Genomic DNA, 210,698 nt, shown 5'->3' with positions numbered 1-210,698 from the left:
CGCGGGCAAGGCCCGCGCTGCCGGGCCCAACCAAAGGAAAGGTCTTGCTAAAGACCTTGACGACGGGCGGGAGCGTCCTCGACCCTTGTGTCGCAGAGATGCCGCCCGTATTTAGGCTTCAAACTGACTTACAGGAGAATTCCGATGCTCAAAGGACTAGGCGGTCTGGGCGACATGGCCAAGATGATGAAATCCGCGCAGGATTTGCAGACGAAAATGACCGAGATGCAGGACGAGTTGAACAACCTGATGGTCGTCGGCGAATCCGGCGCAGGCCTGGTCAAAGCCACCGCCACTGCCAAGGGCGAGCTCAAAGGTCTCGATATCGATCCGTCAATCTTCAACGGCGACGACAAGGAAGTGGTCGAGGACCTGATCCTGGCCGCCATCAAGGATGCGCAGACCAAGGCCGCCGAACGCTCGCAGGAAGAGATGGCAAAGCTGACCGAGAGCATGGGCCTGCCAGCCGACATCAAGCTGCCGTTCTGATCTTTATCTTTTCTCACCTCCTCCCGCCGGAGGTATTTTTGAGCGCTAAGCAGGACAGGCCGTGAGTTCGAACAGCGACATCGACAACCTGATCGACCTGATGGCCAAGCTGCCCGGCCTCGGCCCCCGCTCGGCCCGCCGCGCGGTGCTGCACCTGATCCGCAAACGTGCGCTGCTGCTAACGCCCCTGTCGGACGCCATGCAGCAGGTCGCCGTCACCGCGCGTGAGTGTCTGAACTGCGGCAATGTGGGCACCACCGATATCTGTGGCATCTGCGACGCCGAGGCCCGCGCGACCGGAGAGCTGTGCGTGGTCGAAGACGTCGCCGATCTTTGGGCGATGGAACGCGCGGGTGTCTTCAAAGGCCGCTACCACGTTCTGGGCGGCACGCTCTCGGCGCTGGACGGCATCGGCCCGGACGAACTGCGCATTCCCCGCCTCAAGGACCGGGTCACGGCCGAGGGGATCACCGAAATCATCCTCGCCCTAAACGCCACCGTCGACGGCCAGACCACCGCCCATTACATCGCCGACCAGTTAGAGGGCCAGGTGCGTCTGACCTCACTGGCGCAGGGCGTGCCTATTGGCGGAGAGCTGGACTATCTGGATGACGGGACGATTACGGCGGCTTTGCGGGCGCGGAAGGAAATCTAGTCCGCTTAGGCTGGGCTGCGATGTCATACTTCCACGAGAACGGCGTCGAGTTTTTCGAATGCCTGCTTCCATCCGCCTTCACCAGCGCTTCCGGCAGGGACGCCCCTGTGAACCATGGTCATCAAAGTCCTGCCATCCTTTTCGACCAAGTCAACGATCACCTCGGTTATGTCCGGGCTCCCTTCAGGCATCCCCATATTTTTTGGCGAAAGTATGTTTCCATCCGCGTCACACATGCTCTCGGTGTAGACCAACCGGGACGGCTCAGAGATTTCTTTATACACGCCGGTGAACCACATCCTCATGGTTTTGTCCGGCGTTTTCATTTCCATGCAAATCTTTCGCACACCGCCAACCCGCAAGTCGATCTCTGCTGTCGGAACTGAAAACCCGATAGGCCCATACCATTTCTGAAAAAACGCCGGATCGGTCCACATCCGCCAAACCTGTCTTGCCGGAGCCTGGAACTCATGTTCAATACGCACCCAGTTTTCTGCGTCATTCATCTTCCAAATCCTTTATTTCGCTAAGTAGCCTTCCCATGGCATCAAACCGAACCTCCCAAATATGGCGATATTGGTTGGTCCAGTTTGCAATCGATTCCAGAGGTTCTGGCTTTAATCGGCAGGGTCGGAATTGCGCGTTTCGTGAACGCTCGATCAACCCGGCTTCTTCCAAAACGCGAAGATGCTTGGAGATTGCCGGCATGCTGACATCAAATGGCTGAGCCAGTTCTTTGACTGTCGCTTCACCCTGCGCCAAACGCGCCAGCATCGCGCGGCGCGCCGGGTGAGCAAGTGCGGCGAAAACGAAGTCCAGTTTTTCCTCTTCAGTCATAGATCTATAATAAACCATTAAGTTAATTAATCAACTGGTAAAGCAATGAATCCAGGCACCCGAGACCATGCCGCCCCCCGAATTTTCTTTGGGCGCGAATGGTTTGGAGTTACTAAAGGTTCATATCACTCACTATTTGGAATGATCTGATGCCTCGCCTCCTCGCCCTCACCGTCGCCGCCCTTACCGCTACCTCCGTTCTGGCCCAGGACCTCATCGACAAGGGCTTTGTCGAGGGCTGGAACATCATGATGGACCCCGCGCTTGGCAACGGGTGTCTGATCCAGACGGTGTATCAGGACCTCTCGGTGGTGCGCTTAGGTTATGACGCGCTGGACAATCGAGGGTATTTCACCGTCTACAACAAGGCTTGGGGCGACATCGAACCGGGGCAGAGCTATCCGATCCGGTTCGAACTGGACGGCAAGAGCTTCGATGCCACAGCCATCGGGTTCAAACAGGATCGCGTCCCGGGCGCGACCGTGTTTTTCACCGACCGCAATTTCGTTAACGCGATTGCCCAGAACAAGTCCATGACCGTCTATAACCCGGAAGGCCAGATCGTCATGGCAATTGACCTGAAAGGCACAGCCAAAGCGCTGGACTATGCGCGCGACTGCCAGAACAAAAAACTGTGACGAGACGTGCAACGCCACACGCCAATCGACACCTGCGCCCCGGATCACATCAGCGAATAGATCGAGACACCACTCAGCCAGACTCCTCGTGCAGGAAGCCGGGCAAAGCGTTCACGCACCACAACAACGGCCCACCCGGGGTCTGCGGTCGCTCAGACTGAGTGTTGCGAATTCGTAAACGAAGACTGTGTCAGGCGGCGATTGCATCGAAATAGGTTCCAAATCGAACCACCCTGATCCACAATGGCTTTGCTTCCAGCCGTTCTTTTGCTCTGTAGAAGCCTATCAAAAGTGGATTCTTAACCGCCCGACATTCATAATTCAGGACCATCCATGAAATATTTCATTTTTCATAGTTTGATGAAGCTTAAGGAACCTTTTTCTGCCGCCGCGCGTCGGCGTCGGCGCCGGATTTTCATAGAGCGTATGAATATCAAGGGCGGTGAGCGGATTATCGACCTTGGGGGCACCGCCGAGTTCTGGGCGGATTTCCCTTTGCCTCTGGATCTCACCATCATCAACCTGCCGGATTCGATGTCGCCCGAGCCGGAAAGCTCGAAGCACAAGGTCACCTTGCTGCCGGGTGACGCCTGTGATGTCGATTTCGCCAAAGATATGTCGTTTGATATCGCCTTCTCGAACAGCGTGATCGAACACGTCGGCGATAGCGAAAACCGCCGGCGCATGGCATCCGAGGTCAAAAGGCTTGCACCCAGCTACTGGGTGCAGACCCCTTCGATCTGGTTCCCGATCGAAGCACATTGCAACATGCCGTTTTGGTGGTTTTACCCGAAATGGATTAAAAACAAGCTTATCTCGGGCTGGCAGAAGAAATTGCCGGCCTGGACCGAGATGGTGGTTGGCACAACGGTCCTGATGCGGTCCGAGATCAGCAATCTGTTCCCGAACGGTAAGATCTGGACAGAATGGAAGCTTGGCTTCCCCAAGAGCTATGTGGCCTATAAGCCCCCGGAAAGCAGCTGATCCATCGGCGGCAACAGGATAGGTGCCTCGCCCCGGACCTCATCGCCATTAGCGATAGAGCAGAACAGGTGATCCGTTTTGACATGATCATCGGCCAACAGGTAATCGAGGTGGGTCAGGCCGGACCGTTCTAACGAATCGGATCGAACCGAGCGTCCGTCGCCCTACAATCCCGGATCACGTCCCGACCGCAGGGCACCGGATCAAGGTCGCGGGACAGGCACAGGCGGATTTCCTCGATGTAGCCCTGCTTGCAGGTCACTGTGATCATGTCCGGCTCAAGGGCCGGGTTGGCTTGCAAAAAAGCCTCCTCCACCACGGCGGCGGGCAGTTTGACCGAGGCCTCCAGCTTGCGAAACACCTCGGGGCGCGTGACCCCGCCATAGGCTTGCCGCGACAGGGCGAAGTAGTCCGGCGCAGAAAGACCCGAGCAGGTTCCGTGTTTCTTCCACTGATGCCATGCCAGCCCTGAACTGCCCTGAATATCTTCCATTTCCCGCGTCATCGCGCGCGACGGTGGGGCTTCGGGCGTGCGGCAATAGGACGGCCAGCCCTGATGGAATTGCGGCCACAGCCCGTGCAGAATCCAACCGTGGTCATGCCGCGCATCACACTGGTCGGATCCGCGCGCGTCGCCTTCGCGGGCGCACCAGTTGGGCGACCAGCTGAGCGACAGAACGTAATAGTCAAACACGCCCGCCTTCTCGCCCTCGGCCATCGCAGCCACAGCGCTCAGCACCCACAATATCACCCAGCGCATTCGCCTCTTCCCTTCTTTCGGTGACGCGACTATATAGGCCCCAAGTTCCCCGACAACGGAAACCTGCCCCACAACCTCGGGGCCGCCGAATTCCGGCGACGGGACAGATGTATTCAAAGGAGATGGGCTGATGGCAAAACCCCTGATGGCCAAGGCAACCGCCGTATGGCTGGTGGACAACACCACGATCAGCTTCAAGCAGATCGCGGATTTCGTAGGGATGCACGAGCTGGAGGTGCAGGGCATCGCAGACGGCGACGTGGCCGCGGGCGTCAAAGGGTTCGACCCGATTGCCAACAACCAGCTGACGCAGGAAGAGATCGACGCGGCGCAGGGCAACCCGCTGCATAAGCTGAAGTTGAAATTCAACCCGGCAGCCTCGGGCGAGGAAAAGCGCCGCGGCCCGCGTTATACACCGCTGTCCAAGCGGCAAGACCGTCCGAACTCGATTCTGTGGCTGGTTAAGTTCCACCCCGAACTGAGCGACGGTCAGATCGCCAAGCTGGTGGGCACCACCAAGCCCACGATCCAGTCGATCCGCGAGCGCACGCACTGGAACATCTCGAACATGCAGCCGATCGACCCGGTTGCCCTGGGCCTGTGCAAACAGTCCGAGCTGGATGCCATCGTCCAGAAGGCCGCTGCGAAGAAAGCCGCCGAAGGCGGCGTCATGAGCGATGATGAGCGCCGCAAGCTGGTTTCGACCGAACAATCGCTGGATATGGATGCCGCGCCCAAGATTCCGACCGCGATCGAGGGGCTGGAAACATTCTCGCTGTCTGATGACGGCGACGACAAGGACGAGGATGAACCGATCGTCGACGCTGACAGCTTCTTCAACCTGCCCAAGGGCGGCAGCGACGAAGACGAAGAAGACGATCTGCGCCCCTGACCTGATCTTGGCCCCGACTGAACCCAGCCGGGGCCTTTTCGATTGTGGAATGCCATGCTGAATGTTCTGTCCGCGCTTTTTGGCCCGCACCGCGCCGTGTCGATCTATGTGTTTCTCAAGACCAAAGGTCTGGCGATTGCCGGCGCTCTGGTGATGGTCCTGATCATCTCGGGGCTTGTGTTTCTTGGCGACGATGGCGAGCACGAGCACCATTCGTTCATAACCGTACCCGTGCTGTCCGCCACGCCGATCAACGGTGATCTGAAGAATGGGGTGATTGCCTCGGTCCGTCTGCCGGACGGGTCGGCCGCCTCGGTGACATCAACGGACGCCCCCGTCGCGCAAACCGTCGGTACCAGCGCCTGCATCGAAAAACGCGTCTATGTCGAAAGCGGTGAGCCGCGATACCGGTTCAAACTGCCTCGCTATTGCGAAGCAAGCTGACGAGCAAAACCGCCCGGTGTATCCACCGGGCGGTTTTTCCTTCAGATCATCTGAAACAGAATGCCCGCAATGATGGCTCCGCTGATGCCGAGGCCCAGATAGGTGGCAAAGACGCGCGGTTTGACCAGCGACCAGACCGCCGCCATCGCCGGGATCGAACTGACGGCCCCGGCCACCATGAAGGCCATGGCGGCACCCGCGGTCATCCCCTGTTCCATCAACCCCGCCAGCAGCGGCGGCGCGACGTAAGAGTTCAGGTAGGCGGGCATCCCGACCAGCGCGGCGGTGACAATGGGCAGCACACCTTCACCGCCGACAACGCGGGCGATCAGATCGGCAGGGACATAGCTGACCAACAGCGCCTCGAGCACATAAGCCAGCGCCAGCCATTTCAGCAGAAACAGGCCGTTATGAGCGAATTCGGACCGGAAGCGGACCCGGCGTTCGGGCTCCTGCCAGAATTTCCAGACCGGTTTGTCGTCTTTCTTTGGACCGCAGCCGCGGCAGCCAGCGGGCTTGTATTCACGCAAGGGCTGGGCGAACGCGCCGCCGCGCATCAGGGCGCGGACCGCGAAGCCTCCGAACAGGCCCAGCGCGACCGCCGCGACCGCCTTGCCGATGGCAAAGGGCCAGCCCAATGCGCCTGCGGTGATCAACAGAGTCGGCGGGTCGATCAGAGGTGAGCTCAGCCAGAAGGCCATGACGGCCGACAAGGGCGCGCCCAGCGCCAGAAGCCCGGCGATGAACGGGATCACCTCGCAGGAACAGAACGGGGCCAGCCCGCCAAACAGCGCGGCGAGAAAGATCATCCGCGTCTCACGCCCCTCGAACGCGCGGGCCACCATAACCTCGGCCCCGGTGGCCTTGAGGTAAGACAGCAGCAGCACCGCAAACAGGATGTATTGCCCTGTATGTGCCAACGCTTTGCCCGCAAATGTTACGACCTCGACCCAGTTGCCCGGATCCAGCAGCGCGACCGCGATCAACAGGGCGACGATCAGCGCCCAAGGTGTCTTGATCAGGTTAACCATGTTGCGCCCCAACGGTTTGGGACTTTGTGTCAGTTCAGCCATCGTTCGCGGCCTTTCCCACTTCGTCTGCGCAGCATTCGCTGAGGATGAACTGCGCGAGGTTCCTAAGTTCGTCGAAACACGCCCGATTGATGGTGCTGCGCCCAACCTTTTCCTGCTCGACCACACCACCAGCGGCCAGAAACCGCAGGTGATGCGCCAGCGTCGAAGGGGCGATGCCCGTGCGGTTTTGTATTTCTCCAACCGTCAGCCCGGTTTGACCGGCGCGGACCAGCGTCTTGAGGACTTTCAGCCGGGCCTCGGACCCCATGGCCGAAAACCCGGCAGCGGCTGATTCCCACATTTGCCATCTCCATTAAACTAGATTTCTGGTTATTTAGTTCTTTCAGGGCTGCATGTCAATCGCGCGCAAATAAGTCCAGATTGCCCCCGCCTTAGGTCCAATCTATAAGCAATCCATGGGCATCTCGGTCGACACCTTCTTTCTGGAACGCAACGGGCAGGGCACGCTGCAGGCGCAGATCCAGCAGATGATCGCCGAGGGCATCCTGTCGGGCCGTTTTCATATGGGCGAGAAACTGCCCTCATCCCGCAAACTGGCGGCACATCTGGGGGTCAGCCGGATCACCGTCACGCTGGCCTATACCGAGCTGCTGGCAAGCGACTATCTCACCGCCAGGGGCCGCTCGGGCTACTATGTTTCCGAGAATGCTCCCGTGCCTCCAACCTACACGCCAACGCGGCACGATACCGATGCCGTGGATTGGGACATCGCGCTGGCACGGAAGTTCTCGGGCGGGGATTTTCTGCAAAAGCCCAGCAACTGGCGAGAGTTCCGCTACCCCTTTATCTACGGTCAGGCCGACCGGGATCTGTTCGACCATGCCAACTGGCGCCTCTGCGCGGTGCGCGCTTTGGGCCATAAGGATTTTGATACACTGACCGGAGACTATGTGGACCGCGACGACCCCCTGTTGATCGAGTTCATCGCGCGCCACACCCTGCCCCGGCGCGGGATCACCGCACGACCCCAAGAGATACTCATCACGCTGGGGGCGCAAAATGCCCTGTGGCTGGCCTCACGAGTGCTGCTCAACCGGGATCGCAAAGCGGCCATCGAGGACCCCTGTTACTATGCCCTGCGCGATCTGCTGGTCCACTCCGAGTGCAAACTCGCCCCCCTGAAGGTTGACCGCGACGGCCTGCCGCCCGATGCGATCCCCGACGACACCGATGTGATCTTCACCACCCCCAGCCATCAGTGTCCCACCACAGCCACCATGCCGATCGATCGCCGCCGCGCGCTGCTGCACCGCGCCCGCGAGTTGAACGCGATGATCGTCGAGGATGATTATGAGTTCGAGATGTCCTTTCTGGGTGCCCCCTCGCCCGCGCTGCGGTCGCTGGATACGGACGGGCGGGTGATCTACGTCGGCAGCTTCTCGAAATCGCTGTTTCCGGGGCTGCGGCTGGGCTACATGGTCGGGTCCGAAAGCTTCATTCGCGAGGCGCGGGCCCTGCGGTCGCTGGTTCTGCGCCACCCGCCCGGTCATGTGCAGCGCACGGCGGCGTATTTCCTGTCGCTGGGGCATTATGATGCGCAGATCAGGCGCATGTCCAAGGCCCTGCAGCACAGGCGCGAGGCCATTGATGAGGCGATCCGGCAGTCCGGCCTGACGGTCGCGGGGCGGGGAATGCTGGGAGGGTCCTCAATCTGGATGCAGGCCCCGACGCATGTGAATACCACACGGCTGGCGCATAAGCTGCAGGGCAAAAGCGTGCATATCGAACCCGGAGAGCCCTTCTTTTCCGGCCCCAACAGGCCCCAGAACTACTACCGCCTCGGCTATTCCTCGATTGCGCCCGACAGAATCGGGCCGGGAATCGCGCAGATCGCCGAGGCCATTGGGCAAGCGTGATGCCACTGGACCTATCCCGCCTTCGGTTCTGGCCCTATCGCCATGGGCACCCTTGGGTCAAAACCAAACGGAAAACAGGGGCGACAGACCCCGTTCCAGCCATCCTTGATCGGAGAACATGCAGATGAAAATGACCACCGAAGAAGCCTTCGTGAAAACGCTGCAAATGCACGGGATCGAACATGCGTTCGGCATCATCGGCTCGGCCTTCATGCCGATTTCCGATATCTTCCCCAAGGCAGGCATCACCTTCTGGGACTGCGCGCATGAAGGCTCGGGCGGGATGATGGCGGATGGCTACACCCGCGCCACCGGCAAGATGTCGATGATGATCGCGCAGAACGGCCCGGGCATCTCGAACTTTGTGACTGCCGTTAAGACCGCCTATTGGAACCACACGCCGCTGCTGCTGGTGACGCCGCAGGCCGCGAACAAGACCGTGGGTCAGGGCGGGTTCCAGGAAATCGAGCAGATGAATATGTTCGCCGATTGCGTCTGCTATCAGGAAGAGGTGCGTGACCCCTCGCGCATGGCCGAAGTGCTCAGCCGCGTGATCCAGAACGCCAAGCGCTACAGCGCGCCCGCGCAGATCAACGTGCCGCGCGATTACTTCACGCAGGTGGTGGATATCGAACTGCCCCGCATCGTCGATTTCGAACTGCCCTCGGGTGGCGAGGCCGCGCTGGATGAGGCTGCCGAGCTGCTGTCGAACGCCCATTTCCCGGTGATCCTAAACGGCGCGGGCGTGGTTCTGTCGGGTGCGATCCCCTCAACGGTTGCACTGGCCGAGCGTCTGGATGCGCCGGTCTGCTGCGGCTATCAGCACAATGACGCCTTCCCCGGCTCGCACCCGCTGCACGCAGGCCCCTTGGGCTATAACGGGTCCAAGGCTGGGATGCAGCTGATCGCGCAGGCGGATGTGGTGCTGGCCTTGGGCACGCGCCTGAACCCGTTCTCAACCCTACCCGGCTATGGCATCGACTATTGGCCGACCGAGGCGAAGATCATTCAGGTTGACGTCAAACCCGAGCGGATTGGCCTCACCAAGCCGGTTACCGTCGGTATCGTGGGCGATGCCAAAAAAGTTGCCGACACCCTGCTCGAGAAGCTCTCAGGCACCGCTGGTGACGAAGGCCGTCAGGCCCGCAAGGACCTGATCGCGACTACCAAATCGGCCTGGGCGCAGGAACTGTCCTCGATGGATCACGAACAGGACGACCCCGGCACCACCTGGAACGAACGCGCGCGCTCGGCCAAGCCCGACTGGCTGAGCCCTCGCAAGGCATGGCGCGCCATTCAGGCCGCATTGCCGAAAGAGGCGATCATCTCGTCTGATATCGGCAATAACTGCGCCATCGGTAACGCCTATCCGTCCTTCGAAGAGGGCCGCAAGTATCTGGCCCCGGGCCTGTTCGGCCCTTGCGGTTACGGCCTGCCTTCGGTGATCGGTGCCAAGATCGGCTGCCCGGATACGCCGGTTGTCGGGTTCTCGGGCGACGGAGCGTTCGGCATCGCGGTGACAGAACTCACCGCAATCGGCCGCGAGGAATGGCCCGCCATCACGCAGGTGGTGTTCCGCAACTATCAGTGGGGTGCCGAGAAACGGAACTCGACCCTGTGGTATGACGACAACTTCGTCGGCACCGAACTGGATACGCAGGTCTCTTACGCTGGCATCGCGCAGGCCTGCGGCCTGAAAGGCGTGGTCGCCCGCACGATGGACGAGTTGACAGCGGCGCTGGCGCAGGCGGTCGAGGATCAGAAGAACGGCATCACCACCCTGATCGAAGCGATGATCAATCAGGAACTGGGCGAACCCTTCCGCCGCGATGCGATGAAAAAGCCCGTCGAGGTGGCCGGCATCGACGCCGCAGACATGCGTCCGCAATAACATCACGACGTGGCCGGGCCCCGGCGGCCCGGCCCTCATATGTTAGTTTCGAAAAAGCCGTAAACCCATCTGAACAGTAACGAAACGCTTGAGCCCGGAACTAAAGTTCTCACAATGGCCCGCAGGTTCAGGTCCGAAGGCGACCGGCCACAGGGGAGAGATTTGACGTGACGCAGCAGCCCAGGATCGACCTGTCGCCCAAGGTTTCGGACGAGATCCGGCACACCACATGCTACATGTGCGCCTGCCGGTGCGGCATCAACGTGCATATGAAGGATGGCAAGGTCGCCTATATCGAAGGAAACCGCGATCACCCCGTGAACAAGGGTGTCCTCTGCGCCAAAGGCTCCGCCGGGATCATGCAGGTCAACGCCCCTTCGCGCCTGCGCAAGCCGCTGCGCCGGGTTGGGCCGCGCGGATCGGGAGAGTTCCGCGAGATCGAATGGGATGAAGCGATCAGCACCGCCGTCGGCTGGCTGAACGAATTGCACGAGACCGCACCGCACAAGTTGGCCTTCTTCACCGGGCGGGATCAGAGCCAGAGCTTCACCAGCTTCTGGGCCCAGAATTTCGGCACGCCCAACTATGCCGCCCATGGCGGGTTCTGCTCGGTCAACATGGCAGCGGGCGGCATCTACACGATGGGCGGTGCGTTTTGGGAGTTCGGCCAGCCCGATTGGGACCACACCAAGCTGTTCATGCTGTTCGGTGTGGCCGAGGACCACGACAGCAACCCGATCAAAATGGGCATCGGCAAGATCAAGGCACGCGGCGCGCGGGTGATCGGGGTGAACCCCATCCGCTCGGGCTATAACGCCGTGGCTGATGATTGGGTCGGGATCACGCCGGGCACCGACGGGCTGTTCATCCTGTCGCTGATCCATGTGCTGATGAAGGCGGGCAAGATCGACCTCGACTACCTTGCCCGCTACACCAACGCACCGGTTCTGGTCAATGCCGCTGACGGCCCGGAGAAGGGCCTGTTCCTGCGCGATGCCGACGGCAAACCGCTGGTGATCGACCGCGTGACGGGCGAACCGACCGCCTTCGACAAACCCGGCGTGCGCCCGGACCTGTCGGCCACCTACGACAAAGACGGCGTCACCCACCGGCCGGTCTTTCACCTGATGGCCGAGAAATACCTGTCCGACGATCACGCCCCCGAAAACGTGGCCGAGCGCTGCGGCGTCCCAGCCCAAAAAATCCGCGCCATCGCCGCCGAAATCGCCCGTGTGGCCTTTGACGAGGCCATCGAACTGGATCAGGAATGGACCGACTTCCGGGGCGAAAAACACTCCAAGATGACGGGCCGCCCGGTCAGCTTCCACGCCATGCGCGGCATCTCGGCCCATGCCAACGGCTTCCAGACCTGCCGCGCCCTGCACGTCCTGCAAATCCTGCTGGGCACAGTCGAGGTCCCCGGCGGCTTCCGCTTCAAACCGCCCTACCCCAAACCTGTCGAGGCGCACCCCACCCCGCACGGAGACCGCCGCCCGGGCCGCCCGTTGGAAGGCCCGCATCTGGGCTTCCCCCGCGGCCCCGAGGACCTGCTGCTGAACGAAGACGGCACCGCCCAACGCATCGACAAGGCGTTCACCTGGGAAAACCCGATGTCGGCCCACGGGCTTATGCATATGGTGATCTCGAACGCCGCCGCCGGGGACCCGTACAAGATCGACACGCTGTTCCTGTATATGGCAAATATGTCATGGAACTCATCCATGAACACCAAAGGCGTGATGGAGATGCTGTCGGCCAAGACCGAAGACGGCAAGTATGTCATCCCAAGGATCATCTACTCGGATGCCTATTCCTCGGAAATGGTCGCCTATGCCGACCTGATCCTGCCCGACACCACCTATCTGGAACGCCACGACTGCATCTCGCTGCTGGACCGCCCGATCTGCGAGGCCGACGCCGCCGCCGATGCGATCCGCTGGCCCGTGGTCGAACCCGACCGCGACGTGCGCGGGTTCCAGTCGGTGCTGATCCAGCTTGCCAACCGCATGAGCCTGCCGGGCTTCACCAACGAAGACGGCACGCCCAAGTGGAAGGACTACGCCGACTATATCGTGAACCACGAACGCAAACCCGGCATCGGCCCTCTGGCCGGATTCCGGGGCGAAGATGGCACCAAGGAAGGGCGCGGCGCGGTCAACCCCGATCAGTTGAACCGCTACATCGAAAACGGCGGCTTCTATGTGGCGCACATCCCCGAAGGCGCGGATTACTACAAACCGTGGAACACGGCCTATCAGGACTGGGCCGTGGGCATGGGCCTCTATGACAGTCCGCAACCCTACCTGTTCCAACTCTATTCCGAGCCGATGCGCAAATTCCAGCTGGCCGCCGAAGGCCACGGAAACCACCAGCCCCCCGACCACCTGCGCCAGCGTATCAAAGACTCAATGGACCCGCTGCCCATCTGGTACGAGACCGACCAGCAGGGCAACGAGGGCTTCACCGTCAACGCCCTGACCCAGCGCCCCATGGCGATGTATCACAGCTGGGGCACACAGAACGCATGGCTGAGGCAACTGCACGGGCGCAACCCGCTCTACGTGCCCACCAAACTGATGCGCGCGCACGGGCTGCAAGACGGCGACTGGGCCAAGGTCACTTCACCACACGGCGAAATCACCGTCCCCGTGATGGAAATGGCCGCCCTAAATGAAAACACCGTCTGGACCTGGAACGCCATCGGCAAACGCAAAGGGGCATGGGCCTTGCAGGAAGACGCACCCGAGGCCACCAAAGGCTTCCTGCTGAACCACCTGATCCACGAACTGCTGCCGCCTAAAGGCGACGGTATGCGTTGGGCGAACTCGGACCCGATAACGGGTCAGGCCGCTTGGTTCGACCTGAAGGTCAAAATCGAAAAAACCACCCCCCCGACGGACGCCCAAAGCCAGCCAGAATTCGCCCCGATCGAATCCCCCGTCGGGACCGGCCCGAAAGACCTGGCATGGAAGGTCGGCAAATGAGCCGGATCCACCCTTCATCTGACCATAAATATCCCGGGGAGCGCGAGGGGCTGGCCCCTCGCCCCTGCCCTCTCCAAGCACGCGAAGGCACATTGACATGACCCAGCTCCCCCAATCCACCGAGCGCAAAATGGGTCTGGTCATCGACCTCGACACCTGCGTCGGCTGCCATGCCTGCGTAATCTCGTGCAAAGGCTGGAACACGGAAAACTACGGCGCGCCGCTCTCGGATCAGGACGCGTACGGAGCCGACCCCTCCGGCACCTTCCTGAACCGCGTTCATTCCTATGAGGTACAGCCCACCGACGGCACCGCCCAACTGATCCACTTCCCCAAATCCTGCCTGCATTGCGAGGATGCACCCTGCGTCACCGTCTGCCCCACCGGAGCCAGCTACAAACGAGTTGAAGACGGCATCGTGCTGGTCAACGAAGGCGACTGCATCGGTTGCGGCCTCTGCGCCTGGTCCTGCCCTTATGGTGCGCGTGAGATGGATATGGCCGAAGGGGTGATGAAGAAATGCACCCTCTGTGTCGACCGCATCTACAACGAAAACCTGCCCGAAGTGGACCGGGTCCCCTCCTGCGTCCGGACCTGCCCGGCCGGTGCGCGACATTTCGGTGATCTGGGCGACCCTGACAGCGATGTCAGCAAACTGGTGGCCGAGCGCGACGGGATGGACCTGATGCCCGAGATGGGCACCAAACCCGTAAACAAATACCTCCCGCCACGGGCAAAAGATGAAGTGGACGCGCAGATCGACATTCTGGCCCCGCTGCTGGCCCCCGTGGCCGAAGACCCCAAGGACTTTCTCGGCTGGCTCGACAAGGCACTGGAGAAACTCTGATGCATCCGGCCCCTTCCGTCATCATCTTCACCACTTTTTCCGGTCTGGGCTTCGGCCTGCTGTTCTTCCTGGGTCTCGGACAACCCGCCGTGACGGGTTTCGTCGCCTTTGTTTTCTACCTGATCGCTTACGCGCTGGCGGTTGGCGGGCTGTTGGCCTCGACCTTCCATCTGGGGCATCCCGAACGCGCCTGGAAGGCGTTCAGCCAATGGAAATCCAGCTGGCTCAGCCGCGAAGGGGTCTGCGCGGTGGCGGCGCTCATGGTCATGGGACTCTATGCGCTGGGGGCGGTGTTTTTGCACAGCCACTGGACGCTGTTGGGGTGGATCGGGGCGCTGCTCAGCCTCGCCACCGTCTTCACCACATCAATGATCTATACGCAGCTCAAGACGATTCCGCGCTGGAACATGAACCTGACACCCGCGATGTTCCTGTCTTTCAGCCTCGCGGGTGGCGCACTTTTGGCCGGGGCCGAGGCGCTGGCCCCTTGGCTGCTGGTCATCGCAGGGGCCTTGCAACTGGCCTATTGGGCCAAGGGAGACGGCGCGTTGGCGCGGTCGGGTACCACGCTGGGCACCGCCACGGGATTAGGTGCACGCGGCACGGTACGCGCGTTTGAGCCGCCTCATACCGGAACAAACTATCTGCTGCGGGAATTCGTCCATGTGGTGGGTCGCAGACACGCGCAAAAACTGCGTGTGATCTCGTTTGGGCTGGCCTTTGTATTGCCGCTGTTGCTGATCCTAATCCCGGTCGGAGGGGTCGTGATCAAACATCTGTTCGCGCTTTTGGCCGTGCTGTCGCATTTGACCGGTGTTGTGATCTCGCGCTGGCTGTTTTTCGCACAGGCCGAACATGTTGTCGGGCTGTATTACGGGAAACGGTGAGGGAGGGGGCCAGCCCCCTCCTTGGCCTTGCAGGCCAATTCCTCCCCCGGGGATATTTGTAGCCAGATGAAGTTTGGATCCCAGTTTCCAGGGGTCGTCAGATCAGACCAGCATGGGTCATTGCGGCATCAATAGATGCTTTGGTGCTGTCTTCCAGCTCGGTCAGGGGAGAGCGGACTTCGGTGCTGCAGAGGCCGAGTTTGCTAAGAGCATATTTGGCACCGACTAGGCCGGGTTCGATGAAGATCGCCTCGTGCAAGGGCATCAGGCGGTCTTGGTAGGTCAGTGCTTTGGCGTAGTCGCCCGCAAGCGTTGCCTGCTGGAATTCGGCGCAGAGTTTGGGGGCCACGTTGGCCGTTACCGAGATGCAGCCGACGCCGCCATGGGCGTTGAAGCCCAGCGCGGTGGCATCCTCGCCCGACAGTTGGCAGAAATCGGGTCCGCAACTGGCGCGTTGCTGACTGACGCGGGCCAGATCGCCGGTCGCATCCTTGACGCCGGCGATGCGCGGGAGCTTGGCCAGTTCACCCATGGTTTCGGGTGTCATGTCGATGACCGACCGACCCGGAATATTATAGATGATGATCGGGATATCGGCGCAATCATGCAGGGCACGGTAATGGGCCAGCAGGCCCTTTTGCGTCGGCTTGTTGTAGTAGGGCGTCACGACCAATGCCGCATCAGCGCCGGTTTTTGCGGCAAACTGGACGAACCGGACGGCCTCGACCGTGTTGTTGGACCCGGCCCCCGCGATCACCGGGACGCGGCCTGCGGCAGCCTTCACAACTTCGGCAACGACCGTTTCGTGCTCATCATGGGTCAGCGTCGGGCTTTCGCCGGTCGTGCCGACGGGCACGAGACCGGTCGAGCCTTCGCTGATCTGCCACTCGACCAGGTGTTTGAGCGTCTCCAGGTCCAACGCGCCGTTGCTGAACGGGGTGACCAGGGCTGGCATCGAGCCTTTGAACATAACACGCTCCTTAAGGTGCAGTTAGCAGTTTTTGCGTCACGGGCCATCACAATCATGGCGATCCGAGTTGATCCCGGCGGCGCAAGGTTTATCCTGAATGGCTCTATCCTCGGTTGGTTGGGAAATGCAAGGCATGACACGCGTACTGGCGCTTTTGGTGGTGGTGATTTTGGGCTCGGTCGGGCAGGTGCGGGCCGACGCGGCGGGCGACCTGCGTGCTGGCCTCTATGAGATGCGCAAGGGGGATTGGAATGCTGCCCTGAACACCTCGGGCGCGCGCGGGTCGGTGTCTCGGGACATCATCGTCTGGCACTGGTTGCGCGAGGGCTTCGGCAGTTCGGGGGATGTGCTGGTTTTCCTTGAACGTCGCCCCGATTGGCCCGGCCTGGCCTGGCTGCGCCGCAAGAGCGAGCCGTCCTTTACCAATGCCGATGCGGACCGGGTGCTGAAATTCTATGCCGGGATGCCGCCACAAACCGCCGAAGGGTCGCTGAACTATGCCGTCGCGCTGATGAGCAAGGGGCGCCATGGCGAGGCCGAGGCCGATATCGTGACCGCGTGGCGGACCATGCCGATGGGATCGGGGCTGCAGAAGGATTATCTGGAGAACTTCGACAAGCTGCTGAAGCCGCATCACGCAGCGCGGATGGACCGGATGTTGTGGGATGGCCATCTGGTCAGCGCCGGCCAGATGTTACCCCTGATCAGCGCCGATCAGCGCAAGCTGGCCGAGGCCCGGATCGCGCTGCAAAAGCGGGAAAACGGCGTGGATGGCAAGGTGGCGGCGGTGCCGAAAACACTGGCTGATGCGCCGGGGCTGGCCTTTGATCGATTCGTCTGGCGCGACCGGAAAGAGCTGGACGACAGCGCCATCGATCTGATGCTGGCCCGGTCAACCGGTCCCGATGCGCTGGGTGAGCCGGACAAGTGGGCCGAGGGGCGGCGCAGGCTGGCGCGGCTTGAGATGCGCACCGGCAGCGCCGAACGCGCCTATGCGATTGCCGCCAATCATCACATGACGCCGGATATGGGCTATGGCTATGCTGATCTGGAATGGTTGGCGGGTTTCCTCGCCCTGCGCAGGCTGGACGATCCGGCGACGGCAGTACGCCATTTCCAGAACTTCTCGGGCGCGGTGCAATCCCCGATTTCCAAAGGGCGCGGCGGCTATTGGCTGGGCCGCGCTTATGCGGCGCAGGGAGATGCAGATAAAGCATATGAGGCCTATGCGGTTGGGGCGGATCATCAGACCTCGTTCTATGGTTTGTTGGCAGCCGAGCGCATTGGCCGTCCGTTTGACCCCGAATTGGCCAACCCGCGTCGCGCGGCGCACTGGAAACAGGCCGCGTTCGCGGACTCCAGCGTGCTTGAGGCCGGGTTGCTGCTGTTGCAGGCGGGTGAGGGCAATCTGTCGGAGCGCTTCTTGACCCATTTGGTCGAAAGTCTCGACCAGACGCAGGCCAATCAGTTGGGCGATTTAGTGCTGGAACTGAACGAGCCGCATCTGGCCGTCATGATTGCCAAACGCGCGGCGACAACAGGGGTTGTCCTGCCCGCCGCCTATTACCCGGTGCATCCGGTCGCCGATATCGGCCTGCCTATGGCAAAAGAGATGACCTTGGCCATTGCCCGGCGCGAAAGCGAATTCGATCCGGTGGTGATCAGCGGCGCGGGCGCACGGGGGCTAATGCAGGTGATGCCCGCGACGGCGCAGCTGGTGGCCAAGGATCTTGGCATTCTCAGCGGGCACAAGACCGGGCGGCTGACCTCGGACTGGCGGTATAACGCCAAGCTGGGGGCGAATTACCTGTCCAGCCTTGCCGAGGATTTCAACGGCAACGTCGTGATGATGGCGGCTGGCTACAACGCCGGACCCCGCCGCCCGATTTCGTGGATGGAGCGGTATGGCGACCCGCGCCGGGGTGAGGTTGATGTGATCGACTGGATCGAGACCATCCCCTTCAAGGAAACCCGCAACTATGTCATGCGCGTCGCCGAGAGCCTCCCGGTCTATCGTGCGCGGCTGGGCCAACCGCCTCTGCCGGTGCCGTTTTCGCAGGAACTGACCGGCTCAACCCTTGCGTCTTTCGCGCCATAGGGTGAACAGGCCCGCCGCGATCACCAGACCTGCGCCCAGCACGACTGCGGGGCGCAGGGTTTCATCGAAGATGGTGATGCCCAGAACAGCGCTCCACATCAGGTGGAAATAGGCGAAAGGCTGTACGGCGCTGGCCTCGGCCATTTCATAACATTTGATCAGCAGCCAATGCCCCAGCGCACCTGAAATGCACAGCAGCCCCATCCATAGCCAGTCGCTGCGAGCCATCGGTTCCCAGAACCATATGCCAACAGCGGTCATCGCGACGGCCCCTGCCACGCCGGTCCAGAAAAAGCTGGTGGCGGTGCTGTCGCGCCGCGCTGCGTAACGGGTCAGCAGGCCGTAGACGGCGAACATCAGCGCCGAGATCAGCGGGATCACTGCCCAGGGATTGAACACCCCGGCACCGGGTTGGAGGATGATCAGAACACCGACACAGCCCACTCCAATCGCGGCCCAGCGCCGCCAGCCAACTTTCTCGCCCAGTACCGGGCCGCTGAGCGCGGCGATCAGCAGCGGATAGCAGATAAACACAGCCTGACTTTCGATCAGCCCGAGGATCGTGAAACTGTAGACGGCGACGCAGATTTCCCCGGCCAGCAGCAAGCCTCGGAAAATCTGTAGCCGAAGCTGGCTGGTCTGCGCCGCGGCCCTCAGACCTCCGGGTGATCTGGCGGCCAAGGCAATCACGAAGGCGGCAAAGAACCAGTACCGGATCATCACCACCATGTAAGTGTTGTAGGTCCCCGCCAGATGGCGCGAGATGCCATCCTGCAACGCAAACACAATCGTCGCGCCGATCATCAGCGCAATACCCGCATTCACGTTGTTCTGCTGGCTCATAGTTTGACAGCCCGCGTCATGTGCCGCTTGCGGCCAAAGCCGGGGCTGCGGGTAACTTCGAACCCGGCGTCGGCCAAGCCCCGGCGCACGAACCCGGCGGCGGTGTAGGTTGCCGCCGTGCCGCCCGGCGCCGTGTGGTCAGCCACCTGCTGCATCAGGTCCGCACCCCATAGTTCGGGGTTCTTGGCGGGTGAGAAGCCATCCAGAAACCATGCGTCCGCCTTGTGATCCCAATCGGGCAGGGTCTGACGGGCATCCCCGACGATGACCTCAAGATGCAACGTATCCAACGTGCAGCTCTGGCCCGTCCAGACCGCCAGAAAGCGATCCACCCATGGCGACAGTTCCGGAAATGCCGCCAGCGCGCGGGCCATATCGTCTGGGGCCATCGGGAAGGCCTCGAAACTGGCGAACCGCAGCGGCGAGGTCTGCCCTGCGCCCTCCCACGCGGACCAGACGGTCAGCATGTTCAGGCCGGTGCCAAAACCCAGCTCGGCGATGTGAAATCCGGGTGCAAAGCGCGCAGGCAGGTCATTGCCTGCAAGGAACACATGGCGCGTCTCTTCCAACCCGTTCTGCAACGAGTAATAGGGATCGTCGAAACGATCCGAGACAGGAATCTGATCCTCGGTCCACGTCAGTTCGGCACGCTGGTCTGCCATCGGGTTATCCTGTAGCTAGGCGGCGCGACACTGAACAAGGAAAAGGGGATTGGCAATGGTCGATGTGACGGTGCGCGGCGCAGGCATCTTTGGCCTGTCCATCGCATGGACCTGCGCCCGACGCGGGGCCAAGGTTCAGGTGGTCGACCCCTTCGGGCCCGGCGCGGGCTCCAGCGGCGGGCTGGTGGGGGCGCTTGCGCCGCATGTGCCCGAGAACTGGAACGCCAAGAAGGCCTTTCAGTTCGACAGCCTGATCATGGCCGAACCGTTCTGGCAACAGGTCGAGGCAACGGGCGGCGTTTCCCCCGGCTATGCGCGGCTGGGTAGATTGCAGCCCATTGGCGACCAGCGCAGCGTTGATCTCGCCCATACGCGGGCGACCACGGCCGAGACGCTCTGGCAGGGTCGCGCCCGTTGGACCGTGCGCCCAGTGGACGACGTCGGCGCTTGGTGCCCGCCCAGCCCCACTGGCTTTGTCATCCACGACACGCTGAGCGCACGAATGCACCCCCGTCGCGCCTGTGCGGCTTTGGTCGCGGCGCTGGGGGTGATGGGGGTCGAGGTGACAACAGAGGCCCCCGACAAGGGTCAGGTCATTCACGCCACGGGCCTCGCCGGTCTGGAAGAGCTCAGCCGCGCCTTCGGCAAGACCGTTGGCAATGGCGTCAAGGGACAGGCCGCCTTGCTGCGGTTTGATGCCGGAGAGGTGCCGCAGCTGTTCGCGGATGCCGTCCACATCGTGCCACACTCGGACGGCACCCTGGCCATCGGATCAACGTCCGAGCGGGATTATGATGACCCCACCAGCACCGATGCAGCGCTGGACGATGTGCTGGACCGCGCCACGCGCGCGCTGCCGCTGCTGCACGGGGCCGAGGTGATCGAACGATGGGCCGGTGTGCGACCCCGCAGCAAAAGCCGCGCCCCGATGCTGGGTGCGCATCCTTTGCACGATGGCCAATTCATCGCCAACGGTGGCTTCAAGATCGGCTTCGGCATGGCCCCGAAAGTGGCCGAGGTGATGGCCGATCTGATGCTGGATGGCAAAGACACGATCCCCGACGATTTTCGGCCCGAGGCATCGTTGTGACCTTCGAAGTCCCGCCGCAGCGCCTGTCCCCGGACAGCCCGAAACTGCCCCAAGTTCTGGCCCTGATCCGCGAAAGCTTTGCTTATATGGAAGGTCGCATTGATCCGCCCTCATCCATGCACCGGCTGACCGAGGACACCCTGCGCGATCAGGCGCGAGAGGGTGAGGTCTGGGTCCTCGGTACGCCCCCCGATGCCGTGGTGTTCCTGACGCCAAAGCCCGGGCGTTTGTATCTGAGCAAGCTGGCGGTCGACCAAAGCCAACGGGGGAAGGGTCTGGCCCGGCAGCTTGTGGCGCTTGCCGAAACCCGCGCACGGACGCTTGGGCTCTCGGTGCTGGAACTGCAAACCCGCGTCGAGCTTGTCGAAAATCACGCTGCCTTTGCCCATATGGGGTTTGTCAAAACCGGTGAGGTGGCCCATCCCGGGTACGACCGCACCACCTCGATCACGATGCAGAAGCGCCTAGGTTAGCGCCTCAGCCCGCATACATTCGCGCCCGCCCGGTCCGCGCACCCACAGGGTCTGCCCGTTCCGGCAGAGGGTCGCGGTTTCGAAATGCATCAGCGGGGCCGTGGCGCGGAAGGAAAACGCGGTCAGTGGCCCCATCAGATCGGTGGCATAAAGCATCAGAAACTGCGCCAGCAAAGGGCCATGCACGACCAGCCCGGCATAGCCCTCAACCTCGCGCGCATAATCCAGATCATAGTGGATGCGGTGTCCGTTGAAGGTCAGCGCGGAATAGCGAAACAGCAGGGTGGTATTAAAGCTGACCCCGCGGTGGTCGGTCTCATCCGTGCGGGCCTGCGAGGGTTGCGGGGGCCGGGCGTCGGGCGACGGGTCCTCGCGATAGACCAAATCCTGCCATTCGGTCAGGCACAGCTGGCCCTGCTGCCAGACCTCGTGGCGCAGCGTGACAAAGCCCAGTGGACCGCTGCGCCCGGTCTTCTGCGCCGCGCTTTCCCGGACGGACCGTCGTTCAGCCTCTAGGCCCGCGATCAGGGGTTGATGAAATTGCAATCGCCCCCCGGCCCACATCCGCCGCGGCAAACCCATATCCGGGATCAGCCCAAGGCCAACCTTCGGGTGCCCATCCCGCCCCAGATCAGAGGGCGGCAGGGGTGACCAGAAATAGAGGTGATGAAAAAACGGCGGCAGGGCTGCGCCCGCCTCAACCGAGGGCGCGCGTCCAAGCGCCAGCTGCAACGCTTGGGCGCGGGCGGAATCCATCGGGTCTCCGACCACCTCGGCCCCTATCGCACCCTCGTGGGTCAAACCCCCGCCTCGGCCCGCAGCTTTTGCATCAGGGCGTGCAGAGTGTGTTCATAGCGGTCATTGGTCAGACGTCCCTCGGCGTCAAACTCGTTGGAACTGTCGGCCAGATGAATTTCGGGCCCCTGCAGGATGCGCGGCTGGAACGGCACCATGAAGGAGCGCAGGATCATCTGCGCGCGTTCTCCCCCGGCGCGACCTGCAGCGGCGGACATCACCGCCAACGGTTTGTCCATCCACGGCTTGCCTTTGGTTCGGCTGACCCAGTCCAGCGCGTTCTTCAGAACGCCCGACGGCCCCTTGTTGTATTCCGGGGTCGAGATGATCACCGCATCCGCCTGCGCGATCTGATCCGCCAGCACCTGTACGGCCTCGGGAATGCCCTCGCCGGTTTCCAGATCACCATCATAAAGCGGCAGGTTCAGATCGGCCTCGATAAACGTGCCCGGCTCGAACAGACGCGCCGCTTCGCGCAAGAGTTTGCGGTTGGTCGCGCCCTGCCGCAGCGAACCGGAGAGGCCAAGAAGGATGGGATCGGACATGGGGAAACTCCGTTGCCGTGTTTCCCCAATAGTTAGCCAAAGATCGCACCGGACCAAAGCCCCGGTGACGCGCAGTCACTGTGCGCGCCGCAGGGTGCCCGGTCAGATCAGGTGCGCCCGCTGGGGATGATCTCGATATCGACGCGGCGGTTGCGGGCCTTGCCCTCGGGCGTCAGGTTCGAGGCGGCGGGGCGGCTTTCGCCCAGACCGATCGTGGTGATCCGGCCGCTGTTTACGCCGTTGGCCTGCAGGATATCCGCCACCGAACGGGCGCGCCGTTCCGAGAGGCCCTGATTGTACGACGCCTCACCATCGCTGTCGGTATGGCCGATGACCTGTACGTTCGAGTTGGGATAGCGCACAAGGTTCTGCCCCACGCGCACCAGATCGGCCCGCAGCGCCGGGTTCACCGTCGAGCTGTCGGTGGCAAAGGTGATGTCATTGGGCACGGTGACGATCAGGCGGTCACCTGCATTGGTGATGGTGATACCGTCATTGGCCAGTTGCTGCCGCAGTTCGGCGGCCTGCCGGTCCAGTTGATTGCCGATGACACCGCCACCGGCGGCCCCGATGGCCCCACCGGCCAACGCACCCAGAAGCGGATCGGAGTCGTTGGCAATCGCGCCAACCCCGGCCCCGATCAAACCGCCCAGAATCGCACCTTGCTTGGCGTTCTGATTAGGATCAGAGGGCAAGTTCAGCGTACCGGGGTCCGTACAGGCCCCCAAAACCAAAGCCGAGCTCAGCCCGGCGGCAACAACAAACTTGGAAATCGTCATAGGTTCAACCTTCTGCTCTGGCACCCGTTTTGGTCGGTGCCACGTTCTTTGCCCCATTATATCGCGCCGCTTGGGCCCGGGCTCAAGCAACAATCGGGTGAATTGGCAGTTACGTGCCGTTCAGTGGGCCTGTGCAGGCGCGTCCCAGCGGTTCTGTTCCTGCCAGATCGCACGCAGCGGCTCACCCTGCCCACAGAAGTGATCCTCGGTCAGCTCACAAGCCCAGATGCGGTCTGTGCGGAAATGGCGAAAACCATTGCGCAGCTCGCACCACGCCGCCAGCATAGTGCATTCGATGTGATAGATCAGGGCGACGGGCCGTACAGTACGTTCAGTCCGCTCGCCTTGGGAATTGACATAGGTGATACGAATTTTGCGCTCGGACCGGATCGCTTCACGGTAATTCACGACCGGCACGCAGCCCTTGGCTGGATCATCCAGCGGTGCACCCCACGGCGCGACCTGCAACCAATCGGCGGGCGCGCGCAAGGCCTCGATCTTGCGACACACCCGGTCGGCGGCCTGCTGCAACGTGCTGTCACCCGTCCGCGCCAGCATCGACAGGCCAACCCACAGCGCCTCGACCTCTTCGGCGTCAAAGTTCAGCGGTGGCAGGTCATAGCCACGCCGCATCAGGTATCCGACCCCCGCCTCGCCCTCGATCGGCGTGCGTTGTGCCTGAAGCGCGGCGATGTCGCGATAGACCGTCCTGACGGACACCTCCAGCTTGTCTGCCAACGTCTCGGCCGTCACCGGCGCGGGGGCGGCGCGTAAAATCTGAATGATTTCAAACAGTCGGGTGGAACGACGCATCAGGGTCTCCGGCATTTCTGCTGACACCCTAGCACATCCCCCTGACAAGGTGGTGTCAGGAGTGATCGGCAATTCTGGTCTCAACCGAAAGGAGGCCCATCATGCCAAGCCAAGACCATCACGTTCTGATGACCCTGAAACTGGACCGCTGGGCACAAGACCACCATCTGCGCGGGTTCGAGATCGAGCGCGAGATCATGGCTGCACGTCAGCCCCGCGCCCCAAAACGGCGCGCCCGGCGGTTCTCGCTGGGCAATCTGAAGGTGTTTTGGACCCGAACCGCCTAGAAATCCGCCTTGGCGCGGAATTTCATCGCAACACCCCCTTCGGGGTTCTTCAGGCGCAGTTCTTCCGAATGCAGCATCAGGCGCGGAAAGTCCCGCGCCGCGCCCTCGGCATAAAACGGGTCACCCAGAATAGGATGGCCCAGCGCCAGCATATGCACGCGCAACTGATGCGAGCGCCCGGTTTTGGGAAACAGTCTTACACGCGTCGTCTCACCCTCGTACTTCACCACGCGCCAATCGGTGACGGCGGGTTTGCCCGTCTCATGGCACACCATCTGCCGCGGGCGATTGGGCCAGTCGACGATCAGTGGCAGATCAACCGTGCCGGTCTTGTCCTCCAGCCGCCCCCAGACACGGGCAACGTAAGTTTTGCGGGTCTGACGGTTCTCGAACTGCAACCCCAGATGCCGCTGCGCATGGGGCGTCTGGGCAAAGACCATGACGCCCGATGTATCCCGATCCAGCCGATGCACCAGCAGCGCCTGCGGAAATGCCGCCTGCACCCGTGTCAGCAGGCAATCGGCCAGATGCGCACCCCGCCCCGGCACCGACAGCAGCCCCGAGGGTTTGTTCAACACGATCAGCTGCGTGTCTTCATACAGAACGTCCAGAGGCGTCTGCGGGGGATCATAGGTCTCGCTCATGCGCGCCTGCCTATCGCAGCCCGCAACCTCCCGCAACGTCGTCCTTGCCTGATGCGGCCGGGTTCAGCAACTGTTGCCCCAACAGACAGGAGGACACATGCATCCCACGATCCAACGTATGCAAGAGGTTGTTGCCAAAGGCGATGAAAGCCTGATCCAAGACCTGCTGGCCGAGGACGTGCGGTTTTCACCCCCGACCTACTACAGCACATGGACCGGGCGCGCCCCGGTTGCCGCGGTGCTGGGCCATGTGGGTCAGGTGTTCTCGGATTTCCGTTATCGGCGTGTGATGGGTGAGGGCAACGACTGGGCATTGGAATTCCAATGCAAGGTGGGTGAGCTGGATGCGGTGGGTGTCGATCTGATCCTGCTGAACGAAGACGGTCTGATTCAGGAATTCGAAGTGGTCATGCGCCCTTATAAGACCATCGGAGCCCTGCGCGAGGCCATGATGGCCCGCGTCATGAACGATGCCCGTTTCCTGCAGTTCAAGGACGCACTGAACTGACCATGCCAATCGCTGCCGATCAACTTGTTCGCGTCCCCCTGCTGCCCGTTCTGGCCCTGCAAGGCCTGACGGTGCGCCGCAACGCGCGAGTCCTGCCCGAACCCATTGGCCCACGCGAGGGGCGTGAAGGCCGTGGCCCCCGCCTACGCCTGTTGATCGCCGGTGACAGCTCGGCCGCCGGGGTCGGAGCGGGCACGCAGCACCAAGCGCTGTCGGGTCATCTGGTCCGCCGGCTGGCAAAACACAATTCCGTCGAATGGCGGCTAGAGGCCACCACCGGGCACACGACGCGGGACACGCTTGATCGGCTGCAAAAACTGGACATGGAGTTTGATGCTGTCGTCACAGCACTCGGTGTGAATGACGTCACACGCGCGGTCTCAGCCCGGCAATTCGCGGCGCAGCAGGCAGAGCTGCTGACCCTGCTGACCGATAGCTTCGGCGCGCGCAAAGTGATCGTGACCGGCGTGCCGCAGATGAACCGCTTCCCCGCCTTGCCTCAACCACTGGCCTGGGTGCTGGGCCGACAGGCCAAGCGGCTGGACCAAGGGTTACAGCAGGTTGCAAGCCGCTTCCCACAAGCCCGGCATCTGACGCTGGATTTGCCGGATGACCCAGCGCTCGCGGCCCCGGATGGCTATCACCCCAGTCCCAAAACCTACGCGCTTTGGGCTGATGAAGCCGCCCGACTGATCCTTCAGGCCTGAGACCGGATCTGCCGGATCATCGGGATCGAATAGACCACCAGCCCAGCCCAGATCAGAGGGAAAGCAATCATTCTTGCGCTGTCGATCTTCTCACCGAACAAGGTGACGGCAGTGATGAATATCATCGTCGGCGCGATGTATTGCAGGATGCCCATCGTTGACAGCCGCACCAGCTTGGCCCCGTTTGCATAGACCAGCAGGGGCACCGCAGTCACAATACCCGCACCAGCCAGCAACATGGTATCGGACATCGCGACACCGAAATGCCCCGAGCCAGTTGTCCCCAGCCACGTCACATAGGTCAGTGCGGGAACCAGCAGGATCAGAACTTCGAGCAGAAAACCCTGATTGGGCCCGATCGGAAGCGAGCGTTTGAAGAAGGCATAAAACCCCCAACTCACCATCAACCCCAGCGCAGCCCACGGCAAGCTCCCTGCCTGAACCACCAGCACCAGAACGCCCAAGGCAGCCAAACCAACGGCCAGCATCTGCGTTTTGGTTAAAGGCTCGCGCAGAAGAACCGCACCCAAAGCAATGCTGAACAGCGGATTGATGTAATACCCAAGCGCCGCATCCAAAGCGTTGCCGGAAGAAATCGCCCAGACATAAATCGCCCAGTTCACCGAGATCAGCGCCGCAGTCAGCGCTGCCATCCCCAGCATCCGCAGATTGCGCAACGCTGTCCTCAAATCAGCAGTCCGCCCCAACGCAATCAGCAACAGCCCCGCCACCGGCACCGACCAAATGACGCGATGCGCCACGACCTCGACCGGTCCGATATGCGCCATGGTTTTCATGTAAAGCGGAAGGAACCCCCACAGCACATAGGCCGTCACAGCAAGAGCCAACCCCTTGGGTGAATCCGTATTCCGATCAGCAATGTCGCGCGCAGTCATGGGCTTCTCCAAGGGCAGCGCCTCTGTCTAAGGCAATGTTGCGCACTGACAAACCTCTTATTCTGTGACATCAGCCATCACGATTCCTGATACTTCAAAAACCAGCCTACCCATGACGATCAGCCGACTCTTTGCGAGGCTCTGCCTCGCGCTCCGGGATATTTTTTGGCCAGGTGAAGAGTGGATCCCCTGCTTCACCTGGCTCTAAATATCCCGGGGGAGTCGCGGCTTGCCGCGGCGGGGGCAGAGCCCCCATACTTTGCTCTCAGATTTTAACCCGTTCGGATTTCGGGTCATACATCGGCTTCAATGAGGCCTCGGCGCGCACTTTGACGCCACACAGATCAATCTCGTAGGTGGACGCCAAAACACTGGCCGCCGTTTCACCAGCGCACGGGACATAGCCCATGCCAATCGCACCACCCAGCGTGTGCCCATAGTTGCCGGAACTGAGATAGCCGACATACTCCCCGTCCCGCACAATCGGTTCGTTGTGATACAGCAGCGGCTCGGGTTCGGTCAGACGGAACTGCACCAGACGACTCTGGGGGCCACTCTGTTTGCGCGCGATCACCGCGTCGCGTCCGATGAAATCACAGTCTTTATCGACCTTGACCGCAAAGCCCAAACCCGCGTCGATCACATGGTCCTCGCAGGTGATGTCATGGCCGAAATGGCGAAACCCTTTCTCGATCCGGCAGCTGTCCATCATGTGCATTCCACACAGCTTCAGCCCCATGTCCTGCCCTGCCGCATACAGCGTTTCGAACACGTGGCCTGCCATGTCGGACGAGACGTAGATCTCCCACCCCAGCTCGCCCACATAGGTCACACGATGGGCGCGGGCCAGCCCCATGCCGATCTCGATTTCCTGCGCGGTTCCGAACGGGTTCACCGCATTCGAGAAATCGTTGGGCGACACGTTCTGTAGCAGAGTCCTCGCGTTCGGGCCCATGACGGCCAGAACGCCTTCGGCAGTCGTCACATCGGTGAGGACAACGCGGAAATCACCCACGTGCCGCTGCATCCAGGTCTGGTCCGCCAGACGTGTCGCGGCGGGGGTGACGACCAGATAGGCGATCTCGGATAAGCGGGTGACGGTTACGTCGGCCTCGATCCCGCCTGCGCGGTTGAGGAACTGGCTATAGACGATCTTGCCCACCGGCACCGCGAAATCCCCGCCGCCGACATAGTTCAGAAACGCCTGCGCATCCGGCCCTTCGACCCGGATTTTGCCGAATGAGGACATATCGTACATGCCGACGTTTTCCCGCACCGCGCGGTGTTCCGCCGCCGTGTTTTCGAACCAGTTCTGGCGCTTCCAACTATAGCTATACTCACGCGGCTGCCCCGGTTCGGCAAACCAGTTGGCCCGTTCCCAGCCCGCGAGTTCGCCAAAGACCGCACCGTGCTCCTGCAGGTGATGGTGGAACGGCGTCCGGCGCACACTGCGGGCGGTGGCTTTCTGCCGGTACGGGTAGTGGTCGGCGTAGAGCAGGCCCAACGTCTCTTTCGACCGTTCAAACAGGTATTGCTTGTTGCCCTGAAACGGCTGCATCCGCGCGATGTCCACATCGCCCAGATCGAACGGCTTCTCGCCTGCATCCATCCATTCGGCCAACGCCATGCCCGCCCCTCCGGCGGATTGGATGCCGATCGAGTTGAAACCGGCGGCGACCCAGACATTGTCCATCTCGGGCGCAAGGCCAAGGTGATAGGCATCGTCGGGCGTAAAGCTTTCGGGGCCGTTGAAGAAGGTATGAATCCCCGCCTCGGCCAACATCGGCATCCGGTTGCAGGCCGCTTCGAGGATCGGCTCAAAATGGTCGAAATCCTCGGGCAGCTGGTCGAATTCGAAACTGTCGGGGATACCGTTCATCGCCCAGGGCTTGGCGTTGGGCTCAAACGCGCCCAGCAGGATTTTACCCGCATCCTCTTTGTAATAGGCGCATTCGTCGGGCACCCGCAACACGGGCATCTGGCCCAGCCCATCGATGCCTTCGGTCACGATATAAAAATGTTCGCAGGCGTGCAGGGGGACGTTCACGCCCGCCATCCGGCCGACCTCATGCCCCCACATGCCCGCGCAGTTCACCACCATGTCACAGTCGATATGACCACGGGCGCTGCCATCGTCCGAGACCCAATCCACGCCTGTCACACGACGGCCCGATCTGGCGATACCCGAGACCTTGACCCGCTCGCGCACGACCGCACCACGTTGGCGAGCGCCCTTGGCCAAGGCCAGCGCGATATTCGCCGGATCGCCCTGCCCGTCCGTTGGCAACCAGACACCGCCCGTCACACCCTCAAGGTTGATATGCGCGTAGCGCTCTTTTACCTCGGCAGGTGACAGTTCCTCGACCGGCACACCGAAGGCACGGGCCATCGCGGCGTTTCTATGAAGCTCTTCCAGACGCTCGCTGGTCAGCGCGACCGAAATCGATCCGACCTGGCGCAGCCCCGTGGCCACTCCGGTCTCTTCTTCCAGTCCCAGATAGAGCTCGGCCGAATAGCGCGCCAGCTTGGTCATGTTCGACGAGGCGCGCAATTGTCCGATCAGACCTGCGGCGTGCCAGGTCGTGCCGCTGGTCAGCTGCTTACGCTCCAGCAGTACCACATCGGTCCAGCCCTTCTTGGTCAGGTGATAGGCGACCGAGCAGCCAATCACGCCGCCGCCGATGATGACCACGCGGGCCTTGGAGGGAAGGTCAACCATGCTGATATCTCCGGTGTTTCATGATATGCGCTCAGACGATCCGGTGCCCCGCAGCCCGAAGCTGCCGGGCGAGGGTTTCGATATGCTCGGGGCCGACCTCGCAGCAGCCGCCGACGATTGTTGCCCCGTGTTCGACCCACCCCATCGCGTGGCTTGCATAGGCCTCGGGCGTCAGGTCATGGCGTTGCTGCAACGCGTCGACGGTCGGTGCATCCTGCAGGAAACCGTCGGAAATGCCGGTGAAGCCGTTGGCATAGGCCCCGTAAGGCAACCCAAAGGTCGCGATGATGTCCAGCGCCGCCGGGATCGCCTCGGGACGCGAGCAGTTGATGAGCACGGCGTTCGGCGCGAACCGTGCGATCAGCGGCGCGACATCGCCCACCGCCTCGCCCGAGCGCAACCGGGTGCCATCGTCATCCATCACCGACAGGGCCAGCCAGACCGGCTTGCCGCAGTCTCGGGTGCCGCGCAGCGCACCGTCGGCCTCTTGCAGGGATGAGACCGTTTCGATCAGGAACAGGTCGACGCGGTCGGCCATCATGCCGACCAGTTCGGCGAACTTCGCGGCGGCCTCCTCGGGGTCGGGGTTCAGGTCCGGGCGGTACGAGGCCAGAAGCGGCCCAAGCGCCCCGGCGATGCGGCCCGTCGTTCCCGCCCGCGCCTGCTCGGCCTGCGTCAGGGCCGCGGCGATCAGCGGGTTCAGCTGATCCTCGATCCCCTCGCGGACCAGACGCGAGCGGTGCACGGCGTAGGTGTTGGTCGTGGCCACGGTGGCACCGGCCCGGAAGTAGTCGGCGTGCACCTGCCCCACCAGATCGGGCCGGTCCATCATCACCCGCGTTGACCACAGCGCGGTTGGCCGCTGATCGCTGCGCTTGACCAGTTCCTGCCCGACTGAGCCGTCCAGAAGTGTGATATCCGCCATCAGGTCGTCTCCTCAGGGTATCAGAACCAGTTTTCCAGGCAGGGTTTTCGACTGAAACACCTCTTGCGCGCGGGCGATGTCGCGCAGCGGAAAGGTGCCCGAGATCAGAGGTCTGATCCGGCCTTCGTTTATCAGGGTGACAAGGCGGCCAAAGACCTCGGGCGGCTGATGGGTGCAGCCGTGGATCGTGATGTCGCGCAGGTAGATGTCGCGCAGATCGGCGCTGACGATCGGCCCCGCAATGGCCCCGGACACGGCGTAATGCCCACCGGGCTTGAGCGCTCGGATCAGGTCGGGCCACACTGGGCCGCCCACCACGTCAATCACCGCGTCAAACGTGTCGGGTGGCAGCGGGGCCTCCCGATCATAGGTCGCGACCGCACCCTGTGCCATCACCACGTCAGCCTTGGCCGCCCCAGTGACGCCGCAGACCGCCGCGCCGCGCAGGGTGGCCAGTTGGACGGCGGCCAGACCCACGCCGCCCGACGCGCCTGTGATCAGAACCTTGTGCCCTGCGGTCACGTCCGCGCGGGTCAGCAGGTTCTCGGCGGTGCCAAAGGCGCAGGGGATGGCGGCGATTTCCTCATCCGACAGCGGCGAGGCCGTCACGTCATAGAGATCATCCGCATCCAGCAGGCAGTATTGCGCAAAGGCCCCGTCAATCTCGGACCCCAGCGCGATAAACCCGCGCGGATTGCCGGGGCGCGGACGCGGCAGGTTGATCGGACAGGTCACGCGCTGGCCCGGTGCGAAACCGGTCTCAAGCCCGGCTGTTTCGACAATCCCGCACAGGTCGCCGCCCTGAATGCGCGGAAAGGCCAACGCTCCGCCCCAGCCACCCGCCGCCACATCCTGATCAACCGCATCGGTCGCGCCGGTCACGTCAGGGGAGTACCAGCCGATGCGCGTGTTGATGTCGGTGTTGTTCACTCCGGCTGCGGCCACGCGCACCAGAACCTGACCGGGGCCGGGTTGCGGCACGGGGATATCGTCGCACCATTCCAGCGCATCCGGCCCGCCGTGGCGGGTCAGATAGACGCCCTGCATGACGCGCCCGGCAGCCATGACTCAGGCCCGCAGCCGCGCGTTGGCCGGATCCCACAGGGGTTGATCCTCTTGCACCGTGGCGGGGTATTTCTGGCCGTAGATCTCGACCTCAAGCGCGGTACCCGGCTGGGCCAGTTCCGCCCTGATCATGCCCAGCGCGATGGATTTGCCCACGCGATAGCCCCACGCGCCCGAGGTCGTCTCGCCCACGATCTCGCCATTTTGCCAGATACAGGACATATAGGGCGCGTCGCAATCACCGGCGTCCACGGTAAGGGTGACGAAGGATTTCTTCACGCCCTGCTGCTTTTCGACCAAGATCGCGGCCTTGCCCGGGAAATCCTGCGGCTTGTCCAGTTTGACGAACCGCTCCAGCCCTCCCTCGAGCAGAGAGTAATCGGTCGACAAGTCGCCCTTCCACGCGCGATAGCCCTTTTCGATGCGCAAGGAGTTCAGCGCGTACATGCCAAACGGTTTCGCCCCGGCGTCGATAATCGCGTCATAGATCGCGGGCATGTCGTCGTTAAGGGCGTGAACCTCCCAACCCAGTTCCCCAGCGAAGGACACGCGGATCAGGTGGGCGGGGTGCCCGGCGACGGTGGCGGATTGATGCGTGAGCCAACCCGAAGACAGGTCGGCATTCGTCAGCCCCGACAGGATGCCCCGCGATTTCGGGCCGGTGACGATCAGCGTGTCGCGGGTGGTGGTGACGTCCTGAACGCTGACACCGGCGGGCATGGCGGCCTGCAGGATGTCTCGGTCATGCCATTGCGCGGTGGCGGCGGTGATCATGACGAATTCATCCTCGCCCAGACGCAGGCAGGACATCTCGGTCAGGATGCGGCCCCGGTCGTCCGAGATATAGACCAGATTGATCCGGCCCACCTTGGGCAGACCACCGGTGATCAGCCCGCGCAGAGCCTCGGCCGCGCCTGCGCCCTGAACCATGAAACGCGAAAACCCCGGCAGGTCGAGCACGCCGCACGCGTCGCGCACCGCCTCGCATTCTTCCCTGATTCGCTGCTCCCACGGGCCGGACCGGCCCCATGTGTGCGTTGCATCCACCGAGGTATCATCGCCCGGCTGCGCAAACCAGTTGGCGCGTTCCCAGCCGTTATAGGCGCCCATGACACCACCCAGCGCCTTAATCTTGTCATGCACAGGAGACAGCTTCTTATCCCGCGCAGCAGGCCATTCGTGGTGGGGGAAGTGCATGGCGTATTCGTTGCCATAGACCTCCATGCCCTTCTGGTTGCAGTAATCCTGATCGGTGTAATCGGTGTAACGGCGCGGATCGACCGCCCACATATCCCATTCAGTCGCGCCATCGACGATCCATTCGGCCAGCACCTTGCCAGCCCCGCCGCCCTGCGCAATGCCGAAGGTGAAAGTGTGGGCTTCGAACGCATTCCTCACACCCGGCATCAGCCCGATCAGAGGCAACCCGTCCGGCGCGTAAGGGATCGGCCCGTTGATCACGCGCCCCACGCCCGAGGTTGCCATCAGCGGCACACGTTCCATCGCGTCGGTGACGATGTCCTCGATGCGGTCCAGATCGTCGTTCCAGAGTTGGAACGAAAAATCCTCGGGCATCGGATCGTCCTCGGTCATCCAGTGACCCCTGCAGTTGGGCTCATAGGGGCCAAGGTTGAAGCCGTTCTTTTCCTGCCGCAGGTAATAAGACACATCCACGTCGCGCAGCAGAGGTAGCTTGCCACCGTTTTCCTTGCTCCACGCTTCGACTTCGGGGATCTCATCGGTCAGCAGGTATTGATGGCTCATCACCATCGCTGGCACGGTGCGTCCGCCATAGGGCTTGAACCATTCGCCCACGCGCTGCGCATAGTATCCGGCGGCGTTGACCACATAATCACAGGCAATGTCGCCCTTTTCCGTATGGACGGTCCATGTCCCATCGTCGTGCTGGGTCACACCGGTGGCCGGGCAAAAACGGATGATCTTCTGCCCCAGATCGCGCGCACCCTTGGCCAGCGCCTGCGTCAACTGCGCCGGGTCGATATCGCCATCGGTCGGATCATACAGCACGCCTTCAAGGTCGTGGGTTTCTAGGAAGGGGTAGCGTTCCTTGGCCTCCTCCGGCGTCCACATCTCCATCGCGATGCCCTGATAGCGGCCCATGGAGCAGGCGCGCTGAAACTCCTGCATCCGCTCGGCACTATGGGCCAGTCGGATCGAGCCCGAGACATGGTAGTTCATCGGATAGTCGACCTCATCCGCCAGCCGCGCATACAGCTCGGTCGAATAGCGCTGCATGTTCATGATCGCCCATGAGGTCGAAAAGGTCGGCACATTCCCTGCCGCGTGCCATGTGGACCCGGCGGTCAGTTCGTTCTTTTCCAGCAGAACGCATTCGGTCCAGCCCTTCTTGGCCAGATGATACAGGGACGAACAGCCCACAACGCCGCCGCCGATGATGACCACGCGGGCCTTGGTTGGAAAGTCACTCATGCGTCTGATCCCCCGTCAATCTGCCCGCTGGGGCAGGTCGTCCTTGATGTCGTAGTAGTCGCCCTTGTCGGCCACAAAGATATGCTGGGCCAGCTTCAGCCCCGTGGGTTCGTCCAGCGACCCGGCCGAGACGGCAATCGTGTCCTCATCATTATGCTGCCAAAACAGGAACGAACCGCAGGCGTTGCAAAAGCCGCGCCGGGCAATGTCCGACGCACGGAACCAGCTCAGCGTCTCGCTGGCGGTGAAGCTCAGGTTGTCCTGATGCGTGACGGACGAGGCCCAGAGGTGCCCCGACTGCCTGCGGCACTGGCCACAGTGGCAGGCGGCGGGCTGGGTCAGGTCTCCGTCGATCTCATAGGCGACCGAGCCGCACAGGCAGGAACCGGTATGCATGTCTTACCCCCGAGTTGCGGGCGCGGTGCTGGTGCCCAGCAACACGCCGTAGATGATGAAACAGGCCGCCATGACGCGGCGGACCCAGATGTTGAACACAGCGCCCAGCGCTGCCTTGCCCATCAGCGCCCCCAGCAGCGTAAAGCCCGAATAGCTGAGCGTGGTGATGGCCAGTGCGGTCGGCATGATCACGGTCATCTGCTGCCAGATCGGCACGTCCGGCTGAACGAATTGCGAAAAGGCGGCCAGATATCCCGCGACGCTTTTGGGATTGATCGTGGCAACGGCCAGCGCGTGCAGATAAACATGCCGCGCCGGGCGTTCCGAGGCCGGTGCGGGTTTGCTGGCATTCATCCAGCCGCGGACACCCATCCAGATCAGAAACCCGGCCCCGATCAGCTTTGCGATGAAAAACCCGGTGGGAGAGGCCGCAATCAACGCCGTCACCCCCAGCGCAGACAGGATCAGGAAGGCGCTGGCTTGCGTCAGGATGGCCAGAACGCCCAGCATCGCCTTGGACAAGGGCAGGCTCATGCCGTTCGAGATGCAGTTGACCGCATTCGGCCCCGGTGTGGTGACGAACACCACCCAAAACACGGCGAACAGGGTCCATGCCTCAATGCTCATCAATACACCGGTGGGGCGATGACCCAGACGGCCACGGCTGGCGCGTCATAGGGGTTGGCCCAGTGATGGGTTTCATGCCGGATGCGAAAGCTGTCACCGGGGCCAACGGTAAAGGACCTGTCGCCAATCGTCAGGTCCAGCTTGCCGGACAGCATATAGCCCAGTTCCTGCGTGGGCCGTTTGGTTGGCGTTTTCAGACGAGACCCGGGCTGAAACGTGGAATGCACCACCTCAAAATCATCGGTCAGATCGGGCGAGAGCAACTCTTCGATCAGCCCTTCATCGCCGGAACCCATCGGCCGGCGCGAGCCGGCACGCACCACATAGCCCTGCTCGGCGGCGGGGGCGGCGGAATGGCCGAACAGCATCGACATCGGCACACCCAGACAGTCCGATATCTGCTTGAGGTCCGAAATCGAGGGGTCGGAGAGGTCGCGCTCGACCTGGCTGAGCCAACCCACCGACCGATCCAGCCGGGCCGCGATGTCCGACAGCGTCAGCCCGCGCGCCTTGCGCAGGGCGCGGATATCGGCACCGAGGGTGGCGCTATAGGGGGCCTGGCTGTTCACATCGACTCTCGTGAAAATATTATCGTATTTTTCACGATGGCGCGAATCGATGAAATCTCCAAGGGTTTTTTCACTTGGGGGCGTGATTCATCTTGGATATGCAGATGGCATGTGGATTGCGGTGATCTATCTCTGGGCGCTCAACGCTCTGACTTTGCTGGCCTTTGGCTGGGACAAGCTGCGCGCGCGACGCCGAAAGCGCCGGGTGCCGGAGCGGCGACTGTTGTGGTTGGCGGCCCTTGGCGGCAGTCCCGGCGCGGTGCTGGGGCGCTGGATTTTCGATCACAAGACCCGCAAACGGGGATTTGGGCTCTGGCTGTTTGTCATCGCAAGCGCACAGATCGGCGGGTGTGCCTTGCTGGCGGCGCACGGACCGTTTTTCTGGCCGTAACAACGGTCACCGGCGGCCGCGCGCCATGCGACGCCGCAGCAAGCGTTCAGCGATACCTTCTTAGCCGCCAAAAACCCGTGTCAGAATCTCGTCCAACTGCCGGGCATCCCGCTCGGTGAAAGCATCTGGCTGATCGCTGTCGATATCGAAGACCGCAATCACCTGCCCTGTGGCATCCCGCACCGGCAGAACCAGTTCCGACCGGGTCGACGTGGCGCAGGCGATGTGGTCCGGAAAGGCCTCTACGTCTGGTACAAGTTGCACCTGCCCGGTGCGGGCCGCAGCCCCGCAGACGCCCCGGTTGAAGGGAATGACCAGACAGCCATGCCCGCCCTGATACGGCCCGATCTTGAGCAGCCCGGGCTCTGTCACCCGGTAGAAGCCGGTCCAGTCAAAGCGGTCATCGGCGTGGTGCACCTCGCAGGTGACGGTGGCCATCAGCGCGATCGGGTCGGTTTCGCCGTCGGTCAGGGCGGCGATGGTCTTGGCAAGCGTGTCGTAATCTACGGTCATGGCAGTGCTTTTTGGGTTGGTAGGGATCAGGGGGGCGCTGCCCCCTCTTGAGCCGTTGGCTCAACTCACCCCCGGAGTATTTGGAAAAAGATGAAGGGTCAAACGCGTTCGATGGCGATGGCGGTGCCTTCGCCGCCGCCGATGCAGATGGCCGCAACACCGCGTTTGAGGTTTCGTTTTTCCAAGGCGTTCAGCAGCGTCACCATGATCCGTGCGCCTGATGCGCCGATGGGGTGGCCCAGCGCGCAGGCCCCGCCGTTGACGTTGACCTTGTCGCGGGGCAGGCCCATCTCGTGCATGAAGGCCATGGGCACGACCGCAAAGGCCTCGTTGACCTCCCACAGATCGACATCGTCTTTGGTCCAGCCGATGCGGGCCAGCAGCTTCTGCGCCGCCGGGACCGGGGCGGTGGTGAACAGGCCCGGGGCCTGCGCGTGGCTGGCATGGCCCAGGATGCGGGCGCGAACGGTGAGGCCCTGCGCCTCGGCCGCATCGGCAGAGGCCAGAACCAGAGCCGCCGCCCCGTCCGAGATCGACGAGGAATTTGCCGCCGTCACGGTTCCATCCTTGCGGAAGGCCGGTTTCAGCGTGGGGATCTTGTCGGGTCGGGCGGATTTGGGCTGCTCGTCTGCGTCCAGCACAACCTCACCCTTGCGGGTCCGGACCGTGACCGGCGTGATCTCGTGTTCAAAGGCGGCCCCGTCCTGCGCGGCCAGAGCGTTTGACAGCGATTGCAGCGCGTATTCGTCCTGTGCCTCGCGCGTGAACTGGTAGGCCTCGGCGCAATCCTCGGCGAAGGTGCCCATCAGGCGGCCTTTGTCATAGGCGTCCTCGAGACCGTCCAGAAACATATGGTCGATGACCTGCCCATGGCCGATGCGCGCACCGCCACGCATTTTCGGCAGCAGATAGGGGGCATTCGTCATGCTCTCCATCCCACCCGCAACCATCGTAGCGGCATGACCCAGCGCGATCTGGTCGAAGCCCATCATCGCCGCCTTCATCCCCGAACCGCACATCTTGTTCAGCGTGGTGGCGGGCACCTCTTCGCCCAGACCGGCGGCAAAACCGGCCTGACGGGCGGGGGCCTGACCCTGCCCTGCGGGCAGGACGCAGCCCATCAGCACCTCGTCAACGGTCTGCACCCCGGCCCCCTGCATGGCGGCACGAATCGCGGCACCGCCAAGCTGAGCCGCCTCGACACCGTCGAACATGCCCTGAAACCCACCCATCGGCGTGCGGGCGGCCCCTGCGATCACAACTTCTTTCATCTGACGGCTCCTTGTATTTCTCTGCCCTTGGATACCGAATGGTAAGAATTGCCGTCTAGCGTATTTCTACGACTTTGTTTCAATGCGAGGAGCGATTGAGCATGGGGCTGAGCAGCAGCACGACAGGGGATACGCAGGTGATCTCGGTTCATTGCGACCGGATCGACGCAGCGATGGCGATACAGTTCAAGGACGATATGCGCGCCGAAACCCAGACCGGCGCGCCGCGGGTCGTGCTGGATCTGACCTCGGTCGAGTTTATTGATTCCAGCGGCCTGGGGGCCATCGTGGCCTCGATGAAACAGCTGGGCGACGGGCGGCGTCTGGATCTGGCCGGGCTGCATCCGATCGTCGAAAAGGTGTTCCGGCTGACGCGGATGGATACGGTCTTTCGCCTGTTCGCCTCGTTGGACGATGCCATTGCCGATACGGGCCGTTAACCGGCAGGAGTGAACCGGCGTGGCCCCGAAGAACGAGCATGATTGTCTGGAACTGAGCTTTCCCGCAACCGCAGCAAGCGCCAGCGCCGGTATCGTGGCGCTGAGCGACCGGCTCGCGGCGCTGGGTCTGCCGGTTGAGAAATCCGACGATGTCAAGATCGCACTGGCCGAAGCGATCAATAATGTGGTGGAACATGCTTATGCCGGAACCGCCGCCGCTGACATCCGGATCGATTGCCGCCTGTGCCAGAGTAAGCTGATGATCCGAATCCATGACACCGGGCGGCCGATGCCGGATCTGCGGGTGCCAGAAGAGGCACCTGCGCCACCGAGCCCGGACCTGAACGACCTGCCAGAGGGCGGGTTTGGCTGGTCTCTGATCGGCCAGTTGGTCAGCGACATTCGGTATGAGCGGCAAGACGGTTGCAACCTTCTGTGCCTGCGGTTCGACTTTTCGGAACCGCCACAGTAGGCACCAAATGGTCACAATAACGCCCAGATCGAACCATTGTCGCGCCGCAAATGAAGGTCAGAAAGAAAGGGTAGCTCAGATAGCTTCCCTCGGCGCCTTACGTCACAGCCCCCACCCAGTGAATGGCGCCGAGGACCTCCCCCTTCCTGAAAACATTGGACAATCCCTTGCGGCGGCTTACTGTCTGCCTGTTCATGACAAAGGGGAATGCCATGCGCGACTTGCACAGACCGGGCCGGTCCGAAGTTCTTGCGACCGAGGGCATGTGCGCGACGTCTCATCCGCTGGCGGCCAAGACGGCGCTGGATATTCTGCAAAAAGGCGGCAACGCGATGGATGCCGCGATCGCCGGGGCGGTGCTGCTGGGAATTTGCGAGCCGCAGATGACCGGTCTGGGGGGCGACTGTTTCGTTTTATACAATCGTGCGGGTGACGAGGATATTCGCGCGCTGAACGGGTCGGGTCGTGCAGCGGCGGGTGCCGATGCGCAAAGCCTGCGGGATCGGGGTCTTGAGGCGATGCCTCTGAACAGCCCAGATGCGGTAACGCTGCCCGGCGCGGTCGATGCCTTTTGCCGACTGGCCCAGACCGAGGGGCGGTTGGGGCTGGATGTGCTGCTGCAACCGGCCATTCACTATGCCGATGCCGGGGTCCCGGTTGCCCCCCGCGTCGCGCTCGACTGGAAAAACGGGGCAGATACCCTGCAGGGCGCGGCCCGCGACCATTATCTGGCCGACGGCAAGCCGCTGCAGGTCGGTCAGATGTTCCGATCCCCGCGGCAAGCCGAGGTGCTGCGCCGCATCGCCCGCCACGGGCGCGAGGCCTTTTATTCCGGCGAGATAGCCGAAGACATGCTGATCGCGCTGACCCGCCTTGGCGGTGTGCATGAGATGCAGGATTTCGAAGCCGTTCAGAGTGATGAAACCACACCGGTCAGCGGCGATTATCAGGGCATCGAACTGATCGAACATCCGCCAAACGGTCAGGGGGCCACCGCGATCCTTCTGCTGAACATTCTGAAGCATTTCGATCTGGGCCAGATGGACCCCTACGGGGCCGAACGCGTCCATATCGAAGCCGAGGCCACCAGGCTTGCCTATGACGCGCGCAACCGGTTCATCGCCGACCCCGATCACAGCCACCGGATGGAGCATTTCCTGGCCCCCGAAACGGCGACGAAGCTTGCCGCGCTGATCAGACCGGACCGCGCCCTGCCCGCCGCCGCGCCGCTGACGGAAAACGTGCATAAGGACACCGTCTATATCACCGTGGTCGACCGGGATCGCATGGCCGTGTCGTTGATCTATTCGATCTATCACGGGTTCGGCTCGGGCATCGCGTCCGACAAGTTCGGCATCCTGCTGCAGAACCGCGGTGCAGGGTTCACGCTGGAGCCCGGGCATCCGAACGAGCTGGGCGGTGGCAAGCGACCGATGCACACGATCATCCCGGGCATGTTGCGTCAGGACGGCCGGGTGCGGATGCCCTTTGGCGTGATGGGCGGTGCCTATCAGCCGACCGGGCACGCAAGGCTGGTTTCAAACCTGCTAGACTTCGACATGGGCCTGCAGGCGGCAGTCGATGCGCCGCGGGCCTTCGCCGATAACGGGGTGCTGAAACTGGAGCGCGGCTATTCTGATGCGGTTAAGCAACAATTGATCGATCTTGGCCACACTATTGAGACACCGGAAACACCCCTGGGTGGAGCGCAAGCTATTCGAATCTCTGACACCGGCGTTTTGGAAGGGGCAAGCGATCCGCGTAAAGATGGGTGCGCCCTTGGGTATTGAATGCCGCGATCACGCGGCGGAAATCAGTTCAACTGGAAATGCAGCGGATAGGACCCGTCCTGAAACGGGCCGAACATATTGGGAATGTCGGGATGATCGACGGGCTCGCCAGATTGATCCTCAACCAGATTTTGTTCTGAAACATAAGCGACATAGAAGGATTGATCGTTCTCAGCCAGCAGGTGATAGAACGGCTGATCCTTCAGCGGTCGGCTGTCTTCGGGGATGGCCTGATACCATTCCTCAGAGTTCGAAAATTCCGGATCGACATCAAAAATCACCCCTCGAAAAGGATGTCGTCGGTGTCGAACCACCTGTCCCAAACGGTACTTGGCTTGTGTCTTTAACATTGTTTCAGCCCCCAAAGAGGTTAGTACATCTTTTCGGGCGAAAAAGCCAATCATTGAGCTGAAATTCGGGGAAACAGTCTGTGAACCTCCTACTGACAGTGTTCGAAATCGTGGCCCCGGTGTTCCTGCTCTCAGGCATCGGCTTCGCCTGGGTGAAGCTGGGTTTCGAATACCGGCTAGAGTTCGTTACCCGCCTTGCGGTGACGCTGGCGGTGCCCAGCCTGATTTTCGTCGCGCTGATGCAGACCGACATTCCGGGCGGAGAGCTAACGCTTTTCACGATTGCAGCAATTGCGGCGCATGTGGCGCTGGCCGCCGTGTTCTGGATCTTTGTGCGCATCACCGGGCTGGAACAGCGCACCTATCTGGCCCCGCTGATCTTCGGCAACACCGGCAATCTGGGCCTGCCTCTGTGCCTGTTTGCCTTTGGGCAGGCCGGGCTGGGTTATGCGGTGGTTTTTCTGGCTGTGACGGCCCTGTTCTCATTCACTTACGGCATCTATCTGGTCGCCGGGCGCGGGGCCTTTGGCAAGGTCCTGCGCGAGCCGATGGTCTGGGCCACCCTGTTGGGGGCCCTGTTCCTGTGGCAAGGGTGGCAGACGCCCCTGTTTCTGACCAACACGCTGGACCTGCTGGGGCAGATGGCAATCCCGATGATGCTGATCACCGTTGGCGTCGCGATCGCCCGGCTGACCACCCAGAAACTGCAGCAGGCGATCTGGCTGTCCCTGCTGAAACTGGCGGTTTGTTTCGGATTGGGTTGGGTCCTTGCCATCGGGTTCGGGCTTGGACCCGTAGCGTTTGGCGTCATGGTTGTGCAAATCTGTTCACCCGTCGCGGTCACCTCGTACCTGCTGGCTGAACGGTTCGACGCGGATGCCGACGCGGTTGCGGGCATGGTCATGGTCTCGACCGTGCTGTCGGTGGCCGCTTTGCCTCTAATTCTTGCTATTATTCTGTAACGATTGTGATTTCCTCAGCGCTCAATCTGCGTTAGAATAAAGAAAAAAGGCACGAGGCACATGAGCAGAATTCTTATCGTACTCTTCGGGGTGCTGCTTTTGGCATCCTGTGGTGGGGGGTCAAAGCAACCACCCAGCAGACTGAATGACGCGTGCAGCATTGCGCGCGAAAAACCCGATTACATCAAGGCCTTCAAAAGCACCGAACGGAAATGGGGCGTTCCGGTCCACGTTCAGATGGCAACGATCTATCAGGAGAGCCGCTATCGTCACGATGCGCGCACCCCGCATAAATACGTGCTGGGCGTTATTCCGATGGGCCGCCAGAGCAGCGCCTATGGCTATGGTCAGGCGCTGGATGGCACATGGGAAGAATATCAGCGCGAAACCGGCAAACGCCGCGCCAAGCGGGATCGCATCCGCGATGCGTCGGATTTCATCGGCTGGTACATGAACAAAAGCTACGAACGCAACGGTATTCACCCTGCGGACACGCGCAACCAGTACCTAGCTTATCATGAGGGCCATACCGGGTTCGCACGCGGCAGCTACAACAGCAAATCATGGCTGCTGAACGTGGCAAGTGATGTGGACGCGCGCGCGCAGCTTTATCAGGCGCAGCTGGCCAACTGCCGCTACTGATCTTGTCGGGTCAGCGATTGGCTGACCCGATACGGGCTTTGCTGGAAAACACGTTCTGATCGAGGTTACCTCCCTCGGTCAGCGGGCCCAGCAACACGGTCGTCTGACTGCCCGCATTATCGTGGATCACCCATTTGCGCAGCTCGACCGGGTCGGCGGTAAACATCAGCTCGATCCGCCCGCTTTCGGGGTTCTTCGGGTCCTGCGCGGTCACCACAGTCGCGGTGCCGTCAAAATCATGCCCCACAACCATATTGGCCTGCGACAGGTTCACATTCCGCGCCAGCACCAGCGACAGAGGTGTGCGCCGCAGCGGGTATTGCTCGGGCGGTTGGTTCGATTTGGGGTCGAATATCTGCACGGTTCCGGCCCGCGCCAGCACCACCGCATCATTGGGCGGATCGTATTCAAACCGCATTTTGCCCGGTCGCTGTAGCCACAGCTTTCCGGTGCTCAGCGAGCCGTCATCATTCACCTGCGTGAACGTGGTCTGAACTGTTTTCAACTGGTTCAGATAGTTGGATATCTGCGACAACGGCAGCTTCTCAGCCGCCCAAGCGGCAGGCGCGGCCAGTGTGAGAGCAAGGGCAAAAGCAATCTGTTTCATGAGACCCAGATAGTCGCTCTGCCCTTGTTATTAAATATCCTATTGCTCGGGGACGAGGATTTCGCGCTTACCCACGTGATTTGCCCCGGAAACAACACCTTCCTCTTCCATCTGCTCAACCAGACGCGCAGCTTTGTTATAGCCGATGGCAAGTTTCCGCTGAATGTATGAGGTCGAGCATTTGCGATCCTTGATCACAATCGCCACCGCCTGATCATACAGCGCGTCTTCGCCGTTGGTGTTGCCACCCGTATTCAGGCCCAGAACGGCGTCGATATTATCGGCCTTTTCCTCAGCCGGGCCATCGACCACGCCGCTCATGTAGTCGGGGGGGCCGAACTGTTTGAGGTGGTTGACGATTTCTTCGACCTCTTCGTCAGACACAAAGGGCCCGTGGCAACGGGTAATCTTGGCGCCACCCGCCATGTACAGCATGTCACCCTGCCCCAGCAGTTGTTCGGCACCCATCTCGCCCAAGATGGTGCGGCTATCGACCTTCGAGGTCACCTGGAACGAGATCCGGGTCGGGAAGTTCGCCTTGATCGTGCCGGTGATCACATCGACCGAGGGGCGCTGTGTGGCCATGATCAGGTGAATACCCGAGGCGCGGGCCATCTGCGCCAGACGCTGGATGCAGGCTTCGATTTCCTTGCCCGCGACCATCATCAGGTCGGCCATCTCATCAACGATGACGACGATGTAAGGCATCGACTCGGGTGCGAACTCTTCCGTCTCGAACATCGGCTCGCCGGTTTCATCGTCAAACCCGGTCTGGACCGTGCGGCTGAACATCTCGCCCTTGGCCAGCGCATCTTTCACGCGGCCATTGTAGCCCGCGATGTTGCGCACGCCCATTTTTGACATCTTGCGATAGCGATCCTCCATCTCGCCCACGACCCATTTCAAAGCGACAACCGCCTTTTTCGGGTCGGTCACAACAGGCGAGAGTAGATGGGGGATGCCGTCATAGACGGACAGCTCCAGCATTTTGGGGTCGATCATGATCAGGCGGCATTCATCCGGCGTCAGCTTATACAGCAGCGACAGGATCATCGTGTTGATCGCCACCGACTTACCCGAGCCGGTCGTACCCGCGATCAGCAGGTGAGGCATCTTGGCCAGGTTCGCCACAACGGACTCGCCCCCGATATCCTTACCCAGCGCCAGCGGCAGCGCATGGTTGCCATCCCCAAAATCGCGGCTGGCGAGGATTTCGCGCAGCACTACCATCTCGCGATTTTCGTTGGGCAGTTCGATGCCGATGACCGAGCGGCCCGGTAGGGTCGAAACCCGCGCCGAGAGCGCTGACATGGACCGCGCGATATCGTCGGCCAGACCGATCACGCGGCTGGCCTTCAGACCCGGTGCTGGTTCCAGTTCATACATGGTGACGACGGGGCCGGGGCGGACGCTGACGATCTCGCCCTTCACGCCGTAGTCGTCCAGCACGTTTTCCAGCATCCGCGCGTTTTCTTCCAACGCCTCATCGCTCAGATGATGGCGCTGAATGCTGGCCGGGTTGGACAGCAGACCCAGCGGGGGCAGTTCAAAGTCGGAGTGCTTATCCTCGAACGATAGCGCGGGCTGCGCCTCGGCCTGTGCACGGCGCGACGGCGGAGGTGCGCGGCGCACGGGCTGAGCAACAACCGGTTTGCGCGGCTCGGCAACGGGGATTTTCACGGCCTGACGCGGCTGCGGGGCAGGCTCCTCGAACACAGCCTCGTCGTCATATTCAGGCTCGGCATAATCAGGCTCCGCCACATAGTCCTGCTGCATCTGCCAATCCGCTTGGGAGCTCGCGGTCAGCGGCGGCTCGGACGGCAGCATCGACGAGCTCACGGGGGGCTCTGGCGGCAACTCATCTGCCGCGCCCGCATTCAGGATCAACGGGTCAGGCCCACGTCCGCGCCCCTTGGTCAGCGGCAGGTTCGGATCAGGTTCGGGGGCCATCTCACCGGCGGCGACCTTGCGGTTGCGCACGGCGGCCGAGATCTTGGACCGGATGCGATCCTCTTTGGGCATGTCATAGTAGCCCTCAACCGCGACGGGATCGATCAGTTCAGGCTCGGGCATCGGGTCAGGACGGCGGATCAGCGAGGTCACACCTGCCAGAAAGCCCGGCTTGGCCTCGGGTTCGGGCACATCCAGTTCCGGGTCTTCGAGAACCGGATCGGCATAGGCCAGATCGTCCTCGAACGCGGCCTGCAGCGGCACATCGCGTTCGGCACGGCGTTCAGCCCATTGCGCCCGACGATCCCGCGCGGCCTGCGCGGTCGCCGAAGCACCCCGGCCCAAAGCGTTCATCAACAGATCATAGGCCATGACAAGACCCAGCAGGAAGGCGCGGAACCCCTTGCGCACATCCGCTTTGGTAAAGCCCAGCACAAACACGCCCAGCGCCAGCATGCCCACCGCCATGGCCAGCGACATCAGCTTGACCAGAAAATGCGACGAGATCGGCAGCAGCGTCAGCAATGCCCCCATCACAGTGTCGCCAAACAGGCCACCCAGCCCATAACTATGCGTGGCCCGCCACTCGGTTCCGGGCACCAAGGTCGCGGCATAAACCGCCAAAACGGCAATCCAGATCGGGGCGAAAATCAGGCGGGCAATCGCACGGTCCTCACCGAAATGACCAGCGAAACGCACACCCCATGTGGCCAGCACCAGCGCCACTCCGAAGCTGCCCCAACCCACAATCATGAACAACGGCGCGGCGATCGAGGCACCTACGCGGCCCATCCAGTTCTGTACCGCGGCGTCGGTCGACACCATCCAGTTCGGATCGTCCGGCGTATAGGACCAGACCATCGCGGCAGAAGCCAACCCCAACAGGATCAGAGCGATCCCGATCAGTTCCTTGCTGCGCCGCTCGATCGCAGCCTGAGTGGTGCTGTCCAGTAACGGATCGCGGTTGCGCGCGTTCAATGATGCCATTTTGCCCTCGTACCTCACGAATAGATGCAGTCGCGGAGCGTGATCAGCCCGCGCTTCATCTCTGTTTTTGGGGCCACCATGGCGACCCGGATAAATTGCTCGCCCGGGTTTTGCCCCGGATCACCTTGAGAAAGATATGCCCCCGGCAGAACCCGAACCCCGGCCTCTTGCCAAAGCTTCAATGCCGTTTCTTCGCCGTTCTCGACCGGCAGCCACAGGAAGAACCCGGCCTCGGGCGGCATGTAGCCCTGCAAGCCTGCGAAAACCTGATCCGCGATGGCGTATTTTTCCTGATAGAGCGCGCGGTTTTCCTGCACATGCACCTCGTCCGCCCAAACCTTGGCGGCGGCGGCCTGCAAGGGTGCGGGCAGCGGCGCACCCGCATAGCTGCGCAGCAGTTTGACCCGGCTGATCGTCTCGGGCCCGCCTGCGATCAGGCCTGACCGCAACCCGGCCAGATTTGAACGCTTGGACAAAGAGTTGAACAGCGTCACCCGCTCGGGATCAGCGCCCAGTTCCTGCGCAACGGTCAGCGCGCCCACCGGGGCCGTATCGCGATAGATCTCGGAATAGCATTCATCGGCGAAGATGCGGAAATCGTATTTCTCGGCCAATTGGATCAGTTCAGCCCAGTAATCGCGCGAGGCAACAGCCCCCTGCGGGTTCGCGGGCGAACAGATATAGGCCACGGCGGTTCGGTTCAGCACCTCTTCGGGCAGGCCCGCATAATCCGGCAGATGGCCGGTCGCAGCAGTTGCTGGCACAAAATAGGGCTGCGCCTGCACCGAGATCGAGGCGACCATATAAACCTGATAAAACGGGTTCGGGCACAGGATGATCGGCTGCTGGCCGTTCTTCTGCTCGGGGCAGAGCGCCATTGCGGCATTGTAAAGCCCCTCGCGCGTGCCGTTCAGCGCCATCACATTGGCGTCCGCATCCATCGACACGCCATAGCGGCGATTGACCCAGTCCGCGATGGCCCCGCGCAGCGCGGGCGAGCCTTCGTTCGGGGGATAGCCCTGAAAGCCTGCGGCGTTTTCCATGATCACGTCAGTCACCCAAGATGGGAAATCGTGCTTGGGCTCGCCAATGGTCATATGAACGACATCACCGCCCGGCTGATGGTGATCCAACAGGGCGCGCAGACGCGGGAATGCATAGTCCGGTAGGTTCGAAAACCGCTCGGGGAAATTCATGATACTGCCTCAATATCGGGGTCATTTTTCGCCCCGTTTCTTGGCAGATTACAGATCGCGCCCTGCTTCGTCCAGACAAAGAGGTTCCGAATCAGGGGATTGTGGCATTCAGGTCAAAGCGGCCTCTGCCGCTGATCCCACCCGCAGCAGCGCCTCTTCCGACCCCGGATAGCCCAGCATCATCAGCCCACAGCCGGGTGTGCCTGTTGGCAGGGTCAGCGCCGCCAATCCCATCAGGTTGCCGATCCGTGTGTTGCGCAAGGACAAGAGATTCTCGGTTATATAGTAGTCATGATCGTTCATCAGCCGGTCCAGATTGGGCGGCAGGATCGGGGCCGTCGGCGCAAGCACCGCATCAAACCCGGCGGTTGCAGCATCCCATGCCTGTCGGCAGGCGGTCAGTTTCGACCATGCGGCCACGTAATCGGGGCCCGAGAACCCCTTGCCCATGCGGAACCGTTCAAGGATTTCGGGATACATCGCCTCGGGGTTCGCCTCGATCACGTCGCGCCAAAGCCCATAGGCTTCGGTTGTATAGAGCGCGCCCGTCAAGCGCATCGCGTCGTTCAGCTCGGGCACTTCAAGCGGGACAATCTCGGCTCCGGCTTCTTTCAGACGGGCCAGCGCATCGTCATAGGCTTTGGCCGGAGCCTCGCGCAGATCGTCCTTGACAACGTTCTGCAGGTCGGCAAAGCGGCGGCCTTTCAGGGACACCCCGCGCAGATCAGCCGGGGTCTTGCCTTCCAGCGCGGCCAGCATTTGCGCGGCGTCCTCGACCGACCGCGCCAAGGGTCCGACCGTATCGAATTTCAGGCACAGCGGCACGACGCCCTCAAGACTGACGCGCCCTGCCGTGGTTTTCAGGCCCACCAGATCGTTCCACGCCGACGGAATCCGCACGGACCCGCCGGTGTCGGACCCAATACCACAGGCCGCAAGCCCCCACGCGACCGAGGCCCCGGCCCCTGAGGAAGAACCCCCGGGCACAGCTTCTTCGTCGTTCACACACGGCGGCGTCGCCGTGATCGGGTTCAGGCCCAGACCAGAGAACGCTAATTCGCTCATGTGCGTCTTACCCAGACAGACCGTGCCCATGGCGGTTGCGTTGCGCAAGACCTTCGCATCCGCCTCGGGCACGCGACCTTTCAACAGGGCCGAGCCCGCCTCGGTGCCGATACCGGCTGTATCGAACAGGTCTTTCCAACTGATCGGAACGCCATCCAGCAAGGACCGGCGCAAGCCAAGCTTGGCGCGCTCTTGCGCTGCATGGGCCTCGGCACGGGCGCGATCATGGGTGACACGGGCGTAGATGCGATCCCGGTGCGCATGGGCGTCGATGGCGCTTAGATAGGTCTCGGTCAACTCAACCGGATCAATCTGCCCCATTCCGATGCCTCGGCCGAGATCACATGCCGTCATGGTCAGCCAGTCTTGCATCCTGCCCCCTCCCGTTTCAGTCCGTGATCGGACGGTAGCGACAGGACCGCACATGGACAATCCCGAAAGGGCGCGCATATTGCAGCGCATGGAACACAGATCCGACATCCTGATCGTTGGCGGCGGGCTGAACGGCCCGGCCCTTGCACTGGCGCTGGCCCAAACCGGGCATTCGGTGACCGTTGTCGACGCGCTGGCCGAGAAGGTGCGCAAGAACGCGGCGTTTGACGGGCGCGCCTATGCTTTGGCGCTGGCCTCTCAACGTCTTCTGGACGCGATTGGCGTTTGGGAGAAGGTCGAAGACCACGCACAGCCGATGCTTGAGATCAAGGTCACCGATGGCCATGCCGGTGCGGGTCCTTCACCGTTTTTCATGCATTTCGATCATGCCGAGATCGAGGAAGGCCCGATGGGCTATATGGTCGAGGATCGCCATCTTCGGCGGGCCTTTCTTGAGGCGATGGCCGAGCAGGACGGGATCACTGAGATCAGCGGCAAAACGGTGGTGTCTCAGGACATTTCGCCCACCGGAGCAACGCTGACGCTGAACGATGGGTCAACCCTGTCCGGCAGCCTTCTGGTCGGCTGCGACGGCCGCCGCAGCGGCACCGCCGCGCGGGCCGGGATCAAGCGCACTGGTTGGGATTATGGCCAGACCGCTCTGGTCTGTGCCATCGAACACGAGCTGCCCCATCACGGCATCGCCCATCAGTTCTTCATGCCCCCCGGCCCGCTGGCGATTCTGCCGCTGACCGGCAACCGCAGTTCCATCGTCTGGAGCGAACGCACAGAGACGGCGGGCCAGATCAACGCCCTGACCGAGGCCGACTACCTTCGGGTCCTGCGCCCGCGCTTTGGCGATTTCCTTGGCGATATCCGCCTGCAGGGCGACCGGTTCACCTATCCGCTGAACCTGACCATCGCCAATTCCTTCATCGCCAACCGGCTGGCCCTGGTCGGAGACGCCGCCCACGGGATGCACCCGATCGCTGGGCAGGGCCTGAACGCAGGCCTGCGCGATGTGGGGGCCTTGGCCGAGGTCCTGACCCTTGCAGGCCGACGTGGCGAGGATATCGGCTCGACCCTGGTGCTGGAGCGTTATCAGGAATGGCGTCGGTTTGATACCGCCTCGCTTGCGATGGCGACTGATGTGTTCAACAAGCTGTTTTCGAACGACAATCCGCTACTGCGCATAGGCCGTGATATCGGCATGGGCATCGTCGGATCGCTACCCGGACTGCGCCGCGGCTTCGTGCGCGAGGCTGCAGGCCTGACCGGAGACCTGCCGAAACTGCTGCAGGGGCGTCCGATTTAATCCAGTTCCCGCGCCTCATCCACCAGCATCACCGGGATACCGTTGCGGATGGGGAAGGCCAGACCAGCGGCTTTCGACACAAGTTCCTGCCGCTCAGCATCGTAGTGCAGGGTCGTGTGAGTCTGCGGGCAAATCAGCGCCTCAAGCATATGACGGTCAAAGGCGTGTTCAGGTGCGCTCATTGTAGATGTTCCTCGTTCGATCCGCCGCGCATGGCGAATTCAATCAACGTCACCAAGGTTTCGCGCCGTGTGCGCAGACAGGGGGCTTCCAGCAGGGCCTGCTTTTCCTCGGGGTCGAATTCCAGCATCATCGACAGGGAATTCACCAACAGTTCGTCATCGGCGTCTTTCATCGTCTCCCAGTCGGTCGACAACTGACGGGATGAGAAGAACCGTTCAAGCAAACGCAGGAACCGGGTGCGATCGAACTTGTCATCTTCTTCGGCCTTGCCCAGATCACGATCAAACCCGCCCCAAGATACTGACGCGCGGCGATAAGGCGTGAAACTGTCAAGTTCAGCCGTGACCCGGAACCGCGAGATTCCGGTCAGCGTGATCAGATACCGGCCATCCTCGGTTTCCGAAAACTGCGTCACCCGCCCGGCACAGCCGATCTGATGCAGCCGGGTCTCATCACCCTGACAGGTGTTGGGCTGCACCATCCCGATCAGCCGCTCGGGCGTTTTCAGCGCGTCATCCAGCATCTGCAGATAGCGCGGCTCGAATATATGCAGCGGCAAGCGCGAGCGCGGCAACAACAGCGCTCCGGGCAGGGGAAACACGGACACGGTTTCCGGCAGATCAGCGGGGTGCATCATATAGTCGAGTGTAGCCCTGATCAGCCTTTAGGCAAATATCATCGAGCTGAGCTTGCGCCGCCCGTTCAGCACAATCGGGTCATTGGGCTTAAGCGCGTCAAAGATTGTGAACAGCTGCGCCTTGGCGGCACCCTCATTCCATTCACGATCCCGGCGGAACAGTTCCAGCAATTGGGCAACTGCCTCTTCCACATCACCATTGGCGTGCAGGGCCTGTGCCAGATCGAACCGGGCCTGATAATTATCGGGTTCGGCCTCGACCGCGGCGGTCAGTTCACCAACGGGCCCCGCGTCGGCGGCCTGTTTGGCCAATTCCAACTGCGCATGGGCCGCTTCGATCTCGGGCGAGGTCGAAATTTCGGCCGGAGCGCCGTTGAGGATCGCCTCGGCCTGATCCAGATCGCCCAGCGCGATATGCGCGCGTACCAGCCCGCCATAGGCACCGGCATGGTTGGCGTCCTCGCCCAGAATCGCCGCAAAGGTCTGTGCCGCGTCCACGGCGGCCCCGTCGGTCAGCATCTCTTCGGCGGCCTGCACCGCGTCGTCCAACTGACCACCGGGGCTTTCGCCGCCCGCGGCTTCGATCACGCGGTCGATGAAAGCCTTGATTTCGGACCCCGGCAAAGCGCCCTGAAACCCATCGATCGGCTGGCCCTTGTGGAATGCATAAACGGTAGGGATCGACTGAATGCGCAGCTGACCTGCGATCATCTGCGCCTCATCCACGTTGATCTTAACCATCTTGACCGCCCCTTTGGCGGCGGCCACGGCCTCTTCCAGCGCTGGGCCGAGCGTCTTGCACGGGCCGCACCAAGGTGCCCAGAAATCGACGATGATCGGCATCTCTTGCGAGGCTTCGACCACATCGGCCATGAAGGTGGCCTCGGTCCCGTCCTTGATCAGATCGGTGGTATCAGAGCTGGCTGCGCCGTTCAGAAGGTCCATGGCATTATCTCTCTGGTTCGAATTTGCGCCCTATATGCAGCCCCGCAGGTCAGAAACCAAGGGCAGAGTCGGGCGATTTTGCATCAATCAGACGTCGAATGTCGCAAAAACCGGCGCGTGATCGCTGGGTTTCTCCCATCCACGGGCATCGCGCAGAACGCGGCTGGAATGGCCCGCGTTCGAGATATCGGGCGTCGCCCACACATGATCCAGCCTGCGCCCCTTGTCCGCCGCATCCCAATCGCGCGCGCGATAGGACCACCAGCTATAGAGCTGACCGTCAGGAATATCCTGCCGGGTGATATCGACCCAACCACCCGCATCCTGCGTCTCGGCCAGTGTTTCGACCTCGATCGGTGTATGCGACACCACCTTTAGCAGTTGCTTGTGCGACCACACATCATCCTCGCGCGGGGCGATGTTCAGATCACCGACCAGAACCGACTTTTCCGGCTTTTCCGCATGGAACCAGTCGCGCATATCGGTCAGGTAATCCAGTTTCTGGCCAAACTTCTCATTCACCTCACGGTCCGGCACATCACCCCCGGCAGGGACATAGAAATTGTGGATGGTCACACCATTTTCCAGCCGCCCCGCGATATGGCGCGCATGGCCGAGACCGGCGAAATCCTTGTCGCCCACCTCCTCAATCGGCAACCGGGACAGGATGGCCACCCCGTTATAGCCCTTCTGCCCCCGCGCGATCATGTGCGTATAGCCCAGCGCGGCGAACCCTTCGGTCGGAATCTTGTCGACCGGCGATTTGCACTCTTGCAGGCACAGCACATCCGGGGCTTCTTCCTGCAGCAATTTCAAAACGATAGGCTCACGCAGGCGAACCGAGTTGATGTTCCATGTGGCAAGGGTGAACGGCATGTGCGGATTCCTCTGTCGCGGGTTGGCGCGAGGTTAGCGCGGGACGGATGGGGGTGCCATCGAAAAGCACCCTGTTCCGGTCAGAGCCGCGATGCCCCCGATTGCAGCGCCGCCTGCGCATCACTGAAAATCTCATCCACGATCTCGGCTGCCGGCATGACCTTGCGCACCAACGATACCCCCTGACCCGACCAAAGTGACATCGCCTCGACATCGCCATCGGTCCCGGGCAAGGGGGTATAGCTTTGATACCGCAGCACGGCCTCTCCGTCGGGTCGGTGGCCGATCACCTGCTGTTCTCCCGGACGGTCGCCGGGACCGGCAGACCCCGCAGCCTTCCAAGTCCGAGAGGTCGAGTTCTGCAGCGCGCGATGCGGCGCTTGCGGCCATTTCACGTCGTAAAGGTCATGATACCATTCCGTCTGCGCCTCGGTCGCGGTCAGGATGCGGGCGCGATAGTCGTCGTGGATGGTGGCCTCGGCGCTGGCCAGAAACCGGGTTCCGATCCAGACGGCAGACGCCCCCAGCATCAAGGCAGCCGCCATGCCGCGCCCATCGGCAATTCCACCTGCTGCGACGACGGGGATCGAAACGGCATCGACCACAGCCGGAATCAACGCCATGGTTGAGACCTGCCCCCAGACATGGCCGCCGGCCTCCCACCCTTGCGCGACGATGATGTCCGCGCCAGCATCCTGCGCGATCCGGGCCTCGTCAGCGGTCCCGATGCTGGCCATGACGACCAATCCGGCCCGTTTGGCCTTGGCAATCGCAGATGGCTCCATGCCCCAGAACAGGGACACCGCATGAACCTGCTTGTCGATACAGACCTGCAACTGATCGTCATATGGAAAAGCCAAGTTCAGGTTGATGGCAAAGTTTCGGTCCGTCAGCGCGCGGGTCTGATCAATTCCGGCCACGACCTGCTCGGAGGGTTTGCCCCAAAGGGGAATGACCCCATAACCGCCCGCATTGCAGACCGCCGCAACAAGCGTGGGGCCAGCGGCTCCACCCATCGGAGCCGAAAGGATGGGTTTCTCAATATTTAATAAGGTGCAGATATCACCGGCCATTTTCTGATCCTCCCCAAGTGCAGGATCGCATTGGCGCTGGTTCCTGTGGACAAGTCAAGCCACCCGGCGCGCGCCGTAAATCCTGGCAGGAAGCCCCCTAGCGGCGTTCAGAAAATGAAAAAAGCCGGGCCATAGAGGCCCGGCAGTCCAACAGGGAGGTTCATGTCATCACCCGGACATGCACGGGTTGGGAGTAACCTAAAGATGTCTCAAGGGTATCACTTTGATCCAAGTCAATCCACCTCGGATCAAGACACCAATCGATATCCGCCCGATTCTGTGACCAAAAGGCGCGCATTCGACGGATCGGGCTCGATCTTCTGACGCAGGCGGTAGATGTGGGTTTCCAGCGTATGCGTGGTGACACCCGCGTTATAGCCCCAGACCTCGTGCAGCAACACATCGCGGGCGACCACGCCATCGGTCGAGCGGTAGAGGAACTTGAGGATGTTCGTCTCTTTCTCGGTCAGGCGGATTTTGCGATCATCCTCGGTCATCAGCATCTTCATGGCCGGTTTGAACGTGTAGGGTCCCAGAACGAATACCGCATCCTCGGACTGTTCGTGCTGGCGCAACTGGGCGCGGATACGGGCCAGAAGAACCGGGAACTTGAACGGCTTGGGAACGTAATCATTGGCCCCCGCATCCAGACCCAGAATGGTGTCGGCATCGCTGTCATGACCGGTCAGCATCAGGATCGGGCTTTTGACACCCTGCTTGCGCATCAGGCGGCACAGCTCGCGCCCGTCGGTATCGGGCAGACCAACGTCCAGAATGACCAGGTCATAGATCGCCTCACGCGCGCGCTCCATCGCGGAGGTCCCGTCTGACGCCTCGAACACATCAAAGTCTTCGGTCATCACGAGTTGCTCACTGAGCGCCTCGCGCAGATCCTCGTCATCATCCACCAGCAGGATTTTCTTGAGCTGTGCCATGTCCGGTCCTCCTAAGCCTTTTCCATCACTTGCGCGCGAATGATGCAATCAGCAAGATTTGCTGCAATCGTCTCACGCCCTCGTGTCCGGACGATAGGAATTGTTTCACATTCCGTGATGATCAGAGTAGGAAAAGAGCCGGAACGTTACAGGGTAACATGCATGAGTCTCTTTCCCGACATCACCGAACTGCTGGCGCGTGCGCGGGCCGACCTGCGCATGGGCGTGCCTGTTGTGCTGACCGATGACAGCGGGTTCAGCGTTCTGGCGTTGGCCTCAGAGACACTTAGCCCGCAGCGTTTGGCTGATTTGCGGGGTTTGGGGGGCGAACCTGTTGTGGCGATCACCGTTCGGCGGGCCGAGACCTTGAAGGCGCGGGCCTATGACGGTGATCTGGCGCGGGTTCTGATCCCGGCGGATGTGGATCTGAGCTGGGTCCAGGCGGTGGCCGACCCCTCGGACGACCTGAACGCGCCGATGAAGGGCCCGCTGATGACCGAGCGGCAGGGCAATGCCAACCTTCACCGCATCGCCATTGCGCTGACGAAATCGGCGCGCCTGCTGCCTGCCGCTATCGTCGTGCCGATCGAAGACGGTCGGGCCTTTGCCACAACCCACGGCCTGACCTGCATCGATCACACAAGCGCGACGCCCCATCTGGCCGATCGCAGCACCCTGCATCCCGTGGTCGCCGCGCGCCTGCCAATGGAAGTGTCCGAGGCAGGCCGCTTGCACGTGTTTCGCCCCGAGGACGGGGGCGAGGAGCACTATGCCGTCGAAATCGGCCGCCCCGACCGTGACATGCCCGTTCTGGCCCGGCTGCATTCGGCCTGTTTCACCGGCGACCTGATGGGCAGCCTGAAATGCGATTGCGGGCCGCAGTTGCGCGGCGCTCTGGCCCAGATGGGGGCCGAGGGATCGGGCGTTCTGCTTTACCTCAACCAAGAGGGGCGCGGTATCGGGCTGGCCAACAAGATGCGCGCCTATTTCCTGCAGGATCAGGGCTTCGACACCGTCGAGGCCAACCATCGGCTGGGGTTCGAGGATGATGAGCGGGATTTCCGGCTGGGCTCGGACATCCTGAAATCTCTGGGCTTCGGCTCGGTGCGGCTGCTGACCAACAATCCGGCCAAGATCGCGATGATGGAGCGGACCGGGATCGCCGTGACCGAACGCGTGCCGCTGAAGGTGGGCGAAACCGATCACAATCGCGGATATCTGGCAACCAAGGTGGCCAAGTCGGGCCATCTGCTGTGACCCCCGGTGATCTGGTCCTGACACCGCGCGGTGTCCGGTTTCTGGGGCGCGTTTTCCCCTGCGCCATCGGTAAGGGAGGTCTAAGCCCCCAGAAGCGCGAAGGCGACGGTGCAACGCCGGTCGGAACCCATCATATTGTCGGGATGCTCTATCGCCCGGATCGCATGATCCGGCCAACGCCGTGGGCCCGCCCCATCGGGCCCGGCGATCTATGGTCCGATGATGTCCGGGACGGCGCGTATAACCATCTTGTCCGGGCGCCTTATGCCTTCAGCCATGAAAGGCTGCGCCGCGCCGATCCGCTTTATGATCTTGTGCTGATCACCGATTGGAACTGGCCGGACGCAACCCCCGGGCGCGGCTCTGCCATTTTCCTGCATCAATGGAGGCGGCCTCGTTATCCGACCGAAGGCTGCATCGCCTTTCGCCGTGATCACCTGAGGTGGATTGCTAAGCGCATCACCCCCGGCACACGCCTGACTATTCCCGAGGCCTGACGCGCGCACCGAAGATCGCCGACCCGACGCGAACATGGGTGGCCCCCAGCGCGATCGCGGTCTCGAAATCGCCGCTCATCCCCATCGACAGGCCGGTCAAACCGTTGCGCTCGGCAATCTTCGCCAGCAGGGCAAAATGCAGCGCCGGTTCTTCATCGACCGGCGGCAGGCACATCAACCCGCGCAGCGGCAAATCGAGGCCCCTGCATTCCGCAATGAAATCATCCGTTTCAGCCGGAAGAATCCCGGCCTTCTGCACCTCTTCGCCAGTGTTGACCTGAATGAACAGATCCGGGCAACCGCCGGTTTCCTGCGCCAAGCGGGCCAGCGTCCGCGCCAGTTTGGGGCGGTCGACCGAGTGGATGGCATCACACAACTCCATCGCCTGCCGCGCCTTGTTCGTCTGCAGCGGCCCGATCAGATGCAGATCGACACCGCCATACCGCTCGCGGAAGGTTGGCCACTTACCCGCGGCCTCTTGCACCCGGTTTTCGCCGAAACACCGATGGCCCTGCTGCAAAACGACTTCGACCCGGTCATCGGGCTGAACCTTGGACACCGCGATCAGAGAAACCGACCCTGCAGCGCGGCCCGCTTTGGCTTCGGCTTTGGCAATGCGGTCGGTGATTTCTTGCAGCGACATGGGGCCTCTCAACTATGGGATTCGCCGCAGGAAAACACCATGTCGGCACAAAAGAAAAGGGCAGGTCCAAAGACCTGCCCTTAAAACTTGGTGCTTCAGATCAACTTAGAAGTTGAAGTTGACACCGAAGTCTGCACGAACTTGGCCATCTTGGTCGCCAACTTCAGAGTTGCCAACGCCGCCTTTCAGCGAAACGCCGCCGCCCAGGTCGTAGATGGCACCGATGCCATACTGCTGGGTGTCGCCGTCAGCCGAACCGTCGCCGTATGCGGCCAGAACGGTCAGAGCCGAGTTCACGTTGTATGCAGCCGACAGACCCCATGCGGTACCGTCGGTTTCTTCACCGAAACGGTTCGCCGGAGTGTCTTCATCGTCAGCAACAAACGCGGTCACATTCCAATCACCAAAGTCTGCACCCAGGGTGAGGACCAGCAGGCTGGGGTCATCACTACCCGCAGCACCGTCGGTTTGACCATAGGCCAGAGCTGCAGTGATGTTGTTGAACGTGTAGGTCAAGCTAACATCCCACTGATCAGCACCGCTCAGGCCAGTCGAGGCATTGCCGTTCTGGTTGGTGTTCTGGTCATAGGATGCGCCAAAGGCGAAATCGCCAACAGCGTACTGGAAGAACACAGCATTTGCACCGCCACTGGTCGACGAGAATGCCAGGAATTCGTAGTTAACACCGGAGTACTGACCGATGAAGAATTCCAGACCGGGCTCGTTACCGTAGTAGTTTGCCAAGTTGTCGATGGCACCCGAAACGTTGCCCGCGTCAACACGCAGACCGCCGTAGATGGCCGAGAAACGTGCGCCGCTCAGTGCAGCCGAGCCAGCTTCACCGGTAGCTTGGCTTTCATCAGCCTGCAGACGAACACGAGCCGAGAACTCAACGCCGCCATCGGTTTCTGCGGTGCCGTCGATGTTCAGACGGAAGCGCGAGATCAGGATGGTATCGCTGACTTCAGGATCAGGGGTGGCAACTTGAGCACCGGTGTCGCGGTCTTCCAGGTAGCCGATACCAAAACGGCCATAGCCGCTGAATTTGATGTCGGCTGCTGCAACGCTTGCAGTTGCGAGCAACGCGGTCGTTGCGAAGAGAACTTTTTTCATCTTGTTTCCCTCGGTTTCAAAGATTTTTCTACTCGACACATGCAAAGCACGCGTCTCAGCACGGACACCGTTTCGCTCTTTTTGCCCCCATTGCGCAAGCTTGGCATAAACGCCCTGCCGTCATTCGGCCCAAATTGGTGCAAGGATGCCACAGTCGGAAATCGGCCGGATCGTGGGGTCCGCTCACGCCCATATGTAAAGAATAGGCTTGTTGCTGCACGGGTCCTTGTCTAGGAGTATCATCCGACAGTGCAAAACAAGTGATACGGGGCTTTTCGACAATGCGCCTGCTTACGATTCCGGGTTTGATCATGGTGATGGCCGCCGTCTCGGCCTGCGGGGGAAAGCCGCCCCCGGGCAATGCCAGTATCCTGACTGCCGATGGCAGTTCATCCGAAGAACGCGAACTGAACGATCCGAATCGCTCGTCGATCTGGGATGTCTTCGGCCCCGACACGTCGGAACAGGTCACGCAGGTGAATCGCTACCTGTGGTCGGCCTCTCTGGATGTGCTGAACTTTCTGCCTGTGCAAGAGGTCGATCCGTTTACCGGTGTTATCGTAACGGGTTACGGCACCCCGCCGGGCGGCGGACGCCAATACCGCGCCACCGTGCATATCAGCGACCCGGCGCTTGCCGCGCGGTCGCTGTCAGTATCGCTACAAACCAGCGGAGGCGGCGCAGTCAGCGCAGCAACCACTCGCGCGGTTGAGGATGCGATTCTGTCGCGCGCTCGCCAGCTACGGATTGCGGACAACAAGCTCTAGCCACCCGCCGAAAATCACAATATTACCACGCCGGGCTTTGACCCGGCGTTTTCATTCACGAAGGACCGCACGATGTCGCGCTACTCGGCCACCGAAATCGAAGCAAAATGGCAAGAGGCCTGGGATAAGGTCGGAATCTTCACTGCCGACCACAAGGCCGACAAGCCGAAATACTATGTGCTTGAGATGTTCCCGTACCCTTCGGGGCGCATCCACATGGGGCATGTGCGCAACTATACGATGGGTGACGTGATCGCACGGCACAAACTGGCGACAGGACATAACGTGTTGCATCCGATGGGCTGGGACGCGTTCGGGATGCCCGCAGAAAACGCTGCTATGGCGATTGGCGGCCACCCCAAAGACTGGACTTATGGCAACATCGCCGACATGCGCGGGCAGATGAAGCCGCTGGGTCTGTCGATCGACTGGTCCCGCGAATTCGCCACCTGCGACCCCGAGTATTACGGTCAGCAACAGGCTTTGTTCCTGGATATGCTCGAGGCCGGGCTCGTCTACCGCAAGAACGCCGTGGTGAACTGGGATCCGGTCGACATGACCGTTTTGGCCAATGAACAGGTGGAAAACGGGCGCGGATGGCGCTCAGGCGCGCTTGTGGAGCGGCGTGAGCTGACACAGTGGTTCTTCAAAATCTCGGATTATTCCGAGGAATTGCTCGACGCGCTGGATACACTGGACAACTGGCCCGCCAAAGTCCGCCTGATGCAGGAAAACTGGATCGGCAAGTCGCGCGGTTTGCAATTCGGCTTTGACCGTACCGATGGCGGTGAGCCGATCACCGTCTATACAACACGCCCCGATACGCTGCTGGGGGCATCTTTTGTCGGCATCTCGCCGGATCACCCGATTGCCAAACAGCTTGAGGTCGAAAACCCGGAAGTCGCTGATTTCGTTGCCCAATGCCGTAAGGGCGGCACCACAGAAGAGGCCATCGAAACGGCTGAAAAGCTGGGATATGACACCGGCATCCGGGTCAAACACCCGCTGGACCCGAACTGGGAACTGCCTGTCTGGATCGCAAACTTCATCCTGATGGATTACGGCACCGGCGCGATCTTCGCCTGTCCGGCGCATGATCAGCGTGACCTGGATTTCTGCCGCAAATACGGGTTGCCAGTGGTGGATACGTTCTTTGCACTCGATAATGACACCCCGGTCGACAAGATCGCATTCGTCCCGCCGAAAACCGAGAAGGTCCGCTGGGTCAACCATTTCGCGGGTCTGACCGAAGCGACCGGCGACGAGGCCATCAATGCCACCGTCGATTTCGCCGAAAAAGCCGGTTGGGGCGAAGGCGTCACCAAATACCGCCTGCGTGATTGGGGCCTGAGCCGCCAGCGCTACTGGGGCTGTCCGATTCCCGTCGTGCATTGCGACGCCTGCGGCGTGGTACCCGAGAAGAAAGAGAACCTGCCGGTCCGCCTGCCCGACGATGTGACCTTCGACAAACCCGGCAATCCGCTGGACCGTCACCCGACATGGCGCGACTGCGCCTGCCCGAAATGCGGTGCCCCGGCCAAGCGCGAAACCGACACGATGGACACGTTCGTCGATTCGTCATGGTATTTCGCCCGCTTCACCGCGCCACGCGCCGAAACGCCCACCGATCTGGCCGAGGCCGAATACTGGATGAATGTCGACCAGTATATCGGCGGAATCGAGCACGCGATTCTGCACCTGCTCTATTCCCGCTTCTTCGCCCGCGCGATGAACATCACCGGGCATCTGCCGAAGAAAGCCATCGAACCGTTCGATGCGCTGTTCACCCAAGGCATGGTGACGCACGAAATTTACCAGACCCGCGACGCCAATGGCCGCCCGGTCTATCACCTGCCCGAGGACGTTACCGACGGCAAACTGGCCGACGGCACCGAGGTCGAGATCATCCCCTCGGCCAAAATGTCGAAATCCAAGAAGAACGTGGTCGATCCGGTCAGCATTATCTCGGCGTTCGGCGCAGATACAGCGCGCTGGTTCGTTCTGTCAGATTCGCCGCCTGAACGGGATGTGGAATGGACAGCCTCCGGGGCCGAGGCCGCGTTCAAACACCTCAGCCGCGTGTACCGCATCGCGTCCGAGATTGCCGAATCGAGCGCGCCAGCCAATGCCGAGGATGAACCCCTGCTGCGCGAGATGCATAAGGCCATCCACGATGTGTCCGGGGGCGTCGAGTCCTTTGGCTTCAACGCGTCCATCGCCAAGCTTTATGCCTTCACCAACACGCTGGCCAAATCCAAGGCAGGCACGGACGCCAAGCGTCAAGCCGCCAAGACGCTGGCCCAACTGATGTCACCGATGACACCGCATCTGTCAGAAGAACTCTGGCAATTGCTGGGCGGCGAAGGTCTGGTCGCCACCGCCCCCTGGCCCATCGCGGATGAGGCGATGCTGGTCGATGACACTGTCACCCTGCCGATCCAGATCAACGGCAAGCGCCGCGCGGAAATCAGCGTCGCCAAGGATATGGACAAGGCAGAGGTTGAAAAAATCGCGCTCAGCACCGAAGCTGTGCAAAAGGCGCTGAACGGTGCCGCACCGAAGAAAGTGATTGTCGTACCGGGCCGGATCGTAAATGTCGTCGTTTGACCGCAGGACCCTGTTGTTGATGCCGCTGGCGCTGGCCGCCTGCGGCTTTCAGCCGGTCTATGCGCCCGGCGGATCGGGCGCGGCGCTTGACGGGAAGGTCGCAGTATCCGCCCCGAAGGACGTCGACAGTTTCCTGCTGGTTCAGAACCTTGAACGCCGATTGGGCCGCAGCGCCGCATCGGGCAGCGACTATGCGCTGGACGTACAGGTCTCGACCGTGACGCGGCGGGCGGCGATCACCACTACGAACGAAACCGACCGCTATACCATCGACGGCCGTGCCACCTATGCCCTGAAATCCAACAGCACCGGGCAGGTTCTGGCCTCGGGCTCGGTGACCGAGTTCGTCGGTTATTCGGCTGCGGGTTCGACCGTCTCGACACTGGCAGATGAGCGTGACGCGAAAGAACGGCTGATGGTGATCCTGTCTGATCAGATCGTGACCCGCCTTTACGCCACCCCGGGCCTGACCACATGAAACTGAACCCGCGCGAGGCCGAGGGCTATTTCGCCAAGCCGGACGCGGGCAAGACAGGCTTGCTGATCTACGGGGCCGACGCGATGCGCGTGGCGCTGAAGCGGCAACAGGTTCTGACGGCACTTCTGGGCCCCGGCGCGGAAGAAGAGATGCGCCTGACCCGCATCCCCGGAGGCGACCTGCGCGGCGACCCGGCGCTGTTGCTGGACGCAGTCAAGGCGGTGGGCTTTTTCCCCGGCCCGCGCGCAGTCTTTGTCGAAGACGCGACCGAAACCGCCGCCCCCGCGATCCTTGCCGCGCTGGAAGACTGGGCCGCAGGCGACGCGCAGATCATCGTCACGGCGGGGCAGCTCAAGCCCAGCTCAAAAATCCGCAAGGCGTTCGAGGCGCACCCGAACGGCTATGCGGTTGGCATCTATGACGATCCCCCCTCGCGGGCCGAGGTCGAGCGGATTGTATCGCAGGCCGGATTGCAGAACATCCCGCGCGATTCGATGTCGGCGCTCAGCGAGCTGGCTTTGTCTCTCAGTCCCGGAGATTTCACGCAAACGGTTGAAAAACTGGCGCTTTACAAGCGTGAGGATACGTCCGAGCTGAGCCTTGAGGATATCGAAGCCTGCGCCCCGCGCTCGACCGAGGCCGCGTTGGACGACGTGTTGAACGTGGTTGCCGAGGGCCGCGCCGGTGAGATTGGTCCGCTGATCCGGCGGCTACAGGCACAGGGCACCAATGGTGTGACGCTGTGCATCGGGGCGACCCGGCATTTCCGGACGCTTTATGCCTGCGCCTCCGATCCCGGCGGTGCCGCGCAGGGCATCGGCAAGCTGCGCCCCCCCGTCTATGGCAAACGGCGCGACCGCATCCTGCGACAGGCGCAGGGCTGGGATGCGGCCAAGCTGCAGACGGCGCTGACGGTGCTGACGGATACCGACCTGTCGCTGCGGTCCGCCGGTCAGACCGCGCCTGCCATCGCGCTGGTTGAACGGGCGATGATCCGTCTGGCGATGCTGGCACGCTCAGGCTGAGCGCGCGTCCAGCCAAGCCGCCGCCGACCGTCCGGCCCAACGACCCGTGGCCAGACAGGCGGTCAGCAGATAGCCGCCGGTCGGGGCTTCCCAGTCCAGCATCTCTCCGGCGCAGAACACTCCGGGCATCGCATTTAGCATCAGGTGGTCGTTCATGGCGCTGCGGGACACGCCGCCTGCGGTCGAGATCGCCTCGTCCATTGGCCGCAGCCCTGCGTGTCGGATCAGCAGGTGTTTCAATGTCGTGATCCAATCAGCTTGGGTCAACGTCTGGCCCTTGGTCATCTCGTGAAACAGCGCAATTTTCTGCGGCGGCAGGCGCAGAGCGTTCTTCAACCAATGCGACAGGGTCGCCTTGGGCTTTTTTGCTGCCAGACGGGCCTGCAACGTCTCAACCGTGACATCCGGGACCAGATCGACGAACAACGGCGCGGCATCCCGCAGAGCGGGTGTCAGCGAATATACGCCGCCGCCTTCCAGACCCTTGGTCGAAATCGTGGCCTCACCCCGGCCGGTCAAATCACCGGCCATCCAACGCACCGATTTCAGCGCGGCCCCGAAATGGGGCTGCATGTAGGGGCTCCAATCCACCGACAACGCCGAATTCGACGGCGCAAAGGGGGCCAGATCGACGCCCTTGTCCTGCAGGGTCGCGGCCCATGCGCCATCTGATCCCAACCGCGCCCAGCTGGCCCCACCCAGTGCCAATATCGTAGTGTCTGGATTAAGCGCCTGCGCGCCATCCGGCGTGTCAAACACCAGCGCGCCCTCTTGCCAACCGACCCAGCGCCAGCGGGTGCGAATCTGCACACCGCCCACCTCCAGCCGCGCCAGCCACGCGCGCAGAAGAGGTGACGCCTTCATCGCCTTGGGAAACACGCGGCCCGTCGAGCCGGTGAACATCTCCTGCCCCAGATCCTGCGCCCACGCGGTCACCGCCTGCGCATCAAACGCGCGGATCATGGGGTGCAGCCACGCCCCGGCCTCACCATAGGCGGTCATCAACGTGTCAAAGGGCTCATCATTCGTCAGATTCAACCCTGACTTGCCCGCCATCAGGAACTTGCGCGCGACCGAGGGCTTTGCGTCGGCCACCAGCACCTGATGCCCGGCGCTGGCCAGTTGCTCAGCCGCCATCAGCCCCGCCGGGCCCGCACCGATCACCACTGCTTGCGCCATTGCGCCCCTCTTGCCCTGCCCGCGCATCGGCGCGAGATTATACATATGGCGAACCCTGATCCGATCTGCCCGCTCTGCGACCGCCCGATCCCCGATGGGGGCGGCAGCCTGCACCATCTGATCCCAAAACTCAAAGGAGGCAAGGGCGGGCCGACCGTCCTGCTACATCAGATCTGCCACAAAGAGGTGCACGCGACCCTGTCCGAGGCCGAACTGGCGCGCAGTTTCAACTCGGTCGAGGCCCTGCGCGCGCATCCGAGGCTTGAAAAATTCCTGATCTGGGTCCGCAAACGCCCGCCCGGATTTCGCTCCAAAGTGCCCGGCAAACGGCGGGGGCGCTGATCAGGCAGGCAACAGCGGATCGCCGAAAGCGTCTTGTTGTTCGGCCTCCAGCCCCTCGATTTCGATCCCAAGATAGTCCGGAACCGGCGCGAATTGCGCCCCGGCGATGTGCTGAAACTCAAGCGTCGTGTACGGGCGTTTCCACAGCCATTCGCGGTTTTCCACGGCCCAAAGATCCGGGTTGGGCGGGGTCTCATCCGAAAAGGCATAGAAATGCAGGTCGAACCCGTAGGGCGCGACATCCTGCATCGACAGCAGACCCATCCCTAGACTACGGCAAAGCGCATCCTCAGCCGCGATATCACCGGTGCGCAGGGTGATCTGACCGATACAGGCATCCGCAAACGGCGCATCGGCTTTTGCGGCGCCCGCGGGCCGACTGCCTTCGAAATCATGTTGCAGCAATTCGATTGAAAAGCCTTCGGGATCGCTCAGATGACACATATAGCCGATGTCCAGAAACTGACGCGGATCGCTGACCGCAACGCCCCTTTGGCGCAAGTGCGTGGCAGCCAGATCCACGTCCGGCAGAGTGATCCCCATCTTCCAATACCGTTGCCCACGATCAGACGCATAGCCACCGCCGCCCGGGGTCAACAAAAGCGCAGCCCCCTGCCCCGGATAGCTCAGGCGACGATTGGCCCCTTCGACCTGAACGGACATACCAAGGGCATCGCGATAAAACGCGGCGAGTCGGTCCGGATCAGCCACCCGCAAATGTAACGCAGCAATCCTCATGGGCAGAGCCCCGCGATCCCTGCTGCAATCGCGGGGTCGGCGGCCACGGAATCGGCCACCAGTTCGCGGGCCGTTGGCATCAGCTGGTCAGGCTCAACCACCCGATCCACCAGCCCGAATGCATAAGCCTCGTCGGCGGTGATCTTCTGCCCCGCCATCAGAATCAGCTTGGTCCGCGCCGGCCCGATCAGCGCCGCCATGCGTTTCGGATCAGAAGGTTGCGGCAGGAATCCCAGCTTCATCACCGGATAGAAGAACTTGGCCGAGGGCACCGCGATGCGCAGGTCGCAGGCCAAAACCATCCCATTCGCCCCTCCGGCCAGAGTGCCATTCAGCGCAGCGACCGTCAGGCAGGGCAGCGCTGCGATGGCGGCTGACAAACGCTCCCACAGATCAGAAGTGGCGAGCCCGGCGCGCGCCTCGTCCAGATCGGCACCGGCGCTGAACACGCGGCCCGCGCCGGTCAGGATCAGGGCGCGGGCTTCAGTGGCGGCCTCGGCAATGCGCAGCAACTCGGCCAACATCGCGCCCGTCAGCGCGTTGGCCTTGTCGGGGTTGTTCAGCGTAACGGTCCACAGACCATCCTCTTGCGTCAGGTCAATCACGTAAGGCCGATCCTGTTGCGGATATCTTCATTGCGCAGCGAGATCTCGGTGCCCTGAAACTCATCCGCATCCGCCGAGCACATCCACAACAGCGCCCGCGCGGGCCAGTCGGCGGGGATGTGATCGTCCCAGTCCAGCTGGCTGACCGGGTTGATGCCGCTGGCCTTGATCACCCGCTGCATATCCGTGGCCACTGTCCCCGGCGACAGGCCCATGGCACGGATACCATGATGCGCCTCTTCCAGATGCAGGCATTCGGTCAGCATCTTGGCCCCGGCCTTGGACGCGCAATAATGGCTCCACGCTTCAACCGGGTTCGAGGCGGCCCCGGATGAGACGGTCAGCACCGTACCGCCGCCCGCCGCGCGCATGATGGGCAGGGCAGCGCGCATTCCGTAGAACACGCCCTTGAGGTTGATGTCGATTGCCATGCTCCATGACGCGACATCGGCGTTGGACATATGGAAGATCGGATCGATAACGCCCGCGTTGCCCACCAGCACATCCAGCGACCCGAACCGGTCGACGCAATCGGCCACCACCTGTTCCACCTGCGCAAAATCGCTGACGTCACAGGCCAGCGCGATTGCGTTGTCGCCAAGTGCGGCCGCCAAAGCCTCGATCTGATCGCGGCTGCGCGCGACCAGCACCACATTCGCCCCGGCTGCGGCAAATACGCGCCCGGCTTCGGCGCCGATACCCCGGCTGGCCCCTGTGATCAGTACGGTTTTCCCTTGCATCTGCATCGCTTAAACCCCTGTGTCTGAATTTGAATAAAGTCGTACAGCGGAAATGGGGAATTGGTCCACCCCTTGCCCCTTGACGCTGACCGCCGCAGGCACGACGATGCCCGCAAAATTGATCAAGAAGGGTTCTCTTATGACTGTTTTCCTTCGCCGGAGCTGCGGCGCGGCACTGGCCTATGCCGTTGCAACTCAGGGCGCGTTTGCCGATATCACCGCCGCCGATGTCTGGGCCGACTGGCAGGCCTATCTGGGCGGCATGGGTTATGAGGTGACCGGCGACCAGAGCACATCTGGCGAAGTCACCACCATCGCGAACATGACCATGGGCATGGCGCTGCCAGACGCCGAAGGTCAGTTCAACATGACCATCCCTCAGATGACCCTGACCGAGAATGGCGATGGCACCGTCAATATCGGCTTCCCCGACAGCTTCCCGGTGTCGATTTCGGGCGAAGCCGATGGTGAGGCGTTCTCGGCCGAGCTGCTTTACACGCAGGACGCGCTGGACATGGTCGTGTCCGGCACGCCCGAAGAGATGACCTATGACTACACCGCGAACAGCCTGACGCTTGGGCTGGATTCGATGAAGTTCGGCGAGGAAACCGTGTCGAAGGACATGCTGGCGCTGAATGTTCACATGGACACGGTCGCAGGCTCGTCGCAGATGAAAATCGGCGAGATGCGCGACATCGCCCAGCAGTTCACCGCAAGCAAGCTGACCTATGACCTGGCCTTCGACGAGCCCGACAGCGATGATACCGGTCGCATCAGCGGCAAGCTGAACGATCTGAGTTTTGACGGCGACACGGTCATCCCGCCCGGCTTTGACGTGGCCAACGTGCAGGACATTTATGGCGCGGGCTTCGCCGCGTCGGGCACGTTCACCTATGGCTCGGGCAACACCGAAGTGGCCGGAACCGCCGAGGGTGAGGCGTTTTCGATGAGCAGCAGTTCCGAAGGTGGCAAATTCACCGGCAGCATCGATGCCGAGCGCCTTGTCTATGACCTTGTGCAGAACAGCTCGAAACTGGCCGTTACGACGGCGGACCTGCCCTTCCCCATCGAGATCTCGATGGCCAGCGCTGGATTGAAGCTTGAGGTGCCGGTGCAGGCATCGGAAGAAATCCAGCCCTTCGGCTTTGGCATGAACCTGACCGATTTCACCATGTCCGACGTGTTGTGGAGCCTGTTCGATCCCGCAGGTGCCCTGCCCCGCGATCCGGCGACCATCGCGCTGGATGCCACCGGCACAGCCAAGGTTCTGGTCGATTTCATGGACCCAGAGGCGGTGGAAGAACTGGAAACCTCGGACGCCACACCCGGTGAGCTGCATTCGCTGAAGATCAACGAACTACTGGTCTCGCTGGTCGGTGCCGAATTGACCGGCGATGGTGATTTCAAGTTCGACAATTCCAACACCGAGGCCTTTGATGGCCTGCCCGCCCCTTCGGGTGTCGCCAATCTGAAGCTGGTGGGCGCAAACGCCCTGCTGGATAAGCTGATCGGCATGGGCTTTGTCTCGGAAAACGACGCGCTGGGGGCCCGGATGATGATGGGTCTGATGGCAGTACCGGGCGAAGAACCCGATACGCTGAACTCGACCATCGAGTTTACCGAAGACGGCCAGATTCTCGCCAACGGACAGCGGATCAAGTGACGCACACTCTGGGGCGGGCCGCAGCGACGGCCTGCCCCACCCAAGGCGGGCCGCTGAAATGGACCGCAGCCCTTGCGGCACACACGCTCCGAGGCTAGGTCAAAGGCATCAAGACCCCCGGAGGCCTCATGAACAGAACACCCCAAGACATCAGCCACGATCTGCTGGACGCTGCCCGCAAAGCCGGAGCCGAGGCGGCGGATGCCATTGTTATCGATGGTTCATCCGTGTCGGTCGAAGTGCGCGGCGGTGCGCTGGAACATGCGGAGCGGTCCGAGGCGACCGATCTGGGGCTGCGCATCTTTCTGGGGAAACGTCAGGCGATTGTCTCAAGCTCCGACAGCCGCCCCGAGACACTGGCTGCGATGGCCGAACGCGCCGTCGCCATGGCCCGCGAAGCGCCCGAGGACCCGTTCACCGGCCTTGCCGATCCCGATCAGCTGATCACCAGCTGGGACATGGACGCGCTTGAGCTATTCGATCCGACCCCCGAGCCCAGCGCCGATGCGCTGATGCAAGATGCTCTGGCCGCCGAGGCTGCGGCGCTTGGGGTTGATGGGGTTAGTCAGGTCTCGGACGCGGCGGCGGCTTATGGCACCCATCGCGTGCATTTGGCCGCGACCAACGGCTTTTCCGGGGGGTATGCCCGCAGCAGCCGGTCGACCTCATGCGTGGCCATCTCGGGCGAAGGCACGGGGATGGAGCGGGACTATGACGGCGACAGCCGCAGCTACCAGTCTGACCTGCGCAGCCCGTTCGAGATCGGTCGCACCGCCGGGGAACGCGCCGTTTCACTTGTCGGCGCGCGCAAACCGCAGACCGGCAGCTTTCCAGTTCTGTTCGACGAACGCATTTCCTCGTCGCTGATCGGGCATCTGCTGGCCGCCAGCAACGGGGCCGCCATCGCGCGCGGGGCCTCGTGGTTGAAGGAAAGCCTCGGCGAACAAGTGCTGCCCGCGCATCTGTCCCTGATCGAAGACCCGCACCGCCCCCGCATTTCAGGCTCGCGCCCGTTTGACGCCGAAGGTCTGGCGACCGGGCGCCGGGCCATCGTGGAAGACGGCGTTCTGACCGGCTGGACTCTGGACCTGCCCAGCGCCCGCAAGCTGGGGATGACTTCGACCGGCAACGCGGCGCGCGGGGTGTCCGGCCCACCGTCGCCCAGCAACTGGAACCTCAGCCTGACGCAAGGCGCACACAGCCGCGCCGACCTGCTGCGCGACATGGGGACCGGGCTGCTGGTGACATCGATGATCGGGTCGACCATCAACCCCAATACCGGCGACTATTCCCGTGGGGCCTCGGGCTTTTGGGTGGAAAACGGCGAGATCACGCATCCGGTCAACGAATGCACCATCGCGGGCAATCTGCGGGACATGCTGATGCGGATCGTGCCGGCCAACGATGCGCGACCCTACCTGTCGCGCGTTGTGCCCTCGTTGCTGATCGAAGGGATGACACTTGCCGGCAACTGACCTGTCCTTGCTGATCGACGCCGCACTTGAGGCCGGAAAGATCGCCACACGCTATACCGGCCCGCAGGCTCAGCGTTGGGACAAGCCCGACGGCGCGGGGCCGGTGACCGAGGCCGATCTGGCCGTCAACGCCATGCTGGAACGCGACCTGCAGGCGGCGCGGCCCGACTATGGCTGGCTCAGCGAAGAGACCGAGGATACCGACGACCGCCTGTCCCGCGACCGCGTGTTCATCATCGACCCGATCGACGGCACCCGCAGCTTTGCCGAAGGCTCGCGCACATGGGCGCATTCGCTGGCCATCGCCGAACGGGGCGAGGTCACGGCCGCCGTCATCTACCTGCCGCTGCGCGATCTGCTTTATGCGGCCGCGCGTGGACAAGGGGCCACCTTGAACGGAACCCCGATCCGGGCCTCGGGCCAGACCGATCTGTCCGAGGCCGAGATACTTGCGGCAAAACCCAATCTCAAAGCGCATCACTGGCTGGCAGGCGAACCGCCCGCGTTTCAACGTGTCTATCGCCCCTCGCTGGCCTATCGCATGGCGCTGGTGGCCCAAGGACGTTTCGACGGGATGCTGACCCTGCGACCCAGCTGGGAGTGGGATATCGCCGCCGGAGACCTGATCCTGCGCGAAGCGGGCGGGCTGTGCACCGACCGCATGGGCCTGCCGCTGCGCTTCAACAATGTCCATCCGCGCCTTGACGGGGTTGTTGCCGCGGGGCCTACCCTGCACACGATGCTGCAAACGCGCCTCGATCCCGGTAGCGCGGGCATCCCGGCATGAGCAAGCCGCGATCTCTGAGCCTCGCGGCCTATCGGGTCCTGTCCTGGGGCGTTCCACAAGGGGCCCAGCGCCCGGACGCCCCCCGGCCCGAAGGCGAAGTGCTGTGGGTCCATGTCAGCACACCCGACCGGCTGCGGGCGGTCGATGATTTCTGCCGCCGCCTGCTGCCCACCCGCCCGGGCCTGTCGCTGTTGCTGACCGCACCGCCGGATGCCGATCTGTCCGTGTGGGACGGCTGTTCAGGGCCGATCACCAAACTGCCCACCGAACAGGCCGGAGCCGCCCGCAGCTTTCTGGAACACTGGCGTCCCGACATGGGTCTGTGGTTCGGCGGCGGGCTGATGCCCAACATCATCACGCGCGCGCAGGAACGGGGTGTACCCATGATCCTGACCGAGGCCGTGGTCGACGTGAAAACAGCCCCCGGCGGGCGATGGCTGCCCGATATCACGCGGTACACGCTGGAATGTTTCACCTCGATCCTTGCCACAAATGACGATATCGCGCGCCAGATTCGGCGGCTGGGCGTCACCTCGTCCAAGGTGTCGGTCGCGCCTGCGCTGCATCTCAGCCCCAATCCCCGGCCCTGGCCCGAGGACGAGTTGATCGAAACCAACCACGCACTGGCCGGACGCCCGGTCTGGCTGGCCGCCTGGGTGCAGGACAAGGAGTTCATCTCGGTCCTCAGCGCCCACCGTCAGGCGCTGCGGATGCTGCCGCGGCTGGCTTTGGTTCTGCATGTGGCAGATATGTCCGAAGCCGCCCCGCTGTATAAACGGCTCGAGGCGATGGACCTGCGCTGTGCAAATTGGGACGAAGGCCACCCGATCGAGGACACCACGCAGGTCATTCTGTCGGCCATGCCCGAAGATCTGGGCTTGTGGCACCGGGTTTCGGCGGTGACATTCATGGGCAGCACGCTGGAACGGGGCGCGGGCGGATATGATCCGCTGATCGCCGTTGCCCTTGGATCGGCTGTGATCCATGGCCCGCATGTCAGCCGGCACCGCGCGGTCTATGACAAGCTGGATCACGCACGCGCCGCGCTGACCGTCAAATCCGCCACCGAACTGGGCGACAGCGTTGTCGAGCTTCTGGCCCCGGATCGCACCGCCGATATGGCGCTGGCGGGGTGGCAGATCGTGACCGAGGGCGCCCCGCAGGCCGATCGGCTGATCGAGATGGTGCAGGACACGTTGGACCAGCGGAGGGCACCCGATGCGCGCACCTGAATTCTGGAACACCGCACCGGACCAGTTGGACCTGCGCGCCCGGCTTCTGGCCCCTCTGGGCCGGATCTATGCAGCGGCCACCGCGCGCCGGATGGCGGGCGGTGGTGGCATCACCCCCGGCGTGCCGGTCATCTGCATCGGCAACCTCAACGCGGGCGGCACCGGCAAGACGCCCACCGTGATCTGGATGCTCGAACATCTGCGCGACCGCTGGCACCGTCCACACGTTGTCACCCGCGGCCATGGTGGTTCGCTGGAAGGGCCGGTGCAGGTCGACCCCGGAAAGCACACCGCCGCGCAGGTGGGCGATGAACCCCTGCTGCTGGCCGCCTTCGCAGATGTCTGGGTCGCCAAGGACCGCGCCGCCGGGGCCCGGGCCGCAGCGGCAGGCGGGGCGACGGTCATCGTTCTGGATGACGGGTTTCAGAACCCGGCGGTGACCAAGGACTTCTCGATCATTGTGGTCGATGCCGCGCGCGGCTTCGGCAACGGGCTGTGCCTGCCCGCAGGCCCCCTGCGCGAACCCGTCGCCGCTGGTCTCAAACGCGCCGATCTGGTGTTGTCCCTCGGGCCCGCCGAGGCGCAGGATGCGTTCTCGGACCGCTGGGGTCCCGCGCTCGGCCTGCCCCGGGCCCAGGGCGAGGTCCGCCCGCTGCAAACCGGCATGGATTGGAGCGATACCCCGGTTCTGGCCTTCGCCGGGATCGGCCACCCCGAGAAATTCTTTGCCACCCTGCGCCAGCAAGGCGCCACGCTGTTGCGGGCCGAGGCACTGGACGATCACCAGCCGCTGACCACAGCCCTGATGACCCGGCTGGAAAACGACGCCCGCGCGATGGGCGCGCAGATGGTCACGACCGAAAAAGATGCGGTGCGCCTGCCTGCGGCCTTCCGCAGCAAGGTACTTACGCTTCCGGTGCGCTTGCAGATCGATCAGGATGACGAGATCACAGAGATGTTGGCGCGGGTTGCGCCATCTCCGTAAAGCGAGGGCCAGCCCGGCAGAGGGCTGGCCGCGCGGACCTTAGCTGCCCAGTTCCGCTTCGATCAGTTTCTTGAAGTGGTCATAAGACTGGTTGTCGACCTTCTTGCCGTTCACGATGAAAGACGGCGTTGCCTGAATCCCGTCACGCTCGGCGTTTTCCTGATACCAGGCCACCAGCGTCTGCGCGCGGGTGCCGTCCTGCAGACATGCTTCAAGCTGGTCGTTGTCGATCCCGGCCAAACGTCCGATCTTGCGCAGCTCGTCCACGATCTCGGCAGGGCCGCCGGCGCGGGTCCATTCGGACTGGCCGTCATAGATCAGATCGGTGATGCCAAAGAACTTGTCGGGCCCCGCGCACCGCGCCACCATCGAGGCCCACAGGCCATAGCGGTCGAAATAGACCTCACGATAGGTGAACTTGACCTTGCCGGTGTCGATGAACTCCTCCTTGAGCTGCTTGTACGGCCCCATGTGGAAATTCGCGCAATGCGGGCAGGTGTATGACGCATATTCGATGATCTCGACGGGTGCGTCCTCGGCCCCCTGCACCATCTCGACGATGGTCGAAGTGTCCAGCTCGGCCTCTTGCGCCTGAGCGCTGCCAACCAGAGGGTTGGCGGTGTTCGATTGTGCCAGCCAGTAACCACCAGCGGCCACGGCGACGGCCGTGCAGATTACGGTTGCGATACGGCTCATTCCTCAGCCCTTTCTCAGCTTTTGTGTTTGGATAAAACGTTGCGGCCCAGACGTTCAAGGGCCGCGCGCAAATCCGCGTCGTGAACATCGCGCGACACTTTGTCTGCCTCGGCGACGATTTCGGGTGCAATGCTGGGTTTCGCCTGCTTCGGCTTGTGGTCGAAACTGGCCTGCCCCTCGGCAAATCCGGTCGGAGCGGTCTGGGTAATACGGATGCGGCTGATGGCGTTGAAGCCGTAAACGGCGTTCACTTTGCCGCGCAGCTGTTCCTTCTGCATCTCAAGCATCGGGGCCTGCGGCCCGGTGGTCAGCACCGTCAGCGTGGCCCCGAATCCGCCCTTGCCATAGCCTACGTTCACAGGCCGGGCGATGGCGGCGATGTCCTGCCCCACGATCTCGGCCCAATGGGTCAACAGACGCGACACGGCGAACCCCCGGCTTTCCCCGGCGCGCCTGATCTGGTCGTTCAGCAAGGTCGCGGTGCGTTTGAACCCGCGGGTCGAGGACCGTTTGCGCTGCATCTGGTTTCCAACTCCTGTCCCGCTATTGTAATGGGCAACAGGCAGGGTGCCAGCGAAACCCGACAGAGAGATGCATAAAACTTGCGTGACTTTGGTGACATTGATGTGAGCGGTGTTTTGTTGGGCTGGTATGACCGCCACGCCCGCACGATGCCGTGGCGGGTAGCGCCCATGGATCGCGCCGCAGGCGTGCGGCCGGACCCCTATCGCGTCTGGCTGTCCGAGGTGATGTTGCAACAGACCACCGTGGCCGCCGTGCGCGATTATTTCATGCGGTTCACGGCGCGCTGGCCGGATGTTGCCGCGCTCGCCGCCGCGCCGGATGATCAGGTCATGGGCGAATGGGCCGGTCTGGGCTATTACGCCCGCGCCCGCAACCTGCTGAAATGCGCCCGCGTAGTGGCGCAGGAGCACGCGGGGCAGTTCCCCGACAGCTATGAGGCGCTGCTGAAACTGCCCGGCATCGGGCCCTATACCGCCGCCGCGATCTCGGCCATCGCCTTTGACCGGCCCGAGACGGTTCTGGACGGCAATGTCGAACGCGTCATGTCGCGGCTCTATGACATTCACGATCCGTTGCCCGGCTCGAAACCTCTGCTCAAAGAGAAGGCCGCCGGTCTGACACCCGCTAAGCGCCCCGGAGATTACGCGCAGGCCGTGATGGATCTGGGGGCCACAATCTGCACACCGAAATCCCCGGCCTGCGGGCTTTGCCCGCTGCGCGACCCCTGTCTGGCGCGTATTGCGGGAACGCAGGCCGATCTGCCCCGCAAGACGCCGAAACAGCCCAAACCCACCCGTTTGGGGCATGTCTACATCGCCCGGCGCGCGGACGGGGCGATGCTGCTGCAGCGCCGCCCCGACAAGGGGCTGCTGGGCGGGATGCTGGGCTGGCCCAGCTCTGATTGGTCCGACGCGCCGGACCCCGCGCCACCCTTTGCGGCGGATTGGCAGGCCCTGCCCGGCGAGGTGCGGCACACTTTCACTCATTTCCACCTGATCCTGCGCCTCTGGACCGCCGAGCTACCGGGCGGATTGACGCCCGAGAACCTGACCATCATCGACAAACACGCCTTTCGCCCCAGCGACTTGCCGACCGTGATGCGCAAGGCCTATGACCTGTGGCGCGGCCAATAGCCCGATGGGCAAATCCCGCGCGCGGGGCTAGCTTGCCCGCACCCGTCCCCGGAGCACCCCAATGATCGCAAACACCACCCTGTCCCGTTGGCAATCGGCCCTGCCGTTCTGGATTTCCTATCTGCTGGTCCCGCTGATCTGGGCCACCTCGGCCGCCGGGGGATGGTGGGTTCTGCTGGTGCCGCTTTCGACATGGTGGGCCTTTGCCGCGCTCGACCGTCTGACGGGCCTGAACCTTGAAAACGCAGACCCAGAGACGCCAGACACCGACCTGCGCTGGTACATCCTGCTGACCAAGCTCTGGGCCCCGGTGCAGTTCTTCACGCTCTACGGGCTGATCTGGTACGTGACCCGGGCCGATACGTTTTCGAGTGCCGAAAAGATCGGCATCTTCTTCGGCATGGGCGTGATCTCGGGCACCATCGGCATCAACTACAGCCATGAGCTGATGCATCAGACTGGCCGGTTCGAGCGTTGGCTGGGCGATGTCCTGCTGGCCATGGTGCTGTATTCCCATTTCCGGTCCGAGCATCTGCTGGTCCACCACCGCTATGTCGGCACGCCCCGCGATCCGGTGACGGCGCGCTATAGCGAGGGGTTCCACCGCTTCTATCCCCGCGTCCTGCGTCAAAGCCTGCGCTCGGCCTTCCGCGCCGAGGCCGACAAGCTGGCCCGCAAAGACCGCCCCTGGACCGACCGCGCAAACCCGTTCTGGCGGTACTGGGCGCTGCAAGGGGCCATGCTGCTGCTGGCGTTTCTGATCGGAGGCTGGTCCGGGCTGGGCCTGTTCATGCTGCAGGCCGGGGTGGCGATCTGGCAGCTGGAACTGGTCAATTATATCGAACATTACGGGCTGACGCGCAAATATCTGGGCGATGGCAAATATGAACACGTCCGGCCGTGCCATTCGTGGAACGCGTCGCAAAAGGCCTCGAACTGGCTGCTGATCAATCTGCAGCGCCACTCGGACCATCACTACAAGCCGAACCGCCGCTTTCCCCTGTTGCAACACCACGCACAGGACGCCGCACCGCAACTGCCCTATGGCTATCCGGTCATGACCATAGCCGCGATGATCCCGCCGCTGTGGCGCCGCGTGATGAACCCCCGGGTTCGCGCATGGCGGCGGCAATATTACCCCGAAATCACCGACTGGAAGCCCTATAACAAAGCGCTGAATCCCCAACCCGCGTGACCCGCAGCGCGCGTGCGCGCTGCCCGGCCCAACCGGAGGTGCTGCATCTTTGATGCTGCGCCGACAGGCGGGAGCCGCCTACAGCACCCAGATATCCATCGGCTCGGCCACCCCGCGCACCGTTTGCCCGGCCTTGGCGGCAAACCCCGACATCAGACCCTTGGCATCCGTCTCCTCCTGCTGAACCTGCGCCCGCACCGCCTCGCTGATGACAACGCGGGCGCTGAAGTCGCGGGTCAGCGCCTCTAGCTTGGCGGCGACATTGACCGCATCGCCGATCACCGCAAATTCCAACCGGTTCGCACCAATATCCCCCAGAACAACCGGCCCGTAATGCACCCCGATGCCCACGTGAATCTCGGGCTCGCCTGCGCGCCGACGCTCTAGGTTCCAACGATCGATCACCTCGACCATCGCCCGCGCGCAGCCCAGCGCGTTGCTGGCATCCAAGGGCGTTGGCACCGGCGTACCGAAGGTCGCCATCAGCCCGTCGCCCAGATATTTGTCCAGCGTGCCGTGATGGCGAAACACCTCTGTTTCCATCCGCGCGTGAAACCCGCGCAGCACCTCGATCACCTCATAGGGATCGCGCCCGGCCGCAAAGCGGGTAAAGCCCACGATGTCGATGAACAGAACCGCCACATCCTCTTTGCGGACCTGTTTGAGCGGTTCGTCATTCTGGCTCAGCTCATCCACCACATTGGGCGAGAAATACCGCGACAGGTTGGCCCGCTCCCGCTCGAGCCCGGCATTGGTCATCAGCAGATGGTTCAGCCGCCGCATCGACACGCCCAACGTCACCGCGACCATCATGAAGACGATAACCTGCTGGATGCGCAGCGATGGCTCAAAACTGTTCGGATCCATCAGTTCGGCCACGTCGGGATAGCCTGACAGAGCCTCGGCCACCCGTTCGCTGATCCCCGGGATCGGGGTGGCGATCCACCAGGCGACGACCCAGCCGACGGTCCACATCATCGCCGTCCAGGACCCGATTGCAACGACGGTGCGCCACGAATAGGCAAGCGTACCGGCGGCCAGAATGATGAAGAAATACTGAAAGTTATCAAAGTGATACTGCATCGCCAACGGGCGCACATCATCGCTGAACGGGTTCGGCACAATCATGCCCAGCGTCATGATCAGCAGATCAACGAAGATCAGCAACAGCTCGGTCCGCGACTGCCCCACGCGCCCCGCCCGACGGATCAGCCAGCCATTGGCGCAGATCAGCAGCAGGATGAAGTGATACCACAGCACCTCGGGGTGCGGATTCAGGAAGATCAGCAACACACCGGTCAGGCCCATGGCGATCCAGCGGGCGCGCACCGCCAGCTCCAGCCCTTCCCGCTTGTGACGCTCCAGCGCGGCTTCGGTGTATTTATTGTCCAGATCGTACGTGTCGGGCTGGGTGAACGAGAACCGTTCGCGGCGGGATGGGGCGGTGGTGTCGGTCATGATCTCGGGCTCCGTGGGGGCAAGCCCATGCAATCATTCCTGACGCCAAAACAAAAGACCCCGCCGGAGACGGCGGGGCAAGGCGTAGTGCCTTGTGTCAGGCCACAGGCACCGGCGGTATTCAGTTGTGCATCTCTGCCCGGATCTGCTGGCGCAGAACGTCGATGGGCACGGTCTTGCCATCGCGCTTGAAGCACCAATAGGTCCAGCCGTTGCAGGACGGTGCGTTTTCCAGATGCGCCCCCACCTGATGGATCGAGCCCTTGACGTTGTCGCCCACCAGAGTCCCATCAGCGCGCACCTTGGCCTTGTGGCGCTGGTTCATGGAATAAAGTTCCTCACCCGGACGTAGCATCCCGCGTTCAACCAGTTGACCAAAGGGCACACGCGGCTCGGCGCGTTTGCTGGCGCTGACCTCCAGCGCCTCACGGTCGAATTTGCGGACCTTGGCGATGCGCTTCTCGGCCACCTTGCGATAGCTTTCTTCGCGCTCGATCCCGATGAACTCACGCCCCAGCATCTTGGCCACGGCCCCGGTCGTACCAGTGCCAAAGAAGGGGTCCAGCACCACGTCGCCGGGATTGGTCGAGCCGATCAGAACCCGATGCAACAGCGATTCCGGCTTCTGCGTCGGATGCGCCTTGTCGCCGTTTTCATCTTTCAGACGTTCATGCCCGGTGCAGATCGGCAGCACCCAGTCGCTGCGCATCTGCACGCCTTCGTTCAGGGCCTTCAGCGCCTCGTAATTGAACGTGTATTTCGCCCCTTCGCGCTTGCTGGCCCAGATCATCGTCTCATGCGCGTTGGTGAAGCGCTTGCCCCGGAAATTCGGCATCGGGTTCGACTTGCGCCACACCACGTCGTTCAGAATCCAGTAGCCCGCATCCTGCAGCGCCGAGCCCACACGGAAGATGTTGTGATAAGATCCGATCACCCAGATCGCACCATTGGGTTTCAGCAGACGATGCGCCGCCTTCAGCCACTCGCGGGTGAACTGGTCATAGGCACCAAAGCTGGAAAACTGATCCCAGTGATCATCGACCGCATCGACCTGAGAATTGTCGGGCCGATGCAGCTGCCCTTTCAGCTGCAGATTATACGGCGGGTCCGCAAAGATCAGATCAACCGACGCCTCGGGCAGACTGTTCATCACATCGATGCAATCCCCGGATAGAATCGTGTTTAAAGGGAGCGCTTTTGCGCCCTTTTTGGTGGTCGTAGTCATATCACTGCCTCAAGTGTCCACGGCGCTTTTGCGCTCATTTGGTTGAGACAAGGATGATTCAAACCTGATTCGTCGTCAAATTCTTTTTTGAATCAGCGACTTACGATTTACTCTTGATACAAGATATTGTGGACCGGCTTGAACGAACGTCTATGGTGTGGGGTCACGCCAAGATTTCGCAGCGCCTCGCGATGCTGTTTCGTCGGATAACCTGCATTTGCCTCCCACCCATAGCCGGGATGCTGTTGCGCCAAATCCACCATCACCCGATCGCGCCAGGTTTTTGCAACGATCGAGGCCGCTGCAATCGACACCGACCGCGCGTCGCCTTTGACCACCGCTTGCGAGGGCAGCTTCATCCCCCGAGGGATCATATTTCCGTCAATCAGCAGAAAGTCGGGGGCCGGGTCCAGCGCCGCAACCGCGCGCAGCATCGCCAGATGCGAGGCGCGCAGGATATTGTGTTCGTCAATCTCGGCCACCGTTGCCTCGGCCACCGCCACCTGGGCCCGGTCGCGCAACGCCGCGTCCAACGCATCGCGGCGCTTGGCGGTCAGCTTCTTGGAATCGTTCAGACCTTCGGGAATATCCTCGGGATTCAGAACGACCGCAGCAGCCACCACCGGCCCGGCCAGCGGGCCGCGCCCAACCTCATCCACCCCGGCGATCCGCAGGTAACCGCGCGCCAGCAGGGCCTGTTCAAGTTCGAAATCAGGTGTCGACATGCATCTGGCAAACCGCGTTTCTTGGCCGGGCGCAAGACAAAAGAAGAGGGCAGCTTGCGCCACCCTCTTCCAGCGCGGCGCTTCTGTGGCGCCACTCCTGCTCGAAACCGGTTACTGGTAAACGACACGGTATCCTTTCTGGCGCAGGCAGGCGGGTTCGTATGCCCGTTTTACCTTTTTGCCATTCCAGAAACCAACCTTGCATTGGTGAGGCAGGCTATTGGCATATTTGTAATGCTTCTTGAGGCAGCTCGGCCCAAGCAGCGGATGTCTTTTCGAATAGGCATCATAGGTCCGCAGGCAACGTTGCGGCAGATTGTAACGCGCGACGCGATTGGGCAGCGGGCGCACATGCGGCTTATGCACCTTCTTCTTGGCGTGCTTTTGCTTGTGCTTATGACGCTTCTTCTCTTCTTCGCGCTTTTCATCCTGATAGTGATGTACCGCCGCACCCAGAATCGCGAGCGCGGCAAGCCCGCCCAGGATATCCCGTGTGTCCGCCGCCCGCGCCTGAGACGCGGATATGCCCGTGATGGCGACGGCGGTGGCGACGATCAGAGCGATGAATTTGCGATGCATGATGCGTGTCCTTTCGGATGATGGGCAGGCCCGGATCGGACCGCGTATGTGATGCCCCGACCCTGCGATCACCCCGCTCAGACAAGCAATAACGGCACAATGTTATCGAATATCGGGGCTGCAAAGCCCTTGTGGTTATTGAATATCCGCCCAACCCATGCGCAGGATGCAGCCCATGAAACAGATCCTCTCTTCTCTGGCTCTGGCGGCCCTGATATCGGTTGGGTCGCAGGCCGTCGCGGCAGATTGCTATGCCGATTACAAGGCCAAGCAGGACAATCCCCTGCGGCTGCATTATGGCGTCATGCAGGTCTCAAGCTGCAAAAAGGGGTCCGCTCAGAAAGAGGTCGCGAAGCGACTGAAGTCGAACGGATGGACCCTGTTGAACGTCATGTCCGTGTTCGAAGCGGACGGGTTGGATCGAAGGAAGGCCAATGCCGGAAAATTCTATCTCCGTTACTGAAGCGCGCCGGTCGGGGGTTCGGCTGGTGGGTGCCGGGATCGCCGCCATCATCGCCATTCTGGTGACCGCCGCCGTTTTCCTGTTCTGGACCCTGCCCGACGCCAATGCTTTCAACGTCCGGGTCGAGCGTCTGTTTGTCGAGGCTGACCTGACCTCCCAATCCGAAATTCGCCTGCTCGAGATACTGGCCCAGTCCGGCACCGCCTTTGCCGATACGCTGTCCAGCTATCGCATGGTCATCTTCGTGCTGCTGGTCTTTGCCAGCGCCATGCTGATTGCGGCGCTGGTGTTTCTGGTCATGCTTGTGCTGTTCAACCGCCGCATGGCCCAGATCGAGCGCACGGGGATTCAGGTCACCTCGCTACTGATCAGCCGCGAGGAGAACACGGTGTACCTCAACAACATGGATTTCAAGCTGACCCCCGCGGCGATGGAAACGCTGTCGGTTCTCGCCGAATCCCGACTGGATGACGAGGTTTTGTCGGGCGTGCAGATCGAGGCGATGATATCTGGCAAAAACGCCGCCGATTGTGATGAGGCGGCAGGCGCCACACGGATCAAACGCCTGCGCGATGCGTTGGGCAACCAGATGGTCAGCGAGTTGCTGGTGAAGAACATCGCCAAAAAGGGCTATATGCTGTCGATCGAAAAAGACGTCATTCAGATGATCTGAGGCGCGCTGGCTGCTGAAATTTCAGGCTTCCCCTTGGAATTCCAACCGTCAGGGCCCATCCTATAGGGGCTTGGCCACGGGAGGTTGCCGATGAACGTCCACGCCACTCCAAACGTCAAAGGTTATGGGATTTCCGTCGAACCGCTGCACGGGCGGGTCGCAATTTATCGTGGTGAAACCCTTCTGGCCGAAAGCCAAAACGCCAAGGTCATGTATGAAACCCGGCTGCCACCTGCGATCTACATCCCGCGAGACGATCTATGCGTAGAACTCAGCCCCGAGACCGAGTTGCAGACCTTCTGCCCCTTCAAAGGCACAGCGACCTATCACGACATCAGCCTGCCCGAAGAACGGCTGACCAACTCGATCTGGGCCTATGAAGACGCCCTGCCCGAAAGCGAGGCCATTCAGGGTCATATCGGTTTCATGCCCGATACGGCCACCCGGATCGACCTTGGCGACAATACGCTGCGGCAACCCGGAGACGGGAATATCAGCGGCCCCCTGATCGATTGGCTGATGCGCGGCGCGTCCGAGGTGAATACCCCCGACGGCTTTACCAAGGCGCTGGCCGAGAAGATGCTGGAGCACGGTATCGCCATTCAGCGCCTCAGCATTCTGGTCTGGTCGCTGCATCCCTTGATCGCGGGCAAGCATTATGTCTGGGAAAAGGGCGAAGCCGAGATATCGACCTTTACCCCCACCTACGAAATCCACGACCACCCGGCCTTTACCAACAGCCCGCTGCGCCATGTCTCGAACGGGCTGGGCGGTGTGCGCCAACGGCTGAATGATGACAACCCGCATAACAGTTTCCCGATCATCGAGGACCTGCGCGCCAAAGGAGCGACCGATTACGTCGCCATGCCGCTGCCTTTCTCGGACGGGCGAACCAACGTGCTGACCCTGACCTGCGATCATCCCGACGGGTTCACCACCGAAAACCTCGGGCTGGTTTTTGAGTGTTCCTCGGTCATCGCACGCTTCTACGAAGTATTCATGCAACGCGAAAACGCGCAGGTTCTGCTGGAAACCTATGTGGGCAAACGCTCGGGCGCGCGGGTTCTTGGCGGCGAAATTCGCCGTGGCGACGGCGACGATATTGATGCCGCGATCATGTTCTGCGACCTCCGCAACTCGACTGCGCTGGAAGAGGAATTGGGCCGCAGCAGCTATATCACGGTCCTGAATGCGTTTTTCGAAACCGTCTCGGGCATCGTGCACGACCATGATGGCGAGGTTCTGAAATTCATCGGCGACGCTGTGTTGGCGGTGTTCCCCGCCGGGGATGAAGACGCGGCCACCGCCCGGTCGAACGCGCAACAATCGGCTGTGAAGATTGTCGAAAAGCTGGCCGAGCTGCGCAAAGGCGAGAGCGATCACCATTGCGACTGCTCCATCGGCGTCGCCTATGGGCGCGTGACCTATGGCAATGTCGGCTCGCAAGAGCGGCTGGACTTCACCGTGATAGGACAAGCGGCCAATGTCGCAGCGCGATTGGGCGAATACGGCAAAACGGTGGGCCATCGGATCGTCGTATCGAGGGATATCGAACCGGCCTGTCAGCACACGATCCCTTTGGGGGCCGTCAAGCTGCACAATGTTTCGCAACCGGTTACGTCCTTCGCCATCCAAACGCCTGCAGACACGATATTGGATCGCTGACCGACCCGGATTGTGAGCCAATAGCAGCTCGGCAGTATGCAGCGGGCCTGCTCAAACCCATCGTTGAGGCCGGAGTGTCACTGTACGGCAAGACCCTTTTCGCCCCTCAGCCACCCGCGCCAAGCAATATCAGTGCCGTCTGCGCCGGAGAGGCCGCGACCTGAATCTGCGCGATCTGACTGCGCGCCAAGTAGGTATCCGTCAGTTTTTTGACAGCACCCGTATCCGAGAACTGCGACAGGTCCGAAGATCCGGTCAATCGATGCAGCCGGTCCTGAAACACCTCAAGCTGCTTGTCGATGTCCAGCTGGGCAAATGCCGCAGGCAGGCCCAGGGCCGTTTCCATCATGCTGCGCAGCGGGGGTGAGCCCATCAAATCGAACCATTTTCGGTTCTCGCTGCCATCCTGCGATGCGATTTCGGCCAGCGCGTGCTGCGTAAACAATGCGATCCGCATGGTGTCGTCCACATCACCCACGGTGATTTCGAACCCGGCGACAAGACTGGCTTCGGCGATCTTCTTCATGGCATCCGGCGAACCGCTCTGGCGCAACTCACCCGGTCCAAAGCCAAAAGCGTCAGCAAAATCCCGATACCTGCTGTCCGCCAGCCGGTTTGCCAGCGCATCATCTGCCCGTGTGCCATCCGAGAGGACCTTCTGGATGAAAAAGCGGTTATCCAGATCTTGCTGCAAACCGAACGCTCCCAGTGCCACCTGCAACAGACGCCGGTCTGACACCAAATCCTCGGCGGACCGGACCTTGCCGATATTTTCAAGGAAATACTCCGTCTCCCTTTGTCGGACGGCAGAGGCAATGTAGCTTTCAAACTGCGCGTCATATGTGCGCTGCAAAAAGCGCCAGCCCACCAGCCCGCCCGTTGGCACGACCGGCTGAAACGTCATCTTTGATACGCCATCAGACGCTCCTCTCGCGGGAGCAGGGATCGCAACGCTTTCAGACATTTATAGTACTGTTCAGCGACCAGAGCCTCGGTCGCCTCCGACAACACGCGGCGGCTATCAGCGTCCGTGAAGACCTGACTTAGCTCCTCGACCCGGCGCAGCAATTGCTGGCGCGCCTGCCTTGGTTCGGTATCGCCGGACAACACCAGCTGAGCCGCATAACACACCCGACGCACCGGGGTGTTCGCCTCTTCCGGATGGATTGCATCGCGCAGGCGTAGCACATTGGCCTGCGGAGTCATGATCGAAAACCGGCTGCGGCGATCTCCGTTTTCAATGACCACTCCGTTGATCAGGACCCGCTCTTTCGGGGCGAGTTTCAGAACCAGTCCTCCCATCAGGTGCCCCTCATCTGACGCAGGCCGCGCAGAACCGCCATGTTGATCTCCAGCAGGGGTTCGATCGCTGCCTTGTTGCCCAGCACCTGACTGCTGTGCTGCTCGGTAAATTCGGCGAGATAGAAGATCCTGGCGCGCAGATCGCTGGGCAGCGCGTTGTCTGAATCCGAGACGCCAGTTGCCAGAACGCTCCACAAGCGGCGGTTTTCGTGCAGGGCCTGCACGAACCCCCCATAATCCGCCGCCTTGCGGGCCGCTGCCGCTTTCAGACGGTGGGTGATTCTCGAGATTGCCTCATATTCCGTGTCCCGCGGCGTGCGCGTCGGAGCGGTGGACTGCGCATAGGCGCGTTGAGCCAGCGTTTGCGGTGTCACTTGAAATCCTTCCAATGGTCCATCAGGGGGCAGTCAGTGCCGGGGCGCGATGACCGCGCCCCGGATCAGGGTTCCGATTAGCGGAACAGCGACAGGATGGACTGCGGCGCCTGATTGGCGATCGACAGTGACTGGGTCGCCAATTGCTGCTGCACCTGCAACGCCTGCAAACGGGCCGAGGTCTCTTCCATATCGGCATCAACCAGCGAGCCGATGCCGGACTTGAACGAATCCGCGAGGTTCGAGATGAACTCTTTCTGGGTCTCGATCCGGCCCTGCGACGAACCAAAAGCCGCCGACGCGTCAATTGCCGTGTCGATCAGGGTCTCGACGGTCGCAAGCGCCGCAGTCGCACCTGCCCCGGTCGAGACGTCAATCGAGGACAACGCCCCCAGACCACCCGAGCCCGCATTGGCAAACTGGCCGCTAACAGTCAGGTCATTGGCACCGGTGTTGGTAAAGTCGAGCGTTCCGGGGGTACCGCTATCGTAGTCAACGGTCAGTCCGGCGATACCCAATTCATCAACCTTGGCCTTCAGCGCGATGGCCACGATATCTGCGGTTGTGGTGGCCGCTGCATCATCCGCAGTCACGGTATAGGATACGGTCTGATCACCAACAGTCAGGCTGACGCTATCGCCAGCGGCAAAGGCCGTTGCGTTTTCGGCGATCTCGATCTGTTCATTACCGCCGCCATTGTCCAGTGCGATTGCGACCGTATCGCCATTTGCCGATGCCCCGGCCGAGCTGCCCGAGAAGATATCGTTGGCGGTATACCCCCCGACCGACAGGTCCTGCCCAGCCACAGCGATGGACGATGCCGTCACGGTGCCGGTGTTGTCGCGATCCAGCGATGCCAGGATCGACGCAGAGCCAGCCGACCCGTTCACAAGGTTCAGACCATTGAACTGAGCTGCCCCGACCACCGCGGAAATCTGATCACGCAGAGCCGTCACGTCGTCGTTGATCTTACCCCGGTCCACATTGTCTTCCTGCGCCGCGACGATCTTGCCTTTCATCTGGTTCAGCAGATCAGTCACGGTTTCAGCTGCGTTCCGGGCCACCGCAACGGTCGATTCACCCAACGCCAGGCTGTCCTTGATAGCGTTGAAACCCTTGACGTCGGACTCCATCACCTTCGAGATCGCCCACACCGCCGAGTTGTCCTTGGCCGTGGCAACGTCTTTACCGGTCGAGATCGCGTTCTGGGTCTGCGCCAGGTTCTTGTTGACCGATTTCAGTGTCTGCAGCGCAACCATCGCGCCGTTGTTTGTCAGAATGCTGGACATATTTGTCATCCTTTTCGTGTTCGGGCGCATTTGACGCCCATGTTGGACCCGCCGCACCGGCAGGCATTCTGTCGTTCTGACCTTTGCGTTATGCCTCGCGGCCCTCGCGCCACCCGCTGTCTTCGGATGCAGCGCCACCTTGACCCCCGATCCCCTAACGGAGTGCTAAGACACCCCCGCGCGAAACTTCGGATTTGAATCAAACCGCCCCTACGCGCGTTTTTCCAACTTCGCGCGATTGCGCATGGCAAACCCCTGACGTTGCCCCGAAGCATCATAGGTGCTGAATTCCTGCCGGACGCGGCGCAGTTCCGACATGCGCCCGGCGACCGCGCGGATGCCTTCGGCCGCGCTGTCCAGCAAGGCCTGATTGCGTTCGACCTTTTTCTGCACCCGAATCAAATCGGCGGCTTCCAGAACCTCCAGTGCGCCGATCTCTTTGATCAGTTTTTCTTTCTCGGGCGTGGTCTCACTCAGAACATTCAGATCGCCCTGCATCAGCGCCACGCGTTCGGAATCCAGAAGGATCTCGAGCGCGTTTATCCGATCATTGCTCATCCGGTCTCTCCATCATTGCATTGAACAGGATCTCCGACAGGCCGATACCGCCCGCCTGCGCGATCTGCTGCGCCTGCTGCTGCACCAGGAACGAGGCGAACTGATCTTCGCCCGCCCCGCCGCCAAAGGAATCACGCGCAGCGCCAAGCCCCGCAGATTTCAACATCTCCGCCAGAAAGACAGCCTCAAGCCTGACAGACGCGGCTTTCATGCTTTGCGCGTTCATCCCCGGCTGGGGCGCTGGTGCCGTGTTTGAAATGATCATCGGTTTCTCCGAAAATTGCTTCGAACTTTCGTGATCAAAGGGCAAAGCGGTTAAAAAAAACGTAACCTCCGTGGCCGCATGATGCCCGGCAGATCAAACGGAGCCCGAGCAAGAATGCCCAACGCGCTGACACTGATGATGCCCGCCACCGGAGCCGGAACAGCCACCGTCCGCAGCACCGAACAGGGAAAAGACGGCACCTTTGCGTTCGAGGACGTGCTGAATGAAGAGGCCGCGCTGCAGGATGCCACTCCGGACGCCGAAGCCGACCTTTTGCAGAGTCCCGAGCCGGGCGCCCAGCAGACGCCGGGCGAAACCGAGGCCGCGCCCCCCGATTCGGAACGGGCTGAACCCGTCCCCCGGCAGGAGCACGCTTCTGCGACGCCCATGCTGAGCAGCAATCCGGAGGTCGCGGCGGGCGAAACTGCTGGGGTTGCTGCGCCTGCAGACAGGGCACGGTCCTCGGCGGCGCAATTTCCCGCCGCCCAGCCTCGCCGCCCTGTCGATATCCCGGCGGCACACCCCGTGCCGGAAATGCCCCACAAGGATTCCGCCCTCAGCCCCCCGTCCGATACCGGGAATGGCACTAGTGGCATGCGGCCCATCGGTGAATCGGTGACGCCGGAGGCCCTGAGCTTTACCTCCAAGCTTGAAACAGCATCGAACCGGGCCGAGCGGCGGGCACATCAAACCGTAGGCTTTGACGCCGCCGCGGATGCCACCGTTGCAAACCGGATCACGCCGCAGCCGACGATTACGGGGACTGCGGATCAGGCTTCGCCAGCTCAGATTCCGATTGCTGCGCAGACCAAAGATGCGGTCGAGGCGCTGTCATCCCCTGAGCACGATGAACTCCCCCCGCTCGGGGACGGGCGCTCTGGCCAGGCGGTACGGGATATGCCTGTCGGCCTTTCTCCCGCAGCGCCCCGGACCGAGATCGCGCGCGCCGTTGCGGGGCAATTGGCCGCCGTTATCTCGGCGCGACCGGGTGCGGGCGGCGTGGAAATCGCCCTGAACCCCGAAGAACTTGGTCGCGTTTCGATCACGTTGAATGGCCGGGACGACGGGATGCATCTGGTCATCATGGCCGAGCGGCCAGAAACTCTGGACCTGATGCGGCGGCATATCGCGATTCTGTCCGCCGAGTTCGAGCAGTTGGGATATGGCGGCCTGTCCCTTGATCTGGGCATGTCCGGAGATGCCCCGCCCGACGGCGATCCATCCCAGCAAGACCCTGCGTTCACCCCGACCGAGGCCAAGGACACCGCCGAAACCCTTGCCCGCCCGATTCCCACCAGCCCTGAACAGGGCCTGGATATGAGGCTTTGACCCATGATCTCTGCACTTAATCCTGCCGGGCAGGCCGGCGCATCCGTCAACGCCGATCAAAACACGCAACGTTCGGCGCTAGCCTCGGATTTTGAAACCTTTTTGCGCATGTTGACCGTGCAGGCGCGGAATCAGGATCCGCTGGAACCCCTGGATTCCTCGGAATACGCCTCACAGCTGGCGCAGTTTTCGATGGTCGAACAGCAGGTCAAGGCAAACGAGCTTCTCTCTGGGCTGACGCAGGTTCTTGGCGCGGTCGATCTGAACCAACTGGCGGGCTGGGTCGGAATGGACGTAAAGGTTGCAGCGCCGTTTCGGTTTGAAAACAGCCCCGTCACCCTGTTTGCACAAGCGGACCCCACCGCGGACCGAGCCGAGCTGGTGATCCGGAATGCACAGGGCACCGAGGTCGACCGCATCTCTGTCCCAACCGACCAGGGCGCATTCGACTGGGCCGGAATCGACGGCTCGGGTCAGCCCCTGCCCGCAGGCACCTATGCCGCCGCGCTGGAAAGTTTCAGCGGAGGCAAGCTGTTATCCAACACACCCGCAGCGGTCTTCAGCCGGGTGGTCGAGGCCAAAGCGAATGGCGGCACCGTGGCCCTGACGCTCGACAGCGGGGCTGAGGTGCTGACCAGCGAAGTCACGCAAATCCGCACGGGCGCTTGATCTGGGTGGCAGAGCGGGCCAAAGCTTGGCCCAGCGCGACTCACCCACAGAACCGAGGCCTCATCTGTCTGATCGAAACCAACCCCCAATTGGCCTGGTCCAGCAACTTGGCACCGAAGGGCTGATTAAGCCCGGCGCTCGGTTCAAAACACTATATGGTGGACGGACCAATCAGGTCTGGAGGGTACTCTCGGGCAGCAGCGACGCGGTGCTCAAGCTTTATACCACAGCCCTGCGCAACCCGCTGTTTCGCAACGACGCAACGCTCGAAGCCCGGTGTCTGAGCGCACTCGGCGACACTGGCTTTGTGCCCAAACTGCGCGCAACTGGCAGGTTCAAGGCCGCCCACTGGGTCTATTACGATCACGCGCCGGGCACACCATGGCAGGATCAGGTTGAACCCGTTGCCCAATTGCTGCAACGCCTGCATCAATTGCGGGTCGAAGTAGACGCCCCGGTTGGGTGCAATGGCAGCGAAGATTTGGACCGGCACACGCAGAAGATTCTGGCCGCCTGTTCCTCTGCCGAAAAGGCTCGGCTGCTGGCGCGGCGACCGCACACCCCCGTCGAGCCTCTGACGCAAAGATGCCTGATCCACGGCGACCCCGTTGCGGGTAACATCCTGCAGGCCCCCTCGGGCCTGAGGCTGATCGACTGGCAATGCCCAGCCCTTGGTGACCCTTGTGAGGATCTGGCGATGTTCCTGTCACCGGCCATGCAGCACCTTTATCGCGGCACGGTGCTAACCGCCGCCGAGATAAGGGATTTCCTTGCGGCCTATGACCGCCCGGGCATCACCCAACGCTATCTTTCGCTGCGCCCTTGGTACGCCTGGCGCATGGCGGCCTATTGCCTTTGGCGCGTCGAAAATGGAGCCCCGGACTACGCCCGGGGCTATGAGCTTGAGATCGCCGACCTCACAACGCACTCAGCCGGCTGACGGCGCCGCGCCACTGGTCAGCGCATCCGTTCAAGCAGCATCAGGGATGGATAACCGTCCGGCACCAGCCCCTGCGCCACCTGATAAGCCCGCACCGCGTTGACCGTGTTTGGACCGGTGCGCCCGTCGATGCCCTGCGTGTCAAATCCGGCATTGGTGAGGCGTTGCTGCAACTCTTTGCGCTCGGTGAAGCTGAGGATCCGGTCGCCGCGCGGCCAACCGGCCTGAAATGGCCCGCTTCCGGCAAGGCGATCCGACAGGTGGCCGATCCCGATCACATAGGCGTCGGCCCCGTTATAGGCCTCGATCACGCGGAAATTCTCGAAGATCATCAACGCAACGCCCCGCCCGCCCGCGGGCAGCAGGATCGCAGCCGGGCCGTGATCCGGAATCGCCCGACCAGTATGCGCCACCACCCCGTGCGCGGCCCATTCCGAGGGCAACCGCAGATGATCCCGCCGCGCGGTGGCGTAGTCGAACCCTTCGGGCAAGGTCACCTCGACCGCCCAGGGCTGACCCTTTGTCCAGCCATGCCGCGCCAGATAAGCCGCCGCCGAGGCCAGCGCGTCGGTGGGGTCATCCGACCAGATATCGCGCCGCCCGTCGCCATCGAAATCCACCGCATGATCCAGAAACGAGGTCGGCATAAACTGCGTATGCCCCATCGCCCCGGCCCAGCTGCCCATCATGCCTTCAGCGGCCACATCCCCGGCCTGCACGATCCGCAGGGCCGCGATCAGCTGCGTCTCAAAAAACGATGCCCGCCGCGCATCAAAGGCCAGCGTCGCAAGCGAGCGGATCGTCTGGTTGCTGCCCCGGAAGGACCCGAACGAGGTTTCGAGCCCCCAGATCGCGACGATGACTTCTTTTTCGACGCCATATTGCGCCTCGATCCGGGTCAGCGTCTCCTGGTGCCGCTGCAGCCCCGCGCGACCATTTGCGACGCGCATGTCCGAGACGGCGGAATCCAGATACTCCCAGATCGGTTTGGAGAACTCGGCCTGATTGCGGTCGCGCCCGATAACATCCTTGTCATAGCGCAGGCCCGCAAGCGCCTGATCCAGCGTGGCCGCCGAGATACCCTGAGCCAGGGCCCGTTCGCGGAACGCACCCAACCATGCCTGAAAGCGTGCATTGCCCTCAGCCGACACGGGACGCACCTTTAGGTCGGGCCGCACAACCGGCCGGATCGACACCGTCACATCTGCCGAAGCCAGTTGCACGTTCTCGACCTGAGGCCGGGCCAGAGGCCGTATGGATTTGTCCGCTACATCCGCCTGCACTATGGATGCCCATAATGCAGCGGTCATGACGCCGCTTGCGCATTTATGCATTCCGTTTTTCCTGATTACTGCTCGGGTTCAGGATAGCGCAGTTTGGCGATTTCACAAAGCGCTCAGCGCTGCGCCGTCTGATCCTGTGCGTCGTGTTCGGCGCGAATACGCGCAATGGCATCCCGCAGCAGAGGCACGCGGTTGGGGCGAAAGCTGTGATCGGTGACGGTCATCTCGTGCATCCGGTCCAGCCGGAAGACCCGAAAATCACGCCGCAGATGGCACCAGCTGATCAGAACGCTGGCGCGATCCATGTAGACAATGCTCAGCGGATTGACCCGACGGCGGGTGGCTGCACCTTTGGCATCTGTATATGCAAACTCGACCGCACGCTCATCCCACGCAGCCTGCCGCAGATCGGCGACCTTGATCGTGGGCGTTGCGGGCCGGTCAAAGCGCGTCGCGGTCAGCACCGCATGGCTCAGCCGGTGCGACTGCCGCTGTGGCAATCGTCCCTGCAGCTTGCGCAACGCCGCGCTGGCCGCGTCCGACAGGGCTGGGTCACCGATCAGCTGCACCTCGCGCAGACCCAGAACCAGCGCTTCCAGTTCGTCATTGGTAAAGCCCAGCGGAGGCAACGTGGCGTCTTCGATCAGGGTAAAGCCGAACCCGGCCTCTCCGTCGATCACCGCGCCCAAGGCGCGCAAAGCATCGATATCGCGATGAATAGTCCGCGGCGACACATCCAGATCCTGCGCCAGTTGAACCGACGTTCGGGGCGACGGTCCAGAGCGCAGCGATTGCATCAGTTGGAACAGGCGGGCGGTGCGGGACATGATGGAAGTTACCCTAAACCTGATGACGATTTCTGTCATCAGGCCACCCTATCCTCTTGTCATGTCAATGACGGAGTCCACCATGCTGACCCTACTTACCTTCCCCTCTGCCTTTGGCCAGTTCAGTGCCAGCCCCTTCTGCGTCAAGACCGCGCTGATGCTGCAAAGCGCAGGGCAGCGCTGGCAGCGGTCCGACATGCTGGACCCCCGAAAAATGCCGCATCAGAAGCTGCCGGTCCTGCGCACGCCCGAACGTCTGGTCCCCGACAGCGACCTGATCCGCGACTGGTTAGAGGCGCAGGGGGCCGAATTCGATACCGGTTTGAACGACGCACAGAAGGCGCAATCGCGCGCGCTGATCCGTCTGGCCGAGGAGCATCTCTATTTCCACATCGTTCAGGACCGTTGGGCCAATGACGAGATCTGGCCGATCCTGCGCGATACGTTCTTCACCACGATCCCGGCGCTGATCCGCAAACCTGTGGCCAATTCGATCCGCAAATCGGTGCTCAGAGGGCTATCCTTTCAGGGTGTGTCGCGGTTTTCACCGGCCGAACGGCAAGACAGGCTGGAGCGTGATCTTGAAGCGATCTCGGCCTATCTGTGGCAATCCCCCTATCTGCTGGGCGATGCGCCGACCTCGGCCGATATGAGCGTCGGCCCCATGCTGGCAGCAATGCGCGCGACGCCTGCGGATACTCCGCTGACCCGCCGGATCAAACAGGATAAGCTGCTGGACAGTTACGTAGACCGGATGGAGCGGGCGATCCCCCTATGACGCCCTTTGACGACCCCAAAGTGGCCGCCGCCTTTGACGCGCTACCGGAAAACACTCGCGCCGGTGCTTTGGCCCTGCGCGCACTGATTTTTGAGACCGCATCGGCCCTGCCCCGCGCTCAGCCGTTGCAAGAGGCGTTGCGCTGGGGCCAGCCCGCCTATCTGGCCCCCAAGGGATCCACCATCCGGCTGGGCGGGCATAAGGCGGCACCTTTTGCGCTGTTCGTGCATTGCCAGAGCCGGTTGATGGGCGAGCTCACCTCGGCCTTTCCCGGAGAGGACCGGATCGATGGCAATCGGGCGGTGTTGTTTGACGACCCCGCACAAATCGACGCAACGCGTCATGGCTGGTTGATTGCGCGGGCGTTAACCTATCGCGTTAAGGGGAACGCCTGAGAAAGACGCATCACCTTTGACGGCGTTTGCGTTCGACCTTGCGCTTGATCTTGTCTTTCTTGCGCTTGTTGCTGGCTGCCTTGCGCCGCGTTGCCCGTTTCGCAGGACCTCGCCCGCGCGGCAGAGCCTGATCGTCAATCGACAGCAATTCCAGCTCCAACCCGCCAGTCACAGGCGTCGCCGCAGTCAGCCGCACGGTGACACGCTGACCGATGGCGATGATCAGGCCGGTGTCCGACCCCATCAACGTCCCGGCCTCGCGGTCGAAATGGAAGAATTCACGCCCTAGGGAACGCACCGGTACCAGCCCATCCGCGCCGGTTTCATCCATTTTCACGAAGGCTCCAAACCGGGCGATGCCGCTGATGCGGCCTGAGAACTCATTGCCCACCCGTTCGCTCAGATAGGCCGCCAGATAGCGATCTGTCGTATCCCGCTCCGCCATCATAGACCGTCGCTCGGTGTCCGAGATATGGGTCGCCGTTTCCTCCAGCCGTCCGATTTCATCTTCGGTCAGCCCGTCTTTGCCCCAGCCATGGGCCGAAATCAGCGACCGATGCACGATCAAGTCGGCATAGCGGCGAATGGGAGAGGTGAAATGCGCGTAATTCCGCAGCGCCAGCCCGAAATGACCGAAATTCTCGGGGTTGTAATAGGCCTGTGCCATCGAGCGTAACGTCGTGAGATTGATCAGCTCCGCATCTTCCGTCCCTGCGGCAGCGTTCAGCAGCGCGTTCAGGTGGCGGGTTTGCAGCACCTGCGCCTTGGCAAGATTCAACCCTGCGGCCTGAGCGGTTTCCCGCAGGCTCTCCAGCTTTTCGGGCGCGGGTTCTTCGTGGACCCGGAACAGCAGCGGGCGGCGTTTGGCGATCAGCGTCTCGGCGGCGGCCACATTGGCGAGGATCATGAATTCCTCGATCAGCTTATGCGCATCCAGCCGGTCGCGGAACGCGACGCTGGTCACTTCACCCTTGTCGCTGAGCACAATCTGGCGCTCGGGCAGGTCCAATTCCAGCGGCTGCCGCTCGGCCCGCGCCTTTTTCAGCGCGGCATAGGCGGCATAGAGCGGCCTCAAGACCGTCTCCAACAGTGGCGCGGTGCGGTCGTTGGGCATACCGTCGATGGCTTCCTGCACCTCAACATAATGCAGCGATGCGGCCGAGCGCATCAGACCGCGCACAAAGCGATGGCCGATCTTGTTGCCATCCGCGTCGATCTGCATCCGAACAGCGATACAGGCGCGCGGGACGCCTTCGTGCAGGGAACACAGATCACCCGACAGACGATCCGGCAGCATCGGCACAACACGGTCCGGGAAATAGCTGGAATTGCCCCGCTTGCGCGCCTCGCGGTCCAGCGCGGTGCCGGGCTGCACATAGGCGGCGACATCGGCAATAGCGACCCAGATCACATGGCCGCCGGGGTTCTTGGGGTCATCATCGGCATGGGCATGGCACGCGTCGTCATGATCCCGCGCGTCCGAGGGGTCGATGGTCAACAGCGGCATGTCCCGCAAGTCCTCGCGGCCCTTCAGGCCGACGGGTTTGGCCTTATCGGCCTCATCGACCACCTTGTCAGGAAAATCGTCGGGAATACCATGCTGATGGATCGCGATCAGCGAGACCGCCTTGGGCGCGGTGGGGTCGCCCAGCCGTTCGACAATCCGCGCGCGGGGCAGGCCCATACGGTTCTTGGGTCCGGCCTGTTCGGCCTCGACAAGTTCGCCATCCTTGGCACCCAGCAAAGCCCCTTCGGGCACCAGCCATTCGTTTTGGCCCGCCTTGTCGATGGGCACGATCCGCCCGCCTTCGGCCCCTTTGCGGAAGATGCCGACGATCTTGCGCGGGTTGGTGCCGATGCGGCGGATCAGGCGGGCCTCGTAATTGTGGTCTTCCTCATGCACCACGGTCAGGCGGGCCAGAATCCGGTCGCCCTCACCCAACGCCGGGTCGCTGGCACGGGTGATCAGCAGCACGATGGGCTCGATCCCCTCGCCATGCCATTCCAGCGGGCGAGCAAACAGATCACCATCGGTGTTCGGAGCCTTCACCTGCAGCACGCTGACCGGCGGCAGCCTGTCCGGGTCACTATAGCTGCGTTTGCGCTTTTCCAGATGACCCTCGGCCTCAAGCTCTCGCAAGATACGCTTCAGATCGATCCGATCTGCGCCCTTGATGCCAAAAGCCTTGGCGATATCACGTTTCGAGGTCAGGGTGGGGTTCGCCGAGATCCAGTCGAGGACCTCCTGCTTCGAGGGGATGCGAGTCATATCTTCGGCCTAGCACGGGTCTGCGACGGCGTCATGACCAAAAAGCGTTCAGGGGTTCAGATCGGCCACCGTGTCCACATCGCGCAGATGATCCAGCAGCGCCACCCGAAGGCCGGGCACCGAGGCCAGCGTGTCCGCCAGCGCATATTCGGTCGACCATCGCACGTTGCTGAACAGGCCCCGAGGCAGCGCGCCGTACCGTTGCGCGCCGACCAGCCAATAGCCGCCATCGGGCGCGGGGCCAAACACCATCTGTGCTTGGCCCAGAGCATCAAATGCCCCCGCAACATGCCCGCGGGTGATGCCCGGAATATCGGCCCCGATCAGGCAAACCGGCCCGCGCGGGGCTTGCCGCAGCATCCGCCCCATCCGGTCGCCCAGATCGCCACGCCCCTGCGGCGAGCGCGGCAGGTCGGCAGGCCAGACACGGCTGCTCAACCCTTCGCGATCCGGCGAAACCGCCAGCACGATCTGCCAGCGTGGGTCACGCAACCGGCGGATCAGCCCGCGCGTCTGATGCCGAAACCACCAAGCCGCACCGACCATACCGATATCGCGGCCCAGCCGGGTCTTGACCCGCCCCGGGCGCGGTTCCTTGACCATGATGACAAGGGTGCGCCTCACCCCAGATCCAGCGCCATGTCGCGGTGATCGATCCCGGCGTCATCATAGACCGGGCCATAGGCGGTAAAGCCCAGCTTTTCGTAGAACCCGATCGCATCGACCTGCGCGCCCAGCTTGACGGTGCGGATGCCGCCCTGCGTCCGGGCGACCTCGACGGCCTTGTGGATCAGCGCAACGCCCAGCCCGGTGCCCCGTGCCACCTGCCGGACGCACACCCGGCCGATCTTGGCGGTGTCGTTCAGAAACACTACCCGCGCCGTGCCAACCGCAGCCCCGTCGAGATGCGCCAGAAGATGCGTCGCCGTCTCGTCCAGCGCGTCGCGTTCCTCAGCGATAGGCACATTCTGTTCCAGCACGAATACCTCATGCCGCAGGGCATAGCAGGTGTCGTGGTCGCGGGTGATCTCAACGGTGGCTGTCATCGGAAATACTCCTGCAGGATGCGGGTATAGACCGCCTTGAGCTGATGAATGTGGTCAACCTCGACGCATTCATCGACCTGATGCATGGTACGGCCCACGAGACCGAATTCGACGACCGGGCAATGCGCCTTGATGAACCGCGCATCCGAGGTGCCGCCTGTTGTGGACAGTTCGGGCTGAAGGCCGGTTTCCGCCTCGACCGCGCGGGCCACCAGATCCGACAGCGGGCCGGGCGGCGTCAGAAAGCTCTCGCCCGAAATTTTGATGCGGGTATCGACCGTAACACCAAAGGTCTCGGCCACCTGTGCAGCCTCGGATCTCAGCCAGTCACTGAGGCTGGCCCCCGAATGCAGGTCGTTGAACCGGATGTTCACCGCACCGCTGCATTGGGCCGGGATGACATTGGTCGCCGCATTACCGGTGTCGATGGTCACCACGGCCAGTGTCGAGGCATCGAAATGCGCCGTCCCCTGATCCAGTTCATGACTGGCCAGCCGATCCATCAGCCGCGCCATCGCCGGCAGCGGGTTTTTGGCCCGATGTGGATAGGCCGAATGCCCCTGCACACCCGTCACTGTAAACCAAGCCGTCATTGATCCGCGCCGTCCGATCTTGATCATCTCGCCCATGCGCTCGGGACAGGTGGGTTCACCCACCAGACAGACAGACATCTGCTCGCCCGTCTGCTCCATATGATCCAGCAGAGCGGTTGTGCCATCCAGCGCATCGCCTTCCTCGTCTCCGGTGATGGTCAGGATGACCGCTCCGTCGGGCGGCGTGTCGCGCACGAAATCAATGGCGGCTGCGGCAAAGGCCGCTACGCCCGATTTCATGTCGGTCGCCCCGCGCCCGTACAGCACGCCCTCGTGGATTTCGGCCCCGAAGGGCGGGCGCGTCCACGCCGCCGTATCGCCCACCGGAACAACATCCGTGTGGCCATTGAAACCAAAGCTGCGCGCGTGCCCCTTCCCGCCCCAACGCGCAAACAGATTGCTGATGCCGCCGCGATCCACGCGGGTGCACTCGAACCCCGCCTTGGACAGCACACGGTCCAGCAACAGCAGAGCGCCGCCTTCCTCGGGTGTGACCGATGGGCAACGGATCAGGTCTGCGGTCAGCTGGATAGGGTCGGTCATGGCGGGCCTTTCATGGCTGGGGGTGCCGGTGTTCCCGCACAGATTCAACGAATTGACCGGATTGCCAACCCCGGAGCGGCAAAATTCCGGGTCAAACGGGCCGTTATCTCGGTTTGACACCCCAACAAAACATGCGGCCTGACCCGGCGATCATCTTGCCGCACTGTGATAAATTGCGATATGGGGCCGCGAAACAGGTGCAGACCCATGACCCGCAGCCTCTTCGCATTGATCTGCCTGACCTTCGCCGTCTTCGCGCAGCAGAGCCAGGCCCAGACCCTGACGGTTACTACGGTGACCCGCCCCCCGTTTTCGTCTGTTGAAGACGGGGCACAGACCGGATTCTCGATGGATCTTCTCGCCGCGCTGGCCGAGTCGCTGGGCTGGGACTACGACATCAACCGCGTCGAAACCTTCGGCGAGATGCTGGGTGCGGTGCAGGATGGCAGCGCCGATCTGGCAATCGCCAATATCTCGATCACGGCGGCGCGCGAGACGCAGATGGATTTCAGCCAGCCGATCTTTGAAGCGGGGCTGCAGATCATGGTCCCCTCGGACGCGGCGCGCAGCCCGTCGCTGCTGCAGGCGCTACTGTCACGAGAGTTGTTCATCGCCATCGGGCTGGCCTTTGCCATCCTGCTGGGCGGCGGGATGCTGATGTGGGGGTTCGAGCGCCGGGCGCAGCCCTATTTCGACCGCAAACTGAACGAGGCCTGGTTCCCCTCGTTCTGGTGGGCGCTGAACCTTGTGGTCAATGGCGGGTTCGAGGAACGGATGCCGCGCACCCCCTTTGGCCGCCTGCTGGGCGTGGTGCTGGTGGTGTCTTCGCTGTTCATCGTGTCGGTTTTTACCGCGCGCATCACCTCGGTCATGACGGTGGATGCCATCACCGGCAACGTGAATTCGGTCAATGACCTCTACGGCAAACAGGTGGGCACCATCGACGGCTCAACCGCGGCCAGCTTTCTGAACCGGCGCGAGATCGACTTTACCGGCTATGCCGGACTGCAGGAGGTGCTGGACGCCTTCCGGAGCAAGGAACTGGATGCGGTGGTGTTCGACGCGCCCATCCTGTCCTACTTCGCCAACCATGACGGACGCAGGATCGCCTCGATGACCGGTGGGATCTTCATGCGCGAGAACTACGGCATCGCCTTTCCGACCGGCTCGCCTTTGGTTGAAGAGGTCAATCAGGCGCTGCTGTCCCTGCGCGAGGACGGCACGTATGACGAAATTTACCGCAAGTGGTTCGGCAGCCGTAATTAGGCCGGGGCCTCATCCTCGAAAAACGGGGTCATTTGCGCGACGATGACGGCGTTCTCGTCCAGCGCGCGCTGCATCAGGGCGCGCTCGTCCGGATCAATCTCATGGCCCTGCGCCTCGCGCTCGGCCAAAGTGCCATAGCCGGTGACATCCAGCGGCGCGGTGTCGGCCTGTTTCAGGATCGCCACCGTTTCGCGCACCGCCTCGGCCTCGTCCACGCCGCTGGCGAAACACATCAGTGCTGCCCCGGTCGCCCCTTCGGGCAGGCCATCGCCATCCTTGCGACCGATCTGAACCAGCAGCGTATAGACCTGCTGGCGCGAGGGTTTCTTTTGTTTTTCCATGGCCCGGGCCATAACCGTGCGCCCGTGCCCGGTCAAGCAATTGCACGGACGTCCGCCGATCGTCATAGTGGCCGCGCCGCGAACGAGCAAAGGTGCCATATGACCTATCCAGATTTCATCACTGACTTTCCCAGCCTTGACGTCCCCTTTCCCGAAGACGTGGTGCAAACCGCCGTCATCCGCTCGGATGCGGGTCTGGTGGCGTTCTTTACCTTCCTGCAGGACTTTGAGCTGCCCATGCATTCGCACAAGGCGCAATGGGGCACGGTGGTCGAGGGCGAGATCGAACTAACCATCGGGGACGAGACCAAAACCTATGGCCCCGGCGACAGCTATACGATCCCGTCGGGGGTCGAACATGGTGGCAAGATCAAGGCCGGGTCGCGGGTGATCGACGTGTTCGAGGAACCCGACCGCTACCCGGTCAAAAGCTGACAAAAAAGGCCGCAGCGTATGGCTGCGGCCCCGCATTCGGATGCTGTCGCCTTAGTCGCGCAGCAGTTCGTTGATCCCGGTCTTGGACCGGGTCTTCTCGTCCACCCGCTTCACGATCACGGCGCAATAGAGGCTGATGTTGTTCTTCGATGGCATCGAGCCCGCGACGACCACCGAATAGGGCGGGACCTCGCCATAGGTGACCTCGCCGGTTTCGCGGTCGACAATCTTGGTGGATTTGCCGATGAACACACCCATCCCCAGGACCGAGCCTTCGCGGACGATGCAACCCTCGACCACCTCGGACCGAGCACCGATAAAGCAGTTATCTTCGATGATGGTGGGGCCTGCCTGCATCGGTTCCAGCACGCCGCCGATACCGACGCCGCCCGACAGGTGCACGTTTTTACCGATTTGCGCGCAGGATCCGACGGTGGCCCAGGTGTCGACCATGGTGCCCTCGTCCACATAGGCCCCGAGGTTCACGAAAGATGGCATCAGCACCACACCCGGTGCAATAAAGGCCGATTTACGGACGACGCAGTTCGGTACGGCACGGAACCCAGCCGCGCGCCATTGGTTTTCGCCCCAACCGGCGAACTTGCTGTCCACCTTATCCCACCAGCCACCGGCCTGCGGGCCGCCGTTCTGAATTTCCATATCCTTGATGCGAAAGCCCAGCAGAACCGCCTTTTTGGCCCACTGGTTGACGTGCCAATCGCCGCTGTCCAGCTTCTCGGCCACCCGCAGCGAGCCGCTGTCCAAGGCGTTCAGCGTATCCTCGATTGCCTCCCGGGTTTCGCCGGTGGTGGCGGGGGTGATGGTGTCGCGCGCCTCCCAGGCGGCTTCGATGGCGGCTTCCAGCTGCGCGTTGGACATATGAGGGCTCCCTGAAGAATCTGTTCACGTTGGTCTTGCGTATAAGCGCGCGCAGAACTGGCCGCAATGCGACGCAGAACACACGGTTTGCGGCTGACAGGTGCGCGTTAGCCGCCAAACGGGTCGGGCGAGATGTTGCCGCCGCAGATCAGCACCGCCACACGCTCGTCCGGTTCGGGCTGATACGCGCCCGACAACAACGCGGCCAAGGCTGCCGCACCGGCGGGCTCGACCAGAATGCGATGCGCCCGCCACAAACGTTCCTGCGCCTCGGCAATAGCGGCGTCCGGCACCAGAACCGATGCCATGCCCTGCGCCAGTTCGAAACAGATCGACCCGATCCGCCGCGCGCCCAGCGCGTTTGCGGCTATGCCCGAGACGGCAACATCCACAGGCTCTCCGGCCCGCAGCGCCGCGTTCAGGGCGCATGAGGTTTCAGGCTCGACCGCCACAACCTTGCGCGTACCCTGAAACCACGCCAGCGCCCCGGCGATCAGGCCGCCGCCACCCACGGCGACCAGAACGGTGTCGGCCTGCAGGCCCTGCGCGTCCCATTCGGCAAAACAGGTGCCTTGCCCGGCCACGGTGGCGGGCGCGTCATAGGCGTGGATCTGCATCGCGCCGGTCTCGGCCTCATGCGCCTGCGCGCCCATCAGCGCATTGGCGTATTCACCGGGCACGACGCTCAGATCTGCACCGGTTTGCTCGATCAGAGCGATCTTGGATGGCCCCGCCAGCTCCGGAACGAATATCTTGGCCGGATAGCCCAGCGCCTTCGCCGCAAATGCCGCCGCTGCCCCGTGGTTGCCGCCGGAGGCCGCCACGACCCCGGCCTCGCGCACGTCCGAACTGAGCAACGTATTGAACGCCCCGCGCGCCTTGAAGCTGCCCGTGTGCTGCATGTGCTCCAGCTTCATCTCGACCGGATAGCCCGGCAGGTTGCTTTCCATCACCGGCGTCACCTGCGCATAACCGGCGATGCGATCCCGCGCAGCGGATATTTCACTCTTCCAATCCATTACTTGTCTTTCCGTGACTGGCACTCTGCCCGCGAACCCTATAGCTGTTTGGAAAACACGCAAGCAGGGATCGATCACCCATGAGAGAAGACCGCCTCAGCCCCTTCCGCGACGCGCAGACCGACCGTTCGACCGCCAGCGAGGTTCCGGACACGCCGCAGACCCGTTCCCCGGCCTATCGCCTAGCCTTCGCCGATGACGATTTCCTGTGCCGGGACGAGTTGCGCCCGGTACGCCTGCAGCTGGAGCTGCTGAAGCCTGAGATGATCATGAGCGAACGCCAGATCAACTCGACCATCGTTATGTTCGGCGGCGCGCGCATCCCTGAGCCATCGCAGAAACACACCGCGCGGACAGAAACGCTCGCAGGGCTGTCGCAATATTACGACGAGGCGCGCGAGTTCGCCCGGCTGATGACCGAAAAGTCGAACGAGACCGGCTGCCGCGAAAACGTCATCGTCACCGGCGGCGGCCCCGGCGTGATGGAGGCCGGAAACCGTGGCGCACAAGACGCGGGTGGCTGTTCCATCGGCCTGAACATCGTTCTGCCACATGAGCAGGCGCCGAACCTCTACGTGACGCCCGATCTCAGCTTCAACTTCCACTATTTCGCAATCCGCAAGATGCATTTCCTGATGCGCGCCCGCGCCATCACCATCTTTCCCGGTGGCTTCGGCACCATGGACGAGCTGTTCGAATCCCTCACCCTGATCCAGACCGGCCGGATGGAGCGCGTGCCCTTCCTGCTGTTTGGCCGCGAATTCTGGGAAAAGGTCATCAACTGGGAAGCGCTGGCAGACGCTGGAACGATTTCCGAAGAAGACCTCGACCTGTTCCGTTTTGTCGATACCGCGCAAGAGGCGGTCGAGATCATCGAGAACTGGGAACCCGCCCCCCCCCGCGACGAAATTCCGGGGCGCTGAGCAATGGCCCCCAAGATCGGAGAGATGTTGCATCTGCGCGGGAACGCTCTGGACAAGGGCGAACCGGTGGCGCTGCCACTGACGCAAAGCAGCATGTATCACCTGCCCGGCGCGCCGGATGGGCACGCCACCTACGGCCGGGTCGACAATCCGACATGGGTGCAGCTTGAGCATGTGCTGTCCCATCTCGAAGACGCACCCTGCCTCAGCTTCCCCTCAGGCATGGCGGCAATCTCGGCAGCGTTGTTTGCAACGGTGCAGGCCGGGTCGCGGCTGTTGATCCCCTCGGATGGCTACTATGTCACGCGCCTGCTGGCTGATCGTTTCCTGTCGCGTCTGGGTGTTGAGGTCGAGGAACGCCCCACCACCGCCTTCACCCAAGGCGGATTTGACGGGTTTGATGTGGTCTTTGTCGAAAGCCCCTCGAACCCCGGTCTGGACATGATAGACCTGCGCGCCGTGACAGAGCAGGTACGCACCGCCGGAGGCGTGACGATTGCCGACAACACCACGATGACACCCTTGGGCCAACGCCCGCTTGATCTGGGCATCGACGTAGTGGTGTCCTCGGACACCAAGGCGATGGGCGGGCATTCGGACATGCTGATGGGCCATGTCGCCAGCCGCAGCGGGCAGATCATGGAACGGGTCGAGGAATGGCGAAAGGTCTCGGGCGCGATCCCCGGCCCGCATGAGGCATGGCTGCTGCATCGCGGGCTGGAAACACTGGACGTGCGGTTCGACCGTATGTGCGCCTCGGCGCAGGTAATGGCGGAGCGGCTCGCGGCACATCCCGCCGTCAAGCAAGTGCGCTATCCCGGCCTGCCGGGCGACCCCTCGCACGCACTCGCACAGGCGCAGACCGAGCAGTTCGGGTTCCTGCTATCCCTGACGCTGGACAGCGAAGACAAGGCCGAGGCGTTCATCAACACCTGCCCCCTGCTGCGCCCCGCCACCTCGTTCGGCGGCGTCCACAGCTCGGCTGAGCGTCGTGCGCGCTGGGGCGACGATGTCGACCCCGCTTTCATCCGCCTGTCGGTTGGATGTGAGCCGGTCGACGAACTGTGGCAGTCGATCGAGGCCAGCCTGAACGCGTTATGATTTCTTCCGGGGCTCACGTAGTTCGGTGAACACATAGATCGGCAGCACCACGCTGGCGATCAACGCACCCAGCCAGACCAGCAGCGTTGCCGCCAGCAGGTTCGAGACACCACCAATGGTCAGCCCAGACGTCACCAGATCGGTGACCAGCAGGCCCACAAAGGTCACGATCAACGCAATCCCGCCCTTGATCGACGGCGCGCGTTTCTCCCCCAGCTTCAGGATCAGTGGCTCAGCCACAACCTGCACAAGGGTGAACACGATCACCACCACGATGAACGAGATCGGACGGATCGCAAATTCCGACAGCAGCAAAGCCGCCAGCAACAACCCGATGGCATTCCCGGCCAGCAGGGCCAGAACCGACTTGAGTCTGCGCGTCATGAAAACACTCTCCGTCAATGAACACTCTCAAACATCCTGATATTAGCAGGGCCCGCGGATTTTGCGAGGCATTTCAGCGGTCTCTTCTTTTTGACCTGTTGAAATCGCATGATAAAATACCTTCATCAGGATAAGCCCTTCCCCCATCCGCGAGAGGTGAGATGAGCGACGATCCCTATACCATCCTCGGCGTCGCCAAAGACGCCAGCGAGGCCGAGATCAAGAAAGCCTATCGGCGCATCGCCAAGGAGTGCCACCCGGACCTGAAACCGGGCGATGCTGAGGCCGAAGCGAAGTTCAAAGCCGCAGCCGCGGCCTATGATCTGCTGAAAGACCCTGAGAAGCGGGCGCAGTATGACAGGGGAGAGATCGACGCCTCGGGTCAGGAACGCCCGCAGCAGCAATATTATCGCGACTATGCCGAGGCCGCCGGAAACCCCTATCGCGGGCGGCAGGCAGACCCGGACGATATGTCCGACATCTTTGCCGAGTTCATGCGCGGACGCGGTGGCTATGGCCAGCGCAGCCATGAATTCCACGCGCCCGGCCACAACATGAACTACTCCCTGCAGATCAGCTTTCTGGATGCGGTTTTCGGGGCCAGCCAAAAGCTGACCATGCCTGATGGCGACCGGATCGAGGTCAAAATCCCCGCAGGGATCACCGACGGTCAGACGATCCGGTTGCGGGGCAAAGGCGCTCCAGGCTATGGCGAGGGTCCTCCGGGGGACGCACTGGTCACTGTCTCAGTGGCGAACCATCCGGTCTTTGATCGGCGGGGCGACGACATCTACATCACGCTGCCGATCACGATTGACGAGGCCGTGCTGGGCGGTAAGGTCCCCGCGCCCACCATCGACGGCGGCGTCAACGTCACCGTCCCGGCGGGCACAAGCAGCGGCAAAACCCTGCGTCTGCGGGGCAAAGGGGTCAAGAAACGCGGCTCATCCGAACGGGGGGACCAGTTGATCGAACTGACTATCACCCTACCCGACAAGATCGATGACGACCTGAAACAGTTCATGGAGACGTGGCGCGAGACTCACCGCTATGATCCGCGGAAAGGAATGCGCTCATGACCCTGACCGAGAAACAACTGATCGACGCCGTCACCCGCCTGACCTCGGATAGGTTGACCGAATATCTGGCCGCCGAGATCGTGATCCCCGAACAGTCAGACGATGGGCTGGTGTATCAAAGGATCGACGTCGCCCGCCTTGAACTGGCCTGCGAGTTGCATGACCAATACGATATGGAGGCCGATGCGTTGTCGATGATGATCTCCCTCATCGACCAGATGCATGGGCTGCGCGCCGAATTGCGCGAGGTGTTGAACGCGGTCGAGGCCCAACCGGAACCGGTGCGCAAACAACTAATCGAGGTCATCGGCACAGCGCGGTTCCGTCGCAGATAACGGGGTTTTGGCGGCGCGGGATTTGGCGTAGAAGGCGCGCTTGATCCAATGCCCGGTAGTCCCATGTCCCAGTCCCGATCCGAATTGCTGATGCCTGCGGGCAATCTGCGCAAGTTGAAACTCGCCATCCTCTATGGGGCGGACGCGGTCTATCTGGGCACGCCCGATATGTCGCTGCGCACGAAATCCGAGTTCTCGCTGGAAGAAGTGATCGAAGGGGTCGAATTCTGCCACAGCCATGGGCGGCGCGCCTATCTGACGCTGAACCTGTTTTCGCACAACAAGGACATTCCGAAACTGGACGAGTACATCGATACCGTCCGCAAGGTGAAACCCGATGGCCTGATCATCGCCGACCCCGGTGTGTTCCAATATGTCCGCGAACGCGCACCGGAACTGCCGCTGCATATCTCGACCCAGGCCAATATCTGTTCGTGGCTGTCTGTGAAATTCTGGCAGGATCAGGGGGCCGAGCTGGTGGTTCTGGCGCGCGAGGTGTCCTATCCCGAACTGGTCGAAATTCGAGAGAAATGCCCCGATATCAAGCTTGAGGCGTTTGTGCACGGCGCCATGTGCATGACCTATTCGGGCCGTTGCCTGCTGTCGAATTTCATGGCCGAGCGTGGGGCGAACCAAGGCAACTGCGCCAATTCCTGCCGCTGGAACTATGGGCTAAAGCTGCGCCTCAAGGACGGCACCCATCAGGAATTACGCATCACCGAAGAAAACGCCGACCTGTTCGAATTCCTTCTGGAAGAGGGCTGCCGCCCGGGTGATCTGATGCCCATCGAAGAGGATGATCGCGGCTCTTATATCCTCAACTCGCGTGATCTGTGCATCATGCCCAAGCTGGATGAGTATCTGAAGATCGGCGTCGATAGCCTCAAGGTCGAAGGGCGCGGCAAGTCGGAGTATTACGCTGCCATCGTCGCGCGCGCCTATCGGATGGCCATCGACGATTATCATGCGGACCCCGAGAACTGGGACCCCAAGCCTTACATGCGCGAACTCGAAACCGTCGGAAATCGCGGCTATACACTGGCGTTCCACGAAGGGCGGCTGACCAATTATGCGCATGACTACGAACACACCGCCGCCATCGCGCAATGGGAATATGCCGGGATCGTCACCGAGGTGACTAAGGACGCCTTTCTGGTCGAAGTGAAGAACAAGCTGGAACCGGGCGATGTGCTGGATTTCGTCTCACCAATTTCACGCGAAACGGTTCTGCTGCGGGTCTATGACTTTGAACGGGCCCATGACGGTGCGCGGCTGGAGGCGGTGCATGGCAGCACCAAGACCGTGATCCGCCTGCCCTTCACCCTGTTCGATCACGAAGATCCGGATGACCTGCGCGCCCGCTTCCCCGTCTATTCGGTCTTGCGCAAGGAGCGCGCGCTGACCGACGAACATTGGAGCCGCATCCGCTTTGACAAGCTGGTGCAGGGGCTTGAAACCTCGGGCCGCGACAACCCCAAGGCCTATGCGCGCCGCCGCGACGCGCTGGTGGAAAAGATCGGTGAGGACGGAAATGAACGCCGCTTCAAAACCAATCGCATCGGCACCGAAGGCTGCTGTGGCAAGGGCTGCAACGGATGTCTGATCTTCTGGCAGGATGAAAAATACGCACTGGCCCGCGACGTACTGTCGAAACGCAAACAAGGCGAACAACTCAGCCGCAGCGAAGCAGCTGCATTGAAACTGCCTGACGCAATCTGAGGATCAGTCGGTGCGATACTCTTCGGCGATGTAGTCTTCGGGCACGTAAAAGGTGTAATCCCGGTCCGCCACGGCCTCGTGACAGTCATGGCAATACGCCACCGCCCCGGCGCGAAACCCCATCGTATCGCCGAACAGCGACCCGTCCGGCATTACCATGATATAGCGCCAATCGGCGGTCTCGGGGCTGGTTCCGACGGCCAGTTTCTCCATCACGAACAGCGCGCCGGGGTGGATGTTGCCTTCGTCCGTCACCGTCATACTGTCCTTAGCCAGGACCGAGCCCGGAGGCAGCACCTCGCCCTCGGCCAGCGTGGCATAGTTATGCGCCATCCGGTTGGCATAGCTGTTCACATAGCGCTGGCCGTGCGTGGCCGAGATATAGGGCGCATCGTTGAACAGAGGCCAGTTCTGATAGTTGCGCAGGATATCCAGCTGCGCCGCCGCATAGCCACGCGCCATGCGCCGGGTCAGCCCGCGGTAATGGTCCCGCGCCTCATCCTTGGACAATTCAGCCGGATTTTCGATCGCCAGATGCGCCTCTTGATCCGTGGTCTGCGCCAAAGCGCCTGCGGCCAGCGCACAGAATACTGCGCCGACAAGATAGTTTTGTGTTCCAATCATTTTCATGGCCCATCCGATAAACGGTTTCGCCCGAACGCCCCCATCATTCCCTGAAATAAAGGATAGGGCGCTTGAAATAACTTGCTATGAGCCGGTTCACAGGCTCACCGTCTTGTGCGTATTGGTGAGCTTCCATCCCCGCCAGTACGGGAACAATCATACCAAATCAGCGCGGAATGTTCACATTAATTCTGAATGTTCAGCCCAGCCCGGCCTCGGATTCAATCTGCTTGCGCGATTTCCGAGCACGTTCGGTGGCCGATTTCAACTGACCGCAAGCCGCCATGATATCCTCACCCCGCGTCTTGCGGATGGGTGAGGCATAGCCCGCCTGATAGATGATGTTCGCAAAAGCCCGGATACGGTTGTTCGAGCTACGCTTGTACGGCGCGCCGGGCCATTCGTTGAACGGGATCAGGTTGATCTTGGCCGGAATGTCGTGGCGCTTGATATGGTCGATCAGACGATGCGCGTCTTCGTCACTGTCATTCACACCGTCCAGCATCACGTATTCAAACGTGATCCGTTCCGAGTTCGACGCGTTGGGATAGCTGGCCAGAGCGGCCAGCAGTTCCTCAATGTTCCAGCGCTTGTTGATCGGCACCAGCACATCGCGGGTTTCGTCGGTCGTCGCATGGAACGAGATCGCCAGCAGGCAGCCGATTTCCTCAGCCGTGCGCGCAATCTCGGGGACCACACCGCTGGTCGAGAGCGTAATCCGGCGGCGCGACAGGGAAATCCCCTCGGGGTCCATGGCGATCTTCATCGCGTCGCGGACGTTTTCGAAATTATAGAGCGGCTCGCCCATGCCCATCAGAACGATGTTCGACAGCAGGCGGGTTTCATCTTTGGGCGCGCCGGGCACGGGCCATTCTTCAAGATCGTCGCGGGCCATCATCACCTGCCCGACGATCTCGGCTGCCGTCAGGTTGCGCACCAGTTTCTGCGTACCGGTATGGCAGAAGGAACAGGTCAGCGTGCATCCGACCTGAGACGAGATACACAGCGTGCCGCGATCTTCCTCGGGGATATAGACCACCTCGACCTCATGCCCGCCCGCAATGCGGCAAAGGTATTTGCGGGTGCCATCTTCGGACACCTGACGGGTCACGACCTCGGGGATTTCGATCACGAATTGCTCGGCCAGTTGCGCGCGATAGGCTTTGGCAAGGTTGGTCATCTCGGCAAAATCACGGACACCCCATTGGTAGATCCATTGCCAGATCTGACCCGTGCGCATCTTCGCCTGTTTCTCGGGCGTACCATGTTCGATCAGCGTCGCGCGCAGTTGGTCGCGGGTCAGGCCAACAAGGTTCACCTTCCCCTCGGGCAGCTTGCGGGGGATGGTCATGACGTCTTGAGTGATCGGCGCTTTGGGCGACATGGGGTTATCTCGAGTGGATTCTGGCTTGGGATGCGCCTCTATATAGGACTGCTGCGAAAGATCAAAAGGAATCGTCAGGGTCAGGTGCCAAATCGCAGCAATTCATCTACCCGGGCACGGCCCAGATCAACGCGGCAAGCCGTAATGCCGATCCCCGTGCCTGAGCCTCCGCCGAACATGGCCCCGACCGCGTCGCAATGGGCATCCCGATAGGCAATCCATGCGGCTTGCGACGCTTCGATAGCGGGCAACGCCACGGGCCGGCCCGTTACATCGTCCAATTGCGTGGCCGCTTGCACCGCAAAACCATATGCCACGTCCAAAGCCGCGTTTACGCGGCCTTCCATATCCCCAACGCAAGCCCCGATTTCCACCTGAGACCCGGCATCCGGGCATTCCAGTGTGGGATCAGCGAAACCGATGGCAGGACAAAGGCAAAGCAAGGCGGCATAGCGCATCTGGAACCTCCTGTGGATCACCCGTTAAGGTTACCACAGGAAACGGCCTCAGCGTCCGGAAAACGGGATCAGTTGGTGCAGCGTTTCTCGGCGTCTTCGATTGCCGCCGTAAAGCCCAGCAGCGAGAACGTGTCCTTGGTCTGCGTGCCGCGTTCCGAACGGGCGGTCAGAACCGCCTCGGTGCCGCGCTTCATGGCGGTGACGATCTTGGCATCGTCTGCGGCGGTGGCGGGCCAGGCCCATTCGCCATCGGTGAACAGCTCGAACTCGCTGCCATCCACCACCAGATTGACGGTCGAGCCTCCGGCAAACGGATAGCCGCCGGTGAACGTCACCTGGCCTTTGACCTCGGCATTGGGGCGATAGAACACGAACAGTAAGATGTCGCTGCGCCGGACCGAGACCACACGTCCGCCCCGCGTATTCACAGTTTCCTTGGGGGCCGAGACGCTCCAGCATTCGGTCGGGTCTTCCTCAACGAAGACGCTCCAGTCGGTCTTGGCCGCGACGCGGTTGGTGCTGGTCGCCTGCTGAGCGGTTGCAGTTGTGGCCATCCCCGCCACGCACAGGCCCGCGATCACGCGGACGAGCTTTGATCCCATCTGTCCAGCCTCCTAGCCCGACCAATACCTCATACCCATCGGAATGGCTTGCGAACTCTGCCGGTTCGTCTGTAAGTTGCGTCTTCCGATGATTGTCGACATACACACACTAACGCAGGTTTCGCCACAGGCGAAAGGGCGATTGGCAGATTTTTGCGCATCCCGCAGGAGGTGGACATGACACAACCCGTAGCAATGACCGAACTGTGGCGCGGGCCGCTGCTGGAAAGCCTGCATCTGGGCCATGCGGTGATCTGCGATGACAGCGGTCAGATCGTGCGCAGCTGGGGTGATCCGAATGCGGTGATCTATCCCCGATCCTCGGCCAAGATGATACAGGCGCTGCCGCTGATCACCTCGGGCGCTGCCGCGAAATACGGTCTGACATCTGAACATCTGGCGCTGGCCTGCGCCTCGCATAGCGGCGCGCATATCCACACCGACCGCGTGTCTGCTTGGCTGGATCACCTCGGTCTGGCCGAGCCTGACCTGCGCTGCGGCCCGCAAGAGCCGCAGGACATGGCCGCCCGTGACGGGTTGATCCTGGCCGATGACACGCCTTGCCAGATTCACAACAATTGTTCAGGCAAACATTGCGGGTTCCTGACGGTCGCACAACATATGGGGGCCGGACCGGAATATCTGGAGATCGACCACCCGGTGCAACAGGCCTGCCTAACCGCATTGGAAGAGACCACGGGCGAGACCAGCCCGGCCTACGGCATCGACGGATGCTCGGCCCCGAATTTCGCGACGTCGCTGGTGGGTTTGGCGCGGTCAATGGCATGGTTCGCCAGCGCTGCGGACCGGTCCGACCGGGCCAGCGATGCGGCGCAGCAATTGACTGCGGCGATGATCAAACACCCCGAACTGGTCGCGGGCGAAACCCGTGCTTGCACCGAGTTGATGCGCGCCATGAACGGACGTGCAGCCATCAAGACCGGGGCCGAAGCGGTATTCGTCGCGATAATCCCTGAGAAAAAACTGGGCATCGCGCTAAAGATCACCGACGGCACCACCCGCGCCAGCGAATGCGCCATCGCCGCCCTTCTGGTCAGCCTTGGCGTTTTGGAGGCCGATCACCCGGCCACCAAAAAATTCATGAACGCCACGCAATACAGCCGCCGAGGGCTGGAATGCGGCGTGATCAAGCCTGCACCGGGGTTTCCCGGTTAAGGCTCACATCTCGATCTCATGCACCTCGGCCACTTCGACCGAGCCGGAGCCGTTCACGACCATCGGGCAGCCCTTGGCCATCTCGGTCGCGGCTTCGATACTGTCGGCCTTGATGACAGTAAAGCCCGAGGCCGGGTTCGCGCCGCCATTATCGACCACACCGGTGCTGCTTACCGTGTAAGACTGGCCCACCGGGTTGCCGGGGATGTCCAGCGCATCGCTCATGGACCCAAACCATGCGCCCCAGGCGGCCATGGTCGCTTCGATCTCGGCGGGGTCGGTGGGGGTGTGGCCCCCGTGATAGACAAACAAATATTGGGGCATAACGCTCCTCCCTGTTGAAAATCTATTTTGCCAGCGCTTCGAGCTTGCGCAGCGAAGACGTCCAGCCCTGATTATGGTTAGTCGCCGCCTCGGCATCCGCCAATTCGCGGTGATCCAGCGTCAGGCGCGATCCGGTATCTGTGGCCACGACCGAAAAAGTCACATGGCTTTCGGCCCCCCGCTTGTCCTGATCGTCGTGCCAGCCCCATGTGAATCCCACCGAATGCGGCGGATCGACATGGGTCACATGGCCCGAGACCTTAAATTGCTGCCCTTCGCCATTCTGCATCACCGAATACCACGGGCCCGTGCGCGAGAAATCCAGATCATGTTCCGGCACATGCAACCCTTCCGGCCCCCACCACTGCAACAGTTTCGCACCATCGCTGATCCATGCAAAAAGCACCTCGGGGGTGACGGGAAAATCCCGTTCCAGTTTCAGGTCGGCCATGAATTCTCCCTTTCGATAATCTCGCTCAGGCGGTCGAGGCTGTTTTCCCAGAATTGCCGTTTCGAAATGGTCCATTCGGCAATCGCGCGCAGCCCCTCGGGCCGGATCGAATAGATCCGCTGCGTACCCTTTACCCGCTGCTGCACCAACCCGGCCTCGCGCAGCACTTTCAGATGGCGGGAGATCGCGGCACCGGACATGCCCCGCCCTTCGATCAGGTCACCGGCGGGTAGCTCTCCGTGCTCCATCAATTGCTCGACGATCGAGAATCGTGTGGCGTCGGACAAGGCAGAAAAACTGGTCAGAAGCGTGTTCATGACCATTATTTAACACGAATGTTAAATTAAAGGAAGCCCGTTAGCTATCGACGAATTCAGAACGCGCATAGCCCTGCACATACAGCAGCGCGGTCAGGTCCCCGTGATTGACCCGCACATCGCATTCCGCCGCGACCGAGGGTTTGGCATGCAGCGCAACCCCCGTCCCCGCGCGGCCCAGCATCCCAAGATCATTGGCCCCGTCGCCGACGGCGATCACGTCCGCCTCAGCGATGCCTAGACGGGTGGAGATCTGCTCCAGCGCTTCGATCTTGGCCTGCCGTCCCAGAATGGGGCGCTGCACGTCTCCGATCAGTTTGCCGTTTTCGACCAGCAACGTATTGGCGCGGTTCTCGTCAAAGCCCAGTTGTTCGGCCACGCGCGCGGTAAACGCGGTGAACCCGCCCGAAACCAGCGCCGCATAGGCCCCGTTTGCACGCATCGTCGCCAGCAAGGCCTTGCCGCCGGGCATCAGCGTGATCCGGTCGTTCAGAACTTTGCCAATCACGCTTTCATCCAGCCCTTTCAGCAGGCCAACCCGTTCGGTCAGCGCGCCTTCGAAATCCAGCTCACCATTCATTGCGCGGGCGGTGATGCCCTTGACCCGGTCGCCCACACCGGCCTCATCGGCCAGTTCGTCAATGCATTCCTGCTGGATCATCGTGCTGTCCATATCGGCCAGCAACATTTTCTTACGCCGCCCCTCAGCCTGCTGAACGACAAGATCGACGCCCATCTGTTGCAGATCGGCCCAGACATCCCAGCGATTGTCGGGCATGTGCGGCAGCGTAAACTCCGCCGCCTCATCCGGGCTGAGCCACGTGCCATCGCCCCCGCCCCACGCATTGCGCAGGGAATCGACCAGTGCCTGATCCAAAGTCGGCGCGGTCGGGTTGGTCAGCAGGGTGGCAACGTACATCTTCGATCTCCGGCAAGCTCACCTGCGGGATATCGCAGGTGCAGCATGTGCGCCAGAGACAGTTTGACCTAGCCCAAAATACCCGGCAGCCGCAGCCCGTGTTCGCGGGCGCAATCCTTGGCGATCTGGTACCCCGCATCCGCGTGCCGCCAAACGCCCGACGCCGGATCGTTCCACAAAACACGCTCTAACCGCCGCGCGGCGTCCTCGGTCCCGTCGGCGCAGATCACCACGCCCGCATGTTGGCTAAAGCCCATGCCGACGCCGCCGCCATGATGCAGCGAGACCCATGTCGCGCCGCTGGCGGTATTGATCAGAGCATTCAGTAGGGGCCAGTCCGACACCGCATCCGAGCCATCCAGCATCGCCTCGGTCTCGCGGTTGGGGCTGGCGACGGAACCCGAATCCAAGTGATCACGACCGATCACGACCGGCGCTTTCAGCTCACCATTAGCGACCATCTCGTTAAAGGCCAGCCCGGCGCGGTGCCGATCCCCCAGTCCGATCCAGCAGATGCGGGCGGGCAGGCCCTGAAAGGCGATGCGGTCCTGCGCCATATCCAGCCAGCGATGCAGGTGTTCGTTCTCGGGGAACAGCTCTTTCATCTTGGCGTCGGTCTTGTAGATATCCTCGGGGTCGCCCGACAGGGCGCACCAGCGGAACGGTCCGATCCCCTTGCAGAACAGCGGGCGGATATAGGCGGGCACGAAACCGGGGAAGGCAAAGGCGTTCTCAAGCCCTTCATCCTGCGCCACCTGACGGATGTTGTTGCCATAATCCAGCGTCGGCACGCCCGCATTCCAGAAATCGACCATGGCCGCGACGTGTTGTTTCATCGACGCCCGCGCGGCCTTTTCAACCGCTTTAGGGTCTGTTTCTCGCTTTTCCCGCCATTGCGCCATGGTCCAGCCCAGCGGCAGATAACCGTTGATCGGGTCATGGGCGCTGGTCTGGTCGGTGACGATATCGGGACGCATTCCGCCCTCGGCCATACGGCGGTAAATCTCGGGGAAGATGTCCGCCGCATTGCCCAGCAGGCCGACCGATTTCGCCTCACCCGCCTTGGTCCAGCGGTCGATCATCTCAAGCGCTTCGTCCAGTGTTTCGGCCTTTTCATCGAGGTATTTGGTGCGCAGGCGGAAATCGATCGAGTCCGGGTTGCATTCCACCGCCAGACAGCAGGCCCCGGCAAAAACAGCGGCCAAGGGTTGCGCGCCGCCCATGCCGCCCAAACCACCGGTCAGAATCCACTTGCCGGTCAGGTCGCCGTCATAGTGCTGACGTCCGGCCTCGGCAAAGGTCTCGTAGGTGCCCTGCACGATGCCTTGCGTCCCGATGTAAATCCACGAGCCAGCGGTCATCTGGCCGTACATCATCAAGCCCTTGCGGTCCAATTCGTTGAAATGATCCCAGGTCGCCCAATGAGGCACGATGTTCGAATTCGCAATCAGTACCCGCGGCGCATCCTTATGCGTGCGGATGATCGCGATCGGTTTCCCGGACTGGACGATCAGGGTCTCGTCCTCTTCCAGATCCTTCAGCCCGGCGACGATGCGGTCAAAGTCATCCCATGTGCGCGCGGCACGTCCGATACCGCCGTACACAACCAGCTCATGCGGGTTCTCGGCCACATCGGGGTGCAGGTTGTTCATCAGCATCCGCAGCGGAGCCTCGGTGACCCAGCTTTTGGCGTTCAGGTCGGTGCCGGTGGGCGGATAGATGTCGCGGGTGTTCTTGCGGGGATCAGTCATGAGGTCAACTCCAATGCGGTGTCTTGGATGGCGTCCAGAATGTCGTACAGCCAGCGGCGCAGGCGCGTGGCTTTGTCGGTGTCATAGGCCCAGGGCGCGGCCTCGGCGCTTAGATAGGTGGATTGGGCCAGTTCCATCTGAATGGCGTGCAGCCCCTCGGACGGGCGGCCATAGTGGCGGGTCGTCCAGCCGCCCCGGAACCGACCGTTCAGAACCGTTGTGTAGGGCGAGGAGCCGGAGAATTCGTCCGTAATAGACTCGATTTCCGGCGCACAGGTCGCACCCCCATCGGTGCCGATGTTGAGGTCTGGCAGAGTGCCCTCGAACAGGAAAGGGATGCGGCTGCGGATCGAGTGGCAGTCGAACAGAACCGCAACCCCGTGTTTGGCGCGGACCCGCTGCAACTCCTGCTCCAGCGCGGCGTGATAGGGCGCGTGACAGGTTTGGCGGCGGGTCTCGATCTCATCGGCTGAGGGATCCTGTCCTTCGGCCCAGATCGGCTGCCCGTCGAAATCGGTCAGAGGTACCAGCGTCGTGGTGTTCTGTCCGGGGTACAGGGATACGCCCGCGGGGTCGCGATTGCAGTCGATCACATAGCGGTGGATATGCGACTGCACCACAGTCGCACCGTCCAAAAGCCCTTCATAGAGCCTGTTTATGTGCCAATCGGTGTCCGCCAACGCCCGACCGTTCGGGTTCAGGCGCGTGGCAATGGCATCGGGCACGAAGGTGCCGCCATGGGGCTGGCCCAGAACAATCGGCCCGTCGCCTTGGGAAACGCTGAACACCTGCATCAGACCAACCCGGGCAGCGGCAGGTCGACCGCCTCCAATAGGGCCGCATCAGCCACCAAGGTCCGGGCGGCTTCCAGATCGGGGGCCAGATAGCGATCCTCGGCCAGCGCGGGCACATCCGCACGCAGCCGCGCGATCACGCGGGCCAGCGGGGCGCTGGTTTGCAGCGGAGCGCGGAATTCCACACCCTGCGCGGCGCAGAGCAGTTCGATCCCCAGAATATAGTTCAGGTTCTCGACCATCCGCGTCAGCCGCCGCGCGCCGTGGGCAGCCATCGAGACGTGATCCTCCTGATTGGCCGAGGTCGGCGTGCTGTCGGTCACGCAAGGGTTTGCCAGATGCTTGTTCTCGCTCATCAGCGCGGCGGTCGTCACCTCGGCGATCATCAGGCCCGAGTTCAGCCCCGGCTCGGGTGTCAGGAAGGGCGGCAGATCAAAGCTGAGCGCCGGGTCGACCATCAGGGCGATCCGCCGTTGAGCAATCGCGCCGATCTCGGACAGGGCCAGCGCGATCATGTCAGCGGCAAAGCCCACCGGCTCGGCATGGAAATTACCGCCCGAGACGATGATATCGGCCTCAGTCAGCACCAGAGGGTTGTCGGTGGCGGCGTTCGCCTCGACCTCAAGCGTCGCGGCGGCCTGCCGGATGATATCCATCGCCGCGCCCGTCACCTGAGGCTGGCAGCGGATGCAATAGGGGTCCTGCACGCGGGTATCGCCGTCGCGGTGGCTTTCGCGGATCTCGGACCCGTCCAGCGTGGCGCGCATGGCGGCGGCGGCCTCGATCTGGCCGCGATGACCGCGCAGAGTGTGAATTTCAGGTTGCAACGGCGCGGTCGAACCCATGATCGCATCGGTCGAGGCGGCGGAAATGACCAGAGCGTTCTGCGCCGCGCGCCAGCCCTCAAACAGTCCGGCCAGAGCGTAGGCGGTGGAAAACTGGGTGCCGTTGATAAAGGCCAGACCTTCTTTGGGGCCCAGCTGAATCGGCTCTAAACCGGCGGTTCTCAGCGCTTCGGCCCCGGGCAGAACAGTGCCGCTCACCTCGGCCTCGCCCTCACCGATCACTACGGCGGTCATATGCGCCAGCGGAGCCAGATCGCCGGACGCGCCGACAGAACCTTGCGCCGGGATCACCGGCGTCACGCCGCGCGCCAGCATCTGTTGCAGCAGATCCACCAGTTCCCACCGTACGCCCGACGCGCCGCGCCCGAACGAGAGCAGCTTGAGCGACATCATCAGCCGCGCCAGCCGCCGGGGGACCGCAGGGCCAACGCCACAGCAATGGCTGAGAATCAGATTGCGCTGCAGAGTCGAGGTATCTTCGGCCGCGATCTTGTGGCTGGCCAGTTTGCCGAAGCCGGTATTGACGCCATAGACCGCCTCGGCCCCCTCGGCGGCGCTTGCGATACGGGCAGCGGCGGCGTCAATCCCGGCGCGGCAGCCATCGTCCAGCGTGATCGGGGCCTCGGACCAGTAAATCTCGGCCAGTTGCGCCAATGAGACCTGACCGGGTGTAAGCGACAAAGGCGTCATGCCTGACCTCCGAAGATGCGTGTGTGCAGGGGATTGAACCCGATGCGATAAGACAGTTCGGCCGGGTGGGTCACATCCCACACGGCCAGATCGGCGCGCAGACCGGCTGCGATCTGACCGGTATCGGTCAGGCCCAGCGCCTGCGCGGCGTTGCGGGTGATGCCCGCCAGCGCCTCTTGCGGGGTCAGGCGGAACAGGGTGCAGCCCATGTTCATGGTCAGCAGCAGCGAGGTCAGCGGCGACGAGCCTGGGTTGCAATCGGTGGCCAGCGCCATGGGCACGTTGTGCTGGCGCAGGGCATCTACCGGCGGGACTTGGGTCTCGTGCAGCGTATAGAACGCGCCCGGCAACAGGGTGGCGACGGTGCCCGCCTCGGCCATGGCCGCAACCCCCTCGGCGTCGAGATATTCGATATGATCGGCCGACAGCCCGCCATAAGACGCGGCCAGTTTTGCGCCACCCAGATTCGACAATTGCTCGGCATGCAGCTTGACCGGCAGGCCCAGCTCGGCAGCCACGTCGAACACGCGGGCGATCTGGGTCGGGTCAAACGCAATGCCTTCGCAGAAGCCGTCCACCGCATCGACCAGCCCCTCGGCATGTGCGGCACGCAGGGTCGGGATGCAGACCGTGTCGATATAGGCATCTGCGCGGTCGGCATATTCAGGCGGACTCGCGTGCGCGCCCAGAAAGCTGGTCCGGACCCGCACGGGGCGGTCCTGCGCAATCCGGCGCGCGGCGCGCAACATCCGCAGCTCGGTCTCGGTGTCCAGCCCATAGCCGGACTTGACCTCGATGCAGCTGACACCCTCGGCGATCAGAGTGTCAACGCGCGGCAGGGCATCGGCCAGCAGGGCGTCTTCGGACGCGGCGCGGGTGGCGGTGACGGTGGACAGGATACCCCCTCCGGCGCGGGCGATCTCTTCGTAGGTGGCACCGTTCAGGCGCATCTCGAACTCGACGGCGCGGTTGCCGCCAAAGACCACATGGGTATGCGCATCAATCAGCGCGGGGGTGATCAGGCGGTCACCGTAATCCTGCTGCGGCCACCCGGCATATTCAGCGGGCAACTCGGCCAGCGGCCCGACCCAGCGGATCTGCGATCCGTCGACGGCAATTGCGGCCTGTTCGATCAGACCATAGCCCGCGCCCCCGGTCATTGTCGCAACCCGCGCGCAGCACAGAACGGTTTTTTTCGTCATGGCGATTCTTTTGGGCTCCCCCTAGCTTTCGATTTTTCGTATACGTATAAAAAATTAAAGTCTACACAAAATGGAAATACGATGACGATCCATGCTAAAACCGCCCTGTTAGGCTCTGACTGGGTGACAAACCTGAGGGTCGAGGTCGATCAGGGACGGATCACCGAGTTGCAAACCGGGACCGACCCGCGCCCTGATGACGCGCGTGTCGACGTGCTGCTGCCTGCGCTGGCGAACCTGCACAGCCATGCGTTTCAGCGCGCCATGGCCGGGATGACCGAGGTCCGCGCCGCCGGACGCGAAAGCTTCTGGACCTGGCGCAACCTGATGTACCGCTTTCTGGATCGCCTGACGCCCGAGCACATGCAAGCCATCGCCGCACTGGTCTATATGGAGATGCAGGAGGCCGGATATGCCTCGGTCGGAGAGTTCCACTATGTCCACCACCAGCCCGGCGGTGTGCCCTACGCGCGCCTGTCCGAGCTGAGCCAGCGCATCTTTGCCGCCGCCGGGCAGACCGGGATCGGCCTGACTCATCTGCCGGTGCTTTATACCTATGGCGGCGTGGCGCAAGAGCCGCTGGCGGGTGGGCAGCAACGGTTCAGCAACGGTGTCGACCGGTTTCTGGACCTGATCGCCGACAGCCGCGGGGCGCTGCCACATGCGGACTCGGTTCAGGGCATCGCGCCGCATTCGCTGCGGGCGACCTCGCCCGGTGACTTGCAGCAAGTGCTGCAACAGATTCCGCACGGCCCGGTGCATATCCACATCGCCGAACAGACCAAAGAGGTCGCCGATGTGCAGGCCGCCCTCGGTCAGACCCCGGTGGCCTGGCTGCTGGACAACGCAGATGTGAATGACCGTTGGTGCCCGATCCACGCGACCCACATGACCGATGCCGAGACCATTGCGCTGGCCCGGTCCGGCGCGGTGGCCGGTCTGTGCCCGATTACCGAGGCCAATCTGGGTGACGGTATCTTCAACGGCGTGCCCTATGTGGAACATCACGGGGCCTTCGGGGTCGGGTCCGACTCGAATGTGCGGATTTCGCTGCCCGAGGAACTGCGGATGCTGGAATATTCCCAACGTCTGCGCGACCGGGCGCGGACCGTTCTGGTGCAGGGCGAAGGCTCGGTCGGGCACGCGCTCTATACCGGCGCGGCACGCGGCGGGGCGCAGGCGCTGGGGCGCGACGGCGGAGAGATCGCGGTCGGCAAACTGGCCGATCTGGTGGCATTGGACCGAGGGCATGCCACGCTCTGCGCGCTGCGCGACGATCAACTGCTGGACGGGCTGTGCTTTGCCGCGCCGGACGGGCTCGTGACAGACCTGTGGTCGGCGGGGCGGCATATGGTGCAGGGCGGACGGCACGTCGCGCGGGATGCAATCCTGCCCGCCTATCGCGCCGCACTGGCCGACTTGCTCGCGGATGCCTGAACTTCCCAATGTTAGAGACGATATGACCCAACCCGGCGACACCACCAGTTACAAGGACATCAAGCAGACGGTGCTGCACCGCATCCGCTCGGGCCTGTGGCGGCCCGATACGCTGCTGCCCAATGAACAGGAGCTTGCGGTCGAGTTCTCGTGCACCCGCACCACCGTCAACCGTGCCCTGCGGGAACTCGCGGATGAGGGGTTTCTGGAGCGCCGCCGCAAGGCCGGTACCCGCGTGCTGAGCGCGCCGCAACGGCAGGCGCGCTTCACCATCCCTCTGGTTCGGGATGAGGTTGAGGCGGCGGGCGGCACCTATCGCTATGCGCTGGTCTCGGCCGAAACCCTGCCCGCCCCCGACTGGCTGCGCGCCCGGCTGGCGCTGACGGCCGGGCAGGATGTGATGCAGGTGCGGTGTATGCATTACTCGGGGAATACGCCGTTTCAGTATGAAGACCGCTGGATCGTGATCGACAGCGTGCCCGAGGTCACGCAGGCTGATTTCTCGAAGACCGGGCCGAATGACTGGCTGGTGCAGACGGTGCCCTTTACCAATGTGGAACTGACCTTTCTGGCCAGCCGCGCCGATGCCTCGGTCGCCGGTTTTCTGGACGTCCCCGAAGGTGAACCCATTTTCACCGCCGAGCGCATCACCTGGTTGCAGGGCCAGCCGGTGACACTGGCCAAGCTGTATTTCGCCTCAGGCTACCGGATGACAACACAGATCTGACCGACATCCGCTTTTGCGCATTGGGGGCTTTACGCTTGGCGCTTTCCCCGACAGGGTCAGGGCAAACGGGTCTGTGAAAGGAAAACCGGGATGGGCAACCCGCTATATGATCGGCTGTTCGGCATTCACGCAGGCAAAGAGACGCCGTTCCTGCACCTGCCTGACGGCCAGACCCTGACCCATGCCGCGTTTCTCGACATGGCCGCGCGGCTGGCCAACGCGCTGACCGGGTTCGAGCTTGAGCCTGGCGACCGGGTGGCCGTTCAGGTCGAGAAATCGCCCGAGGCGCTGGCGCTCTATGCTGCTTGCGTGCAGGCGGGGCTGATCTTTCTGCCGTTGAACACCGCCTACAAGACCACCGAACTGGCCTATTTCATCGAAAACAGCGGCGCGTCCGTCGTGGTCTGCGATGCGGCGCAGCAGGACGGGCTGCAGCCCATCGCGCAGGCGCAAGGCGCGCGGCTTGAGACGTTGAACGCCGATGGCTCGGGCAGTCTGATGCGCCGCGCGCTGGGAATGTTGCCCGCGTTCGAGCCGGTGCGGCGCACCGCTGACGATCTGGCTGCTTTCCTTTACACCTCGGGCACCACGGGGCGGTCCAAGGGCGCGATGCTGTCGCAGGGCAATCTGCTGTCCAATGCCGAAACGCTGGTGCAGGAATGGCGGTTCACCGATACAGACGTGCTGCTCCACGCGCTGCCGATCTTTCACACGCACGGGCTGTTTGTGGCCACGAATGTGGTGCTGGCCTCGGGCGGGTCGATGATCTTTCTGCCGAAATTCGACCCGGACGAGATGCTGCGCCTGATGCCGCAGGCCACGTCGATGATGGGCGTTCCGACCTTCTACACCCGCCTGCTGGATGACGACCGGCTGACGCGCGACCTGACCGGGCATATGCGGCTGTTCATCTCGGGCTCGGCCCCATTGCTGGCCGACACTCACGCGCAGTTCGAAGCCCGCACCGGCCAGCGCATCCTCGAACGCTATGGCATGACCGAGACCAATATGAACACCTCGAACCCCTATAACGGCGACCGGCGGGCGGGCACGGTTGGCCTGCCGCTGCCGGATGTCGAGTTGAAGATCACCGACCCCGAGACCGCCGCGCCCGTTCCCGAGGGTGAGACCGGCATGATCGAGGTGCGCGGCCCCAACGTGTTTCAGGGCTATTGGGAAATGCCCGAAAAAACCGCCGCCGAACTGCGCGAGGACGGGTTCTTCATCACCGGCGATCTGGGGCGGGTCGATACGGATGGGTATGTCCATATCGTGGGGCGCAGCAAAGACCTGATCATCTCGGGCGGTTACAACATCTATCCCAAGGAAATCGAATTGCTTCTGGACGACCAGCCCGGCGTGCTGGAAAGCGCCGTGATCGGCGTGCCTCACCCGGATTTCGGAGAGACCCCGGTCGGCCTGCTGGTGCCCGAGCCCGGCCAGACGCCGGACACTGACGCGATCATGGCGGCGGTGCAGGCCGATCTGGCGCGGTTCAAACATCCCCGCCGTCTGATCGTGCTGGACGCCTTACCGCGCAACACAATGGGCAAGGTACAGAAAAACGTCCTGCGAGACCGTTACAAGGACCTGTTTACGCCGGATTAGGCTCTAACCGCACCCGGCCCGCTTCGGTCAGATGCCAGCAGGCGCGTCCTTCGAACACCGCCACGCCTGCCGCGCGGCCATAACCCGCGCCGCTGTCCAGATTGACGTGATTGCCGAAATGGGTCACGCGATCGACCGGAGTATGCCCGTGCACGATCAGCTTGGGGTGCGGGCCGGCATGAGCGTTGAAGGCCTGCCTGATCCAGACCAGATCATTCTCGTGCTGTTCGTTCAGCGGCACGCCGGGCCGGATCCCTGCATGAGCAAAGGCGAGATCGGGCGTCTGGTGCAGGTTGGTCAGATCACGCAGAAACGCCAGATGCGACGGCGGGACCGCCGCGCGGGCCGCTGCGTGGACATCCTGCAGCCGGATTTGGGGGCCGACCTCGACCCCATAGCTCAGCAGCGTCTCAACCCCGCCGAGCCGCTCATGCAGCCAGTGATAACCCACCAGCAGATGCGGATCGTGACGCGGCGTGTCCTCCATGAACCACGCAAACATCCGGTCGTGATTACCCCTGAGCGTCACCCACGGGCGGCCCGCATCGCGCCCGGCGATCAGCGCGTCCAGCACACCACGGCTGTCGGGTCCGCGATCCACATAATCACCCAGAAACACGATCTGCGCATCAGCACCGCCGTCGCGCTCGATCAGAGACAGGGCGCGGTCCAGCTCGGCCGGGTGTCCGTGTATGTCTCCGACCGCGTAGATAGGTGTATTCATCGGACCCTCCGCAACATTGCCCCTGTTCTGACGCAAAATCCCGCGCCGCGAAAGATACGACCCGCGCCGGTGCCAGCGCGGGTCGTGATTTGTTTCTCAAAGGCGACAGCCCGGATCAGGCCACGTCGAACTCCAACGGCTTGATCTGGGTGAACAGCCCGGTCTCGGCCAGTTTGGCGCGCGCCTCGGCCGGAACCGGCTCGTCAACATAAAGCAACGCGATCGCCTCACCGCCCGCCTCGGACCGGCCGAGGGTAAAGTTGGCGATGTTCACGTTGTTCTCTCCCATCGTCGCGCCCAACGCGCCGATGATGCCCGGCACGTCTTCGTTGGTGGTGTAGAGCATATGCGCGCCCACCTCGGCATCAATGTTGATCCCCTTGATCTGGATGAACCGCGGCTTGCCGTCGGTGAACACGGTACCCGCAATCGAGCGTTCGCGTTTGTCCGTCACCACCGTCACCTTGACATAACCGTCAAAAACGCCGGACTTGTCCTGATTGGTGGTTGAGATCTTCACACCCCGTTCCTTGGCCACCACAGGGGCCGAGACCATGTTCACCTCGGGGTTCACCTTTTTCATAATGCCGGCCACGACCGAGCAATTCAGCGCCGCCAGATTCATATCCGCCGCCACACCGTCATAGAGGATGTTGATTGCCTTGATCGGCTCGTCCGTCATCTGGCCGATAAAGCTGCCCAGATGGCCCGCCAGTTTGATCCATGGACCCATGACCTTGGCTTCCTCGGCGGTCACGCTGGGCATGTTCAGCGCATTTTCCACCGCGCCCGTCAGCAGATAGTTCGAAATCTGCTCGGCAACCTGCAGCGCCACGTTCTCCTGCGCCTCGGTCGTGGCGGCACCCAGATGCGGGGTGCAGACCACGTTGGGCAGGTTGAACAGCGGGTTGTCCTTGGCCGGCTCAACACTGAACACATCGAAGGCGGCACCGGCCACGTGACCCGATTGCAGGGCCTCGGCCAGCGCCTCTTCATCGACCAACCCGCCACGGGCACAGTTTATGATGCGCACGCCCGGTTTGGTCTTGGCCAGGTTTTCACGGCTGAGGATATTGCGGGTCTGATCGGTCAGCGGCACGTGCAGGGTGATGAAATCGGCGCGCTGCAGCAGGTCGTCCAGTTCAACCTTTTCAACGCCCATCTTGGCGGCTTTCTCTTCGCCCAGAAACGGATCATAGGCCACAACCTTCATCTTCAGGCCCAATGCGCGTTCACAGACGATACCGCCGATATTGCCCGCGCCGATGACGCCAAGGGTCTTGTTGGTCAGTTCGATCCCCATGAACTTCGACTTCTCCCACTTGCCCGCATGGGTCGAGGCGCTGGCCTCGGGGATTTGCCGCGCAACAGCGAACATCATTGCGATGGCGTGTTCAGCGGTGGTGATCATGTTGCCATAGGGCGTGTTCATCACGATCACACCCTTCTTGCTGGCCGCATCCTTATCGATATTGTCAGTGCCGATCCCGGCACGACCGATGACCTTGAGCTTGCCGGCCTTATCCAGAATGGTCGGCGTGACCTTGGTGGCCGAGCGGATGGCAAGGCCGTCATACTGGCCGATCACCTCGGCCAGCTTGTCTTTGTCCTTGCCCAGATCCGGCATGAAATCCACGTCGATGCCGCGATCACGGAAAATCTGCACGGCGGTTTCACTGAGCTTGTCAGATACGAGTACTTTGGGGGCCATATTGGTGGTCCTTGAATTTGAGAAGATGTCCGGGCCACAGGCGGGCCCAGATTTTTCGTCGAAAAATCTTGTCAGGCGGCTGCCGTTTGCGCAGCGATCTCGGCCTCGAAAGCCCAGGCCAGCCAGGGCAACATCGCCTCGATATCTGAGGTCTCGACCGTGCCACCGCACCAGATACGCAGACCCGCAGGCGCGTCGCGATAAGCACCGATGTCCAGCGCGATATTCTCGGCCTCCAGCCGCTTGGCAACAGCTTTGGCGAACGTCGCACCGTCCTGAATGCGCGCATCGGTGAATTTCAGACACACCGAGGTGTTCGAGCGCGTGGCCGCATCCTCGGCCAGATTGGCAATCCAGTCGTTCTGGCCGCAGAACGCATGTACCGCACCGGCATTGGCATCCGCGCGGGCAATCAGACCTTGCAAGCCTCCGACCGAGCGCGCCCAATTCAGCGCGAAGAGGTAGTCTTCGACCGCCAGCATCGACGGCGTGTTAATCGTGGCCCCCGTAAAGATGCCTTCAATCAGCTTACCACCTTTGGTCAGGCGGAAAATCTTCGGCAGGGGCCATGCGGGGGTGTAGCTTTCCAACCGCTCCACCGCACGGGGGCTGAGGATCAGCATCCCGTGGGCCGCTTCGCCACCCAGCACTTTCTGCCAGCTAAATGTCGTCACATCCAGCTTGTCCCACGGCAGGTCCATCGCAAAAGCAGCCGAAGTCGCGTCACAGATCGTCAGGCCCTGGCGATCATCCGCGATCCAATCGCCATTCGGCACCCGCACGCCCGACGTCGTCCCATTCCAAGTAAACACCACGTCATTGGCGAAATCGACTGAGACCAGATCGACGATCTGTCCATAGTCAGCGGTCTTCACCTCGGCGTCGATCTTCAATTGTTTGACCACATCGGTCACCCAGCCCGCACCAAAGCTTTCCCACGCCAGCATCTCAACCTTGCGCGCGCCCAGCAGCGACCACAGCGCCATCTCAACCGCGCCGGTGTCCGAGGCGGGAACGATGCCAATCTTGTAATCCGCCGGAATGCCCAGCAGCTCACGCGTGCCTTCGATGGCCGCTTTCAGCTTGTCCTTGCCGACAGCGGCACGGTGCGAACGACCCAATGCAGCATCGGCCAGTTTCGACAGATCAAATGTGGGGGGTTTGGCACAAGGGCCCGAGGAAAAACGCGGATTCGCCGGCCGCGTCGCCGGTTGTTCGATAGTCATCTGTATTACCCTTCCAGATACACGCCCCTCGTTGGGGAGGGGTGTCCCACGGACAGGGGTAAGCGGCCTTCGCAAGCGCAGCAAGAGAAAAAGACGCTTCGCCTGACAAAAACGACATCTGGAACCGGAACAAATCAGAACGCGGGTTTCCGATAAGCGAAAACCCCGCCGATTTCTCAGCGGGGTTTTGTTTGTGATTTATTCAGCGGCCTCTTCGTATTCTGACATGGGCGGGCATGTGCAGATGAGGTTTCGGTCGCCGTATGCGTTGTCGACGCGGTTGACGGGGGACCAGTACTTGTCGACGCCCATCGAGCCCGGAGGGAAGCAGGCCTGTTCGCGGCTGTAGGGCCGGTCCCAGTCGCCGACCAGATCGCGCACCGTGTGGGGGGCGTTTTTCAGCGGGTTGTTCTCCGCATCGATCTTGCCGTCGATGATGTCTTGCGCCTCAGAGCGGATCGAGAGCATCGCGTCGCAGAAGCGGTCCAGCTCGTCCTTGGGTTCGGATTCCGTGGGCTCGACCATCAGGGTTCCGGCCACCGGCCAGCTCATCGTCGGGGCATGGAAACCGCTGTCCACCAGCCGCTTGGCGACATCGTCCACGGTCACATGCGCCTCGGCGTCCAAAGGCCGCGTGTCGAGGATACATTCATGCGCCACGCGGCCGGTTTCCGAGGTGTAGAGGATCGGATAGGCCTCGGCCAGCCGTGCCGCGATGTAGTTGGCGTTCAGGATCGCCACTTTGGTCGCCTGCGTCAGACCCGCTCCACCCATCAGCAGCACATAGGCCCATGAGACGGGAAGGATCGACGGAGACCCAAAGGGCGCTGCCGAGACCGGACCCACGGCGGTGCCGTATTCCGGGTGGCCGGGCAGGTGTTCCTCCAGATGTGCCTTGACGCCGATCGGACCCATGCCGGGGCCGCCACCGCCATGCGGAATGCAGAAGGTCTTGTGCAGGTTCAGGTGGCTGACGTCGCCGCCGATGTCACCGGGACGCGACAGGCCCACCATGGCGTTCATATTGGCGCCGTCGATATAGACCTGACCGCCGTGATCATGGGTGATCTGGCAGACCTCCTGCACGGTGGTCTCGAACACGCCATGGGTCGAGGGATAGGTGATCATGCATCCGGCCAGATGATCCGAGTGCTTCTCGGCCTTGGCGCGGAAGTCATTCAGGTCGATATTGCCGTTCTCATCCGATTGCACCGGCACCACCTGCCAGCCCACCATCTGGGCCGAGGCCGGGTTGGTCCCGTGGGCCGAGGTCGGGATCAGGCAGACATTGCGATGCCCTTCGCCGCGCGCGAAGTGATAGTTGCGGATGGTCAGCAGCCCCGCATATTCGCCCTGCGCGCCCGAGTTGGGCTGCTGGGAGATCGCGTCATAGCCGGTGATCTGGCACAGCTTGTCGTTCAGATCGGCAATCATCTCATGATAGCCCTGCGCCTGATCTTCGGGGCAGAACGGGTGCAGGTTGCCGAACTCAGGCCAGGTGACCGGGATCATTTCGATCGTGGCGTTCAGCTTCATGGTGCAGGATCCCAGCGGGATCATCGCCCGGTCCAGCGCCAGATCGCGGTCGGCCAGACGACGCATATAGCGGGTCATCTCGGCCTCGGCCCGGTTCTTGTGGAAGATCGGGTGGGTCAGATAGGGCGTCTCGCGCAGGGCATAATCCGGCAGACGGTACTGCTTGTTCGAACTGTCATCCTTGCGGTCGATGCCGAAGGCCCCCCAGACCGCCTCGATGGTCTCGGGCCGGGTCTGTTCGTCGAGGCTGATGCCGACCTTGGTCTCACCGACCTTGCGCAGGTTGACGCCCCGGGCGACAGCGGCCTCCATGACAGTCGTCTGCAGGTGGCCGACCTCGACCGTGATGGTGTCGAAAAACACCTCTGGCTCAACCGAGAAGCCCGCCTCTTCCAACCCGGCGGCCATGCGCGAGGTCTTGCGATGCACCGATTGCGCGATGGCCTTGATGCCATCCGGACCGTGATAGACCGCATACATCGAGGCAATGACGGCCAGCAGCGCCTGCGCGGTGCAGACGTTCGAGTTGGCCTTTTCGCGCCGGATATGCTGCTCGCGGGTCTGCAGGGCGAGGCGGTAAGCCTTGTTGCCGCGGCTGTCGATAGAAACACCGATGATCCGGCCCGGCATCGCGCGTTTCAGCTTGTCGGTGGTCGCCATGTAAGCCGCGTGCGGGCCACCATAGCCCATGGGAACGCCAAAGCGCTGGGTCGAGCCGATGGCGATATCCGCGCCCATCTCACCCGGTGACTTCAGCAGCGCCAGCGACAGGATGTCGGCAGCGACGATGGCGATGGCTTTATGTTCGTGCAGCGCCGCAATCTCGGCGGTGAAGTCGCGCACATGGCCGTGGGTGCCGGGATATTGGAAGATCGCGCCAAAGACGGCGCCTGCGTCCAGTTGGTCGGGGTCCGCCACCTGCACGTCGATGCCCAGAGGCTCGGCGCGGGTTTTGATCACCGCGATGGTCTGCGGGTGGCAGTTCTTGTCCACGAAGAAAGCCGCGTTGTTGGCCTTGGAGCGGCCGCCGCGCTTGGCCATGGCCATGGCTTCCGCCGCTGCAGTGGCTTCGTCCAGCAAGGACGCGTTGGCGACGTCCAGCCCAGTCAGATCGCTGACCATGGTCTGGAAGTTCAACAGCGCCTCAAGCCGGCCCTGACTGATCTCGGGCTGATAAGGCGTGTAGGCGGTGTACCAGGCCGGGTTTTCCAGAATGTTGCGCAGGATCGGCGCAGGTGTGGTGGTGCCGTAATAGCCCTGACCGATCAGCGAGGTCAGGACGGTGTTTTTCTTCGCAACCTCTTTCATGTGGAACAGCGCATCACGTTCGGTCATCGCCGGGCCCCAGTCCAGCGGTTCGGCCTGCCGGATCGCGGGCGGTACGGTGGCGTCAATGAGTTCGTCCAGCGTCTTGAAGCCGATCACCTTGAGCATGTCGCGCATCTCGGTCGGGCTGGGCCCGATATGGCGGCGGTTGGCGAAGTCATAGGCTTCGTAATCGGTCAGTTTGAAAGCCATCGTTGCGCTCCTCACGGATAGGTCAGACCCGGCGGAGACTGCGGGAGCCTCCGGCGGGGATATTTTTAGCCAGATGAAGGGTGGATCCCGCGAAGGGGTCCACCGTTTGGGTTTAGCCGATGAAAGCCTTATAGCCGGCCTCATCCATCAGATCTTCGAGCTGCGACGCGTCGGCGATCTTGATCTTATAGATCCACGCCTCGCCCTCGGGGTCTTCGTTCAGCGCGCCGGGATTGTCGGCCAGCGCCTCGTTGACCTCGATGATCTCGCCATCGACGGGGGCATAGAGTTCCGAAGCGGCCTTGACCGATTCAATCACACCGATCTCGCCGTCTTTCTCGAATTCCTCACCGACTTCCTGCTGCTCGACAAAGACCACATCGCCAAGCTGTTCTGCCGCGTGTTTGGTAATGCCGAGCGTCGCGGTATCGCCATTGACGTCGATCCATTCGTGTTCTTCGGAATAATAGGTTGCCATCTTGTCTGTCTCCTGGCTTCAACGCTTGTAATTCTGGGTGACGAAAGGCAGCGCCACGATCTGCGCGGGTTGCGGCTTGCCCCGGATGATCAGGTTCACCTGAGTGCCGGGCGCAGCGTGTTCTGACGCGACATACCCCATCGCCACCGGGCCGCCGACGGTGGGGCCGAAACCGCCCGAGGTGATCTGACCGATCATATCGCCGCCCGGGCTTTGAATGTCCACACCCTGACGTGCGGGGGCGCGGCCTTCGGGCTTGATACCGACCAGTTTGCGTGCGGGGCCTTCGGCCAGTTCGCGTTGGATGCGGTCGGCACCCGGAAAGCCACCTTCTTCCTTGCGGCGCTTTTGGATGGCCCAGCCGAGGCTGGCCTCGATGGGTGAGGTGCCTTGGTCGATGTCATTGCCGTAAAGGCACAGACCCGCCTCGAGCCGCAGGCTGTCGCGTGCGCCCAGGCCGGCCGCTTCGCAGTCTTCATGCGCGAGGAAGGCGCGGGTGACCTCGATCGCCTTGTCTTCGGGGATGGAAATCTCATAGCCATCTTCGCCGGTGTACCCAAGGCGCGAGATGCGGCAGTCGACCCCCATGATCGGGGCCACGGTGGTTTCCATGAATTTCAGGTCGCGGGCGGCGGGGCAAAGCGTGCCCACCACATCCTCGGCGCTGGGGCCCTGCACAGCGACAAGGGCACGGTCGAAAATCTCGGTAACCTCGACCCCGTCGAGGTTGTCGCGCATATGCGGGATATCCTGATGACGCAGCGCCGCGTTGACCACCACAAAGTAATGATCGCCCGCGTTCGACACGATCAGGTCGTCCATGATCCCGCCTTCGGAATTGGTAAAGAAGCCATAGCGCGCCTTGCCCTCTTTCAGGGTCGCATAGGCCTGCGGACACAGCGTTTCCAGCTTCTGACCCACATCTTTGCCCCGCAGGATCACCTGCCCCATGTGGCTAACGTCAAACAGAGCGGCCTTTTGACGGCACTGGTTGTGCTCGCCCATGATCCCCAGCGGATATTGCACCGGCATTTCCCAGCCTGCGAAATCCACCATCTTGCCGCCAAGCTCGACATGCAGATCATAAAGCGGGGTGCGTTTCGGGGCGTCGGTCATGATGGGTACCTTCTTTTGTCAAAGTGTCAGAGGGCATGGTCCGCAGTCTGAAGCAAGCCACGTATTTTGCAACGGTCCTGTGCCCGCAGCCGGGGCGCCACGAGAGCAGTCAGCGGCGGGCCGTATACGGGCGTATGCCGCAATAATGTCTCCTATAGGAAACTTTTTTCCCTTACGCAACACCTGAAGCAGGCCTTTGATCCGGTTCTGGTCGTGGGGTCGATGCGTGGCCGGGCCACGAGAATCGCGGCCAAAATAATGACCTGTGTTTCGGGCGACTTAACAAAAGTCATGCCCCATCAGTCAGGCAGGCTTTTTATCGCATATTCCAGCGCCCTCAACCCGGCGATCAGGTCGTCCTCGGCCGTGTCCTCGGCAAAGTTGTGGCTGATTCCGTCGATCGAGGGGACAAACAGCATCGCCACCGGCATCAGACGCGACACGTTGGTAGCATCGTGCAGAGCCCCCGAAGGCATCCGGCGCCAGCGGCCCGGCGCGACCCGATCCGCGCCTTGCCCGAGTGCCTGTTGCAGCTGCGGGTCCATCGCAACGGGTTCCAGTCCCAGCATCGGGCCGAACTCCAGCGTCATGGCGCGCTGCTCCGCCACCTCTTGCGCGGCGGTTCGGATGATCTCTTCGATCCGGGCCAGCCGCTCGGGATCACCGTCGCGCCATTGCATCGAGAATCGTACTCGTCCCGGCACGATAGAGGACGCATTGGGATGCAGATCGACATGCCCGATGGTCCAGACCGTCTGCGGCGTGACCACGTTGCGCAGCCGGTCGTTGATCAATTCGCTAAACGCCGCCAGCGCCTGAAACGCATCGCAGCGCAGGTGCATCGGGGTGGTGCCCGCATGGTTCTGCTGGCCTTCAAAGGTGATCTTCATGTCGCGGATACCGACGATATCGGTCACGACGCCGATCTGTTCACCTTCGGTATCCAGCACCGGGCCCTGTTCGATATGCATCTCGATGAACCCCGAGAACCGGCCCGGATCGACAAAGGGCTTGGCCAGATCAGCCATCGCGGCCCGCGCCGTGCCAAAGGTGATGCCCGCGTGATCGACAAGGCCATCCGCCTGCGCCAGATCAAGCCCGCCGGACCAGACGGCCGAGCCAGTGGTGACGCCGAACCGCCCCTCCTCATCCTGAAAACTGACGACCGAGACGGGGCGGTCGCTGCTGCGCGCGACCTCAAGCGCGGCGATCACGCCCAGAGCCCCATCCAGCCAGCCACCCTCGGGCTGGCTGTCGGAATGGGACCCCAGCAGAAGAGAGGGTGCATCACTCAGGCCGAACAGGTTTCCAACGGGGTCGAAATGGGGCTGTAGCCCGGCCTCTTCCATCCGTCCGGCCAGCCAGCGACGCGCCGCGATATCGGCCTCGGAATATGCAGGGCGGACAACGCCTTTGCCGGTGCCCGAAGCCCCAAACGTGCGCAGCTTGTGCAGATCGGCCAGAAACCGGTTTTCATCGATCGCCATAACACCCCCCTTCGGCCCTGATCCAACCATACGCCCCGGGCATGAACCCGCAAGCCATCGTGGCGGCGGCGGGGCCGATTTTTCGCCCACCCCCTCTGGCACCAGCCCCGAACCTGCCCTAAGACATCTGCGCAAGAGGGATCGCCATGTCACATATCACACTGGTCCGCCACGGGCAGGCCAACACCGCCGCGCGGGACGAGGTCAGCTATGACCGGCTCAGCCCGCTGGGCCACCAGCAGGCGCAATGGCTGGGCGCGCATCTGCACGACACGCGGGCGCATCATCCGCGGGTCTATTGCGGCACGCTGAACCGGCATGTGGAAACCGCCGCCAGTATGGGCCTGACCGCCCCGGTGCGCGACGCGCGGCTGAACGAGATCGAATACTTCACCCTCGCCCAGCTGTTCCAGCAGCAGCACGGAGTTGATATCCCGACCGACCGCGAAGGCTTTGTCGAACACCTGCCCCGCACCTTCACCGCCTGGGCCAATGGCGAGATCGAGGGCGCGCCCGAGACGTTCGAACAGTTCGAAACCCGCGTCCGCGACGCCCTGCACGAGATCGGGACCGAGGGCGGGGCGGCCATCGTCGTGACCTCGGGCGCGCTGATCTCGATGGTGGTGCGGCAGGCCATGGGGCTGGACATCCCGTCGATGGCCCGGGTGGCCCTTGCCATCATGAACACGTCGATGCATCGTCTGCATCCGATCGGCACGCAGCTAAGCCCGGTTCTGTTCAACGCGGTGCCCCATCTGGAAGCACCCGACCGGCACTATGCGCAGACCCACCTGTAAGGAGCCCCCGATGCAGCTTTATTACGCCCCCCGTACGATCTCGGTCGCTGTTGCCATTGCACTGGAAGAGGCCGGGCTGGGCTATGAGGCCATCAAGCTGGACTTCGCCGGCGGTGAACAGACCCAACCCGCCTATAGGCAGATCAACCCCAAGGGCCGGGTTCCGGCACTGGTGGTGGACGGGGGCATCCTGACCGAAACCGGAGCGCTGCTGGATTACATCGCAACACTTGCCCCGCAGGCCGGGCTGGTGCCCGATGATCCGGTGATGGCGGCACGGATGCGCGAGGTGATGTATTACCTGGCCTCGACCATGCATGTGAACCACGCCCACAGGCTGCGCGGGCACCGTTGGGCGGACAAGGAAGCCAGTTGGCAGGACATGGCCGGAAAAGTGACCGAGACGATGACCGCCTCCTGCAGCTATGTCGTATCCAACGGTCTGCGCGGACCATTTGTGCTGGGTCAGGCGTTCTCGCTGGCTGACGCCTATCTCTATGTGGTGTGCAGCTGGCTGGAAGGTGATGGCGTGGATGTCTCGGCCTTCCCCAAGATCATCGCCTTCCGCGAAGCGATGGAGGCGCGGCCTTCGGTTCGGGCGGTGCGCGCCGCCGGAATGCTCTGACATAAAGGAAAACACATGACACATCTCTGGGTCCGGGCCGAACAGCGCCAGAACGAGGAACGGGTCGGGCTGACCCCCGAAGGGGCCGCCGCGCTGATCGCGGCAGGTCTGCGGGTGACGGTCGAGGAAAGCCATGTCCGCGCCATTCCGATTGACGGTTACCGGGACGCAGGTTGTGAGATCGCGGCTGAGAACAGCTGGCCCGAGGCCCCGCTGGACGCGATCATTTTCGGCCTCAAGGAACTGCCCGAGGATGGTACGCCCCTGCCCCATCGCCACATCATGTTCGGCCATGCGTTCAAGGGCCAGCATTCGGGCCGCGCGCTGCTGCAACGGTTCAAGGCCGGGGGCGGCACGCTTTATGATCTGGAATACCTAGTGGATGAAGATGGCCGCCGGGTCGCCGCCTTTGGCTATTGGGCCGGGTATGCGGGAGCTGCGGTGACGCTTAAGACATGGGTGGCGCAGCAACGGGGTGGGCAATGCCCTCCGGTTGGCGTCTACCCCAGTCAGGATGCGCTGAATGCCGAACTTCGGGCCGAGCTTGACGCCACCGGCGCAGACCGCCCTACCGCCATCGTCATCGGAGCCCTGGGCCGCGTCGGCACGGGTGCCGCCGATCTGTGTCAGGCGATGGGCGTTGACGTCACCAAATGGGACATGGCCGAAACCGCCAGCGGCGGGCCGTTTCCCGAAATCCTGACCCACAATCTGTTCCTGAACTGCATCTTCGCCCGCCCCGGCACACCCGTCTTTGTTCCGCGCGAGGCTTTGACCGCCCCGCGCACCCTGACCGCCATCGGCGACGTGGCCTGCGACCCGGACAGCGACTATAACCCGGTGCCGGTCTATGACCGCGCAACCACATGGGACGTACCCGCCCTGCGTGTGGCGACTGATCCGGTGATGGATGTCATGGCCATCGACAACCTACCCTCGATGCTGCCGGTCGAAAGTTCGGAAGACTATGCCGCGCAGCTGCTGCCGTCCTTGCTGACCCTGACCGATCCGGACAGCGGCGTCTGGGGCCGGGCCGAGGCAACCTACAACACCCATATGAGAGGGATCTGAGCGATGACGATTCACTGGTGCGGCACCGGCCTGTCTGCCATCCCCGGCCTGCGCCGCCTGATCGAGGGCGGGCATGATGTCACCGTCTGGAACCGGACCATCGACAAGGCCCGCGCCGAGGTCGGAGACCTGACCGACGACATCCGCGCCTTCGACATCGACGCTCTGGGCGCGGTTCTGACAAAGGGCGACGTCATCGTCTCGATGCTGCCCGGCGAGTGGCATGTACCCTTGGCGGAACTGGCGATCTCGAAACAGGCAAATTTCGTGTCATCATCCTACATCGCCCCCGAAATGCGCGCGCTGGACGATGCCGCGCGCGCAGCTGGCGTGGCACTGGTCAACGAGGTCGGGCTGGACCCCGGCATCGACCACCTGATGGCGCATGCTCTGGTCGCCGATTACCGTGCGTCAGACGCGTTCGACGCGCAAAACCACCTGAGCTTCATTTCCTATTGCGGCGGCATCCCCAAGAACCCAAACCCGTTCCGCTATAAGTTCAGCTGGTCCCCGCTTGGCGTGCTGAAAGCGCTGCGCTCACCGTCCAAATCCATCCGCGATTATGCCCCGCTGGACGTCGCCCGCCCGTGGGACGCGATCACCAGCTACATCGCGCCGCTGCCAACCCCAGAAAGCTTCGAGGTCTATCCCAACCGCGACTCCCTGCCTTTCATGGCCGAGTACCAATTCGAAGATCACTGGACCGTCAAGGAATTCGTCCGCGGCACGCTGCGCCTGAACGGCTGGGCTGACGCATGGTCGGACGTGTTTACCGAAATCGAGACGCTGTCCGGCGCGCAAGGCGATGCGCGCCTGAAAGAGATGTCAGATCAGTTCTGGACAGAAAACGCCTATGACGAAGGCGAGCCTGACCGCGTGGTCCTGTGCGTGGGCCTTAAGGCCGAACGCGACGGTACCGAAATCTGGCACAAAACCTACGTCATGGATGCCTGGGGCGACGCGCGCGGCACCGCGATGGCGCGGCTGGTCTCGGTCCCGGTCTCATTGGCCGTTGAAGCAGTGCTGACCCGCGCCATCCCGGCAGGCGTCCACGCCGCCCCAAGTGACCCCAAGCTGGTGCAGGACTGGATGAGCCAGATCGACCGGCTGGCACAGCACCTGCAGATCGTTGATCACCGTCGCTAAAACAAAGAACAGCCATTCCAGCTGATCTGGAATGGCTGCTGCTGCGACAGGCAATCAGATAAATTGCGCAATCACCGCTTCAATATCGACGCGATTGATCCCCAGCTCTGACAGCTCGCGGTCTGACAACCGGTTCAACTCCTGAGCCGCGCAGACGATATCCCGGCTGATCGCACGCATCTGCATCGCCCGGTCGAACAACACCAACGCGCTGCTCAAGGGGCACTTATCCCAAGTCGGGCTTGTGTCCAGCATGGTTCACCTCCTCCTGTTGACCACCGCAAGGCCACGGGGCTTAACGCTGCGCCCGATAGGGACGGTTATGATAAACGCTCTGATAGGCCCGCTGCCGGATCTCACCACGCGGAACACCAATATCATTCAGTTGACGGTCGCTCAGATGCTCCAGATCGCGAATGGTCTTGGCCAGCCGCGTGCGGCGAAAGGTTTCAACCTTCGCCTCAGCATACGAGTCGAACAGCCCCCAAAAGAACGGTTTTTTCTGAACCTGAGCAGTTTGTGCATATGTCATCAGACGTCCTCCAAATCTGAGTTGCGTTTCCCTTCACACATCAGATAAAGGAGGCCCGCGTTAACGGCACCGGACCATTAGATTAAGGTTCGTTAACCTTGCGCCCCCGATCCATCCGGCGTTTCGAAACCCCGGACCAAGCAAACAGACCTCGACAACAAGCCACAAAAAAAGACCGCAAAAACGCGATCCTTCATCTGGCCATAAATATCCCGGGGAGCCGCCATTGGATGCGCCATTGGTTCAAGGACCAATGGCGGCGGGCTGGCCCCTCGCTCCGACCGCGCCCGCTAGCACCTACATCAGGTCGTTCTCGACATCCTCCGCCGAGATCCCCAAGGCATCCAACCCGTTCTCAAGGTGATCCGACAGATGCGGCGTGCCGATCAGATAATCCGCACAAGGGGTCGAGGCCTCGGATTTGGCGGTAGCGATGGCTTCGGCCAGGTCTTCGGCGAAAAAGCTCTCGCGACCGATCCACATGACTGCGACCAGTTCCGCCTGCTCATCCTCGCCCATCCGGTCGATGAATGCGCGCAATTCGCCCTCGGCCCGATCCAGCTCGCGCCCCATCATGGCGACCTGGGCGATTTTTCTTGCCGAGATTTCCAACATCTGTCCCAACTCCTCGTCTTCGCGGTTCAGACTTATCTGAACCACGCCACAAGACACCCGTCTTTGATCTTACGCAAGCCGGCAATGTTTACTGGCGCGAGCGCGAAACGGGCCGATCCGGCACCGGAGCCGTGCGAAACGGGCTGAACCGCGCTTTCTTCAGCCACAGTTTCAACGCCTGCCAATGGATCAAGAACACCGCCCGCCGCGCCCCGAAAGGCCGCCGCCAAAGCGAGCGCAGGATCGCACGGTTGCTCAGCGGCGCACGCATCCCTGTCAGCGTTGCGATCAGTCCGCCCCTGTCGCGACCGTAATCAATCCAGACCCCAACCCGGTCCGGGCGATAGTCGAAGCGGAAGGTATAGGTGCCCTCGATCTGCTGAAACGGCGAAACGTGCATCAGCTTGTCGGCCAAAATCCGGTCTGTCGGCTCGATCGGCGACAAGTCAGGCTTGTGGCACAGATAGCTGTGGCGCGTGCCATAGGTGTTCGTCACCTCCGCCACCACGGCATAAAGCTGGTCCACCTCATCGAAACAGAACCAGAAGCTGACGGGGTTGAACACATGGCCCAACACGCGCGGTTGCGTCAGCAAGGTCATCCGCGCCGGTTGCGGCACGGCTTGTTCGTCAAACCGCTCACGCAGCCAGATCGCGCCCCGACCCTGACCGGGCTCACCACCATGATCGCAATCCCGCCAGTTGGTCACGTTGGCGCTGTTGACCGAAAACAGAGCCGGGGTCTCGGGCCGCGCCTCGGGGTCGAACAGAATGTAGTCGACCGAATAGCGGAACGCATTCTCGATCGCGCCCTTGCGCCCGTGATAGGTGTGACCCGCTATATGATCGACCCGGTCCATGTTTTCCGATCTGCCCGTAAACTGTTAAAACGACGCTGTTTTCCACACATGCGCCCGTTCCATACTACGATATCTAGCGCAGTTTGGATGAAAATAAGCCCGCAAACTGATCCGGCTTGGGCTGCGCCGCGTATTGTGATTATGTTTACCGAGACTGACACCGTGACTCTGGACGAACCGGCGGCCGAGGCTGCTCCGAAACGTGCCATGCGCGGACCCAGACGAAGCAGGGGCAGGCCGGTGAACGGATCGAAGAACATATGTGACACGCGGCAGGACTGGGCGGATCATATAAAACGCATCCGCGACGCGCAGGATCAGGCCGCCTTTGCCGAGCTGTTTCAGCATTTCGCGCCCCGGATCAAGGCGTTCCTGATCAAGTCGGGCTCGGATGCCACCATGGCCGAGGAATGCGCACAAGAGGTGATGGCGACCCTGTGGCACAAGGCACATCTGTTCGATCCGACACGGGCCACCGTGGCCACATGGGTGTTCACAATCGCGCGGAACAAGCGCATCGACGTGATCCGCAAACAACGCCGCCCCGAGCCCGAAGATCTGGGCTGGGGCCCCGAAGCCGAGCCGGAACAAGAGGACGTTCTGGCGCTACAACAAGAAACCGCGCAGCTGCGCACCGCTTTGACCGCGTTGCCAGAGGCGCAAAGACAGCTGATCGAGAAAGCCTATTTTGGTGATCTGAGCCATCGGGAAATCGCATCTCAGACCGGATTGCCACTGGGCACGATCAAATCACGGATACGGCTGGCGCTGGACCGCCTGCGCCATGCGATGAACTGAGATGAAGATGATGGAACAGAAGATCAAACATCACCTGACCGACGACCTGCTGATGGCCTATGCCGCAGGCAACCTGCCCGAGGCGTTCGACCTGATGGTCGCCACGCACCTGTCGCTCTGTGACCACTGCCGCGCCCGGGCCGAAAGCTTTGATGCGGTGGGCGGCTGCGTGCTGGACGAACAGACCGGCTCGGCCCAGATGGGTCAGGACTCGCTGGCCGCAACCATGGCGCTGATTGCGCAGGGTGCGCCGACGCCCAAGCCTGCGCGCGCCGCCTGTTCGGTGCTGCCCGCCCCGCTGCAGGATTATGTCGGTGGCGATGTAACCGCGATCAAGTGGAAACCCATCGGCATGGGGGTCAAGCAAGCCATCCTGCCCACCACGCGCGAGGCCACCGCCCGGCTTTTGTTCATCCCCGCCGGCGCGGCTGTGCCCGATCACAGCCACCATGGCATCGAACTGACCATGGTTCTGCAGGGCGCGTTCTCGGACGAGGTCGACCATTTCGCCCGCGGCGATGTGGAAATCGCCGACGAGGATCTGCACCATACTCCGGTGGCGGACATGGTCGAGGACTGCATCTGTTTCGCGGTCACCGATGCGCCGCTGAAGTTCACCAAGCTGATGCCGCGCCTGTTCCAGCCCTTCCTGCGCATTTGACCCGCATGTGACCGGCTGAAGCGAACCAGTGCGCGGGCGAGGAGGTCTCTGTCATGATCAAACCCCTGACCCTGTCAGCCTGCCTGTTGTTTTGTGCCAGCAGTCTGTCGGCCCAGATGACCGCTGACGTAAAGTTCCAGCCCGGCAATTTCGGGACAATGGTGAGCGGAACCATCACAGGCGACGAATATTTCGACTACAAGCTGGGCGCGAAGGCGGGTCAGGAGATGTTCGCAGACCTCGCAGTCAGCGACACCAGTGGCAATGGCGTGATCTATTTCAACATCCTGCCACCGGGCAGCGATGGTGTTGCGATCTATAACGGCTCGATTGGCGGCAACACCGCCCGGATCGACCTGCCCGAGGACGGGGATTACACGATCCGCGTCTACCTGATGGGCAATGATCGCAATACCGGCAAGACGGTCGGTTACAATCTGGACCTTTCAATCCAGTAGCGCCTAACCCTCGGTCTTGCCCAGCGGCACCACGTTGGTGTGATCCTCGGGGGCCAGTTCCTCGAAATCGAAATTGTCCAGCCGCTGCGCCCGACGCCCGGCCTTTTCGGCGCTGATCTTGATTTCAGAGATATCCTTGGCCGCCTGTCCAAAATGCCGATCAAGGTTGGACACACGGTCGCCCAACCGGTCCACATCCTTGTGCAGCATGCCCAGCTCTTTACGGATCGCACCCGCCTGTTCCCGCATCCGCGCGTCTTTCAGGATCGCGCGCATCGTGTTCAGCGTCGCCATGCAGGTGGTCGGCGACACGATCCACACCCGCGCCGCGAACCCTTCGCGCACCACATCCGGCAAGCGCGCGTGCAACTCGGCATAGATCGCCTCGGACGGGACGAACATCAGCGCACCATCGGCGGTTTCGCCGTCCAGGACGTATTTCTCGGATATCGCCTTGATATGCACCTTTACCGCGGCACCAAATGCGCGCAGGCATTTGTCGACTTCTTCACGAGTCTGCGCGGCGGCCAGCGCCTCAAAATCCTCCAGCGGGAATTTGGCGTCGATCACAATGGGCCCGGGCGGGTTGGGCAGGTGAATCAGGCAATCGGCACGCTTGCCGTTCGACAGGGTCGCCTGCAGCGAATAGCTGTCGGCGGGCAGCGCCTTGGAGACAATATCGTTCAGCTGAATCTCACCAAACATGCCGCGTCGCTGCTTGTTCGACAGGATATCCTGCAAACTCAACACATCGCCCGACAGTTTGGTGATATTGTCCTGCGCCTTGTCGATGGCCGCCAGACGCTCCTGCAACTGCGTCAGAGAGGTCGCGGTCTGTTTTGACGAGCCATGCAGGGTCTCCTTCATCCGCTCCTGCATCTCAGCCAAGGCGCGCGCCGATTTCATCGCATTGTCCGCCAGCCGGTCGTTCATCTGCTGTTGCACCGAGGACAGGCGCGATTCGACCGTCTGGATCACCTGCACCTGCGCATTGGCCTGCGTGTCCGAGACATGCTGCAATCCGCCGCGCAACTGCTCCTGACCCTGCCCCAACTGCTGCACATGCTGACCCAGATGCGCCATTTGCCGCGCCAGGGGTTCCGCCATCCGCGCAGAGCGCTGTGCCGCGCGCAGCGACATGAACAGCAGCAGCAGGATCAGCGCGACAACGCCGCCTGCGATCAGGATCACGGGGTCGGTCAGCGCCACTTGGGTTCCAGCAATCTCGATCATGTCGCCTCGGATGTTCTTGTTTTATTCTTCATAACCCGGTCGCGCGCCGGGATCAACTGCGCCCGAACAGGCGTTCGATATCGCTGAGCTTGAGTTCCACATAAGTCGGCCGCCCGTGGTTGCACTGCCCGGAATGGGGCGTCGCCTCCATCTCGCGCAGCAGGGCATTCATTTCTTCGGCCCGCATCCGGCGGCCAGACCGGACCGAGCCATGGCAGGCCACGCGGGACAGGATCGCCTCGATCCGTGCTTGAACGGTCTGGCTTTCGCCCTGATCGGCCAGTTCATCAAGGATGTCGAGGATCATCGCACGGGCATCAACTTCGCCCAGAATGGCCGGGGTTTCCCGGACCGCAATGGCTCCGCCGCCGAAGGGTTCCAGCGTCAGGCCAAGGCGCGCCAGATCGTCGGCAACGGCCATCAGACGGGCGCAATCCCCTTCGGACAATTCCACGATCTCGGGGATCAGCAGCGCCTGCGCCGCAACGCCATTTTCAGCCATCTGGGTTTTCAGCTTTTCATAGACCAGCCGCTCATGTGCTGCGTGCTGGTCGACAATCACCATGCCATCGGCGGTCTGGGCAATGATGTAATTCTCATGCACCTGCCCGCGCGCAGCGCCCAAGGGCAAATCATCCGCCGGAGGCTCGGTGACGGGCGCGGGTTCTGGCGCGGGTTCGACAATGCGACCGCTGTAATCCTGCGACAGTTCGGCAAAGCCAGGGGACTGGGCCCGGTACGCTGCCTGCCGTGCGGCTTGTGAGGGCCGGTCCATCTGATAGACTCGCGCGGGGGCGGTCGGTGCGGTCTCGGGTCGCATCGCGCCCAAGGTCGCATTGGCCACGGTCGAGGACGCCCGGTGCCCGGCCTCGGCCAGCGCATGCCGCAAGGCCGAAACGATCAGCCCGCGCGCGATGCCGGGATCGCGGAACCGGACCTCGGATTTCGCGGGATGCACATTCACATCCACCAGCGTCGGATCACAGTCGATGAACAGGGCCGCGGCAGGGTGGCGGTCGCGGCTGAGGAAATCGAAATAGGCTGCGCGCAGCGCTCCGGTCAGCATCTTGTCCCGCACTGGGCGGCCATTGACGAACAGGTATTGCGCCACCGCAGCGCCTCGCGAATAGGTCGGCAGGGCGGCATAGCCATACAGCCGTATCCCCTCTCGGGTCGTGTCGATGCGCAGGGCGTTCTCGGCAAACTCGCGGCCAATCACCCGCGCCAGACGGGCGTGCAGGGCATCAAAGAGGTCGCCGTTTTCACGGTCAGCGCGGAAAGTCACGCGCCCCTCGCCCCCACCTGACACATCGCGCAGAGTGAAGGTGATCGACGGTTCAGCCATCGCCAAACGTTTGACCGTGTCCGAGATCGCCTGCGCCTCGGCCCGGTCGGTGCGCATGAATTTCAGGCGTGCGGGCGTGGCAAAGAACAGATCGCGCAGCTCGACCACCGTACCCGCGCGCAGGGCGGCGGGTTTCACCGCCTCCATCTGCCCGCCTGCAACACGGACCTGCGCAGCCTCGCCCCCCGGGACCCGGCTGGTGATGGTCAGACGGCCCACCGCGCCCAGCGAGGGCAGCGCTTCACCCCGGAAGCCGAAGGTATGGATGTTGAGCAGGTCGGAACCGTCGATCTTGGACGTCGCATGACGCGACAAAGCCAGAGGCAAGTCTTCGGCCGTAATGCCACACCCGTCATCGGTGACGCGAATCAGGGTCTTGCCGCCGTCGGCGATGTCGATGGCGATGCGCGTGGCCCCGGCGTCGATGGCATTTTCGACAAGTTCCTTGACCGCCGAAGCCGGGCGCTCCACCACTTCACCGGCGGCGATGCGGTTGATCGCTGCATCGTCAAGCTGCCGGATCACCGGGCGATTTTCGCTGATATTGGGGTTTGCCTGCGCCATACCACCAGACCTAGCACAGGCCTGTGCGATTCTGCCACTGGTTTGATCAGAAATGAGCGCCCAGAAATGAGGCGTCCGGCCAGTTTGACCATGCTGACAAGGGGGTCGCGGCAACGGTCGAAACTGTCCGGACAAGCCAAAGTGAGTGGTGGTCATCCAATTAACAATTGAAGGATCTTTAGCACGTAAGCCGGAATAAATCTTGTTAAGATTTAAGGATTGTTTCCATCTGGCGAAGTTTGGCCGATCTCTCGCACGCGCGATTGGCGCAAAAATGCCGGGTCAAACGGCCCCCGGCGCGCCGGATCGGGTGCGGCAGGGACCAAAGACCGCCGTTGCGGCCAGTATCAGCCCCGATACCGTCGCAATCATCCCCGCCGCGCTGACCGCATCGCCGCCTCCCAACCAAAGCGGCCCGTAGCCGGCCAGAACATAGCCCAGCACGGCGGACAGGATGGCGAAGAGGACGCTCCAGGCAATCTGCGCCTCCAGCCGGTTGGTCATCATCCGCGCGGCAGCGGGCGGGCAGATGAACATGGCGATAACGATAATCGAGCCGACGGCGTCAAACGCCGCCACGGCTGCAATCGCCGCGGTGAGGATCAGCGCCAGACCCAGCGGGCCGGTGCGGATGCCGATGGTGCGGGCAAAGCCTTCGTCGAAGGTCGAAATCTTCAGGGGCCTCCAGAACAGCCAGGTGAACAGGATCACGCCCACCAGCGTCAACGCGATGCGCGGCAACTCGGGCGGCAGCCCCGCCAACGCCTGCAGGTCCAGCACCGAGGCCCAGCCGGTTGCGTCCAGCCAGATCAGGCTTTCCAGATTTCCGTAAAGCGCATGTTCCACATCCAGATGCACCGTCGAGGTATCCGTCTGCTCCAGCAGCAGCACACCGCCTGCGAACATGGTGGTGAATACAACGCCCATCGCCGCGCCGGGCTCGATGCGGCCCAGCCGCCGGATTGCCTCGATCATCACCACGGCGACCACAGCGGCCCCGGCAGCGCCCAGCATCATGGGCCAGGTCGAGATCGCTCCGGTCAGCAGAAAGGCCACGACGATGCCCGGCAGCACCACATGGCTGATCGCGTCGCCGATCAGGGCCTGCTTGCGCAGCACCAGAAAGTTGCCCGGCAGCGCGCAGGCAATCGCCGCGAAGGTGCCGATCAACAGGGGCGTCAGCGACAGAGGGACGAATTCTTCACCACTCATGGCAGAACCCCTTGCGGGCCGCCGATGCGGCGGTCGATTTCGGCGATCTGGTCGCGGGTCAGGACGGTCTCGATATCGCGCAGCCCGTCATAGAGCGCGGCGGTCGCCTCATGCGCCTGATCGGCGCGGACGATGTCCCAGCGTTTCTCATCCCGCAGGGCCTTGGCGGCGCGGGCCTTGCCCGCCTCGGTCGCCACGCCATCGGCACGGGCCAGCCCGGCGCGGCGCAGCAGGCGGATGGTCAGCGGCTCATAGATCGTCTGCCCCTGCGCCAGCGCCAGCAGCCCCTGCCGGATATGCACCCGGCGCTGAAACCGCAGGTGGCGCAGCACGGCGGCCAGCACGCCGCGTACAGGCGCCAACAGCAGCGACAACGCAAAGAAGCCAAAGCTGACCAGCACGATGATCGGCCCCGTAGGCAGGTTCGGGGCCGAGGCCGACAGCGCGGCCCCCAGATAGCCCGCCAGACCGCCCGCCAGACCGGCCAACAAAACCACCCGGTCCGAGCGTTCGGTCCAGAAGCGCGCGGTCACTGGCGGGATGATCAGCAGCGCGACGATCAGGATCAGGCCGACGATCTTGAGGCCCACAACCGTCACCGCCATGACCAGCCCCATCATCGCCAGATCGATCCGGTGCACCGGCACCCCCCGGGCGGCGGCATATTCGGGGTCGAACGCCACCAGCGTCATCGGGCGGCGCAGGATCATCACCAGCGCCAGCGTCGCGGCCCCTCCGATGGCGATGACCAGCGCATCGGCCCACAGCATCCCGGCGGTCGAGCCCAGCAGGAACCCTTCGAGCCCCGCCTGACGGCCCACGCCCATGGTCTGAATGATCGTCAGCAAAACGATGCCAAAACCGAAGAACACCGACAGGACCGCTCCGATCGCTGCATCCTCGGCCAGACGGGTGCGGCGGGTCAGCCAGTTCAGGCACAACAGCCCGACCCACGCGGACAGGGCAGACCCGACCAGCAGGCCCGGCAGGTTGCGCCCGTCACCACCCAGCGCCACCAGCACCATGAAGGCCAGACAGACCCCCGGCAGGGTCGCATGGCTGATGGCGTCGCTGACCAGCGCGCGTTTGCGCAGAAACAGGAAGGTGCCGGTCACCCCGGCGGACACGCCCAGCAAGCTCGCACCGATGGCGACCAGCGAGGCGTTATAACCAAGCTGAAGAGTCAGCGCGTCCCACAGCATGACCTAGCCCAGCGCGCGCGAAATCTGGTCGATCTGCGCGGTGGCCAGACGGCCCCCATACGCCGCTTGCAGAGTCTCGGCGGTGAAGGCCTCGGCCACGGGGCCTTCGGCGACCTTGCGGGTGTTGATCAGGAACACATGGTCGAAATAGTCGGTCACCGTGGCCAGGTCGTGATGCACCACCACGACGGTCTTGCCCGCCTCTTTCAGCGATTTCAGCACCGCTATGATGGCCTTTTCCGTGGCCGCATCGACCCCGGCAAAGGGTTCGTCCAGCAGATACAGATCGGCCCCCTGCGCCAGCGCACGGGCCAGAAACACCCGCTGTTGCTGGCCGCCGGACAACTGGCCGATCTGACGGTCGGCGAAATCATGCATTCCGACGCGGTTCAGACAATCCACCGCGCGCGCCATGTGCCGGGCACGAACGCGGCCCAGCAGACCCAACTCGCGCGACAGGCCCATCAGCACCACGTCGATCACGCGGGTCGGGAAATCCCAATCCACACTGGCACGCTGCGGCACATAAGCGATGCGGGCGCGCTGCTGCCCGAGCGGTTTGCCATCAACCGTCACCTGCCCGGACAGAGGTTTGACGATCCCCAGCGCCGCTTTCAGCAGCGTCGACTTACCCGCACCATTGGGGCCGATGATTGCGGTCATCGCGCCGGGCTGCACGGTCATGTCGACAGAGAACACCGCGGGTTTCTGACCGTAGGAAACAGTCAGGCCACGAATGGCCAGCGGGCTGGTTTCAACGCCCTGCCCCGCGACCGCTACGCCCTGATCCGATGCCAGTTTCAACATGGCTTAAAACCCCGCCGACAATTTGCCGTCCATGCCGCCGCCCGGCGCGTCCGCGCCCAAAGCGCCCGCAATCACGGTGATATTATGGTCAAGCATTCCGACATATGTGCCCTCGTAAGTGCCAGGCTCGCCCATCGCGTCCGAGAACAGCTCACCGCCCACGCGGACCTCATGCCCCTTGGCCGCAGCCCCTTCGATCAGCGCGCGGATGGAACGATCAGAGACCGAGCTTTCCACAAACACAGCCGAGACTTGACGGTCGACCAGCAGATCGACCAGTTCGCCGATCCGGTTCAGACCGGCCTCGGACTGGGTCGAGATGCCCTGAATGCCCATAACCTCGAACCCGAAACTGTCGCCAAAATAGCCGAACGCATCATGCGCCGTGACCAGCACCCGCGCATTGTCCGGCACTGCGCCCAGCGTCTGCTGTGCATAGGCCGACAACCGGTCGAGATCAGCCAAATGCGCCTGCGCGTTGGCGGCAAAGCTGTCGGCGGCCTCGGGGCGGGCCTCGGTCAGGGCGGTTTGCACTTCGATCACCACATCGCGCCACAGGTCGGGCGTCATCCACAGATGCGGGTCGTATTTGTCGGCGTAATCGTCATGAGCGCGCAGTTTCGACGTGTCGATACCTTCGGCCACGGCCACCACGGCGCGTTTGCGGCCGAGGTCATGGAAGAAGTCCTCCATCTGCGCCTCAAGATACAGGCCATGCCACAGAACCAGATCGGCGCGGGTCATCGCCACGATGTCGCTGCGGGTCTGGCGATAGGCATGGGGATCGACGCCGGGGCCCATCAGGCCCTTGACCTCGACCAGATCGCCGCCGACCTGACGGGCCGCATCGGCAATCATGCCGGTGGTGGCGACCACTTTCAGCGGCGCCTCGGCCCACCCGGTCACGGGCAACGTTACGGCAAAGGCCAAAGCCGCTATGAAGCTGCGACGAATCATGTTCAACCCCAAGTCATGTGATGTGGCAAGACTGAATATGCGAACCATTCGCAACTAAGTCAATGCTATTGAGAATTATTCGCAATAAATCGCCTGTTTTTGTCCATTTGGTCAAAAAAGATGCCCATCGGTGGTGCCCTGTGTCTTCCATTCCATGGCATGTCATGCGATTTTGGCGCAAACCTCCCAAAGGATGTGAAGATGGAAACGCAGAGCTCAGAAAGCCCCGTGCGCACCGCGCATCTGCCACAAGTGACCGAGCCCCGCAATCCGGGCATGGCGCTGGATGTGGACTGGGTGCGCGCCGTTCAGGCCAACACCTCGGCCATTGAACGCCGCGCGGCGACCCTGCCGGGGCGGCGGTCGGTGAAGAAGGACTATCAGGCGGCGTGGCTGCTGAAGGCGATCACGATGATCGACCTGACCACGCTGGCGGGCGATGACACGGTGGGCCGCGTGCGCCGCCTGTGCGCCAAGGCCCGCCAACCGGTTGCGCCCGCGCTGCTGCAGGCGATGGACATGCCCCCGATCACCACCGGCGCGGTCTGCGTCTATCACGACATGATCGAACCCGCCGTTGCAGCGCTGAAGGGCACCGGCGTTCCGGTGGCTGCCGTCTCCACGGGCTTCCCGGCGGGTCTGTCGCCCTTCCATCTGCGCGTGGCCGAGATCGAGGAAAGCGTGAAAGCCGGGGCCGAGGAGATCGACATCGTGATCTCGCGCCGCCATGTGCTGTCGGGCGATTGGCAGGCCTTGTATGATGAGATGAAAGCCTTCCGCGCCGCCTGCAGCGACGCGCATGTAAAGGCCATTCTGGCGACCGGAGAGTTGGGCAGCCTGCGCAACGTCGCCCGCGCCTCGGTCGTGTGCATGATGGCGGGGGCGGATTTCATCAAGACCTCGACCGGCAAGGAAAGTGTGAACGCGACGCTGCCGGTGTCGTTGGTGATGATCCGGGCGATCCGCGACTATTATGACCGCACCGGGTACCGTGTAGGATACAAGCCCGCAGGCGGGATTTCGAAAGCCAAGGACGCACTGGTCTATCTGTCGCTGATCAAGGATGAACTGGGCGACCGCTGGCTGGAACCGGACCTGTTCCGGTTCGGTGCATCATCGCTGCTGGGCGATATCGAGCGGCAGCTGGAACATTATGTCACCGGGGCTTACTCGGCTGGCTATCGTCACTCCATGGGCTGAGGGCACAACAATGACAGTCAAAGAAATCTTCGACACCATGGACTATGGCCCCGCCCCCGAAAGCGCCGCCGAGGCTTTGGCCTGGCTGGTCGATCAGGGCGACCGGTTCGGGCATTACATCGATGGGGCTTTCACCAAGCCCGGCAAAGGCTTTGACAGCCGCAACCCGGCAACGGGCGAGGTTCTGGCCACGCTCACCCAAGCCACGCAGGCTGATGTGGACGCCGCCGTGGCCGCCGCGCGCAAGGCGCAGCCGAAATGGGCCGGGTTGGGCGGCGCGGGCCGGGCGCGGTATCTTTATGCGCTCGCAAGGCTGCTGCAGAAACACGCGCGGTTGTTTGCGGTGCTGGAAAGCCTTGATAACGGCAAGCCGATCCGCGAGGCGCGGGATATCGATATCCCTCTGGTCCAGCGGCATTTCTACTATCACGCGGGCATGGCACAGCTGATGGAGAGCGAGCTGCCCGATGCCGAACCTCTGGGTGTGTGCGGCCAGATCATCCCGTGGAACTTCCCGCTGCTGATGCTGGCGTGGAAGGTTGCGCCTGCGCTGGCGATGGGCAACACGGTGGTTCTGAAACCGGCCGAGTATACCTCGCTGACCGCATTGCTGTTTGCCGATATCTGCGGCCAAGCCGGGCTGCCTAAGGGCGTGGTCAATATCGTCACCGGCGACGGCGCGGTGGGTGAGATGATCGTGGCCTCGGATGTGGACAAGATCGCCTTTACCGGCTCGACCTCAGTCGGACGGCGTATCCGCGAGGCGACCGCCGGGTCGGGCAAGGCGCTGACGCTGGAACTGGGCGGCAAGTCGTCTTATGTGGTGTTTGACGATGCCGATATCGACTCGGCCATCGAAGGGCTGGTCGACGCGATCTGGTTCAATCAGGGTCAGGTCTGCTGTGCGGGCTCGCGCCTGTTGGTGCAGGAAGGCATTGCCGAGCGGTTCTATGACAAGCTGCGCGCGCGGATGGACAAGCTGCGGGTGGGCGATCCGCTGGACAAATGCATCGACGTGGGCGCGGTCGTGGACCCGATCCAGTTGCAGGCGATCACGCGGATGGTTGACGGCAACACCGTGGGCCAGATGCACCGCGCGGCCTGTGACATGCCCGAGAACGGGTGTTTCTATCCCCCGACGCTGATCACCGGGCTCGAGACCTCGGACCCGCTGATGCAGGAGGAGATCTTTGGCCCGGTGCTGGTGTCCTCGACCTTCCGCACCCCGGCTGAGGCGGTGGAACTGGCCAACAACACCCGCTATGGGCTGGCCGCGACCGTATGGACCGAGAACGTGAATCTGGCGCTGGACATCGCGCCCAAGCTGGTTGCGGGTGTGGTCTGGGTCAATGCCACCAACCTGTTCGACGCCGCTGCCGGGTTTGGCGGCGTGCGCGAAAGCGGCTTTGGCCGTGAGGGCGGCTGGGAAGGGCTGGCGGCCTATACCCGGCCCAAGGGCAAAGCCAAAGCGCTGACCAAGATCGAGGCGGCCTCGGGCCAGGGGGCCTCGGTTGATCCCATCGACCGGACTGCCAAGATGTATGTCGGCGGCAAGCAGGCGCGGCCCGATGGCGGCTATTCAAAACCTGTCTGGGGCAAGTCAGGCCTGCTGGGTCATGTCGGGCTGGCCAACCGCAAGGACGTGCGCAACGCGGTCGAGGCCGCGGCGGGCGCAAAAGGCTGGTCCAAGACCACCGGCCATCTGCGGGCGCAGATTCTGTATTACATCGGCGAAAACCTCTCGGCCCGCGCGGGCGAGTTCGCCGCGCGGATCGACGCCATGACCGGCAAGAAGGGCGGCGCGCAAGAGGTCGAGACCGCGATCCAGCGCCTGTTCACCGCTGCCGCATGGGCCGACAAATATGACGGTCAGGTGCATGGCGTGCCGATCCGAGGCGTGGCGCTTGCGATGAAGGAACCGGTGGGCGTGATCGGTGCGCTTTGCGCGGATGAAGCGCCGCTGCTGGGTCTTGTTTCGGTCCTGGCCCCGGCGATTGCGATGGGCAACCGGGTGGTGTTGGCGACAAGTGAGCCCTACCCGCTGGCGGCGACCGATTTCTATCAGATCCTTGAAACCTCGGACGTGCCCGCGGGCGTGGTGAACATCCTCACCGGCAGCCATGCGGAACTGGCCGGACCGCTGGCGTCGCATCTGAATGTGGATGCGGTCTGGTCCTTCTCGTCCACCGATCTGTCAGCGCAGATCGAAAAGGCGTCCGCCGGGAACCTCAAGCGTACATGGGTCAATAACGCGACGGCATTTGACTGGACCGTGGACCATTCGCGCCGCTTCCTGCAGGCTGCGACCGAAGTGAAGAACATCTGGGTGCCCTACGGCGAGTAGGGCTCCCGTAAGGGAGGCCCATATGGATTTTTCAGGCAAGACCGCCATCGTCATCGGCGGCACCAGCGGTATCAACCGGGGCATTGCCGAGGCCTTTGCCGCCGCAGGCGCAAAGCTGGCCGTGGCCAGCCGGTCGCGGGACAAGGTGGACGATACCGTCGCCGCGCTGAAAGCCGCAGGCGCGCAGGATGCCATCGGTGCTGCGTTCGACGTGCGCGACCCGGACGCGGTGGCCGCTGGCCTGCAACAGTTCCACGAGGCATTTGGCGATTTCAACGTGCTGATCTCGGGCGCGGCGGGCAACTTTCCGGCGCTGGCGGCGGAGATGTCGGTCAATGCGTTCAAGACGGTGATCGACATCGACCTGATGGGCACGATCCACGTGATGAAGGGTGCCTATCCCTATCTGAAAAGACCCGGAGCCAGCATCATCAACATCTCGGCCCCGCAATCCTATCTGCCCTATGAGGGTCAGGCCCATGTCTGCGCCGCCAAGGCCGGGGTCGATCAGATCACCCGGACGCTGTCGATGGAATGGGGTGTCGAGGGCATCCGGGTGAATTCCGTGGTTCCGGGCTTCATCGAAGGCACCGAAGGGGCCAAGCGCCTTGCACCCACACCCGATGCGGGCGAGGCGCTGCGGCGTGACGTGCCCTTAGGCCGGTGGGGGCAACCGCAGGACGTCGCCAATGCCTGCCTGTTTCTCAGCTCGGACATGGCCAGCTATGTCAGCGGTACGGTGCTGGCGGTGGATGGCGCGCTGTATCAGCGCGGGTCCGGCAAGTTTGGCCAGATGATGGGGCAGATGCTGCGCGAGGCAAAAAAGGGCTGAGCACCGGCTCAGCCCCTGTTGGTCAGTTGGTGGTTTCCAGCCCTTCGGGCTTACCAACCACGGTGAAATGCAAACCCTCGGGGTCCAGCAATTCCGCGGCCACCCGGTTCACCTCATCCAGCGTCACTGCGTTCACCTTGTCATTGCGGGTGGCGATGTAGTCGATGGGCAGGTCCTCCATCTGCATCCCCACCATGATCCCCGCGATCTGGCCATTGCCATCAAAGCGCAGCGGATAAGCACCGGTCAGATAGGTCTTGGCATCGTCCAGCTCCGTCTGCGTCACTCCGTCGGTAGCGGCACGGGCCCATTCGGCGCGGATCACCTCGACCGCGTCGGCAATCCGGTCATTGGCCGAAGACACCGAGCCCAGATAGACCGAGGCCAGATCCTTGGGCACAAGGAAGGTCGAAACGCCATAGGTCAGTCCACGCTTCTCACGCACCTCGTGCATCAGCCGGCTTTCGAACCCGCCGCCGCCCAGAATGTGGTTCAGGATGAAGGCGGCAAAGAAATCCGGGTCGTCGCGGTCGATCCCCGCATGACCGAACAGAGCCACCGATTGCGGCGTGTCGAACTCGACCACACTGACGCCGCCGGGAATGTTGACTTCGGCCCGGCCGGGGATCGGCTTGCCGGTGTCGGGCAGATCGGCCAGCAGCGTATCCAGCAACACGCCCAGTTCCTCGGCGGTTATGTCGCCCACGGCACCCACATAGAGCCGGTCCTTGGCAAACACGTCGTTGTAGGCGGTTACGATGTCGTCGCGCGTCAGGGCCGAGACGCTGTCGATCGTCCCCTTGCCCTCGGTCCCATAGGGATGATCGCCATAAGCCATCGCCGCAAAACTCCGCCCGGCGATGTCGTTCGGGTCAGTCTGGTCCGACCGCAGGCCCGAGATCACCTGCGCGCGCACCCGGTCAATCGCATCCTGATCGAAACGCGGTTCGTGGATGGTTGTGCGCAGCAGGTCAATCACCTCGTCCCGGTTCTCGGTCAGAAACCGCGCCGAAATCGACACGGTGTCATCCGTCGCGCGATAGCTGAACGAGGCCGCCAGCGATTCCAGCTGGCGCGCATAGGTGCGGGCGTCCATCTCGCCCGCGCCCTCTTCGATCAGACCGCTCATCAGATAAACCGCACCGCGCTTGTCCGGATCGTCCAGCGATGTGCCGCCGCGGAAGCGCAGCTCCAGCGCGGTGAAGGGGATGGCGTGATCTTCGACCAGCCAGGCGGTGATGCCGCCGGGCGAGGTGACCTCTTGAATCTCGATCTCGGCCCAGGCGGGCAGCGCGATGACGAAAGCGATCAGGGTTGCGAAAATCCGTTTCATTGCGTTACCTCATCGTCGCGCATCAACCAGCCGGTGACGGATGTTTCGGGTTGCAGCACGTCGCGCGCGGCGGCGATGATCTCATCCCCGGTCACCGCCTGCAGGATATCGGGCCAGGCCTGCACATCCTCGACCGTCAGGCCGCTGGTCAGCGCCCGGCCATAGCGGTTGCCGATGCCGTCCACATTGTCCCGCGCATAGGTCTGAGCGGCGCGCAGTTGCATCTTGATCCGGTCCAGATCATCGGGATTCACCCCTTCGGCGATGAAATCGGCCACCACCTGATCCATCGCATCCTCGGCCTCTTGCAGGGAAACCCCTTCGGCCGGAACAACCAGCAGATCGAAGGTCGTGTCATCCAGCGACACGCCGCGATAGAACGCTCCGGCATAGACGACCTTCTGCTGCTCAAACTGCAGTTTCTCGTTCAGATACGAGGTCGTGCTGCCACCCAGCAACTCGGCCAGCAGAAACAGCGCGGCGGCTTTCTCTTGCGCGCCCGCGTCGCGTTCGGGGGCCAGATAGCTGCGCTGCACGTAAGGCTGTGCCACGCGCGGGTCCTTGAACGTCAGACGCCGTGCCGAGGTTTGCGGCGGTTCCTGCGACCGTATCCGTTCCGGCAGGTCCGGATTGGCCCGGATCACGCCATAATACTTCTCGGCCAGGGTCCGGACCTCGTCTGGGTCCACGTCTCCGGTGACAACCAGAATGGCGTTATTGGGCGAATAATGGATCTGGTAGAAGGACAGTGCGTCCTCCATGTCCAGCGTCTCCATCTCGTGTTTCCAGCCGATGATCGGCACGCCGTAGCGGTGGTTGAGATATTGCGCCGCGCTCATCTGTTCGCCGAACAGGGCGCGGGGATTGTTTTCGGTGCGCTGGTTGCGTTCTTCCAGAATGACGTCGCGCTCGGTCACGATGTCGTCCTCGGTCAGGCGGATGTTGCGCATCCGGTCCGCCTCCATCCGCATCATCAACTCCAGCCGGTCGGCGGCAACGCGTTGAAAATACGCGGTGTAGTCATACGAGGTGAAGGCATTGTCATTGCCGCCATTGGCCGCCACGGTGGCCGAGAACTCTCCGGCCTCAAGATCGTCGGTGGCCTTGAACAGCAGGTGTTCCAGAAAATGCGCCACGCCGGACGACCCGATCGGTTCATCCGCCGATCCGGCCCGGTACCAGACCATATGCTGCAGGACAGGGGCGCGGTGATCCTCAACCACGACGACGTCCATGCCGTTATCCAGCGTGAAGGTTGTGACCGCCTCGTGGCCTTCCTTGGCCCACAAAGGGGTCGCGGTCAGCAGGGCAGCCGACAGGGCAAGGGCCCGAACCATGGGGCATCCTCCGTTTGTTTCCTGACGTTCAAACTACGGTGGTGCCGGCTGCGTTCAAGACCGATGACGGAAAGTTAAGAAGATTTCATTCCAGCGGCGGGGCCGAGGGGGTCTCGATCCCGCGCTGCCGCGCGGCTTCGTTGGCGTCGTTGGCATCGATGGCCTGACGCCGATAGGCCTGCGCGTAGCGGTCAACCGGGAACAGGCGCAGGCGGGTGAAACGTTCCTGCCGTTTGCGGAAGGCCGCATCCTCTTCGGCCAGCACCTGCCGCGTATCGGCGGCAACACCATAGCGGCTGGACGCCGTCACCAGCGCCGCATCGCCCGAGGGGATCGCCCCATTGGGGTTCAGCGCCGTTTCCTTGCCGCCCAGCGCCACCACCGCATCCGCCTTGGGGTTCGGATCGGTCAGATTCGCACCGCCCGGCGTGGGAGCCGGCAAAAAGGCGTAATCCTTGGGCTCGGTCAGCGGTTTCACGGGCAGCACCGAGAACTCATCCGGGCCCTGCCCCGGCGCGCGCAGATTGCGCAGACCGATATCGGAACAGCCCGCAACCGCGAGCGTCAGGATCAGAATGGCGTGCGGCGTCCGCATGAGTGTCTCCAGCCAGTTTCCACGCGCTTTTAGCCCATTTGAACGGGCGCGTCACGAGGGCTTTTTGCCCTCGAACAGCACCAGCCCGATTGCGCCGACAAAAATGAACACATCCGCCAGATTGAAGACGAAAGGGTTGTTGATGCCGCAGCAGGACATATTGAGAAAGTCCAGAACATAGCCATAAAGCACCCGGTCCACGACATTTCCCAGCGCCCCGCCGATCAGCAGGCCACCACAGATGGCCATCAGCTTGGTCGGCGCGGTACGGCCCAGCCAGATCAAAACACCAACGCAGATCGCGACAGAAATCCCGATCAGCACCCAGCGGGCGGCATCGCTGTCGCCCTGAAACAGGCCGAAATTGATGCCGCGATTCTCGCCGTATTTGAACACCAGCAGCGGCGGCAACACATCGATATCGCCCTGCGCCACGCGCATCACGTGAACGACCAGATATTTGCTGATCTGGTCGGTCGCAAAGGCAGCCAGCGCAGCCCAGAGAAGCAGCGGATTGCGCATCAGTGGCGGAAATGCCGCATGCCGGTGAAGACCATGGCCAGACCGGCCTCATCCGCAGCGGCAATCACCTCGTCATCGCGCATCGAGCCGCCGGGCTGGATCACGCAGGTTGCACCGGCTTCGGCGGCCTCCATCAGACCATCGGGGAAGGGGAAGAACGCATCCGACGCCACCGCCGAGCCGATGGTCAGCGGTTGCGGCAGGCCCAGCACATCGGCCATGCGCTCGGCCTTCTTGGCCGCGATCAGGGCCGAATCCACGCGGCTCATCTGGCCTGCGCCCACGCCTACGGTTGCACCGTCTTTGACATAGACGATGGCGTTCGATTTGACGTGCTTCGCCACTTTCCACGCGAACAGCAGGTCGCGCATCTGCTCGTCGGTCGGGGCTTTCTTGGTGACAACCTTCAGGTCATCCATACCGACAAAGCCATTGTCCTTGTCCTGCACCAGCAGACCTCCGGCGACCTGGCGCACGGTTTTGCCGCCCGCAGTCACATCCGGCAGACCCTCGGTCGTCAGCAGGCGCAGGTTCTTCTTGGCGGCAAAGATCGCTTTGGCCTCGTCTGACGCACCCGGAGCGATCACGACCTCGGTGAAAATCCCTGTGATCTCTTGCGCGGTTTCCGCATCCAGCGGCTGGTTCAATGCCACGATCCCACCAAAGGCCGAGGTGCGGTCACAGTCGAACGCGGCCTTATAGGCCTCAAGCAGCGTCGCGCCTTTGGCCACGCCGCAGGGGTTGGCGTGTTTGATGATGGCACAGGCGGCACCCTCTGCCGGGTCAAACTCAGCCACCAGTTCGAACGCCGCATCGGTGTCATTGATGTTGTTATAGCTCAGTTCCTTGCCCTGATGCTGCACCGCCGTGGCCACGCCCGGGCGGTTCGTACCGTCGGTGTAGAACGCCGCTGACTGATGGCTGTTCTCGCCATAGCGCAGAGTCTGTTTCAGTTCACCAGCAAAGGCGCGGCGTTTCGGGGCCTCAAGCTCCAGCGCGCCGGCCAGCCAGTTCGACACGGCGGTGTCATAAGCGGCGGTACGGGCATAGGCCTTTTGTGCCAGCTTGCGGCGGAATTTCGGGCAGGTCGCGCCGTTATGCTGGTCCATGTCGCCCAGCAGCTTGTCATAATCCTCGACATCCACGACCACGTTCACAAAGGCATGGTTCTTGGCCGCCGCGCGGATCATCGCCGGGCCGCCAATGTCGATATTCTCGACACATTCGTCATAGCCTGCACCTTTGGCCACGGTCGCCTCGAACGGATAGAGGTTCACCACCAGCAGGTCGATCGCGCCGATCCCATGTTCGGTCATCGCCGCCACATGCGTGTCATTGTCCCGCAGCGCCAGCAGCCCACCATGCACCATCGGGTGCAGCGTTTTCACCCGGCCATCCATCATCTCGGGGAAACCGGTGACCTCGCTGACATCCTTCACCGCCAGCCCCGCATCGCGAAGCGCCTTTGCCGTGCCGCCGGTCGACAGCAGCTCGACCCCGCGCTCGGCCAAGGCCTTGCCCAGCTCGATCAGCCCGGTCTTGTCGGAAACGGAAAGCAACGCGCGGCGCACGGGGTGAAGATCGGTCATGGGTCCAAAGGTCCTTTTGGCGTCAGTCGAATACGGGCTCGTCCCGGTGCGTGTCCCGCACGGCATAGGCTGTATCCTGAGCCTTCCGCAGCGTCCACCGGATGCGCGTCGCATACTCCATTGCGCGGCCAGAGAGAACGATCTGTTTTGTCGCGCGTGGCTTCAAGCGACCTTTTTCAAGATAAACGCTTGGTTCGACTGACAACTTTCCGATGTTGTCATGGCGGAAAACCCAGATCTCACCGCTTTTCAGCGCCATCGACACCGCAGCACCTCCCAGATCCAGTGCCGCATCAACGTCGGGATGCAGGTGGAAACGGATATCAAAGCCGATCCCTTTGAGGTTCGCCGCGTCCATCGCCCGGTCAAACTGCCGCTTGGCCTTGTCGGTGGCGGTCAGCAGAATATCCTCGCCTACCAATTCACGCCCATCAAAGCGCAGCTCAAGCGTCCGGGCGTGGGTCAGACCGAAGACCTTGGCGTACCCGTCGTGCCCGGCCATGAACCGAGTGCCCTCGAAGGCGTCCTCGAAATCCACCGGCACGTCTTGCGGGCCATCGACCAGCGCCTCATGCGCAGCACCTTTCATCGGCGCGGCAAGGCGGGCGCTGGAATATCCGTCAACGCACAGCGTCGAATGCGAGGGCGTCGCCCGTCCCGCCCGCCGCCAATCCTGCCCGAAGCTGCCGCCCGAACCGCAATTCACGATCAGCGGGCGGCGACCCGAGGTCAGTTCAAACGCAAGGGTCGAAGCATGGGCATTGTACGACGCGGCCCCTTTGGGCGGTGCGCTGGCATCCACCAGAACCGTAGTCCGCGACGCCGCCAACCGCGCAAAACCCATCGACAGGTCCGAATGGTCCTGCGGTTTCACTCCGCTATGGGCCAGCGCCTGATCCAGCCGCCCCTCAAGCCCCCGCCCCCCGCCGTGGAACCGCGCCAGTGCGCCATCCGCATGGCGCAGGTTGCGCAGGGTCGGCGCGATCCGCCGGATCGCCTCGGTCTGGGCCGCAGGCGTGCCGCGCCCCACCTCGCTCAGCGCGGCAGAGGTCCAGGCCAGCAGCGTAAAAACCTCAAGCAATTCCTCGGGGTTTCGGGTCGGGATGCCCCCTTCGGCGTCAATCTGGCGCTGGCATTCACGGGCCAGTGCCTTGAGCGCAGGGTCGGCCATCTGTTCCAGCCCGTCCAGCGCCAGCCCGGCCTGCACCAGACCGCCCAGCGCCTCGAACCGGGGCAGGCCCGGCGTGGCCGCAGCCCAGCGTTTGGACAGGAACCACGTCTGCTGCGCCAGCGACCGGAAGAACAGCTTGCTGTGCGCCTCATCCATCCCGCGCAGCAGGAACAGGGCGTGGTTGATCCAGCGCATCACACGTCGCCCGGTCAGATCGGGGGCCCAACCGGGGCCATGCCCGCGCCCATGCGCCTCGATCCAGCCCCAGACCCAGCGCTGCGCCTTTTCGCGCGCGCGGTAGTCTCCGACGGCGGCCAGATCGTCGAGCCATGCGAATCCGTGGCGCTCATTATCGAAATCGGCGCTGGGGGCGATGACGTCCCAAAGCTCGGTATCTTCGGCCTCGACCAGATAGCCCGCAAACAGCAGGTTGCCGGCGACCAACTGCCGCCCGCGCGCGAATGAGCCGACCGTGCGCGGCTCGGGCTGGCCGACGAAACCGGCGACCGGCTTGCGCCGTTGGCTAAGGCGCGCGTAGAGACGGTTCTGAAACCGTGTCCAGCGATTGGCCATTGGGTCCGAGTTTGACATGACGCTTGCGATTCTGCCCCTTGCGCTCTGCGGGCGCTTGAGCACACGATAGACCGGTCCGTTCGTCAAGTCATCGAAAAGCGTCTCCTCAAGCGGATTTGTTCAGACAGGCGATATAGAACCCGTCCATCCCGCCTGTGTCGGGCCAGTAATCGGGACGCAGGCGCAAGCCGCCTTCTTCGGTGATCCAGGCGCTTTCAATGCCCGCAATATCCAGCGCGGCGCGGTCGGTTTGCATGTCCGAATGCCGTTCCAGCGCCTCTTCGATCTGCACTTCGCCCTCATCGGGCAGCAACGAGCATGTGCAATAAACCAGCCGCCCACCGGGTTTCAGCAAAGACCACGCATGGGCGAGCATCCGCGCCTGAAGATCCATCAGCCCGCCGAATTCCGAGCCGTCCTTGGCAAAGGGCAGGTCCGGGTGGCGGCGAATGGTGCCGGTCGCCGAACAGGGCGCGTCCAGCAGGATGGCGTCGTACTGGCCCTGATGGTCCAGCGCATCACCGGCAATCACGGCGGCCTTCAGGCCCGTGCGCTTCAGGTTCTCATGCACCCGCGCCAGCCGCGCCTCTGAGATATCCAGCGCCGTGACCTCAGCCCCCGCCGCCGCCAGTTGCAGCGTCTTGCCGCCCGGCGCGGCGCAGAGGTCCAGCACCTTTTCCCCCGGCTTCGGGGCCAGAACCTGCACAGGCACAGCCGCCGCGGCATCCTGCACCCACCAATCGCCACGGTCATATCCCGGCAGGGTCGAGACCTGTCCCGCATCCTGCAGCCGGACCGAACCAGTGGGGAGGGTGTCCCCACCCGGGGCCTCGGCCCCCGGTTTCAGCGTCACATCCAAAGGCGCACCGTGGAAATGGGCTTGCTCCATGCCCTTCACCGCATCCTCACCCCACGCCATGATCAGCGGGTCGCGCAGCCATTCCGGCAGGCGAGGTACGCGCATCTTGGGCCATGCTTTGGGCCCATCAGCAGCGATCTTGCGAAGGACCGCGTTCACCAAACCCTTGAGCCGCCCATGCTTTCGTGACCGCCCGATAATCTCGACCATCGCATTGACGACCCCATGAGCCGCCTCGCCATGGCACAGCTCGACCGTGCCCAACCGCAGGGCATTGTGAACCGTCAGCGCGGGCGTCTGTCGCAGGTGATCCGCCAACAGCCGGTCGGCGCGCTCCAGCCCACGCAGGGTTTCAATGGTCAGCCGCTGCGCCCGCGCGCGATCCTCGGGGGCCAGACGATCCAGCGCGCCCGCCGCCAGACACTCGGGCAGCAGCCGCCCCTCGCCCAATATCTGATCCAGCAGATAGATGGCGCTGCGACGCGCGGCGGTTGCGGAATTTGACATGATGCTGGTTGCCCCTGATGACCTTTGCCCGCATTGCCTTGGGCGGACGAGCGCGTATATCAAGGCGCGGAACGGAAAGGAACCCGATGTCATGAATGACGCGCCCAAAGACCTGCCTCCGGCCGCCCAACGCGCCTTGGCTGAGGCCGAAGAGCGCCGCAAGAAGGCCGAGGCCGAGGCGAAAGAACAGCCCAAAGAGCTGGGCGGGCGCGACGGCCCCGACCCGGCCCGCTATGGCGATTGGGAAAAGAAGGGCATCGCCATCGACTTCTAGGCCGCACCCCGCAGCGCCAGCAGGAAATCGTCAATCAAGGCCCGCTGACGTTTCGACCGCACTCGATCTCCGGGCCATGTCAGCCAGTATCCATCTTTGGTCTGCAACTCAGGCAGGTCCAGACGGCTCAGCCGCCCCGTCTGCAGGTTGCCCGCCGCCAACGGCACCGAGCCCAGCACAATCCCCATCCCCTGCCGCGCTGCTGTGATTGCATGGCCCACGGAGTCGAAACTCAGCCGCCCCGTCGGCAAATCCTCGACCCCGGCAACAAGCGCCCAATCCTGCCAGCCGGGGCGTTCTCCGCGCAGGTCAATGAGCGGCGCACCCCATTCGACACCAGGCGCAGCCATCGGGGCCAGTACCTCGGGCGCGATCAGTTTCGCCTCGCGACCAGCCCATGATCCGCGGCCATAGCGTAGCTGCAGCCATGTCCGCTCTTCCTCCAGTGAGGATCGACGGGCCATGGAATCGGTCATCACCCGCACTTTGGGCCGTGCCTCCAGAAACGCGGGCAAGGCGGGCAGGACCAATGCATGGATGTGTGACGACAACCCCGCCACCCGCAGTTCGCGAGGGGATTTGCCGAACAGGTCCTCGGTATTGCGTTCCAAGGCCTGCAGGCTGTCCTGCACCAGCGGCAGATAGCTTTCGCCCTCAATGGTCAGCGATACCCCCCGCGCCTCACGCACGAACAGCGACCGACCCAGCCACGCCTCAAGATTGCCGATCCGCTGGCTGACCGCTGCCTGCGTCAACCCGAACTCGCGCGCGGCGGCGGAAAAGCCGCCCAACCGGCCTGCGGCCTCGAACACGCGTAGCCAATCCAGAGGCGGCAATCCGATCTGTTTCTTAGTCATAAGATTTTCCGAGCCTCAGTCGCAATAAGGATTAATTGTCGTAATGCCATGAACCGCGTATCTCCTCAAGCAAAGCTCGCGCTGAACAGGAGAACCCCAATGCTGCGTCAGGCTACCCATGATTCGTCGGTCGTGACTGTTGAATTCACCGGCGGCACCCGATCCCGCTTTCACGCCATCTGGCTGCGCGACAATGCGCTTGACCCTGAGACCCGCGCGCCGGGCAATGGTCAGCGTCTGATCACCATCGGCGACATCCCTGCCGATACTGTGATCAGCACTGTCGAGATTGCCAATGGCGATCTGCAGGTCACCTTCCAGCCGGAAGACAAGACCGTCACCTTCCCCGCCGACTGGCTGGCCTCGCACAGCTATGACCGCGATCACAATGTGGATATCGGGCGCATCGCCCCCGGCATCACCACATGGGCGCAGGGCATCGAAGCCCCCAGCGGAGATTGGGCGCAGGTCCACGCGGACCCGACCGCCAAGCGCAACTGGCTGGCCGCCGTTGCCGAATACGGTTTTGCCAAGCTGACGGGCGGCCCGACCGAACCGGAATCGCTGCTGCGGGTGGCGGACCTGTTCGGCTATGTACGCGAGACCAACTATGGCCCCTATTTCGAGGTACGCACGGAAGTGAACCCGACCAACCTCGCCTATACCGGGCTGGGGTTGCAGGCCCATACCGACAATCCATATCGCGATCCGGTGCCGACGCTGCAGATCCTCTACTGTCTTGAGAACAGCGCCGAGGGCGGTGACTCCATCGTGGTCGACGGGTTCCGGGCCGCTGAGAAGCTGCGCGATCAGAACCCCGAGGGCTTCGCCCTGCTGGCGGGCTATCCGGCGCGGTTTGAATACAAGGGTTCGGACGGGGTCTGCCTGCGCGCACGCCGCCCGATGATCGAACTGTCCCCTGATGGCGAATTGATCGGCATCCGCTTCAACAACCGCTCCTCGGCCCCCTTTGTAGATGTGCCCTTTGACAAGATGGAGGCCTATTACACCGCCTATCGTCAGTTGGCCGAGGTCATCGACGACCCGGCAATGGGCGTGTCGTTCAAACTGGAACCCGGCGAAAGCTTTATCGTCGACAACACCCGCGTCCTGCACGCCCGTCTTGGGTACTCGGGCGCAGGGTCGCGCTGGCTACAGGGATGTTATGCGGACAAAGACGGGCTGCTGTCCACCCTTGCCGCGATGCAGATGGCGCAACCGGAGGCGGCGGAATGAAACTCGATTTCTCGACCCTGACCCGCGACAACATTGTGGCCTTCATCGGCGATATCTTTACTCGCCGCGGCGGCGAGGAATATCTGGGCGAACCTGTCACCATGGCCCAGCATATGCTGCAGGGTGCCACCATCGCCGAACAGAACGGCATGCCCGAGGAAATCATCGTCGGCGCGCTGCTGCATGACATCGGCCACTTCACCTCGGAATTCGGCACCTACCACCCCGACGACACCGAGGATCGCCACCACGAGGACGCGGGCGCCGAGGTGCTGGAGCTGTTCTTCCCCTCTGTCATCACCGATTGTTGCCGGTACCACGTGGCGGCCAAGCGCTATCTCTGCGCCACCAAGCCCGAATACTTCAACCGCCTGTCCGCCGCCTCGGTCCACACGCTGGAGCTGCAGGGCGGCCCGATGAGCGCCGAAGAAGTCGCCGCCTTCGAGGCCAACCCGAACCTGAAAGAGATCATTCAGGTGCGATATCTGGATGAGGCCGGAAAGCGCGCTGATATGGAAACCCCCGATTTCACTCATTTCGCCCCGATGGTGCAGCGCATGGTCGACAAACATATGGAGGTCGCATGAACGCTCCTGAGTACATCTTTGAAGCCAGCACCAAGCCCTCGCTGCCCTGGCATGAGGCTCCCCTGATCCGGGCCACCGACGAATCCGTCAAGGGCTATGGCTGTCTGGTCGATGACCCCGAAGGCTTCGAGATCGAGATCGCCCGCTGGCCGCAGCAAGGCTGGCGGCCCATCGACGAAGGCACGGGTGACGAAGGCGGCTGGGTCGAAGGCACCTTCCACGGCGAATGGAAGGGCGATGTGCTCTATGGCAGGAACGAGGCGGTCGGCGGCCACTATGTTCTGGGTTGGTCCACCGACCCGCAGCAGGCGCAGGCGGACCGGCAAACCGCGCCGCGCGATCAGGTCTTGCTGTGGCACATGAATTATCACCCCGATGGCGGTCAGATGTTCTGGCCGTTGGACAACAAACCCTTCATCATCCCCGCCGCCCTGCCCGGCGATAACCTGACACCCGACAAGGTGGTCGCCTTCTGGTGTGATGGCTCCAAAGGCCTCTATATCCATCCCGGCATTTGGCACGAGGGGATTTTCCCGGTCGAAGACACCCAGCGGTTCCTTGATCGTCAGGGCGCAGTTCATGCTCGTGTCAGTGCCGATATCGGGCAGGAGTTCGGTGTCTACCTCGCCTGCCCGCTGCGCGCGGATAAGATCAAGGACCTGTAAGGACACACCCTTAGGGGCGTATTTTCAGATTCCCTTAACCTTTGCCGCAAACATCTGCGATACTCTCCTTGGGCGTGTGCGATGGAGGCAAAGATGGCATTGAACCGACGGAAACTGGTCCAACTGGGAACCGCAGCCACGGCAAGCGCGGTGCTGCCGCGAATTACCCTTGGCGCAACCGGCAACAATGACGCGTTCGAGGCTCAGTTTACCGACACGCTTGATCGCTTGCGCGCGGCCTATGCCGCGCTTGGTTTCGCCGAAGCCCCGCCTCTGTCAATCGCCACCGGTGATGCGAACTATAACGGCGGCCTGCGGCACGACTTTGATCAGGATGCTCTGCCGACGAACGCTTTCATCATCCAACCTCTGGCCCGTGTCGGCGATATCGACGAAAGAACCCGCCCCGATATCCTGCCTCTGTTTCACGAGGTCGGCTGCCATCCGGGCGGAACGGTCACGGGCCGAGAGACGACCCAGCTGATGCTGCAGCTCCTGACCGAGACCTTCGGCCTCGACCCCATCCGCATCGCCTTTGTCAGCGTTCCGCAGGCGAACGATATGCGCCCCGTGCTGGACGGCCTGAACCTACCGTTTGCCGAAAAGGTCCTGCTGCGCGACGAGGCCGAGGCGCTGGCCGCCCGCGACGCCTCGGGCTTTTTCTTTCCCGACCCGTTGGGTGAGGATTATCTGGTGACAATGGGCGTCTACTACCGCGTCGGCGATCGGATGGAGCCCGCGCCCACCGCCTATCCCCCCTCGGCCAACTGGACCGAGATCGGAGAGATCATTATCGGCGGTGAGGTCGCACCATTGGGTATATCAATCGGAGCAGAGCGGCTGACCTATACGCTGACGGGGCAGTTCCCGACATGGGACGAACGCTTGGGCGCGCTGTTTGCGCAGGTTGAACAGGACGGTGCGGAACCACCCGGTCTAGCTGCGTTTCGGTAGTATAATTTCAAGAGGGGTATGAGGGTGTTTATTTGCTGACTTTGTTCTTAATTATGTTTGGGTTCGTGTTCATCATGGCCCTCACATCTTGGGCCGCAATGATTTTTCTGACTTCGGTTTTTCCGATATTCAAATTTAAGGACGAATTTGTCGAGTTCTGGATCAGAACAAGAGGCGCACCACCATCACGCAAGCGATTGCTTCTGAACGCTCATGGAGCATGTAATATTTGGTTCAGGACTGAAATATGTGACGATCTGAACGTGCCCAATGGCATACGGATCATCCCGAATGCCAACTACTTCCATTTTTTTGTGATACAGTTTGTTTCGCTTTTCGCAGCGGTGGTATTTTGGATCGTGATGTTCTTACTTTATGTTCTTGCGCGCGCTTACATCTACCCCTAGCCCCTACAGCCCCAACACATCCACCATGTCATACTGACCCGGAGCTTTCCCCTGCCCCCAAAGCGCCGCCTTGAGCGCACCGCGGGCAAAGATCTCGCGGTCGGTGGCCAGATGGCGCAGGACGATGCGCTCTCCGGGCGCGGCGAACAAGACATCGTGTTCGCCCACGATGTCACCGCCGCGAATGGCGTGAAAGCCGATATTGCCGCGCTGGCGCGCGCCGGTGATACCGTCGCGGCCCCGATCAGACACATCCGCCAGATTGACCCCGCGCCCCTCGGCAGCGGCCTCACCCAGCATCAAGGCGGTGCCCGAGGGCGCATCGACCTTGTGGTGGTGGTGGCCTTCGATCACCTCGATGTCGAAATCTTCGTCCAGCGCGGCGGCAACCTTTTTGGTCAGTTGCACCAGCAGGTTGACGCCAAGGCTCATGTTGCCCGCCCGCACGATCACCGCATGGCGCGCGGCAGGCTCCAGCGCGGCGATCTGTTCGTCCGTCATGCCGGTGGTTCCGATCACATGCACACAGCGTGCTTGAGCAGCCAGCGCGGCGAACTCCAAAGTGGCCTCGGGCGCGGTGAAATCGATCACAGCCTGCGCCTGCGCAAAGGCCTCCAGCGGATCATCGGTCACGGTCACGCCCAGCGCGGGGCCACCCATCGCCGTGCCCACATCCTGACCGATCCAGTCATGCCCCTTGCGCTCGACCACACCGACCAGACGCGCCTGATCGCTGTCAGTCACAGTCTTGATCAGCATCTGCCCCATACGGCCCGAAGCCCCTGTGATGACGATGCCCGGAATATGGGTCATTGCTGTGTTCCCTTGTTGCAGTCGGCTCAAAGCCTCCTACCCCGTTCGCGCCCGCTTGGCAAAGCCCCGCTTTGCGCTTAGATCGGGGATTATGGCAAAGAACAAATTCCACGATGGCCCCGGCCCGTCCCAACGGCAACTGCGCGTCGGCGAACTGATCCGCCGCACCCTGTCCGAGGTTCTGGCGCGCGGAGATGTCCACGACCCCGACCTGAACCGTATGTCGATCACCGTGGGCGAGGTGCGCACCTCTCCCGATCTGAAGATCGCCACCGCCTATGTGCTGCCTTTGGGCGGCAAGGGGCAGGAGGATGTGATCGAACTGCTGGCCCGCAACAAGGGAGAGCTGCGGCGCGTGATCGGCAAGAAGCTGAACCTGAAATTCTCACCCGATCTGCGGTTTCGGCTAGATGACACGTTCGACCGTCTGGATGACACCCGCCGCATGTTCGAGCAGGACGCGGTGCGCCGCGATCTGGACGAGTGATCCGGGCATTTGTCACGATAGGCGCAGTCCTGTGGGCCACGCAGGCTGGCGCGGTGACCTGCGAGAAAGTCACCCATGAGGACAAGCGTTATACCGTCTGCGAGGCGGACGCGTCCGAAGACCTGCGCCTGTTTCTGAACGATGCGGACGGCGATGTGCTTGGGCATTTTTCTTCGGTCAACGAGGCTCTGGCCGCACAGGGCAAACGTCTGGCCTTTGCGATGAATGCGGGCATGTATCACGACGACCGCTCGCCCGTCGGTCATTATGTCGAGAACGGGCAGGAACAGATGCGCGTCATCTCGAACCCCGGCCCCGGTAATTTCGGCCTGCTGCCCAACGGTGTGTTCTGTATCCGCGAGGGTCGGGCGGACGTGTTCGAGACATTGGACTATATCGACCAAGCCCCCGATTGCCGTTTCGCCACCCAATCGGGTCCGATGCTAGTAATCGATGGGGAATTGCACCCACGCTTTCTGCCCGACTCGACATCGCTCTTTATCCGCAACGGGGTTGGCACCAGTGCCGATGGCACCCGCGCGGTGTTTGCGATTTCGGATGACTATGTCACCTTCCACGAATTCGGCAGGCTGTTTCGCGATGTGCTGCAAACGCCGAATGCGCTGTTCTTCGATGGTAATATCTCGCGGATGTATGAGCGGGCCAGCAATCGCTCGGATATCGGTTTCTCGCTGGGGCCGATCGTGGGTGTGGTCGAAGACGCACCCTGAAATTGACAGCGCCTGAGCGATCCGCTAACTCGCGCGCCTTGGCAAGATTCTGGGTGTTACATGGGACGCAAACGCAAGGGCCGCGACATTTCCGGTTGGCTGGTCGTGGACAAGCCTGCGGGCATGACCTCGACCGCCGTGGTCAACAAGGTTCGCTGGGCGATGGACGCAAAGAAGGCGGGCCATGCGGGCACTCTGGACCCAGAGGCGACGGGCGTTCTGGCTGTGGCTTTGGGTGAGGCGACCAAGACGGTTCCCTATATCACCGATGCCCTGAAAGCCTACACCTTCACCGTGCGTCTGGGTCAGGCCACCAACACCGACGATGCCGAGGGCGAGGTGATCGCCTCCAGCGAAATGCGGCCCTCGGATGAGGATATCAAACAGGCGCTCAGCCCATTTCTGGGTGAGATCATGCAGGTCCCGCCCAAGTTTTCCGCCGTGAAGATCGACGGCCAGCGCGCCTATAAACTGGCCCGCGATGGCGAGGACGTGGAACTGTCGGCCCGTCCTTTGTGGGTCGAGGAGTTGATCCTTGTCGACCGTCCCGACGCCGATCATGTGGTGCTGGAGATGACATGCGGCAAGGGCGGCTATGTGCGGTCCATCGCCCGTGATCTGGGTGCGGCGCTGGGCTGTCATGGCCACGTCAAAGAACTCCGCCGCATCTGGTCCGGCCCGTTCGAGGTCGAGGATGGTCTGAGCATCGAACAGATCGACGAAATGGCCAAGACCACCGCTTTGGATGACCATCTGCACCCGCTGGAAACCGGTCTGTCGGACCTGCCCGAGTTGAAATGCACCGCTGAAGGCGCCACCCGCCTGCGCAACGGGAACCCTGGCATGGTGCTGGCCTCGGACGTGGAATATGGCGATGAGGCCTGGGCCTCATTCGATGGCAAGGCTGTAGCCGTGGGCATCTACAAATCCGGTGAATTGCATCCCAGCCGGGTGTTCGCCGCCTGACCCGCGTGATAGGCGATAAGGCATGATCACCCGAACGCATACCAAGGGCGACGCGCCCTCGACCGCCGTCTATTCCGATTGCGAGAAGTATCGCTATAGCCTGACCCGTGTCTGGGACCCTGCGGGGCGGAAAGCGCTGTTTGTGATGCTGAACCCCTCGACCGCGACCGAAGTGCAGAACGACCCCACGGTCGAACGCTGCGAACGCCGCGCACGGGCGCTGGGGTTCGGGGCGTTTCAGGTCACGAACATCTTCGCCTGGCGCGACACCGATCCGCGCAAGATGCGTGCCGCCGCCGACCCGGTCGGCCCCGCCAACGACGCGGCCATTCTGGACGGCGTCAAATGGGCCGATCAGGTCATCGCCGCCTGGGGTACCCATGGCGCGCATCTGGATCGCGGCCCGGCGGTTGAAAGCCTGCTGCGGGACACCGGGCAGCCGCTGTTCCATCTGGGGCTGACCAAGGACGGGCATCCGAAACACCCGCTTTATATCGCCTATACCCAACAACCCCAGCCCTGGTGACAAAGGGTTAACCACGCCCCCAACTTGGCTTTGACCAAGCACCTGACAACATGAGACATTTCACACTCGGAGCATTCTGCGAGCGGAGGGGTGTCATGTTTCTGATCGGCTTGTTTGGACTGGCTGCCGTTGGCGGCGCGGCCTATGCGATGGGGGATATTCTTGCCCCGGTGGACGAGGACGACGATGACCACATCGAAGAGATGCCCGATGAGGATCTGCCCGAAGGTAACCTGCTGGATCCGGACGAAAACATCGACGAACCGGCTGACCCCGAAGAGGTCGGAACGGGTGAAGTGATCTCGGACCACGAGGGCGACCTGATCATTGCAGGCAGCGAGGGCACCGACGCGCTGACTGGTCAGGATGGCGACGATCAGATCAACGGATATGGGGACGATGACCTGATTGATGGCGGTGCGGGGCATGATGTTTTGCATGGCGGTGAGGGCGATGACATCGTGGCCGGCAACGCGGGGAATGACCTGCTGCACGGCGAGGCGGGCGCAGATGAACTGCTGGGCCAGTCGGGGGATGACACGCTCTATGGTCATTTCGGCGCTGATCATCTGTCGGGCGGCGAAGGGGACGATCACCTTTTCGGTGGGCAAGATGACGACAGGCTTGACGGCGGTGACGGCGACGACGCGTTGCAGGGCGGCAAGGGTGCGGATTATCTAGCGGGCGGCGCAGGCGAGGACGCGCTGTTCGGGGGCGATGGCGATGACATTCTGACCGGCGACGATGGTGAGGGCGAGGAGGCGCGTGATTTCCTCAACGGCGGCGCGGGGGATGATGTTCTGCTGGCCCATGGCGGTGATGTGGTGACGGGCGGAGGCGGTGAGGACGACGTCGTCATCCAGACCGAACCGGCACAGGACAGCGTCACGATCATGGATTTCCAGCTGGGGCAGGACAAGCTTCTCGTCACATGGGAAGGGCCCGGAGAACCGGATATCGAGATCGAAAAAGATAGCGAAAATAGCGACTTGACCCATGTGAGCCTGAACGGGGAGCACATCGCTCGGCTGCATGGGGTCGATGGCCTGACCATCGAGGATATTCAACTGGTGACCGAAGCGCACCTGGCCCAGCTAACCGCCACCGGCTGAGCGGGTAGAAACCCTTTGCCATCCGCACCAAAAGCGCCTATACGCGCCCATCCGCATCGGAATCGGTGCGGTTTTCTCCATGGGCCTGCGCTGGACGACATCCCGGCCTGCGCCATCAACTCTAACCTTTAAAGGAGACCCCGATGTCGATTACTGCCGCTGAAAAAGCACGCGTCATGAAAGAATTCGCAACCAAGGACGGCGACACCGGTTCGCCTGAAGTTCAGGTTGCCATCCTGACCTCGCGTATCACCACCCTGACCGAGCACTTCAAGACCCACAAGAAAGACAACCACGGTCGCCGTGGTCTGCTGAAGATGGTGGCCCAGCGCCGCAAGCTGCTGGACTATCTGAAGGGCAAGGAAGAGGCCCGGTACCAGGACCTGATCAAAAAGCTGGGCATCCGCCGCTAAGCGCGTTTTGTCCGGATTGTACACGCTCTGAGAGCCGCTTTGTGCAATTTGTACGTTTTTACGCCCGCCATTTTGGCGGGCGTTTTTCGTTTTCTGGGGTCCCGGTTTCATAAACCCAGCGGCGACCGGTGCCCACACATTGCGCGCGCAACGGCGTTAACCTTTCATTAACGATTGCCCTGCCACCATCGGGTGCTATCCATTACTCAAGTGTTGATTTCGGGACATTGATTTTATGAAGCTTAACAGATTCCTGTGTACCCTGCTGGTGGCCGGGGCGGGGCAGATCGCGTCGGCACAATCGGAACCCACGCCCGAACCGGGGCCGAACCTGACGCGGCAGACGATGGAGCGGATCACCCTGAACCCGAACGCCTTCACGGAAGAGGCGATCCGGCAGCTGTTCCACTACTCCCCCGATGGAGAGCTGACCCGAGACGCCATCGCGGTGCACGAGGCGATGCAGACAGCGCGGCAGCGGGCCAACGCTTTGGGTCGCGTGTTGGCGTTCGATCTGGATGGCGACATGGAGGTCTCGACAGCTGAGGTCGAGCGGCAGCTGCCCTATCTGAACCAAGGACAGTCGGTGGCGCTGCAGACCCTGCTGGCAACCGCAGATCGCAACCGCGACGGCAGTTTGTCGCTGACCGAGCTTTGGCAAGACGCGATGTCGCGCGAAGCGCGGATGCGGCCGGACCGGAAACGGATGGAAGAGCTTTTGCAATTTGACGCCAATCAGGACGGCAAGGTCACCCCGGATGAAATCGCGCAGACCGTCGAAAAGATCACAGCCAGTGAAGTGTCACCGAACGTCACCCCTCCGAAATCCCTGCGCCAACCCGTCGCCGGACGGGTGTGCGACTTTCCCGAACCTTCGGCAGAGGCCGAAATCCTGCTGCTCGGCGGGTATGAGGGCTATGCCGTTTCCAACATGGCGATGTCAGGGCTGGACCGAGAGACCTCGGCGGCGGTGATCCATATCGAAGAGGGCGATGCGCCGCTTTATATCCTTGCGACGGCATTCGACTCGATCGTCTGGAAAATCACCGGCGACACGGACCGGGTGGAACGGTTTGTTGTGCCGGCCACCGCGCGGGGTGTCGGCGTTGCCGGGCTTGCGCCCGAGGTCGTTCATTTCGAACCCGGGCGCAACTGTTTGCCCAAGTATTTCAAGGACCGCGACTCGGGCGAAGCGATCGCCGCCAAAGGACGGGTCTCGTCCAAGCTGAAGCGCAGCGTGGATCATATGTTCGGGGCCTATACGCTGGGAGAGATTCACCTGCCCTCGGGCGCACATAAGGGCATCACGGGCGGCGGCGCCATGGCGAACGGGCTGACCATCATCAAGAACAACCGGCGTTACCTTGTGACCGATGACGGAGTGCAGGTGCTGGACCCACCCAAGGACCAACAGGTTGGCGATCTGGAGCGCAAACTGCAGAAGCTGCTGTTGCGTTATTACAGAGGGGGGATTCTGGAATTTGACGAGGGCGAGGTTGTGGCCTCACATCAAGCCCAGCCCTATGACGTGCTGCCGCAACAGGCGGGATTGCTGCAACTGGCCCGGCAAGGCGCGCTGAGCCAGACGCCGGATGGCTATTTCAAGATCGACAAGCCGATCCCGCGATTCCCGGCGGGTCTGAACGGTGGGCATTCGGTTCGCTTCATCCTGTCGACCGGCGTGCCGATGCCGGGTGGTTCACCGGGGCACTCGACCGTGATCCGCGAGGAAGACGGAACCTGCGTCGCGGGGCACAGGTGCCCCTGAGCCGGAGGGCTCAGTCCGGGTGGGCGCGCTCATACTCCATACGCGCGGTTTTGACCTGATCCATCTGCTCGTGCGACCAGTAGACCAGCGGCTTGAGCAGGCCCAGCAGGTTACGGCCCAAAGGCGTCAACGCATAGGACACCGCGACAGGCGGGCCGGGATCGACGGTGCGGGTCAGATAGCCGTCGCGCTGCAACCCGCGCAGGTTTTCGGTCAGCACCCGCTGTGTCACATCCCCGATACAGCGCTTGATCTCTCCGAACCGTTTCGGTTCGTCCTCAAGCGCCAGAATGATGATCATCCGCCATTTGCCGGTGACGTTCGACAGAACAGACCGGATTGAGCAGTTTGACGCTTCGGCCTTGCTGTTGACGCCGATGGGAAGCATGGGGACCTCTGGTTCAATATGGATACCTGCAGCGATCATAATACTATTGGTCAACGACGCAAAGCATTGTTTTACATGGCAGTATCCTGAAAGTAACTACGTGATTTTAAAGTGCGTAATTGTAATGCGGTGCGTTTTTAATACTTACTATCACCACAACACGAATCATCAGGAATTGACCCATGACCCCCAAAGAGCTTGTCCTCGCCCTGTTCTCGGCCGCCTTTGTCGAGCATGACCCCGAAGCCGCGCGCCAGATGGTGAGCGCCGATTACATCCAGCACAATCCGCAGGTTGCGACCGGGGCCGACGGGCTGATGGGTCTGATCCCGCTGGTCGCACAGTCGGGCATGACTGCCACGACCCACCGCGTGATCACCGAAGGTGATATGGTCGTGCTGCACAACACCTATGACAATGCGGATGCGTTCGGGGCCTCTTCGCTGGCGGCGTTTGACATCTTCCGCGTGGATGACGGGAAGGTTGTCGAACATTGGGACAACCTGCAGCCCATCCCCGAAACCACCGCATCGGGGCGCGGCATGACGGACGGGCCCGCCGAGATCACCGATCTGGACAAGACGCAGGACAACAAGGCGCTGGTGCTGGGCTTTGTGCGCGATGTGCTGGGCGGTGCCGCGCCCGAGAATGTCGCGAATTACATGGACCCCGAGGTTTACATGCAGCACAACCCCTCGATCGAGGACGGGCTGTCGGGCCTGATGGCCGCGATCGAGGCCTTTGCGGCGCAGGGCATGGTCATCACCAAGTTCGAGCCTCAGTTCGCGGTGGCCGAGGGCAATTTCGTCTTTGTGGCGACGGACGCGATCATGGGCGGTGAGCCTTGGGCCTTCTTCGATCTGTGGCGGGTCGAGGACGGTAAAATCGTCGAGCATTGGGATGTCGTCTCGCCCATTCCGGCCGAAATGGCGCATGGGAACGGCAAGTTCTGAGGTTTCGACAATTGCCTGCCCTGTCTGGCACGGCAGGCAATTGTCGGCTCGGATCAAACAAGCCCTAACACGGCAGATTCGGGAAGGTCGCAAAGCGCGTCAGCGGACGCCCATCATGGCGGTTCAGATCATACATATAGGTCGGTCTGTTCTGTTGAAATGCCAGCAACGCGGCCCGCTCGTCCGAGCCGCATAGAGTCTTGCGGAGCTGTCGATAAAGCTGGCCGTCTGCCCCGTATCTGGATCCGTCGCGGATGCGGATCATCTCGGGCGTGTTCTTTGCGCTAAACGTGAAGTTGATAATGCCGTCTCTGTATTCAACACCGTCAAAACGAGAGACCCGTGCCGGTACAATCAGGTCGACGTTATTGACGATATCCGAATAGGCGCGCGCCACGGCAGATGCATGGGCCTCGTTGTTTGTCAGCCAGTCTTTCATTTTCCGGTACTGCATTAGGCGCGGTGCGTCACGTGTTGGCACACCCTTGCGGGGCCAGCTTTCCTGCCCCCCGCCGATTTCGACGATTGAGTCTCGGGTCAATTCGAATGCGAATATCTCAACCGTTGACGGGTTTTCGTCGACAACAAAAACACATGCCATGAACTGATCATCCGGCTGGGCGATTTCGATTGCCCAAATGCGAATTTCGGCAATGCAGCGTTCTCGGGGGTAGTCGATGGGCTGATGGTTTCTGTTCGCCCAGATCACACCAATGACCGCAGTTTTTGCTACAGAGATATCATAAACGCGCGGCGCTCCGGGCTGTTCCTCATCCAGAAACCTGCAAACGATATATTCTCTGTATCCGGTCCTATAGCGGACCGAGGATGCCAGATTTTCCCCATTTATCGTTTGCAGACAGGTATTGCCCAGAACCGGGGAAACCTGCGGATTGTTTGCGATGTCTGGCCGCCAGTTGGCAAGCCAAAGCGGGCCGAAGCCATCGTGAAACCTGTCATAGTCCGAGGGGTATTGTATCTCAAAAACGGTTTCCGCACCCTCGGGATCACCAAAGATCAGCCTCGCATCAAGCTGCCCCGGATAGCTGTGGCCCTCTGTCGGCGCGATATTGGCCGAGGCTGTCAGCATGTGATCGGCCCGGGCGGTGCGACCGATAACGCCGGAAGTGTATTGCTGATACAGCTCGAAGAGGCCCGTGGTCGATACCGTACCGGTCATCATGAGAAGAGAGAGTCCCATGAGACCGAGCGGAACCAGAAGCTGCACGATTTTCTTAATACGCATCCCAAAACAGCCGGCTTTGTCTAATCAATGGTTTATCTGTGAAACCCTGCCATGGAATTCGCAAGAAAAAACGCCCGCCGGTCCGGCGGGCGCTTCGCGTCTCAGGGCTTCAGGCCTACATCTTGGCCCGTTCCGATTTCAGCGCCAGCCACAGGCAGTAGCACATCATCAGAACCACCAGCGTGAAGGGGATGCCGGTCGAGACCGCGGCCCCCTGCAACGCGGCGAGGCCGCCTCCCAGCAGCAGCGCGATGGCTACCAGACCTTCCAGCGTGCACCAGAACACGCGCTGGACCACCGGCGCGTCCATCTTGCCGCCTGCCGTGATCGTGTCGATCACCAGCGAGCCGGAATCGGACGAGGTGACAAAGAACACCACGATCAGCACCAGCGCGATGGGCGCGACGATGCCGTAAAGCGGCAGTTCCTTCAGGAAGCCGAATAGCGCGCCTTCGGGGGCATAGCTGTCGATCACGGTGGCGCGGACGCCCTCGGCTCCGCCTGCGTTCAGCATGTCGATGGCGGCACCGCCGAAGGTCGACATCCACAGCGCGCAGACCGCCGTCGGGGCCAGCAGGGCGCAGGTCACGAATTCACGCACGGTGCGGCCCTTGGAGATACGGGCGATGAACATGCCCACAAACGGCGACCATGCGATCCACCAGGCCCAGTAGAAGGTTGTCCAGCCGTGGAAGTAACTGGTGTCTTCACGCCCGAACGGGTTCGACAGCGCAGGCAGGTGCAGCACATAATCCGTCATCACGTTGAAGTAGCGCGCGATGGCGGTGCCGACCCCGGTGACGGCGATCACGAACACAAACAGGCCGACGGCCATGATCATGTTGATCTCGCTCAGCCGTTTGACGCCCGCATCCATGCCCAGCAGGACCGAGCCCAGCGCGATCAGGGTGATGCCGATGATCAGCAGGACGACGACTGTGGGGCTGGGCTCGATGCCGAACACCTCATAAAGCCCGGCGGCAACCTGCTGCGCGCCCAGACCCAGCGATGTGGTCAGACCGAACAGCGTGGCAAAGACCGCCAGCGTGTCGATCATATGGCCCCACCAGCCCCAGACCCGTTCGCCCAGGATCGGATAGAAGGCCGAGCGCAGAGTCAGCGGCAGGCCGAGGTTATAGGCAAAGATCGCAAGGCTCAGGCCCACGGCGGCATAGACCGCCCAGCCTTCGAGCCCCCAATGGTGGATGGTCCCGACGATGCCTGCATATTCATTGCCCGGCACCGCGATATCGATGCCCAGCGGCGCGGCGTTGCCGCCTTCTGCGAAGTTGTAATAGACCGGCTCCATCACGCCGAAGAACAGCAGCCCGATGCCGATACCGGCAGCGAACATCATCGCGATCCAACCGGCATAGGAATAGTCGGGCTTAGCGTCTTTGCCGCCGATCCGCACCTTGCCCACCGGCAGGATGATCAGCGCCAGACAGAATAAGGTGATCGCATCGACCGACAGGACCAGGAACCAGTCAAAGGTGCTGGTCAGCCAGGGCCGGAGCCAGCCAAAGAAGGTGGCCGCGGCCTCCTGATTGGCGAGTGCGATCAGGACGAACGCAAAGATCAGGATGCTTGAGATCAAAAAGACCGGGTTGTGGATGTCCAGACCGAAAGGCCGGACGTTATCCTGCCCAAGCTCATATTCGGTCTCGAAGTCATAAATCCGGGGATCCGGATCCAGCATTTTCTTGGTTTGTGCCATTCGTCTGCCCTTCTGTTCGCTAAGTGCAAACGCCAAGGTATTCGACCAGCGGACGGAGAGGAGAGTGTTGTCCCTTGGCGCATTTCCGTCATTTCGACCGCGGGTTTCGTGATAACAGCCTATACGCACATCAAAATTTCACCAAACGCATTCATGTTAACGAATAACTAAAAGAGGAAACGCACACTCCGTAGTGTGCGTTTCCTGTTCGTTTCCGGCAGCCTTATAAGCGCGTGCTCTATTGCGACATGCCACCTTCGCTGCTGACTTGTTCTTGCACATGGCTCTCGTTACCAACCGCAGCACCACGCGGCGGGAAATCGGCAAAGCTGGCCAGATGGGCCTGCACCAGGCGCGCGGCAGGTCCGAAGGCCCACATCTTGTTGCCCATCCAGCGGGTATACATGCCGGATTCCTCGGCCGCCTTTTCGTAAGGATCGCGGCGCAAGTTGAACAGCAAGGGCGCGTTCAGTTCTTCCTTGGGACCGGCCCAGCCTTTTTCCTGAATGGTGAAATGTGCTTTCCAGTCGTTATAGCGGATCGCCTGCAGGTCGGTGCCCTCGTAATAGACGATTTCCTTACGGTTGCTCGGCGTTTCGCCGGTCAGGTAGGATAGCTGGTTGTAGCCGTCCAGATGCACCCGATAGCCCTCATACCCCTTGAGCAGATCGGCGGGCAGGTCCTGAGAGCCTCCGGCGGCGGCCACCAGCGTGGGCATCCAGTCCATCCCGTCGAACACACCGTTCAGCACCTGCCCCTCAGCGATTTTGCCGGGCCAGCGGATGATGGCGGGGACGCGAAAACCGCCTTCCCATGTGGTGCCTTTTTCGCCGTGAAAAGGCGTGGTGCCGCCGTCAGGCCAAGTCATGGTTTCGGGGCCGTTATCCGAGGTGAAGATGACGATGGTGTTGTCGGCGATGCCCAGCTTTTCGAGATGATCGGTGACCTTGCCGACATTGTCGTCCAGTTCCTTCATCACCACGTCCTGCAAACCGCGCCCATCGCCCAGCATCGCCTCGTATTCGGGGCTGAGATGGGTCCAGACATGGGCGCGCGCGGGCGCCATCCAGACGAAGAAGGGTGTTTCACTGTCCACGGCGCGGTTGATGAAATCGATGGTATGGGCGGTGACCTCATCATCCAGCGTTTTCTGACGTTCGGGCGGGGCGGGGCCATCGTCGATGATGCGTTGCTTGCCCACAGGCCCCCAGCGCGGATCGACGGTTTCATCGACCGTATCCGTAGCAAACGCATGGATGATAATGCGCGGTCCGAACTGTGCGGCAAATTCGGGATCATCCGGCCAGTCAGGGTCAGATGTGTATTCCATCGCATTGAGATGGTAGAGCCAGCCCCAGTATTCGTCGAACCCCTTGGCGGTGGGAAGAAATTTGTTCAGATCGCCCAGATGGTTCTTGCCGAACTGGCCGGTGGTGTAGCCCATCGATTTCAGAATGTTCGCCAGCGTCGGGTCTTTCTCGTCCAAGCCAACGGGATCGCCGGGCAGGCCAACGGTATGCATCCCCGTCCGCACCGGAAACTGACCGGTGATAAAGGCCGAGCGCCCGGCGGTGCAGCTGGGCTGCGCGTAGTAATCCGTCAGCCGGGCGCCCTCGGCGGCCAGCTGATCCAGATTGGGGGTCTGGATGCTTTTGACACCCTGATGATAGCTGCCGAGGCTGGCCCATCCCACGTCATCGGCCATGATGACAAGGATGTTGGGCCGTTCCGTCTGAGCCAGGGCAGCACCTGCAACCGACCAGAGGGCGGCGGCGAGGCCCGCGGTTAACGCTTTGATCTGAAACACGTCTGTCGAACTCCTCAATATGATGGGGCGGGTCTGTAATCATCACGTCCTAGCGGCTGCGCCTGTCGCCTCGCAACGTGGGTTTACATTCTTGCAGTTTCTGAAACTTAATGCGCAGAACCTGAAACCAGAGGGACGTCATGCTGAGCGAAAAGACCCTGACCGCCCTATTGCATCTGGCCGAGACCGGCAGCTTTCACGAGGCCGCCCGCCGGATGGGCGTTTCGGATGCCTCGCTGTCGCGCTATGTCTCGATGGCCGAGACGCAGGTGGGCTTTACCCTGTTCGACCGCAAGCGCGGCAATTCCGGTCTGACCCGCGAGGGGCGCGCCTTCCTGCCGGTGGCCCGGAAACTGCAGGCCGATATGCGGGCCTGTTCCGACCAGATCGCGCGCATACGGTCCGAAACCAGTCGGACGCTGCACATCGGATGCGGGCCGCTGACGCCGCGCACCCTGATCCGGCCCGCGATGCAGGCCGCGCTGAGCAAGTGCCCCGGCCTGCGCTTTCGCGTCGACGTCAGCGCCCGTCAGGCCCCGATTGAAATGTTGGAAAGCGGCGAGATCGACATCTATGTCGGCGATCTGACCCACACCCCCGAGACCGAGAATGTCGAGTTGATGATGTTCGCAAAACGCGCGGTTGTGTTCGCCGCCCATGTCGCGCACCCGTTGCACGAGGCAGACGTTGTGACGCTGGAGTCTCTGTTTACGCACCCGTTCGCCTCGCCTCATTTACACAAGCACTGGAGGGCGGCCATCACACAGGCCTTGGGTGGAACCGACGAGGCCGCAGCACGGGTGCAGGCGCTGCCGCAAATCGAAAGCGACGATTATGCTTTTCTGAACGCCTTGCTGACAGATGCTGCTTTTGTGGTCGGCGGTATGCCTGAGACATTTCAGGAACTGGTCGCGGCAGGCTCGGTCAAGCTGATCGAGACCTGTCCGCAGATCACGTGGAACATCTGCGCAGCCCGAAAAGCAGAAGGCACAGCGCCCGCCGTTGATGTGATGTGGCAGGCGCTTGCGGCTATCAAGGATGTGGACTGACTGGCGAGAGACGTAGGCAGATGTTATTCACCCAAACGGTTGACTGAAGTAGAGATAGGGTATAATTCATCCAAATGGTTGAACGAGAGAGTCGTCCTGACCTGAGCGCCATACTCAAGGCCGCATCCGACCCGACCCGCCGCGCGATCCTGACGATGCTGGCGCAGCAGGGGCCGCTGCGGGTGACCGATATCGCGCAACGGTTCGAGATGAGCCTGAACTCGGTCTCGAAGCACATCAAAGTGCTTGAGAATGCCGGGCTGGTGCAGCGTCGGACGGAATGGCGCGAGCATCTGATCGAGGTTCAGATGGCCCCCTTGTCAGCCGTGGATGACTGGTTCGCCGGGCTGCGTTCGATCTGGGCGCTTCGGCTGGACGCCCTGGAAACTGCTTTGGAGGACCCCGACGATGACGGAACTGTCCCTTGAAATCACCCGCGCCATCCCGCACCCGCCGGAAAAGGTGTTCGATGCGTGGCTGGACCCGGCGATGCTGGCGAAATTCATGCTGCCGGGGCCGAATATGTCCGTGCCCGAGGCGCAATCCGACGCCAAGGTCGGCGGCCGGTTCAAGATCATCATGCGCGCGCCCGAGGCCGGGGACCTGCCGCATGAGGGCGAATACAAGGTGATCGACCGGCCCAACCGGCTGCAATTCACATGGAACTCGCCCTACAGTCAGGACGATTCCACCGTGACGCTGGATTTCACCCCCACCGAAAAAGGCACCGAGCTGCGGCTGCACCACATCCGCTTCCCCTCGCAGGAGAGCCGCGACAATCACGAGGGCGGCTGGACCCGTATCCTCGAGACGCTGGAGGGCGCGTTGTGATCAACTGGCTGGCCCTTGGCGCTGGGGTGATCGCGGCATTTCTGCTGGGATGGCTGGTCTATGGCCCGGTCGGGTTCCAGAAACGCTGGGCCGAGGGCACGCGGATCGATCCGATCCCGCCGGATACCCCGCCTTTGCCGCAGATGGCGGCGCAGATCGTGTTCCTGATCCTGCTGGCTGCGGTGATCGCGGTGTCCGAGACGACCAACAGTCTGGGTCTGGCGGTGCTGGCCATATTGGCGGTCGCGGCACAGGCGGCCTCGGTCGGGGCGTGGGCGCAGAAAAGCGGTTTCGCCATCGCGGTCGATGCGGGCTATGCGCTGGGCTGTGGCGTGGTGATGATCCTGGCACACGCGCTGCTATAAGGCGTTTTGCATTCCATCTGAGGTAAACCCATCGAAATGCGCGCCGATCGCAGAGAGAGGGGTATTGTCCATGCAGAGCAAACGCAAAGCGATCCGAGTTCAGTCTGACTGAACCGCGCCGCCGGTCTTGTTGTGGCCCGCGGCGCGGATGCGCGCCAGCAGGCTGCGGCGGGCGGTTTCTGCGTCCTCGGCGCTGCCCAGATCATCGATCCCGGTCGCCATCAGCCGGAAGGTGGCGCGCATCGGCACCAGCCCATCGACAACCCGGATGGCCTGTTCGGACGGGTCGATGGTCAGCGTCCCGGTGACCCGCACCGGCACATGGGTATAGGCCGGGGTCCAGTCATCTGTCAGCTGGATACGGACCATCTGATTGGGCGGCGGCGGCGGCGTATGGCTGCACATGCCGCGTTCTGGCACCAGATAGGCTGTGGGATGCCCGTCCGCATCCGCCGGAGCGGGGATGGCAAAGCCGGTCAGCGTGACGGTCTGACCGTCCAGCCCCGGATTTCCGGCGGAATGGGCCTGTGTCCGGCGCGCCGAAACCGTTTCCCGCTGCGACAGCAACCACGGGATGTCGATACCGTCGGCGGCCAGCGCATCCTCGGTCGCGGTCAGCAATTCCTGCCAGGTCAGTCGCTCCTCGGGGGTGCCGTGGCCCTGCTGCAGGCGGCGCTGCAGGCGCAGAACAAGGATCAGATCGTCGAATTGCGCCGGGCTGAGGGCGCGGAACGGATCGTCGAACTGCTGCATTGCCGGGTCGGGCAGATCGGACCAGTCGACCACCGGCGGGGCGGCCTGCGCGGTTCCGCTGATCAGCACCAGCGCCAGCATAGTCCGCAACCAGAGTGTCATTCCGCATCCCCTTTCCGCCCGAACTGTAAGAGAGATTGCCCATCGCCGTCCATAGCCCGCCGATCACAACCCACCCGTGCAGTTTCGCTTTCCTTCCCGCGCATTCTCATGTATGCGCGCGCTATCTGAGACGTTGTGCCCTGACCCCGGCACTCGAATGGAAGATAAAGTGGGGTCGGCGGCAATGGGGCCGCCATGCAAACCGGAGACCCGCAGGGGCGGGAGTGCTCCGTTCTAGGATACGCATATGTTTGATGTAACGAAGAAATCAATGCAGTGGGGCGAAGAGACGCTGACACTGGAAACCGGCAAGGTTGCCCGTCAGGCTGACGGCAGCGTGATTGCCACGCTGGGCGAAACCAGCGTCATGGCAAACGTGACCTTTGCACGGGCGCAAAAACCCGGTCAGGACTTTTTCCCGCTGACCGTCCACTACCAAGAGAAATACTATGCCGCCGGTAAGGTTCCGGGTGGCTTCTTCAAGCGCGAGGCGCGCCCGACCGAGAAAGAGACGCTGACCGCGCGTCTGATCGACCGTCCGATCCGCCCGCTGTTCGTTGACGGCTTTAAAAACGAAGTTCTGGTCATGTGCACCGTGCTGAGCCACGATCTGGTCAACGACCCCGACATCGTCGCGATGATCGCGGCATCCGCTGCTCTGACCATTTCCGGCGCGCCGTTCATGGGCCCGATCGCCGGTGCCCGCGTTGGTTTCGTGGATGGCGAATACGTCCTGAACCCGACCGTCGACGACATGCAGGACCTGCGCCTGAACCCTGAACAGCGTCTGGATCTGGTTGTTGCCGGTACCAAAGACGCCGTGATGATGGTGGAATCCGAAGCTTACGAACTGTCCGAGGCGGAAATGCTGGGCGCGGTGAACTTTGCGCACGCGCAGATTCAGCCGGTGATCGACCTGATCATCTCGCTGGCAGAAGACGCCGCGAAAGAGCCGTTTGAATTCGAAGCGCCCGACTATTCGGACCTGTACGCAGCCGTTAAGGCCGCCGGTGAAGAGCAGATGCGCGCTGCCTTCGCGATCACCGACAAGCAAGAGCGTACCGCCGCTGTTGCTGCTGCCCGTGAAGCGATCAAGGAAGCGCTGACCGAAGAACAGCTGGAAGACGGCAACCTCGGTTCCGCGATGAAAAAGCTGGAAGCAGGCATTCTGCGCGGCGACGTTGTCAAAGGCGGCAAGCGGATCGACGGTCGTTCGACCACCGATATCCGTTCGATCGTCGCAGAAACCTCGATGCTGCCGCGGACCCATGGTTCGGCCCTGTTCACCCGTGGTGAAACGCAGGCGCTGGCCGTGACCACGCTGGGCACCGGTGACGACGAACAGTTCATCGACGCGCTGCATGGCAATTTCAAATCGAACTTCCTGCTGCATTACAACTTCCCGCCCTATTCGGTTGGTGAAGTTGGCCGCGTTGGTGGCCCCGGCCGTCGTGAGATCGGCCACGGCAAGCTGGCATGGCGCGCCCTGCAGGCGGTTCTGCCTGCGGCGACCGACTTCCCCTACACGATCCGCATCGTGTCGGAGATCACCGAATCCAACGGATCGTCCTCGATGGCGTCGGTCTGCGGCGGTTCGCTGTCAATGATGGATGCGGGCGTTCCGCTGAAAGCACCGGTTGCCGGTGTGGCCATGGGTCTGATCCTGGAAGATGACGGCAACTATGCGATCCTGTCGGACATCTTGGGTGACGAAGACCACCTGGGCGACATGGACTTCAAGGTGGCTGGTACCGAAAACGGCATCACCTCGCTGCAGATGGACATCAAGGTTGCGGGCATCACGCCCGAGATCATGGAGAAAGCCCTGGCGCAAGCCAAGGACGGCCGGATGCACATTCTGGGTGAAATGGGCAAAGCCCTGTCCGAGACCAACGAATTCTCGGTCCACGCCCCGCGCATCGAGACCATGAACATCCCGACCGACAAGATCCGTGAAGTGATCGGCTCGGGCGGTAAGGTCATCCGCGAGATCGTCGAGGTTTCGGGTGCCAAGGTCGACATCAACGACGACGGCGTCATCAAGATCGCGTCGCCCGACGGTGAATCGATCAAGAAGGCATACGAAATGATCCACTCGATCGTTGCTGAGCCGGAAGAGGGTCAGGTTTACACTGGCAAGGTCGTGAAGATCGTCGACTTCGGTGCTTTCGTGAACTTCTTTGGCAAGCGCGACGGTCTGGTCCACGTGTCCCAGATCGAAAACCGCCGCCTGAACCACCCTTCGGATGTTCTGAAGGAAGGTCAGGAAGTAAAGGTTAAGCTGCTGGGCTTTGACGATCGCGGCAAGGTCCGCCTGTCGATGAAAGTGGTCGATCAGGAAACCGGCGAAGAGATCGTTCCCGAGAAGAAAGAAAAGAAAGAAGACGCAGAGTAATCTGTTCTTCCTTCGCAAATTAAGAAACAAACCCCGGCTTCGGTCGGGGTTTTTTCATGATCTCGAATAAACCTGCGCAGGATCAGCGGCCATCCGGTCCGATGTTGCGCGGTTTCCGGATTCCTCGCTATAGTCAACCGCACGTGTTTTAATCGTTTTCTCAAGAAACGCCGGGGCCACCCGGTGGAGTCGTTTAATGGTCATTCGGTGCTTTAGTCAGATTTCTTCCCCAAAACTGAATTTCGACGTCATCATCGTTGGCTCGGGTCCGGCGGGCCTTTCCATCGCCACCGAACTTCTGGGCTCGGGGCTGAACGTTGCGGTGCTGGAAAGCGGCGACACCACCCGCAGCGCTGCCGGCGACGACCTGAACGCATTCGAACAGGCCGGACAGACCAGAGCCCCCCATACCGAGGTGTCCTGCCGCGGATTCGGCGGCACAAGCGCGCTGTGGACCGGGCGTTGCGGCGCATTCGACCCCATGGACTACGCCCGGCGGCCGTGGCTGCCCGGCACGGGTTGGCCAATCGAGCCCGAGGCACTGGCGCCGTATTACCAGAGGGCTGGCCGGTTCCTTGGCCTCGCCCCGACCCGGTCGGCGGAAAGGGCACAGCACGAAATGGGCAAGGCCTTTGACGCGCCGCCCTTTGCGTCCTCGGTGTTCAAACCGGTCATCTGGCAATTCAGCAAGTCAAACACCGGCGACGCCTCGGATATCCGGCATTTCACGCCCGAGGGCGACATGCCCGGCGACATGCTCCAGCACACCGGTGCACCGACATCCATCAATGTCGGCGAACGCCACCGGGCCGAGCTTGAGGCCAGTGAAACGGTTCAGATACTGACCTCGGCCACGGTGACCGAAATTCTCACCACGCCGGACCAGGGTCAGGTGCGCGGCGTGCAGGTGATGAGCGACGCCGGGACATCGGTCGAGATCGCAGCGCCGCGCGTGGTGTTGGCCTGCGGCGGCATTCAGACCCCCCGGCTGTTGCTGGCATCGCGATCCCGGAACCCCGCGGGTCTGGGCAACGCGCATGATCAGGTCGGGCGTTACCTCGCCGATCACCACTTCACCGAGATTGCTGCCTTCGGCAAGGGGAAAGGCAGCCAGGTGCGCAAGCGTCTGGGAAACCGCTGGCACCCCCGGTTCGGATCGCATCATGTTCATTGCCTGGGTCTACGCCTGTCGGATGACATTCAACGCGAACAAGGCCTTCTGAACGCCGCCCTGCATCTGGCCGAATTCGGGTCCGAGGTGAACCCTCTGTCCACGCTGGCCCGCGGCTTGCGCGGCCTGAAGGGCGGGACCGGAGGGCTGGCCGATGTCGCAGCGGCCTTGCGGCATCCTTACGGTCTGGCCACAAGCGCTCATGCCCGGCTGGTCACGAAGGTGCCGCCCCTGAACCGTCCCGACCGCAGCGTCGTCGGCTGCGTTGTCGAACAAGAACTGCAACCGGACAGTCGTGTCAGTCTTTCCGACCAGACCGACCGGTTCGGGGTCCCGCTTGCGCGCATCGACTGGCGCATATCTGAGCGCGAATACCAGACCGTACGCGCCGTCGAAAACGCCTTTCATTCGGAAACCCGGCGTCTGGGCATCGACGATGCTTATCAGCGCCCCGCCTGGCTGGAACAAGGGTTCGACGCCTGGCGCAGCGGTCTTCTTGACCTGGCCCACCCCGCCTGTTCCACGCGTATGGCGCTGGATCCGTCCGATGGTGTTGTCGACGCCAATTGCCAGGTTCATGGTGTCGAGGGCCTGTTCATCGCCGGCAGTTCCGTGTTCCCCACCAACAGTCACATGAACCCGACGCAAACGCTCGTCGCCCTGTCGCTGCGGCTGGCTGACCATATCCACGCGTCTGCACGGAAACCGGCAGCCGCGGCAGTCGCGCATCGGCCAGATCGCTGCCGCGTCGGCTTTGTCGGTGGCGGTGACCGCGTCCGGTCGATCTATGCGCCAGCGATGCGGGCGCTATCGCTTGAGGTCGAAATCTGCGGCGCGGTCACGGCAAGCGATGCAGGGGCAGAGCGGCTGGCCAACCTGACGGGGTGGCCCACGGGCACAGATCTCGACGCTTTGATCCGCGACAAAAACCCCGAGCTTCTAATCGTGGCCGTGCCGCCGGATCAGATCGACTGGTTCTATCCGGTCATGGCCGGCCGGGGTATTCCGCTGTTGCTCGAGACGCCATTTTGCTGGAACGAACGCGCTGGCCGCAAACTGCTGAGCAAAATCGAAAACCACAACCCGCTGGTCGGAGTTGCCGAACAGTTTCCGTTCCTGCCCGAGATCCGCTTGCAGAAAAAGATAATTTCTCTGGGTCTGATCGGAGACATCACGTCGGTCGTCAACGACTTCGCCGTATTCGACTATCACGGCATCGGCCTGATGCGAGAGCTGCTCGGACGGGATCGCAGGCCGCAGGCCGTACAGGCTGTGCGTTCGCGCATGGCGTCAGGTGAACGCTGGATGCGCGGGACGGTGACATTTGGCGATGGCAGCTTCTTTATCCATCGGTTCTCGCCCGACTATGAAAAGACCCCGCACCGCAATGCGCCGCGCATAGTCACCTATGGGTCAGGCGGCACCTTGCTGCCGGGTGAAGCCAGGTTCGCCACGGGCACCGGGTCAACCATGGTCAGCACGTTTCAGCGCCTCGAAGACGCCGCAGGGCTCAGGGCCCTCCGCGTTGAGACGCCAGACGGCCCGGTCGAATGGACCAACCCACTGGCGGGCCACAACCTGAATGACGAGCAGATCGCCGTCGGATGCCTGGTTCAGGCCATGGTCCGGGCCGTCCGGGATGGTGGCGAGCCCGCATACCCCGCATGGGCGGGCCTCGAAGATGTGGAAATCCTGAATGCGCTCGGCTATTCCGCCGACCGGGACGGCGCACGGATTGGCCTGCCGGCCTCGCGCCTGTTTCAAAGGGCACTCATCAAAACGCGCAACCGGCTTTCCATCTGACCGCAACCTCGGCGTCAGCCCACGCGTCCATCAGGCCTGCGCAGCGCAAAGCCCGAAAACCGCCCCCCTGCTTCATCTGGCCAAAAATATCCTCGGGGGAATCGCGTCCATCAGGGCGCGATGGGGGGCAGACAGCCCCCCTGACCAGCTTTCAAATCAAACCGGCGCCTTGGTCTTGCGCAGATACGGGAAGATCGTCTCGAACTCGCCAAATTTCTCTTTGGCATCCTCATTCGACACAGCAGGCGGAATGATCACATCCTCACCCGGCACCCAGTTGGCAGGTGTCGCAACGCCCTTGGACGACATCTGCAACCCGTCCAGCGCGCGCAGGATCTCGGCAAAGTTGCGGCCCACGGTCATCGGGTAGGTCATCGACAGCTTCAATTGCTTGTCCGGCCCGATGATGAACACGGACCGCACGGTGGCGCTGTCGGCGGGGGTGCGGCCGTCGGGCAGGTAGGCCTCGGCGGGCAGCATGTCGAAGGCTTTCGACACGGCCAGACCGTCATCAGCGATGATCGGAAAGCCGGGGTTGGCGTTGCCATAGGCCTCGATGTCCTTCTTCCATTTCTTGTGATCCTCGACCCCGTCGACCGAGACGCCGATCACCTTGGTGCCCCGCGCCGCCCATTCATCGTTCAGCTGCGCAACAGCCGAAAATTCGGTGGTGCAGACAGGCGTGAAATCCTTGGGATGCGAGAACAGGATGGCCCAGCTGTCGCCGATCCAGTCGTGGAACTGAATGGTGCCCTGATCCGTTTCTGCTGTGAAGTTCGGGACGGTATCATTTATGCGCAAACCCATGGGGCATCTCCTCTGTCTTGGTTCTTGGCCGACTCGGCTGCTGCCAACTTAGTCACTTTGCCGCGCGGTTAAACCTCTCAAAGCTGACGCTGCGTAAATTCACATATCCCGACTGACGGAGATCTCTTTCCCTTGCCCTGCAGGTGTAGCAATGACAGAGTGAGCAGTAAAACCGACCAACCGGTCGAAAGTAATGTGATCCGGAGGACTACAGATGATCGAGAAGCGCGATTTTTACATCAACGGCCAGTGGGTCCCGGCGGCGGCGGCCAGTGATTTCCACGTCATCGACCCCTCGACCGAAGAACCCTGCGCGGTGATCTCGCTGGGGGCGCAGGCCGACACGGATGCAGCGGTGGCGGCCGCCAAAGCCGCCCTACCCGGCTGGATGGCGACGCCTGTGGCGGACCGCATCGCGCTGGTCGAAAAGCTGGTCGAGGTCTATGGCACCCGCACCGAGGATCTGGCGCAGGCCATGTCGCATGAGATGGGCGCGCCGATCGATATGTCGCGCACTCAGCAAGTCGGCGCAGGCATCTGGCACCTTAAAAACTTCATCCGGGCCGCCAAGGCGTTTGAGTTCGAGCGCCCCTTGGGCGATCACGCGCCCAATGACCGGATCATCTATGAGGCCGTGGGTGTGGCCGCCCTGATCACGCCGTGGAACTGGCCGATGAATCAGATCACGCTCAAGGTCGGTGCGGCGGCGATTGCGGGCTGCACGATGGTGCTGAAACCGTCGGAACAAAGCCCGCTGAACGCGATGATCTTTGCCGAGATGATGGATGAGGCCGGGTTCCCTGCGGGCGTGTTTAACCTTGTTAACGGCGATGGCGCGGGCGTGGGGTCTCAGCTGTCGGGCCATCCGGATGTGGATATGGTCAGCTTTACGGGCTCGACCCGCGCGGGCACGGCGATTTCCAAGAATGCCGCCGAAACGCTGAAGAAGGTGCATCTGGAACTGGGCGGCAAGGGGGCGAATGTGGTCTTTGCCGATGCGGATGAAAAGGCCGTCAAGCGCGGCGTGTTGCACATGATGAACAACACTGGCCAAAGCTGTAACGCGCCCAGCCGGATGCTGGTTCAGCGTCCGATCTATGACCAGGCGGTTGAGACGGCAGCTGAGGTGGCGAACAAGGTCTCGGTCGGGCCTGCCATGGACGAAGGCCGCCATATCGGCCCCGTGGTGAATGAGGTCCAGTGGACCAAGATTCAGGACCTGATCCAGAAGGGTATCGACGAAGGTGCGCGTCTGGTGGCGGGCGGCACCGGGCGGCCCGAGGGTCTGAACAAGGGGTATTATGTGCGCCCCACGGTCTTTGCCGATGCCAACAACCAGATGACCATCGCGCGCGAGGAAATCTTTGGCCCGGTCCTGACCATGATCCCCTTCGATACCGAGGAAGAGGCGATCGAGATAGCCAATGACACGCCTTATGGGCTGACCAATTATGTCCAGACACAGGACGGTGACCGCGCAAATCGGATGGCGCGGGCGTTGCGCTCGGGCATGGTCGAGATGAATGGCAAATCGCGCAGCGCGGGCTCTCCGTTCGGGGGAATGAAACAGTCCGGCAATGGGCGCGAGGGCGGTGTTTTCGGGCTGGAAGATTTCCTTGAGGTCAAGGCCGTCGGCGGCTGGGCTGCGGAATAGCCGCGTTCTGACGTGATCCAGTTGTGAGGCACCCTGCAGGGTGCCTCGCTCTATCATTTCAGGCGGGGCGGACCACAAGCTGCGGCTCTCCGTCCGAGGTGCGCCGGGTCGAGCGGCCGTCCCAGCCGATCTCGCCGGTCACGCGCTGGCGCAGCGATGAGAAACTGTCGAACCGCACCACATCCACGGGTGCGTCGAACTGCAATGTCACCCGGCGCTGCTCCCCATTGCTCAGCTTTGTCATCCCGCGAATTTCGGCCGTGAAGGGCTGCCCCAGATACCGGCCTTCGACGCGGTTCCCGACCTGCAGGTCCACCCGGGTGGCCGCCATCGCGCGCAGCGTGTTCCAGTCGCGCAGCCCGTGCTGATGGGCCAGCAGTTCAAGCGCCTCGCTATGCGACAGAGCAATGCCTTCGCTCTGCGATCGGGCGCGCAGCCGTTTGGCCTGCGTTTTCAGCTCCGTTACCGGAGCAATATCGTGTGATTTGGTCATGGTATGCCTCGTTTCCTTGAACGGGCGCGACATCAGGACGGGGTTCGCATTGCCATCCGCGCGCCTGGAAAGGGCAACAGATGTCGTGTCATCGGGTTTCACCAAAGCCAAAGGGCCGCGAACGGCAGGAGACCCGAACCTGTCGCGGCTTGTGACATCCGGGTGCCTCTCTGTCAATCAGGCGTCGGCCTGTGCCGCCTCGTACGCCAGCATCGCACGCTTGACGGGCAGACCCCAGTGATAGCCGCCTAAACCACCGGATTTGCGCAAGGCGCGGTGGCAGGGGATCAGCCAGCTGACCGGATTGCGCCCCACCGCCGTACCGACGGCGCGCACCGCCTGCGGGGACCCCACCCGCTGGGCGATCTCGGAATAGGTGGTGACCTGACCCGAGGGGATATGCATCAGCGCCTCCCACACCTTGATCTGAAGGGGCGAGCCGATCAGGTGCAGGGGGGTTTCGGACCGGTCGGTGCCAAACGCGCCTTGCACCCATGGGTGCAGGCGCGCGGAATTTTCCAAAAATTCCGCTTTCGGCCAGCGTGAAACCATATCCTCCATCGCCGCCGCTTCGCCGGTCTCGGACCCGAAGGCGATGCCGCAGATGCCCTTGTCGGTGCCCATGACCAAAGCCGGGCCAAAGGGGCAATCGAACCAGCCCCAGTAGATCACCAGCCCTTCGCCCTTGCGGGCATACTCGCCGGGGCTCATGGATTCCCATTTCAGGAACAGATCATGCAGGCGACCGCTGCCCGACAAACCCACGTTATGCGCGGTCTCCAACGTCGTGAACCGGTCACGCAGCAGCGCCTTGGCGTGGCCCAGCGTCAGGTATTGCTGATAGCGTTTCGGCGACACCCCGGTCCAGCGCGAGAACAGGCGCTGGAAATGGGCGGGGCTCATGTCCATCTGGCGGGCCAGTTCCTCGAGGCTCAGCCCCTCGCCGCCCTGATCGATCAGGTCGATGGCGCGGCGCATGACGTTGTAGTGATATCCGCTTTCGGGTGTCTGGACATTCATGGCGTTCACCTCGGTTCGTTTCCAAAACCATAGCGCGCGCACCGGCCCCCTGCGACCCGGAACTTGCGCATTGGCTTTGGGCTTGTGTCACGGCCCGGCGAGCGGCATTAAGGCGCGGATGGCAAAGCAACTCGACTACCACACGATCCGCGAGATCTTTACGCGTTTTCACGACGCCGACCCGGAACCCAAGGGCGAGCTGGAGCATGTGAACGTCTACACTCTGGTCGTCGCCGTGGCGCTGTCGGCGCAGGCCACCGATGCGGGCGTCAACAAGGCCACGCGCGAGCTGTTCAAGATCGCCGACACGCCGCAGAAGATGCTGGATCTGGGCGAAGAAGGTCTGATTGAGCATATCAAGACCATCGGCCTGTTCCGCCAGAAGGCGAAGAACGTGATCAAGCTGAGCCGCATTCTGGTCGAGGACTATGGCGGCGAGGTGCCCAATTCCCGCGCAGCACTACAATCGCTGCCGGGCGTGGGCCGCAAGACCGCCAATGTGGTGCTGAACATGTGGTGGCGGCAACCGGCGCAGGCGGTCGATACCCATATCTTCCGCGTCGGCAACCGCACCGGCATCTGCCCCGGCAAACACGTGGACGCCGTTGAACGTGCCATCGAGGACAATATCCCGGCCGACTTTCAACTCCATGCGCATCACTGGCTGATCCTGCATGGGCGGTACCATTGCAAGGCGCGCAAGCCGCAATGCCCGACCTGCATCATCCGTGATCTCTGTCAATTCGAGGACAAGACCCAATGAAGACCTACCAACTCACCGGTATCGGAAACGCCGTTGTGGACGTGATTTCGCAGGCCGATGACAGTTTTCTTGAGCTGATGGGCATCGAAAAGGGCATCATGCAGCTGATCGAGCAGGAGCGCGGCGAGGTGCTGTATGCCTCGATGGAAGGTCGGGTGCAGACGCCCGGCGGCTCGGTCGCCAATACGATTGCCGGGGCCGGTGCGCTGGGGCTTGAGGCCGCGTTCATCGGGCGCGTGCATGACGACGCGTTGGGCCGGTTCTATGCGGATGCGATGAACGAGGATGGGGTCGATTTCGTGAACCCGCCGGTGCCGGGGGGCGAGTTGCCGACGTCGCGGTCGATGATCTTCGTCTCGCCTGATGGCGAGCGGTCGATGAACACTTATCTGGGGATTTCATCCGAGCTGTCATCGCAAGACGTGTCTGCGGATGTGGCGGGCAACAGCCAGATCATGTTCCTTGAGGGCTATTTGTTCGACAAGGAGAAGGGCAAGGCGGCGTTTCTTGAGGCGGCGCGGAACTGTCACGCAGGCGGCGGCAAGGCCGGGATCGCGATTTCCGATCCGTTCTGTGTGGAACGCCACCGGGTCGATTTCCTGCTGCTGACCGAAAACGAACTGGATTTCGTGATCGGCAACGAGGCCGAGATCAAATCGCTGTTCGAAACCGACGATCTGGAAAAGGCGCTGGCCCAAACCGCCGCGATCTGTCCGCTGGTTGTGTGTACGCGGTCCGGGGATGGAGTGACCGTGCTGTCGGACGGGCAACGCATTGATGTACCCGTCGAAAAGGTGGTGCCGGTGGACGCGACCGGCGCGGGCGATCAGTTCGCCGCCGGGTTCCTGTTCGGCATGGCCACGGGGCGCGACTACGAGACCTGCGCGAAGATCGGCAATGTCTGCGCCCGCGAGGTGATCAGCCATATCGGCCCGCGCCCCGAGGCGAATATGCAGGAGTTGCTGCACGCCGAAGGCTTGCTGTAAAGCGCTGAGCCGCGTCAGCGCCGACCCGCGGGGTGGCGCATCCGAGGTTTAAGCGGGGCACTTTATGGTGCCGACGACTGATACGCTGGCCTTGCGAAGGACGTAGCAAAAGCGCCGCCCCATGGGGGCGGGTCGGCGCTGGCGCGGCGGCCTGTGGCCTTGATTCCGCGCCGTCAGGACCCCGCTGCCGCGTCGTTTAGGGCCCAGTTGTATTCATAGGCGCTCACGCGTGCTGTGTTCTGTAGGCGGACCCTCAACTCCGGCTCGGCCGCCGTTTCCAGATAGGCAAGCACCGCCTTCTCATTCACCCCGAAATCCTCGCGGAACCAGATGTAGATTTTCGACAGGATCAACCTGCCGCGCTCATCGAACCGCACCCCGCGCGGGTCGTTGACATAGGTGCGCTCGGCTGCGGCAAGGTCGCGTTCCAGCGTCTGCGCCTGCCACGCGCGGTCCATCAGGTTGGGGCAACCCACCGCGGCGCAGTTCAGCGCGTAGTGAATGCGCGGCTCATCAAAAGTGGGGCGGATGATGCGGTGTTCGATGTCGTTCAGCGTCAGGCTCTGCCCCGCGACCGTGGCCAGAGGGCGGCTCCACGGGCCGACCGACAGCGGCCCGTCCCGGATGTCGCGGATCGAGGCGACGGGGTAATTCTCCAGCACCACATCCACGGTCAGCGCGTTATAGAGGTTGATCCAATAGGCCAGTTGCTGATCCCGGGTCAGCCCCGCCGGATCAACCGATTGCAGCCGCGTCAGATACCCGTCGAGCCGCGCGCGGTCGGCCTGCGAGACCTGCCCATAGGCCACCCGGTTCACCCCTTGTGCATCCGGCGCGACATAGCGGTTCAGGAACGCGGTCCAGTCGCGGTGATCCACCCATTCGCCCGGGGGCGGCACGGTACGGGTCAGGGCCGTGTTTTCCAGCGGCGCGGCGGCGGGCAGGGCCAGACGCTCGACACTGGCGCAGGCGGCCAGAAGCGGCAGCAACAGCAGGATCAGCAGCGCCCTCATGACGCGGCCTTTCGGGCGGCCTGTTGCGCCCGCAACTGGCCTTTGAGCTTTTTCAGCGGTGCCCGCGCCGGATCGCGCAGGCCGGGCAGATCGGGGCTGTCGGACAGGTCGCGAGAGGCCGCGTTCCACCACTGGGGGCCTTGGTCGCCGTCAATCCGGTCGGGGGCGGTCAGATGGCGGTCACGCTGCGCGTTGTGGGCGCACATCGACAGGGGGCCATTGGCGGTGGCGACCATGAAGACACAAGACGCGCAGCGATCCTGATCCAGCGCCTCGGCGGACATGAAGTTGTGAATGAACACCGCCTGCCGCCGCACCCGTCCACGCAGCAGCCCCGGGCCCAGACGCAGGGCACAGGCGGCCAGATGCGCACCTGCGCGCAGGGCAACGAGCGGATGACGCAGCACCAGCCGCCGCAGGCTGTCGCGGATGTTCAGATGCCCGTCCTGCGAGCGATCTTCGTGCTCCAACGTGTCGATCACGCGATGCACAAGGCGGCGGTTCGACAGTACCGATTTCGCCCGTCCTCCGGCGGTCAGCACGCTGGCATAGCGGTTGCAGCGGGAATGGCCCACCGCGGCGGTGTCGAAATGCAGCGGGGTCTCATACCCCGCTTCGACCGCGCGCATCACGCTGTCCTGCGTGATCATCTCGGGGCGGTCGCGCAGCACCCCGCGCCCGGTATCGGCCTGCATCTGGAACGAGACAAAGGACACCTCGGGGCGGTCGCGCAGGAACCGGGCCAGCGCGGGCAATTCGTCGAAATTACCCTCAAAGACGGTGGTATTGAACAGGATGCGCAGCCCCAGCCCCCGCGCGCGGCGGATATAGGCGCGGCGAACGGTGTTCAGCTCGGTCTCGGTGTCGAACCCACGGCGTTCCTGCGTCAGGTCGACATGGAACGCCACATCGTCCAGCCCGGCGGCGGCCAGCCGGGTCAGGGCGGCTCGGCTGGCGCGGATGCCGTTGGTCATCAGGCAGGACCGCATCCCCAGACGGCGGATTTCACGACACAGCACCTCAAGGTCCTCGACCTTGCGCAGGGTCGGATCGCCACCCGTCAACTGCACCGAGACGCCGGGACCATAGTGGCTGTGGATCGTCGCCAGCCGCGCAAACAGGACCGAGAGCGGGGGGTCATAGGTCATCTCGGCCCGGTCCGAGAGGTAGCAGAGCGTGCAATCCAGATTGCAGCGCTGCGTCACCTCAAGCGCAACGCAGGCGATGGGGTAAAACCGGCCAGCGGTCTGGCCGGGGCCGTATTCGCCCGCCGACCACAACCCGTCCCGCAGCGGCGCACGGCGGTCAGAGCCATGAAACCGGCGACCGGCGGGGGCGCATCGCGCGGCGGCGGGGATGTGGGGATCAACGGTGTCTTTCATACCCCCGAGGCTAACCACGCCCAACGCCCCGCGCCACGGCCCCTCACGGCGATTTGTCGCGCGGTGAGTGTTGGGGCGGTAGGTCAAATTTCCGCCTCAAAATGAGCCTATGGAAACAGGGATTGAAACAAGAGATTGAGAACCGGCATGACCAGACGGGCTGCGTTACTGGTAGATGGCGATAACCTGAGCCCCTCGCTTCAGGCAGACATTCTGAAGGCTGCGCGACGCTACGGCCAAATCGATATCGCGCGGGTCTACCTGAACGCTCAGCGGTGTGTGGGCTGGCACGACGCGCCAGCCTTTCGCCTGTTTCACAGCGGCACAGGAAAGAATGCCACCGATATCTTGCTGGCGATCGACGCCATCGAGCTTGCGTTCCAGAAGAACATCGACGTCATTCTGGTGGCCAGTTCGGATGGTGATTTCTCGCATCTGCATAGCAGATTGCGGGAACATGGGCTGACCAGCATAGGCATTGGTGAACAAAAGACACCGCAAGCGCTGCGAGTGAACTGCTCGGAATTTGTCGAGTTGAACCCGGACAAGGACACCGGGCAGACCTGCGGCGCGGGGCAGCCGCCATCCAATTTGGACTGGAATATCCGGAAGGTAATTGCGGTCAATAGCAAGAACGGAGAAGGGATCCCAATCGCGGACCTGAACGTTCGGATGCGCCGTCAACACGATATTAAGATCAGCACCTATCCCGAGCGGACATGGCGCGGGTATCTGGCCAAGCGCAAAGACCTGTATGATCTGGACCCGAAAGGGCCGGACGCGCATGTTCGGTTCAAGGCATTGGGGTTCGAGACCTGATGGCGCTGGGCGCGCAGGCCCTCAGCCCAAGTGCTCCGCAAACGCGGCCACGACCTGCTTATACACCTCGCGCTTGAAGGGGACGATTTCGGCGATCAGGCGCGAGGGGTCCTGCCATTTCCAGCGGGCGAACTCGGGGTGGGCGGTGTCGATGTTGATGTGATCATCGCGGCCCGTGAAGCGCATCAGGAACCATTTCTGTTCCTGCCCGCGATAGCGGCCTTTCCAGATTTTCAGCACGATGTCATGGGGCAGGTCATAGGGCAGCCAGCCGGGGGTCTCGGCGATGATCTCGACCAGATCGGGGGTGATGCCGGTCTCCTCCCACAACTCGCGCAGGGCGGCATCGCGGGGGTCTTCGCCCTTGTCCACGCCGCCCTGGGGCATCTGCCAGGCGTCACGGGGGCCATCGTTGCGCAGACCCGTGAATATCCGGCCTTCGGCATTCATCAGCATCAGCCCGACGCAGGGGCGATAGGGCAGTTTGGCGATCTGATCGGGGGTCATGCGCGGCCTCTTGGGTTGTTCGGGCCCTCTCTATCAAGCGTCACCCGGGGGGCAAAGGGGGTGACGTTAGGTTTCGCGTGACAAAGGTGACGCGCGCGTCAATCTAAGCGCCGAAACAGGGAGAGTTCGTCATGACCGCGTACCCAAACATGCTGGCCCCGCTGGATCTGGGCTTTACCACGCTGAAGAACCGCGTGCTGATGGGGTCGATGCATACCGGGCTGGAAGAGACCGGCGACTGGAACCGCGTGGCCGAGTTCTATGCCGACCGGGCGCGCGGCGGTGTGGCGCTGATGGTGACGGGCGGGATTGGCCCGAACCTTGAGGGCTCGGTTCTGCCCGGCGCATCGATGATGACCAATGATACCGAGGTCGCCAACCATTCCATCGTGACGCAGCGGGTGCATGAGGCGGGCGGCAAGATTGCGATGCAGATTCTGCACGCGGGTCGCTATGCCTATGGGCCGAAATGCGTGGCGCCGAGCCCGGTGAAATCGCCGATCTCTCCGTTTCCGCCGAATGAACTGGATGAGGACGGGATCGAGAAGCAGATCGGTGACATCGTAAACGCCGCCGTGCTGGCGCAGAAGGCCGGGTATGACGGGGTCGAGATCATGGGGTCCGAGGGGTATTTCCTGAACCAGTTCCTTGTCACCCACACCAACAAACGCACCGACCGCTGGGGCGGGTCTTATGAGAACCGCATGCGCCTGCCCATCGAAGTTGTGCGACGGGTGCGTGAGGCGGTGGGGACGGATTTCATCATCATCTACCGGCTGTCGATGATTGATCTGGTGCCCAATGGATCAACCCATGATGAGGTGGTGGAGCTGGCGCAGCGGATCGAGGCTGCGGGGGCCACGATCATCAACACCGGCATTGGCTGGCACGAGGCGCGGATTCCGACGATTGCCACGTCCGTGCCCCGTGCGGCCTTTGCGTGGGTGACCAAGAAACTGATGGGCAAGGTTGGCATCCCGGTGATCACCTCGAACCGCATCAACACGCCCGAGGTCGCCGAAGAGGTTCTGTCGACGGGCTGCGCCGATATGGTGTCGCTGGCGCGCCCCATGCTGGCGGATGCGGATTTCGTGAACAAGGCCATGGCGGGCGAGGCGGCGCAGATCGCGCCTTGCATTGCCTGCAATCAGGCCTGTCTGGATCACACCTTCAGCGGCAAGCTGACGTCATGCCTTGTTAACCCGCGCGCCTGCCATGAGACCGAGTTGGTGATCGGAAAGGCCGAGACCGCTAAGACTGTTGCCATCGTTGGGGCTGGCCCGGCTGGCCTGTCCACCGCGATGACAGCGGCGCAGCGCGGCCATAACGTGACCCTGTTCGACCGCGCGGCTGAAATTGGCGGCCAGTTGAACATGGCGAAGCAGGTTCCGGGGAAAGAGGAATTCTGGGGGCTGGTCGACTGGTACCGCACCATGATGGACGACCTGGGCGTCAAGGTGGAACTGAACCGCGCGGTCCGCGCCGATGACCTGACCGGGTTTGACGAGGTGGTGATCGCCACCGGCGTCACCCCGCGCGATCCACAGATACCGGGGCAGGATCGGGACAATGTGCTCAGTTATATCGAGGTGCTGCGCGACAAGGCCGAGGTCGGTAAATCCGTCGCCGTGATCGGCGCAGGCGGCATCGGGTTCGACGTGTCCGAGTTCCTGCTGGAGGACGGCCACAGTGCGACCACGGACCTGCCTTTGTGGATGAAGGAATGGGGGGTGAGCGACCCGTCCGAGCATCGCTCGGGGCTGGCCCCCGAGGGCCCGCAGCCCGCAGCCCCGGCGCGGCAGGTCTCGTTGCTGCAGCGCAAGGCACAACGGCATGGCAAGGGCTTGGGCAAGACCACAGGCTGGATTCACCGCGCGACGCTGAAGATGAAGGACGTCAATTTCGTCGGCGGCGTGAATTACGAGCGCATCGACGAGGGCGGCCTGCATGTCAGCTTTGGCGAGGACCGCGCGGATCCAACCGTTATCCCCGCGGAGACGATTGTCTTGTGCGCGGGTCAGGTCTCGGACCGGTCGCTGGCGGATGAACTGGACGCGCGCGGCATTGCCTGCCATGTGATCGGCGGCGCGGATGTGGCAGCTGAACTGGACGCCAAGCGCGCGATCAATCAGGGCACACGGCTGGCCGCCACATTCTGAGCGGGGCCAGACGGTGTTTGCCTTCGCGGCCCGGCTGCGACTATCGTAGCCTGAGAGCCGCCCCAACCGACACCGCACGCCTTGAGCCACGATCACACCGAACCCAATCGTCACACCCTGCCGATGATGGCCGGGCAGGGTGCGTTTTCGGTGATGGCCTGGTCGATGGCCAGCCCGTCGATCGTTGTGGCCTTTCTGGCGGTATCGATGGGATTACCGCTGTTTGTGGCCGGGATACTGGTTTCGGTGCGTCAGGTCGCAGGAACACTGTCTGACGTGGCATTGTCGGGCCTTGCTGCACGATTACCACGCAGGAAATCGGTCATCGCCCGGGTTGATCTGGCCATTGCGGCCTGTTTCCTGACCCTCGTTCTGGTTGCGCTCTATGGCAGTCAGCAACTGGTGATCCTTGCCTTTGTCGCGGTGATTTTCGCAATCGGGATGCTGGAAGAGTTCAAGGCCCTGATGATCATCGACTTCGTCAGCGACGCTCTGAAATCGAAAGACAGAATGCGGCTGAGCTATTGGCAGAAGACGGTGGGCGGCGCTGCGACCATCGCGGTGGTCCTTATCCTGCATCAGGTGCTGGAAGGCGCGCCCGCCCCGACCCGGCACAGCATGGTCATCGGCTTCGGGGTGCTGTGCTTTGTTCTGTCCGCCATCGTGATGCTGACACTGACGGAAACCCCCGCAAAAGGCCGCGACAGCAAACCGCCGCGCGGATCACCCGTCGAGGCGGCCAAGGCGTTCCTGCGCAACATTCGCATGCTTTGGGCGGAAATCTGGTTCCGGAAATTCATCGTGATCCGGCTGAGCTTTGTGATTGCCGGTCTGTCGGTGCCCTTCTTCGCGCTCATCGCCGCGGCGGCGCATCACAGCTCGACCCGCGGGTTGACCGCTCTGGTTGTGTCATCGGCGGCGGCCTTGATGGTGGCGGCCCCCATGTGGCGCGCGCTCAGCAGCTTTTCGAACCGTGCGGTGATGCTCGCGGGCGCGGGCATGGTGCTGTTGTCGGGCGTCGGGCTGCTGGTCCTGCACCACAGCGGGCTGGACCATGGTATTCATTTTCATGCGCTGACCCTGTTCGTCGTCACCGTGGCGGCGACCGGTCTGGGCACTTCCCGGTCGCTCTACTTCATGGATCACGCCCCAAGCGAGCAGCGCGTGGTGGCGCAGGCCACCGCCGCCACGCTGTCGCGCCTTTTGGTTGTGGTGCTGTCGGCAATCCTGGCCGCGATGGCGCATGCCAGCGATCCGATCTGGCCGGTGGCGATGATCTCGGTCGGTAGTCTGATGGCCATCATCGCCGTGCTGACGCTGGTTGAACCCGCCGGGGCGGCCAAACCGGATCACGAAGCCGGGGCAGCCGAATGACCGGCGCGTGTATCCGCCCGCCTATTCGACGGTAATCGTAATCACCTCGGACACGATCGGCGTCGCGTGGGGCACATGGCCCGCGTCGCCCAGCACCAGCTGCAGCGTGTGTTCGCCCGGCGTCATATCCAGCGTGACCTCGGTCTGGCCGCCGCCGAAATGGATGTGGTTGTCATCGGCGGGCAGGCCATAGGCCAGCTCATCCGCGCCGTCTTCGCCCTGCCCGATCGGCGGGCGGTCGATCAGCAGGTGGTGGTGACCGGTGTTTTCCGCCTCGGTCCCGGCGGGCGCGACGCCCATGCCGCTGAGGCCGAAGACAATGGTGACGGGCGATTGCACCGTGTCCCCGTCGGACAGGTTGACGAAATAGACCGTCGCATCGGGATTCGAGGGGGTTTCACCTCCGGCCCCCGCAAGGGTGGCGGTCAGGCACAGGGCGGTGGCTGCGAAAAAGGCTCTCATAACTCTCCTCCGTGGTCACAAAAATGCCATTCTGATCCTAGTACGATTGGGAAAAAGTCCAGAAACTAAGGGTTTTGCGCCGACTTGCGCGCATCGACGCCCACCCGGCCCGGCGTTTCCCAGTCGCAAACGATCCGATTCAAAACCCTGATATTATCTCAGGTCTGCCCAGTTCTCGCCCAGATTGATCGCGATAAAGAGACAACGAACAGAAGACCTGGGGAACGAGAATGGATCGACTGACCGAAATGGAGGCCTTTTCCAACGTGGTGGACCAAGGGGGTTTCACCGACGCGGCCAAGAAAATGGGTATCTCCAAATCGGCCGTATCCAAACACGTGTCGAGCCTTGAGGCGCGGCTGGGTGCAAGACTGCTGAACCGCACCACACGCCGCGTATCACCGACCGAGATTGGATTGGCCTATTACGACCGTGCCCGCCGCGTCCTGAACGATGCGGGCGAAGCGGATGCGCTGGTGACCTCGATGCAATCGGCGCCCTCTGGTCTGCTGCGGATCAGTGTGGCAACAGATTTCGGTGTGAATCACCTGTCGCCGGTCTTGTCCGAATTCCTGTCGGCTTTCCCCGAGATCACCGTGAACATGGTGCTGAACAACCGCTATGTTGAGCTGATTTCCGAAGGCTTCGACGTCGCCGTGCGCATCGGAGAGCTGGAGGACAGCACCCTGCGCGCCCGCAAGCTGACCGAGACGGTCAAGCGACTGGTCGCCTCGCCGAAATATATCGAACAGTTCGGGCGCCCGCAGAAGATCGACGATCTGAACGAGCACAAGCTGCTGCATTATTCCAGCCAGTCCTCGGGCAGCGTCTGGAAACTGACCGCGCCTTCGGGTGAAAAGCGCCAGGTGCGCACCGCCGGCTGGCTGAGCGTGAATGACGGGCAATCGCTGCTGAACGCCGCCATCTCGGGGCTGGGGATCGCGCATCTGCCCAGCTATCTCTATGCCGACGCGCTGAAATCCGGCGAGGTGGTCGATGCGATGCCATCGCTGCCGGATGAGGTTCAGGGCGTCTATGCCGTGTACCCGCCGGGCCGGTTCACCCAGCCCAAGGTTCGCGCCTTCATTGATTTTCTGGTCGAGTCCTTTGCCGAAAAAGGCCCGATGGATTGGTAGAATTCTCCCTGTGGTACCTTGATGGCCCGCGTCGCAAGACGCGGGCCTTTTTTATTCGATCACCGGCAGGCCCATGGTGCGGGCCACCGCGCGCAGGCTTTCGGTCAGGACCGTTTGGCCGGGCAAAGGGGTCTCGGCGGGGCGGGCCAGCAGGGCGATGTCGCGGTTGGCGTTGGGGATCGACAGCGGGCGCAGGCGGACCTCGTCGCGGTAGATGCCCTGCCTGCGGGCATAGAGGTCCGGCAGAACCGCCACGCCGACACCCGAGGCGGCCATCAGGACGATGGAATCGAGCGTGGTGCCCTCGTATTCGTCCGACACCACGCCACCGCATTCCGCCGCCAGCGCATAGACGATGCGCGACAGGCGGTGGCTTTGGTCTAGTGTCAGGAACAGGCGGTTTTGCAGGTCATCGGCGCTGACCCCCTGCAGGTCCTGCGCCAGCACGTCGTCAACGGCCACCGCAACCCAGAGGGATTCGTTGAACAGGCGGTGCTGCAGGGTGTTGGGGTGGTCCTCGGGCGTGGACAGGATCAGGTCAAAGCGCCCGGTCTTGAGGCCCTGTTCCAGATCGCGGGTGTTTTCCTCGCGCACGATGATGCGCAGGCCGGGGCGCAGGCGGTGGACCTCTTTGATCACCTGCGGCAACAGGTAGGGCCCGATCGAGGGCAACACGCCCAGCCGCAGCCGCCCGCCCACCGGCGTATCGCTGGACATGGCGTGACGCAGGTCTTTGACATCCGCCAGGATTTTTTGCGCGCGGTCGATGAAATCCTCTCCCTTGGCCGTCACCTGCACTCCGCCGCGATTGCGGTCGAAGATGCGCACGCCAAGTTCCTGTTCCACCGTCGCAATCTGGGCCGACAGGCTGGGCTGGCTGACATTCAGCACATCGGCGGCAAGGCTGAACCGGCCAAGGCGGCTGACGGTGACGATATATTCCAGCTGGCGCAGGGTTGGGCGCATTTCATAGCCTGAAACTAAGCAAAACTTAGAAAGATAGTATTGGGCGAAATCAATTTTGCAAGGCACCTAGCCCAAAACCCGAGGGAACAGGAGCGTAAAATGCCCGGAGTGATCGAGACGCTGTCCAGCAATCTGCTGGTGCCGACCATATTGTTTTTTGCCCTCGGGCTGCTGGCGGCCTTTGTGCGCAGCGATTTGTCGATCCCGGCGGGGGCGGCGAAATTCATGTCGCTTTACCTGCTGCTGGCCATTGGGTTCAAAGGCGGGGCCAGTCTGGCCGAGCATGGGATACATCTGCAGCTGTTCCTGACCCTGATGGGCGGGGTTGCCCTATCCTTTGCGATACCGTTTGTGGCCTTTGGCCTGCTGCGGGTGATGACCCGGCTTGATCCGCTGAACGCAGCAGCGGTGGCGGGGCATTACGGCTCGATCTCGATTGTCACCTTTGTCACTGCCACCAGCCTGCTGGATCTGGTGGGGCTGACCCATGACGGGTTCATGGTGGCCGTCGCCGCCGCGATGGAGGTTCCGGCGATCCTGTCGGCGCTGTGGTTGGCGCATAAGGCGGGCAATAACGGCGTGAAGGATGACAAGCTGTGGCGCGATCTGCTGGCCAATGGCTCGATCGTGTTGTTGACCGGCGCGTTCCTGATCGGGGCGATCACGGGCGGCGAAGGGATGCAGATGATCGCGCCCTTCATCGTGACGCCCTTCACCGGCATCCTGTGCCTGTTCCTGCTGGATATGGGCCTGTCGGCGGGGCGTAGCCTGATCACCAATCGCGACAAGCTGTCGGTGGGGCTGTTTGCCTTTGGGGTGCTGATGCCGCTGATCGGGGCGCTGATGGCCTGGGCTGTGGGCGCGCTGATCGGATTGCCGCAGGGCAGCCTGTTTCTGTTCATGGTGCTGGCGGCCTCGGCCTCTTACATCGCGGTGCCGGCGGCGATGAAGATCGCGCTGCCCAAGGCCGAGGCCGGAATTTACCTGACACTGTCGTTGGGGGTGTCGTTCCCATTCAACATCACGGTCGGGCTGCCGCTGTATCTGTGGTGGGTCAGTTGACCAGCAGCACCGCCTCGACCCGGCGGTTGATGTCGCGCCCCTCGGGCGTGGCGTTCGAGGTGATGGGGGCGAGATAGCCCGCGCCTTGCGCCTCGACCCGGTCGGCGGCGATGCCATGGACCTCAATCAAGCGAGCGCGGACGGCGTCGGCGCGCTTGGTGCTAACCGCGATATTGGCCTGCAGATCACCGGTGTCGTCGGTATGCCCGACCAGCGCGAGGCGGGTATCGGGGTTCTCGGACAGATAGCCCGCCAGCAGGGCCAGCGAGGCAAAGGGCCCCTCGCCCAGCGCGACCTCGCCGGTACGGAAATGCAGATCATCAAGGATGACATGGCCATTGCTGCTGAGCTCGGCCAGCAATCCGGCGGCACCGTCCACGGTTTCCTCGATCACCAGTGGCGGGGCGGGTTGGGTGCCAACGGGCGTGACCCGGATCATCTGAACATAGCCATCGGGCGGGTTGCGGCTGATCAGCAGGCTGATCACGTTGTTGCCGCGGATGGCGGTCAGAAAGCGGTAATCATGGATCGCCACATACATATCGGGGGTTGGCACGACCTCGGTGCCGAAACGGAAATCGAACCCGCCGCAGCTGCGGGCCTCGCATTCAAAGATGATCTCATACCCTTGCGCCAAAAGCTGGTCACGCAGCGGGGTGAGGATTTGCAGCGTGGTGCTGGACCCGGCCTGCAGCCGCCATGTCAGACGCTCGACCTTGCCTTCGACGGTGCGCGCGGGCACGGCGTTGTCAGCAAACACCGCAATCGGCACATCGTAGCTGTCGAACGCGCTGGTCCGGTCCGAGATCTGACGCGCGCTGGAGGGCAGCACAAGTTCCTGCGCGAGGGCCGGAGCGGCCAGCAGAACAAAGCAGAGAACAAGAGGTCGGATCATCGGGACTGGGCGTGATATTCGGGGTTCGGGGCCATCGCGGTGGCGCTGGCCACGCGGTTGGTCATGTTGAAAAAACCGGTGACATTGGCGATGTCCCAGATATCGCGGTCACTGAACCCCGCATCGCGCAGGCGCTGGCGGTCGGGGTCCTCGACCGTGGCGCTGGCGGTGGTCATCTGGGCCGCGAAATCCAGCATAGCGCGCTGGCGGTCGTCCAGCGGCGCAACGCGGTAATTCATCACCAGCATCTCACCCAGTTGCGGATCACCCGAAAGCTGTCGCACCGCCGCGCCATGCGCGACAAGGCAGTAGAAACACTTGTTGATGGACGAGACCACAACGGCGATCATCTCACGCTCCAGCTTGGACAGCCCGCTGTCGGCCAGCATCAGATCGTTATACATCGCGGTGAACGTGTTCAGCTTGTCGATGTCGAAGGCATGGGCGCGCAGCACGTTGGGGACCATACCCAGTTTCTCGACGCAGATATCGAAATATTTCTGCGTCTCGGGCGGCAGCGGGTCCACCATCGGCAGGTTCAGGGCGGTGGGCATGTCCTGTGTGGTCAATTCGCTCTCCTCAGGCCTGTTGGCGATAGTGGTATTCGCCGACAATCTCCATCCCCAGCGCCTGATAGAGCCCGTTGGCCCCGGCATTCGCCTTGGTGCAGATCACGCTAAGGGTCTCAGCGCCATTGTCCAGCGCCCAGAAGGCCGCAGCGCGCATCGCCCATGCGCCCATGCCCTGACGGCGGTGGTCGGGCAAGATTTCCAGCGCGTGGACCATGGCGATACCGTCATGGATGGCCACGAACCCGGCCCCGGCGGGCTGATCGTTGCGGCGGATCAGCAAGCCCGTCTTCGGCCCTGGCGCGCGGTGCATGATGGCCAGCCGTTCGGGCCCGATGCCGCCCTGCGCCCAGACCTCGCGCATGATGGCCAGCGGTTCCCAGACGTTGAACACGGTGACGCGCGGCAGGGGCGTGTCGGTCAGATGCGCTGCTGGGCAGGTATAAATGTTGACCGGATCAAGGATGTCATAGCCGCGCGCGGCAAGCTGCGTGTCCAGCGCCTCATCCCCCGGCCAGAGGCAAAAGAGGTGTTTCTGTCCCATCGCCTGCATCGCGGCCTCGGCGGCGGTGATATCGGCGTCCGTCACGTCGCCGATCCGGCTGGCGGCAGACACGCGCGATCCTCCGCCCTGCCCGCGCCGCAGCCGGAAAGGCCCCAGCCTGTCATACCCGGCGGCCGGCCATGTGCCGTCGACGATGGCGGGCCAGTCGATGTTCAAAGCGCAAGCTCTTTGGCAAGGCGGGTGATGGCGGCGTCGATGCGCCCGCCTTCGGTGCCGCGCACGACCACGTTGGCTCCGAACACGCCGTTCAGTTGAAACGGGTAGCAGCCGATGGACAGATCCGCGAAATCCTCGGCCAGCGCGGCCAGGGTGGCGGCGATATCGCCCTCGCCCCGGTCGACGCGCAGGGTCTGCGACATAAGAGGGCGGCCGCCGGTCAGCGCAGGCAAAACGCTGGCGACCATGGCGCGGAACACCGAGGGCACCCCGGCCATCACATGCACATTGCCCAGCGTAAAGCCCGGCGCGGTCGAGACCGGATTATCGATCAGCGCCGCCCCCTCGGGGATGCGCGCCATGCGCAGGCGCGCGGCGTTCAGCTCCAACCCGGATTTGTCGTAATGCGCCTCAAGCAGCGCGCGGGCATCAGCGCGCACGTCAATATGCGCACCAAAGGCGCGGGCGATGCAATCGGCAGTGATATCGTCATGGGTGGGCCCGATGCCACCGCTGGTGAAGACGTGATCATGGGCGGCGGACAGCGCCTTGACCGCCCCTTCGATCGCCGAGGCATCATCGCTGACGATGCGGACCTCTTTCAGGTCGATGCCGTGTTTGGTCAGCTCTCCGGCAAGGTAGTGCATGTTGGCGTCGCGGGTGCGGCCCGACAGGATCTCATCCCCGATCACCAGCATGGATGCGGTTGGATTGGCCATGGCGCGCCCTCCCTCTTGATCGGCCCTTGGGGCAGGTATAGGCCCTTGGCCATGCGATTTGAAACCCCCCTTGTCCCCGCCCGCCTGATCCGCCGCTATAAACGCTTTCTGGCCGATTGCACGCTGGAGGACGGGCGCGGGGTCACCGCCCATTGCGCCAATCCGGGCTCGATGATGGGGCTGGCGGAACCGGGCGAGAAAATCTGGCTGGAGCCCAATGACGATCCGAAGAAAAAGCTGAAATACGGCTGGCGGCTGGTCGATCATGAGAACGGGCATTTCACCGGGGTCGATACTTCGCTGCCGAACCGGGCGCTGCGGGCGGCGCTGATGGCGCGCGACATCCCCGAACTGGCCGCTTATGAAACCGTCCGCCCCGAGGTGAAATACGGTGAAAACAGCCGCATCGACTTCCTGCTGACCCAACCGGGCCTGCCGGATGCTTATGTCGAGGTCAAAAGCGTGACGCTGTCGCGCCAGCCCGGTCTGGCCGAGTTTCCCGACAGCGTGACAGCGCGCGGCACCAAACATCTGGGTGAGTTGGCGGCCATGGCGGCGCAGGGGCATCGAGCGGTGATGCTGTATCTGGTGCAGCGCACCGATTGCGACCGGTTCGCGCTGGCTGCGGATATTGATCCGGCCTATGCGGCGGCGTTTGAGGCGGCCAAGGGGGTTGAGCGGCTGATTGTCGGCACCAAGATCACCCCCGAGGGCGTCTGGGCCGATCCTGCCCGGCGTTGGCGGGCAGATTAGGCAGGGTCAGTCGACAAAGTGAAATTTGCCCAGAAACACGCCCGATTTCGGGCTTTGGCCGCGATAGGTTCCTCCTGCGGTTTGCGCCACGACAGCGCATAACTCGCGCCCTTGCCTGAAATTGGCCCAGCGGCTGCAGATCTTGTCGCCGTCCAGCCACCAAACACCGGTGTCGCGGCCCAGCCGGGGGATCGAGACTTCGAAACCACCGTCAGGATCGAAGACCGCCGTGCCGGTATAGTGAAACCGTTCAAACGCAATCCCGCGACGCTCGGCCAGAAGCGACGCAAGCTGGGGGCCCGACAGCGGGGTCGCCTCGTCCCGGCAAGCGGTCAGGACGATCAGCAACAGCAGCGCGACCCGTTTCGACATCTGTTTTTCCTGCATCCGTTGGGCGACATGACCGCACACTACCGCAAAGCGCGGGCGGCCAAAGCTTGAACCCGGCCAGTTCAACGCCATTTGAACGGTCGAAAACCGCACCCTCTGGAACTTTCTGCACAAGCAGCGTAAAAGGAGCGCTGCGCGCAACATTTGGAGCTTAGCGTCGATGAAAGAGCATCGTGGCCGTCTGACCAAGGACGGTATCCGCATTTACGAACAGGGTGACTTTGCAGGTATGCACGCTGCAGGGGCTTTGGCGGCGCGGATATTGGATGACATTGCCGATCATGTGTTTGTGGGCCAGACCACGGGCGCGATCGACGGGTTGATCACGCAGATGGTCGAGGATGCGGGCGCAGAGTCGGCTACCATCGGTTACAAAGGTTACAAGCACGCCAGCTGTATCAGCGTGAACCATGTGGTCTGCCACGGCATTCCCGGCGACAAAAAGCTGAAGGATGGCGATATCCTGAATATCGACGTCACCGTCATCGTCGATGGCTGGTTCGGCGACACCTCGCGCATGTATGTGGCGGGCAAGCTGCCCCGCAAGGCCGAGCGGTTGATTCAGGTGACCCATGACGCGCTGTTCAAGGGCATCGAGATGGTCAAGCCGGGCAATACGTTCGGCGATATCGGCCACGCCATTCAGGCTTATGTCGAGGCGCACCGGATGAGCGTTGTGCGCGATTTCTGCGGCCACGGGCTGGGCCGGGTGTTCCATGCGCCACCGAATGTGCTGCATTACGGGCGTCCGGGCACCGGTGCGGTTCTGGAAGAGGGCATGTTCTTCACCATCGAGCCGATGGTTAATCTGGGGCGTCCTGAAACCAAGACGCTGGCCGATGACTGGACCGCCGTGACCCGCGACAAATCGCTGTCGGCGCAGTTTGAGCATTCGGTGGGTGTAACGGCAGATGGGGTCGAGATTTTCACCCTGTCACCGGGCGGCAAATATCACCCGACCTATTCCTCCTGATCCTGCGCCTGATCGCGCAGCAGTTTCAGCAGCAATGTCTCATCCCGCCACGGGATCACCGCGTCATGGATGAACACCGGCGCGCGCATCGGCTTGGGCGGCGGCCCGGTGGTGGTGTCCGTATCCTTGGCAAAGGTCCAGAGCGGGGGTGAGATGGCGCGGTCCATGGCCGGACCTTACCATGTTTCGCGCTCAGAGTCCCAAAAGCCCGGGCACTTGTGACATATCCGTGAAGACCTCGGCCCCCAGCGCGGCCAGACGCGCGCCGTCGTCATGGGCGGCATAGGCCAAGCAGCGCATATCGGCCCGGATCGCGGCGGTGACGCCGTTTTCGCTGTCTTCGACCACCACAGGGTTCTGCGCGCCGAAATGCTGCGCGGCGGTCAGGAACAGAGTGGGTTCGGGCTTGCCAGTGCCCAGTTCATGGGCCGAGAACATCACGTCCTTGAACCGGTCCCACAGACCGTTCTGGCCAAGGGTGATCTGCATTTTTTCGGGTCGGCCGTTCGAGGCGACACAATAGGGGATGCCCTGCGCGTCCAGTTGCGCCAGCAGGTCGGGAATGCCGTCGACCAGCGGCGTGCCTGCGCGCAGGGCCGTATAGATTTCCGCATAAATCTGCTCGGTCCAGTCATCGGGCAGATCGGCCCCCAGCGCCCGCGCCTTGTCGCGCACGCCGGTCATGGTTCCGCCGACAAACAGCGCCATGCATTCGGAAAGGCTGAGGTGCAGGCCATAGCGGGCGAAATTGTCGACCATGACCTGATTGGACAGAACCTCGCTGTCGACCAGAACGCCGTCGCAATCGAAGATCACCAGATCATGCATTCGGATCGTCCTTCCACATCAACGAGATATGCGTGTCGCCATATTTGCGCGTATCGCTCAGCGTGAACCCGTCGGGCGCGGCCATGGGGGCGTTTTCTTCCCAGACGATCAGGGCGTCATCCGCCAGCCAGCCGCCGGACAGCGCGGCGAGGGCTTTCTGGCCCAGCGCCTTGCCGTAAGGCGGGTCGAGGAAGATCAGATCATAGGGCGCGCCGGGGTTGTCGCCTAGTCGGGTGGCATCGCGGCGGATCAGGTCGGTGCGGGTCTTGCTGCCGGTCAGGTCGATGTTCTTGCGGATCAGACCCTGCGCCACGCGCCCGTCATCGACAAAGGTGACATGCGCCGCGCCGCGCGACAGCGCCTCGAGCCCCAACGCGCCGGTGCCTGCGAACAGGTCCAGAACGCGCAGACCGTCAAAGTCGATCTGGTGGCTGAGCACATTGAACAGGCTTTCGCGCACCCGGTCCGTGGTGGGGCGCAGATGTGCGCCCGCGTCGCCTTTACCCACCGAGGCCAGCGCCCGACCCCGGAACTCTCCGGCGATGATCCTCACGCTTTGAGAAGCGGTTTGAGGTCCGCATCCGGATCGGCGACCACCGCCGGATCTGCGGTTTTTCCCGCGTCGATCAGGCGCTTGCCAACCATATAGGCGCGCGGGTCGTTCATCGCGTCCACGGCAATGAGCTGATCGCCCTTGTAGTACCAGAAGGACACCGTTGCGCCCTGCCCCTTGCGGGTTACGACGCGGTCATACCCGGTGTTCAGGCCCGCGATCTGCAGCTTGACGTCATACTGATCCGACCAGAACCATGGCGTCGCCACATAGTCCTTGGCCGCGCCCAGCATGTTCTGCGCCACGATCTCGGCCTGATCGATGGCGTTGGGCACGCTTTCCAGACGGATGCGCCCCTCGCCATGCGGGAAGGACGCGCAATCGCCTGCCGCCCAGATCGAGGGGTCCGAGGTGCGGCCATGGGCGTCGGTCTTGATACCGTTATCCAGCTCCAGACCCGCCATCTCGGCCAGTTGGGTCGCGGGCGCGATGCCCACGCCGACAATGACGAAATCCACCGCCAGTTCAGCGCCATCCGTCAGAACGGCCCCCGTCACATGGCTATCTTCCCCGATCAGATGATCCAGCCCGACCCCTTCGCGGATGTCTGCGCCGTATTCGGTATGCAGCGCGCGGAAATAATCGCTGGTCTCGGGGGCTGCGACCCGTTGCAGGATACGCTCGGCCATCTCGACCAGAGTGACCTTGACCCCGCGCTTGGCACAGACGGCTGCGGCCTCAAGCCCGATGTAACCGCCGCCCACGATCAGCGCGCGCGCGCCATCAACCACGCGCGGCTCCATCTCGTCGATATGGGCCAGATCGCGGACCACATGGACGCCCTCCAGATCGCCGCCGATCGCCGCAGGCAGACGGCGCGGGTCGGACCCTGTGGTCAGGGCCAGTTCGTCATATGAGATGACCTCATTGCCCAGCGAAACCGTCCTGGCCTGCGGGTCGATGCCG

Annotated in this window: 218 protein-coding genes (1 of these 218 only partly in view); 96 read left to right on the top strand and 122 right to left on the bottom strand. The window is 62.5% G+C overall.

Features of this window, described 5'->3' with window-relative positions:
• Nucleotides 1–144: 144 nt before the first annotated feature.
• Nucleotides 145–489, top strand: a complete 345-nt coding sequence (locus ACR1XV_RS09640) for a YbaB/EbfC family nucleoid-associated protein (protein WP_480530668.1) — start codon at nt 145–147, stop codon at nt 487–489.
• Nucleotides 490–550: 61 nt separating this feature from the next.
• Nucleotides 551–1,144 carry a recombination mediator RecR gene (gene recR, locus ACR1XV_RS09635; protein WP_480530666.1) on the top strand — a complete coding sequence of 198 codons (594 nt, stop codon included), beginning with the start codon at nt 551–553 and terminating at the stop codon, nt 1,142–1,144.
• Between the two features lie 23 nt (nt 1,145–1,167).
• Here recR and ACR1XV_RS09630 read toward each other — a convergent pair whose 3' ends face one another.
• Both ACR1XV_RS09630 and ACR1XV_RS09625 read right to left on the bottom strand, forming a co-directional pair.
• Complete coding sequence (locus ACR1XV_RS09630) at nt 1,168–1,650, bottom strand: SRPBCC family protein (protein WP_480530664.1); 483 nt, start codon at nt 1,648–1,650, stop codon at nt 1,168–1,170.
• Nucleotides 1,643–1,981 carry an ArsR/SmtB family transcription factor gene (locus ACR1XV_RS09625; protein WP_480530662.1) on the bottom strand — a complete coding sequence of 113 codons (339 nt, stop codon included), beginning with the start codon at nt 1,979–1,981 and terminating at the stop codon, nt 1,643–1,645. Before ACR1XV_RS09625 ends, ACR1XV_RS09630 begins: the two co-directional genes overlap by 8 nt.
• A 149-nt stretch (nt 1,982–2,130) precedes the next feature.
• On the opposite strand from ACR1XV_RS09625, the gene ACR1XV_RS09620 reads away from it, so the two are divergent.
• On the top strand, nt 2,131–2,619 hold the full coding sequence (locus tag ACR1XV_RS09620; RefSeq protein ID WP_480530660.1) for a hypothetical protein: 489 nt from the start codon (nt 2,131–2,133) through the stop codon (nt 2,617–2,619).
• Between the two features lie 426 nt (nt 2,620–3,045).
• The gene (locus ACR1XV_RS09615) at nt 3,046–3,603 is read left to right on the top strand and encodes a class I SAM-dependent methyltransferase (protein ID WP_480530658.1); all 558 of its coding nucleotides are present in this window, start codon (nt 3,046–3,048) and stop codon (nt 3,601–3,603) included.
• A gap of 130 nt (nt 3,604–3,733) precedes the next feature.
• On the opposite strand, the gene ACR1XV_RS09610 is transcribed toward ACR1XV_RS09615, so the two are convergent.
• Complete coding sequence (locus ACR1XV_RS09610) at nt 3,734–4,363, bottom strand: ribonuclease T2 family protein (protein WP_480530656.1); 630 nt, start codon at nt 4,361–4,363, stop codon at nt 3,734–3,736.
• Between the two features lie 130 nt (nt 4,364–4,493).
• Here ACR1XV_RS09610 and ACR1XV_RS09605 point away from each other — a divergent pair, with 130 nt between their 5' ends.
• Together ACR1XV_RS09605 and ACR1XV_RS09600 are read left to right on the top strand one after the other, a co-directional pair.
• Complete coding sequence (locus ACR1XV_RS09605; protein WP_480530654.1) at nt 4,494–5,255, top strand: DUF1013 domain-containing protein; 762 nt, start codon at nt 4,494–4,496, stop codon at nt 5,253–5,255.
• 54 nt (nt 5,256–5,309) lie between these two features.
• A complete protein-coding gene (locus ACR1XV_RS09600) occupies nt 5,310–5,699 on the top strand; it encodes a hypothetical protein (RefSeq protein ID WP_480530652.1) in 390 nt (129 codons plus the stop codon).
• A 41-nt stretch (nt 5,700–5,740) separates the two neighbouring features.
• Here the strand turns inward: ACR1XV_RS09600 and ACR1XV_RS09595 are convergent, their stop codons facing one another.
• Nucleotides 5,741–6,772 (bottom strand): permease, encoded by a 1,032-nt coding sequence (locus ACR1XV_RS09595; RefSeq protein ID WP_480530650.1) that lies wholly within the window; start codon nt 6,770–6,772, stop codon nt 5,741–5,743.
• A complete protein-coding gene (locus ACR1XV_RS09590; RefSeq protein ID WP_480530648.1) occupies nt 6,765–7,073 on the bottom strand; it encodes an ArsR/SmtB family transcription factor in 309 nt (102 codons plus the stop codon). The genes ACR1XV_RS09595 and ACR1XV_RS09590 overlap by 8 nt, the downstream gene beginning before the upstream one ends.
• A 115-nt stretch (nt 7,074–7,188) precedes the next feature.
• Here ACR1XV_RS09590 and pdxR point away from each other — a divergent pair, with 115 nt between their 5' ends.
• The 5 genes from pdxR (at nt 7,189) to ACR1XV_RS09565 (ending at nt 15,258) form a co-directional block, all read left to right on the top strand.
• Complete coding sequence (gene pdxR, locus ACR1XV_RS09585; protein WP_480530646.1) at nt 7,189–8,649, top strand: MocR-like pyridoxine biosynthesis transcription factor PdxR; 1,461 nt, start codon at nt 7,189–7,191, stop codon at nt 8,647–8,649.
• 124 nt (nt 8,650–8,773) lie between these two features.
• Complete coding sequence (gene xsc, locus ACR1XV_RS09580) at nt 8,774–10,540, top strand: sulfoacetaldehyde acetyltransferase (protein WP_480530644.1); 1,767 nt, start codon at nt 8,774–8,776, stop codon at nt 10,538–10,540.
• 167 nt (nt 10,541–10,707) lie between these two features.
• Nucleotides 10,708–13,524: a molybdopterin oxidoreductase family protein gene (locus ACR1XV_RS09575; protein ID WP_480530642.1), complete on the top strand. Its 2,817-nt coding sequence runs from the start codon at nt 10,708–10,710 to the stop codon at nt 13,522–13,524.
• Between the two features lie 97 nt (nt 13,525–13,621).
• A complete protein-coding gene (locus ACR1XV_RS09570) occupies nt 13,622–14,371 on the top strand; it encodes a 4Fe-4S dicluster domain-containing protein (protein ID WP_480530640.1) in 750 nt (249 codons plus the stop codon).
• Nucleotides 14,371–15,258 (top strand): dimethyl sulfoxide reductase anchor subunit family protein, encoded by an 888-nt coding sequence (locus tag ACR1XV_RS09565; RefSeq protein ID WP_480530638.1) that lies wholly within the window; start codon nt 14,371–14,373, stop codon nt 15,256–15,258. Before ACR1XV_RS09570 ends, ACR1XV_RS09565 begins: the two co-directional genes overlap by 1 nt.
• 97 nt (nt 15,259–15,355) lie before the next feature.
• Here ACR1XV_RS09565 and dapA read toward each other — a convergent pair whose 3' ends face one another.
• The gene (dapA, locus tag ACR1XV_RS09560; RefSeq protein ID WP_480530636.1) at nt 15,356–16,228 is read right to left on the bottom strand and encodes a 4-hydroxy-tetrahydrodipicolinate synthase; all 873 of its coding nucleotides are present in this window, start codon (nt 16,226–16,228) and stop codon (nt 15,356–15,358) included.
• 133 nt (nt 16,229–16,361) lie between these two features.
• On the opposite strand from dapA, the gene ACR1XV_RS09555 reads away from it, so the two are divergent.
• Nucleotides 16,362–18,326, top strand: coding sequence for a lytic transglycosylase domain-containing protein (locus ACR1XV_RS09555; RefSeq protein WP_480530634.1), 1,965 nt, complete (start codon nt 16,362–16,364; stop codon nt 18,324–18,326).
• Here ACR1XV_RS09555 and ACR1XV_RS09550 read toward each other — a convergent pair.
• Both ACR1XV_RS09550 and mnmC2 read right to left on the bottom strand, forming a co-directional pair.
• Entirely contained in the window at nt 18,300–19,169 is an 870-nt protein-coding gene (locus tag ACR1XV_RS09550; RefSeq protein WP_480530632.1) for a DMT family transporter, read from the bottom strand. The two genes, ACR1XV_RS09555 and ACR1XV_RS09550, sit on opposite strands and share 27 nt — an antisense overlap.
• On the bottom strand, nt 19,166–19,831 hold the full coding sequence (gene mnmC2, locus ACR1XV_RS09545) for a tRNA (5-methylaminomethyl-2-thiouridine)(34)-methyltransferase MnmC2 (protein ID WP_480530630.1): 666 nt from the start codon (nt 19,829–19,831) through the stop codon (nt 19,166–19,168). Before mnmC2 ends, ACR1XV_RS09550 begins: the two co-directional genes overlap by 4 nt.
• A 55-nt stretch (nt 19,832–19,886) precedes the next feature.
• Here mnmC2 and ACR1XV_RS09540 point away from each other — a divergent pair, with 55 nt between their 5' ends.
• Complete coding sequence (locus tag ACR1XV_RS09540) at nt 19,887–20,921, top strand: NAD(P)/FAD-dependent oxidoreductase (RefSeq protein ID WP_480530628.1); 1,035 nt, start codon at nt 19,887–19,889, stop codon at nt 20,919–20,921.
• Between the two features lie 86 nt (nt 20,922–21,007).
• Nucleotides 21,008–21,394, top strand: a complete 387-nt coding sequence (locus tag ACR1XV_RS09535; RefSeq protein ID WP_480530692.1) for a GNAT family N-acetyltransferase — start codon at nt 21,008–21,010, stop codon at nt 21,392–21,394.
• Here ACR1XV_RS09535 and ACR1XV_RS09530 read toward each other — a convergent pair.
• The 4 genes from ACR1XV_RS09530 to ACR1XV_RS09515 form a co-directional block, all read right to left on the bottom strand.
• Nucleotides 21,386–22,150 (bottom strand): HTD2 family dehydratase, encoded by a 765-nt coding sequence (locus tag ACR1XV_RS09530; protein WP_480530690.1) that lies wholly within the window; start codon nt 22,148–22,150, stop codon nt 21,386–21,388. The genes ACR1XV_RS09535 and ACR1XV_RS09530 overlap by 9 nt on opposite strands.
• 41 nt (nt 22,151–22,191) lie before the next feature.
• Nucleotides 22,192–22,734, bottom strand: coding sequence for an NADPH-dependent FMN reductase (locus ACR1XV_RS09525; protein ID WP_480530626.1), 543 nt, complete (start codon nt 22,732–22,734; stop codon nt 22,192–22,194).
• A 107-nt stretch (nt 22,735–22,841) separates the two neighbouring features.
• On the bottom strand, nt 22,842–23,513 hold the full coding sequence (locus ACR1XV_RS09520) for a YiaD family glycine zipper/OmpA-like lipoprotein (protein WP_480530624.1): 672 nt from the start codon (nt 23,511–23,513) through the stop codon (nt 22,842–22,844).
• A gap of 120 nt (nt 23,514–23,633) precedes the next feature.
• Complete coding sequence (locus tag ACR1XV_RS09515; RefSeq protein WP_480530622.1) at nt 23,634–24,326, bottom strand: helix-turn-helix transcriptional regulator; 693 nt, start codon at nt 24,324–24,326, stop codon at nt 23,634–23,636.
• Nucleotides 24,327–24,427: 101 nt separating this feature from the next.
• Here ACR1XV_RS09515 and ACR1XV_RS09510 point away from each other — a divergent pair, with 101 nt between their 5' ends.
• Nucleotides 24,428–24,613, top strand: coding sequence for a hypothetical protein (locus tag ACR1XV_RS09510; RefSeq protein ID WP_480530620.1), 186 nt, complete (start codon nt 24,428–24,430; stop codon nt 24,611–24,613).
• On the opposite strand, the gene ACR1XV_RS09505 is transcribed toward ACR1XV_RS09510, so the two are convergent.
• The gene (locus ACR1XV_RS09505; RefSeq protein ID WP_480530618.1) at nt 24,610–25,257 is read right to left on the bottom strand and encodes an RluA family pseudouridine synthase; all 648 of its coding nucleotides are present in this window, start codon (nt 25,255–25,257) and stop codon (nt 24,610–24,612) included. The two genes, ACR1XV_RS09510 and ACR1XV_RS09505, sit on opposite strands and share 4 nt — an antisense overlap.
• Nucleotides 25,258–25,354: 97 nt before the next feature.
• Here ACR1XV_RS09505 and ACR1XV_RS09500 point away from each other — a divergent pair, with 97 nt between their 5' ends.
• Together ACR1XV_RS09500 and ACR1XV_RS09495 are read left to right on the top strand one after the other, a co-directional pair.
• Entirely contained in the window at nt 25,355–25,765 is a 411-nt protein-coding gene (locus ACR1XV_RS09500; protein ID WP_480530616.1) for a nuclear transport factor 2 family protein, read from the top strand.
• 2 nt (nt 25,766–25,767) lie between these two features.
• Nucleotides 25,768–26,472, top strand: a complete 705-nt coding sequence (locus ACR1XV_RS09495; RefSeq protein ID WP_480530614.1) for an SGNH/GDSL hydrolase family protein — start codon at nt 25,768–25,770, stop codon at nt 26,470–26,472.
• On the opposite strand, the gene rarD is transcribed toward ACR1XV_RS09495, so the two are convergent.
• From rarD to ACR1XV_RS09455, 8 genes are all read right to left on the bottom strand, one after another.
• Complete coding sequence (gene rarD / locus ACR1XV_RS09490) at nt 26,463–27,368, bottom strand: EamA family transporter RarD (protein ID WP_480530612.1); 906 nt, start codon at nt 27,366–27,368, stop codon at nt 26,463–26,465. The two genes, ACR1XV_RS09495 and rarD, sit on opposite strands and share 10 nt — an antisense overlap.
• Nucleotides 27,369–27,633: 265 nt before the next feature.
• Nucleotides 27,634–30,087 (bottom strand): GcvT family protein, encoded by a 2,454-nt coding sequence (locus ACR1XV_RS09485; RefSeq protein WP_480530610.1) that lies wholly within the window; start codon nt 30,085–30,087, stop codon nt 27,634–27,636.
• Between the two features lie 31 nt (nt 30,088–30,118).
• Nucleotides 30,119–31,012, bottom strand: a complete 894-nt coding sequence (locus tag ACR1XV_RS09480; protein WP_480530608.1) for a homocysteine S-methyltransferase family protein — start codon at nt 31,010–31,012, stop codon at nt 30,119–30,121.
• A gap of 12 nt (nt 31,013–31,024) precedes the next feature.
• Nucleotides 31,025–32,077: a zinc-binding dehydrogenase gene (locus ACR1XV_RS09475; RefSeq protein WP_480530606.1), complete on the bottom strand. Its 1,053-nt coding sequence runs from the start codon at nt 32,075–32,077 to the stop codon at nt 31,025–31,027.
• Nucleotides 32,078–32,080: 3 nt separating this feature from the next.
• Nucleotides 32,081–34,528: a GcvT family protein gene (locus tag ACR1XV_RS09470; RefSeq protein WP_480530605.1), complete on the bottom strand. Its 2,448-nt coding sequence runs from the start codon at nt 34,526–34,528 to the stop codon at nt 32,081–32,083.
• Nucleotides 34,529–34,543: 15 nt separating this feature from the next.
• Nucleotides 34,544–34,924: a GFA family protein gene (locus ACR1XV_RS09465; protein ID WP_480530604.1), complete on the bottom strand. Its 381-nt coding sequence runs from the start codon at nt 34,922–34,924 to the stop codon at nt 34,544–34,546.
• Between the two features lie 3 nt (nt 34,925–34,927).
• Complete coding sequence (locus ACR1XV_RS09460) at nt 34,928–35,551, bottom strand: LysE family translocator (RefSeq protein WP_480530603.1); 624 nt, start codon at nt 35,549–35,551, stop codon at nt 34,928–34,930.
• Nucleotides 35,551–36,120, bottom strand: a complete 570-nt coding sequence (locus ACR1XV_RS09455) for a helix-turn-helix domain-containing protein (protein WP_480530601.1) — start codon at nt 36,118–36,120, stop codon at nt 35,551–35,553. Before ACR1XV_RS09455 ends, ACR1XV_RS09460 begins: the two co-directional genes overlap by 1 nt.
• A gap of 82 nt (nt 36,121–36,202) precedes the next feature.
• Between ACR1XV_RS09455 and ACR1XV_RS09450 the strand changes: the two genes are divergently transcribed.
• A complete protein-coding gene (locus tag ACR1XV_RS09450; RefSeq protein ID WP_480530600.1) occupies nt 36,203–36,511 on the top strand; it encodes a DUF1294 domain-containing protein in 309 nt (102 codons plus the stop codon).
• Between the two features lie 60 nt (nt 36,512–36,571).
• Here ACR1XV_RS09450 and ACR1XV_RS09445 read toward each other — a convergent pair whose 3' ends face one another.
• On the bottom strand, nt 36,572–37,024 hold the full coding sequence (locus ACR1XV_RS09445) for a GAF domain-containing protein (protein ID WP_480530598.1): 453 nt from the start codon (nt 37,022–37,024) through the stop codon (nt 36,572–36,574).
• Nucleotides 37,025–37,122: 98 nt separating this feature from the next.
• Complete coding sequence (locus tag ACR1XV_RS09440; protein ID WP_480530596.1) at nt 37,123–38,295, bottom strand: thiolase family protein; 1,173 nt, start codon at nt 38,293–38,295, stop codon at nt 37,123–37,125.
• Between the two features lie 101 nt (nt 38,296–38,396).
• Here ACR1XV_RS09440 and ACR1XV_RS09435 point away from each other — a divergent pair, with 101 nt between their 5' ends.
• From ACR1XV_RS09435 to ggt, 3 genes are all read left to right on the top strand, one after another.
• Nucleotides 38,397–38,735 (top strand): STAS domain-containing protein, encoded by a 339-nt coding sequence (locus ACR1XV_RS09435; protein ID WP_480530594.1) that lies wholly within the window; start codon nt 38,397–38,399, stop codon nt 38,733–38,735.
• A gap of 19 nt (nt 38,736–38,754) precedes the next feature.
• On the top strand, nt 38,755–39,207 hold the full coding sequence (locus ACR1XV_RS09430; protein WP_480530592.1) for an ATP-binding protein: 453 nt from the start codon (nt 38,755–38,757) through the stop codon (nt 39,205–39,207).
• 212 nt (nt 39,208–39,419) lie between these two features.
• Nucleotides 39,420–40,997: a gamma-glutamyltransferase gene (ggt, locus tag ACR1XV_RS09425; protein WP_480530590.1), complete on the top strand. Its 1,578-nt coding sequence runs from the start codon at nt 39,420–39,422 to the stop codon at nt 40,995–40,997.
• A gap of 23 nt (nt 40,998–41,020) precedes the next feature.
• On the opposite strand, the gene hspQ is transcribed toward ggt, so the two are convergent.
• Nucleotides 41,021–41,347, bottom strand: coding sequence for a heat shock protein HspQ (gene hspQ / locus ACR1XV_RS09420; RefSeq protein WP_170398818.1), 327 nt, complete (start codon nt 41,345–41,347; stop codon nt 41,021–41,023).
• An 80-nt stretch (nt 41,348–41,427) separates the two neighbouring features.
• On the opposite strand from hspQ, the gene ACR1XV_RS09415 reads away from it, so the two are divergent.
• Both ACR1XV_RS09415 and ACR1XV_RS09410 read left to right on the top strand, forming a co-directional pair.
• A complete protein-coding gene (locus tag ACR1XV_RS09415) occupies nt 41,428–42,309 on the top strand; it encodes an AEC family transporter (RefSeq protein ID WP_480530588.1) in 882 nt (293 codons plus the stop codon).
• A 60-nt stretch (nt 42,310–42,369) separates the two neighbouring features.
• On the top strand, nt 42,370–42,951 hold the full coding sequence (locus ACR1XV_RS09410; RefSeq protein WP_480530586.1) for a transglycosylase SLT domain-containing protein: 582 nt from the start codon (nt 42,370–42,372) through the stop codon (nt 42,949–42,951).
• Nucleotides 42,952–42,961: 10 nt separating this feature from the next.
• Here the strand turns inward: ACR1XV_RS09410 and ACR1XV_RS09405 are convergent, their stop codons facing one another.
• From ACR1XV_RS09405 to ACR1XV_RS09390, 4 genes are all read right to left on the bottom strand, one after another.
• Nucleotides 42,962–43,558: a LolA family protein gene (locus tag ACR1XV_RS09405; protein ID WP_480530584.1), complete on the bottom strand. Its 597-nt coding sequence runs from the start codon at nt 43,556–43,558 to the stop codon at nt 42,962–42,964.
• Between the two features lie 39 nt (nt 43,559–43,597).
• Nucleotides 43,598–46,495, bottom strand: coding sequence for a DNA translocase FtsK (locus tag ACR1XV_RS09400; protein ID WP_480530582.1), 2,898 nt, complete (start codon nt 46,493–46,495; stop codon nt 43,598–43,600).
• Between the two features lie 14 nt (nt 46,496–46,509).
• Nucleotides 46,510–47,691, bottom strand: a complete 1,182-nt coding sequence (locus ACR1XV_RS09395; protein WP_480530580.1) for an aminotransferase class I/II-fold pyridoxal phosphate-dependent enzyme — start codon at nt 47,689–47,691, stop codon at nt 46,510–46,512.
• Nucleotides 47,692–47,799: 108 nt separating this feature from the next.
• Nucleotides 47,800–49,128 (bottom strand): amidase, encoded by a 1,329-nt coding sequence (locus ACR1XV_RS09390; RefSeq protein ID WP_480530578.1) that lies wholly within the window; start codon nt 49,126–49,128, stop codon nt 47,800–47,802.
• Nucleotides 49,129–49,180: 52 nt separating this feature from the next.
• Between ACR1XV_RS09390 and ACR1XV_RS09385 the strand changes: the two genes are divergently transcribed.
• Nucleotides 49,181–50,443, top strand: coding sequence for an FAD-dependent monooxygenase (locus ACR1XV_RS09385; protein ID WP_480530576.1), 1,263 nt, complete (start codon nt 49,181–49,183; stop codon nt 50,441–50,443).
• Here ACR1XV_RS09385 and ACR1XV_RS09380 read toward each other — a convergent pair.
• The 6 genes from ACR1XV_RS09380 to ACR1XV_RS09355 all read right to left on the bottom strand — a co-directional run bounded on the left by ACR1XV_RS09380 (nt 50,440) and on the right by ACR1XV_RS09355 (nt 55,092).
• Nucleotides 50,440–50,625, bottom strand: a complete 186-nt coding sequence (locus ACR1XV_RS09380; protein ID WP_480530574.1) for a Trm112 family protein — start codon at nt 50,623–50,625, stop codon at nt 50,440–50,442. The two genes, ACR1XV_RS09385 and ACR1XV_RS09380, sit on opposite strands and share 4 nt — an antisense overlap.
• Nucleotides 50,622–51,263, bottom strand: a complete 642-nt coding sequence (locus tag ACR1XV_RS09375; protein ID WP_480530572.1) for an LON peptidase substrate-binding domain-containing protein — start codon at nt 51,261–51,263, stop codon at nt 50,622–50,624. The genes ACR1XV_RS09380 and ACR1XV_RS09375 overlap by 4 nt, the downstream gene beginning before the upstream one ends.
• A 27-nt stretch (nt 51,264–51,290) precedes the next feature.
• Nucleotides 51,291–52,208: a tetratricopeptide repeat protein gene (locus ACR1XV_RS09370; protein WP_480530570.1), complete on the bottom strand. Its 918-nt coding sequence runs from the start codon at nt 52,206–52,208 to the stop codon at nt 51,291–51,293.
• Nucleotides 52,209–52,295: 87 nt separating this feature from the next.
• Nucleotides 52,296–53,084 (bottom strand): exodeoxyribonuclease III, encoded by a 789-nt coding sequence (locus tag ACR1XV_RS09365; protein WP_480530568.1) that lies wholly within the window; start codon nt 53,082–53,084, stop codon nt 52,296–52,298.
• Nucleotides 53,085–53,164: 80 nt separating this feature from the next.
• Nucleotides 53,165–54,157, bottom strand: a complete 993-nt coding sequence (locus tag ACR1XV_RS09360) for an NAD(P)H-dependent flavin oxidoreductase (RefSeq protein WP_480530566.1) — start codon at nt 54,155–54,157, stop codon at nt 53,165–53,167.
• 248 nt (nt 54,158–54,405) lie between these two features.
• On the bottom strand, nt 54,406–55,092 hold the full coding sequence (locus ACR1XV_RS09355; RefSeq protein WP_480530564.1) for a response regulator transcription factor: 687 nt from the start codon (nt 55,090–55,092) through the stop codon (nt 54,406–54,408).
• Between the two features lie 162 nt (nt 55,093–55,254).
• On the opposite strand from ACR1XV_RS09355, the gene ribA reads away from it, so the two are divergent.
• Together ribA and ACR1XV_RS09345 are read left to right on the top strand one after the other, a co-directional pair.
• The gene (gene ribA / locus ACR1XV_RS09350; RefSeq protein ID WP_480530562.1) at nt 55,255–56,349 is read left to right on the top strand and encodes a GTP cyclohydrolase II; all 1,095 of its coding nucleotides are present in this window, start codon (nt 55,255–55,257) and stop codon (nt 56,347–56,349) included.
• The gene (locus ACR1XV_RS09345) at nt 56,346–56,846 is read left to right on the top strand and encodes a L,D-transpeptidase family protein (protein ID WP_480530560.1); all 501 of its coding nucleotides are present in this window, start codon (nt 56,346–56,348) and stop codon (nt 56,844–56,846) included. Before ribA ends, ACR1XV_RS09345 begins: the two co-directional genes overlap by 4 nt.
• Here ACR1XV_RS09345 and ACR1XV_RS09340 read toward each other — a convergent pair.
• Complete coding sequence (locus tag ACR1XV_RS09340; RefSeq protein WP_480530558.1) at nt 56,830–57,489, bottom strand: YggS family pyridoxal phosphate-dependent enzyme; 660 nt, start codon at nt 57,487–57,489, stop codon at nt 56,830–56,832. The two genes, ACR1XV_RS09345 and ACR1XV_RS09340, sit on opposite strands and share 17 nt — an antisense overlap.
• 105 nt (nt 57,490–57,594) lie before the next feature.
• Nucleotides 57,595–58,602, bottom strand: a complete 1,008-nt coding sequence (locus tag ACR1XV_RS09335; RefSeq protein ID WP_480530556.1) for a porin — start codon at nt 58,600–58,602, stop codon at nt 57,595–57,597.
• Between the two features lie 281 nt (nt 58,603–58,883).
• Between ACR1XV_RS09335 and ACR1XV_RS09330 the strand changes: the two genes are divergently transcribed.
• From ACR1XV_RS09330 to holA, 4 genes are all read left to right on the top strand, one after another.
• On the top strand, nt 58,884–59,369 hold the full coding sequence (locus tag ACR1XV_RS09330; RefSeq protein WP_480530554.1) for a DUF3576 domain-containing protein: 486 nt from the start codon (nt 58,884–58,886) through the stop codon (nt 59,367–59,369).
• A gap of 72 nt (nt 59,370–59,441) precedes the next feature.
• Nucleotides 59,442–61,976 carry a leucine--tRNA ligase gene (gene leuS / locus ACR1XV_RS09325; RefSeq protein ID WP_480530552.1) on the top strand — a complete coding sequence of 845 codons (2,535 nt, stop codon included), beginning with the start codon at nt 59,442–59,444 and terminating at the stop codon, nt 61,974–61,976.
• Nucleotides 61,963–62,454: an LPS assembly lipoprotein LptE gene (gene lptE / locus ACR1XV_RS09320; RefSeq protein WP_480530550.1), complete on the top strand. Its 492-nt coding sequence runs from the start codon at nt 61,963–61,965 to the stop codon at nt 62,452–62,454. The genes leuS and lptE overlap by 14 nt, the downstream gene beginning before the upstream one ends.
• On the top strand, nt 62,451–63,479 hold the full coding sequence (gene holA / locus ACR1XV_RS09315) for a DNA polymerase III subunit delta (protein ID WP_480530548.1): 1,029 nt from the start codon (nt 62,451–62,453) through the stop codon (nt 63,477–63,479). The genes lptE and holA overlap by 4 nt, the downstream gene beginning before the upstream one ends.
• Here holA and ACR1XV_RS09310 read toward each other — a convergent pair.
• Nucleotides 63,471–64,658, bottom strand: a complete 1,188-nt coding sequence (locus ACR1XV_RS09310; protein ID WP_480530688.1) for a TIGR03862 family flavoprotein — start codon at nt 64,656–64,658, stop codon at nt 63,471–63,473. The genes holA and ACR1XV_RS09310 overlap by 9 nt on opposite strands.
• Before the next feature lie 45 nt (nt 64,659–64,703).
• Here ACR1XV_RS09310 and ACR1XV_RS09305 point away from each other — a divergent pair, with 45 nt between their 5' ends.
• Entirely contained in the window at nt 64,704–65,000 is a 297-nt protein-coding gene (locus ACR1XV_RS09305; RefSeq protein WP_480530546.1) for an HNH endonuclease, read from the top strand.
• Here the strand turns inward: ACR1XV_RS09305 and ACR1XV_RS09300 are convergent, their stop codons facing one another.
• The 3 genes from ACR1XV_RS09300 to ACR1XV_RS09290 are packed head-to-tail and all read right to left on the bottom strand — an operon-like array spanning nt 65,001 to nt 67,089.
• Nucleotides 65,001–65,738: a VOC family protein gene (locus ACR1XV_RS09300; protein ID WP_480530544.1), complete on the bottom strand. Its 738-nt coding sequence runs from the start codon at nt 65,736–65,738 to the stop codon at nt 65,001–65,003.
• Nucleotides 65,735–66,343 carry an enoyl-CoA hydratase/isomerase family protein gene (locus tag ACR1XV_RS09295; RefSeq protein WP_480530542.1) on the bottom strand — a complete coding sequence of 203 codons (609 nt, stop codon included), beginning with the start codon at nt 66,341–66,343 and terminating at the stop codon, nt 65,735–65,737. The genes ACR1XV_RS09300 and ACR1XV_RS09295 overlap by 4 nt, the downstream gene beginning before the upstream one ends.
• On the bottom strand, nt 66,340–67,089 hold the full coding sequence (locus ACR1XV_RS09290; RefSeq protein ID WP_480530540.1) for an SDR family oxidoreductase: 750 nt from the start codon (nt 67,087–67,089) through the stop codon (nt 66,340–66,342). Before ACR1XV_RS09290 ends, ACR1XV_RS09295 begins: the two co-directional genes overlap by 4 nt.
• A gap of 133 nt (nt 67,090–67,222) precedes the next feature.
• Here ACR1XV_RS09290 and ACR1XV_RS09285 point away from each other — a divergent pair, with 133 nt between their 5' ends.
• The 5 genes from ACR1XV_RS09285 (at nt 67,223) to lpxK (ending at nt 73,225) form a co-directional block, all read left to right on the top strand.
• Nucleotides 67,223–68,746, top strand: a complete 1,524-nt coding sequence (locus ACR1XV_RS09285) for a DUF2125 domain-containing protein (protein ID WP_480530538.1) — start codon at nt 67,223–67,225, stop codon at nt 68,744–68,746.
• Nucleotides 68,747–68,874: 128 nt separating this feature from the next.
• Nucleotides 68,875–70,221, top strand: coding sequence for a TldD/PmbA family protein (locus ACR1XV_RS09280; protein ID WP_480530536.1), 1,347 nt, complete (start codon nt 68,875–68,877; stop codon nt 70,219–70,221).
• Complete coding sequence (locus tag ACR1XV_RS09275) at nt 70,208–71,008, top strand: inositol monophosphatase family protein (protein ID WP_480530534.1); 801 nt, start codon at nt 70,208–70,210, stop codon at nt 71,006–71,008. Before ACR1XV_RS09280 ends, ACR1XV_RS09275 begins: the two co-directional genes overlap by 14 nt.
• A complete protein-coding gene (locus tag ACR1XV_RS09270; RefSeq protein WP_480530532.1) occupies nt 71,005–72,240 on the top strand; it encodes a 3-deoxy-D-manno-octulosonic acid transferase in 1,236 nt (411 codons plus the stop codon). The genes ACR1XV_RS09275 and ACR1XV_RS09270 overlap by 4 nt, the downstream gene beginning before the upstream one ends.
• Nucleotides 72,227–73,225, top strand: coding sequence for a tetraacyldisaccharide 4'-kinase (gene lpxK / locus ACR1XV_RS09265; protein ID WP_480530530.1), 999 nt, complete (start codon nt 72,227–72,229; stop codon nt 73,223–73,225). The genes ACR1XV_RS09270 and lpxK overlap by 14 nt, the downstream gene beginning before the upstream one ends.
• 39 nt (nt 73,226–73,264) lie before the next feature.
• Here lpxK and ACR1XV_RS09260 read toward each other — a convergent pair whose 3' ends face one another.
• Nucleotides 73,265–73,921 carry a DsbA family protein gene (locus tag ACR1XV_RS09260; RefSeq protein ID WP_480530528.1) on the bottom strand — a complete coding sequence of 219 codons (657 nt, stop codon included), beginning with the start codon at nt 73,919–73,921 and terminating at the stop codon, nt 73,265–73,267.
• 14 nt (nt 73,922–73,935) lie between these two features.
• Nucleotides 73,936–74,442: a DUF721 domain-containing protein gene (locus tag ACR1XV_RS09255; protein ID WP_480530526.1), complete on the bottom strand. Its 507-nt coding sequence runs from the start codon at nt 74,440–74,442 to the stop codon at nt 73,936–73,938.
• Nucleotides 74,443–74,523: 81 nt separating this feature from the next.
• Between ACR1XV_RS09255 and mutY the strand changes: the two genes are divergently transcribed.
• Entirely contained in the window at nt 74,524–75,579 is a 1,056-nt protein-coding gene (mutY, locus tag ACR1XV_RS09250) for an A/G-specific adenine glycosylase (RefSeq protein ID WP_480530524.1), read from the top strand.
• 61 nt (nt 75,580–75,640) lie between these two features.
• Nucleotides 75,641–76,774, top strand: a complete 1,134-nt coding sequence (locus tag ACR1XV_RS09245) for an alkane 1-monooxygenase (RefSeq protein WP_480530522.1) — start codon at nt 75,641–75,643, stop codon at nt 76,772–76,774.
• Nucleotides 76,775–76,852: 78 nt separating this feature from the next.
• Here the strand turns inward: ACR1XV_RS09245 and ACR1XV_RS09240 are convergent, their stop codons facing one another.
• From ACR1XV_RS09240 to ACR1XV_RS09225, 4 genes are all read right to left on the bottom strand, one after another.
• Nucleotides 76,853–78,232: an adenylate/guanylate cyclase domain-containing protein gene (locus ACR1XV_RS09240; protein ID WP_480530520.1), complete on the bottom strand. Its 1,380-nt coding sequence runs from the start codon at nt 78,230–78,232 to the stop codon at nt 76,853–76,855.
• Between the two features lie 121 nt (nt 78,233–78,353).
• Nucleotides 78,354–79,457: a DNA methyltransferase gene (locus ACR1XV_RS09235; RefSeq protein WP_480530518.1), complete on the bottom strand. Its 1,104-nt coding sequence runs from the start codon at nt 79,455–79,457 to the stop codon at nt 78,354–78,356.
• A 107-nt stretch (nt 79,458–79,564) separates the two neighbouring features.
• Nucleotides 79,565–80,182, bottom strand: a complete 618-nt coding sequence (locus tag ACR1XV_RS09230; protein ID WP_480530516.1) for a ribonuclease HII — start codon at nt 80,180–80,182, stop codon at nt 79,565–79,567.
• 111 nt (nt 80,183–80,293) lie between these two features.
• Nucleotides 80,294–80,761 carry a hypothetical protein gene (locus ACR1XV_RS09225; protein ID WP_480530514.1) on the bottom strand — a complete coding sequence of 156 codons (468 nt, stop codon included), beginning with the start codon at nt 80,759–80,761 and terminating at the stop codon, nt 80,294–80,296.
• Nucleotides 80,762–80,936: 175 nt separating this feature from the next.
• Between ACR1XV_RS09225 and ACR1XV_RS09220 the strand changes: the two genes are divergently transcribed.
• The 3 genes from ACR1XV_RS09220 (at nt 80,937) to ACR1XV_RS09210 (ending at nt 83,562) form a co-directional block, all read left to right on the top strand.
• Nucleotides 80,937–81,224 (top strand): hypothetical protein, encoded by a 288-nt coding sequence (locus tag ACR1XV_RS09220; RefSeq protein WP_480530512.1) that lies wholly within the window; start codon nt 80,937–80,939, stop codon nt 81,222–81,224.
• Nucleotides 81,196–81,897 (top strand): winged helix-turn-helix domain-containing protein, encoded by a 702-nt coding sequence (locus ACR1XV_RS09215; protein WP_480530510.1) that lies wholly within the window; start codon nt 81,196–81,198, stop codon nt 81,895–81,897. Before ACR1XV_RS09220 ends, ACR1XV_RS09215 begins: the two co-directional genes overlap by 29 nt.
• A gap of 90 nt (nt 81,898–81,987) precedes the next feature.
• Nucleotides 81,988–83,562 (top strand): DUF427 domain-containing protein, encoded by a 1,575-nt coding sequence (locus tag ACR1XV_RS09210; RefSeq protein ID WP_480530508.1) that lies wholly within the window; start codon nt 81,988–81,990, stop codon nt 83,560–83,562.
• Between the two features lie 106 nt (nt 83,563–83,668).
• Here the strand turns inward: ACR1XV_RS09210 and ACR1XV_RS09205 are convergent, their stop codons facing one another.
• From ACR1XV_RS09205 to ACR1XV_RS09180, 6 genes are all read right to left on the bottom strand, one after another.
• Nucleotides 83,669–84,466, bottom strand: a complete 798-nt coding sequence (locus tag ACR1XV_RS09205) for a DUF1217 domain-containing protein (RefSeq protein WP_480530507.1) — start codon at nt 84,464–84,466, stop codon at nt 83,669–83,671.
• Nucleotides 84,463–84,864: a flagellar biosynthesis repressor FlbT gene (flbT, locus tag ACR1XV_RS09200; RefSeq protein WP_480530505.1), complete on the bottom strand. Its 402-nt coding sequence runs from the start codon at nt 84,862–84,864 to the stop codon at nt 84,463–84,465. The genes ACR1XV_RS09205 and flbT overlap by 4 nt, the downstream gene beginning before the upstream one ends.
• Nucleotides 84,864–85,238 (bottom strand): flagellar biosynthesis regulator FlaF, encoded by a 375-nt coding sequence (gene flaF / locus ACR1XV_RS09195; protein WP_480530503.1) that lies wholly within the window; start codon nt 85,236–85,238, stop codon nt 84,864–84,866. Before flaF ends, flbT begins: the two co-directional genes overlap by 1 nt.
• A 77-nt stretch (nt 85,239–85,315) precedes the next feature.
• Nucleotides 85,316–86,527 carry a flagellin N-terminal helical domain-containing protein gene (locus tag ACR1XV_RS09190; protein ID WP_480530501.1) on the bottom strand — a complete coding sequence of 404 codons (1,212 nt, stop codon included), beginning with the start codon at nt 86,525–86,527 and terminating at the stop codon, nt 85,316–85,318.
• Between the two features lie 210 nt (nt 86,528–86,737).
• Nucleotides 86,738–87,085 carry a flagellar biosynthesis protein FlgN gene (locus ACR1XV_RS09185; RefSeq protein WP_480530499.1) on the bottom strand — a complete coding sequence of 116 codons (348 nt, stop codon included), beginning with the start codon at nt 87,083–87,085 and terminating at the stop codon, nt 86,738–86,740.
• Nucleotides 87,075–87,350, bottom strand: coding sequence for a rod-binding protein (locus tag ACR1XV_RS09180; protein WP_480530497.1), 276 nt, complete (start codon nt 87,348–87,350; stop codon nt 87,075–87,077). Before ACR1XV_RS09180 ends, ACR1XV_RS09185 begins: the two co-directional genes overlap by 11 nt.
• A 114-nt stretch (nt 87,351–87,464) precedes the next feature.
• Between ACR1XV_RS09180 and ACR1XV_RS09175 the strand changes: the two genes are divergently transcribed.
• Genes ACR1XV_RS09175 through ACR1XV_RS09165 form a run of 3 tightly spaced genes read left to right on the top strand, consistent with a single transcriptional unit; the run spans nt 87,465 to nt 90,288 of the window.
• Nucleotides 87,465–88,679, top strand: a complete 1,215-nt coding sequence (locus ACR1XV_RS09175) for a flagellar hook-length control protein FliK (RefSeq protein ID WP_480530495.1) — start codon at nt 87,465–87,467, stop codon at nt 88,677–88,679.
• Nucleotides 88,680–88,682: 3 nt separating this feature from the next.
• On the top strand, nt 88,683–89,348 hold the full coding sequence (locus ACR1XV_RS09170) for a flagellar hook capping FlgD N-terminal domain-containing protein (protein WP_480530493.1): 666 nt from the start codon (nt 88,683–88,685) through the stop codon (nt 89,346–89,348).
• Between the two features lie 25 nt (nt 89,349–89,373).
• The gene (locus ACR1XV_RS09165; protein ID WP_480530491.1) at nt 89,374–90,288 is read left to right on the top strand and encodes a phosphotransferase; all 915 of its coding nucleotides are present in this window, start codon (nt 89,374–89,376) and stop codon (nt 90,286–90,288) included.
• A gap of 17 nt (nt 90,289–90,305) precedes the next feature.
• Here ACR1XV_RS09165 and ACR1XV_RS09160 read toward each other — a convergent pair whose 3' ends face one another.
• The gene (locus tag ACR1XV_RS09160; protein WP_480530489.1) at nt 90,306–91,622 is read right to left on the bottom strand and encodes a lytic murein transglycosylase; all 1,317 of its coding nucleotides are present in this window, start codon (nt 91,620–91,622) and stop codon (nt 90,306–90,308) included.
• A gap of 62 nt (nt 91,623–91,684) precedes the next feature.
• Nucleotides 91,685–92,398 (bottom strand): helix-turn-helix transcriptional regulator, encoded by a 714-nt coding sequence (locus ACR1XV_RS09155; RefSeq protein WP_480530487.1) that lies wholly within the window; start codon nt 92,396–92,398, stop codon nt 91,685–91,687.
• An 82-nt stretch (nt 92,399–92,480) separates the two neighbouring features.
• Here ACR1XV_RS09155 and ACR1XV_RS09150 point away from each other — a divergent pair, with 82 nt between their 5' ends.
• Both ACR1XV_RS09150 and ACR1XV_RS09145 read left to right on the top strand, forming a co-directional pair.
• Nucleotides 92,481–93,176, top strand: coding sequence for a glutathione S-transferase family protein (locus tag ACR1XV_RS09150; protein WP_480530485.1), 696 nt, complete (start codon nt 92,481–92,483; stop codon nt 93,174–93,176).
• Entirely contained in the window at nt 93,173–93,571 is a 399-nt protein-coding gene (locus ACR1XV_RS09145) for a DUF1801 domain-containing protein (RefSeq protein WP_480530483.1), read from the top strand. The genes ACR1XV_RS09150 and ACR1XV_RS09145 overlap by 4 nt, the downstream gene beginning before the upstream one ends.
• A gap of 10 nt (nt 93,572–93,581) precedes the next feature.
• On the opposite strand, the gene rnr is transcribed toward ACR1XV_RS09145, so the two are convergent.
• The 4 genes from rnr to dapE are packed head-to-tail and all read right to left on the bottom strand — an operon-like array spanning nt 93,582 to nt 98,022.
• A complete protein-coding gene (gene rnr / locus ACR1XV_RS09140; protein WP_480530481.1) occupies nt 93,582–95,840 on the bottom strand; it encodes a ribonuclease R in 2,259 nt (752 codons plus the stop codon).
• A gap of 48 nt (nt 95,841–95,888) precedes the next feature.
• Entirely contained in the window at nt 95,889–96,464 is a 576-nt protein-coding gene (locus ACR1XV_RS09135; RefSeq protein ID WP_480530479.1) for a TIGR04282 family arsenosugar biosynthesis glycosyltransferase, read from the bottom strand.
• Nucleotides 96,461–96,886 carry a GNAT family N-acetyltransferase gene (locus ACR1XV_RS09130; protein ID WP_480530477.1) on the bottom strand — a complete coding sequence of 142 codons (426 nt, stop codon included), beginning with the start codon at nt 96,884–96,886 and terminating at the stop codon, nt 96,461–96,463. Before ACR1XV_RS09130 ends, ACR1XV_RS09135 begins: the two co-directional genes overlap by 4 nt.
• A complete protein-coding gene (gene dapE, locus ACR1XV_RS09125) occupies nt 96,883–98,022 on the bottom strand; it encodes a succinyl-diaminopimelate desuccinylase (RefSeq protein ID WP_480530475.1) in 1,140 nt (379 codons plus the stop codon). The genes ACR1XV_RS09130 and dapE overlap by 4 nt, the downstream gene beginning before the upstream one ends.
• Nucleotides 98,023–98,229: 207 nt before the next feature.
• On the opposite strand from dapE, the gene ACR1XV_RS09120 reads away from it, so the two are divergent.
• Nucleotides 98,230–99,288 carry a transporter substrate-binding domain-containing protein gene (locus tag ACR1XV_RS09120; protein ID WP_480530472.1) on the top strand — a complete coding sequence of 353 codons (1,059 nt, stop codon included), beginning with the start codon at nt 98,230–98,232 and terminating at the stop codon, nt 99,286–99,288.
• Here the strand turns inward: ACR1XV_RS09120 and ACR1XV_RS09115 are convergent.
• Nucleotides 99,285–99,629, bottom strand: a complete 345-nt coding sequence (locus ACR1XV_RS09115; protein ID WP_480530470.1) for a hypothetical protein — start codon at nt 99,627–99,629, stop codon at nt 99,285–99,287. The two genes, ACR1XV_RS09120 and ACR1XV_RS09115, sit on opposite strands and share 4 nt — an antisense overlap.
• Nucleotides 99,630–99,728: 99 nt before the next feature.
• Between ACR1XV_RS09115 and ACR1XV_RS09110 the strand changes: the two genes are divergently transcribed.
• On the top strand, nt 99,729–100,064 hold the full coding sequence (locus ACR1XV_RS09110; RefSeq protein ID WP_480530468.1) for a cupin domain-containing protein: 336 nt from the start codon (nt 99,729–99,731) through the stop codon (nt 100,062–100,064).
• Nucleotides 100,065–100,115: 51 nt separating this feature from the next.
• Here ACR1XV_RS09110 and dapD read toward each other — a convergent pair whose 3' ends face one another.
• Nucleotides 100,116–100,943 carry a 2,3,4,5-tetrahydropyridine-2,6-dicarboxylate N-succinyltransferase gene (dapD, locus tag ACR1XV_RS09105; RefSeq protein WP_480530466.1) on the bottom strand — a complete coding sequence of 276 codons (828 nt, stop codon included), beginning with the start codon at nt 100,941–100,943 and terminating at the stop codon, nt 100,116–100,118.
• Nucleotides 100,944–101,050: 107 nt separating this feature from the next.
• Complete coding sequence (locus ACR1XV_RS09100; protein WP_480530464.1) at nt 101,051–101,962, bottom strand: threonine/serine dehydratase; 912 nt, start codon at nt 101,960–101,962, stop codon at nt 101,051–101,053.
• 80 nt (nt 101,963–102,042) lie between these two features.
• Between ACR1XV_RS09100 and ACR1XV_RS09095 the strand changes: the two genes are divergently transcribed.
• On the top strand, nt 102,043–102,885 hold the full coding sequence (locus ACR1XV_RS09095; protein ID WP_480530462.1) for an LOG family protein: 843 nt from the start codon (nt 102,043–102,045) through the stop codon (nt 102,883–102,885).
• A 3-nt stretch (nt 102,886–102,888) separates the two neighbouring features.
• Nucleotides 102,889–103,986: a cystathionine gamma-lyase gene (locus ACR1XV_RS09090; RefSeq protein ID WP_480530460.1), complete on the top strand. Its 1,098-nt coding sequence runs from the start codon at nt 102,889–102,891 to the stop codon at nt 103,984–103,986.
• Here ACR1XV_RS09090 and ACR1XV_RS09085 read toward each other — a convergent pair.
• Nucleotides 103,981–104,370 (bottom strand): hypothetical protein, encoded by a 390-nt coding sequence (locus ACR1XV_RS09085; protein WP_480530458.1) that lies wholly within the window; start codon nt 104,368–104,370, stop codon nt 103,981–103,983. The two genes, ACR1XV_RS09090 and ACR1XV_RS09085, sit on opposite strands and share 6 nt — an antisense overlap.
• 161 nt (nt 104,371–104,531) lie before the next feature.
• Here ACR1XV_RS09085 and ACR1XV_RS09080 point away from each other — a divergent pair, with 161 nt between their 5' ends.
• The 3 genes from ACR1XV_RS09080 to ACR1XV_RS09070 all read left to right on the top strand — a co-directional run bounded on the left by ACR1XV_RS09080 (nt 104,532) and on the right by ACR1XV_RS09070 (nt 107,503).
• Complete coding sequence (locus tag ACR1XV_RS09080) at nt 104,532–105,449, top strand: DnaJ C-terminal domain-containing protein (protein ID WP_480530456.1); 918 nt, start codon at nt 104,532–104,534, stop codon at nt 105,447–105,449.
• On the top strand, nt 105,446–105,784 hold the full coding sequence (locus ACR1XV_RS09075; protein WP_480530454.1) for a hypothetical protein: 339 nt from the start codon (nt 105,446–105,448) through the stop codon (nt 105,782–105,784). Before ACR1XV_RS09080 ends, ACR1XV_RS09075 begins: the two co-directional genes overlap by 4 nt.
• A 63-nt stretch (nt 105,785–105,847) precedes the next feature.
• Complete coding sequence (locus ACR1XV_RS09070; protein ID WP_480530452.1) at nt 105,848–107,503, top strand: U32 family peptidase; 1,656 nt, start codon at nt 105,848–105,850, stop codon at nt 107,501–107,503.
• 3 nt (nt 107,504–107,506) lie between these two features.
• On the opposite strand, the gene ACR1XV_RS09065 is transcribed toward ACR1XV_RS09070, so the two are convergent.
• The 4 genes from ACR1XV_RS09065 to ACR1XV_RS09050 form a co-directional block, all read right to left on the bottom strand.
• Entirely contained in the window at nt 107,507–108,133 is a 627-nt protein-coding gene (locus ACR1XV_RS09065; protein ID WP_480530450.1) for a cytochrome P460 family protein, read from the bottom strand.
• 193 nt (nt 108,134–108,326) lie between these two features.
• Nucleotides 108,327–109,511: a dual-specificity RNA methyltransferase RlmN gene (rlmN, locus tag ACR1XV_RS09060; RefSeq protein WP_480530448.1), complete on the bottom strand. Its 1,185-nt coding sequence runs from the start codon at nt 109,509–109,511 to the stop codon at nt 108,327–108,329.
• Nucleotides 109,512–109,591: 80 nt separating this feature from the next.
• Nucleotides 109,592–109,969: a lysozyme inhibitor LprI family protein gene (locus ACR1XV_RS09055; RefSeq protein WP_480530446.1), complete on the bottom strand. Its 378-nt coding sequence runs from the start codon at nt 109,967–109,969 to the stop codon at nt 109,592–109,594.
• A gap of 68 nt (nt 109,970–110,037) precedes the next feature.
• The gene (locus ACR1XV_RS09050) at nt 110,038–110,571 is read right to left on the bottom strand and encodes an invasion associated locus B family protein (protein WP_480530444.1); all 534 of its coding nucleotides are present in this window, start codon (nt 110,569–110,571) and stop codon (nt 110,038–110,040) included.
• Nucleotides 110,572–110,748: 177 nt separating this feature from the next.
• Here ACR1XV_RS09050 and ACR1XV_RS09045 point away from each other — a divergent pair, with 177 nt between their 5' ends.
• Complete coding sequence (locus ACR1XV_RS09045) at nt 110,749–111,747, top strand: asparaginase (protein ID WP_480530442.1); 999 nt, start codon at nt 110,749–110,751, stop codon at nt 111,745–111,747.
• Nucleotides 111,748–111,750: 3 nt separating this feature from the next.
• Here the strand turns inward: ACR1XV_RS09045 and ACR1XV_RS09040 are convergent, their stop codons facing one another.
• The 8 genes from ACR1XV_RS09040 to hutI all read right to left on the bottom strand — a co-directional run bounded on the left by ACR1XV_RS09040 (nt 111,751) and on the right by hutI (nt 119,040).
• Nucleotides 111,751–112,071, bottom strand: coding sequence for a YciI family protein (locus ACR1XV_RS09040; RefSeq protein WP_480519410.1), 321 nt, complete (start codon nt 112,069–112,071; stop codon nt 111,751–111,753).
• A 22-nt stretch (nt 112,072–112,093) separates the two neighbouring features.
• Nucleotides 112,094–112,522: an SRPBCC family protein gene (locus ACR1XV_RS09035; protein ID WP_480530440.1), complete on the bottom strand. Its 429-nt coding sequence runs from the start codon at nt 112,520–112,522 to the stop codon at nt 112,094–112,096.
• On the bottom strand, nt 112,510–112,839 hold the full coding sequence (locus ACR1XV_RS09030) for an ArsR/SmtB family transcription factor (protein WP_480530438.1): 330 nt from the start codon (nt 112,837–112,839) through the stop codon (nt 112,510–112,512). The genes ACR1XV_RS09035 and ACR1XV_RS09030 overlap by 13 nt, the downstream gene beginning before the upstream one ends.
• Before the next feature lie 40 nt (nt 112,840–112,879).
• Nucleotides 112,880–113,758: a phosphoserine phosphatase SerB gene (gene serB, locus ACR1XV_RS09025; protein ID WP_480530436.1), complete on the bottom strand. Its 879-nt coding sequence runs from the start codon at nt 113,756–113,758 to the stop codon at nt 112,880–112,882.
• Nucleotides 113,759–113,826: 68 nt separating this feature from the next.
• Nucleotides 113,827–115,509 carry a urocanate hydratase gene (gene hutU / locus ACR1XV_RS09020; RefSeq protein WP_480530434.1) on the bottom strand — a complete coding sequence of 561 codons (1,683 nt, stop codon included), beginning with the start codon at nt 115,507–115,509 and terminating at the stop codon, nt 113,827–113,829.
• Entirely contained in the window at nt 115,506–116,303 is a 798-nt protein-coding gene (gene hutG / locus ACR1XV_RS09015; RefSeq protein WP_480530432.1) for an N-formylglutamate deformylase, read from the bottom strand. Before hutG ends, hutU begins: the two co-directional genes overlap by 4 nt.
• Nucleotides 116,303–117,838 (bottom strand): histidine ammonia-lyase, encoded by a 1,536-nt coding sequence (gene hutH, locus ACR1XV_RS09010; RefSeq protein ID WP_480530430.1) that lies wholly within the window; start codon nt 117,836–117,838, stop codon nt 116,303–116,305. Before hutH ends, hutG begins: the two co-directional genes overlap by 1 nt.
• Nucleotides 117,835–119,040: an imidazolonepropionase gene (gene hutI, locus ACR1XV_RS09005; protein ID WP_480530428.1), complete on the bottom strand. Its 1,206-nt coding sequence runs from the start codon at nt 119,038–119,040 to the stop codon at nt 117,835–117,837. The genes hutH and hutI overlap by 4 nt, the downstream gene beginning before the upstream one ends.
• A gap of 81 nt (nt 119,041–119,121) precedes the next feature.
• Between hutI and ACR1XV_RS09000 the strand changes: the two genes are divergently transcribed.
• From ACR1XV_RS09000 to ACR1XV_RS08990, 3 genes are all read left to right on the top strand, one after another.
• Nucleotides 119,122–120,477, top strand: a complete 1,356-nt coding sequence (locus ACR1XV_RS09000; protein ID WP_480530426.1) for a formimidoylglutamate deiminase — start codon at nt 119,122–119,124, stop codon at nt 120,475–120,477.
• A gap of 22 nt (nt 120,478–120,499) precedes the next feature.
• Nucleotides 120,500–121,204: a GntR family transcriptional regulator gene (locus ACR1XV_RS08995; protein ID WP_480530424.1), complete on the top strand. Its 705-nt coding sequence runs from the start codon at nt 120,500–120,502 to the stop codon at nt 121,202–121,204.
• A gap of 90 nt (nt 121,205–121,294) precedes the next feature.
• Nucleotides 121,295–122,812: a malonate--CoA ligase gene (locus ACR1XV_RS08990; protein WP_480530422.1), complete on the top strand. Its 1,518-nt coding sequence runs from the start codon at nt 121,295–121,297 to the stop codon at nt 122,810–122,812.
• Here ACR1XV_RS08990 and ACR1XV_RS08985 read toward each other — a convergent pair.
• From ACR1XV_RS08985 to ACR1XV_RS08955, 7 genes are all read right to left on the bottom strand, one after another.
• The gene (locus ACR1XV_RS08985) at nt 122,799–123,536 is read right to left on the bottom strand and encodes a metallophosphoesterase family protein (protein ID WP_480530420.1); all 738 of its coding nucleotides are present in this window, start codon (nt 123,534–123,536) and stop codon (nt 122,799–122,801) included. The two genes, ACR1XV_RS08990 and ACR1XV_RS08985, sit on opposite strands and share 14 nt — an antisense overlap.
• A gap of 115 nt (nt 123,537–123,651) precedes the next feature.
• Nucleotides 123,652–125,247 carry a phosphoglycerate dehydrogenase gene (gene serA / locus ACR1XV_RS08980; protein WP_480530418.1) on the bottom strand — a complete coding sequence of 532 codons (1,596 nt, stop codon included), beginning with the start codon at nt 125,245–125,247 and terminating at the stop codon, nt 123,652–123,654.
• Nucleotides 125,248–125,318: 71 nt separating this feature from the next.
• A complete protein-coding gene (locus tag ACR1XV_RS08975; RefSeq protein WP_480530416.1) occupies nt 125,319–126,473 on the bottom strand; it encodes a phosphoserine transaminase in 1,155 nt (384 codons plus the stop codon).
• A 198-nt stretch (nt 126,474–126,671) separates the two neighbouring features.
• Nucleotides 126,672–129,527 carry an aminomethyl-transferring glycine dehydrogenase gene (gcvP, locus tag ACR1XV_RS08970; protein ID WP_480530414.1) on the bottom strand — a complete coding sequence of 952 codons (2,856 nt, stop codon included), beginning with the start codon at nt 129,525–129,527 and terminating at the stop codon, nt 126,672–126,674.
• A 112-nt stretch (nt 129,528–129,639) separates the two neighbouring features.
• Nucleotides 129,640–130,005 carry a glycine cleavage system protein GcvH gene (gene gcvH, locus ACR1XV_RS08965; RefSeq protein ID WP_480530412.1) on the bottom strand — a complete coding sequence of 122 codons (366 nt, stop codon included), beginning with the start codon at nt 130,003–130,005 and terminating at the stop codon, nt 129,640–129,642.
• Nucleotides 130,006–130,023: 18 nt separating this feature from the next.
• Entirely contained in the window at nt 130,024–131,121 is a 1,098-nt protein-coding gene (gcvT, locus tag ACR1XV_RS08960) for a glycine cleavage system aminomethyltransferase GcvT (RefSeq protein WP_480530410.1), read from the bottom strand.
• A gap of 299 nt (nt 131,122–131,420) precedes the next feature.
• Entirely contained in the window at nt 131,421–132,608 is a 1,188-nt protein-coding gene (locus ACR1XV_RS08955; RefSeq protein WP_480530408.1) for a Zn-dependent hydrolase, read from the bottom strand.
• A 146-nt stretch (nt 132,609–132,754) separates the two neighbouring features.
• On the opposite strand from ACR1XV_RS08955, the gene ACR1XV_RS08950 reads away from it, so the two are divergent.
• Genes ACR1XV_RS08950 through ACR1XV_RS08935 form a run of 4 tightly spaced genes read left to right on the top strand, consistent with a single transcriptional unit; the run spans nt 132,755 to nt 136,247 of the window.
• Nucleotides 132,755–133,405: a histidine phosphatase family protein gene (locus ACR1XV_RS08950; protein ID WP_480530406.1), complete on the top strand. Its 651-nt coding sequence runs from the start codon at nt 132,755–132,757 to the stop codon at nt 133,403–133,405.
• Between the two features lie 10 nt (nt 133,406–133,415).
• Nucleotides 133,416–134,030 (top strand): glutathione S-transferase family protein, encoded by a 615-nt coding sequence (locus ACR1XV_RS08945; RefSeq protein ID WP_480530404.1) that lies wholly within the window; start codon nt 133,416–133,418, stop codon nt 134,028–134,030.
• A gap of 15 nt (nt 134,031–134,045) precedes the next feature.
• Nucleotides 134,046–135,101 carry a saccharopine dehydrogenase gene (locus ACR1XV_RS08940; protein ID WP_480530402.1) on the top strand — a complete coding sequence of 352 codons (1,056 nt, stop codon included), beginning with the start codon at nt 134,046–134,048 and terminating at the stop codon, nt 135,099–135,101.
• 3 nt (nt 135,102–135,104) lie between these two features.
• On the top strand, nt 135,105–136,247 hold the full coding sequence (locus tag ACR1XV_RS08935; protein ID WP_480530400.1) for a saccharopine dehydrogenase C-terminal domain-containing protein: 1,143 nt from the start codon (nt 135,105–135,107) through the stop codon (nt 136,245–136,247).
• Nucleotides 136,248–136,301: 54 nt separating this feature from the next.
• Here the strand turns inward: ACR1XV_RS08935 and ACR1XV_RS08930 are convergent, their stop codons facing one another.
• From ACR1XV_RS08930 to ACR1XV_RS08915, 4 genes are all read right to left on the bottom strand, one after another.
• A complete protein-coding gene (locus tag ACR1XV_RS08930; protein WP_480530398.1) occupies nt 136,302–136,502 on the bottom strand; it encodes a DUF1127 domain-containing protein in 201 nt (66 codons plus the stop codon).
• A 40-nt stretch (nt 136,503–136,542) separates the two neighbouring features.
• Nucleotides 136,543–136,779, bottom strand: coding sequence for a DUF1127 domain-containing protein (locus tag ACR1XV_RS08925; RefSeq protein ID WP_480530396.1), 237 nt, complete (start codon nt 136,777–136,779; stop codon nt 136,543–136,545).
• A gap of 297 nt (nt 136,780–137,076) precedes the next feature.
• Complete coding sequence (locus ACR1XV_RS08920; RefSeq protein WP_170408475.1) at nt 137,077–137,394, bottom strand: DUF3775 domain-containing protein; 318 nt, start codon at nt 137,392–137,394, stop codon at nt 137,077–137,079.
• 88 nt (nt 137,395–137,482) lie between these two features.
• A complete protein-coding gene (locus ACR1XV_RS08915) occupies nt 137,483–138,253 on the bottom strand; it encodes a DUF1365 domain-containing protein (RefSeq protein WP_480530394.1) in 771 nt (256 codons plus the stop codon).
• Between the two features lie 141 nt (nt 138,254–138,394).
• Between ACR1XV_RS08915 and ACR1XV_RS08910 the strand changes: the two genes are divergently transcribed.
• The 3 genes from ACR1XV_RS08910 to ACR1XV_RS08900 are packed head-to-tail and all read left to right on the top strand — an operon-like array spanning nt 138,395 to nt 140,170.
• Nucleotides 138,395–139,051 (top strand): sigma-70 family RNA polymerase sigma factor, encoded by a 657-nt coding sequence (locus ACR1XV_RS08910; RefSeq protein ID WP_480530392.1) that lies wholly within the window; start codon nt 138,395–138,397, stop codon nt 139,049–139,051.
• A gap of 10 nt (nt 139,052–139,061) precedes the next feature.
• Nucleotides 139,062–139,712: a ChrR family anti-sigma-E factor gene (locus tag ACR1XV_RS08905; RefSeq protein ID WP_480530686.1), complete on the top strand. Its 651-nt coding sequence runs from the start codon at nt 139,062–139,064 to the stop codon at nt 139,710–139,712.
• A 53-nt stretch (nt 139,713–139,765) separates the two neighbouring features.
• The gene (locus ACR1XV_RS08900) at nt 139,766–140,170 is read left to right on the top strand and encodes a hypothetical protein (RefSeq protein ID WP_480530390.1); all 405 of its coding nucleotides are present in this window, start codon (nt 139,766–139,768) and stop codon (nt 140,168–140,170) included.
• A 3-nt stretch (nt 140,171–140,173) separates the two neighbouring features.
• Here the strand turns inward: ACR1XV_RS08900 and ACR1XV_RS08895 are convergent, their stop codons facing one another.
• The 6 genes from ACR1XV_RS08895 to ACR1XV_RS08870 all read right to left on the bottom strand — a co-directional run bounded on the left by ACR1XV_RS08895 (nt 140,174) and on the right by ACR1XV_RS08870 (nt 147,490).
• The gene (locus tag ACR1XV_RS08895; RefSeq protein WP_480530388.1) at nt 140,174–141,403 is read right to left on the bottom strand and encodes a DNA recombination protein RmuC; all 1,230 of its coding nucleotides are present in this window, start codon (nt 141,401–141,403) and stop codon (nt 140,174–140,176) included.
• Between the two features lie 52 nt (nt 141,404–141,455).
• Entirely contained in the window at nt 141,456–143,312 is a 1,857-nt protein-coding gene (mutL, locus tag ACR1XV_RS08890; RefSeq protein ID WP_480530386.1) for a DNA mismatch repair endonuclease MutL, read from the bottom strand.
• Nucleotides 143,313–143,594: 282 nt separating this feature from the next.
• Nucleotides 143,595–144,524, bottom strand: coding sequence for a metal ABC transporter permease (locus tag ACR1XV_RS08885; RefSeq protein WP_480530384.1), 930 nt, complete (start codon nt 144,522–144,524; stop codon nt 143,595–143,597).
• Entirely contained in the window at nt 144,521–145,726 is a 1,206-nt protein-coding gene (locus ACR1XV_RS08880) for a metal ABC transporter permease (protein WP_480530382.1), read from the bottom strand. The genes ACR1XV_RS08885 and ACR1XV_RS08880 overlap by 4 nt, the downstream gene beginning before the upstream one ends.
• A 3-nt stretch (nt 145,727–145,729) precedes the next feature.
• Complete coding sequence (locus ACR1XV_RS08875) at nt 145,730–146,533, bottom strand: metal ABC transporter ATP-binding protein (RefSeq protein WP_480530380.1); 804 nt, start codon at nt 146,531–146,533, stop codon at nt 145,730–145,732.
• Nucleotides 146,534–146,536: 3 nt separating this feature from the next.
• Nucleotides 146,537–147,490 (bottom strand): metal ABC transporter solute-binding protein, Zn/Mn family, encoded by a 954-nt coding sequence (locus ACR1XV_RS08870; RefSeq protein WP_480530378.1) that lies wholly within the window; start codon nt 147,488–147,490, stop codon nt 146,537–146,539.
• A gap of 201 nt (nt 147,491–147,691) precedes the next feature.
• Between ACR1XV_RS08870 and deoC the strand changes: the two genes are divergently transcribed.
• The 3 genes from deoC to ACR1XV_RS08855 are packed head-to-tail and all read left to right on the top strand — an operon-like array spanning nt 147,692 to nt 151,866.
• Nucleotides 147,692–148,690 (top strand): deoxyribose-phosphate aldolase, encoded by a 999-nt coding sequence (gene deoC / locus ACR1XV_RS08865; protein WP_480530375.1) that lies wholly within the window; start codon nt 147,692–147,694, stop codon nt 148,688–148,690.
• A 10-nt stretch (nt 148,691–148,700) separates the two neighbouring features.
• Nucleotides 148,701–151,034, top strand: a complete 2,334-nt coding sequence (locus ACR1XV_RS08860) for an aldehyde dehydrogenase family protein (protein ID WP_480530373.1) — start codon at nt 148,701–148,703, stop codon at nt 151,032–151,034.
• 22 nt (nt 151,035–151,056) lie between these two features.
• Nucleotides 151,057–151,866, top strand: a complete 810-nt coding sequence (locus ACR1XV_RS08855) for an SDR family oxidoreductase (protein ID WP_480530371.1) — start codon at nt 151,057–151,059, stop codon at nt 151,864–151,866.
• Nucleotides 151,867–151,888: 22 nt separating this feature from the next.
• On the opposite strand, the gene ACR1XV_RS08850 is transcribed toward ACR1XV_RS08855, so the two are convergent.
• The 7 genes from ACR1XV_RS08850 to ACR1XV_RS08820 all read right to left on the bottom strand — a co-directional run bounded on the left by ACR1XV_RS08850 (nt 151,889) and on the right by ACR1XV_RS08820 (nt 160,352).
• Nucleotides 151,889–153,199, bottom strand: a complete 1,311-nt coding sequence (locus ACR1XV_RS08850) for a M16 family metallopeptidase (RefSeq protein ID WP_480530370.1) — start codon at nt 153,197–153,199, stop codon at nt 151,889–151,891.
• Complete coding sequence (locus ACR1XV_RS08845; protein WP_480530368.1) at nt 153,196–154,536, bottom strand: M16 family metallopeptidase; 1,341 nt, start codon at nt 154,534–154,536, stop codon at nt 153,196–153,198. The genes ACR1XV_RS08850 and ACR1XV_RS08845 overlap by 4 nt, the downstream gene beginning before the upstream one ends.
• Nucleotides 154,537–154,621: 85 nt before the next feature.
• Complete coding sequence (locus ACR1XV_RS08840; protein ID WP_480530366.1) at nt 154,622–155,131, bottom strand: DUF3035 domain-containing protein; 510 nt, start codon at nt 155,129–155,131, stop codon at nt 154,622–154,624.
• A gap of 51 nt (nt 155,132–155,182) precedes the next feature.
• The gene (lspA, locus tag ACR1XV_RS08835) at nt 155,183–155,653 is read right to left on the bottom strand and encodes a signal peptidase II (protein WP_480530364.1); all 471 of its coding nucleotides are present in this window, start codon (nt 155,651–155,653) and stop codon (nt 155,183–155,185) included.
• Nucleotides 155,653–157,242 carry a bifunctional phosphoribosylaminoimidazolecarboxamide formyltransferase/IMP cyclohydrolase gene (purH, locus tag ACR1XV_RS08830; protein ID WP_480530362.1) on the bottom strand — a complete coding sequence of 530 codons (1,590 nt, stop codon included), beginning with the start codon at nt 157,240–157,242 and terminating at the stop codon, nt 155,653–155,655. Before purH ends, lspA begins: the two co-directional genes overlap by 1 nt.
• A gap of 22 nt (nt 157,243–157,264) precedes the next feature.
• Entirely contained in the window at nt 157,265–159,004 is a 1,740-nt protein-coding gene (locus tag ACR1XV_RS08825) for a heparinase II/III family protein (RefSeq protein ID WP_480530360.1), read from the bottom strand.
• An 88-nt stretch (nt 159,005–159,092) separates the two neighbouring features.
• Nucleotides 159,093–160,352: an RsmB/NOP family class I SAM-dependent RNA methyltransferase gene (locus tag ACR1XV_RS08820; RefSeq protein WP_480530358.1), complete on the bottom strand. Its 1,260-nt coding sequence runs from the start codon at nt 160,350–160,352 to the stop codon at nt 159,093–159,095.
• A gap of 91 nt (nt 160,353–160,443) precedes the next feature.
• On the opposite strand from ACR1XV_RS08820, the gene ACR1XV_RS08815 reads away from it, so the two are divergent.
• Nucleotides 160,444–160,626: a DUF1674 domain-containing protein gene (locus ACR1XV_RS08815; RefSeq protein ID WP_480530684.1), complete on the top strand. Its 183-nt coding sequence runs from the start codon at nt 160,444–160,446 to the stop codon at nt 160,624–160,626.
• On the opposite strand, the gene ACR1XV_RS08810 is transcribed toward ACR1XV_RS08815, so the two are convergent.
• Complete coding sequence (locus ACR1XV_RS08810) at nt 160,623–161,483, bottom strand: LysR family transcriptional regulator (RefSeq protein WP_480530356.1); 861 nt, start codon at nt 161,481–161,483, stop codon at nt 160,623–160,625. The two genes, ACR1XV_RS08815 and ACR1XV_RS08810, sit on opposite strands and share 4 nt — an antisense overlap.
• 99 nt (nt 161,484–161,582) lie before the next feature.
• On the opposite strand from ACR1XV_RS08810, the gene tmpA reads away from it, so the two are divergent.
• From tmpA to ACR1XV_RS08790, 4 genes are all read left to right on the top strand, one after another.
• Nucleotides 161,583–162,719: a 2-trimethylaminoethylphosphonate dioxygenase gene (gene tmpA / locus ACR1XV_RS08805; RefSeq protein ID WP_480530354.1), complete on the top strand. Its 1,137-nt coding sequence runs from the start codon at nt 161,583–161,585 to the stop codon at nt 162,717–162,719.
• Nucleotides 162,716–163,306, top strand: coding sequence for a (R)-1-hydroxy-2-trimethylaminoethylphosphonate oxygenase (tmpB, locus tag ACR1XV_RS08800; RefSeq protein WP_480530352.1), 591 nt, complete (start codon nt 162,716–162,718; stop codon nt 163,304–163,306). The genes tmpA and tmpB overlap by 4 nt, the downstream gene beginning before the upstream one ends.
• Complete coding sequence (locus ACR1XV_RS08795) at nt 163,303–163,971, top strand: ureidoglycolate lyase (protein WP_480530350.1); 669 nt, start codon at nt 163,303–163,305, stop codon at nt 163,969–163,971. The genes tmpB and ACR1XV_RS08795 overlap by 4 nt, the downstream gene beginning before the upstream one ends.
• 93 nt (nt 163,972–164,064) lie before the next feature.
• Nucleotides 164,065–164,925 carry a hypothetical protein gene (locus ACR1XV_RS08790; RefSeq protein WP_480530348.1) on the top strand — a complete coding sequence of 287 codons (861 nt, stop codon included), beginning with the start codon at nt 164,065–164,067 and terminating at the stop codon, nt 164,923–164,925.
• Nucleotides 164,926–165,335: 410 nt separating this feature from the next.
• Here the strand turns inward: ACR1XV_RS08790 and dapB are convergent, their stop codons facing one another.
• A complete protein-coding gene (dapB, locus tag ACR1XV_RS08785; RefSeq protein ID WP_480530346.1) occupies nt 165,336–166,145 on the bottom strand; it encodes a 4-hydroxy-tetrahydrodipicolinate reductase in 810 nt (269 codons plus the stop codon).
• 91 nt (nt 166,146–166,236) lie between these two features.
• Here dapB and rbfA point away from each other — a divergent pair, with 91 nt between their 5' ends.
• The 7 genes from rbfA to ACR1XV_RS08750 all read left to right on the top strand — a co-directional run bounded on the left by rbfA (nt 166,237) and on the right by ACR1XV_RS08750 (nt 172,148).
• Nucleotides 166,237–166,632 carry a 30S ribosome-binding factor RbfA gene (gene rbfA / locus ACR1XV_RS08780; protein ID WP_170453633.1) on the top strand — a complete coding sequence of 132 codons (396 nt, stop codon included), beginning with the start codon at nt 166,237–166,239 and terminating at the stop codon, nt 166,630–166,632.
• Entirely contained in the window at nt 166,629–167,363 is a 735-nt protein-coding gene (locus ACR1XV_RS08775) for a phosphodiester glycosidase family protein (RefSeq protein ID WP_480530344.1), read from the top strand. Before rbfA ends, ACR1XV_RS08775 begins: the two co-directional genes overlap by 4 nt.
• Before the next feature lie 60 nt (nt 167,364–167,423).
• On the top strand, nt 167,424–168,329 hold the full coding sequence (gene truB, locus ACR1XV_RS08770; RefSeq protein WP_480530342.1) for a tRNA pseudouridine(55) synthase TruB: 906 nt from the start codon (nt 167,424–167,426) through the stop codon (nt 168,327–168,329).
• 22 nt (nt 168,330–168,351) lie between these two features.
• A complete protein-coding gene (locus ACR1XV_RS08765) occupies nt 168,352–168,855 on the top strand; it encodes a DUF1643 domain-containing protein (protein ID WP_480530340.1) in 504 nt (167 codons plus the stop codon).
• 95 nt (nt 168,856–168,950) lie between these two features.
• Nucleotides 168,951–169,967 carry a calcium-binding protein gene (locus tag ACR1XV_RS08760; protein WP_480530338.1) on the top strand — a complete coding sequence of 339 codons (1,017 nt, stop codon included), beginning with the start codon at nt 168,951–168,953 and terminating at the stop codon, nt 169,965–169,967.
• Between the two features lie 143 nt (nt 169,968–170,110).
• Nucleotides 170,111–170,380, top strand: a complete 270-nt coding sequence (rpsO, locus tag ACR1XV_RS08755) for a 30S ribosomal protein S15 (RefSeq protein WP_008757925.1) — start codon at nt 170,111–170,113, stop codon at nt 170,378–170,380.
• Between the two features lie 235 nt (nt 170,381–170,615).
• Complete coding sequence (locus ACR1XV_RS08750; RefSeq protein WP_480530336.1) at nt 170,616–172,148, top strand: EF-hand domain-containing protein; 1,533 nt, start codon at nt 170,616–170,618, stop codon at nt 172,146–172,148.
• A gap of 10 nt (nt 172,149–172,158) precedes the next feature.
• Here ACR1XV_RS08750 and ACR1XV_RS08745 read toward each other — a convergent pair whose 3' ends face one another.
• Nucleotides 172,159–172,536, bottom strand: a complete 378-nt coding sequence (locus ACR1XV_RS08745) for a winged helix-turn-helix transcriptional regulator (protein WP_480530334.1) — start codon at nt 172,534–172,536, stop codon at nt 172,159–172,161.
• A 182-nt stretch (nt 172,537–172,718) separates the two neighbouring features.
• On the opposite strand from ACR1XV_RS08745, the gene ACR1XV_RS08740 reads away from it, so the two are divergent.
• Nucleotides 172,719–173,489: a nuclear transport factor 2 family protein gene (locus ACR1XV_RS08740; RefSeq protein WP_480530332.1), complete on the top strand. Its 771-nt coding sequence runs from the start codon at nt 172,719–172,721 to the stop codon at nt 173,487–173,489.
• 64 nt (nt 173,490–173,553) lie between these two features.
• On the opposite strand, the gene ACR1XV_RS08735 is transcribed toward ACR1XV_RS08740, so the two are convergent.
• From ACR1XV_RS08735 to ACR1XV_RS08725, 3 genes are all read right to left on the bottom strand, one after another.
• Complete coding sequence (locus ACR1XV_RS08735) at nt 173,554–174,669, bottom strand: hypothetical protein (protein WP_480530330.1); 1,116 nt, start codon at nt 174,667–174,669, stop codon at nt 173,554–173,556.
• Between the two features lie 181 nt (nt 174,670–174,850).
• Nucleotides 174,851–176,452, bottom strand: coding sequence for a BCCT family transporter (locus ACR1XV_RS08730; RefSeq protein WP_480530328.1), 1,602 nt, complete (start codon nt 176,450–176,452; stop codon nt 174,851–174,853).
• 238 nt (nt 176,453–176,690) lie between these two features.
• Nucleotides 176,691–178,259 (bottom strand): arylsulfatase, encoded by a 1,569-nt coding sequence (locus tag ACR1XV_RS08725; RefSeq protein WP_480530326.1) that lies wholly within the window; start codon nt 178,257–178,259, stop codon nt 176,691–176,693.
• 140 nt (nt 178,260–178,399) lie between these two features.
• Here ACR1XV_RS08725 and ACR1XV_RS08720 point away from each other — a divergent pair, with 140 nt between their 5' ends.
• The 4 genes from ACR1XV_RS08720 to ACR1XV_RS08705 all read left to right on the top strand — a co-directional run bounded on the left by ACR1XV_RS08720 (nt 178,400) and on the right by ACR1XV_RS08705 (nt 180,504).
• Complete coding sequence (locus ACR1XV_RS08720; RefSeq protein ID WP_480530324.1) at nt 178,400–179,308, top strand: LysR family transcriptional regulator; 909 nt, start codon at nt 178,400–178,402, stop codon at nt 179,306–179,308.
• Nucleotides 179,309–179,382: 74 nt separating this feature from the next.
• On the top strand, nt 179,383–179,736 hold the full coding sequence (locus ACR1XV_RS08715) for an ArsR/SmtB family transcription factor (protein WP_480530322.1): 354 nt from the start codon (nt 179,383–179,385) through the stop codon (nt 179,734–179,736).
• The gene (locus tag ACR1XV_RS08710; RefSeq protein WP_480530320.1) at nt 179,717–180,139 is read left to right on the top strand and encodes an SRPBCC family protein; all 423 of its coding nucleotides are present in this window, start codon (nt 179,717–179,719) and stop codon (nt 180,137–180,139) included. Before ACR1XV_RS08715 ends, ACR1XV_RS08710 begins: the two co-directional genes overlap by 20 nt.
• Nucleotides 180,136–180,504 carry a DUF1761 family protein gene (locus ACR1XV_RS08705; RefSeq protein WP_480530318.1) on the top strand — a complete coding sequence of 123 codons (369 nt, stop codon included), beginning with the start codon at nt 180,136–180,138 and terminating at the stop codon, nt 180,502–180,504. The genes ACR1XV_RS08710 and ACR1XV_RS08705 overlap by 4 nt, the downstream gene beginning before the upstream one ends.
• A 99-nt stretch (nt 180,505–180,603) precedes the next feature.
• Here ACR1XV_RS08705 and ACR1XV_RS08700 read toward each other — a convergent pair whose 3' ends face one another.
• Entirely contained in the window at nt 180,604–181,359 is a 756-nt protein-coding gene (locus ACR1XV_RS08700) for a DUF3299 domain-containing protein (RefSeq protein WP_480530316.1), read from the bottom strand.
• A 247-nt stretch (nt 181,360–181,606) separates the two neighbouring features.
• On the opposite strand from ACR1XV_RS08700, the gene pnp reads away from it, so the two are divergent.
• A complete protein-coding gene (pnp, locus tag ACR1XV_RS08695; protein ID WP_480530314.1) occupies nt 181,607–183,754 on the top strand; it encodes a polyribonucleotide nucleotidyltransferase in 2,148 nt (715 codons plus the stop codon).
• A gap of 196 nt (nt 183,755–183,950) precedes the next feature.
• Nucleotides 183,951–186,728 carry a GMC oxidoreductase gene (locus tag ACR1XV_RS08690; RefSeq protein ID WP_480530312.1) on the top strand — a complete coding sequence of 926 codons (2,778 nt, stop codon included), beginning with the start codon at nt 183,951–183,953 and terminating at the stop codon, nt 186,726–186,728.
• 156 nt (nt 186,729–186,884) lie between these two features.
• Here the strand turns inward: ACR1XV_RS08690 and ACR1XV_RS08685 are convergent, their stop codons facing one another.
• A complete protein-coding gene (locus tag ACR1XV_RS08685) occupies nt 186,885–187,535 on the bottom strand; it encodes a peroxiredoxin (RefSeq protein ID WP_480530310.1) in 651 nt (216 codons plus the stop codon).
• Nucleotides 187,536–187,749: 214 nt separating this feature from the next.
• On the opposite strand from ACR1XV_RS08685, the gene ACR1XV_RS08680 reads away from it, so the two are divergent.
• Entirely contained in the window at nt 187,750–189,189 is a 1,440-nt protein-coding gene (locus tag ACR1XV_RS08680; RefSeq protein ID WP_480530308.1) for an aldehyde dehydrogenase family protein, read from the top strand.
• Nucleotides 189,190–189,247: 58 nt separating this feature from the next.
• On the opposite strand, the gene ACR1XV_RS08675 is transcribed toward ACR1XV_RS08680, so the two are convergent.
• Together ACR1XV_RS08675 and ACR1XV_RS08670 are read right to left on the bottom strand one after the other, a co-directional pair.
• A complete protein-coding gene (locus ACR1XV_RS08675) occupies nt 189,248–189,682 on the bottom strand; it encodes a glyoxalase superfamily protein (RefSeq protein WP_480530306.1) in 435 nt (144 codons plus the stop codon).
• A gap of 177 nt (nt 189,683–189,859) precedes the next feature.
• Nucleotides 189,860–190,702, bottom strand: a complete 843-nt coding sequence (locus ACR1XV_RS08670; RefSeq protein ID WP_480530304.1) for a methylated-DNA--[protein]-cysteine S-methyltransferase — start codon at nt 190,700–190,702, stop codon at nt 189,860–189,862.
• Nucleotides 190,703–190,820: 118 nt separating this feature from the next.
• Between ACR1XV_RS08670 and nth the strand changes: the two genes are divergently transcribed.
• Together nth and ACR1XV_RS08660 are read left to right on the top strand one after the other, a co-directional pair.
• Nucleotides 190,821–191,465, top strand: coding sequence for an endonuclease III (nth, locus tag ACR1XV_RS08665; protein WP_480530302.1), 645 nt, complete (start codon nt 190,821–190,823; stop codon nt 191,463–191,465).
• Nucleotides 191,462–192,451 carry an adenosine kinase gene (locus tag ACR1XV_RS08660; protein ID WP_480530300.1) on the top strand — a complete coding sequence of 330 codons (990 nt, stop codon included), beginning with the start codon at nt 191,462–191,464 and terminating at the stop codon, nt 192,449–192,451. Before nth ends, ACR1XV_RS08660 begins: the two co-directional genes overlap by 4 nt.
• Before the next feature lie 173 nt (nt 192,452–192,624).
• Here the strand turns inward: ACR1XV_RS08660 and ACR1XV_RS08655 are convergent, their stop codons facing one another.
• Nucleotides 192,625–193,464 (bottom strand): DUF547 domain-containing protein, encoded by an 840-nt coding sequence (locus tag ACR1XV_RS08655; protein ID WP_480530298.1) that lies wholly within the window; start codon nt 193,462–193,464, stop codon nt 192,625–192,627.
• Nucleotides 193,461–194,846, bottom strand: a complete 1,386-nt coding sequence (locus ACR1XV_RS08650; protein WP_480530296.1) for a radical SAM protein — start codon at nt 194,844–194,846, stop codon at nt 193,461–193,463. The genes ACR1XV_RS08655 and ACR1XV_RS08650 overlap by 4 nt, the downstream gene beginning before the upstream one ends.
• A gap of 147 nt (nt 194,847–194,993) precedes the next feature.
• Here ACR1XV_RS08650 and ACR1XV_RS08645 point away from each other — a divergent pair, with 147 nt between their 5' ends.
• The gene (locus ACR1XV_RS08645; RefSeq protein ID WP_480530294.1) at nt 194,994–195,665 is read left to right on the top strand and encodes an NYN domain-containing protein; all 672 of its coding nucleotides are present in this window, start codon (nt 194,994–194,996) and stop codon (nt 195,663–195,665) included.
• A 21-nt stretch (nt 195,666–195,686) separates the two neighbouring features.
• Here ACR1XV_RS08645 and ACR1XV_RS08640 read toward each other — a convergent pair whose 3' ends face one another.
• Nucleotides 195,687–196,172, bottom strand: a complete 486-nt coding sequence (locus ACR1XV_RS08640) for an RNA pyrophosphohydrolase (protein WP_480530292.1) — start codon at nt 196,170–196,172, stop codon at nt 195,687–195,689.
• Nucleotides 196,173–196,303: 131 nt separating this feature from the next.
• Here ACR1XV_RS08640 and ACR1XV_RS08635 point away from each other — a divergent pair, with 131 nt between their 5' ends.
• Nucleotides 196,304–198,331: an FAD-dependent oxidoreductase gene (locus tag ACR1XV_RS08635; RefSeq protein ID WP_480530290.1), complete on the top strand. Its 2,028-nt coding sequence runs from the start codon at nt 196,304–196,306 to the stop codon at nt 198,329–198,331.
• Between the two features lie 81 nt (nt 198,332–198,412).
• Nucleotides 198,413–199,705 carry an MFS transporter gene (locus ACR1XV_RS08630; RefSeq protein WP_480530288.1) on the top strand — a complete coding sequence of 431 codons (1,293 nt, stop codon included), beginning with the start codon at nt 198,413–198,415 and terminating at the stop codon, nt 199,703–199,705.
• A gap of 21 nt (nt 199,706–199,726) precedes the next feature.
• Here ACR1XV_RS08630 and ACR1XV_RS08625 read toward each other — a convergent pair whose 3' ends face one another.
• On the bottom strand, nt 199,727–200,167 hold the full coding sequence (locus tag ACR1XV_RS08625; RefSeq protein ID WP_480530286.1) for a DUF4399 domain-containing protein: 441 nt from the start codon (nt 200,165–200,167) through the stop codon (nt 199,727–199,729).
• Between the two features lie 230 nt (nt 200,168–200,397).
• Here ACR1XV_RS08625 and ACR1XV_RS08620 point away from each other — a divergent pair, with 230 nt between their 5' ends.
• A complete protein-coding gene (locus tag ACR1XV_RS08620; protein ID WP_480530284.1) occupies nt 200,398–201,303 on the top strand; it encodes a LysR family transcriptional regulator in 906 nt (301 codons plus the stop codon).
• Nucleotides 201,304–201,354: 51 nt separating this feature from the next.
• Here the strand turns inward: ACR1XV_RS08620 and ACR1XV_RS08615 are convergent, their stop codons facing one another.
• Nucleotides 201,355–202,269, bottom strand: a complete 915-nt coding sequence (locus ACR1XV_RS08615) for a hydrogen peroxide-inducible genes activator (protein ID WP_480530282.1) — start codon at nt 202,267–202,269, stop codon at nt 201,355–201,357.
• Between the two features lie 99 nt (nt 202,270–202,368).
• Between ACR1XV_RS08615 and ACR1XV_RS08610 the strand changes: the two genes are divergently transcribed.
• Entirely contained in the window at nt 202,369–203,331 is a 963-nt protein-coding gene (locus ACR1XV_RS08610) for a sodium-dependent bicarbonate transport family permease (protein ID WP_480530280.1), read from the top strand.
• Here ACR1XV_RS08610 and ACR1XV_RS08605 read toward each other — a convergent pair.
• Genes ACR1XV_RS08605 through ACR1XV_RS08590 form a run of 4 tightly spaced genes read right to left on the bottom strand, consistent with a single transcriptional unit; the run spans nt 203,324 to nt 206,235 of the window.
• Nucleotides 203,324–204,226, bottom strand: a complete 903-nt coding sequence (locus tag ACR1XV_RS08605) for an OmpA family protein (protein WP_480530278.1) — start codon at nt 204,224–204,226, stop codon at nt 203,324–203,326. The two genes, ACR1XV_RS08610 and ACR1XV_RS08605, sit on opposite strands and share 8 nt — an antisense overlap.
• The gene (locus ACR1XV_RS08600) at nt 204,223–204,795 is read right to left on the bottom strand and encodes a peroxidase-related enzyme (RefSeq protein ID WP_480530276.1); all 573 of its coding nucleotides are present in this window, start codon (nt 204,793–204,795) and stop codon (nt 204,223–204,225) included. The genes ACR1XV_RS08605 and ACR1XV_RS08600 overlap by 4 nt, the downstream gene beginning before the upstream one ends.
• A 10-nt stretch (nt 204,796–204,805) precedes the next feature.
• Entirely contained in the window at nt 204,806–205,516 is a 711-nt protein-coding gene (locus ACR1XV_RS08595) for a GNAT family N-acetyltransferase (protein WP_480530274.1), read from the bottom strand.
• The gene (locus ACR1XV_RS08590; protein ID WP_480530272.1) at nt 205,513–206,235 is read right to left on the bottom strand and encodes a competence/damage-inducible protein A; all 723 of its coding nucleotides are present in this window, start codon (nt 206,233–206,235) and stop codon (nt 205,513–205,515) included. The genes ACR1XV_RS08595 and ACR1XV_RS08590 overlap by 4 nt, the downstream gene beginning before the upstream one ends.
• A gap of 51 nt (nt 206,236–206,286) precedes the next feature.
• On the opposite strand from ACR1XV_RS08590, the gene sfsA reads away from it, so the two are divergent.
• A complete protein-coding gene (sfsA, locus tag ACR1XV_RS08585) occupies nt 206,287–206,988 on the top strand; it encodes a DNA/RNA nuclease SfsA (RefSeq protein WP_480530270.1) in 702 nt (233 codons plus the stop codon).
• A gap of 6 nt (nt 206,989–206,994) precedes the next feature.
• Here sfsA and ACR1XV_RS08580 read toward each other — a convergent pair whose 3' ends face one another.
• A complete protein-coding gene (locus ACR1XV_RS08580) occupies nt 206,995–207,360 on the bottom strand; it encodes a hypothetical protein (RefSeq protein WP_480530268.1) in 366 nt (121 codons plus the stop codon).
• 178 nt (nt 207,361–207,538) lie between these two features.
• Here ACR1XV_RS08580 and map point away from each other — a divergent pair, with 178 nt between their 5' ends.
• On the top strand, nt 207,539–208,351 hold the full coding sequence (map, locus tag ACR1XV_RS08575) for a type I methionyl aminopeptidase (protein WP_480530266.1): 813 nt from the start codon (nt 207,539–207,541) through the stop codon (nt 208,349–208,351).
• Here the strand turns inward: map and ACR1XV_RS08570 are convergent.
• The 4 genes in view from ACR1XV_RS08570 to ACR1XV_RS08555 are tightly spaced (at most 25 nt apart) and all read right to left on the bottom strand, a layout consistent with a single transcriptional unit that may run on beyond the window.
• Complete coding sequence (locus ACR1XV_RS08570; RefSeq protein ID WP_480530264.1) at nt 208,339–208,518, bottom strand: hypothetical protein; 180 nt, start codon at nt 208,516–208,518, stop codon at nt 208,339–208,341. The two genes, map and ACR1XV_RS08570, sit on opposite strands and share 13 nt — an antisense overlap.
• A 25-nt stretch (nt 208,519–208,543) precedes the next feature.
• Nucleotides 208,544–209,179 carry an HAD family hydrolase gene (locus tag ACR1XV_RS08565; protein WP_480530262.1) on the bottom strand — a complete coding sequence of 212 codons (636 nt, stop codon included), beginning with the start codon at nt 209,177–209,179 and terminating at the stop codon, nt 208,544–208,546.
• The gene (gene rsmD / locus ACR1XV_RS08560) at nt 209,172–209,732 is read right to left on the bottom strand and encodes a 16S rRNA (guanine(966)-N(2))-methyltransferase RsmD (protein WP_480530260.1); all 561 of its coding nucleotides are present in this window, start codon (nt 209,730–209,732) and stop codon (nt 209,172–209,174) included. Before rsmD ends, ACR1XV_RS08565 begins: the two co-directional genes overlap by 8 nt.
• Nucleotides 209,729–210,698, bottom strand: partial view of an NAD(P)/FAD-dependent oxidoreductase gene (locus ACR1XV_RS08555; protein WP_480530258.1) — the 3' portion only. 242 nt of this gene lie beyond the right edge of the window; the window shows 970 of its 1,212 coding nt (coding positions 243–1,212); the start codon falls outside the window, past its right edge; the stop codon is at nt 209,729–209,731. Before ACR1XV_RS08555 ends, rsmD begins: the two co-directional genes overlap by 4 nt.

The organism is Ruegeria sp. AD2(2025), assembly GCF_056542385.1.
This window is presented reverse-complemented; position numbering and strand designations above follow the sequence as displayed.

Bases quoted from the DNA above. Each gene is read 5' to 3' on its own strand.
- ACR1XV_RS09185 (WP_480530499.1), bottom strand. From the start codon at position 87,085: ATGAGCAATGATCGGATAAACGCGCTCGAGATCCTTCTGGATTCCGAA.
- ACR1XV_RS08900 (WP_480530390.1), top strand. From the start codon at position 139,766: ATGATCAAACCCCTGACCCTGTCAGCCTGCCTGTTGTTTTGTGCCAGC.
- ACR1XV_RS08815 (WP_480530684.1), top strand. From the start codon at position 160,444: ATGAATGACGCGCCCAAAGACCTGCCTCCGGCCGCCCAACGCGCCTTG.
- ACR1XV_RS09440 (WP_480530596.1), bottom strand. From the start codon at position 38,295: ATGAAAGAAGTTGTGATCGCAGGGGCCGCCCGCACGCCGATGGGTGGG.
- ACR1XV_RS08985 (WP_480530420.1), bottom strand. From the start codon at position 123,536: ATGAATACACCTATCTACGCGGTCGGAGACATACACGGACACCCGGCC.
- ACR1XV_RS09380 (WP_480530574.1), bottom strand. From the start codon at position 50,625: ATGAGCGCACCTGAACACGCCTTTGACCGTCATATGCTTGAGGCGCTG.
- ACR1XV_RS08650 (WP_480530296.1), bottom strand. From the start codon at position 194,846: ATGAAAGACACCGTTGATCCCCACATCCCCGCCGCCGCGCGATGCGCC.
- ACR1XV_RS09300 (WP_480530544.1), bottom strand. From the start codon at position 65,738: ATGAGGATTGCTGCGTTACATTTGCGGGTGGCTGATCCGGACCGACTC.
- ACR1XV_RS08730 (WP_480530328.1), bottom strand. From the start codon at position 176,452: ATGGCACAAACCAAGAAAATGCTGGATCCGGATCCCCGGATTTATGAC.
- ACR1XV_RS09235 (WP_480530518.1), bottom strand. From the start codon at position 79,457: ATGACTACGACCACCAAAAAGGGCGCAAAAGCGCTCCCTTTAAACACG.
- ACR1XV_RS09530 (WP_480530690.1), bottom strand. From the start codon at position 22,150: ATGGATTCCGCCCGCGCCCAAGCGTTGCAGCTGGCGCTTGGACGCGCG.
- ACR1XV_RS09155 (WP_480530487.1), bottom strand. From the start codon at position 92,398: ATGTCCCGCACCGCCCGCCTGTTCCAACTGATGCAATCGCTGCGCTCT.
- gcvP (WP_480530414.1), bottom strand. From the start codon at position 129,527: ATGGCTTTCAAACTGACCGATTACGAAGCCTATGACTTCGCCAACCGC.
- ACR1XV_RS09465 (WP_480530604.1), bottom strand. From the start codon at position 34,924: ATGCATACCGGTTCCTGCCTGTGCGGCTCGGTCGCCTATGAGATCGAC.
- rnr (WP_480530481.1), bottom strand. From the start codon at position 95,840: ATGACTCGCATCCCCTCGAAGCAGGAGGTCCTCGACTGGATCTCGGCG.
- ACR1XV_RS08920 (WP_170408475.1), bottom strand. From the start codon at position 137,394: ATGTTGGAAATCTCGGCAAGAAAAATCGCCCAGGTCGCCATGATGGGG.
- ACR1XV_RS08645 (WP_480530294.1), top strand. From the start codon at position 194,994: ATGACCAGACGGGCTGCGTTACTGGTAGATGGCGATAACCTGAGCCCC.
- ACR1XV_RS09230 (WP_480530516.1), bottom strand. From the start codon at position 80,182: ATGTCGACACCTGATTTCGAACTTGAACAGGCCCTGCTGGCGCGCGGT.
- ACR1XV_RS09555 (WP_480530634.1), top strand. From the start codon at position 16,362: ATGACACGCGTACTGGCGCTTTTGGTGGTGGTGATTTTGGGCTCGGTC.
- ACR1XV_RS08675 (WP_480530306.1), bottom strand. From the start codon at position 189,682: ATGACCAAATCACACGATATTGCTCCGGTAACGGAGCTGAAAACGCAG.
- ACR1XV_RS09120 (WP_480530472.1), top strand. From the start codon at position 98,230: ATGACCCGCAGCCTCTTCGCATTGATCTGCCTGACCTTCGCCGTCTTC.
- ACR1XV_RS09395 (WP_480530580.1), bottom strand. From the start codon at position 47,691: ATGAATTTCCCCGAGCGGTTTTCGAACCTACCGGACTATGCATTCCCG.
- ACR1XV_RS09525 (WP_480530626.1), bottom strand. From the start codon at position 22,734: ATGTCCGATCCCATCCTTCTTGGCCTCTCCGGTTCGCTGCGGCAGGGC.
- ACR1XV_RS09565 (WP_480530638.1), top strand. From the start codon at position 14,371: ATGCATCCGGCCCCTTCCGTCATCATCTTCACCACTTTTTCCGGTCTG.
- ACR1XV_RS09470 (WP_480530605.1), bottom strand. From the start codon at position 34,528: ATGAGTGACTTTCCAACCAAGGCCCGCGTGGTCATCATCGGCGGCGGC.
- ACR1XV_RS09550 (WP_480530632.1), bottom strand. From the start codon at position 19,169: ATGAGCCAGCAGAACAACGTGAATGCGGGTATTGCGCTGATGATCGGC.
- ACR1XV_RS09520 (WP_480530624.1), bottom strand. From the start codon at position 23,513: ATGACGATTTCCAAGTTTGTTGTTGCCGCCGGGCTGAGCTCGGCTTTG.
- ggt (WP_480530590.1), top strand. From the start codon at position 39,420: ATGCGCGACTTGCACAGACCGGGCCGGTCCGAAGTTCTTGCGACCGAG.
- ACR1XV_RS09485 (WP_480530610.1), bottom strand. From the start codon at position 30,087: ATGGTTGACCTTCCCTCCAAGGCCCGCGTGGTCATCATCGGCGGCGGC.
- ACR1XV_RS08640 (WP_480530292.1), bottom strand. From the start codon at position 196,172: ATGACCCCCGATCAGATCGCCAAACTGCCCTATCGCCCCTGCGTCGGG.
- ACR1XV_RS09610 (WP_480530656.1), bottom strand. From the start codon at position 4,363: ATGCGCTGGGTGATATTGTGGGTGCTGAGCGCTGTGGCTGCGATGGCC.
- gcvT (WP_480530410.1), bottom strand. From the start codon at position 131,121: ATGACCGACGCCCCGAAACGCACCCCGCTTTATGATCTGCATGTCGAG.
- ACR1XV_RS09070 (WP_480530452.1), top strand. From the start codon at position 105,848: ATGTCCCAGTCCCGATCCGAATTGCTGATGCCTGCGGGCAATCTGCGC.
- ACR1XV_RS08625 (WP_480530286.1), bottom strand. From the start codon at position 200,167: ATGAGAGCCTTTTTCGCAGCCACCGCCCTGTGCCTGACCGCCACCCTT.
- ACR1XV_RS08935 (WP_480530400.1), top strand. From the start codon at position 135,105: ATGACGATTCACTGGTGCGGCACCGGCCTGTCTGCCATCCCCGGCCTG.
- ribA (WP_480530562.1), top strand. From the start codon at position 55,255: ATGAGTCTCTTTCCCGACATCACCGAACTGCTGGCGCGTGCGCGGGCC.
- ACR1XV_RS09500 (WP_480530616.1), top strand. From the start codon at position 25,355: ATGCATCCCACGATCCAACGTATGCAAGAGGTTGTTGCCAAAGGCGAT.
- ACR1XV_RS08905 (WP_480530686.1), top strand. From the start codon at position 139,062: ATGGAACAGAAGATCAAACATCACCTGACCGACGACCTGCTGATGGCC.
- ACR1XV_RS08700 (WP_480530316.1), bottom strand. From the start codon at position 181,359: ATGACACTCTGGTTGCGGACTATGCTGGCGCTGGTGCTGATCAGCGGA.
- ACR1XV_RS09115 (WP_480530470.1), bottom strand. From the start codon at position 99,629: ATGGAAAAACAAAAGAAACCCTCGCGCCAGCAGGTCTATACGCTGCTG.
- rpsO (WP_008757925.1), top strand. From the start codon at position 170,111: ATGTCGATTACTGCCGCTGAAAAAGCACGCGTCATGAAAGAATTCGCA.
- ACR1XV_RS09220 (WP_480530512.1), top strand. From the start codon at position 80,937: ATGAAACAGATCCTCTCTTCTCTGGCTCTGGCGGCCCTGATATCGGTT.
- ACR1XV_RS09410 (WP_480530586.1), top strand. From the start codon at position 42,370: ATGAGCAGAATTCTTATCGTACTCTTCGGGGTGCTGCTTTTGGCATCC.
- ACR1XV_RS09270 (WP_480530532.1), top strand. From the start codon at position 71,005: ATGAGCAAGCCGCGATCTCTGAGCCTCGCGGCCTATCGGGTCCTGTCC.
- ACR1XV_RS09180 (WP_480530497.1), bottom strand. From the start codon at position 87,350: ATGATCATTTCAAACACGGCACCAGCGCCCCAGCCGGGGATGAACGCG.
- dapD (WP_480530466.1), bottom strand. From the start codon at position 100,943: ATGTCCAACGCGCAGCTGGAAGCCGCCATCGAAGCCGCCTGGGAGGCG.
- ACR1XV_RS08875 (WP_480530380.1), bottom strand. From the start codon at position 146,533: ATGTTGAAACTGGCATCGGATCAGGGCGTAGCGGTCGCGGGGCAGGGC.
- ACR1XV_RS08885 (WP_480530384.1), bottom strand. From the start codon at position 144,524: ATGAGTGGTGAAGAATTCGTCCCTCTGTCGCTGACGCCCCTGTTGATC.
- flbT (WP_480530505.1), bottom strand. From the start codon at position 84,864: ATGGGAGGACTGGTTCTGAAACTCGCCCCGAAAGAGCGGGTCCTGATC.
- truB (WP_480530342.1), top strand. From the start codon at position 167,424: ATGGGACGCAAACGCAAGGGCCGCGACATTTCCGGTTGGCTGGTCGTG.
- ACR1XV_RS09175 (WP_480530495.1), top strand. From the start codon at position 87,465: ATGCCCAACGCGCTGACACTGATGATGCCCGCCACCGGAGCCGGAACA.
- ACR1XV_RS09595 (WP_480530650.1), bottom strand. From the start codon at position 6,772: ATGGCTGAACTGACACAAAGTCCCAAACCGTTGGGGCGCAACATGGTT.
- ACR1XV_RS09535 (WP_480530692.1), top strand. From the start codon at position 21,008: ATGGAAGGTCGCATTGATCCGCCCTCATCCATGCACCGGCTGACCGAG.
- mnmC2 (WP_480530630.1), bottom strand. From the start codon at position 19,831: ATGGCAGACCAGCGTGCCGAACTGACGTGGACCGAGGATCAGATTCCT.
- ACR1XV_RS09245 (WP_480530522.1), top strand. From the start codon at position 75,641: ATGATCGCAAACACCACCCTGTCCCGTTGGCAATCGGCCCTGCCGTTC.
- map (WP_480530266.1), top strand. From the start codon at position 207,539: ATGAAAGAGCATCGTGGCCGTCTGACCAAGGACGGTATCCGCATTTAC.
- ACR1XV_RS08950 (WP_480530406.1), top strand. From the start codon at position 132,755: ATGTCACATATCACACTGGTCCGCCACGGGCAGGCCAACACCGCCGCG.
- ACR1XV_RS09570 (WP_480530640.1), top strand. From the start codon at position 13,622: ATGACCCAGCTCCCCCAATCCACCGAGCGCAAAATGGGTCTGGTCATC.
- ACR1XV_RS09360 (WP_480530566.1), bottom strand. From the start codon at position 54,157: ATGGCCGGTGATATCTGCACCTTATTAAATATTGAGAAACCCATCCTT.
- lspA (WP_480530364.1), bottom strand. From the start codon at position 155,653: ATGCGCAATCCGCTGCTTCTCTGGGCTGCGCTGGCTGCCTTTGCGACC.
- ACR1XV_RS09065 (WP_480530450.1), bottom strand. From the start codon at position 108,133: ATGAAAATGATTGGAACACAAAACTATCTTGTCGGCGCAGTATTCTGT.
- ACR1XV_RS08720 (WP_480530324.1), top strand. From the start codon at position 178,400: ATGCTGAGCGAAAAGACCCTGACCGCCCTATTGCATCTGGCCGAGACC.
- ACR1XV_RS08735 (WP_480530330.1), bottom strand. From the start codon at position 174,669: ATGACCGGTACGGTATCGACCACGGGCCTCTTCGAGCTGTATCAGCAA.
- ACR1XV_RS08750 (WP_480530336.1), top strand. From the start codon at position 170,616: ATGAAGCTTAACAGATTCCTGTGTACCCTGCTGGTGGCCGGGGCGGGG.
- ACR1XV_RS09305 (WP_480530546.1), top strand. From the start codon at position 64,704: ATGGCGAACCCTGATCCGATCTGCCCGCTCTGCGACCGCCCGATCCCC.
- hutG (WP_480530432.1), bottom strand. From the start codon at position 116,303: ATGCAGGTGTTCAGCGTTTCCCAAGGCGACGGGCCGATTGTTCTGGGC.
- ACR1XV_RS08615 (WP_480530282.1), bottom strand. From the start codon at position 202,269: ATGCGCCCAACCCTGCGCCAGCTGGAATATATCGTCACCGTCAGCCGC.
- leuS (WP_480530552.1), top strand. From the start codon at position 59,442: ATGTCGCGCTACTCGGCCACCGAAATCGAAGCAAAATGGCAAGAGGCC.
- ACR1XV_RS09310 (WP_480530688.1), bottom strand. From the start codon at position 64,658: ATGGCGCAAGCAGTGGTGATCGGTGCGGGCCCGGCGGGGCTGATGGCG.
- ACR1XV_RS09080 (WP_480530456.1), top strand. From the start codon at position 104,532: ATGAGCGACGATCCCTATACCATCCTCGGCGTCGCCAAAGACGCCAGC.
- ACR1XV_RS09085 (WP_480530458.1), bottom strand. From the start codon at position 104,370: ATGACGCGCAGACTCAAGTCGGTTCTGGCCCTGCTGGCCGGGAATGCC.
- ACR1XV_RS08670 (WP_480530304.1), bottom strand. From the start codon at position 190,702: ATGAATGTCCAGACACCCGAAAGCGGATATCACTACAACGTCATGCGC.
- mutL (WP_480530386.1), bottom strand. From the start codon at position 143,312: ATGGCGCAGGCAAACCCCAATATCAGCGAAAATCGCCCGGTGATCCGG.
- ACR1XV_RS09255 (WP_480530526.1), bottom strand. From the start codon at position 74,442: ATGCAGCGCAAACGGTCCTCGACCCGCGGGTTCAAACGCACCGCGACC.
- ACR1XV_RS09150 (WP_480530485.1), top strand. From the start codon at position 92,481: ATGCTGACCCTACTTACCTTCCCCTCTGCCTTTGGCCAGTTCAGTGCC.
- ACR1XV_RS09100 (WP_480530464.1), bottom strand. From the start codon at position 101,962: ATGGATTGGAAGAGTGAAATATCCGCTGCGCGGGATCGCATCGCCGGT.
- dapB (WP_480530346.1), bottom strand. From the start codon at position 166,145: ATGACCCATATTCCGGGCATCGTCATCACAGGGGCTTCGGGCCGTATG.
- rarD (WP_480530612.1), bottom strand. From the start codon at position 27,368: ATGACTGCGCGCGACATTGCTGATCGGAATACGGATTCACCCAAGGGG.
- hspQ (WP_170398818.1), bottom strand. From the start codon at position 41,347: ATGTTAAAGACACAAGCCAAGTACCGTTTGGGACAGGTGGTTCGACAC.
- xsc (WP_480530644.1), top strand. From the start codon at position 8,774: ATGAAAATGACCACCGAAGAAGCCTTCGTGAAAACGCTGCAAATGCAC.
- ACR1XV_RS08740 (WP_480530332.1), top strand. From the start codon at position 172,719: ATGACCCCCAAAGAGCTTGTCCTCGCCCTGTTCTCGGCCGCCTTTGTC.
- ACR1XV_RS08790 (WP_480530348.1), top strand. From the start codon at position 164,065: ATGGCATTGAACCGACGGAAACTGGTCCAACTGGGAACCGCAGCCACG.
- ACR1XV_RS09375 (WP_480530572.1), bottom strand. From the start codon at position 51,263: ATGATGCACCCCGCTGATCTGCCGGAAACCGTGTCCGTGTTTCCCCTG.
- ACR1XV_RS09000 (WP_480530426.1), top strand. From the start codon at position 119,122: ATGACGATCCATGCTAAAACCGCCCTGTTAGGCTCTGACTGGGTGACA.
- ACR1XV_RS09240 (WP_480530520.1), bottom strand. From the start codon at position 78,232: ATGACCGACACCACCGCCCCATCCCGCCGCGAACGGTTCTCGTTCACC.
- hutU (WP_480530434.1), bottom strand. From the start codon at position 115,509: ATGACTGATCCCCGCAAGAACACCCGCGACATCTATCCGCCCACCGGC.
- ACR1XV_RS09145 (WP_480530483.1), top strand. From the start codon at position 93,173: ATGACGCCCTTTGACGACCCCAAAGTGGCCGCCGCCTTTGACGCGCTA.
- ACR1XV_RS09050 (WP_480530444.1), bottom strand. From the start codon at position 110,571: ATGGGATCAAAGCTCGTCCGCGTGATCGCGGGCCTGTGCGTGGCGGGG.
- ACR1XV_RS08850 (WP_480530370.1), bottom strand. From the start codon at position 153,199: ATGAAACGGATTTTCGCAACCCTGATCGCTTTCGTCATCGCGCTGCCC.
- ACR1XV_RS09075 (WP_480530454.1), top strand. From the start codon at position 105,446: ATGACCCTGACCGAGAAACAACTGATCGACGCCGTCACCCGCCTGACC.
- ACR1XV_RS08930 (WP_480530398.1), bottom strand. From the start codon at position 136,502: ATGCTGGACACAAGCCCGACTTGGGATAAGTGCCCCTTGAGCAGCGCG.
- ACR1XV_RS09620 (WP_480530660.1), top strand. From the start codon at position 2,131: ATGCCTCGCCTCCTCGCCCTCACCGTCGCCGCCCTTACCGCTACCTCC.
- ACR1XV_RS08580 (WP_480530268.1), bottom strand. From the start codon at position 207,360: ATGTCGAAACGGGTCGCGCTGCTGTTGCTGATCGTCCTGACCGCTTGC.
- ACR1XV_RS08925 (WP_480530396.1), bottom strand. From the start codon at position 136,779: ATGACATATGCACAAACTGCTCAGGTTCAGAAAAAACCGTTCTTTTGG.
- ACR1XV_RS08715 (WP_480530322.1), top strand. From the start codon at position 179,383: ATGGTTGAACGAGAGAGTCGTCCTGACCTGAGCGCCATACTCAAGGCC.
- ACR1XV_RS08840 (WP_480530366.1), bottom strand. From the start codon at position 155,131: ATGCGGACGCCGCACGCCATTCTGATCCTGACGCTCGCGGTTGCGGGC.
- ACR1XV_RS09090 (WP_480530460.1), top strand. From the start codon at position 102,889: ATGGCCCCCAAGATCGGAGAGATGTTGCATCTGCGCGGGAACGCTCTG.
- purH (WP_480530362.1), bottom strand. From the start codon at position 157,242: ATGACCGATCTTCACCCCGTGCGCCGCGCGTTGCTTTCCGTTTCCGAC.
- rlmN (WP_480530448.1), bottom strand. From the start codon at position 109,511: ATGTCGCCCAAAGCGCCGATCACTCAAGACGTCATGACCATCCCCCGC.
- ACR1XV_RS09035 (WP_480530440.1), bottom strand. From the start codon at position 112,522: ATGGCCGACCTGAAACTGGAACGGGATTTTCCCGTCACCCCCGAGGTG.
- ACR1XV_RS09335 (WP_480530556.1), bottom strand. From the start codon at position 58,602: ATGAAAAAAGTTCTCTTCGCAACGACCGCGTTGCTCGCAACTGCAAGC.
- pnp (WP_480530314.1), top strand. From the start codon at position 181,607: ATGTTTGATGTAACGAAGAAATCAATGCAGTGGGGCGAAGAGACGCTG.
- ACR1XV_RS09280 (WP_480530536.1), top strand. From the start codon at position 68,875: ATGAACAGAACACCCCAAGACATCAGCCACGATCTGCTGGACGCTGCC.
- serB (WP_480530436.1), bottom strand. From the start codon at position 113,758: ATGTACGTTGCCACCCTGCTGACCAACCCGACCGCGCCGACTTTGGAT.
- pdxR (WP_480530646.1), top strand. From the start codon at position 7,189: ATGGGCATCTCGGTCGACACCTTCTTTCTGGAACGCAACGGGCAGGGC.
- ACR1XV_RS09225 (WP_480530514.1), bottom strand. From the start codon at position 80,761: ATGCATCGCAAATTCATCGCTCTGATCGTCGCCACCGCCGTCGCCATC.
- ACR1XV_RS09385 (WP_480530576.1), top strand. From the start codon at position 49,181: ATGGACAATCCCGAAAGGGCGCGCATATTGCAGCGCATGGAACACAGA.
- ACR1XV_RS08810 (WP_480530356.1), bottom strand. From the start codon at position 161,483: ATGACTAAGAAACAGATCGGATTGCCGCCTCTGGATTGGCTACGCGTG.
- ACR1XV_RS08995 (WP_480530424.1), top strand. From the start codon at position 120,500: ATGACCCAACCCGGCGACACCACCAGTTACAAGGACATCAAGCAGACG.
- ACR1XV_RS09480 (WP_480530608.1), bottom strand. From the start codon at position 31,012: ATGGCGGATATCACACTTCTGGACGGCTCAGTCGGGCAGGAACTGGTC.
- ACR1XV_RS08910 (WP_480530392.1), top strand. From the start codon at position 138,395: ATGTTTACCGAGACTGACACCGTGACTCTGGACGAACCGGCGGCCGAG.
- hutH (WP_480530430.1), bottom strand. From the start codon at position 117,838: ATGACGCCTTTGTCGCTTACACCCGGTCAGGTCTCATTGGCGCAACTG.
- ACR1XV_RS09330 (WP_480530554.1), top strand. From the start codon at position 58,884: ATGCGCCTGCTTACGATTCCGGGTTTGATCATGGTGATGGCCGCCGTC.
- ACR1XV_RS09515 (WP_480530622.1), bottom strand. From the start codon at position 24,326: ATGCGTCGTTCCACCCGACTGTTTGAAATCATTCAGATTTTACGCGCC.
- ACR1XV_RS09600 (WP_480530652.1), top strand. From the start codon at position 5,310: ATGCTGAATGTTCTGTCCGCGCTTTTTGGCCCGCACCGCGCCGTGTCG.
- ACR1XV_RS09290 (WP_480530540.1), bottom strand. From the start codon at position 67,089: ATGCAGATGCAAGGGAAAACCGTACTGATCACAGGGGCCAGCCGGGGT.
- ACR1XV_RS08845 (WP_480530368.1), bottom strand. From the start codon at position 154,536: ATGGTTCGGGCCCTTGCCCTGTCGGCTGCCCTGCTGACCGCGACCCCT.
- ACR1XV_RS09365 (WP_480530568.1), bottom strand. From the start codon at position 53,084: ATGCCGTTCACCCTTGCCACATGGAACATCAACTCGGTTCGCCTGCGT.
- ACR1XV_RS09340 (WP_480530558.1), bottom strand. From the start codon at position 57,489: ATGTCGCTGCAAGAAATCACCGACCGCATTGCCAAAGCCGAAGCCAAA.
- ACR1XV_RS08635 (WP_480530290.1), top strand. From the start codon at position 196,304: ATGACCGCGTACCCAAACATGCTGGCCCCGCTGGATCTGGGCTTTACC.
- ACR1XV_RS09260 (WP_480530528.1), bottom strand. From the start codon at position 73,921: ATGAGCCGTATCGCAACCGTAATCTGCACGGCCGTCGCCGTGGCCGCT.
- ACR1XV_RS08765 (WP_480530340.1), top strand. From the start codon at position 168,352: ATGATCACCCGAACGCATACCAAGGGCGACGCGCCCTCGACCGCCGTC.
- ACR1XV_RS09110 (WP_480530468.1), top strand. From the start codon at position 99,729: ATGACCTATCCAGATTTCATCACTGACTTTCCCAGCCTTGACGTCCCC.
- rbfA (WP_170453633.1), top strand. From the start codon at position 166,237: ATGGCAAAGAACAAATTCCACGATGGCCCCGGCCCGTCCCAACGGCAA.
- ACR1XV_RS08745 (WP_480530334.1), bottom strand. From the start codon at position 172,536: ATGCTTCCCATCGGCGTCAACAGCAAGGCCGAAGCGTCAAACTGCTCA.
- gcvH (WP_480530412.1), bottom strand. From the start codon at position 130,005: ATGGCAACCTATTATTCCGAAGAACACGAATGGATCGACGTCAATGGC.
- ACR1XV_RS09505 (WP_480530618.1), bottom strand. From the start codon at position 25,257: ATGAGCGAGACCTATGATCCCCCGCAGACGCCTCTGGACGTTCTGTAT.
- ACR1XV_RS08690 (WP_480530312.1), top strand. From the start codon at position 183,951: ATGGTCATTCGGTGCTTTAGTCAGATTTCTTCCCCAAAACTGAATTTC.
- ACR1XV_RS08795 (WP_480530350.1), top strand. From the start codon at position 163,303: ATGAACGCTCCTGAGTACATCTTTGAAGCCAGCACCAAGCCCTCGCTG.
- ACR1XV_RS09215 (WP_480530510.1), top strand. From the start codon at position 81,196: ATGCCGGAAAATTCTATCTCCGTTACTGAAGCGCGCCGGTCGGGGGTT.
- ACR1XV_RS09390 (WP_480530578.1), bottom strand. From the start codon at position 49,128: ATGCAAGACTGGCTGACCATGACGGCATGTGATCTCGGCCGAGGCATC.
- hutI (WP_480530428.1), bottom strand. From the start codon at position 119,040: ATGACGAAAAAAACCGTTCTGTGCTGCGCGCGGGTTGCGACAATGACC.
- ACR1XV_RS09370 (WP_480530570.1), bottom strand. From the start codon at position 52,208: ATGGACCTTCTGAACGGCGCAGCCAGCTCTGATACCACCGATCTGATC.
- ACR1XV_RS09605 (WP_480530654.1), top strand. From the start codon at position 4,494: ATGGCAAAACCCCTGATGGCCAAGGCAACCGCCGTATGGCTGGTGGAC.
- ACR1XV_RS08990 (WP_480530422.1), top strand. From the start codon at position 121,295: ATGGGCAACCCGCTATATGATCGGCTGTTCGGCATTCACGCAGGCAAA.
- ACR1XV_RS09405 (WP_480530584.1), bottom strand. From the start codon at position 43,558: ATGAAACAGATTGCTTTTGCCCTTGCTCTCACACTGGCCGCGCCTGCC.
- serA (WP_480530418.1), bottom strand. From the start codon at position 125,247: ATGGCCCCCAAAGTACTCGTATCTGACAAGCTCAGTGAAACCGCCGTG.
- ACR1XV_RS08870 (WP_480530378.1), bottom strand. From the start codon at position 147,490: ATGATTCGTCGCAGCTTCATAGCGGCTTTGGCCTTTGCCGTAACGTTG.
- ACR1XV_RS08820 (WP_480530358.1), bottom strand. From the start codon at position 160,352: ATGTCAAATTCCGCAACCGCCGCGCGTCGCAGCGCCATCTATCTGCTG.
- ACR1XV_RS09205 (WP_480530507.1), bottom strand. From the start codon at position 84,466: ATGACGTTTCAGCCGGTCGTGCCAACGGGCGGGCTGGTGGGCTGGCGC.
- ACR1XV_RS08685 (WP_480530310.1), bottom strand. From the start codon at position 187,535: ATGGGTTTGCGCATAAATGATACCGTCCCGAACTTCACAGCAGAAACG.
- ACR1XV_RS08570 (WP_480530264.1), bottom strand. From the start codon at position 208,518: ATGGACCGCGCCATCTCACCCCCGCTCTGGACCTTTGCCAAGGATACG.
- ACR1XV_RS09055 (WP_480530446.1), bottom strand. From the start codon at position 109,969: ATGCGCTATGCCGCCTTGCTTTGCCTTTGTCCTGCCATCGGTTTCGCT.
- ACR1XV_RS08955 (WP_480530408.1), bottom strand. From the start codon at position 132,608: ATGGCGATCGATGAAAACCGGTTTCTGGCCGATCTGCACAAGCTGCGC.
- ACR1XV_RS08610 (WP_480530280.1), top strand. From the start codon at position 202,369: ATGCCCGGAGTGATCGAGACGCTGTCCAGCAATCTGCTGGTGCCGACC.
- sfsA (WP_480530270.1), top strand. From the start codon at position 206,287: ATGCGATTTGAAACCCCCCTTGTCCCCGCCCGCCTGATCCGCCGCTAT.
- ACR1XV_RS08620 (WP_480530284.1), top strand. From the start codon at position 200,398: ATGGATCGACTGACCGAAATGGAGGCCTTTTCCAACGTGGTGGACCAA.
- ACR1XV_RS09630 (WP_480530664.1), bottom strand. From the start codon at position 1,650: ATGAATGACGCAGAAAACTGGGTGCGTATTGAACATGAGTTCCAGGCT.
- ACR1XV_RS08760 (WP_480530338.1), top strand. From the start codon at position 168,951: ATGTTTCTGATCGGCTTGTTTGGACTGGCTGCCGTTGGCGGCGCGGCC.
- lptE (WP_480530550.1), top strand. From the start codon at position 61,963: ATGTCGTCGTTTGACCGCAGGACCCTGTTGTTGATGCCGCTGGCGCTG.
- ACR1XV_RS09460 (WP_480530603.1), bottom strand. From the start codon at position 35,551: ATGAGCATTGAGGCATGGACCCTGTTCGCCGTGTTTTGGGTGGTGTTC.
- ACR1XV_RS09170 (WP_480530493.1), top strand. From the start codon at position 88,683: ATGATCTCTGCACTTAATCCTGCCGGGCAGGCCGGCGCATCCGTCAAC.
- ACR1XV_RS08710 (WP_480530320.1), top strand. From the start codon at position 179,717: ATGACGGAACTGTCCCTTGAAATCACCCGCGCCATCCCGCACCCGCCG.
- ACR1XV_RS09130 (WP_480530477.1), bottom strand. From the start codon at position 96,886: ATGACAGCCACCGTTGAGATCACCCGCGACCACGACACCTGCTATGCC.
- ACR1XV_RS08915 (WP_480530394.1), bottom strand. From the start codon at position 138,253: ATGGACCGGGTCGATCATATAGCGGGTCACACCTATCACGGGCGCAAG.
- ACR1XV_RS09590 (WP_480530648.1), bottom strand. From the start codon at position 7,073: ATGTGGGAATCAGCCGCTGCCGGGTTTTCGGCCATGGGGTCCGAGGCC.
- ACR1XV_RS08605 (WP_480530278.1), bottom strand. From the start codon at position 204,226: ATGATCCGACCTCTTGTTCTCTGCTTTGTTCTGCTGGCCGCTCCGGCC.
- tmpB (WP_480530352.1), top strand. From the start codon at position 162,716: ATGAAACTCGATTTCTCGACCCTGACCCGCGACAACATTGTGGCCTTC.
- dapE (WP_480530475.1), bottom strand. From the start codon at position 98,022: ATGACCGACCCTATCCAGCTGACCGCAGACCTGATCCGTTGCCCATCG.
- ACR1XV_RS09045 (WP_480530442.1), top strand. From the start codon at position 110,749: ATGACACAACCCGTAGCAATGACCGAACTGTGGCGCGGGCCGCTGCTG.
- ACR1XV_RS09355 (WP_480530564.1), bottom strand. From the start codon at position 55,092: ATGGCACAGCTCAAGAAAATCCTGCTGGTGGATGATGACGAGGATCTG.
- ACR1XV_RS08880 (WP_480530382.1), bottom strand. From the start codon at position 145,726: ATGCTGTGGGACGCGCTGACTCTTCAGCTTGGTTATAACGCCTCGCTG.
- ACR1XV_RS09400 (WP_480530582.1), bottom strand. From the start codon at position 46,495: ATGGCATCATTGAACGCGCGCAACCGCGATCCGTTACTGGACAGCACC.
- ACR1XV_RS08565 (WP_480530262.1), bottom strand. From the start codon at position 209,179: ATGCATGATCTGGTGATCTTCGATTGCGACGGCGTTCTGGTCGACAGC.
- ACR1XV_RS09625 (WP_480530662.1), bottom strand. From the start codon at position 1,981: ATGACTGAAGAGGAAAAACTGGACTTCGTTTTCGCCGCACTTGCTCAC.
- ACR1XV_RS08655 (WP_480530298.1), bottom strand. From the start codon at position 193,464: ATGAGGGCGCTGCTGATCCTGCTGTTGCTGCCGCTTCTGGCCGCCTGC.
- ACR1XV_RS09160 (WP_480530489.1), bottom strand. From the start codon at position 91,622: ATGCATAAATGCGCAAGCGGCGTCATGACCGCTGCATTATGGGCATCC.
- ACR1XV_RS09540 (WP_480530628.1), top strand. From the start codon at position 19,887: ATGGTCGATGTGACGGTGCGCGGCGCAGGCATCTTTGGCCTGTCCATC.
- ACR1XV_RS08590 (WP_480530272.1), bottom strand. From the start codon at position 206,235: ATGGCCAATCCAACCGCATCCATGCTGGTGATCGGGGATGAGATCCTG.
- ACR1XV_RS08940 (WP_480530402.1), top strand. From the start codon at position 134,046: ATGACACATCTCTGGGTCCGGGCCGAACAGCGCCAGAACGAGGAACGG.
- ACR1XV_RS09510 (WP_480530620.1), top strand. From the start codon at position 24,428: ATGCCAAGCCAAGACCATCACGTTCTGATGACCCTGAAACTGGACCGC.
- ACR1XV_RS09095 (WP_480530462.1), top strand. From the start codon at position 102,043: ATGAGAGAAGACCGCCTCAGCCCCTTCCGCGACGCGCAGACCGACCGT.
- ACR1XV_RS09030 (WP_480530438.1), bottom strand. From the start codon at position 112,839: ATGAACACGCTTCTGACCAGTTTTTCTGCCTTGTCCGACGCCACACGA.
- ACR1XV_RS08975 (WP_480530416.1), bottom strand. From the start codon at position 126,473: ATGACTATCGAACAACCGGCGACGCGGCCGGCGAATCCGCGTTTTTCC.
- nth (WP_480530302.1), top strand. From the start codon at position 190,821: ATGGCAAAGCAACTCGACTACCACACGATCCGCGAGATCTTTACGCGT.
- ACR1XV_RS08660 (WP_480530300.1), top strand. From the start codon at position 191,462: ATGAAGACCTACCAACTCACCGGTATCGGAAACGCCGTTGTGGACGTG.
- ACR1XV_RS09285 (WP_480530538.1), top strand. From the start codon at position 67,223: ATGACTGTTTTCCTTCGCCGGAGCTGCGGCGCGGCACTGGCCTATGCC.
- tmpA (WP_480530354.1), top strand. From the start codon at position 161,583: ATGCTGCGTCAGGCTACCCATGATTCGTCGGTCGTGACTGTTGAATTC.
- ACR1XV_RS08680 (WP_480530308.1), top strand. From the start codon at position 187,750: ATGATCGAGAAGCGCGATTTTTACATCAACGGCCAGTGGGTCCCGGCG.
- ACR1XV_RS08825 (WP_480530360.1), bottom strand. From the start codon at position 159,004: ATGTCAAACTCGGACCCAATGGCCAATCGCTGGACACGGTTTCAGAAC.
- ACR1XV_RS09435 (WP_480530594.1), top strand. From the start codon at position 38,397: ATGGGGCTGAGCAGCAGCACGACAGGGGATACGCAGGTGATCTCGGTT.
- ACR1XV_RS08945 (WP_480530404.1), top strand. From the start codon at position 133,416: ATGCAGCTTTATTACGCCCCCCGTACGATCTCGGTCGCTGTTGCCATT.
- ACR1XV_RS09475 (WP_480530606.1), bottom strand. From the start codon at position 32,077: ATGGCTGCCGGGCGCGTCATGCAGGGCGTCTATCTGACCCGCCACGGC.
- ACR1XV_RS09495 (WP_480530614.1), top strand. From the start codon at position 25,768: ATGCCAATCGCTGCCGATCAACTTGTTCGCGTCCCCCTGCTGCCCGTT.
- ACR1XV_RS09040 (WP_480519410.1), bottom strand. From the start codon at position 112,071: ATGCCCCAATATTTGTTTGTCTATCACGGGGGCCACACCCCCACCGAC.
- holA (WP_480530548.1), top strand. From the start codon at position 62,451: ATGAAACTGAACCCGCGCGAGGCCGAGGGCTATTTCGCCAAGCCGGAC.
- ACR1XV_RS09640 (WP_480530668.1), top strand. From the start codon at position 145: ATGCTCAAAGGACTAGGCGGTCTGGGCGACATGGCCAAGATGATGAAA.
- ACR1XV_RS08855 (WP_480530371.1), top strand. From the start codon at position 151,057: ATGGATTTTTCAGGCAAGACCGCCATCGTCATCGGCGGCACCAGCGGT.
- ACR1XV_RS09615 (WP_480530658.1), top strand. From the start codon at position 3,046: ATGAATATCAAGGGCGGTGAGCGGATTATCGACCTTGGGGGCACCGCC.
- dapA (WP_480530636.1), bottom strand. From the start codon at position 16,228: ATGTTCAAAGGCTCGATGCCAGCCCTGGTCACCCCGTTCAGCAACGGC.
- ACR1XV_RS08895 (WP_480530388.1), bottom strand. From the start codon at position 141,403: ATGATCGAGATTGCTGGAACCCAAGTGGCGCTGACCGACCCCGTGATC.
- ACR1XV_RS09445 (WP_480530598.1), bottom strand. From the start codon at position 37,024: ATGACCGTAGATTACGACACGCTTGCCAAGACCATCGCCGCCCTGACC.
- ACR1XV_RS09210 (WP_480530508.1), top strand. From the start codon at position 81,988: ATGAACGTCCACGCCACTCCAAACGTCAAAGGTTATGGGATTTCCGTC.
- deoC (WP_480530375.1), top strand. From the start codon at position 147,692: ATGGAAACGCAGAGCTCAGAAAGCCCCGTGCGCACCGCGCATCTGCCA.
- lpxK (WP_480530530.1), top strand. From the start codon at position 72,227: ATGCGCGCACCTGAATTCTGGAACACCGCACCGGACCAGTTGGACCTG.
- ACR1XV_RS09190 (WP_480530501.1), bottom strand. From the start codon at position 86,527: ATGTCCAGCATTCTGACAAACAACGGCGCGATGGTTGCGCTGCAGACA.
- ACR1XV_RS08860 (WP_480530373.1), top strand. From the start codon at position 148,701: ATGACAGTCAAAGAAATCTTCGACACCATGGACTATGGCCCCGCCCCC.